Annotated in this window: 218 protein-coding genes and 3 tRNA genes (1 of these 221 cut by a window edge); 120 read left to right on the top strand and 101 right to left on the bottom strand. The window is 64.8% G+C overall.

The window, feature by feature from the left end; genetic code table 11:
- The 3 genes from soxC to B6V72_RS14245 all read left to right on the top strand — a co-directional run.
- Positions 1-557 carry the end of a sulfite dehydrogenase gene (soxC, locus tag B6V72_RS14255; protein WP_075775680.1) on the top strand. 754 nt of this gene lie to the left of the window's left edge, so 557 of the gene's 1311 nt are visible here — the last part of the coding sequence; its start codon lies beyond the left edge, outside the window; its stop codon occupies positions 555-557.
- Positions 538-1662, top strand: coding sequence for a c-type cytochrome (locus tag B6V72_RS14250; RefSeq protein ID WP_075775679.1), 1125 nt, complete (start codon positions 538-540; stop codon positions 1660-1662). Before soxC ends, B6V72_RS14250 begins: the two co-directional genes overlap by 20 nt.
- A 194-nt stretch (positions 1663-1856) precedes the next feature.
- Positions 1857-3092, top strand: coding sequence for a DUF4147 domain-containing protein (locus tag B6V72_RS14245; RefSeq protein ID WP_088735853.1), 1236 nt, complete (start codon positions 1857-1859; stop codon positions 3090-3092).
- Positions 3093-3324: 232 nt separating this feature from the next.
- Here B6V72_RS14245 and B6V72_RS14240 read toward each other — a convergent pair whose 3' ends face one another.
- The 3 genes from B6V72_RS14240 to B6V72_RS14230 all read right to left on the bottom strand — a co-directional run bounded on the left by B6V72_RS14240 (position 3325) and on the right by B6V72_RS14230 (position 5067).
- On the bottom strand, positions 3325-3918 hold the full coding sequence (locus B6V72_RS14240) for a TIGR02281 family clan AA aspartic protease (protein WP_088735852.1): 594 nt from the start codon (positions 3916-3918) through the stop codon (positions 3325-3327).
- A 71-nt stretch (positions 3919-3989) separates the two neighbouring features.
- Entirely contained in the window at positions 3990-4634 is a 645-nt protein-coding gene (locus B6V72_RS14235; protein ID WP_075775676.1) for a MarC family protein, read from the bottom strand.
- Between the two features lie 40 nt (positions 4635-4674).
- Positions 4675-5067: an HTH domain-containing protein gene (locus B6V72_RS14230; RefSeq protein ID WP_075775675.1), complete on the bottom strand. Its 393-nt coding sequence runs from the start codon at positions 5065-5067 to the stop codon at positions 4675-4677.
- 187 nt (positions 5068-5254) lie between these two features.
- Here B6V72_RS14230 and B6V72_RS14225 point away from each other — a divergent pair, with 187 nt between their 5' ends.
- The 4 genes from B6V72_RS14225 (at position 5255) to B6V72_RS14210 (ending at position 7873) form a co-directional block, all read left to right on the top strand.
- Positions 5255-5482: a twin-arginine translocase TatA/TatE family subunit gene (locus B6V72_RS14225; RefSeq protein ID WP_075775674.1), complete on the top strand. Its 228-nt coding sequence runs from the start codon at positions 5255-5257 to the stop codon at positions 5480-5482.
- A 77-nt stretch (positions 5483-5559) separates the two neighbouring features.
- Positions 5560-6174 carry a Sec-independent protein translocase protein TatB gene (gene tatB / locus B6V72_RS14220; protein WP_088727732.1) on the top strand — a complete coding sequence of 205 codons (615 nt, stop codon included), beginning with the start codon at positions 5560-5562 and terminating at the stop codon, positions 6172-6174.
- The gene (gene tatC, locus B6V72_RS14215) at positions 6171-7034 is read left to right on the top strand and encodes a twin-arginine translocase subunit TatC (protein ID WP_075775672.1); all 864 of its coding nucleotides are present in this window, start codon (positions 6171-6173) and stop codon (positions 7032-7034) included. Before tatB ends, tatC begins: the two co-directional genes overlap by 4 nt.
- The gene (locus B6V72_RS14210; RefSeq protein ID WP_075775671.1) at positions 7031-7873 is read left to right on the top strand and encodes an ATP-binding protein; all 843 of its coding nucleotides are present in this window, start codon (positions 7031-7033) and stop codon (positions 7871-7873) included. The genes tatC and B6V72_RS14210 overlap by 4 nt, the downstream gene beginning before the upstream one ends.
- A gap of 39 nt (positions 7874-7912) precedes the next feature.
- On the opposite strand, the gene B6V72_RS14205 is transcribed toward B6V72_RS14210, so the two are convergent.
- The 3 genes from B6V72_RS14205 to rocF all read right to left on the bottom strand — a co-directional run bounded on the left by B6V72_RS14205 (position 7913) and on the right by rocF (position 11273).
- Positions 7913-9223: an FAD-binding oxidoreductase gene (locus B6V72_RS14205; RefSeq protein WP_088735851.1), complete on the bottom strand. Its 1311-nt coding sequence runs from the start codon at positions 9221-9223 to the stop codon at positions 7913-7915.
- 68 nt (positions 9224-9291) lie between these two features.
- Complete coding sequence (locus B6V72_RS14200; protein WP_088722554.1) at positions 9292-10347, bottom strand: ornithine cyclodeaminase; 1056 nt, start codon at positions 10345-10347, stop codon at positions 9292-9294.
- Positions 10347-11273, bottom strand: coding sequence for an arginase (rocF, locus tag B6V72_RS14195; protein WP_088720172.1), 927 nt, complete (start codon positions 11271-11273; stop codon positions 10347-10349). The genes B6V72_RS14200 and rocF overlap by 1 nt, the downstream gene beginning before the upstream one ends.
- 121 nt (positions 11274-11394) lie before the next feature.
- On the opposite strand from rocF, the gene B6V72_RS14190 reads away from it, so the two are divergent.
- The gene (locus tag B6V72_RS14190) at positions 11395-11820 is read left to right on the top strand and encodes an Lrp/AsnC family transcriptional regulator (RefSeq protein ID WP_075775667.1); all 426 of its coding nucleotides are present in this window, start codon (positions 11395-11397) and stop codon (positions 11818-11820) included.
- A gap of 50 nt (positions 11821-11870) precedes the next feature.
- On the opposite strand, the gene B6V72_RS14185 is transcribed toward B6V72_RS14190, so the two are convergent.
- The 7 genes from B6V72_RS14185 to gltX all read right to left on the bottom strand — a co-directional run bounded on the left by B6V72_RS14185 (position 11871) and on the right by gltX (position 18912).
- Positions 11871-13064 carry a LysM peptidoglycan-binding domain-containing M23 family metallopeptidase gene (locus B6V72_RS14185; protein WP_075775666.1) on the bottom strand — a complete coding sequence of 398 codons (1194 nt, stop codon included), beginning with the start codon at positions 13062-13064 and terminating at the stop codon, positions 11871-11873.
- Between the two features lie 54 nt (positions 13065-13118).
- Positions 13119-13775, bottom strand: a complete 657-nt coding sequence (locus B6V72_RS14180) for a protein-L-isoaspartate(D-aspartate) O-methyltransferase (RefSeq protein WP_075775665.1) — start codon at positions 13773-13775, stop codon at positions 13119-13121.
- A complete protein-coding gene (gene surE, locus B6V72_RS14175) occupies positions 13772-14557 on the bottom strand; it encodes a 5'/3'-nucleotidase SurE (protein WP_088720174.1) in 786 nt (261 codons plus the stop codon). The genes B6V72_RS14180 and surE overlap by 4 nt, the downstream gene beginning before the upstream one ends.
- 135 nt (positions 14558-14692) lie before the next feature.
- The gene (locus B6V72_RS14170) at positions 14693-15367 is read right to left on the bottom strand and encodes an SDR family oxidoreductase (RefSeq protein WP_088720175.1); all 675 of its coding nucleotides are present in this window, start codon (positions 15365-15367) and stop codon (positions 14693-14695) included.
- A gap of 224 nt (positions 15368-15591) precedes the next feature.
- Entirely contained in the window at positions 15592-15954 is a 363-nt protein-coding gene (locus B6V72_RS14165) for a DUF1284 domain-containing protein (RefSeq protein ID WP_276206174.1), read from the bottom strand.
- 188 nt (positions 15955-16142) lie between these two features.
- Entirely contained in the window at positions 16143-17438 is a 1296-nt protein-coding gene (gltA, locus tag B6V72_RS14160) for a citrate synthase (RefSeq protein WP_075775661.1), read from the bottom strand.
- A 79-nt stretch (positions 17439-17517) separates the two neighbouring features.
- Positions 17518-18912, bottom strand: coding sequence for a glutamate--tRNA ligase (gene gltX / locus B6V72_RS14155; RefSeq protein ID WP_088735849.1), 1395 nt, complete (start codon positions 18910-18912; stop codon positions 17518-17520).
- Positions 18913-19025: 113 nt separating this feature from the next.
- On the opposite strand from gltX, the gene B6V72_RS14150 reads away from it, so the two are divergent.
- Positions 19026-21149 (top strand): ComEC/Rec2 family competence protein, encoded by a 2124-nt coding sequence (locus B6V72_RS14150; RefSeq protein ID WP_088735848.1) that lies wholly within the window; start codon positions 19026-19028, stop codon positions 21147-21149.
- A gap of 109 nt (positions 21150-21258) precedes the next feature.
- Here the strand turns inward: B6V72_RS14150 and lexA are convergent, their stop codons facing one another.
- From lexA to B6V72_RS14120, 6 genes are all read right to left on the bottom strand, one after another.
- Positions 21259-21975, bottom strand: coding sequence for a transcriptional repressor LexA (gene lexA / locus B6V72_RS14145; protein WP_088735847.1), 717 nt, complete (start codon positions 21973-21975; stop codon positions 21259-21261).
- 91 nt (positions 21976-22066) lie between these two features.
- Complete coding sequence (glp, locus tag B6V72_RS14140) at positions 22067-23251, bottom strand: gephyrin-like molybdotransferase Glp (protein WP_088735901.1); 1185 nt, start codon at positions 23249-23251, stop codon at positions 22067-22069.
- A gap of 2 nt (positions 23252-23253) precedes the next feature.
- A complete protein-coding gene (moaC, locus tag B6V72_RS14135; RefSeq protein WP_075775658.1) occupies positions 23254-23739 on the bottom strand; it encodes a cyclic pyranopterin monophosphate synthase MoaC in 486 nt (161 codons plus the stop codon).
- The gene (gene trpC, locus B6V72_RS14130) at positions 23736-24533 is read right to left on the bottom strand and encodes an indole-3-glycerol phosphate synthase TrpC (RefSeq protein WP_078547770.1); all 798 of its coding nucleotides are present in this window, start codon (positions 24531-24533) and stop codon (positions 23736-23738) included. Before trpC ends, moaC begins: the two co-directional genes overlap by 4 nt.
- Positions 24530-25552, bottom strand: a complete 1023-nt coding sequence (trpD, locus tag B6V72_RS14125) for an anthranilate phosphoribosyltransferase (protein WP_075775656.1) — start codon at positions 25550-25552, stop codon at positions 24530-24532. The genes trpC and trpD overlap by 4 nt, the downstream gene beginning before the upstream one ends.
- A gap of 8 nt (positions 25553-25560) precedes the next feature.
- Entirely contained in the window at positions 25561-26154 is a 594-nt protein-coding gene (locus B6V72_RS14120) for an aminodeoxychorismate/anthranilate synthase component II (RefSeq protein WP_075775655.1), read from the bottom strand.
- A 181-nt stretch (positions 26155-26335) separates the two neighbouring features.
- On the opposite strand from B6V72_RS14120, the gene B6V72_RS14115 reads away from it, so the two are divergent.
- Positions 26336-28219 carry a divergent polysaccharide deacetylase family protein gene (locus B6V72_RS14115; RefSeq protein ID WP_088735846.1) on the top strand — a complete coding sequence of 628 codons (1884 nt, stop codon included), beginning with the start codon at positions 26336-26338 and terminating at the stop codon, positions 28217-28219.
- Between the two features lie 37 nt (positions 28220-28256).
- Here B6V72_RS14115 and trpE read toward each other — a convergent pair whose 3' ends face one another.
- From trpE to fabI, 7 genes are all read right to left on the bottom strand, one after another.
- The gene (gene trpE, locus B6V72_RS14110) at positions 28257-29768 is read right to left on the bottom strand and encodes an anthranilate synthase component I (RefSeq protein WP_075775653.1); all 1512 of its coding nucleotides are present in this window, start codon (positions 29766-29768) and stop codon (positions 28257-28259) included.
- Positions 29769-29779: 11 nt separating this feature from the next.
- A complete protein-coding gene (locus B6V72_RS14105) occupies positions 29780-31621 on the bottom strand; it encodes a SurA N-terminal domain-containing protein (protein WP_088720181.1) in 1842 nt (613 codons plus the stop codon).
- A gap of 64 nt (positions 31622-31685) precedes the next feature.
- Positions 31686-32867 (bottom strand): aminotransferase, encoded by a 1182-nt coding sequence (locus B6V72_RS14100; protein WP_075775652.1) that lies wholly within the window; start codon positions 32865-32867, stop codon positions 31686-31688.
- Between the two features lie 172 nt (positions 32868-33039).
- On the bottom strand, positions 33040-33558 hold the full coding sequence (locus B6V72_RS14095) for a DUF2127 domain-containing protein (RefSeq protein ID WP_075775651.1): 519 nt from the start codon (positions 33556-33558) through the stop codon (positions 33040-33042).
- A 3-nt stretch (positions 33559-33561) separates the two neighbouring features.
- A complete protein-coding gene (gene gpt / locus B6V72_RS14090; RefSeq protein WP_075775650.1) occupies positions 33562-34068 on the bottom strand; it encodes a xanthine phosphoribosyltransferase in 507 nt (168 codons plus the stop codon).
- Positions 34069-34079: 11 nt separating this feature from the next.
- Entirely contained in the window at positions 34080-34697 is a 618-nt protein-coding gene (locus tag B6V72_RS14085; RefSeq protein ID WP_075775649.1) for a LysE family translocator, read from the bottom strand.
- A 1-nt stretch (position 34698) separates the two neighbouring features.
- A complete protein-coding gene (gene fabI, locus B6V72_RS14080) occupies positions 34699-35520 on the bottom strand; it encodes an enoyl-ACP reductase FabI (protein ID WP_075775648.1) in 822 nt (273 codons plus the stop codon).
- Positions 35521-35685: 165 nt separating this feature from the next.
- On the opposite strand from fabI, the gene pdxH reads away from it, so the two are divergent.
- The 9 genes from pdxH to B6V72_RS14035 all read left to right on the top strand — a co-directional run bounded on the left by pdxH (position 35686) and on the right by B6V72_RS14035 (position 43884).
- Positions 35686-36309, top strand: a complete 624-nt coding sequence (pdxH, locus tag B6V72_RS14075; RefSeq protein ID WP_088720183.1) for a pyridoxamine 5'-phosphate oxidase — start codon at positions 35686-35688, stop codon at positions 36307-36309.
- Between the two features lie 121 nt (positions 36310-36430).
- Positions 36431-36985: a cold shock domain-containing protein gene (locus B6V72_RS14070; RefSeq protein WP_240496975.1), complete on the top strand. Its 555-nt coding sequence runs from the start codon at positions 36431-36433 to the stop codon at positions 36983-36985.
- A complete protein-coding gene (locus tag B6V72_RS14065; RefSeq protein ID WP_088735845.1) occupies positions 36955-37446 on the top strand; it encodes a DUF192 domain-containing protein in 492 nt (163 codons plus the stop codon). The genes B6V72_RS14070 and B6V72_RS14065 overlap by 31 nt, the downstream gene beginning before the upstream one ends.
- Before the next feature lie 40 nt (positions 37447-37486).
- Positions 37487-37563, top strand: a tRNA-Pro gene (locus tag B6V72_RS14060).
- Between the two features lie 523 nt (positions 37564-38086).
- Positions 38087-41746 (top strand): vitamin B12-dependent ribonucleotide reductase, encoded by a 3660-nt coding sequence (locus B6V72_RS14055; RefSeq protein ID WP_088735844.1) that lies wholly within the window; start codon positions 38087-38089, stop codon positions 41744-41746.
- A 129-nt stretch (positions 41747-41875) separates the two neighbouring features.
- On the top strand, positions 41876-42121 hold the full coding sequence (locus B6V72_RS14050) for a hypothetical protein (RefSeq protein WP_075775644.1): 246 nt from the start codon (positions 41876-41878) through the stop codon (positions 42119-42121).
- Positions 42122-42333: 212 nt separating this feature from the next.
- Positions 42334-42564, top strand: a complete 231-nt coding sequence (locus B6V72_RS14045; protein ID WP_088735843.1) for a DUF2188 domain-containing protein — start codon at positions 42334-42336, stop codon at positions 42562-42564.
- Between the two features lie 269 nt (positions 42565-42833).
- A complete protein-coding gene (locus B6V72_RS14040) occupies positions 42834-43448 on the top strand; it encodes an HD domain-containing protein (RefSeq protein ID WP_240496976.1) in 615 nt (204 codons plus the stop codon).
- A gap of 94 nt (positions 43449-43542) precedes the next feature.
- Entirely contained in the window at positions 43543-43884 is a 342-nt protein-coding gene (locus B6V72_RS14035; RefSeq protein WP_075775641.1) for a zinc ribbon domain-containing protein YjdM, read from the top strand.
- Positions 43885-44340: 456 nt separating this feature from the next.
- Here B6V72_RS14035 and B6V72_RS14025 read toward each other — a convergent pair whose 3' ends face one another.
- Both B6V72_RS14025 and B6V72_RS14020 read right to left on the bottom strand, forming a co-directional pair.
- Positions 44341-45366, bottom strand: coding sequence for an SH3 domain-containing protein (locus B6V72_RS14025; RefSeq protein ID WP_168173053.1), 1026 nt, complete (start codon positions 45364-45366; stop codon positions 44341-44343).
- Positions 45367-45440: 74 nt separating this feature from the next.
- Positions 45441-46832 (bottom strand): oligosaccharide flippase family protein, encoded by a 1392-nt coding sequence (locus B6V72_RS14020; protein ID WP_168173052.1) that lies wholly within the window; start codon positions 46830-46832, stop codon positions 45441-45443.
- 198 nt (positions 46833-47030) lie between these two features.
- On the opposite strand from B6V72_RS14020, the gene B6V72_RS14015 reads away from it, so the two are divergent.
- The 5 genes from B6V72_RS14015 to B6V72_RS13995 all read left to right on the top strand — a co-directional run bounded on the left by B6V72_RS14015 (position 47031) and on the right by B6V72_RS13995 (position 53964).
- The gene (locus tag B6V72_RS14015) at positions 47031-48269 is read left to right on the top strand and encodes a Coenzyme F420 hydrogenase/dehydrogenase, beta subunit C-terminal domain (protein ID WP_088735839.1); all 1239 of its coding nucleotides are present in this window, start codon (positions 47031-47033) and stop codon (positions 48267-48269) included.
- On the top strand, positions 48266-49429 hold the full coding sequence (locus B6V72_RS14010) for a polysaccharide pyruvyl transferase family protein (RefSeq protein ID WP_088735838.1): 1164 nt from the start codon (positions 48266-48268) through the stop codon (positions 49427-49429). Before B6V72_RS14015 ends, B6V72_RS14010 begins: the two co-directional genes overlap by 4 nt.
- On the top strand, positions 49429-50289 hold the full coding sequence (locus B6V72_RS14005; RefSeq protein WP_088735837.1) for a glycosyltransferase family 2 protein: 861 nt from the start codon (positions 49429-49431) through the stop codon (positions 50287-50289). The genes B6V72_RS14010 and B6V72_RS14005 overlap by 1 nt, the downstream gene beginning before the upstream one ends.
- A gap of 133 nt (positions 50290-50422) precedes the next feature.
- Positions 50423-52564 carry a right-handed parallel beta-helix repeat-containing protein gene (locus B6V72_RS14000; protein ID WP_088735836.1) on the top strand — a complete coding sequence of 714 codons (2142 nt, stop codon included), beginning with the start codon at positions 50423-50425 and terminating at the stop codon, positions 52562-52564.
- Positions 52564-53964 carry an O-antigen ligase family protein gene (locus tag B6V72_RS13995; protein WP_088735835.1) on the top strand — a complete coding sequence of 467 codons (1401 nt, stop codon included), beginning with the start codon at positions 52564-52566 and terminating at the stop codon, positions 53962-53964. Before B6V72_RS14000 ends, B6V72_RS13995 begins: the two co-directional genes overlap by 1 nt.
- Here B6V72_RS13995 and B6V72_RS13990 read toward each other — a convergent pair.
- From B6V72_RS13990 to B6V72_RS13980, 3 genes are all read right to left on the bottom strand, one after another.
- Complete coding sequence (locus B6V72_RS13990; protein ID WP_088735834.1) at positions 53961-54944, bottom strand: glycosyltransferase family 2 protein; 984 nt, start codon at positions 54942-54944, stop codon at positions 53961-53963. The genes B6V72_RS13995 and B6V72_RS13990 overlap by 4 nt on opposite strands.
- Before the next feature lie 11 nt (positions 54945-54955).
- Positions 54956-55516, bottom strand: a complete 561-nt coding sequence (gene ilvN, locus B6V72_RS13985; protein WP_075775634.1) for an acetolactate synthase small subunit — start codon at positions 55514-55516, stop codon at positions 54956-54958.
- Between the two features lie 86 nt (positions 55517-55602).
- Positions 55603-57348, bottom strand: a complete 1746-nt coding sequence (locus tag B6V72_RS13980; protein WP_088735833.1) for an acetolactate synthase 3 large subunit — start codon at positions 57346-57348, stop codon at positions 55603-55605.
- A gap of 549 nt (positions 57349-57897) precedes the next feature.
- Between B6V72_RS13980 and B6V72_RS13975 the strand changes: the two genes are divergently transcribed.
- From B6V72_RS13975 to B6V72_RS19210, 4 genes are all read left to right on the top strand, one after another.
- The gene (locus B6V72_RS13975) at positions 57898-58470 is read left to right on the top strand and encodes a TRAP transporter small permease subunit (protein ID WP_075775632.1); all 573 of its coding nucleotides are present in this window, start codon (positions 57898-57900) and stop codon (positions 58468-58470) included.
- The gene (locus B6V72_RS13970; RefSeq protein WP_075775631.1) at positions 58470-60221 is read left to right on the top strand and encodes a TRAP transporter large permease subunit; all 1752 of its coding nucleotides are present in this window, start codon (positions 58470-58472) and stop codon (positions 60219-60221) included. The genes B6V72_RS13975 and B6V72_RS13970 overlap by 1 nt, the downstream gene beginning before the upstream one ends.
- A 76-nt stretch (positions 60222-60297) precedes the next feature.
- A complete protein-coding gene (locus B6V72_RS19215; RefSeq protein WP_166504604.1) occupies positions 60298-60468 on the top strand; it encodes a hypothetical protein in 171 nt (56 codons plus the stop codon).
- A gap of 99 nt (positions 60469-60567) precedes the next feature.
- Positions 60568-60735 carry a hypothetical protein gene (locus B6V72_RS19210; protein ID WP_157771598.1) on the top strand — a complete coding sequence of 56 codons (168 nt, stop codon included), beginning with the start codon at positions 60568-60570 and terminating at the stop codon, positions 60733-60735.
- A gap of 76 nt (positions 60736-60811) precedes the next feature.
- On the opposite strand, the gene B6V72_RS13960 is transcribed toward B6V72_RS19210, so the two are convergent.
- The 5 genes from B6V72_RS13960 to B6V72_RS13940 all read right to left on the bottom strand — a co-directional run bounded on the left by B6V72_RS13960 (position 60812) and on the right by B6V72_RS13940 (position 65569).
- Complete coding sequence (locus tag B6V72_RS13960; protein WP_075775630.1) at positions 60812-61924, bottom strand: TRAP transporter substrate-binding protein; 1113 nt, start codon at positions 61922-61924, stop codon at positions 60812-60814.
- Positions 61925-62216: 292 nt separating this feature from the next.
- Positions 62217-63314, bottom strand: coding sequence for a TRAP transporter substrate-binding protein (locus B6V72_RS13955; RefSeq protein ID WP_088735832.1), 1098 nt, complete (start codon positions 63312-63314; stop codon positions 62217-62219).
- A 234-nt stretch (positions 63315-63548) separates the two neighbouring features.
- Positions 63549-64379 carry an arginyltransferase gene (locus B6V72_RS13950; RefSeq protein ID WP_075775628.1) on the bottom strand — a complete coding sequence of 277 codons (831 nt, stop codon included), beginning with the start codon at positions 64377-64379 and terminating at the stop codon, positions 63549-63551.
- A gap of 139 nt (positions 64380-64518) precedes the next feature.
- On the bottom strand, positions 64519-64974 hold the full coding sequence (locus tag B6V72_RS13945) for a DUF2852 domain-containing protein (RefSeq protein ID WP_075775627.1): 456 nt from the start codon (positions 64972-64974) through the stop codon (positions 64519-64521).
- 127 nt (positions 64975-65101) lie between these two features.
- Entirely contained in the window at positions 65102-65569 is a 468-nt protein-coding gene (locus tag B6V72_RS13940; protein ID WP_075775626.1) for a YbaK/EbsC family protein, read from the bottom strand.
- Positions 65570-65695: 126 nt separating this feature from the next.
- Between B6V72_RS13940 and B6V72_RS13935 the strand changes: the two genes are divergently transcribed.
- Both B6V72_RS13935 and B6V72_RS13930 read left to right on the top strand, forming a co-directional pair.
- The gene (locus B6V72_RS13935; protein WP_088735831.1) at positions 65696-68470 is read left to right on the top strand and encodes a glutamine-synthetase adenylyltransferase; all 2775 of its coding nucleotides are present in this window, start codon (positions 65696-65698) and stop codon (positions 68468-68470) included.
- Positions 68471-68485: 15 nt separating this feature from the next.
- The gene (locus tag B6V72_RS13930; RefSeq protein WP_075775741.1) at positions 68486-68752 is read left to right on the top strand and encodes a hypothetical protein; all 267 of its coding nucleotides are present in this window, start codon (positions 68486-68488) and stop codon (positions 68750-68752) included.
- A gap of 8 nt (positions 68753-68760) precedes the next feature.
- Here the strand turns inward: B6V72_RS13930 and eda are convergent, their stop codons facing one another.
- Together eda and edd are read right to left on the bottom strand one after the other, a co-directional pair.
- Positions 68761-69402, bottom strand: coding sequence for a bifunctional 4-hydroxy-2-oxoglutarate aldolase/2-dehydro-3-deoxy-phosphogluconate aldolase (eda, locus tag B6V72_RS13925; RefSeq protein ID WP_075775624.1), 642 nt, complete (start codon positions 69400-69402; stop codon positions 68761-68763).
- A 133-nt stretch (positions 69403-69535) separates the two neighbouring features.
- Complete coding sequence (gene edd, locus B6V72_RS13920; RefSeq protein WP_088735830.1) at positions 69536-71341, bottom strand: phosphogluconate dehydratase; 1806 nt, start codon at positions 71339-71341, stop codon at positions 69536-69538.
- Between the two features lie 240 nt (positions 71342-71581).
- On the opposite strand from edd, the gene B6V72_RS13915 reads away from it, so the two are divergent.
- The 7 genes from B6V72_RS13915 to B6V72_RS13885 all read left to right on the top strand — a co-directional run bounded on the left by B6V72_RS13915 (position 71582) and on the right by B6V72_RS13885 (position 78184).
- Positions 71582-72790 (top strand): class I SAM-dependent rRNA methyltransferase, encoded by a 1209-nt coding sequence (locus tag B6V72_RS13915; RefSeq protein WP_075775622.1) that lies wholly within the window; start codon positions 71582-71584, stop codon positions 72788-72790.
- Positions 72790-73332: a PIN domain-containing protein gene (locus B6V72_RS13910; protein WP_088735829.1), complete on the top strand. Its 543-nt coding sequence runs from the start codon at positions 72790-72792 to the stop codon at positions 73330-73332. The genes B6V72_RS13915 and B6V72_RS13910 overlap by 1 nt, the downstream gene beginning before the upstream one ends.
- Before the next feature lie 64 nt (positions 73333-73396).
- The gene (locus tag B6V72_RS13905; RefSeq protein WP_088722580.1) at positions 73397-73897 is read left to right on the top strand and encodes a DUF2478 domain-containing protein; all 501 of its coding nucleotides are present in this window, start codon (positions 73397-73399) and stop codon (positions 73895-73897) included.
- 106 nt (positions 73898-74003) lie between these two features.
- Positions 74004-75458: a glucose-6-phosphate dehydrogenase gene (gene zwf, locus B6V72_RS13900; RefSeq protein WP_088727761.1), complete on the top strand. Its 1455-nt coding sequence runs from the start codon at positions 74004-74006 to the stop codon at positions 75456-75458.
- Complete coding sequence (gene pgl / locus B6V72_RS13895) at positions 75455-76126, top strand: 6-phosphogluconolactonase (RefSeq protein ID WP_088724880.1); 672 nt, start codon at positions 75455-75457, stop codon at positions 76124-76126. The genes zwf and pgl overlap by 4 nt, the downstream gene beginning before the upstream one ends.
- Before the next feature lie 16 nt (positions 76127-76142).
- Positions 76143-77750 (top strand): glucose-6-phosphate isomerase, encoded by a 1608-nt coding sequence (gene pgi, locus B6V72_RS13890; protein WP_088735828.1) that lies wholly within the window; start codon positions 76143-76145, stop codon positions 77748-77750.
- A gap of 113 nt (positions 77751-77863) precedes the next feature.
- Positions 77864-78184 carry a hypothetical protein gene (locus tag B6V72_RS13885; RefSeq protein WP_088735827.1) on the top strand — a complete coding sequence of 107 codons (321 nt, stop codon included), beginning with the start codon at positions 77864-77866 and terminating at the stop codon, positions 78182-78184.
- Here the strand turns inward: B6V72_RS13885 and B6V72_RS13880 are convergent.
- Complete coding sequence (locus B6V72_RS13880) at positions 78181-78606, bottom strand: DUF1489 domain-containing protein (RefSeq protein ID WP_075775615.1); 426 nt, start codon at positions 78604-78606, stop codon at positions 78181-78183. The two genes, B6V72_RS13885 and B6V72_RS13880, sit on opposite strands and share 4 nt — an antisense overlap.
- A 159-nt stretch (positions 78607-78765) precedes the next feature.
- Between B6V72_RS13880 and B6V72_RS13875 the strand changes: the two genes are divergently transcribed.
- Positions 78766-81030 (top strand): adenosylcobalamin-dependent ribonucleoside-diphosphate reductase, encoded by a 2265-nt coding sequence (locus B6V72_RS13875; RefSeq protein ID WP_075775614.1) that lies wholly within the window; start codon positions 78766-78768, stop codon positions 81028-81030.
- Between the two features lie 109 nt (positions 81031-81139).
- Here B6V72_RS13875 and B6V72_RS13870 read toward each other — a convergent pair whose 3' ends face one another.
- The 4 genes from B6V72_RS13870 to B6V72_RS13855 are packed head-to-tail and all read right to left on the bottom strand — an operon-like array spanning position 81140 to position 84843.
- On the bottom strand, positions 81140-82273 hold the full coding sequence (locus B6V72_RS13870; RefSeq protein WP_088735826.1) for an ABC transporter permease: 1134 nt from the start codon (positions 82271-82273) through the stop codon (positions 81140-81142).
- Positions 82270-83244, bottom strand: a complete 975-nt coding sequence (locus tag B6V72_RS13865; protein WP_088735825.1) for an ABC transporter ATP-binding protein — start codon at positions 83242-83244, stop codon at positions 82270-82272. The genes B6V72_RS13870 and B6V72_RS13865 overlap by 4 nt, the downstream gene beginning before the upstream one ends.
- A complete protein-coding gene (locus B6V72_RS13860; RefSeq protein ID WP_075775611.1) occupies positions 83241-84194 on the bottom strand; it encodes an HlyD family efflux transporter periplasmic adaptor subunit in 954 nt (317 codons plus the stop codon). The genes B6V72_RS13865 and B6V72_RS13860 overlap by 4 nt, the downstream gene beginning before the upstream one ends.
- Complete coding sequence (locus B6V72_RS13855; protein ID WP_075775610.1) at positions 84187-84843, bottom strand: TetR/AcrR family transcriptional regulator; 657 nt, start codon at positions 84841-84843, stop codon at positions 84187-84189. The genes B6V72_RS13860 and B6V72_RS13855 overlap by 8 nt, the downstream gene beginning before the upstream one ends.
- A 315-nt stretch (positions 84844-85158) precedes the next feature.
- On the opposite strand from B6V72_RS13855, the gene B6V72_RS13845 reads away from it, so the two are divergent.
- From B6V72_RS13845 to recN, 13 genes are all read left to right on the top strand, one after another.
- A complete protein-coding gene (locus tag B6V72_RS13845; RefSeq protein WP_075775608.1) occupies positions 85159-86325 on the top strand; it encodes a putative peptidoglycan glycosyltransferase FtsW in 1167 nt (388 codons plus the stop codon).
- An 18-nt stretch (positions 86326-86343) separates the two neighbouring features.
- Positions 86344-87447 carry a UDP-N-acetylglucosamine--N-acetylmuramyl-(pentapeptide) pyrophosphoryl-undecaprenol N-acetylglucosamine transferase gene (locus B6V72_RS13840; RefSeq protein WP_088735823.1) on the top strand — a complete coding sequence of 368 codons (1104 nt, stop codon included), beginning with the start codon at positions 86344-86346 and terminating at the stop codon, positions 87445-87447.
- Entirely contained in the window at positions 87444-88853 is a 1410-nt protein-coding gene (gene murC, locus B6V72_RS13835) for a UDP-N-acetylmuramate--L-alanine ligase (protein ID WP_075775606.1), read from the top strand. The genes B6V72_RS13840 and murC overlap by 4 nt, the downstream gene beginning before the upstream one ends.
- Before the next feature lie 84 nt (positions 88854-88937).
- Entirely contained in the window at positions 88938-90128 is a 1191-nt protein-coding gene (locus B6V72_RS13830) for an APC family permease (protein WP_088735822.1), read from the top strand.
- The gene (locus B6V72_RS13825) at positions 90125-90376 is read left to right on the top strand and encodes a DUF2484 family protein (RefSeq protein WP_075775604.1); all 252 of its coding nucleotides are present in this window, start codon (positions 90125-90127) and stop codon (positions 90374-90376) included. The genes B6V72_RS13830 and B6V72_RS13825 overlap by 4 nt, the downstream gene beginning before the upstream one ends.
- Before the next feature lie 48 nt (positions 90377-90424).
- Entirely contained in the window at positions 90425-91357 is a 933-nt protein-coding gene (gene murB, locus B6V72_RS13820) for a UDP-N-acetylmuramate dehydrogenase (protein ID WP_075775603.1), read from the top strand.
- A gap of 66 nt (positions 91358-91423) precedes the next feature.
- Positions 91424-92338 carry a D-alanine--D-alanine ligase gene (locus B6V72_RS13815; protein ID WP_088735821.1) on the top strand — a complete coding sequence of 305 codons (915 nt, stop codon included), beginning with the start codon at positions 91424-91426 and terminating at the stop codon, positions 92336-92338.
- Complete coding sequence (locus B6V72_RS13810) at positions 92326-93291, top strand: cell division protein FtsQ/DivIB (protein ID WP_088735820.1); 966 nt, start codon at positions 92326-92328, stop codon at positions 93289-93291. The genes B6V72_RS13815 and B6V72_RS13810 overlap by 13 nt, the downstream gene beginning before the upstream one ends.
- Complete coding sequence (gene ftsA, locus B6V72_RS13805; protein WP_075775601.1) at positions 93288-94613, top strand: cell division protein FtsA; 1326 nt, start codon at positions 93288-93290, stop codon at positions 94611-94613. Before B6V72_RS13810 ends, ftsA begins: the two co-directional genes overlap by 4 nt.
- A gap of 269 nt (positions 94614-94882) precedes the next feature.
- A complete protein-coding gene (gene ftsZ / locus B6V72_RS13800; protein WP_088735819.1) occupies positions 94883-96598 on the top strand; it encodes a cell division protein FtsZ in 1716 nt (571 codons plus the stop codon).
- Positions 96599-96832: 234 nt separating this feature from the next.
- Positions 96833-97753, top strand: a complete 921-nt coding sequence (lpxC, locus tag B6V72_RS13795) for a UDP-3-O-acyl-N-acetylglucosamine deacetylase (RefSeq protein ID WP_088735818.1) — start codon at positions 96833-96835, stop codon at positions 97751-97753.
- A gap of 179 nt (positions 97754-97932) precedes the next feature.
- Positions 97933-98781: an outer membrane protein assembly factor BamD gene (locus B6V72_RS13790; RefSeq protein WP_075775738.1), complete on the top strand. Its 849-nt coding sequence runs from the start codon at positions 97933-97935 to the stop codon at positions 98779-98781.
- Positions 98782-98802: 21 nt separating this feature from the next.
- Positions 98803-100452 carry a DNA repair protein RecN gene (gene recN, locus B6V72_RS13785; RefSeq protein ID WP_088722593.1) on the top strand — a complete coding sequence of 550 codons (1650 nt, stop codon included), beginning with the start codon at positions 98803-98805 and terminating at the stop codon, positions 100450-100452.
- A gap of 11 nt (positions 100453-100463) precedes the next feature.
- On the opposite strand, the gene B6V72_RS13780 is transcribed toward recN, so the two are convergent.
- Positions 100464-100856 (bottom strand): SgcJ/EcaC family oxidoreductase, encoded by a 393-nt coding sequence (locus B6V72_RS13780; protein ID WP_075775597.1) that lies wholly within the window; start codon positions 100854-100856, stop codon positions 100464-100466.
- Positions 100853-102229, bottom strand: a complete 1377-nt coding sequence (locus B6V72_RS13775; protein WP_088735817.1) for an FAD-linked oxidase C-terminal domain-containing protein — start codon at positions 102227-102229, stop codon at positions 100853-100855. Before B6V72_RS13775 ends, B6V72_RS13780 begins: the two co-directional genes overlap by 4 nt.
- 178 nt (positions 102230-102407) lie before the next feature.
- On the opposite strand from B6V72_RS13775, the gene B6V72_RS13770 reads away from it, so the two are divergent.
- Together B6V72_RS13770 and B6V72_RS13765 are read left to right on the top strand one after the other, a co-directional pair.
- Entirely contained in the window at positions 102408-103796 is a 1389-nt protein-coding gene (locus tag B6V72_RS13770) for a bifunctional enoyl-CoA hydratase/phosphate acetyltransferase (protein ID WP_088722596.1), read from the top strand.
- Positions 103793-104965: an acetate/propionate family kinase gene (locus B6V72_RS13765; protein ID WP_088735816.1), complete on the top strand. Its 1173-nt coding sequence runs from the start codon at positions 103793-103795 to the stop codon at positions 104963-104965. The genes B6V72_RS13770 and B6V72_RS13765 overlap by 4 nt, the downstream gene beginning before the upstream one ends.
- Before the next feature lie 133 nt (positions 104966-105098).
- Here the strand turns inward: B6V72_RS13765 and B6V72_RS13760 are convergent, their stop codons facing one another.
- On the bottom strand, positions 105099-106898 hold the full coding sequence (locus B6V72_RS13760; protein ID WP_088735815.1) for an aminopeptidase P family protein: 1800 nt from the start codon (positions 106896-106898) through the stop codon (positions 105099-105101).
- The gene (gene cobT, locus B6V72_RS13755) at positions 106898-108775 is read right to left on the bottom strand and encodes a cobaltochelatase subunit CobT (protein WP_088735814.1); all 1878 of its coding nucleotides are present in this window, start codon (positions 108773-108775) and stop codon (positions 106898-106900) included. Before cobT ends, B6V72_RS13760 begins: the two co-directional genes overlap by 1 nt.
- A gap of 257 nt (positions 108776-109032) precedes the next feature.
- On the opposite strand from cobT, the gene B6V72_RS13750 reads away from it, so the two are divergent.
- Positions 109033-109632: an NAD(P)H-dependent oxidoreductase gene (locus B6V72_RS13750; protein WP_088735813.1), complete on the top strand. Its 600-nt coding sequence runs from the start codon at positions 109033-109035 to the stop codon at positions 109630-109632.
- Between the two features lie 107 nt (positions 109633-109739).
- Here B6V72_RS13750 and B6V72_RS13745 read toward each other — a convergent pair whose 3' ends face one another.
- Both B6V72_RS13745 and cobS read right to left on the bottom strand, forming a co-directional pair.
- Positions 109740-110324 (bottom strand): hypothetical protein, encoded by a 585-nt coding sequence (locus tag B6V72_RS13745; RefSeq protein ID WP_088720223.1) that lies wholly within the window; start codon positions 110322-110324, stop codon positions 109740-109742.
- A complete protein-coding gene (gene cobS / locus B6V72_RS13740) occupies positions 110324-111295 on the bottom strand; it encodes a cobaltochelatase subunit CobS (RefSeq protein WP_075775590.1) in 972 nt (323 codons plus the stop codon). Before cobS ends, B6V72_RS13745 begins: the two co-directional genes overlap by 1 nt.
- A 175-nt stretch (positions 111296-111470) precedes the next feature.
- On the opposite strand from cobS, the gene B6V72_RS13735 reads away from it, so the two are divergent.
- The 3 genes from B6V72_RS13735 to B6V72_RS13725 all read left to right on the top strand — a co-directional run bounded on the left by B6V72_RS13735 (position 111471) and on the right by B6V72_RS13725 (position 114085).
- Complete coding sequence (locus B6V72_RS13735; RefSeq protein ID WP_088720224.1) at positions 111471-111869, top strand: DUF4177 domain-containing protein; 399 nt, start codon at positions 111471-111473, stop codon at positions 111867-111869.
- A gap of 259 nt (positions 111870-112128) precedes the next feature.
- A complete protein-coding gene (locus B6V72_RS13730) occupies positions 112129-112749 on the top strand; it encodes a DnaJ domain-containing protein (protein ID WP_075775588.1) in 621 nt (206 codons plus the stop codon).
- Positions 112750-112960: 211 nt separating this feature from the next.
- A complete protein-coding gene (locus B6V72_RS13725) occupies positions 112961-114085 on the top strand; it encodes a PQQ-dependent sugar dehydrogenase (protein WP_088735812.1) in 1125 nt (374 codons plus the stop codon).
- A gap of 229 nt (positions 114086-114314) precedes the next feature.
- On the opposite strand, the gene B6V72_RS13720 is transcribed toward B6V72_RS13725, so the two are convergent.
- Positions 114315-115067, bottom strand: a complete 753-nt coding sequence (locus B6V72_RS13720) for an SDR family oxidoreductase (RefSeq protein ID WP_088722601.1) — start codon at positions 115065-115067, stop codon at positions 114315-114317.
- Positions 115068-115293: 226 nt separating this feature from the next.
- A complete protein-coding gene (locus B6V72_RS13715; protein WP_088735811.1) occupies positions 115294-116226 on the bottom strand; it encodes a hydrogen peroxide-inducible genes activator in 933 nt (310 codons plus the stop codon).
- Positions 116227-116415: 189 nt separating this feature from the next.
- Here B6V72_RS13715 and B6V72_RS13710 point away from each other — a divergent pair, with 189 nt between their 5' ends.
- Together B6V72_RS13710 and B6V72_RS13700 are read left to right on the top strand one after the other, a co-directional pair.
- Positions 116416-116640 (top strand): DUF465 domain-containing protein, encoded by a 225-nt coding sequence (locus B6V72_RS13710; RefSeq protein ID WP_075775584.1) that lies wholly within the window; start codon positions 116416-116418, stop codon positions 116638-116640.
- Between the two features lie 337 nt (positions 116641-116977).
- Complete coding sequence (locus tag B6V72_RS13700) at positions 116978-117805, top strand: DUF6544 family protein (RefSeq protein ID WP_088735810.1); 828 nt, start codon at positions 116978-116980, stop codon at positions 117803-117805.
- Between the two features lie 25 nt (positions 117806-117830).
- Here the strand turns inward: B6V72_RS13700 and B6V72_RS13695 are convergent, their stop codons facing one another.
- Both B6V72_RS13695 and B6V72_RS13690 read right to left on the bottom strand, forming a co-directional pair.
- On the bottom strand, positions 117831-118664 hold the full coding sequence (locus tag B6V72_RS13695; protein ID WP_206185801.1) for a CPBP family intramembrane glutamic endopeptidase: 834 nt from the start codon (positions 118662-118664) through the stop codon (positions 117831-117833).
- Between the two features lie 109 nt (positions 118665-118773).
- Positions 118774-119109: a DUF1992 domain-containing protein gene (locus B6V72_RS13690; protein ID WP_088720231.1), complete on the bottom strand. Its 336-nt coding sequence runs from the start codon at positions 119107-119109 to the stop codon at positions 118774-118776.
- A gap of 488 nt (positions 119110-119597) precedes the next feature.
- Here B6V72_RS13690 and B6V72_RS13685 point away from each other — a divergent pair, with 488 nt between their 5' ends.
- Entirely contained in the window at positions 119598-121214 is a 1617-nt protein-coding gene (locus tag B6V72_RS13685) for a Na/Pi symporter (protein ID WP_088720232.1), read from the top strand.
- Between the two features lie 83 nt (positions 121215-121297).
- Here the strand turns inward: B6V72_RS13685 and B6V72_RS13680 are convergent, their stop codons facing one another.
- Genes B6V72_RS13680 through B6V72_RS13670 form a run of 3 tightly spaced genes read right to left on the bottom strand, consistent with a single transcriptional unit; the run spans position 121298 to position 124222 of the window.
- Positions 121298-122095, bottom strand: a complete 798-nt coding sequence (locus tag B6V72_RS13680) for an SDR family oxidoreductase (RefSeq protein ID WP_088727785.1) — start codon at positions 122093-122095, stop codon at positions 121298-121300.
- A gap of 21 nt (positions 122096-122116) precedes the next feature.
- Entirely contained in the window at positions 122117-123088 is a 972-nt protein-coding gene (locus B6V72_RS13675; RefSeq protein ID WP_088735809.1) for a Gfo/Idh/MocA family oxidoreductase, read from the bottom strand.
- A 27-nt stretch (positions 123089-123115) separates the two neighbouring features.
- Positions 123116-124222, bottom strand: a complete 1107-nt coding sequence (locus B6V72_RS13670; protein ID WP_088735808.1) for a mechanosensitive ion channel domain-containing protein — start codon at positions 124220-124222, stop codon at positions 123116-123118.
- A 437-nt stretch (positions 124223-124659) separates the two neighbouring features.
- On the opposite strand from B6V72_RS13670, the gene B6V72_RS13665 reads away from it, so the two are divergent.
- Entirely contained in the window at positions 124660-124977 is a 318-nt protein-coding gene (locus B6V72_RS13665) for a hypothetical protein (RefSeq protein ID WP_146696204.1), read from the top strand.
- Positions 124978-125035: 58 nt separating this feature from the next.
- Here B6V72_RS13665 and B6V72_RS19310 read toward each other — a convergent pair whose 3' ends face one another.
- Together B6V72_RS19310 and B6V72_RS13655 are read right to left on the bottom strand one after the other, a co-directional pair.
- Positions 125036-125380: a hypothetical protein gene (locus tag B6V72_RS19310; protein WP_206185800.1), complete on the bottom strand. Its 345-nt coding sequence runs from the start codon at positions 125378-125380 to the stop codon at positions 125036-125038.
- Positions 125381-125504: 124 nt separating this feature from the next.
- A complete protein-coding gene (locus B6V72_RS13655) occupies positions 125505-125732 on the bottom strand; it encodes a hypothetical protein (protein WP_088720236.1) in 228 nt (75 codons plus the stop codon).
- Positions 125733-126104: 372 nt separating this feature from the next.
- Here B6V72_RS13655 and B6V72_RS13650 point away from each other — a divergent pair, with 372 nt between their 5' ends.
- A complete protein-coding gene (locus B6V72_RS13650) occupies positions 126105-126605 on the top strand; it encodes a sigma-70 family RNA polymerase sigma factor (protein WP_233243130.1) in 501 nt (166 codons plus the stop codon).
- Between the two features lie 33 nt (positions 126606-126638).
- On the opposite strand, the gene B6V72_RS19205 is transcribed toward B6V72_RS13650, so the two are convergent.
- The 3 genes from B6V72_RS19205 to B6V72_RS13640 all read right to left on the bottom strand — a co-directional run bounded on the left by B6V72_RS19205 (position 126639) and on the right by B6V72_RS13640 (position 128847).
- Positions 126639-126797 (bottom strand): hypothetical protein, encoded by a 159-nt coding sequence (locus B6V72_RS19205; protein WP_157771597.1) that lies wholly within the window; start codon positions 126795-126797, stop codon positions 126639-126641.
- 185 nt (positions 126798-126982) lie between these two features.
- The gene (locus B6V72_RS13645; protein ID WP_088727790.1) at positions 126983-127570 is read right to left on the bottom strand and encodes a BON domain-containing protein; all 588 of its coding nucleotides are present in this window, start codon (positions 127568-127570) and stop codon (positions 126983-126985) included.
- Positions 127571-127713: 143 nt separating this feature from the next.
- Entirely contained in the window at positions 127714-128847 is a 1134-nt protein-coding gene (locus B6V72_RS13640) for an MFS transporter (protein WP_276206176.1), read from the bottom strand.
- Positions 128848-129185: 338 nt separating this feature from the next.
- Between B6V72_RS13640 and B6V72_RS13635 the strand changes: the two genes are divergently transcribed.
- Genes B6V72_RS13635 through B6V72_RS13625 form a run of 3 tightly spaced genes read left to right on the top strand, consistent with a single transcriptional unit; the run spans position 129186 to position 130809 of the window.
- Entirely contained in the window at positions 129186-129851 is a 666-nt protein-coding gene (locus tag B6V72_RS13635; RefSeq protein ID WP_168173051.1) for a sensor histidine kinase, read from the top strand.
- Entirely contained in the window at positions 129832-130548 is a 717-nt protein-coding gene (locus B6V72_RS13630) for a Crp/Fnr family transcriptional regulator (RefSeq protein WP_088735805.1), read from the top strand. The genes B6V72_RS13635 and B6V72_RS13630 overlap by 20 nt, the downstream gene beginning before the upstream one ends.
- A gap of 24 nt (positions 130549-130572) precedes the next feature.
- Positions 130573-130809, top strand: coding sequence for a hypothetical protein (locus B6V72_RS13625; protein ID WP_075775570.1), 237 nt, complete (start codon positions 130573-130575; stop codon positions 130807-130809).
- A 78-nt stretch (positions 130810-130887) separates the two neighbouring features.
- Here B6V72_RS13625 and B6V72_RS13620 read toward each other — a convergent pair.
- From B6V72_RS13620 to B6V72_RS13610, 3 genes are all read right to left on the bottom strand, one after another.
- A tRNA-Gly gene (locus B6V72_RS13620) sits at positions 130888-130961 on the bottom strand.
- Between the two features lie 158 nt (positions 130962-131119).
- Positions 131120-131680, bottom strand: a complete 561-nt coding sequence (locus tag B6V72_RS13615) for a fasciclin domain-containing protein (protein ID WP_088720252.1) — start codon at positions 131678-131680, stop codon at positions 131120-131122.
- Between the two features lie 168 nt (positions 131681-131848).
- Positions 131849-133867, bottom strand: a complete 2019-nt coding sequence (locus B6V72_RS13610) for an ASKHA domain-containing protein (protein ID WP_088735804.1) — start codon at positions 133865-133867, stop codon at positions 131849-131851.
- A 159-nt stretch (positions 133868-134026) separates the two neighbouring features.
- On the opposite strand from B6V72_RS13610, the gene B6V72_RS13605 reads away from it, so the two are divergent.
- The 6 genes from B6V72_RS13605 to B6V72_RS13580 all read left to right on the top strand — a co-directional run bounded on the left by B6V72_RS13605 (position 134027) and on the right by B6V72_RS13580 (position 139659).
- Positions 134027-134842, top strand: coding sequence for a TIGR00282 family metallophosphoesterase (locus B6V72_RS13605; RefSeq protein ID WP_088735803.1), 816 nt, complete (start codon positions 134027-134029; stop codon positions 134840-134842).
- Between the two features lie 133 nt (positions 134843-134975).
- Positions 134976-136754, top strand: coding sequence for an SLC13 family permease (locus B6V72_RS13600; RefSeq protein WP_075775551.1), 1779 nt, complete (start codon positions 134976-134978; stop codon positions 136752-136754).
- Positions 136755-136766: 12 nt separating this feature from the next.
- A complete protein-coding gene (locus B6V72_RS13595) occupies positions 136767-137162 on the top strand; it encodes a hypothetical protein (protein ID WP_075775550.1) in 396 nt (131 codons plus the stop codon).
- A gap of 108 nt (positions 137163-137270) precedes the next feature.
- On the top strand, positions 137271-138011 hold the full coding sequence (locus tag B6V72_RS13590) for a YebC/PmpR family DNA-binding transcriptional regulator (protein ID WP_075775549.1): 741 nt from the start codon (positions 137271-137273) through the stop codon (positions 138009-138011).
- 193 nt (positions 138012-138204) lie between these two features.
- Complete coding sequence (locus tag B6V72_RS13585) at positions 138205-138636, top strand: peptidylprolyl isomerase (RefSeq protein ID WP_075775548.1); 432 nt, start codon at positions 138205-138207, stop codon at positions 138634-138636.
- 249 nt (positions 138637-138885) lie between these two features.
- Positions 138886-139659, top strand: a complete 774-nt coding sequence (locus B6V72_RS13580; RefSeq protein WP_075775547.1) for a transglutaminase family protein — start codon at positions 138886-138888, stop codon at positions 139657-139659.
- 10 nt (positions 139660-139669) lie between these two features.
- On the opposite strand, the gene B6V72_RS13575 is transcribed toward B6V72_RS13580, so the two are convergent.
- Together B6V72_RS13575 and B6V72_RS13570 are read right to left on the bottom strand one after the other, a co-directional pair.
- Complete coding sequence (locus tag B6V72_RS13575; protein WP_088735802.1) at positions 139670-140005, bottom strand: cupin domain-containing protein; 336 nt, start codon at positions 140003-140005, stop codon at positions 139670-139672.
- A gap of 135 nt (positions 140006-140140) precedes the next feature.
- A complete protein-coding gene (locus tag B6V72_RS13570) occupies positions 140141-140995 on the bottom strand; it encodes a LysR family transcriptional regulator ArgP (protein ID WP_088735801.1) in 855 nt (284 codons plus the stop codon).
- Positions 140996-141090: 95 nt separating this feature from the next.
- Between B6V72_RS13570 and B6V72_RS13565 the strand changes: the two genes are divergently transcribed.
- Both B6V72_RS13565 and B6V72_RS13560 read left to right on the top strand, forming a co-directional pair.
- Entirely contained in the window at positions 141091-141702 is a 612-nt protein-coding gene (locus B6V72_RS13565; protein WP_088735800.1) for a LysE/ArgO family amino acid transporter, read from the top strand.
- A 53-nt stretch (positions 141703-141755) separates the two neighbouring features.
- The gene (locus B6V72_RS13560; RefSeq protein WP_168173050.1) at positions 141756-142661 is read left to right on the top strand and encodes a DMT family transporter; all 906 of its coding nucleotides are present in this window, start codon (positions 141756-141758) and stop codon (positions 142659-142661) included.
- Positions 142662-142778: 117 nt separating this feature from the next.
- Here the strand turns inward: B6V72_RS13560 and choV are convergent, their stop codons facing one another.
- From choV to B6V72_RS13540, 4 genes are read right to left on the bottom strand one after another with little or no spacing between them, the layout of a single operon-like run.
- On the bottom strand, positions 142779-143831 hold the full coding sequence (gene choV / locus B6V72_RS13555) for a choline ABC transporter ATP-binding protein (RefSeq protein WP_088735799.1): 1053 nt from the start codon (positions 143829-143831) through the stop codon (positions 142779-142781).
- Positions 143828-144664: a choline ABC transporter permease subunit gene (choW, locus tag B6V72_RS13550; protein ID WP_075775542.1), complete on the bottom strand. Its 837-nt coding sequence runs from the start codon at positions 144662-144664 to the stop codon at positions 143828-143830. The genes choV and choW overlap by 4 nt, the downstream gene beginning before the upstream one ends.
- Before the next feature lie 18 nt (positions 144665-144682).
- Positions 144683-145324, bottom strand: coding sequence for a hypothetical protein (locus B6V72_RS13545; protein WP_088735798.1), 642 nt, complete (start codon positions 145322-145324; stop codon positions 144683-144685).
- Between the two features lie 35 nt (positions 145325-145359).
- The gene (locus B6V72_RS13540) at positions 145360-146304 is read right to left on the bottom strand and encodes a choline ABC transporter substrate-binding protein (protein ID WP_075775540.1); all 945 of its coding nucleotides are present in this window, start codon (positions 146302-146304) and stop codon (positions 145360-145362) included.
- A 118-nt stretch (positions 146305-146422) separates the two neighbouring features.
- Here B6V72_RS13540 and betI point away from each other — a divergent pair, with 118 nt between their 5' ends.
- From betI to betA, 3 genes are all read left to right on the top strand, one after another.
- A complete protein-coding gene (gene betI / locus B6V72_RS13535) occupies positions 146423-147004 on the top strand; it encodes a transcriptional regulator BetI (protein WP_075775539.1) in 582 nt (193 codons plus the stop codon).
- A complete protein-coding gene (betB, locus tag B6V72_RS13530; RefSeq protein WP_088735797.1) occupies positions 147001-148452 on the top strand; it encodes a betaine-aldehyde dehydrogenase in 1452 nt (483 codons plus the stop codon). The genes betI and betB overlap by 4 nt, the downstream gene beginning before the upstream one ends.
- Positions 148453-148555: 103 nt before the next feature.
- The gene (gene betA / locus B6V72_RS13525; protein ID WP_088735796.1) at positions 148556-150211 is read left to right on the top strand and encodes a choline dehydrogenase; all 1656 of its coding nucleotides are present in this window, start codon (positions 148556-148558) and stop codon (positions 150209-150211) included.
- Position 150212: 1 nt separating this feature from the next.
- Here the strand turns inward: betA and B6V72_RS13520 are convergent, their stop codons facing one another.
- Positions 150213-150596 (bottom strand): DoxX family protein, encoded by a 384-nt coding sequence (locus B6V72_RS13520; protein ID WP_088720260.1) that lies wholly within the window; start codon positions 150594-150596, stop codon positions 150213-150215.
- Between the two features lie 80 nt (positions 150597-150676).
- Between B6V72_RS13520 and B6V72_RS13515 the strand changes: the two genes are divergently transcribed.
- Entirely contained in the window at positions 150677-151315 is a 639-nt protein-coding gene (locus tag B6V72_RS13515; RefSeq protein ID WP_088735795.1) for a thermonuclease family protein, read from the top strand.
- 71 nt (positions 151316-151386) lie between these two features.
- A complete protein-coding gene (locus B6V72_RS13510) occupies positions 151387-151632 on the top strand; it encodes a YdcH family protein (RefSeq protein WP_075775534.1) in 246 nt (81 codons plus the stop codon).
- A 61-nt stretch (positions 151633-151693) separates the two neighbouring features.
- Here B6V72_RS13510 and B6V72_RS13505 read toward each other — a convergent pair whose 3' ends face one another.
- Complete coding sequence (locus tag B6V72_RS13505; protein WP_075775533.1) at positions 151694-153088, bottom strand: helix-turn-helix transcriptional regulator; 1395 nt, start codon at positions 153086-153088, stop codon at positions 151694-151696.
- Between the two features lie 235 nt (positions 153089-153323).
- Here B6V72_RS13505 and B6V72_RS13500 point away from each other — a divergent pair, with 235 nt between their 5' ends.
- The 6 genes from B6V72_RS13500 to B6V72_RS13475 all read left to right on the top strand — a co-directional run bounded on the left by B6V72_RS13500 (position 153324) and on the right by B6V72_RS13475 (position 159386).
- A complete protein-coding gene (locus tag B6V72_RS13500) occupies positions 153324-154856 on the top strand; it encodes an acyl-CoA carboxylase subunit beta (protein WP_075775532.1) in 1533 nt (510 codons plus the stop codon).
- A gap of 8 nt (positions 154857-154864) precedes the next feature.
- A complete protein-coding gene (locus tag B6V72_RS13495; RefSeq protein ID WP_233243134.1) occupies positions 154865-155386 on the top strand; it encodes a DUF6497 family protein in 522 nt (173 codons plus the stop codon).
- 484 nt (positions 155387-155870) lie between these two features.
- Positions 155871-156218: a hypothetical protein gene (locus tag B6V72_RS19010; protein ID WP_141104929.1), complete on the top strand. Its 348-nt coding sequence runs from the start codon at positions 155871-155873 to the stop codon at positions 156216-156218.
- 63 nt (positions 156219-156281) lie between these two features.
- Complete coding sequence (locus tag B6V72_RS13485; protein WP_075775531.1) at positions 156282-156674, top strand: hypothetical protein; 393 nt, start codon at positions 156282-156284, stop codon at positions 156672-156674.
- 349 nt (positions 156675-157023) lie between these two features.
- Positions 157024-157230, top strand: a complete 207-nt coding sequence (locus B6V72_RS13480) for a hypothetical protein (RefSeq protein ID WP_075775530.1) — start codon at positions 157024-157026, stop codon at positions 157228-157230.
- Between the two features lie 152 nt (positions 157231-157382).
- Positions 157383-159386, top strand: a complete 2004-nt coding sequence (locus B6V72_RS13475; RefSeq protein ID WP_088720265.1) for an acetyl/propionyl/methylcrotonyl-CoA carboxylase subunit alpha — start codon at positions 157383-157385, stop codon at positions 159384-159386.
- A gap of 98 nt (positions 159387-159484) precedes the next feature.
- Here the strand turns inward: B6V72_RS13475 and B6V72_RS13470 are convergent, their stop codons facing one another.
- On the bottom strand, positions 159485-159961 hold the full coding sequence (locus B6V72_RS13470; protein ID WP_075775528.1) for a DUF4174 domain-containing protein: 477 nt from the start codon (positions 159959-159961) through the stop codon (positions 159485-159487).
- A gap of 378 nt (positions 159962-160339) precedes the next feature.
- On the opposite strand from B6V72_RS13470, the gene scpA reads away from it, so the two are divergent.
- The 4 genes from scpA (at position 160340) to B6V72_RS13450 (ending at position 164845) form a co-directional block, all read left to right on the top strand.
- Positions 160340-162469 carry a methylmalonyl-CoA mutase gene (gene scpA / locus B6V72_RS13465; protein WP_075775527.1) on the top strand — a complete coding sequence of 710 codons (2130 nt, stop codon included), beginning with the start codon at positions 160340-160342 and terminating at the stop codon, positions 162467-162469.
- Between the two features lie 208 nt (positions 162470-162677).
- Positions 162678-163364, top strand: a complete 687-nt coding sequence (locus B6V72_RS13460; RefSeq protein WP_075775730.1) for a TerB family tellurite resistance protein — start codon at positions 162678-162680, stop codon at positions 163362-163364.
- Positions 163364-164371, top strand: a complete 1008-nt coding sequence (locus B6V72_RS13455; protein ID WP_075775526.1) for an endonuclease/exonuclease/phosphatase family protein — start codon at positions 163364-163366, stop codon at positions 164369-164371. Before B6V72_RS13460 ends, B6V72_RS13455 begins: the two co-directional genes overlap by 1 nt.
- A gap of 45 nt (positions 164372-164416) precedes the next feature.
- Positions 164417-164845, top strand: coding sequence for an AAA+ family ATPase (locus B6V72_RS13450; protein ID WP_088735794.1), 429 nt, complete (start codon positions 164417-164419; stop codon positions 164843-164845).
- Here the strand turns inward: B6V72_RS13450 and B6V72_RS13445 are convergent.
- From B6V72_RS13445 to B6V72_RS13430, 4 genes are read right to left on the bottom strand one after another with little or no spacing between them, the layout of a single operon-like run.
- Positions 164842-166392, bottom strand: a complete 1551-nt coding sequence (locus B6V72_RS13445; protein ID WP_075775524.1) for a Ppx/GppA family phosphatase — start codon at positions 166390-166392, stop codon at positions 164842-164844. The two genes, B6V72_RS13450 and B6V72_RS13445, sit on opposite strands and share 4 nt — an antisense overlap.
- A 39-nt stretch (positions 166393-166431) precedes the next feature.
- Positions 166432-168597: an RNA degradosome polyphosphate kinase gene (locus B6V72_RS13440; RefSeq protein WP_075775523.1), complete on the bottom strand. Its 2166-nt coding sequence runs from the start codon at positions 168595-168597 to the stop codon at positions 166432-166434.
- A 50-nt stretch (positions 168598-168647) separates the two neighbouring features.
- Entirely contained in the window at positions 168648-169322 is a 675-nt protein-coding gene (locus B6V72_RS13435; RefSeq protein WP_088735793.1) for a DnaA/Hda family protein, read from the bottom strand.
- Positions 169323-169324: 2 nt separating this feature from the next.
- Positions 169325-170467 (bottom strand): AI-2E family transporter, encoded by a 1143-nt coding sequence (locus tag B6V72_RS13430; RefSeq protein WP_088723596.1) that lies wholly within the window; start codon positions 170465-170467, stop codon positions 169325-169327.
- A gap of 235 nt (positions 170468-170702) precedes the next feature.
- Here B6V72_RS13430 and proS point away from each other — a divergent pair, with 235 nt between their 5' ends.
- The 5 genes from proS to B6V72_RS13405 all read left to right on the top strand — a co-directional run bounded on the left by proS (position 170703) and on the right by B6V72_RS13405 (position 174985).
- Positions 170703-172040 (top strand): proline--tRNA ligase, encoded by a 1338-nt coding sequence (proS, locus tag B6V72_RS13425; protein WP_088735792.1) that lies wholly within the window; start codon positions 170703-170705, stop codon positions 172038-172040.
- Entirely contained in the window at positions 172027-172551 is a 525-nt protein-coding gene (locus B6V72_RS13420) for a hypothetical protein (protein WP_088735791.1), read from the top strand. Before proS ends, B6V72_RS13420 begins: the two co-directional genes overlap by 14 nt.
- A gap of 145 nt (positions 172552-172696) precedes the next feature.
- Positions 172697-173989, top strand: coding sequence for a lipoprotein-releasing ABC transporter permease subunit (locus B6V72_RS13415; protein WP_088720312.1), 1293 nt, complete (start codon positions 172697-172699; stop codon positions 173987-173989).
- Positions 173982-174665, top strand: a complete 684-nt coding sequence (locus B6V72_RS13410; protein ID WP_075775518.1) for an ABC transporter ATP-binding protein — start codon at positions 173982-173984, stop codon at positions 174663-174665. Before B6V72_RS13415 ends, B6V72_RS13410 begins: the two co-directional genes overlap by 8 nt.
- Positions 174662-174985: an ArsC/Spx/MgsR family protein gene (locus B6V72_RS13405; protein ID WP_088735790.1), complete on the top strand. Its 324-nt coding sequence runs from the start codon at positions 174662-174664 to the stop codon at positions 174983-174985. The genes B6V72_RS13410 and B6V72_RS13405 overlap by 4 nt, the downstream gene beginning before the upstream one ends.
- Positions 174986-175077: 92 nt before the next feature.
- On the opposite strand, the gene B6V72_RS13400 is transcribed toward B6V72_RS13405, so the two are convergent.
- From B6V72_RS13400 to phaC, 5 genes are all read right to left on the bottom strand, one after another.
- Entirely contained in the window at positions 175078-175284 is a 207-nt protein-coding gene (locus B6V72_RS13400; protein ID WP_075775516.1) for a cold-shock protein, read from the bottom strand.
- Between the two features lie 228 nt (positions 175285-175512).
- On the bottom strand, positions 175513-177462 hold the full coding sequence (thrS, locus tag B6V72_RS13395) for a threonine--tRNA ligase (RefSeq protein ID WP_075775515.1): 1950 nt from the start codon (positions 177460-177462) through the stop codon (positions 175513-175515).
- A 293-nt stretch (positions 177463-177755) separates the two neighbouring features.
- Positions 177756-178304 carry a polyhydroxyalkanoate synthesis repressor PhaR gene (gene phaR / locus B6V72_RS13385; RefSeq protein WP_088720270.1) on the bottom strand — a complete coding sequence of 183 codons (549 nt, stop codon included), beginning with the start codon at positions 178302-178304 and terminating at the stop codon, positions 177756-177758.
- 150 nt (positions 178305-178454) lie between these two features.
- Positions 178455-178904: a phasin, PhaP gene (locus B6V72_RS13380; protein WP_075775513.1), complete on the bottom strand. Its 450-nt coding sequence runs from the start codon at positions 178902-178904 to the stop codon at positions 178455-178457.
- A 143-nt stretch (positions 178905-179047) separates the two neighbouring features.
- The gene (gene phaC, locus B6V72_RS13375; RefSeq protein WP_075775512.1) at positions 179048-180841 is read right to left on the bottom strand and encodes a class I poly(R)-hydroxyalkanoic acid synthase; all 1794 of its coding nucleotides are present in this window, start codon (positions 180839-180841) and stop codon (positions 179048-179050) included.
- 110 nt (positions 180842-180951) lie between these two features.
- On the opposite strand from phaC, the gene phaZ reads away from it, so the two are divergent.
- The gene (gene phaZ, locus B6V72_RS13370) at positions 180952-182262 is read left to right on the top strand and encodes a polyhydroxyalkanoate depolymerase (RefSeq protein WP_075775511.1); all 1311 of its coding nucleotides are present in this window, start codon (positions 180952-180954) and stop codon (positions 182260-182262) included.
- Positions 182263-182352: 90 nt separating this feature from the next.
- Positions 182353-182979, top strand: coding sequence for a hypothetical protein (locus B6V72_RS19005; RefSeq protein ID WP_146696203.1), 627 nt, complete (start codon positions 182353-182355; stop codon positions 182977-182979).
- 97 nt (positions 182980-183076) lie between these two features.
- Here the strand turns inward: B6V72_RS19005 and B6V72_RS13365 are convergent, their stop codons facing one another.
- From B6V72_RS13365 to pepN, 6 genes are all read right to left on the bottom strand, one after another.
- On the bottom strand, positions 183077-183787 hold the full coding sequence (locus B6V72_RS13365; protein WP_075775509.1) for an alpha/beta hydrolase: 711 nt from the start codon (positions 183785-183787) through the stop codon (positions 183077-183079).
- A 97-nt stretch (positions 183788-183884) separates the two neighbouring features.
- Positions 183885-184628 carry an alpha/beta hydrolase gene (locus B6V72_RS13360; protein WP_088735788.1) on the bottom strand — a complete coding sequence of 248 codons (744 nt, stop codon included), beginning with the start codon at positions 184626-184628 and terminating at the stop codon, positions 183885-183887.
- A gap of 72 nt (positions 184629-184700) precedes the next feature.
- Positions 184701-185672, bottom strand: a complete 972-nt coding sequence (locus B6V72_RS13355; RefSeq protein WP_078522830.1) for a DUF808 domain-containing protein — start codon at positions 185670-185672, stop codon at positions 184701-184703.
- A gap of 143 nt (positions 185673-185815) precedes the next feature.
- Positions 185816-187333: an Asp-tRNA(Asn)/Glu-tRNA(Gln) amidotransferase subunit GatB gene (gene gatB, locus B6V72_RS13350; RefSeq protein WP_075775506.1), complete on the bottom strand. Its 1518-nt coding sequence runs from the start codon at positions 187331-187333 to the stop codon at positions 185816-185818.
- A gap of 86 nt (positions 187334-187419) precedes the next feature.
- Positions 187420-187833 (bottom strand): hypothetical protein, encoded by a 414-nt coding sequence (locus tag B6V72_RS13345; protein WP_075775505.1) that lies wholly within the window; start codon positions 187831-187833, stop codon positions 187420-187422.
- 141 nt (positions 187834-187974) lie between these two features.
- Entirely contained in the window at positions 187975-190545 is a 2571-nt protein-coding gene (gene pepN, locus B6V72_RS13340) for an aminopeptidase N (RefSeq protein WP_088735787.1), read from the bottom strand.
- Positions 190546-190863: 318 nt separating this feature from the next.
- Between pepN and B6V72_RS13335 the strand changes: the two genes are divergently transcribed.
- The 9 genes from B6V72_RS13335 to B6V72_RS13295 all read left to right on the top strand — a co-directional run bounded on the left by B6V72_RS13335 (position 190864) and on the right by B6V72_RS13295 (position 199693).
- Positions 190864-191202, top strand: coding sequence for a hypothetical protein (locus tag B6V72_RS13335; protein WP_088724934.1), 339 nt, complete (start codon positions 190864-190866; stop codon positions 191200-191202).
- A 208-nt stretch (positions 191203-191410) separates the two neighbouring features.
- Entirely contained in the window at positions 191411-193576 is a 2166-nt protein-coding gene (locus B6V72_RS13330; protein WP_075775502.1) for a malate synthase G, read from the top strand.
- Positions 193573-193995 (top strand): heme-binding protein, encoded by a 423-nt coding sequence (locus B6V72_RS13325; protein WP_088735786.1) that lies wholly within the window; start codon positions 193573-193575, stop codon positions 193993-193995. The genes B6V72_RS13330 and B6V72_RS13325 overlap by 4 nt, the downstream gene beginning before the upstream one ends.
- Before the next feature lie 145 nt (positions 193996-194140).
- Positions 194141-195886, top strand: coding sequence for an arginine--tRNA ligase (gene argS / locus B6V72_RS13320; RefSeq protein ID WP_075775500.1), 1746 nt, complete (start codon positions 194141-194143; stop codon positions 195884-195886).
- 74 nt (positions 195887-195960) lie between these two features.
- Positions 195961-197025 (top strand): SPOR domain-containing protein, encoded by a 1065-nt coding sequence (locus B6V72_RS13315; RefSeq protein WP_088735785.1) that lies wholly within the window; start codon positions 195961-195963, stop codon positions 197023-197025.
- Complete coding sequence (locus B6V72_RS13310; RefSeq protein WP_088735784.1) at positions 197025-198026, top strand: glycoside hydrolase family 3 N-terminal domain-containing protein; 1002 nt, start codon at positions 197025-197027, stop codon at positions 198024-198026. The genes B6V72_RS13315 and B6V72_RS13310 overlap by 1 nt, the downstream gene beginning before the upstream one ends.
- The gene (locus B6V72_RS13305; RefSeq protein ID WP_075775497.1) at positions 198019-198801 is read left to right on the top strand and encodes a ScpA family protein; all 783 of its coding nucleotides are present in this window, start codon (positions 198019-198021) and stop codon (positions 198799-198801) included. Before B6V72_RS13310 ends, B6V72_RS13305 begins: the two co-directional genes overlap by 8 nt.
- Positions 198798-199463 carry an SMC-Scp complex subunit ScpB gene (gene scpB, locus B6V72_RS13300; protein WP_088720278.1) on the top strand — a complete coding sequence of 222 codons (666 nt, stop codon included), beginning with the start codon at positions 198798-198800 and terminating at the stop codon, positions 199461-199463. Before B6V72_RS13305 ends, scpB begins: the two co-directional genes overlap by 4 nt.
- A 14-nt stretch (positions 199464-199477) precedes the next feature.
- Positions 199478-199693, top strand: coding sequence for a hypothetical protein (locus tag B6V72_RS13295; protein ID WP_088735783.1), 216 nt, complete (start codon positions 199478-199480; stop codon positions 199691-199693).
- A gap of 68 nt (positions 199694-199761) precedes the next feature.
- Here the strand turns inward: B6V72_RS13295 and B6V72_RS13290 are convergent, their stop codons facing one another.
- Both B6V72_RS13290 and B6V72_RS13285 read right to left on the bottom strand, forming a co-directional pair.
- Entirely contained in the window at positions 199762-200763 is a 1002-nt protein-coding gene (locus B6V72_RS13290) for an aldo/keto reductase (RefSeq protein WP_088735782.1), read from the bottom strand.
- A gap of 61 nt (positions 200764-200824) precedes the next feature.
- Positions 200825-201667, bottom strand: a complete 843-nt coding sequence (locus B6V72_RS13285; RefSeq protein ID WP_088720281.1) for a MoxR family ATPase — start codon at positions 201665-201667, stop codon at positions 200825-200827.
- 238 nt (positions 201668-201905) lie between these two features.
- Between B6V72_RS13285 and dksA the strand changes: the two genes are divergently transcribed.
- Together dksA and B6V72_RS13275 are read left to right on the top strand one after the other, a co-directional pair.
- The gene (gene dksA, locus B6V72_RS13280) at positions 201906-202328 is read left to right on the top strand and encodes an RNA polymerase-binding protein DksA (protein ID WP_075775492.1); all 423 of its coding nucleotides are present in this window, start codon (positions 201906-201908) and stop codon (positions 202326-202328) included.
- 123 nt (positions 202329-202451) lie between these two features.
- Complete coding sequence (locus B6V72_RS13275; protein WP_088735781.1) at positions 202452-203624, top strand: FAD-dependent monooxygenase; 1173 nt, start codon at positions 202452-202454, stop codon at positions 203622-203624.
- Positions 203625-203770: 146 nt separating this feature from the next.
- On the opposite strand, the gene B6V72_RS13270 is transcribed toward B6V72_RS13275, so the two are convergent.
- The 8 genes from B6V72_RS13270 to B6V72_RS13235 all read right to left on the bottom strand — a co-directional run bounded on the left by B6V72_RS13270 (position 203771) and on the right by B6V72_RS13235 (position 209714).
- Complete coding sequence (locus B6V72_RS13270; RefSeq protein ID WP_088735780.1) at positions 203771-204853, bottom strand: 2'-deoxycytidine 5'-triphosphate deaminase; 1083 nt, start codon at positions 204851-204853, stop codon at positions 203771-203773.
- Positions 204854-204914: 61 nt separating this feature from the next.
- Positions 204915-204992, bottom strand: a tRNA-Pro gene (locus tag B6V72_RS13265).
- 87 nt (positions 204993-205079) lie between these two features.
- Positions 205080-206057 (bottom strand): MerR family transcriptional regulator, encoded by a 978-nt coding sequence (locus B6V72_RS13260; RefSeq protein ID WP_088735779.1) that lies wholly within the window; start codon positions 206055-206057, stop codon positions 205080-205082.
- Positions 206058-206084: 27 nt separating this feature from the next.
- A complete protein-coding gene (gene ihfA / locus B6V72_RS13255) occupies positions 206085-206384 on the bottom strand; it encodes an integration host factor subunit alpha (RefSeq protein WP_075775489.1) in 300 nt (99 codons plus the stop codon).
- Between the two features lie 145 nt (positions 206385-206529).
- Positions 206530-207504: a beta-ketoacyl-ACP synthase III gene (locus B6V72_RS13250; RefSeq protein ID WP_075775488.1), complete on the bottom strand. Its 975-nt coding sequence runs from the start codon at positions 207502-207504 to the stop codon at positions 206530-206532.
- Complete coding sequence (gene plsX, locus B6V72_RS13245) at positions 207501-208622, bottom strand: phosphate acyltransferase PlsX (protein ID WP_088723618.1); 1122 nt, start codon at positions 208620-208622, stop codon at positions 207501-207503. Before plsX ends, B6V72_RS13250 begins: the two co-directional genes overlap by 4 nt.
- A gap of 78 nt (positions 208623-208700) precedes the next feature.
- A complete protein-coding gene (gene rpmF / locus B6V72_RS13240) occupies positions 208701-208907 on the bottom strand; it encodes a 50S ribosomal protein L32 (RefSeq protein ID WP_075775487.1) in 207 nt (68 codons plus the stop codon).
- Between the two features lie 216 nt (positions 208908-209123).
- A complete protein-coding gene (locus B6V72_RS13235; protein ID WP_075775486.1) occupies positions 209124-209714 on the bottom strand; it encodes a DUF177 domain-containing protein in 591 nt (196 codons plus the stop codon).
- A 170-nt stretch (positions 209715-209884) separates the two neighbouring features.
- Here B6V72_RS13235 and bamE point away from each other — a divergent pair, with 170 nt between their 5' ends.
- The 9 genes from bamE (at position 209885) to proB (ending at position 218560) form a co-directional block, all read left to right on the top strand.
- Positions 209885-210337 (top strand): outer membrane protein assembly factor BamE, encoded by a 453-nt coding sequence (bamE, locus tag B6V72_RS13230; RefSeq protein WP_075775485.1) that lies wholly within the window; start codon positions 209885-209887, stop codon positions 210335-210337.
- A 50-nt stretch (positions 210338-210387) separates the two neighbouring features.
- The gene (locus tag B6V72_RS13225; RefSeq protein ID WP_088735778.1) at positions 210388-211104 is read left to right on the top strand and encodes a GNAT family N-acyltransferase; all 717 of its coding nucleotides are present in this window, start codon (positions 210388-210390) and stop codon (positions 211102-211104) included.
- A gap of 141 nt (positions 211105-211245) precedes the next feature.
- Complete coding sequence (locus tag B6V72_RS13220; RefSeq protein WP_088735777.1) at positions 211246-213075, top strand: ATP-binding cassette domain-containing protein; 1830 nt, start codon at positions 211246-211248, stop codon at positions 213073-213075.
- Positions 213076-213229: 154 nt separating this feature from the next.
- Positions 213230-214348, top strand: coding sequence for a CaiB/BaiF CoA-transferase family protein (locus B6V72_RS13215; RefSeq protein ID WP_088735776.1), 1119 nt, complete (start codon positions 213230-213232; stop codon positions 214346-214348).
- Between the two features lie 192 nt (positions 214349-214540).
- On the top strand, positions 214541-215173 hold the full coding sequence (locus B6V72_RS13210) for a 50S ribosomal protein L21 (protein WP_075775481.1): 633 nt from the start codon (positions 214541-214543) through the stop codon (positions 215171-215173).
- Between the two features lie 12 nt (positions 215174-215185).
- The gene (gene rpmA / locus B6V72_RS13205) at positions 215186-215455 is read left to right on the top strand and encodes a 50S ribosomal protein L27 (RefSeq protein ID WP_075775480.1); all 270 of its coding nucleotides are present in this window, start codon (positions 215186-215188) and stop codon (positions 215453-215455) included.
- A 209-nt stretch (positions 215456-215664) separates the two neighbouring features.
- Entirely contained in the window at positions 215665-216201 is a 537-nt protein-coding gene (locus tag B6V72_RS13200) for a GNAT family N-acetyltransferase (protein WP_075775479.1), read from the top strand.
- Between the two features lie 224 nt (positions 216202-216425).
- A complete protein-coding gene (obgE, locus tag B6V72_RS13195) occupies positions 216426-217454 on the top strand; it encodes a GTPase ObgE (RefSeq protein WP_088720287.1) in 1029 nt (342 codons plus the stop codon).
- Entirely contained in the window at positions 217442-218560 is a 1119-nt protein-coding gene (gene proB / locus B6V72_RS13190) for a glutamate 5-kinase (RefSeq protein ID WP_075775477.1), read from the top strand. The genes obgE and proB overlap by 13 nt, the downstream gene beginning before the upstream one ends.
- A 6-nt stretch (positions 218561-218566) precedes the next feature.
- On the opposite strand, the gene B6V72_RS13185 is transcribed toward proB, so the two are convergent.
- Positions 218567-219355: an enoyl-CoA hydratase gene (locus B6V72_RS13185; protein WP_088735775.1), complete on the bottom strand. Its 789-nt coding sequence runs from the start codon at positions 219353-219355 to the stop codon at positions 218567-218569.
- Positions 219356-219418: 63 nt separating this feature from the next.
- On the opposite strand from B6V72_RS13185, the gene B6V72_RS13180 reads away from it, so the two are divergent.
- The 3 genes from B6V72_RS13180 (at position 219419) to rpsI (ending at position 221052) form a co-directional block, all read left to right on the top strand.
- Positions 219419-219847 (top strand): PaaI family thioesterase, encoded by a 429-nt coding sequence (locus B6V72_RS13180; protein WP_075775475.1) that lies wholly within the window; start codon positions 219419-219421, stop codon positions 219845-219847.
- 240 nt (positions 219848-220087) lie between these two features.
- Complete coding sequence (rplM, locus tag B6V72_RS13175; protein ID WP_075775474.1) at positions 220088-220549, top strand: 50S ribosomal protein L13; 462 nt, start codon at positions 220088-220090, stop codon at positions 220547-220549.
- A gap of 2 nt (positions 220550-220551) precedes the next feature.
- On the top strand, positions 220552-221052 hold the full coding sequence (rpsI, locus tag B6V72_RS13170; RefSeq protein WP_075775473.1) for a 30S ribosomal protein S9: 501 nt from the start codon (positions 220552-220554) through the stop codon (positions 221050-221052).
- A 155-nt stretch (positions 221053-221207) separates the two neighbouring features.
- Here the strand turns inward: rpsI and bfr are convergent, their stop codons facing one another.
- Both bfr and B6V72_RS13160 read right to left on the bottom strand, forming a co-directional pair.
- Positions 221208-221693 (bottom strand): bacterioferritin, encoded by a 486-nt coding sequence (gene bfr, locus B6V72_RS13165; protein ID WP_075775472.1) that lies wholly within the window; start codon positions 221691-221693, stop codon positions 221208-221210.
- On the bottom strand, positions 221677-221934 hold the full coding sequence (locus tag B6V72_RS13160) for a (2Fe-2S)-binding protein (protein ID WP_088724945.1): 258 nt from the start codon (positions 221932-221934) through the stop codon (positions 221677-221679). The genes bfr and B6V72_RS13160 overlap by 17 nt, the downstream gene beginning before the upstream one ends.
- 178 nt (positions 221935-222112) lie before the next feature.
- Between B6V72_RS13160 and B6V72_RS13155 the strand changes: the two genes are divergently transcribed.
- Together B6V72_RS13155 and pssA are read left to right on the top strand one after the other, a co-directional pair.
- Positions 222113-222811, top strand: a complete 699-nt coding sequence (locus tag B6V72_RS13155; RefSeq protein WP_088723616.1) for a phosphatidylserine decarboxylase — start codon at positions 222113-222115, stop codon at positions 222809-222811.
- A 21-nt stretch (positions 222812-222832) separates the two neighbouring features.
- Positions 222833-223579, top strand: coding sequence for a CDP-diacylglycerol--serine O-phosphatidyltransferase (pssA, locus tag B6V72_RS13150; RefSeq protein ID WP_075775469.1), 747 nt, complete (start codon positions 222833-222835; stop codon positions 223577-223579).
- Positions 223580-224131 lie beyond the last annotated feature (552 nt).

Genomic DNA, 224131 nt, shown 5'->3' with positions numbered 1-224131 from the left:
ACGGTTATCCGGTGCGCCTCGTGGTACCGGGTTTCGAAGGCAACATGTGGGTGAAGTGGCTGCGTCGTCTCGAAGTCACCGACGAGGCCGTGCAGTCGCGCGAAGAAACCTCGAAATACACCGACACGCTCGCCGACGGAACGTCGCGCAAGTGGACCTGGGTCATGGACGCCAAATCGGTCGTCACCTCGCCCAGCCCGCAGATGCCGATCAAGCACGGCAAGGGTCCGCTGGTCATCACCGGCATGGCCTGGTCGGGTCGCGGTCACATCACCAAGGTCGACGTTTCGCTCGACGGCGGCGCGAACTGGCAAGAGGCCCGTCTGGCCGAGCCGGGCGCCGACAAGGCGGTCTCGCGCTTCTATCTCGAGATCGACTGGGACGGTTCGGAAATGCTCCTGCAGTCCCGCGCTACCGATTCCACCGGCTACGTTCAGCCGACCAAGGACGCGCTGCGCGCGATCCGCGGGGAGAATTCGGTCTATCACAACAACGGTATCCAGACCTGGTGGGTCAAGGAAAACGGGGAGTCCGAGAATGTCGAAGTGTCGTCGTAATCTGCTGCTGGCCACGCTTCTGGCCGCTCCGCTCGTCGCGACGCCCGCCCTGGCCGAGAAATTCGGTCTGGGACGCGAAGCGCTGCCCGAGGAAATCAACGCCTGGACCGTCGAGGTCTTCCCCGATGGCAAGAACCTTCCCGAAGGCTCGGGTTCGGTCGCCGACGGTGAAAAGATCTTCGCCGACAACTGCGCGGTCTGCCATGGCGACTTCGCCGAGGGCGTCGACAACTGGCCGAAACTGGCCGGGGGCGAAGGGACGCTGGCCAACAAGGATCCGGTGAAAACCGTCGGTTCCTACTGGCCCTACCTGTCCACCGTCTGGGACTATGCGCACCGCTCGATGCCGTTCGGCAACGCGCAGACGCTGACCGTCGACGAGACCTATGCCATCGTCGCCTACATTCTCTACTCGAACTACCTCGTGGAAGACGATTTCGTCCTCACGAAGGATAACTTCCTCGACGTGGAGATGCCGAACGCGGACGGGTTCATCGTGGACAACCGCGACGAGGTCGAAGTGCCGAAGTTTTCGGAAGCCGCTTGCATGAGCGACTGTAAGACCGACGTGCACATCACCAAGAAAGCCACCGTGCTCGACGTGACGCCCAACCAGGGCGGCGGCGAAGATACGGCGGCTGCGGACGATAGCGCTCCGGCCGACGTCGTCGTCGCAGGCGACGCTACCCAGAGCGACGCGGCCGAGGCGATGGCGCAGGACGCTCCGGCGGCGGCGCAGGTGGAGAAAACCACCTCCGAGCCGAAGGAGACGCTCTCTGCCGATCCGGCGCTGGTCGAGGCTGGCGAGAAGGTCTTCAAGAAGTGCAAGGCCTGCCACCAAGTCGGCGAAGATGCGAAGAACCGCGTCGGCCCGGTGCTCAACAACCTGATCGGTCGTCAGGCCGGGACGGCTGATGGGTTCAAATACTCGAGCGCGATGAAGCAGCACGGTGAAGACGGTCTGATCTGGACCGAACAGACGGTCGAGGAATATCTCGCCGACCCGAAGGGCTACATTCCGAAGAACCGGATGTCCTTCGCCGGCCTGAAGGACCCCGAAGACGTCAAGGCGGTGCTCGCCTATATCGAAAGCCAAGGTGGCTAAGACCCTCCCCGGGCGGGGGCCTCGGCTCCCGCTCACTTAAACCGACAGGGCCCTTCCGCCTGATCGTGTTTCGACGCCCGCGCTCCCCGCGGGCGTCTTTTCGTTTCTGCGCCACCGCGAGGACTGCCTTCGCCTGGCGCACTTGCACCCCGGCGCCCCCCGGGCATAGTTGGGCAAAAGCGAAGGGAGAGGGCATGGATCTGGATGCACGCGCACGCGAGCTGTTCGATATCGGAGTGAAGGCGGCCGATCCGGCGGGGGGTGTGTCCCGCGCGATGGGATGGGCGATGGACAACCCGCCGGGGCCGGGCGGGCGCTGGCAGGTGGTCGCGCTCGGCAAGGCGGCGCTGGCGATGAGTGCTGCGGCGCTGGAGGCTTTGCCCGAAGATGCGCAAGCGCTCGTCGTGACCAATCCCGAGAATGCCGAAGCGGCCGCGCCTCGTGCGGGTGTCACGCTGATCGCGGGCGATCACCCTGTGCCGGGGGAGGGCAGTGAACGGGCCGGGCGCGCGATCCTGGAGTGCCTGCAAGCCTGTGGCCCGGAGGATCGCGTTCTGGCGCTGATTTCCGGTGGCGGCTCCGCGCTCGCGGTCGCACCAGCAGAGGGGCTGAGCCTGTCGGACAAAGCCGAGGTCAGCCGACTTCTCCTCGGTTGCGGGGCCGATATCACGCAGATGAACCTGATCCGCCAGCAACTGTCCCAGCTCAAGGGCGGCGGCTGGCTGTTGGCTTGCGCGGCCCCCGTGACGGGGCTGATCCTTTCAGATGTGCCGGGCGATGATCTGCGCGTCATCGCCTCGGGGCCCACTGTCGAGCCGATCGGCACGCGGGCCGAGGCAGCGCAGCTGTGCCGTGATCTCGGGATCTGGGACGCTTTGCCCGCGCCTGTGCGGGCGCATCTGGAAGCCTCCGGCCCGGAGCCCGCTCTGCCCGCTGCCCGTAACCGTCTGATCGGGGCGAACGGGCTGTCGGTCGCGGCGATGGTCGCGGCAGGGGCCGAGGCCGCGCCCTTCGCGCTCGACGGGGACGTGGCCGATCTCGCGCCGCAGATCGTGGCTCTGCTGCGCGATATGCCCTCAGGCGCTTTGGTCATGGGCGGGGAGACCACCGTGACGATCAAGGGTGACGGGCTGGGCGGTCGCAATCAGGAACTCGCGCTGCGGGTGGCTTGTGCCGCGGAGGCGGCGGGTCTCGAGGGTGATTGGCGCTTCCTGTCGGGCGGTACCGATGGCCGCGATGGGCCGACGGATGCGGCGGGCGGTCTGGTGGGGCCGGGGACCTGCGCGGCGGCGCGGGCGGCTGGCGTCGATTGCGATGCGGCGCTCGCCCGCAATGACAGCTATCACGTCCTGCAGGCGGCGGATGCGCTGCTGATGACGGGGGCGACCGGCACGAATGTGGCCGATCTCGCGGTTCTGGTGAAAGGCTAGCTTAGCCGCGCTCTGCTTCGGCAGAGCGCATCATCGGGCGCAGACGGAGATAGGCTTCGCGGATGACGGCGACGGTGATGATCGCAAGCGCGAAGGTGTCGAAGGCAACCATGGGCGTTTTCCTCGTAACGAAGCCTGGATAGCCGAGCCTGAACGGCGGCCACCTTGGGACCCTCGACAAAGATTGAGGCGCAAAAAAGGCACGATCACGGCGATTGAGGGCCGGGTCCGCTTAGCGTTCGAGGATCAGCGTGCCCCGCGCGAATTCCACTTTCGCGAAGCGGGTGAGGTAGGTCATCCCCAGCAATGACGTGTCCATCGATCCGCGATTGACCACGGCGCGCAGGTTGCTGTCGTGGATCGGGCCCAAATCGAAGCGCTCCAGCCGCACCGGCGCGGTCGCGACGATGCCGTTGGCTGTGCGCGCCTGCCCGATATAGGCGAGATCGGCGGTCTTGATGCCCGCGCGTTCGGCGGCGCGCTGGGTCAGGACGATCTGGCTCGCGCCGGTATCGACGACGAAGCGGACCGGCGTGCCGTTGACCTCGGCGGTGAGGTAGTAATGCCCGTCGGGTGCTTGCGGCACTTCGATCCGGCCATCGCGCATCACGGCCTGATCGGGGATCGAGACCTGCCGCTGGATGTCGGTCCAAAGCCCGACCGCGGCGAGCGTACCCAGAAAGATCAGCCCCCAGATCGCGGCCTGTTGCAGCGTACGACCCGGACGGCGACGGATTTCCAGCAGGAAATACCCGCCCACGGCGACGAGCAGGAGGCCCAGATAGACGAGCCGTCCCCAATTCTCGCTGATGATCGTCTCGACCATGATCCTCGTTACCCCTACCAACCTAATTCAGATAGGATCGCCTGCGCGGCTTTCCCAGAGGGCGGATTGCCTCAGCTTACCGGACTCCCGCCCATCAGCCCCGCGCCATGCAGCCCGTCGAGGATGAACTGGATCGCCAGCGCCGCCAACAGCATCCCCAGAAGCCGGGTGACGACCATCGTGCCGGTGCGCCCTAGCGCGCGCTCGATCGGCGTGGCGAGCAGGAACATCACGAAGACGCAGCAAAGCACCAGCAGCATCATCGCGATGATGACCACGACATGCAGCCAGTCGCCGCCCTCGCGGCCGGCCAGCAGGATCATCGTCGCCATCGCGCCGGGCCCGGCGAGAAGCGGCGTCGCCAGAGGGAATACGGAAGGGTCTGTTTCGGGGTCGGCCTCGTGCTCCTCGCCCTGCGCCTCGCGGCGTTTGGTGCGGCGTTCGAACAGCATGTCGAGCGCGGTGAGGAACAGCAGCACCCCGCCCGCGATGCGGAATGCGGGCATGGAGATGCCGATCCCGGCGAGGATCTTGTCGCCGAAGATGCCGAACAAGGTCAGCAGCACGGCGGCTATGATGAGGGCACGCAGGGCGATGCGCAGTCGCGCGCGATGGCTTTCGCCCAAGGTCAGTGCGATGAAGACCGGGGCCAGCCCGATCGGATCGATGATGACGAAAAGTGTCACGAAAGCAGTGATGTATTCGGCACCGATCACGCAGGGGCATCCCTTCCAAGTTTCGCAGTCGAGCCTAGCCTCATCCCCGACCGCCCGCCAGCCCTTCCCCGGCGTCTTCGGCAGACGGCTCGGGCGGCGCGGAGGGCAGGGCGGCGCGGATTTTCGCGGCCAGGCTCGCGGCGCCTCCGGCAAGGCGCGGATCCTCCATCGCTTCGGCGAGATCGAGCAGATGATCGAGCGCGGCCAACTCCTCGCGGGTCAGCACGAGAGGCGGCAAACCAACCGCCCGGCGCAGGATATAACCGACGCCGCGTTCGCCCTCGACCGGCACGCCATAGGCCGAGATTTCCGCCATGTCGCGCCAGATCGTGCGGACCGAGACTCCCAGCCGCTCAGCCAGATCGCTGGCACGGTGCATCTTGCCGTCGCGCAGGATGGCGATGATCTGTTGCAGCCGCTCGTCGCGGGTCATGGGTCTCTCCCGTCAGGTCAAGCGAAGGGTAGCGCGGGGCGGGGCAACTGACAATGAACTGTCAGTAATCTGCGCCTCACAGCGCCGTTTGGGCGGAATCGGTCTAGGATTGAGGCCCGCATGATCCTAAAACTCGGGACCGACATAAGGCGCGGGCGGCGGGCCCGTGACCAGAGGAGAGACAACAATGCTCAACAATATCGGCCTTCCCGGTCTGCTTCTGATCGCCGTCGTGGTTCTGGTTCTTTTCGGCCGCGGCAAGATTTCCTCGCTCATGGGTGAAGTCGGCAAAGGCATCACCGCCTTCAAGAAAGGCGTGAGCGACGGCACGAAGGAAATCGAAGACGGCTCCGTCGACGAGGCACGCGACGTGACCCCGGCTGACGAAGTTCAGAAAGAAAAAGACAAGGCCTGAGCCTGATCGCTTTTAGGGGTTGCGGGCTGATGCCCGTTTGCCTTTGCGTCCTCATTTGGCCGGAGGCCTGAGCACTCATGTTAGACATCGGTTGGAGCGAGCTACTGCTGATCGGCGTCGTGGCGCTGATCGTCGTGGGGCCGAAGGATCTGCCCAAGATGTTCCACCAGCTTGGCCGCATCACCGCGAAGGCCAAGTCGATGGCGCGCGAATTCTCGCGGGCGATGGAAGATGCGGCGAAGGATACCGGGCTCGACGAGGCCGCGGGCTCCGTGCGCGACCTGAAATCGCTGGCCTCGAAGAAGTCGCTCGGGCTCGACGCGCTGGAAAAGGCGACCGACGCTTTCGAGAAATGGGAGCCGGGCCGGTCCGAGCGGACCTCGCTCAAGCCCGATCCCGAGGCGGAGCCGCCCAAGCCCGAGGCTGCCCAACCCGAGGCGACCCCGGCCGAGACGGCCAAACCCGAGACTTCCAAGACGGCAAGCAAGCCGGCGGCCAAGCCCGCTGCGAAGAAAGCCGCGTCGAAGACCGCAGCCAAGACTGGCGCGAAGACGGGCGCTTCGACCGCAGCGAAATCCAGCGCCAAGCCGGCGACCAAGTCGAGCAGTAAACCTGCCGCGAAAACCGGTGCCAAACCGGCGGCCAAGAAGACGGCGGCGAAGAAACCCGCCGCGAAGAAGGGTGACGCATGAGCGACCATGACGAAATCGAGGACAGCGCCGCCCCGCTGATCGAACACCTCGCGGAACTGCGCACGCGCATCCTCTATTCGCTGGGGGCATTCATCGCGGCGATGGTGGTCTGCTACACGGTCTGGAACCCGATCTTCAACTTCCTGACCCGGCCGGTCTGTTCGGCGCTGGAATCGCGCGGCGAGCAATGCGGCCTCTATCTGATCAAGCTGCAGGAAGGTTTCTTCGTCGCGATCAATATTTCCTTCCTCGGCGGTTTCGCCCTGGCATTCCCGATTATCGCCTACCAGATGTGGCGTTTCGTGGCGCCGGGCCTTTACCGCAACGAGAAGAACGCGTTCCTGCCGTTCCTGATCGCCTCGCCGGTGATGTTCTTTCTTGGCGCGGCGTTCGCTTATTACATCATCCTGCCGCTGGCCTTTAACTTCTTCCTCGGCTTCCAGCAGGGCGAGATCGGCGCGACGTCCGGCGCGAACGAGATGGCCGCCATCGGCTTCCAGGGCTCGGTGCAGGAATATCTCAACCTGACGATCAAGTTCGTCATGGCCTTCGGGATCTGCTTCCAGCTGCCCGTCCTTCTGTCGCTGATGGGCAAGGCGGGTCTGGTCTCCTCGCAAGGCCTCGCGAATATGCGCAAATACGCAGTAGTCGCGATCCTTGTCGTGGCCGCGATCGCGACGCCTCCGGACGTGATTTCCCAGGTCATCCTGTTCTCGGTGGTCTACGGTCTCTACGAGATATCCATCCAGCTCGTGAAGCGGATCGAGAAGACCCGTGAAGCTCGAATGCGCGCCGAAGGCACCTGGATCGATCCCGACGAATGGGATGAAGACGAAGACGACGAGGATACCAAGGGATGAATGACGCGACGCTGACCCGGATCGCCACGGCACTGGAGCGGCTCTCGCCCGCGCCACAGCCCGCGCCGGATTTCGCCTCGGCCAGCGCCTTCATCTGGCACACCGCGCCGGATCGGCTGGAGCCCGTGCCTCAGGTGAACCGCGTCGACCTGAGCCTGCTGCACGGCATCGACCGCTCGCGCGATACGCTGCTGGCCAACACGCTGCAGTTTGCGCGCGGTGCGGCGGCGAATAATGCGCTTCTCTGGGGCGCGCGCGGGATGGGGAAATCCTCGCTCGTGAAGGCGGCCCATGCGGCGGCAGTGGCCGAGGGGCTGCCGCTCAAACTGGTGGAGCTTGCGCGCGAGGATCTGCCGTCCGTCGGGCGTCTGCTCGCGCATCTGCGCGACGCGCCGGAAATGCGCTTCATCCTGTTCTGCGACGACCTGTCGTTCAGTCATGACGACCAGCATTACAAATCGCTCAAGGCGGTGCTGGATGGCGGGATCGAGGGGCGGCCCGCGAACGTGATCCTCTATGCCACGTCGAACCGGCGTCACCTGATGCCGCGCGACATGATCGAGAACGAGCGTTCGACTGCGATCAGCCCCTCCGAAGCGGTGGAAGAGAAAGTCTCGCTGTCCGATCGGTTCGGGCTGTGGCTGGGCTTCCATCCCTGCAGCCAAGACGAGTATCTCACGATGATCCGCGGCTATTGCGACAGCTATGGCGTAGAGATCTCCGACGAGGAGTTGCGCGCCGAGGCCATCGAATGGCAGGCCACGCGCGGGGCGCGTTCGGGCCGCGTGGCATGGCAGTATTTCACCGATCTGGCCGGACGGCGCGGGATCGCGCTGTAAGCGCGTCCCTCCGCATCGTCCAAGGCGCGGGTAGGGGGCTTACACCCCCAGCCGATCGCGCAGCGCATACCACCACGACCCCGCGACGGAGTAGGGCACGCGGAAAGTGCGCCCGCCGGGAAACGGAATCCACGGCAGTTTCGCGAACGTATCGAACCGGGTCAGATCGCCGTTGATCGCCTCCGACAGGATGCGCCCGAAAGTATGCGAGCCGGTCACGCCGTGGCCGGAATAGCCATGCGCGAAATAGGTGTTCTGCCCGATCCGGCCCATCTGCGGCACGCGGCTGAACGAGAGCGCGAAATTGCCCGACCACGCGTAGTCGATCTTGGTGCCTTTGAGCTGCGGGAAGACTTTCTCGAGGTTCTTCCAGAGCTTCGCCTTGATGTCTTTCGGGTCTGCCCCGCCATAGACCGTGCCGCCGCCAAACAGCAGGCGGTTGTCGGCGGACATGCGGTAATAGTCGAGGATGTAGCGAACGTCCTCGATGCAGACATCTGACGGCATCAATTCGCGTGCCTTGGCCTCGCCCAGCGGCTCGGTCGCCATCACCTGCGTCGAGACGGGCATCACACGGCGCTCCAGCGTGGGCACGACATGGCCGAGATAGGCGTTGCCGCACAGAACCAGCGTCTTCGCGGTGATCTGCCCCTTCGCGGTCCTGATCACCGGGCGCGTGGCTTCGGTGTCGACGAAATTGACGGGGGACATCTCGTAGATCGTGCCGCCCATTTTCTCGACCGCTGCCGCCTCGCCAAGCGCGAGGTTCAGCGGATGCAGATGGCCGCCCTTGTGGTCGATCATGCCGCCCGCATAGAGGTCGGAAGCCGCGTGCTCGCGCATCTGCTCGCGGCTCAGCATCTCCTGGCTTTCGATGCCGTAGCTGCGCCAGAGTTTCCAGCGCGCTTCCAGCTCCTGCATATGCTTGCCGGTGAGCCCCGCGAAGACGTTGCCGGGCTTCAGGTCGCATTGGATGTCGTAGGTCGCGACGCGCTCGCGGATGATGTCGCCGCCTTCCATCACCAGACCGGCGACGAAATTCGCGGTGTCCTGTCCGTAGCGGCTCTCGATCACGTCGAGGCTCGCGTTCAGCCCGTTGACGACCTGACCGCCATTGCGGCCCGAAGCGCCCCAGCCGATGCGTGCGCCTTCCACGACGGTGACGCTATAGCCCTTTTCGGCCAGATGCAGCGCGGTCGCGAGGCCCGAAAAGCCCGCGCCCACGACGCAGATATCGGCCTCCACCGCGCCTTCCAGTTCCGGACGGAGCGGGGCCGGGTTGGCCGAAGCCGCGTAGTAGCTGTCGGTGTGTCTGCCGTCGCCCGCATAGGGATGGGTCTTGTCGGTCATGTCGCGCTCTCGTCTGAAAGGGGCGTTTCGCTTTCGGTGCCACGCGCGCGCGTCAAGCGCAAGCGGGCTCAGCCCGCCCGCGTCAGCATCCCGAACAAATCGCGCGGATCGTCGGGGTCTGCCATAAGATCGAGCATCTGCGCATAATCGCCACCCTTTACGCGGTCATGGATGTAGCGCAGCGCGCTGAAATCCTCGATCGCGAAGCCCACGCTATCGAACAGCGTGATCTGTTTCGCGTCGCGGCGGCCCTCGGCCTCACCGCGCATGACCTTCCACAACTCGGTCACCGGGTGATCCTCGTCGAGCGCCTGAATCTCGCCCTCGATGCGGGTCTGCGGCGGGTATTCGACAAAGATCTCCGAGCGGGTGAGGATGTCGCGATGCAGTTCGGTCTTGCCGGGGCAGTCGCCGCCGATCGCGTTGATGTGGATGCCCGAGCCGACCATGTTGTCGGTCAAGATCGTCGCATATTGCTTGTCGGCGGTGCAGGTCGTGATGACCTGCGCGCCTTCGACCGCTTCCTCGCCGGAGCGGCATTTGGTGACGTTGAACCCCTGCGCGATCAGGTTCTTCGCGGCTTTCTCGGTCGCGCTCGGGTCGATGTCGTAAAGCCGCAATGTGTCGATACCGCAGATCGCGCGGAAGGCCAGCGCCTGAAACTCGCATTGCGCGCCATTGCCGATCATGCCCATCACCGTCGCGCCTTTCGGGGCGAGGTATTTGCCCACCAGCGCCGAGGTGGCGGCGGTGCGCAGTGCGGTCAGTATCGTCATCTCGGTCATCAGCAGCGGATAGCCCGTAGCGACCGAGGACAGCACGCCAAACGCCGTCACGGTCTGGTGCCCGGTGCGGCCGTTCTTGGGGTGCCCGTTGACGTATTTGAAACCGTAATTTTCGCTATCCGCGGTCGGCATCAACTCGATCACGCCCTCCGCAGAATGGCTCGCGACGCGCGGCGTCTTGTCGAAATCCGGCCAGCGGCGGAAATCCTCTTCGATATAGGCGGCGAGGTCGCGCATCACCTGTTCGGGGCCGATCTCGTTCACCAGCTTCATCATGTTGGCGACGGAAACGAAGGGCACGAAGGCCAGTTCGGAGGGGGCGAGCGGGGACTTGTCCATCAAAAACTCCGTGTCATGCGGTCAAGAACGCGGCGGCCGAAGAGGCTGGCCGCGAGGTCGCAAAGCAGTTTCGCCGTGCGGCCGCGTTCGTCGAGGAAGGGGTTAAGCTCGACAATGTCGAGCGAAGTGACGAGGTCGCTGTCGCCGACCTCTTCCATGATCAGATGCGCCTCGCGGAACGTGGCGCCGCCCGGCACGGTCGTGCCCACGGCGGGCGCGATCCCGGGGTCCAGGAAATCGACGTCGAAGCTGACATGCAGAAGGCCGTTGGCTTCGCGCACGCGGTCAAGGAAGGCGCGCAGCGGAGCCAGCACGCCGGTCTCGTCGATGGCGCGCATGTCATGGACTTCCAAGCCGATCTGCTTGATGCGCTCGCGCTCTGCCGGATCGACAGAGCGGATGCCCATCATGCAGAAGTTCTTGGGATCGATGCTGGCTTCCAGCGGCGGGAAGGCCTCGAAATCCGGCTGTCCCGTGACGTAGGCCACGGGCGTGCCATGCAGGTTGCCGCTGGTCGTGGTTTCCAGCGTGTGCAGGTCCGGGTGGGCGTCGAGCCACAGAACGAAAAGCGGGCGATCCTGGGTTTTCGCATGACGCGCCAGCCCGCTCAGCGTGCCGGCAGCCAGCGCGTGGTCGCCACCGATGAAGATCGGGCGGTCGTGCTTCTGCGCGGCGTCGAAGGCTGCGTCCGACAACGCCTCGATCCAGGCGCGGGTCTCGGCCAGATCGTGGATCGCGGGGTTCTTGTGCGGCACAGGGTCTTGCGCCGGGATCGACAGGTCGCCCAGATCGTTCACCTCCCAGCCCAGCTCGGTCAGGATGTCGCCCAGCCCGGCGATGCGCAGGCTGGCCGGTCCCATGATGCAGCCGGGTTGCGAAGCGCCAGTTTGAATAGGCGCGCCCAGAATCGATACTGTGCGTGTCATCGTGATCTCCCTTGTTGGACTCAGTCTGACGAAATGGCGCAGAGGTTTCGCTTGTCAATTTGCGCAAATCGGAACTAAATTTGATCAGTTTGGCTAATTGATTGATCAAAACGGAGGGGCGATGCAGCTCGACGATACGGACCGCGCGATCCTGACCGCATTGCGGGCGGACGCGCGGCTCTCGGTGACTGATCTTGCGCTGCAGGTGGGGGTGTCGCGCACCACAGCACGCGCCCGGCTGGAGGCGCTGGTGGCTTCGGGGCAGATCCGGCGCTTTACCATCGAGACCGAGACCGATGTCGAGGGGCAGGTGCGTGCGATCACGCTGGTCGAGTTACAGGGCAAGATGTCGCGCGCTGTGATCCGGGCGCTGCACCGGATCCCGGAGGTCACGACGGTTTTCGCGACCAATGGAAACTGGGATCTGGTGGCGGAAATCCGGGCCGAGACTCTGGGCGAGTTCGACCGGGCCTTGCGCGATATTCGGGAAATTCCGGGGGTGCTCAACAGCGAGAGCTGTCTGCTGCTCGCGCCTGTTGCGGGCTAGGAGGGAAGGGGCGCGGGCAGACCGGAATATCTCCGGCCCGCCGCGCAAGATCAGTTGAGGTACGGCATCGGATCGACGGAATCGATGCCCTTGCGGACCTCGAAATGCAGATAGCCCTGATCGCCGGACGCGACCTTCGCGATGGTCTGGCCGCGCTTGACGCTCGCGCCTTTCTTCACCGTGATGCCGGTCACGTTGTAATAGACCGTCACCAGATTGTCGGGATGCTTGATCGCGAGGAAGGCGACATCGTCGGTGTCCTGGCTGATCAGCAGTACGGTGCCGCTCTCGGCGGCTTTGACCGCAGTTCCGGCCGACGCGGAGATATCGACACCGTCGTTCTTGCCCTTCTTGTAGGGGCGGATGATCGAGCCGGGAACCGGCATCATCATCTTCGACGTGTCCGACGCCTTGGTGCGATCGGTGCTCATGTCCGGGGTCTGCGTCTTGACCGGCTCGGAGGCTTTCGGCGGCGTCTTGTCGGGCAGGGGCTCTGCCGCGGAGGGCGGCACCGGGGTCGGCGAGCCGGTGCCGGGCGCCGTCGTAGCCGTAGCGGTCTCGACCTTCGGAGGTTGGCGGCCGGAGGCGACCGGGATGATCAGCATCTGACCTTCACGCACGCGCAGATCGTTGGGTAGCCCGTTCCATTCGGCCAGTGCCTTCACCGGCACCGAATAGTAGCGCGCGATGGAGTAGGCGGTCTCGCCACGCGCGACCTTGTGGCGGATCGGCTCGGGGCTGGTTGTGGAGACCGGGGCCGAAGCCGGGGTCGCCTTCGCGGGCTGGTTCGCCTGCGCCTTGTCGATCGCGTTCGACGCGAGCGAGGTGATGTCGATCGTCTCCGAGGTCAGTGCACTGGAATTGCCCGGCGCCGCGGTGCCGGCTGTCGTCGCGACCTTGTTGGGCAGGGCCAGCACTTCGCCCGCGTTCAGCACCGCGTCGGGCGCGACCGCGTTATAGCGGGCTAGCGCGCCGGGATCGGTGCCGATGCGTTGTGCGACGGAGTTGACCGTATCGCCGCGGCGCGCCACGACGACCTGATAATTCGGGTAGGTGATGATGCCCTGCGCATTCGGGCGCGGGCGATCCTGTACGGCCTGCCGGGCAGCCGCGCTCGTGTCGAGCCCGCCATTGCCGTAGCCGCGCATGTCCAGATCGAACCCGTTCGGGTTACAGGCGGCCAGCGCCGTCAGCGCGACTCCACCTGCCAGGATCAGCCGCAGCCGGGAATTCTTCGTTGCCATCCGCTCGTCCTCACTGTCTCTCAGACCTCTACGGGGTCCGTTCTTGCCTGCCACTCAGTCGTTTGCCACGCCCTCTACAAGGGGGACGAAGCGCACCGGACGCAATTCTTCGTAATCGAAGCCCGTCTCGAGCCGGCGCACCCGTATCAGGCTTTGCACCGTGTCCGACTGGCCCACGGGCAGAACCATGATACCCCCGATCTTCAGCTGGGCCAAGAGCGGCCCGGGAGGGTCTTCCGCGGCGGCAGTCACGATGATTCGATCAAAGGGCGCCTGATCGGGCAGCCCATGCGAGCCGTCGCCGGAAATCGCAACGATATTGGTGAGCCGCAGCGCCGTGAAGACGCCCTCGGCCTCGCGCACGAGGCGCTTGTGGCGATCCACCGTGTAGACCCGTCGGGCGAGCTGACTCAGGATGGCTGCCTGATAACCCGATCCGGTGCCGATCTCGAGCACGGTATCGCGCGAGCCGACATCCGCAGCCTGGGTCATCAGCCCCACGATCGAAGGTTGCGAGATGGTCTGTCCGCAGGCGATCGGCAGGGGCATGTCCTCATAGGCACGATCGGCGAAGATACCGCGCACAAACTGGCCGCGGTCGATCCCCTCCATCGCGTGCAGCGTGCGCGCGTCGGTCACGCCCTTGGAGCGCAGTGCGAAGAGGAACCGCATCTTGCGCTCGGCCAGATCCTCTTCCGCATCCTCGCTCATCCCAGACGGGCCTCCAGATCGGCGATCACGTCATGCGCCGTCAGATCGGCGCGCATCGGCGTGACCGAGATATAGCCGTCGAGGTTGACGGCGGCATCGGTGCCCGGCTGCGTCGGCGTATGCTGCGGGCCACCCTTGATCCACAGGAAGCGCCGCCCCGAGGGCGCGTGGTGCGCCTCGGTCGAGAAGAAGCAATCCTTGCGGAAGCCTTGGGCGGCGACCTTGTGGCCCTTGACGTCGGCTGCCAGCACCGGCGGGAAATTGACATTGTAGAACACCCGGTAATCGCCATCGTCCCAGATGCCCTGATCGAGGAGCTTGCGCACGAGCCCCGCGCCATGCACCCGCGCCGCCTCGAACATGTCGGGGGCATTGAAGACCTCGGGGCCGATGAATTGAGACAGGGCAATCGCGGGCACCCCTTGCAGCGCCGCCTCCATCGCGCCGCCCAACGTGCCGGAATAGAGCGCGTTGTCGGCGGAGTTGTTGCCCCGGTTCACGCCCGAGAGTACCAGATCGGGCCGCTGCCCTTCCAGCACGTCGTAAAGCCCGGCCATCACGCAGTCGGCGGGGCTGCCTTCGGCTGCGAAACGGCGCTCGGCCAGCTTCGAGATCATCATCGGCCGGGTGTAGGAGATGCAATGGCCCACGCCCGATTGCTCGAAGGCGGGCGCGACCGTCCAGACCTCGCCATCGGGACCTGCGAGTTCTTCGGCGATCTCGAGAAGAACGGCCAGACCCGGCGCGTCGATGCCGTCGTCATTGGTGATGAGAATACGCATGTTGCCCCCAGTTCCCCGTCGCGTCACCCGATGCTTACCTTGCAGTGGATGAAGGGTAAAGCGGGGGCAGGCAACAGCCTGGATGTGTCGCCAAAGCGCCGCAGGCCAAGCGGTCCGCGGCGTTTGGCCGGGGCGTCAGAGCGTGTCGAGGATACGCCGTGCTTCGGCATGGCGATCGGCGAGAGCGTCGCGATCCTCGCCGGGGAAGAACCGCCCGCGCAAGGCGGTCGCCATCGGCGCAGGCTCGGCGATGACCACGCGCGGCCCGATCTTGACGGTCTCCGCCTGCCACGAGCGCAGCATCGCCATCTGTGCCGCTTTCGTCGCCCCGTAGATGCCGAAGAATTTCTGGCCCGCACGCGGATCGTCGAAGGCCAGCGCGGTGCCTTGGCGGGCGAGCAGCAGCGGCTCGATCAGCCCGATCAGCTGCGCGGTCGCGGTCACGTTCACCTTGACCGAATTGGCCAGTTCCTTGGCGTCGATATGCCCCGTCGGCGAGAGCGGCGCGGCATGGATCGCGGTATGCACCCAGAGATCGAGCCCGCCCCAGCGCGCGCCGATCGACTGCGCGAGATGCGCCATCTGATCGGGGTCGGTCACGTCCAGCGGGCCGAGCGAAGCGGTCCCGCCCTTCGCCTGAATCCGGTCGTCGAGTTCTTCCAGCGCGCCGGTGGTCCGCGCGACGGCCATGATATGCCAGCCGTCTTCGGCCAAGGCCTCTGCAATCGCCCCGCCGAGGCCACGCGAAGCGCCGGTGACTAGCGCCAGTTTCTTGCCCTGCGAAGGGTCTTGGGTCTGATCCGTGCTCATGGCGCGTTTCTTGCCACCACGCCCGCCTTCGCGCAAGCGTCAGATGCACGATCCGAGCCTCTCCCGATGATTTGCGAATTTGCGCGCGGGCGAGTCGGCCCGCTTAGCAATGCTGCGCAATGGCGGCTGCGCCACTCGCCGTCGCGGGTAGCTGGTCGGCGCCGCGCAGACGCGGCGGGACCCTGCCTCGAAATCGAAGCGCTGCCCCCCGGCTGGGAATGGCGTTACGCTTTGCCCTGAAGCCGAGCGAGAGCGGCTTCGCACATGCCCTCGCTCAGCCATTGGCAGTCGGCGCAGATCGTCTGGTGGACATCGGCGGGCAGGGCGGCCATCCGCTCCAGCGCCTCGCCCCAGCTGAGCACATCGCCCGGCGCAATTCCCAATGCCTCCGCATGGGCTGCATCCAACCGGTCGATCTTCGCCTGCCCGGTGCAACCGGACCCGCGCCGCGACGGGCAGGGACCGCAGATGTCATCGGCCGCGCCCACCACTTCGATCTCCACCGCCGCGCCTTCCGCACGCCGCAGTCGCCCCTCGACGATATCGGTCATGTTCGCAGTGAAGGCATCCGAATATCCCTTCCCCACGAACCCGAGCGAGCAGAGGAAATGATGCGGGCGGTATGTCAGACGGTCAGCTATGTCTTCGCTCTTTCGTAATTATCCCGGGGGAGGCCGGCGCAGCCAAGCGGGGCGCCGTCCCCTGTCACCGGGGTAGCAGAATGGAAAACGGGCCGGAAGGTTTCCCCTCCGGCCCGCAATGATCTGGTCTATGCTCAGCGCTTCTCGAGATCGACGTAATCGCGGTAGGTCGCGCCGGTATAGAGCTGACGCGGGCGACCGATCTTGCCGGTCGGATCCTCGATCATCTCTTTCCACTGCGAGATCCAGCCGACGGTGCGCGACAGCGCGAAGATCGGGGTGAACATCGAGGTCGGGAAGCCCATCGCCTCGAGGATGATGCCCGAGTAGAAGTCGACGTTCGGATAGAGCTTCTTGGAGACGAAATATTCGTCCTCCAGAGCGATCTTCTCCAGTTCCTTGGCGACCTGAAGCGTCTCGTTGTCGTGGATGCCGAGCAGGTCTAGCACCTCGTCCGCCGATTCCTTCATGACCTTCGCGCGCGGGTCGAAGTTCTTGTAGACGCGGTGACCGAAGCCCATCAGGCGGAAGGGATCGTCCTTGTCCTTGGCGCGCTTGATGTATTCCGGGATCTGGTCGACGGTGCCGATTTCGCGCAGCATCTCGAGGCAGGCTTGGTTGGCGCCGCCGTGGGCGGGGCCCCAGAGGCAGGCGATGCCGGCCGCGATACAGGCGAACGGGTTCGCGCCCGAGGAGCCCGCCAGACGCACGGTCGAGGTCGAGGCGTTCTGCTCGTGATCGGCATGGAGCGTGAAAATCCGGTCCATCGCACGGGCCAGCGCAGGCTCGATCTTGTAGTCTTCGGCCGGGACCGAGAAGCACATGTGCAGGAAGTTCTCGGCGTAGCTCAGCTCGTTCTTCGGATAGACGAAGGGCTGACCGATCGAATACTTGTAGGCCATCGCGGCGATCGTCGGCAGTTTCGCGATCAGGCGGATCGAGGCGACTTCGCGTTGCCACGGGTCCGAGATGTCGAGGCTGTCGTGATAGAAGGCAGACAGCGCGCCCACGACGCCGACCATGGTCGCCATCGGGTGGCTGTCACGGCGGAAGCCCTGGAAGAACTGCTTCATCTGCTCGTGGATCATCGTGTGACGCGTCACGCGGAACTCGAAATCTTCCATCTGCGCCTTGGTCGGCAGTTCCCCGTAGAGCAGCAGGTAGCACACTTCGAGGTAATGCGACTTCGACGCGAGTTGGTCGATCGGATAGCCACGATACAGCAGCTCACCCTTGGCACCGTCGATGAAGGTGATCTTGGATTCGCAGGCTGCGGTCGAGGTGAAGCCCGGATCGTAGGTGAAGACGTCGGCTTGGCCATAGAGCTTGCGGATATCGAGCACGTCGGGACCAGCCGAGGGCGAGAGCACGGGAAGCTCATAGGTTTGTCCGTCAAGCGAGAGCGTGGCGGTCTTCGAGTTGTCTGCCATGTAAATTCCCTTTCATCCTCCGGCTGGGCCGCGCCGGTCTATCGCGTCCGGACAGTCGTCCGGAGAGGGCGGCCAGGCCTCAGGCCGCCTGATCGTCGAGTCGAGCCAGAGTCTCCTCCCGGCCCAAAACGAGCATCATATCGAATACGCTGGGGGTTGCCGCACGTCCCGCCAAGGCCGCCCGCATCGGAGCTGCGACCTTCCCAAGGCCAAGCCCATGCGCTTCGGCAACCTGTCCGACAGCGGCTTCCAGGTCTTCCCGCGACCAATTAGCGCGTTGCAGCGCAAAGGTCAATTCACTCAGTATACCACGGGATACATCATCCAGTGCCTTGGCCGCTTTCTCTTCGATCTCGATCGGGCGCTGCGTCAGAGAGAAATGCGCCTTTTCAAGGAGTTGCGACAGAAGTTTCGCTGATCCCTTTACCACGGGAAGCGTGCGCATAAGCGCAGATTTCTGTGCGTCATCCAGCGACGGTTTTTCTGCAGCTGCGAGATAACCTTCGATTTCGCGCAGCAATTCGGCCTCGTCGGTGACCGCGATATGCTGGCCGCAGATATTCTCGAGCTTCTTGAAATCGAGCCGCGCCGGCGCCTTGTTGATGCCGGTGATGTCGAACCATTCCTTCGCCTGTTCGTCGGTGAAGAATTCGTCGTCGCCATGGCTCCAGCCGAGCCGCGCGAGGTAGTTGCGCATGCCCGTCGCCGGGTAGCCCATCGCCTGATACTGCTCGAGGCCCACCGCGCCGTGGCGCTTCGACAGCTTCTTGCCGTCGGGGCCGTGAATCAGCGGGATATGCGCGAAGGTCGGCACGTCCCAATCCATCGCGCGATAGACCAGCATCTGCCGCGCGGCATTGACGAGATGGTCGTCCCCGCGGATCACATGGGTCACGCCCATATCATGGTCATCGACGACAACGGCCAGCATGTAGGTCGGTGTGCCATCCGAACGTAAACAAATCATGTCATCGAGCTGATCGTTGCGGATCGTCACTTCGCCCTGCACCGCGTCCTGGATCACGGTCGTGCCCTCGCGAGGGGCTTTCAACCGGATCACGTAGGGCGCGTCCGGATGGGTCGCGGGATCGGCGTCGCGCCACGGCGAGGGGAACATCTGGCCCTTGTTCGCCGGGTCCTCGCGGAAGGCCGCGATCTCTTCCTGCGTGGAGAAACATTTGTAGGCGTGGCCTTTCTCCAGCATCTTATGGGCGACCTCGGCGTGGCGGGCCGCGCCCGCGGCTTGGCTCACCACCTCGCCGTCATAGTCGAGCCCCAGCCATTCGAGCCCCTGCAGGATCGCCGCCGTCGCCTCCGGGGTCGAGCGTTCACGGTCGGTATCCTCGATACGCAGCAGGAATTTACCGCCGCGCCCGCGTGCATAGAGCCAGTTGAACAGCGCCGTGCGCGCACCGCCGATATGCAGATAGCCGGTGGGCGAGGGGGCGAAACGGGTGACAATCTGGTCGGACATGTCGGAGCCTTTCTTCGCGGGCTCTCACCGGCCCGCCTTTACCTTTCGGAAACCATCAAGCGCATAGGCTTTCTCGGCTCGATGCATAAGCAGGGACGGGGCCGAGGACAAGCATGGCGATCAATGCGGAACCGGGCGACTGGGCGCTGCCGGAGGGCGCAAAGGGCGCGGGCCGCAGCTCTCGTCTGATCGCGGCGCTTTTCGCTGGTCTCTCCGATCCGCTTGGTGCCTTGGCGCGGGCGCGGGCGCAGCTTTTCCTGTGGATGCCGGTGGCGCTCGGGGGCGGGGTCGGTGCGTATTTCACGCTCAAGGTGGAGCCGGGCTGGCTTATCTACCTGACCGCGCTCGCGATCTGCGCGATCTCTCTGACGCTTTGGCTGCGCGGCGCGGTATGGTTTCGGCTGCCGGCGGCACTCATTGCCCTCGCGGCTCTGGGCCTGCTGCTGGCGGGGCTACGCGCCCATCTCGTCGCAGCGCCGGTGCTGCAATTCCGCTATTACGGCCCCGTCGCCGGGCGGATCGTTAAGATCGACCGCGCGCGCTCGGACCTGATCCGGCTGACGCTGGATCAGGTGCGGATCGACCGGGTCGCCCCCGGAAATACGCCCGCGCGGGTCCGGGTCACGCTGCATGGCGATCAGAGCGAGTTCACCCCGGAACCCGGCGCGCAGGTCATGCTCACGGCGAATCTCTCGCCCCCGCCGCCGCCAGCCGCGCCCCGGGACTACGATTTCCGCCGCACCGCCTGGTTCGATCGCCTCGGCGCGATCGGCTATACCCGCGCGCCGGTGATGCGGGTCGCGCCGCCCGATCCCGGTGATTGGGCGATGGCGGCGCATCGCGCGCGGATGCGGCTCTCTACGGCGATCCAGTCGCGGATCGCGGGCCAGCCCGGCGCGGTCGCGGCGGCGCTGATGACCGGCGACCGCTCGGGTCTGAGCGAGGCCACGCGCGAGGCTATGCGCCGCTCCGGCCTCGCGCATCTGATCGCGATCTCGGGGCTGCATATGGGAATCCTCGCGGGTTTCGTCTTTGGACTCGTGCGCTACGGGCTGGCGCTGGCAGGCCGACCCGCGCTGATCTGGCCCACGAAGAAATTGGCCGCCATTGCTGCGCTGATCGCGGCCAGCGCCTATCTGTGGCTCGCGGGGCCTGCGGTCTCGACCCAGCGCGCCTGGATCATGGTGTCGATCATGCTCCTCGCCGTGCTCGCCGACCGTCGTGCGCTGAGCCTGCGCACCGTTGCACTCGCCGCCACGCTCTTGCTGATCTGGCAACCAGAGAGCCTGACCGCGCCCGGCTTCCAGATGTCCTTCGCGGCGACGACCGCGCTGATCGTGATGCTCGGGCCGTGGACCCGCGCCGCGCGCTACCTGCCGCGGCTTCTGCGGCCCGCGCTGATGCTGGTCGCGACCTCGCTCATCGCTGGCGCTGCTACGGCGCCGATCGTGGCCGCGCAGTTCCACCGGCTGTCGGAATACGGGGTTCTGGCGAACCTGTTCGCGGTGCCGGCAATGGGGCTGGTGATCATGCCGATGGGGGTCCTCGCGGCGCTGCTGGCCCCCTTCGGTCTGAGCGGCCCCGCGCTTTGGGCGGTGGGGCAGGGTACGGCGTGGATATTGCGCGTCGCGCGATGGGTCAGCGACCTCGATGGCTCCGTTCTCGCCATCGTTCAACCGGGGCCTTGCGTGCTGCCGCTGATCGCGCTTGGAGCCTTGGGGCTGATCCTGACCCGCGGCGCGGGACGGACAGCGAGCATCGGCCTGATTGCCACGGCTTGCGTGTTTTGGCTGCGCGCCGACGACGAGCGACCTGCACTTCTGATCGCACCCGAGGGCCGGCAGGTCGGGGTGATGACGCCGCTAGGCCGGGCTCTGTCGAAACCCGGCGCGGGGTTCATCTCGGACCGCTGGCTTGCGGCGGATGGCGACGCGGCGACGCTGGAGGTGGCGGCCGCGCGGCCTGCATTCTCCGGGCCGCGCGGCGCGCGGATTGCGCGGTTTCGCGGGGCGCAGCTTGCCCATTTCACGGGAAAAGCCGTGCAAGACGCGCTGCCTGCGGTCTGCGCCAAAGGCGGAATTGTCGTAACTTCCGCCAAATTCGACAGCGCCATAGGCCCTTGCGATCTGTGGGACGCGCAGCGCCAGCGCGGAACCGGCGCGGTCGCGATCAGTGCAGCCGGGGAAATCACGACGACCGCGCAAGTCAAGGGTCGCCGTCTCTGGACGCGCCCCTGACCTTCGCTCTTCGCAAAAATGCCCGCCGGAGGCTCCGCCCTCTGCCACCGGCGCAGCAAATGAAAAAGAGCGCCCCGCAGGACGCCCTTTTCCAGAAACTCAATGGATGTCAGTAGCTGCGGATCAGCCCGACGAGCCGACCCTGCACCTTCACCTGATCGTCGCGCAGCAGCCGCGTCTCATAGGCCGGGTTAGCGGCCTCCAGCGCGATCATTCCGCTGCGACGGTAGAAACGCTTCAGCGTGGCCTCATGGCCTTCGACCAAGGCGACCACGATATCGCCGTTATCCGCCGTGCCCTGTTCTCGGATCACCACGACGTCGCCATCGTTGATCCCGGCCTCGATCATCGAGTCGCCTTTGACCTCGAGCGCGTAATGCTCTCCGCGTCCGCTCAGCATCGAGCCCGGAACGGCAACGTGATGCGAAACCTCCGAAATCGCCTCTATCGGGACACCGGCGGCGATCCGGCCCATCACCGGCAGTTCCAGCGCGTGGATCACGTCAACCGGCATCGCGCCGCGCGGCGGATCGGCCTTGTCCCCCTCGATCACTTTGGGCGCGAAGCTTCTTGTATCCTCGGTCGCGGGCGCGCCGAATTTCTTCTCGAGCGCCTCGGGCAGTTTCACGATCTCGATCGCGCGGGCCCGGTGAGCGAGACGGCGGATGAAGCCGCGTTCTTCCAATGCGGTGATCAGCCGGTGGATACCGGACTTGGAGCGCAGGTCCAGCGCGTCCTTCATCTCGTCGAAAGAGGGCGGAACACCGTCCTTCATCATCCGTTTCTGAATGAATTCCAGCAATTCCAGTTGCTTGCGCGTCAGCATCCGCGACCCTCCGTTCCCCGGTCAAGGCACATGTTCAAGGATTGTTCTACCCTTGTTCACGGGGGCTGTCAACGGCCGAGGCGGGCGCGGCTCAGTCGAGCGGCAGGATCTCGACCGTCTCGCCCGCCTTGCGCGGCCCGTCGCCGATGGGGCGGATCAGCAGGCAATCGGCCTGCGACAGGAGGCTCAGCATCGCGGAGTCCTGGTTGTCGAAGGGCGTGACGCGGGGCAGGGGATCGCCGGGCACGAGCGTGGCGCGCATGTAATGCGTGCGCGGACCGGTGGGGCCGGTATCGGTCGCGAGGATTGCCTGTTTCACGCGAGTTTCGGGCGACAGGCCCGAAAGCTTGCGCAGCATCGGGCGCAGGAACAGTTCGGCACAGACCGTTGCCGAGACCGGGTTGCCCGGAAGGCCCAGCATCGCGGCCTCGCCCATCCGGCCCGCCATCAAGGGCTTGCCCGGGCGCATCGCGATCTTCCAGAAGCTGCGTTCGAGCCCCAGTTCCTCGGCCACGTCGCCCACAAGATCATGCGCGCCGACCGAGGCGCCACCGGAGGTCACCACCATATCGGCGCCCTTCGCGAGGTCGAACACGGTGCGCAGACTGTCGCGGTCGTCGCGAGCGATCGGCAGCATGCGCGCTTCTGCGCCCATGCGCTCGGCCAATGCCGCGACGATGAAGCTGTTGGAGCAGATGATCTGGTCCGGCCCCGGCTCTTCGCCCGGCATCACCAACTCGTCGCCAGTCGCGATGATCGCGACGATGGGGCGGCGGCGCACGGTGACGGCGGGCACGTTCATCGCCGCCAGCAGCCCGAGGTCGCGCGCGGTCAGCGGGCGGTCGGGGCAGAAGCTCTCGCCTTGCGCGAAATCCTGACCCTTCGGCCGGATATTGGTATTGCTATCAAGCTCTTGCGGCAGCGTGATCGTGTCGCCTTCGCGCGTCACGTTCTCCTGCAGCACGACCACGCCATTCGGCCCCGGCACTGGCGCGCCGGTGAAAATGCGTACCGCCTGGCCGGGCTTTGGCTGACCCTCATAGCCGCGACCCGCGGCGGCCTCGCCCTCGACGGTGAGCGTCGCGCCGGGCAGGTGGTCGGCCACGTCGAGCCAGTAGCCATCCATCGCCGAGCCCGAGAAGGGCGGCTGGGTCAATTGCGCGGTCGCGGGCTCCGCCATCACACGACCAAGCGCATGACGCAGGCTCACGCGTTCGGTACCCAGCGGTTCGACCAGCGTCAGAACCTTTTCAAGCGCTTCTTCGACGGGCAACAGGCTCATGTTGCGCTCCCTTCAGCCTCGTATTTGCCGGACTTCCCGCCGTCTTTCAGCACGACGCGGATACCCTCGATCTGCATGGATTTCTCGACCGCCTTGAGCATGTCATAGACCGTCAGCGCCGCCGCCGACACGGCGGTCAGCGCCTCCATCTCGACGCCGGTCTGCCCCGAGGTTTTCACGGTGGCGCGGATGCGCACACCAGGCAGCGCCTCGTCGGGTTCCAGATCGAGCGTGACCTTGGTGATCGGCAGCGGGTGACAGAGCGGGATCAGATCGGAGGTCTTCTTCGCGGCCATGATGCCCGCGATCCGCGCGATGCCCAGAACGTCGCCCTTCTTCGCGGTGCCCTTCAGGACATAATCCAGCGTCTCGGGCAGCATTACCACGCGCCCCTCGGCCACGGCGATGCGGTCGGTCACGTCCTTGTCGGAGACGTCGACCATATGGGCCTGACCGTCCTTGTCGAAATGCGACAGGCTCATGCGACCTCCAGAAGCGTCCGGGTGGCGCCCGCGACATCGTCCTGCCGCATCAGGCTTTCACCGATCAGGAAGCGGCGCGCGCCGACCTCGGCCATCGCGGCCATGTCGTCGCGGGTGAAGATGCCGCTTTCGCAGACCAGATCGCGGCCCTCGGCGAGGATGCTCGGTGCAAGTTCGCGGGTCACGTCGAGCGTGACCTCGAAGGTCTTCAGGTTGCGGTTGTTCACGCCCAGAAGCGGCGACTTCAAGTGTTTGAGCGCGCGCTCGGTCTCTTCCATGTCATGCACTTCGACCAGCACATCCATGCCCCAACCAAAGGCTGCGTCTTCCAGCTCAGCCGCCAGATCATCCTCGACCGAAGCCATGATGATCAGGATGCAATCGGCGCCCCAGGCGCGGGCCTCCGCGACCTGATAGGTGTCATAGAGGAAATCCTTGCGCAGCGCGGGCAGCGAGCAGGCCGCGCGCGCCGCCGACAGGAATTCCGGCGCGCCCTGAAAAGACGGCGTATCGGTCAGCACCGATAGGCAGGCAGCACCGCCTTGCTCATAGGCTTTGGCCAGCGCGGGCGGGTCGAAATCGGGGCGGATCAGCCCTTTCGAGGGCGAGGCCTTCTTGATCTCGGCGATCAGCCCGTAGCCCGTTTCCGCCTTCGCGGTCAGGGCGTTGGCAAAACCGCGCGTGGGCGCCTGCGCCTTGGCCTGAGCTTCAACCTCGCTCAGCGGGCGGGCGGCTTTGGCCGCTTTGATCTCTTCAAGCTTGTAGGCCTTGATCTTGTCGAGGATCGTGCTCATCCGGCGACCTCCTGCGTGATGCGGGCCAGCGTTTCCAGAGCGGTCTTGGCCTTTCCGCTGTCGATGCTCTCGGCCGCCATTTCCGCCCCGGATTTCAGGTCCGAGACCTTGTCGGCCACGACGAGCGCGGCGGCGGCGTTGAAGATCACCGCGTCGCGATAGGCCGAGGGCTCACCCTCGAGCAGTGCGCGCAGGGCGGCGGCGTTCTCGGCTGCGGTGCCGCCGATCAGATCGCGGAAGCGATGGACGGGCAACCCGGCATCCTCGGGGTGGATCTGGATCGACTCGATCCGGCCGTTTTCCAGCGCGGCGACTTCGGTCGTGCCGCAGATGGTGATCTCGTCGGTGCCGTCCGAGCCATGGACAAGCCATGCCTTCTCGGAGCCGAGCATCTGCAACGTCTCGGCCATCGGGAAGATCAGGTCGGGCGCGAAGGCCCCGGTCAGCTGTCGCTTCACGCCTGCGGGGTTGGTCAGCGGGCCGAGGATGTTGAAGATCGTCTTGCAGCCCAACTCCTGACGCACCGACCCGACATGACGCATCGCGGGGTGGTGGATCTGCGCCATCATGAAGCCGATATTCGCCTCGGCCAGACCGCGCTCTGTCGCCTCCGGCCCCGCCATCACGTCAATGCCGAGCTCGGACTGCACATCCGCCGTGCCCGATTTCGACGAGGCCGCGCGGTTGCCATGCTTTGCGACCGGAACGCCCGCGCCCGCCACGACGAAGGCCGCAGCCGTCGAGATGTTGAGCGTGTGCATCCCGTCGCCGCCGGTCCCGACGATGTCGATTGCGCCTTCGGGGGCTTTGACCGGCACGCATTTCGCGCGCATCGCTGCGGCGGCAGCGGCATATTCCGACACGGATTCCCCGCGCGCCCTCAGCGCCATCAACAAGCCGCCGACCTGCGCGGGAGAAGCTTCGCCGTTGAACAGGATTTCGAAGGCCATCTCCGCCTGCGCGCGGCTCAGCGGCCCTTCGGAGGCCGAGTAGATCAGCGGCTTCATCGCTTCGCTCATGGGCTGGCTCATGCGGGCACCTTCAGGCTGACGCCTGCCTCTGTCAGGAAATTCTTCAGCATCGCGTGGCCATGCTCGGAGGCGATAGATTCCGGGTGGAACTGCACGCCCTCGATCGGCAACTCGCGATGGCGCAGCCCCATGATCGTGCCGTCATCCAGCTCGGCGGTGATCTCGAGGCAGTCGGGCAGGCTCTCGCGCTCCACGATCAGCGAGTGGTAGCGCGTGGCTTTCAGCGGAGAGGGCAGGCCCTTGAAGCAGCCTTTGCCCTCGTGGCGAATCTCGCCCATCTTGCCATGCACGATCTCGGAGGCGCGCACGACTTTCCCGCCGAAGGCCTGACCGATGGTCTGATGCCCCAGACAGACGCCGAACAGCGGTAGCTTGGCCTCGGCCGCGGCCATCACCAGCGGCAGGCAGATGCCGGCTTGATCGGGATCGCAAGGCCCGGGCGAGAGTACGATCGCCTCGGCACCCATGCCCATCGCGTCCTGAACGTTCAGCGCGTCGTTACGCCAGACCTTCACATCGGCGCCCAGCTCGCCAAAATAGTGCACCAAATTGTAGGTGAAGCTGTCATAATTATCGATGAGCAGCAGCATGGCCGGGCCCTTTCGTTTGTTGGCCCCCGGCGTCCCCGATGCGGTCAGGCGCGGATGCGCCTATCAAGGGGGGTGAACCGGGGATCGGGTCGGGCTATAGATGCTATCAGCGAAGGGCCGGGGTCAAGGGCAGTCCCCGGGAAAAGCCGCGTATCAAGAGCGGTGAAGATGGAGGCAGGCAATGATGCGATCTGTGATGAAGGGCGGGCTGGCCGGTCTGCTGGTCGCGGTTTTCGGCACGGCGGTGATGTCGTTGATCTTCCCGGCCCCGAAAGAGCCCGGCGCGGAGATCAAGCTCGCCGGAAGCCCGACGCCTGAAGAACCCGCGAATGTGGACTTGCCCGCGGGCTCCGATTTCTCGCGCCCGGCGACCGATCGAACGCCCGCGATGCCGACCCCGGACGGGGCGCCGCTCTCGGCACCGACCCGGGCGCCCCGCGTGTCCGAGCCGCAGCCAAGCCTCACGCCGCCCAGTGCCGACGAAATCCAAAGCGCCGCGCGCCCCGAGATGTCGACCGACATGGCCGAGCCGCGTCCCGAAGCGCAAGGCGAGACGGTCGCGCTCGCCGCGCCGGTCGCGCCGGAGGCGGGCGCGCAACCGGACAGCGCCCCGCCTTCCGCTCTGCAAGGTGCGCCTGCGCCCGACACCGCACCCGAGGTTGCGCCGGTGATCGAGCCCGCGCCTGCGCGCGAGACATCGCCGGAAGCCCCGAATGTCGCGTCGGCGATGAGCGCGCCGACAGTGGACACACCTGCGACGACGCCCGCCGCCCGCGAGGCGCAGCCGGATATGACTGCAGAAAATGCGCCCGCAGCCGAGATGCCCGCCTTGCCGGAGGTGAGCTTGCAGCCGCCGAAAGCGCCCGAGAAAGCAACGGCGCCCACCGATCAGGGGAATACGGCTGTCGTCGCGACCGATATGCCCGCACTGCCCGCGGCCAAACTGACGCCCCCCAAAGCGGAGCCCCAAACGGCTCCGTCCTTGGCGGACATCCCCGCACCTGATCGGTTGCCGTCCGAAGGGGAGGGGATCGACACCGCGCAGGCGGATAAACCCGAGATTTCGACCGACCCATCGGCAAGCCCGGACCTGCCCGCCGGGCGCGCCCTCCCGCAAGGCGGGGATGCGGTGCCGACCAAGCCGCGCATCTTCTCGTTGCAGGATGCGCCCTCGATGCCGGGCAAGCCCGCGAGCGGGTTCAAATCAGCGCCCGGCGTCGTGGTGGATCGCTTGCCGCAGGTGACGCCTTCGGCGCCGCCCTCCCTCGGGGACGGACCTGACGGCGGCGGCGCGCAGGATGCGCCGGGGACCGCGCAGGTCGATGCGGCTGACCTGAGCCCGATCGAGAAATTCGCAGCCCCCGCGCCAGCCGGCGACAAGCCGGAGATTTCGCTGGTTCTGATCGATCCGGGCGTGGCGAAGGGCGGGCTCGATCCGGCGACGATCACGGCGAGCGATCTGCCGATGACCATCGCGATCGATCCAACCCGGGACGGCGCTGCCGAAGATGCCAAAGTCTTCCGCGCGGCGGGGTTCGAGGTCGCGATCCTTGCGTCGGGTCTGCCCGCCAATGCCGCCCCCGAGGATGTCGAGGTGGCGCTCGAGGCGTGGCGTCACGTGATCCCCGAGGCCGTCGCCGTCGTGGAGCCGCCGGAGCCGCAGTTCCAGAACAACCGTCCGCTCGCGCGTCAGATGGTCTCGGCGCTCGGGCGCAGCGGGCTGGGCGTGGTCACGCAGAAGAAGGGGTTCGACAGCGCCAACCAGATCGCGATCTCCGCCGATCTGCCACGTGCGCAGGTCTGGCGCGTGATCGATGACGGGCGCGAGAAGGCTGCCGTGATCTCGCGGATGCTGGCGCGCGCCGATTTCGAAGCAGAGCGCAATGGCTCGGTGGTGGTAATGCTGTCCGCTTGGCCGGAGTCGTTCCAGGGGATCGAGGATTGGTATGTAGACGCGCAGGACAAGGTGACGCTCACCCCGGTCTCGGCGCTCGCACTTGATACCGTGACGCAAGCTGCGCTCGCCCCGGAGACCGAGCCGAAAATGGAAAACGCGGGCCAGTAAGCCCGCGTTTCTCTCTTTTCGCCTGTGGTGACGGTGCTCAGCCGTTGCCGCGTGTCGCCACGAACAGCCCCGCATCCTCGGCGGCCTTGCGCAGCGCTTTGGACTTATTGACCGTCTCCTGCCATTCCGCCTCGGGGTCGCTGTCATAGACCACGCCGCCGCCCGCCTGAATGTATAGCGTCTTGTCCTTCACCACCGCCGTGCGCAGCGCGATGCACATGTCCATCTCGCCATTGGCCGCGAAATAGCCCACGCCACCGCCATAAATGCCGCGCTTCTCGGGCTCCAGCTCGTCGATGATTTCCATTGCGCGAACCTTGGGCGCGCCCGAGACAGTGCCCGCGGGCAGACCGGCCAGCAGCGCCGAGAGCGCGTCCTGATCGTCGCTGAGCTCGCCCACCACGTTCGAGACGATATGCATGACGTGGCTGTATCGCTCGATGATGAACTTCTCGGTCGGGTGCACAGAGCCGATCTTCGAGACACGGCCGACATCGTTGCGACCGAGATCGAGCAGCATCAGGTGCTCGGCCAACTCCTTCTTGTCGGCCAGCAGATCCTCTTCCAGCGCCTTGTCCTCGGCAGGGGTGGCCCCGCGCGGGCGGGTGCCCGCGATCGGGCGGATCGTCACCTCGCCCTCGCGGACCCGCACGAGGATTTCAGGCGACGCGCCCACGATCTGGAAGCCTCCGAAGTTCAGGAAGAACATGAAGGGGGAGGGGTTCGTGCGTCGCAAGCTGCGGTAAAGCGCGAAGGGCGGCAGCGGAAAATGCGCCGACCAGCGCTGCGCCGGAACCACCTGGAAGATGTCTCCCGCGCGGATGTAATCCTTCGCGGTCTCCACGGCGGACATGTAGCCCTCCTTGGTGAAGTTCGAGCGCATCTCGCCGACCTGCAGGCTCTCGCCCAGATCCCGGCTCTCGACCGGCGTGCGGTCGAGATCGCGCAGCGCATCCGAGACGCGCTCGGCGGCCTGCGCATACGCGGCGCGCGCCGACAGACCGGCCGACTGGAAGGCCGGTGCGCAGATGATCACGTCGCCCTTCACCCCGTCGAGCACCGCGACGACCGACGGGCGCAGCAGCATCGCGTCGGGTACGCCCAACGGATCGGGGTTCACGTTCGGCAGCTTCTCCACCAGCCGGATCGTGTCATAGCCGAGATAGCCGAACAGTCCCGCCGCCGCAGCAGGCAGATCGTCGGGCATGTCGATGCGACTCTCCGCGATCAGCGCCCGCAGGCTATCGAACGGGTGGCCCGGAAGATCTTCCCATGCCTCGTCGAAGCGCGCCGAGCGGTTGATCCGCGCCTGCTCGCCCCGGCACTCCCAGATCACGTCAGGCTTCATGCCGACGATCGAGTAGCGTCCGCGCACCTCGCCACCGGTCACCGATTCCAGCATGAAGGAATTCGGCTGCGCCTCGGCGAGCTTGAGCATCAGCGAGACGGGCGTGTCCAGATCGGCCGCGAGCCGGGCGTAGACCAACTGATTTTCACCCTTGGCCCAGCGTTCCTCGAACGCCTCGAAAGAGGGGGAGAGAGCGACCACGACGGGCCTCCTTACTGCATCTGCGACTGCACCGCGGTCACGGTCTGGCTGTCGAGATCGAGCCCGGCCTCCGACTCCACGGCGGTCGCGTAGAAATTGAGCAGGTCATTGGCCAGCGAGTTCGACAGCTGTTTGCCGATCTGACCCGAGATCAGCTTGGTGTCAGCATCTTCCATATCCGCCGGGATGACCTTGTCGGTGACGAAGACATAGACCTTGCCGCTGGCGGTGATCTGCGCCGGCTTGCCCGGTTCGGTCTTGAAGACCTTCGAGACCACGGGCGGCGGCAGTTCGTCGGAATAGCCGCCGCGCCCGATGCTCGCCACCTTGGTGGTCAGCACGCCGGTCTCGCCCAGCGACTTGCCGCCCTCGACCGCAGAGACGATCTCCTTGGCGCGGGCCTCTTCCGCCTGCACGACCTGATCGGCGCGCCACGCATCGGCCACGTCGCTCTTCACCTCGTCGAAGGGCTTGGGCTGGGGCGGCACGATCTTGTTCAGGCGCAACGCGAAGACGCCGCCATCCGACAGGGTTTGCAGCTCGGGATAGGCGTCGGTCGTCGCCTCGTTCGCCGCCTTGCGGAATTCGTCATAGCCCGCGATGCCGTCGGTGCTGTCGGCGGTGAAACCGATCTGGCCAAGCTCCATGTCGGTTTCCTTGGCCATCTCCTCCAGAGTCGCGCCTCCGGCCAGACGGTCCTGCAGGTTTTCACTCATCTTGCCGATCTCGTTGCGCGCCTTCTCGGCCTCGGCATCGCCCGCCAGTTCGTCGCGCGCGTCGGCGAACGAGGTCTCCTGTGCATCGATGATGCCGTTCACCTTGAACAGCGCCGGGCCCAGATCGGTCTCGACGGGGCCGACCACGGTGTTGTTTTCGGCCGAGAAGACCGCGTCGGCGGCCTTGCCCAGATCGTCGCGAGTCACGTCGCCCAGATCGGCATCGTCCAGCGTCAGGCCGCGATCCTTCGCAAGATCGGCAAAGGTCGCGCCGCCGTCCAGCTTGGCTTTAGCGGCTTTCGCGGCATCCATGTCGGAATAGACGAGACGCTCCACGAGGCGCTTTTCGGGCTGCTTGAACTCGTCGATCCGACGCTCGTATTCGGCCTTCAGCGTGGCGTCGTCGATCTTCACCTTGTCGGCCAGCATCTCAGGCGTCAGCCAGGCATAGGTGATGTCACGCGTCTCGGGCGCGGTGAACTGGTCGATATGGTCGTTGTAATAGGTTTTGAGCTGCTCGTCCGTCGGATCCGGGATCGCCTTGGTCAGATCGCTCTCCGTCACTTCCGCCCAAGTGAAGCCGCGCTTCTCGCCGACATATTGCGTATAGGCATCCACGACGGGCTTGGGGGCATCCACGCCGCCCGCGACTGCGCCCTGAATGATCGAGCGGGCGAGATCGTCGCGCAGCTGCGCTTCGAATTGCTGCTCGGAATAGCCTTGCTGGCGCAGCGCGAACTTGTAGGTCTCGCGGTCGAACTTGCCCGAGGCGTTCTGGAAGGCCGGGATGTCGTAGATCTTCTGTTGCAGCTGCTTGTCACCGACCGAGACGCCAAGACGCCGCGCGCCCTCACCGATCGCGGCCTGACCGATCAGCTTGCCCAGCACCCGCTGGTCCGCGCCCGACGCCTTCATCTGCGCCATCGTCACCGCCTGGCCAAGCTGCTGCGAGCGCTGCTGCATTTCCTGACGCAGCGCGCGAGCGTAATCGTCCACGGTGATCTTGGTCTCGCCGACCGCGCCGACCGACTTGGCCGAACCGGAGAAGCTGCGTAGCCCGAAACCGCCGAGACCAAGGATCAGCATGGCCAGCAAGATCCAGACGACGACACTCTTGCCGTGGCTGCGCATCTTCATCGGGGGTCCTCCTCGGGAATTGTCTTTTGGCGCTGTTTAGGGCTTTGATTACTGGCCTGCAAGGCTAGCTGCGCGCGAGGCTCGCCAGCCGGTCGCGCAGCGCCGCGATCCCGTCACTGTCGACATTGGCGAAGGCGATCCGCATCTGCTGCGCGGCTCCGTTTGCGCCCTGCGGCATGAACATCGTGCCGGGCAGCATCAACACGCCCGCCTCGCGCACCAGAGCCTGCGCGAAATCAGGAGAGGGGCGCGGATCGGGATGGGTGACATAGGCGAAATAGGCGCCGCAGCCCAGCATCTTCCAGCCTTCCAGATCGGCGAAGGCCGCCTCCATCGCGGTGCGGCGGCGCAGGATTTCCTCGCGCTCGCCCGCGACCCATTGCGACAGGTGGACCATCCCCCACAGCGCTGCCATCTGACCAAGCTGCGAGGGGCAGATGGCCACCGTGTCGAGGAATTTCTCGACCTCTGCAAGGCGCGCCTCGCCTGCGACGATGGCGCCGACGCGATGCCCAGTCAGGCGATAGGCTTTCGAGAAGGAATAGAGATGGATGAAATAGTCCGGCCAGTCGGGATCGGAGAACAGGTCATGCGGAGCTCCATTGCGCGAGTCGAAGTCGCGATAGGTCTCGTCCACGATCAGCGCGAGCTTGTGACGCTTGGCCAGATCGGCGAAGGCGCGCAGCAGCTCGGCCGGATATTCCGCCCCGCCCGGGTTGTTGGGCGAGACGAGCACGATCGCCCGGGTCTTGCCGGTGATCTTCGCGGCGGCCTCCTCGGGATCGGGCAGTAGCCCCGCGCCGGGGGCGAGCGGCACCGTGTGCACGCCCGCCATGTCGAGCCACATCTTGTGATTGAAATACCAAGGCGTCGGCAGGATCACCTCGTCGCCCGGGCCTGCGAGCGTGGCCAGCGTCGCGCAGAACGCCTGATTGCAGCCTTGGGTGATCGCGACCTGACGCGCCGCGACCTCGCCGCCATAGGCCAGCGACCATTGATGCGCGAGTTCCGCGCGCAGATCGGGAAGGCCCAGAACGGGGCCGTAGAGATGCGCCTGCGGATCGTTCAGCGCGGCCTCGGCGATGGCTTGGCGCAGCGCCTCGGGCGGCGGATCGACGGGGGCTGCCTGCGAGACATTGATCAGCGGGCGATCGGCGGTGAACTCGACCCCGTCGAGCCAGCGCCGCGCCTCCATGACCGGGGGCGGGAAGGTGGCGGCGAGGGCGGGGTTGAGCGGATGGGGCATGAAGGTCCTCTTGGCTGATCGGCGCGAGATCAGCAGAGCGCCGCGCGCTTGGCAAGAGGCGGGAGCCTCCGGTGGGGATATTTGGATCGAGAAGAAGGGGGCTGCGCTTCCTCTTGTCGGGAATATCTCGGGGGTGAGGCGCAAACGGAGGCAGAGAAGGGGGCAGCGCGCCCTAGCTGCGTCCCTCATGGTGGTTGCGCCATGCGAAGCTGTGCCGCACATACCACTCGCGTAGGGTCAGCGCGATGACCACGAGATCCAGCACCGTCAGCGCCAGCATGCCCGCGCCATGGTTCAGACTGTAGAGATACATCTGGTAGGCCACGAAGCCGGTCATCATCACGATCGCCATCGGGTAGGCCCAGATCAGTCCGCGGATCAGCAGGATCACCACGACCAGCTTCAGCAAGCCGTGGCTGGTGAAATAGAAACCGTAGAAATCCTGAGTCTGGATCGAGAAGTGGTGGGCCGCGTTGAGGAACGCATTGGCGATGCGGTCATTGGGATCCTCGCGCAGCTCTCGCGCGGTCAGCCAATGCGCGGCGTCGAAGACCGCATTCTTCGGCAGCCCGAGAAGCGCGAGGCCGGACAGCGTTTCCGCAATCTCGAAGATCGCCTTGATGATCAGGCTGACCTCGAAAAGCCAGTGCAGGAACCGCCCGAGAGGGGTTCCGGGTGCGCCGAACCGCACTGATCAGTCCGTGCCGCGATAGGGTTGCACATATTGCAGCGCCATGTCCCAGGGGAAGAAGATCCAAGTGTCCTGGCTGACTTCGGTGATGAAGGTGTCGACCAGCGGTGCGCCCATCGGCTTGGCGTAGACGGTCGCGAATTGCGCCTTCGGGAAGAGGTCGCGCACCAGCTTCAGCGTGTTGCCGGTATCGACGAGGTCGTCGACGATCAGCACGCCTTCGCCGCCGTTTTCCATCAGGCTCTCCTGCGTGGGCTTGATGACCTGCGCTTCGCGTTGTTCCTGATGGTTGTAGCTTTTGACCGAGATCGTATCGACCGTGCGGATGTCCAGTTCGCGCGCGACGATCGCCGCCGGAACGAGGCCGCCACGGGTGATGCCTACCACGGCGCGCCAGCTGCCGTCGCCCGGCCCCTTGCCGTCGAGACGCCATGCCAGCGCACGGGCATCCCGGTGGATTTGGTCCCAGCTGACGTGGAAGCCTTTTTCATGCGGCAGACGATCGGACATCGGGGGTCTCCTCAGCTCAGAGCGAGTTTCAGACCGAGCAGCGCCAGCAGGCCGCCGAAGCAGCGCTCGATCACGGTTTTCAGGTTCAGATAGGCCGCGCGCGTCTTCTCGAGCGAGAAGATCCGCGCGACGATGACGTTCCATCCCGCATCGTTGAACATCACGATGCCGAGGATCGCGGCATAGGCCCATGCGGGCGCCGAGGGCGGGATGAAGGTCAGGAAGACGGTGCCGAAGAACACGGCGGGTTTCGGGTTGGCGAGCTGGGTCGAGATGCCGAGCCAGATCAGACGCGGAGCCGAGCGGGTGCGGGGCAGGTCGGGAATCTCATCGTCCATCGGATCGTCCGCATGGCGCCACATCTTGTATGCGAGCCACAGCAGATAGGCCGCGCCGGCGATTTTCAGCGTGGTAAGCAGGGCAGGGGCGATCTTGAAGACGAGGGCGAGACCGAACAGCGCCGCTGCCGCCCAGATAACCGCGCCCAAGCCGATCCCGAGTGCGAGCCAGATGCCGCGCTGGAACCCGTCGCGCAGACCCGTGCGCGCGGCCAGCAGCACAGCTGGCCCCGGCGACATCGCCGCGGCCAGATGCACGAAATAGATCGCGGTGAGGGCCGCGAGGGTCATCTCATTCCTTCCGCTTGGTGACCACGTCGATATCGGGCGCGTCGACCGCTTTCATGCCCACGACGTGATAGCCCGCGTCGACATGCAGCGTCTCGCCGGTGGTGCCGGAGCCGAGATCGGAGAGCAGGTAGAGCGCGGCCTTGCCGACCTCTTCCTGCGTCACGTTGCGGCGCAGCGGCGAGTTCAGCTCGTTCCACTTCATGATGTAGCGGAAATCGCCGATGCCCGAAGCCGCGAGCGTCTTGATCGGACCGGCGGAGATCGCGTTGCAGCGGATTCCGTCCTTGCCGAGGTCCTCTGCGATATACATCACACTGGCTTCCAGCGCCGCTTTCGCCACGCCCATCACGTTGTAATGCGGCATGACCTGCTCGGCACCGTAATAGGTCAGCGTGAGCAGCGAGCCGCCCTCGTTCATCATCGCAGCAGCTTCCTTGCACACTGCGGTGAAGGAATAGACCGAGATGTCCATCGTGGTTTTGAAGTTGTCGCGCGAGGTGTCGACATAGCGCCCGCGCAGCTCCGACTTGTCGGAGAAACCGATCGCGTGGACGACGAAATCGATGCTGTCCCAATGCGTGCGCAGCGTCTCGAAAAGGCTCTTGATCGAGTCACCGTTGGCGACGTCGCATTCGACGAGGATCTCGGAGCCGAGCTGTTCGGCCAGCGGACCCACGCGCTTCTTGAGCGCCTCGCCCTGGAACGAGAAGGCGAGTTCCGCTCCCGCATCCGCGAGGGCCTTGGCGATGCCCCAGGCGATGGATTTGTCATTCGCAAGGCCCATGATCAGCCCGCGTTTGCCCGCCATCAGGTTGTTCGACATGTCAGGTTGTCCCCCGCTTCGCTCTGGTAAGTCCGAATGCTTTAGGCGAAAGGTGAAGACGCATCAAGGCTACTGACCTCCGGTCAAGCATGATCGTGTGGATCGTGTTGCCGATCGGAGCGTTGGGCACGGTGTGCCATGCGACGGGCCAGACTGGAGGCGAGTATGAGTGACAGAACCGGAATTTTCGCGGGCGACGATCCATTCGCGATCGCGCAGGCTTGGCTGAGCGAAGCCGAAGAGACCGAGATCAACGATCCCAATGCGATAGCGCTGGCGACGGTCGATCCGGACGGGATGCCCAATGCGCGCATGGTTCTCCTCAAGGAAATAGAGGGGCGCGACATGCCCTCGGGCGGGGCGTTCGTCTTCTACACCAACTACGGATCGGTGAAGGCGCAGGAGATCGAGAGCGCCGGAAAAGCTGCTTTCGTGATGCATTGGAAGTCATTGCGCCGCCAGATTCGGGTTCGCGGTATGGTTGAACGCGAGGAAGGGCCGCAGGCCGATGTCTATTACAAGTCACGCTCCTTGAAATCGCGTCTCGGGGCGTGGGCCTCGCGACAAAGTGAGCCGCTGAGCTCGCGCAGCGCGCTGATGGCGGAGGTCGCGAAGGTGACCGCGGGTCATGGCACAAATCCGGAACGACCGCCTTTCTGGGGAGGGTTCAGAATCAAGCCCTTGGAGTTGGAATTTTGGGCGGACGGCGCATTTCGCCTTCACGATCGTTTCCGTTGGAGCCGGCAAACCCTTGCCGATGCGTGGGAAGTGACCCGCCTAAACCCCTGAAACTCGCGCTTCGTGAATTGCATAGGGTCTTGAAACTTTGAGAATTCTCTTGAAGTGTCGCGTGAATACCGCATCTCCTGAGTGAGGTGCGGGCGGAAATGCGAACAGGAAAGCCCGAAGTATGCAAACGGGATGGAAGATGCTGGGGGAGTCGGAGGCCGAGCCTCGCGAAGTCACCGGCACCGTTAAATGGTTTGACCCAGTCAAAGGGTTCGGCTTCATCGTCGATGGCGAAGGGGGGCCGGATATCCTTCTACACGCGAATGTGCTTCGCAATTTCGGCCAGGGCTCGATTGCTGACCGCGCACGGATTCGTGTCCAGATGCAGCTGACCCCGCGCGGCGCACAGGCGGTCGAGGTCTTGGAGATTTTACCCCCGGAAGGCGAGCCCGTCGCGCCGATCGAAGATTTGGGTGACAACAGTTTCGACGATATCGCGGCCCTGCCGCTGGAACCGGCGCGGGTGAAGTGGTTTGAAAAGGCCAAGGGATTCGGCTTTGCCAACATCTTCGAAAACGAAGAGGATATTTTCATTCACATGGAAGTTCTGCGTCGGTCGGGCTTCGCCGATCTCAGCCCCGGCGAAGCGGTGTGCCTGCGGGTGATCGAAGGCAAGAGGGGGCGGATGGCGGCACAGGTGCTCGCATGGGATGCTGGTTTGAAATCCGGGCGCTGAGCGCCGCCCTTCTTCTGAGTTTGGCGCCGGGCATCGCCGCGGCGTACGGAGCGCAATGCCGGGACGATCTCGCGATTCTGCGCACAGATGGCCAGTTGGTGAATTTCACCATCGAGATTGCCGATGACAGTGCAGAGCGTGCGCAGGGCCTGATGGGTCGGCGCGAGATGGACGCGGGGGCAGGGATGCTCTTCATCTACGACCGCCCGCGCGAGGTCGCCTTCTGGATGCACGACACGCCGCTGCCGCTCGATATGGTTTTCATCGATCCGGCAGGGCGCGTGGTGAAGGTCGCGGCGAACACCACTCCCAATGACGACACGCCGATTCCCTCCGGCGCGCCGGTACGCTACGTGCTCGAGATCAATGCCGGGATGGCCGCGCGCTACGGGATCGCGCCGGGTGCGGAGCTTGCGCATCCCAGCGTCGATCCGGCACAAGCCGCATTTCCCTGCGAATGACCCTTTCCTTGTGCCAAACCTCTTTGTAAGGAGAGGGCGTCGGGGCGTAGCGCAGCCTGGTAGCGCGTCTGTTTTGGGTACAGAAGGTCGTGAGTTCGAATCTCGCCGCCCCGACCATCCCTCCAAATTGCCGATTTCGGCCCTGACTACATCTAGTGGCAGGTCTTGATTGTGGCACTAGCGACACGATCCGCGAATTTGCCCATTTTTTGCGCAAAGCCGGCGCGGCTATCCACAAGATATTGCGTGCTGTGGATTGAAATTCCCAGATGAGCCGCAAACGCGCGGGAATCCTCAATGAAATTTGGCCCTTATTGGTGCCGCAGCGCGGCGTCCTAGCGTTAACCAAATGTGGAGGAATCGTGCAGTCCGCTTCCCTTGGGGCCGGTCAACTGAAAAATGGACTGACTCAAGGTGAAAGTTTCGTTGACGGCTCGGTGCGCCTACGGCAGGTTGTGTGGTGTCGGAGGCCAACCCACCAGATGTAGTGGAGCCTAGGGCCAAGGGACAGATTTCGGACATTGCACCCCCGAATCCGGGGCGCGCAGCCCTCGCGGTGTCGACTGCGAGGCCCGGGCTTTCTGTTCTCTGCGGCTCCCGCCGACACCGGATTTGACTGACTGCAAACGGGGACAGGGCAATGAAGATCGAACGCAAGTTCACCACCGACGAAACCGGCGCCTACGGCGCGCTGGAGTTCACGACGACCGCATCCGAGATTCGCAATCCCGACGGCAAGGTGGTGTTCCGCAACGAGTCGGTCGAAGTGCCCAGCGGTTGGAGCCAGGTCGCCTCGGACGTTCTGGCGCAGAAATACTTCCGCAAGGCCGGCGTCCCGGCGGCGCTGAAGAAGGTCAAGGAAAAGGGCGTGCCGGAATTCCTGTGGCGCTCGGTTCCCGATGAAGAGGCGCTGGCCCAACTCCCCGAAGAGGCGCGCTTCACGGGCGAAAGCTCGGCCAAGCAAGTGTTCGACCGTCTCGCCGGTGCCTGGTGCTATTGGGGCTGGAAGGGCGGCTACTTCACCACGGAAGCTGATGCGCAGGCTTACTATGACGAGATGCGCTTCATGCTGGCCGAACAGATGGCCGCGCCGAACTCGCCGCAATGGTTCAACACCGGCCTGCACTGGGCCTACGGCATCGACGGTCCCGGTCAGGGCCACTTCTATGTCGATCACAAGACCGGCAAGCTGACCTCCTCGACCTCGGCCTACGAGCATCCCCAGCCCCATGCCTGCTTCATCCAGTCGGTCTCGGACGATCTGGTGAAAGAGGGCGGGATCATGGACCTCTGGGTCCGCGAGGCGCGCCTGTTCAAATACGGCTCGGGCACGGGCACCAACTTCTCGAGCCTGCGCGCCGAAGGCGAGAGCCTCTCGGGCGGTGGTAAATCCTCCGGCCTGATGGGCTTCCTCAAGATCGGCGACCGCGCGGCGGGCGCGATCAAGTCGGGCGGCACCACGCGCCGCGCAGCGAAGATGGTGATCTGCGACATGGATCACCCGGATATCGAGGAATTCGTCAACTGGAAGGTCATCGAAGAGCAGAAAGTGGCCTCGCTGGTCGCGGGCTCCAAACTGCATGAGCGCGAGCTGAACGGCATCTTCGCCGCGATCCGCGAATTCGACGGCTCCGACGAGACCTCGGTCGATCCGACTCAGAACGAGGCGCTGAAAGCCGCGATCAAATCCGCCAAGCGCGTGATGATCCCGGAGACCTACATCAACCGCGTGCTGCAATATGCACGGCAGGGCTACAGCTCGATCGAATTCCCGACCTACGACACCGATTGGGACTCGGAAGCCTATGTTTCGGTTTCGGGCCAGAACTCGAACAACTCGGTGCGCGTCACCAACGCCTTCCTGAAAGCGGTGAAGGACGATGCCGATTGGGAACTGATCCGCCGCACCGACGGCAAGGTCGCGAAGACCGTGAAGGCGCGCGAGCTGTGGGAGCAGGTTGGCCACGCCGCATGGGCCTGCGCCGATCCGGGCATCCAGTTCCACGACACCGTCAACGAATGGCACACCTGCCCCGAGGACGGCCCGATCCGCGGCTCGAACCCGTGCTCGGAATACATGTTCCTCGACGACACGGCCTGTAACCTTGCCTCGATGAACCTGCTGACCTTCTACAAGGACGGCAAGTTCGACGCCGAAAGCTACATGCACGCCACCCGCCTGTGGACCGTGACGCTGGAAATCTCGGTGCTGATGGCGCAGTTCCCCTCGAAGGAAATCGCGCAGCGCAGCTACGACTTCCGCACGCTGGGCCTCGGCTATGCCAATATCGGCGGCCTGCTGATGAACATGGGTCTGGGCTACGACTCGAAAGAGGGCCGGGCGCTGTGTGGCGCGCTGACCGCCGTGATGACCGGTGTCTCCTACGCCACTTCGGCCGAGATGGCGGGCGAGTTGGGCGCGTTCCCGGGCTACGAGAAGAACTCGAAGCATATGCTCCGCGTCATCCGCAACCACCGCAACGCCGCTTACGGCAAGACCGATGGCTACGAGAGCCTCGAGATCAAGCCGGTCGCGCTCGATCACAAGGGCTGCCCCGATCCGGAACTGATCGCGCTGGCCAAACAATCCTGGGACGAGGCGCTGGCCCTGGGCGAGCAGCACGGCTACCGCAACGCGCAGGTGTCGGTGATCGCGCCAACCGGGACGATCGGTCTGGTAATGGATTGCGACACCACCGGGATCGAGCCGGACTTCGCGCTGGTGAAATTCAAGAAGCTTGCAGGCGGCGGCTACTTCAAGATCATCAACCGCTCGGTGCCGGGCGCGCTCGAAACGCTGGGCTATAGCTCGGCGCAGATCGAAGAGATCATCGCCTATGCCGTGGGCCACGCCAGCCTTGGCAACTGCCCCGACATCAACACCACCGCGCTGATCGGCCACGGCTTCGGCCCGCGCGAGATCGAGAAGGTCGAGGCCGCGCTGCCGACCGCCTTCGATATCCGCTTCGTCTTCAATCAGTGGACGCTGGGCGAGGAGTTCTGCACCCAGACGCTGGGCATCCCGGCCGAGAAGCTGAACGATCCGACCTTCGACATGCTGCGTCACCTCGGCTTCACCAAGAAGCAGATCGACGCCGCGAACGACCATGTCTGCGGGACGATGACGCTGGAAGGCGCACCGCACCTGAAGGACGAGCACCTGAGCGTGTTCGACTGCGCCAACCCCTGCGGCAAGAAGGGCAAGCGCTACCTCAGCGTCGAGAGCCACATCCACATGATGGCTGCCGCGCAGAGCTTCATCTCGGGCGCGATCTCGAAGACGATCAACATGGCGAACCATGCCTCGATCGAAGACGTGAAAGCGGCTTACGAGCTCAGCTGGTCGCTCGGGATCAAGGCCAACGCGCTCTACCGTGACGGATCGAAACTGTCGCAGCCGCTGGCCGCCGCGCTGGTCGAGGATGACGAGGAGGCCGAGGAAATCCTCGCCACCGGCTCGACCCAGGAAAAGGCCGCCGTGCTCGCCGAGAAGATCGTCGAGAAGGTGCTGGTCAAGGAGATCGTCCGCAGCCACCGCGAGAAGCTCCCCGAACGTCGCAAGGGCTACACCCAGAAGGCGGTCGTGGGCGGTCACAAGGTCTATCTGCGCACCGGCGAATACCACGACGGCACGCTGGGCGAGATCTTCATCGACATGCACAAGGAAGGCGCTGGCTTCCGGGCGATGATGAACAACTTCGCGATCGCCGTGTCGGTGGGCCTGCAATACGGCGTGCCGCTGGAGGAGTTCGTGGACGCCTTCACCTTCACCAAGTTCGAACCGGCCGGGATGGTGCAGGGCAACGACTCGATCAAGAACGCGACCTCGATCCTCGACTACGTGTTCCGCGAACTGGCCGTGTCCTATCTCGACCGCACCGACCTTGCGCATATCAAGCCGCAGGGCACCAGCTTCGACGATCTGGGCGGTGGCGAGAACGAGGGCAAGCGCGCCGACGGCAATGTCGAGCCGATGTCCGAGAACGCTTCGAAGTCGCTCGAAGTGCTGCGCCAGATTTCCTCGACCGGCTATCTGCGCAAGCGCCTGCCGCAAGAGCTGATGGCTCTGCAGGGCGGCGTGGAAGTGGTGACTTCGCAGATGCCCGCGCAAAGCGCGCAGGCCCGTGCCTCCAGCTCCACCGCGGTCTCCTCGGGCTCGGTCCAGATGGATGCCCGCGCCAAGGCGAAGATGCAGGGCTACGAGGGCGAAGCTTGCGGAGATTGCGGCAACTACACGCTGGTGCGCAACGGCACCTGCATGAAGTGCAACACCTGCGGGGCGACCAGCGGTTGCTCTTGAGGGACAGGGGTCTCGGTCTGGCGGCCGGGGCCCCGACGACGACGGCGCGGTCCGGTCTGTCCGGGCCGAGGGAAGACGGGCGCGGCCCGAGGGACAGAAACGACCGCCAAAGGCGGCAAGGAGCGGAAATTGGACCTGATCGTCGGCAATAAGCGGGTGACCCCCAAAACGACGCGCCGCATCCCTGGTGGCATCGAGGCCGAGCTGGTGGGCGAGGGGCTGACCTCGCTGATCGACGCGACTTTCACGGGCACCGAGATCGCCTGCCTCGGCGGCGACCTCGATCACCACGCGCTCGACGTGACCGATATCCGGATGGGCGGCGGTGCGACCACCGTCACCCTGATGACCGCGCGCGAGATGGCGCTGCACTGAGATTGAGGGTGTGGCGGGGGAGCTCTGACCTTCCCCCGCCATGGCCATTCCGCAAGAGCCTAGCACGCTGCGGAACAACCCAAACTCGGCCCGCTTGGGTCGATAGACAAGGAAAGACCACGACCGAGTAAGGCGATCAATAGCGTGCTGAGAAACCCACAGGTTTGCCAACAACTTCTGCTCGCAGCCTGTGGAAAAGTAAGGAAGCTGCCATGTCAGATGGTAAGAACTATTGGACCCAGAGACGCCCAGATGGGAATTGGGAATCGCGTCGTGAGGGGGGCGAGCGCGCAAGCCATATCGCTCCCACCCAGGAACAGGCGTGGGAACGAACCCGCGACCTCGCTCGCACATCAGGCGGAGAAGCGTACCTCCGCGGTCGCAACGGCCAGATTCGTGAGCGCAACACTTACGGTAAGGATCCTTATCCCCCCAAGGGATAAGCGGTTTCTTGAAGACAGAGATCCGGGGCGGGTGCGCTCGTCCCAGACGCCGAGAAGGCCCAGGCGAGACTAAAAACAGCTCGGGCGGTAAACTAATGAGCCTGATCGGCGAAACTGGCCCTCTCCGCCCCCCGGAGAGGGCCTCTTTCCGTTCGGGGTGAAACTGGAAGGTGCGGCCGCGCTCTGGCCATTTTCGCCATCCCGCGTCACGATGTCCGGTGTGGCCCGAGGCGGCCGAGGAATGAAACCCGCAACCGGAAGGACCGCAGATGACCGCATCCGGACCGACAGTCTCCTTCACCCAGATGAAAGACGGCACCCGCGAAGATTACGAACTGCTCGAAGAGCTGGAGAAGCCTTTCCTTGCGGGAACGGCGGATCGGTTGTTGCGCGAACTCGCCGCGCAGGCGGAGGAGACGCTGTCGGGCTACCAGATCACGCGGCTCGAACACGGGCTGCAGGCGGCGACCCGGGCGCGGCGGGACGGGGCGGATCTTGACTGGATCGTGGCGGCACTGCTGCACGACATCGGCGACCGGCTCGCGCCCCAGAACCACGACCGGATGGCGGCGGAAATTCTGCGGCCCTATGTCCGCGAGGAGGTCTCGTGGGTGGTCGAACATCACGGCATTTTCCAGATCGCCTATTACGGCCATCACTACGGTTGGGACCCGGAGGAGCGCCAGAAATTCAAGGACCACCCCTGTTATCGCAGCTGCGAGCAATTCTGCGAGCGCTGGGATCAGTCGAGCTTCGACCCGGCCTATCCGATGGACCCGCTGGAGAGCTTCGTCGAGGACGTCCGCGAGGTGTTTTCCCGCAAGGCCTATGCGCCAGAGGTCCTGCGCGCTGGCGAAGTTCACGGCTTGCCCGATCCAGCCTGAGCGGGCCGGAGCCGCACAGATCGCTTCCCGCTTTTTGTCGCAGGAGAAAGATTTTTCTGGCGATAACAGGCGCGCGAGACTAAGGGCATGACCCATGAGCGATACCTTGCCCCCGTGCCCCGAATGCAACTCGTCCTTCACCTACGAGATGGACGCCCTGCTGATCTGTCCCGAATGCGGCCATGAATGGTCGGCCTCGGGTGACGCGGATGCGCCCGCGGAGGTGCGCGACGCGGTGGGCAACGTGCTGAACGACGGCGACACGGTGACCGTGATCAAGGACCTCAAGGTGAAGGGCTCCTCCTCGGTGGTGAAGGTCGGCACCAAGGTGCGCGGCATCCGCCTCGTCGACGGCGATCACGATATCGACTGCAAGGTGCCCGGCATCGGCCAGATGGGGCTGAAGTCCCAATTCGTGAAAAAAGTTTCCGAGTAAGCCTCCTCATTGTCGCGTCGCGACCCAGGTGCCGCTGCACCCGTCGACGTTTTGATAATCCCCCACGAGGCGCCCTTTGACGAGGTGCCCCTTGAGTGAGCCGACAGAGCGCGTTCGGAAGTAGAAATTCCCGACGATCCGGTTGGCTCCGACGACTTGCCCGGTTACCCTGTAGGAAGCTCCGTAGGTGTTGGTGGCCTGGCCCGAAACCCGGCCGTCCCGGATGAATATCCCGCCGTAGCCCGGCGTGCAGGGCCGATCCATCACACGCATGCTCTGAGGGGTGTACCTACCGACCCAGTGCCCGTCGAGCGGGCTTGGCCGTCCGTCGGGTGGCTCTGGAACGCAGGCTGCGAACGCGCTCAGGGTCACGCCCGCCAGGGCCGCGGTGGCGGCCCTGCGTGAGAGTGTCGTCCTCTTGGTCATTGGATTGTCCTCCCGGCTTTGCGCCCGCGCTCACTCGATCCCGACGATCATCGTGAAGGGGGCAGGGGCGTCGCCGATATTGTACACCGTGATCCGGTTTTCGCCGTTGAGCCAGAGCTGTCCGCGATAGTCGCGCCTACCGCCGCGGCTCTCGTAGAGAAGCTGGCCGTCCGGGGTGAAGATGTTGAAATGCACCGCAGGCGAGACTGTCTGGAGCTGTGCCGTCAGGAACTGCTTGGCCCGCGCGCCGAGCCGGTAGTTGACCGCAGCGCCGGGGGCGAGGGTTGATCTCAGCACCGCGCCGCTCGTGCCGGGGGCGAACTGGACCTGCTGATCGCGGGTCTCGGGTTCGGCCACGCGCGGTGGCGGGGCAGAGCCTTCTCGCAGATAGCGTCCTGCGACCCAGCCGGTCAGATAGCCCTCGGTGGCCGCGACCTGGCACCAGCGCTGACCCTCGGCCATTCGGCAGCCCATGTTGCGCAGGATCGCCCCCTCGGGGAACCGGCCGAGGATCGTAGCCCCGGTCGAGGGCCTCGCGCGCAGGTTCAGCGGATCGTTGATATCGCCGGTCTGGACCTGCCAGAAATCCGGCCCGCCCTGCAGCCCGTCGGCATAATCGCCCTGCACGATCGCGCCGGTCTCGCCGGTGATCCCGATCCGGATGTCGAAATTCGCGATCTCGTCGCGCCGCGCCGCCGAGCGCATCATGTAGACCGAGATCTTGTATGTCCCCGAACTCGGCAGCGTGCCGGTGTAGTGGTTTAGCTCGGGCGTCAACTGGCTGTTCATGATCGCCTGATCGCCGGGCCCGCTCCCGGGACCGTAGAGGTTGAAATACGTGGCGGTGTGTTTCGTGGACAGCTTGATATCGATCGTCTGACCGGCCTCGGCGCCGATCGTGTAGATCACGCTGTCATAGCCCTTGATGCGATCGCTCAGAACCGCGTTATCCGCTCCGGCTGAGAAATACACCGGAACCTCGAGCATCTCCTCCGCGAGGGCAGGCGTTGCGAGTGAGAGCGCCGCGACGAAGACATAACCCAGAAACCGGTTCATACCGATCCTCCCTCTTTGGTTTATGGCGCGCGTCATCGGAGAGTGTAGCACGAAAATCGTAAAGAGGCGCGGCGTCAGGCAGTGCCGATCTGCGGGTGTCCGAAATAGGCCCGCAGATGGGACAGGGCGGCAAGTTGCACCGTCATCAGGATCAGCGCGATCGGCCAGATCAGCAGCGTGCCGGGCGCGGCAAGTGTAATCAGCGGGATCGCGACCAGCACGAGTGCGGTCGTCAGCGCAGCGCGGCCAACCTGTGGCAGCGCCATGACCCGCGACAGCCGCCAGAGCGCCACGCCGAGACCGATCGCCTCGCCCGTGACCCCGAGCCAGATCACCGGCACGACCGAGCCGGTCTGGGCAAGCGCCCAATAGCTCAGCGGGAGAACCGCGATCCGGGGCAGGTTCCCCCAAAAGCCGTTATCGGTCTGCCCCGCCGAGAGCGCGACCGTGCTCGGCCCGTTCTTGATCGCGCGGAGCGCGTTCATAAGCGCGAAGGGGATCAGGAGCGGCAGGAGGCTTGCATATTTCGTCCCCAGAAGGGCGGTGACGACGAACGGTCCGATCAGGACCGTGCCCAGCAGGAGGGTCGATCCGGTGAGGAACATCCCCTCGAATGTCGCCCCGGCAAGCTGGCGATGTGCGGAGGCGTCCGCACGGCCATGTGCGGCCGAGAGTTTCGGTAAAAAGAGGTTCTGCACCGACTTCGCGCCGATCAGCGTGGGTGTCAGCGTCAGTGTCATGCCCATCGCGAAGACCGCCAGCGCCTGCATTCCTGCCAGTCGCCCGACGATGATCTTGTCGCCCTGAAAGACGAGATACATCAGGGCCGCATTGGCCAGAAGCGGCGCGCCGAAACGCAGGTTCGCGCGCATCTCGGCGCGGTCGAGGCGCAGGCGGTAGCGGCGCTCGGCCATCAGGTGCGAGACCAGAACCCCGAGGGCTGCGTGCAGCAGGATCGCCCAAAGCGCCACCTGCCAGTCGTCGAAGAGACGCAAGAGCGGCCAGATTGCGATCAGCGCGGCCAGTGCGGGCAGGGCGCCTGTCAGCAGCATCGGGCGATAGTGGCCCCTGCGCTGGGCGCGGTGGATGTCGAAATGCTGCGCCGCCGTCAGGAGCGGCACCAGCGCGAGCCAGCGATAGGCAGAGGCGGCCTCTGGGATCGCGAGGAAGTCGGCGATCGGCCCCGCCAGCACGAACAGCGCCGCCGCCGCGATCACGCCGCGCAGCAGTTGAAAACCTTGCAGTGCGGCCTGAAACGCCGGGTCGTCGCCGCGCTTCGACTGCACGATCTGCTGCTGCAGCCCCAGCGTCGAGCTCATCTCGATCACCGCCATCACCATCGCGAAGGTCGCGGCCACGCCGTAATCGGCGACCGGGATCAGCCGCGCGATTACGAGGTTGCGCGCGAGCATCAGTGCCGAGGTGGCGGCGTTCCCGCTGAGGATGAGGATCGCGGTGCGAAGCATGTACTGTCCGATATGGGGCGGGGTTTGGCCGCCCGCGCATGTTTTGCGGCCATAATCCCGCCCCGGGTACCGCTTGGTCAAGCGCGGCATTACGGCTGTGGCCTGACGGCCACGTCAACCGAGGTCTCCGGCGGTGTGCCGCCTTGCCAGATTCCCGGCTTTGCTGTTCAACTTCGTGAAAAAGCAGGGCGGCCGAGCATGACCCATCACAACCCCATTTCGACGCCTTCGAGCGATGCGCTCGCGCATGTCGCGGCGGGTGATCTCTGTGCAGGCTGCGGGCTTTGCGCCGGGGTCGCACCGGATGAGATCGCGATGGCGTCTGATGCGCGGGGCTTCCTGCGCCCGGTGCAGAGCGCCGAGATTTCTGCCCGCGCCGAGGCCGCCATCGCCGCCTGTTGCCCCGGCTTGGGCCAGAGCGCGCAGCGCGTCGCGCCCGGAGAGGAGCCGCTCTGGGGGCGGTTCATGGAGATGAAGAGCGGCCACGCAACCGACCCAAACCTGCGCCATGCAGGGGCCTCGGGCGGGGCGCTCTCGGCGCTGGCGCTGCATCTACTGCAATCGGGTCGTGTCGATGCCATCGCCCAGATCGAACCCGACCCCGAGAAGCCGATCGGCAACCGGATGCGGCTGAGCACCACGCGCGACGAGGTTCTGGGGGCTGCGGGCTCGCGTTATGCGCCCTCGGCCCCACTGGCGGAATTGTCGAAGCTCATTGACGATGGACGGCGCTTCGCGGTGATCGGGAAGCCTTGCGATGCGGTCGCACTGCGGGCGCTTGTGGCGCGCGATCCGAAACTCGCGCGGACTTTCCCGGTGATCCTGTCCTTTTTCTGCGCGGGCGTTTCCAGCGCGGAGGGCGCGCGGGAGTTGCTGGCGGAAATGGGCGCGCCCGAGGATCAACTGACAGGCCTGCGCTATCGCGGCAATGGCTGGCCGGGCAAGACGGTGGCCACGCTACATGATGGCTCCACCCGCGAGACGAGCTATCACGCGGCCTGGGGCGGGGTGCTCTCGCGCCATGTCCAGCATCGCTGCAAGATTTGCGCCGATGGCACCGGGGTTGCCGCCGATCTGGTCTGCGCCGATGCGTGGGAAGCCGATGACGAAGGCTATCCGCTGTTCGAGGAGGCGCCGGGGCGCAGCCTGATCGTGGCGCGCACGCGGCTCGGCGCGGACATTCTGAGGGAGGCCGAGGCGGCAGAGGCGGTCGAGACCGCGCCGTTCGATGTGGCGGAACTCGCCGCGATCCAACCCGGTCAGCGCGAACGCCGCCGGGCCCTTTTCGCGCGTCTCGCGGCGCTCAAGCTGATGGCCCGCCCGATACCGCGCTATGAGGGGATGAACCTGCGCGCCTGTGCATTGCAGAACCCGGTCACGCGGAACCTGCGCAACTTCGCAGGCACGATGCGCCGCGTCTGGCGAGGACGGATATGAGCCGCACGCTGCGCGTCTGCCTGATCTTCCACTCGACGCGCTCGGACAATCTGGGTGTCGGCGCGCTGACCGTGTCGGAGATCGCCCTGCTGCGCGATCTGGCCACGAAAGCGGGGCGCGAGATCGCGATTACCGTGCTCGACTGGAAGGACCGGCGCGCGCCCTATGTCGCGGGCGATGACCTGCGGCTGATCGAGGTGGATGGCGCGTTTCTGAAATCTCCCAAAGGGTTGTGGGCCGAAGTTAAGGCAGCCGATCTGGTGATCGACATTGGCGGCGGCGACAGTTTCGCGGACATCTACGGCACCTCGCGGCTGGTGAAGATGTTCTGGATGAAGTTCGCCGCCCATCTCGCGGGCACGCCTTTGGTGGTCGCGCCGCAGACCGTGGGGCCGTTCACCAAGGGCTGGTCGAAGCGGCTGGCGCGCATGAGCCTCAACCGTTCGGCTTTGGTGGCGGTGCGCGACGAACGCTCGCGCGCGGCGCTGGACGATCTGGGCTATCGCGGCGCGCCGGTTCTGGCCTCCGATCTGGCGCTGCGGCTGCCTTTTGATCCGCCCGCGCCGGGTGATGGTGGGCCGGTGCGCGTCGGTCTCAATGTCTCGGGGCTGTTGATGGCGGGGGGCTATCACGGGAGCAATGATTTCGGGATGGCGCTGGATTATCCCGCGCTGATCGCGCGCGCGATCGACTGGTTCAAGGGGCAGGGAGCGGAGGTCCATCTGGTCCCGCATGTGATCGTGCCCGAAGGCCCGATGGTGATCGAGGATGACCTGCGCGCCTGTGAGACGCTGGCGGCCGAGCATGACGCGATCTGCGCGCCTGCCTTCGCAAGCCCCTCCGAGGCCAAGAGCTATATCGCCGGGCTCGATTTCTTCACCGGGGCGCGGATGCATGCCTGTATCGCGGCATTTTCGGCGGGTGTCGCGGTGGTGCCGCTTGCCTATAGCCGAAAGTTCGCGGGGCTTTTCGGCGCGCTTGGCTACGATCACACGGTCGACGCGACCACGGCGGATGCGGATACGGTGATGGCGGCGCTGGAGCGAGGGTTCGCCAATCGCGAGACGCTGGCCGCAGAGGCGCAATCGGCGCTGGCGCGGGGGATCGACCGGCTCGCCGCCTATGACGCGGCGCTGTTAAACCTGATGAAGGCGCTGTGATGGCCGAGGCCGCGATCATCATCCCGCATTACAATGACGTCTCGCGGCTGATGCGCTGCCTGGAAACGCTTTCGCCGCAGCTGGATGCGCGTTGCGAGCTGCTGGTGGTCGACAATGGCTCGACCGATGATCTTGGCCCCGTCCGCGCGGCCTATCCCGACCTTCGGATCGTCACCGAGACCAAGAAGGGCGCGGCAGAGGCCCGCAATCGCGGCGTGGCGGAGACGACGGCGGAGCGGCTGTTCTTCATCGACAGCGATTGCGTGGCCGACCCGGACTGGATCGCGACCGCTTTCGCCGTGGCCGGGCAGGGCGATCTGGTCGGCGGGCATGTCTTCGTCTTCGAAGAGACTCCGCCGCCGCGTTCCGGCGCGGAGGCGTTCGAGACCGTCTTCGCATTCGATTTCCGCCGCTATATCGAGGAAAAGGGGTTCTCCGGCACCGGCAACCTGCTGACCCGGCGCGATGTTTATGAGGCCACCGGCCCCTTCATCGCCGGGCTGTCGGAAGATCTGGACTGGTGCCGTCGGGCGACCGCGAAGGGGTATTCTCTGGTTTATGCAGAAAGGCTGCGCGTGGGCCATCCGTCGCGGCAGGATTGGGCGGCGCTGTCGCGCAAATGGCGGCGCCTGACCGAGGAAGGCTTCGGTGTGAATGGCGCGAGCCTGCCCGCGCGGCTGCGTTGGGGCGCGAAGGCGCTGTTGATGCCGGTGTCGATACTCGCCCATCTGCCGAAGGTCCTGCGCCATCCCGAGCTGAACGGTGCGACCGAGCGTCGCCGCGCGGTGTGCACGCTCGCAAGGCTGCGGCTTGCGCGGATGGGCTGGATGCTGCGGCAGGCGATTTTCGGGCGGCTTTAGCGGCGCGAAGGCCACAAAGGTGACGTGAAAAGTTAAATCTGGGTTAAAGCGCTTGCTGCGTTGATCGCCCTCACGCTAGCGTGACGTCAAGACATCAGAGCCGCAAGAAGCGGCCCGGGACAGGCAGGCAGCGATGGAGCAGATCGCATTCACCACGAGGCATGCGGCCCGCGTCGGATGGCGTGGGCTTTTGGCCGTCGGATTTGTCATGCTCGGCGCATGGCCCGCAATGGCGCGCGATTGGCAGGTCTCGGATACGGAAGCACTCGCGCGGATCGGGGCGAAGCTGGAGCCGGGCGATACGGTCCTGATCGCGCCGGGCGACTATGACGCTCTCGAGCTGCGGGGTATGGCGGGGCGCGAGGATGCGCCGATCACCTTTCGCTCTGCCGATCCGGGCAACCCGGCGGTGATCGCGCGAATGGAACTGCAGGAGGTCAGTCATGTCGTGATCGAGGCGGTGATTTTCGACTATCGTTACGCAGAGGGCGACCGGTCCAACACGCGCCCGTTTCAGGTCTTTACCACGCGCAATCTGACAATCCGCAATGTGGTGTTCGACGGTGACCTCGCGCCGCCCGATCCCGAGTTGATCGAGCAGGGCCCGCTGCCGACTGCTTTCGGCCTCGCCGTGCGCGCCTCGACCGGGATCACGGTCGAGAGCTCCGAGTTCCGCCGCTTCTATCGCGGCGCGATCTTCACCGATTGCACCGATCTGAATGTGGTCGGCAACGACATCCACGACATGCGGATGGACGGGCTGAACTTCGCCCAGATCGAGCGCGCAGAGATCGCGGGCAACCACATTCACGATTTCCGTCGCGCGGTCGCGTCCGGCGATCATGCCGACATGATCCAGTTCTGGACCGCAGGCACCGAACGCCCCAGCCGCGACATCGCGATCCGGGGCAATCTGCTCAATTCCGGGGAGGGCGGCTTCACCCAGTCGATCCTGATGCGCAACGAGCTGGTCGATCGCGGCAAGGCCGGGGTGGAGATGTTCTACCGCAACGTCGAGATCAGCGGGAACGTCATCATCAACGCGCACCTGCACGGGATCACTTTGGGGGAGGCGGATGGCGTGAAGATCGCCAACAACACGCTCATCCATGATGTCTATTCCGAGGGCGAGAAACGCGACCCGGTTCTCTGGATCCCGCAGATCCGTGTGGCGCGCGACGCCCGCGCCGTCGAGATCGCCCGCAATGTGGTGAGCGAGATCGCAGGGCCTGCGGGGCAGCCCGACTGGAGGGTACGGGACAACCTGCTGATCCAGGACGTCACGCCGCAGCGGGCGGGCTATTACGACGATATTTTCGTCGCCGCGCGCACCGGTGCGCCGCGTGAGATCGCGAATTACGCCTATCTGCCGAGTGGTCCATTGGCCGGGAGCGGGATCGGTGCGCCGATGCTGGATATCCTCGGCGGTCCGGATGCGTTCCAGCCGGTCATGCGGTTTGCCCGCGGCGAGGGAGGCGGCACGACGCTGCAATTCGATGCGCGCGCGAGTGTGCTTCCCGAAGGCGTGGACCCCGCCGAGGTCGCCTATGAATGGCAGATCGACGGGCAGGCCAGTCTCGAAGGTTCGCAGGTGCCGGTGGGCTTCCGAATGCCGGGTCGGCACAAAGTGACCCTCTCGCTCACGCTGCCCGATGGGCGGAGCGCGCAGAGCACCGGCTACGTTATGGTCCGCGACGACCGTATCCTCAGCTACGATCCGCAACTGGGCCGGGTGATCTCGCATGCCGGGTCGCAGCCGAAAGTGCTCGACTCGATCCCGCTCAGCCCCGGCGCGTTGGAATTCGGGCTCGGCGGGGGCGCAGTGGTGATCCCGCGCGAGATGGTCGCCCCTCTCTTCGGAGCAGATCGCTTCTCGCTGCATATGAGCCTGCGAGCGATGGGCGATTACAAATCCGCGGGAGAACTGTTGCGCCTGCATCAATCGCTGATCGTGCGGGTTACCGGGCGCGGTACCTTCGAGGTCGAGTTCTGGCCCGAGAGTGGGCAGCGGCTGTTCCTTCGCACCAAACGCGTGCCGATCTATGACGGAAAATGGCACGACATCACCTTCCGCTACGCCTCGGAGGATAGTCTTTTCGAGGTGCTGGCGGGCGAGGAGGTGATCGGCAAAGGCACCGTCTCGGGGCGGCTCAAGCCGATGGAATATTGGGGCCTTGCGCTGGGCAATCCCTTCGGCAAGGGCAGCTTCCACGGCGAGCTTGAAGCCCTTGATCTGACCGCGAGCCGCCCGGCGGTGAGCGGGGCGATGCGCTGATGCGCGCCGGGGCGATCGGTGGCACCATGCCGGAGCATGCGCGCCCGACACGCCGTGCTGGTGGGCGAAACCGCATTGCCGAGACCGCCGCGCTCGCGACCGCGAAACTGCCGTGGCCGGTGCTGTTGTTCGTGCTGTCGATCCTGCTGCCCTTCAAGTTCAACCTCGGCCCGCTTGCGATCACCGGAAGCCGTCTCGTGCTGATGTTCTTCATCCTGCCCGCCTTCGCGCGGGTCTTCAGCGGGCGCGCGGGGCGGATATTGCCGGTGGACTGGCTGTTCCTGTTCCATGCGCTGTGGCTGTCGGTCGCGCTCGCGGTCAACAACCCGGATCGCGTCATTCAGCAAGCGGGCTCGGTGGGGCTCGAGGTGCTGGGAGGCTACCTGATCGGGCGCGCCTATATCCGCTCGCGCGAGGATTTCGCGGCGCTGGGCAAGGTGCTGATCTGGTCGGTGCTGATCCTGACGCCATTTTCGCTTTACGAGACCAAGACCGGCACGACCCTGATCCCGACGCTGATCGACAAGCTGCCGGGAATGAGCACGATCACCTACAACTTTCAGGAGCCGCGCTTGGGGCTGGAGCGTGTGCAGGGCCCCTTCGCCCATCCGATCCATTTCGGGCTCTATTGCTCGGTCGTCTTCGCCTTCGCCTTCGTGGCCTTCGACGGGATCAAATCGCTCGGGTGGCGGGTGGTGGCGAGCGGGATGATCCTGCTCAACGGCTTTCTTGCGCTGTCTTCGGGCGCGCTTCTGTCGCTGCTGCTGCAACTGGGGCTGATCGGCTGGTATATCACCTTCGTGCGGATCGAATGGCGCTGGTGGCTGCTGACGGGGCTCTTCGCTTTCGCCTATGTCACGGTTGACCTGCTGTCGAACCGCTCGCCGATCATGGTGTTTCTCAGCTACGCGACCTTCTCGGCCCATACCGCCTATTGGCGCACGATCATCTTCGAGTGGGGGCTGAAGAATGTCTGGGCCAACCCGGTCTTCGGGATCGGCCTGAACGACTGGGTGCGACCGTGGTACATGTATTCCGGCTCGATGGATAATTTCTGGCTGGTGATCGCGGTGCGCTATGGCATCCCCGGCTTCCTGCTGGTCACGAGCGGCTATGTCTGGGGGCTGTTCAAGGTGATGTTCCGGGATTTCAGCGGCGATACGCGGATGCAGAATTTCCGTCGCTCCTGGGTGTTCACCTTCGCGGGGATGACCTTCACGCTCTGCACCGTCTATGTCTGGGAGTCGATCTACGCCTTCACCTTCTTCCTGTTCGGCGCCGGCATGTGGATGCTGACCGAAGCGGTGAAAGAGCGGGCCGACGCCCCCGAGGACGCGGCGCGGCCTGAGGCGCGCGCCACCAGCTACACGCGGTTTGCACAGAGTCATCGGCGGGATTAACGGCCGATCTTTGCCCGTGCCTCCGGGCTGAGCGCGGCCAGAACCGGATCGGGCGGTGCCATCCCGAAGAAACCCCGCAACAGGGCCGCGGCTTCCGCTCCATGCCCCTGCGCCCGCAATTGCGCGGCTTTCGCAAGCGACCACGCCGCGCCGCCGATCAGCCCGGCGGGGAAATGGCGGCGCAGGAACATCGCCCGCGCCCGATGCTTGAAATATTGCGAGAACGGCGAGGCGACCGAGCCCATCCGCTGCGAGCCGATCGCCGTGCCCGCAACGTGATGAACGATTGCGCCTTCGCAATAGGAGATCGGCAGATTGCCCCGGCGCAGCGCCCAGTCGACCTCTTCGTAGTAAAGGAAATAGTCCTCCGCCATCGGCCCTGCACGCTCGAGATGGGCGCGGGTGGCGACTAGGCTCGCGCCGGTGACGAAGTCGATGTGCTCCGGGTCCGGGGCAGGGCTGGCCGCGGGGGCAAACTGGTTCAGGTTATGGGTGATCCCGGTGCGCCGGTCGATCACTCCGCCGTCGATCTGGATCGTATCGGGCGCGTCACCATAGACCACCCGATGCGCGATCATCGCGGCGCCTCGCGGTCCGGGATCATGCGAGGCGAGGGCGGCAGGCGTCTCGGGCGGCACCACGCAATCGGGGTTGAGCAGCCAGAACCGGTCGAGCGCGGGATTGGCCGCGAGCCGCGCCAGCCCCAGATTGACGCCCGCAGCAAACCCGCTGTTGGCCCCCGCCTCGATCAGCGCGATGCCGTCCTGACCCGCCTCCGCGGCCCCCATCAGATCGGGGACGGCTGCACGGATCACCTCGACCGTGTCATCGGGCGAGGCATTGTCGACTACCACCACATGCAGCGCCACGCCGGTCGCCGCCCGCAGCGAGGCGATGCAGGCCGCGATCACGTCCGAGGACCGATAGGTGACGATGACGACACCCAGAGCAGGATCGGTGGCGGGACGCGGCTCGGCCATGTCGCTCGGGCTCAGGCCCCGCGCGACAGCGCTGCGACCCCGGTGCGGGCCACTTCGGCCAGACCCAGCGGGCGCATCAGATCGGCGAAAGCGTCGATCTTCTCGGGCGTGCCGGTGATCTCGAAGACAAAGCTCTCCAGCGTCGAGTCGACCACATTGGCGCGAAAGATCTCGGCCAGACGCAGCGCTTCGATACGCTTGTCGCCGGTCCCCGCAACCTTGATCAGCGCCAGTTCGCGCTCGACCGGATATCCCTCGACGGTCAGGTCCTTCACTTCGTGAACCGGCACGATGCGGCCCAGCTGCGCCTTGATCTGGTCGATCACGTTCTCGGTTCCGCGGGTGACGACGGTGATCCGGCTGCGATGGCCCTTATGGTCCACCTCGGCCACGGTCAGGCTGTCGATGTTGTAGCCGCGGCCCGAGAACAGCCCGATCACACGGGCCAGAACCCCGGCCTCGTTATCCACGATCACGGCGAGCGTATGGCTGCGCTCAATCTGATCGTGGCTGTCGCGCAGGTCGTAAGCGGAATGGCTCGAGGAGCCTTTCTTGATTTTCAGAGCGGCCATTGCCTCTCTCCTTTTCCTAGTTCGGACCCGATCTTCGGCTTGGTCCAAATATCCCGGGGGTCCGGGGGCAGAGCCCCCGGCGTCGCTCACACCAGCGCCGCGCCTTCCTTGAAGACATCGGCATCGGCCGCCAGCAGCATCTCGTTATGCGGCTTGCCGGACGGGATCATCGGGAAGCAGTTCTCGTGCTTCTCCACGAGGCAGTCGAACAGCACCGGGCCGTCATGCTTGATCATCTCCATGATCGCATCGTCGAGATCGGCGGGGTCGGAGACCTGCATCCCCTTCCAGCCGAAGCTCTCGGCGAGCTTCACGAAATCGGGCAGGCTTTCGGACCAGCTATGCGAGTAGCGCTCGCCATGCAGCAGTTCCTGCCACTGGCGGACCATGCCCAGACGCTCGTTATTGAGGATGAACTGCTTCACCGGTACGCGGAACTGGGTCGCGGTGCCCATCTCCTGCATGTTCATCAGCCAGCTCGCCTCGCCTGCCACGTTGATCACGAGGCTCTCGGGATGGGCGATCTGCACGCCGATCGAGGCCGGGAAGCCGTAGCCCATCGTGCCCAAGCCCCCGGAGGTCATCCAGCGGTTCGGATTCTCGAAGCCGAGGAACTGCGCGGCCCACATCTGGTGCTGACCCACTTCGGTGGTGATGTAGCGATCCATGCCCTTGGTCAGCTCTTCGAGCCGCTGCAGCGCATATTGCGGTTTGATCGTCTTTTCCGAGTTGGTGTAGGCGAGGCAGTTCACCTTCTTCCACTCGTCGATCTTCTTCCACCATTTCTCGATCGCGGGCTTGTTCACCTTGCGCCCGCGCGACTTCCAGACCTTGAGCACGTCTTCGAGCACATGGCCGATGTCGCCGAGGATCGGCAGGTCGACGGCGATGATCTTGTTGATCGAGGAGGCGTCGATATCGACATGCACCTTGGTCGATTTCGGCGAGAAGTCCGCCACGCGGCCGGTGATCCGGTCGTCGAAGCGCGCGCCGAGGTTGATCATCAGGTCGCAGCCATGCATCGCAAGGTTGGCTTCATAGAGGCCGTGCATCCCGAGCATGCCGAGCCAGTTCTTGCCCGAGGCAGGGTAGGCGCCCAGACCCATCAGCGTCGAGGTGATCGGGAAGCCGGTCGCGTCGACAAGTTCGCGCATCAGCTGGCTCGCGGCAGGGCCCGAATTGATCACGCCACCACCGGTATAGAAGACCGGCTTCTCGGCGGTTTCGATCAGCTCGACCAGCTTGGTGATCGCGTCCAGATCGCCTTTCACCTGCGGCTGGTAATGGTCGACCTTCGCGGCTTTCGGCTCGCAGTAAGTGGCCACCGCGAATTGCACGTCCTTGGGCATGTCGATCAGCACCGGGCCGGGGCGGCCCGAGGTCGCCACGTGGAAAGCCTGATGGATCGTCTCGGAGAGTTTCGCGGGGTCTTTCACCAGCCAGTTATGTTTGGTGCAGGGGCGGGTGATGCCCACCGTGTCGGCCTCCTGGAAACCATCGGTGCCCACGAGGAAGGTCGGCACCTGACCCGACAGCACGATCAGCGGGATCGAGTCCATCAGCGCGTCGGTCAGACCCGTCACCGCATTGGTCGCGCCCGGGCCCGAGGTCACCAGCGCCACGCCCGGCTTGCCGGTCGAACGCGCATAGCCTTCGGCCATGTGGATCGCGGCCTGCTCGTGGCGGACGAGAATGTGACGGATGTCGTTTTGCTGGAAAATCTCGTCATAGATCGGAAGGACCGCGCCGCCGGGATAGCCGAAAATTACCTCGACCCCGTGATCCTTCAGCGCCTGAACCACCATCTTCGCGCCGGTCATCTGCCGTGCCATATGCTCACTCCATCCTTGCGCGAGGGCCACGCCGCCCGCCGCTACCTCTCAAGCGTCCAATCGTCCAATAAAAAGCCCCCGGCTTTGAGGCGGGGGCGCATGGGAACCTTCATGGTCTAACCGTTACCGGCCCATGCGCTTGGCTCCTACGACGACAAGAAGAATCGCATCCATTGCGGATCCCTTTCGGACTGCTTTGCGCGGACATTATGAGCGGGTGCAGGAGGCGTCAATGCCCAAACGCTGAATAAAATGTCGCGAAGGGAGGAAATTTCTTCCCGATTGTTGCGCATCGCGACCTGCGAGTCGCAACTTTGAGAAATCATAAGCGGCGTGCGACGCGGGTGCCGCTAGGTCAGTCGCATCAAAGTGATCCCGTTGACGCTTCGTCAGTCGCCAGGTCGGCGCTGGCGAGCGATGTTTTTAGGTCGATCTGGTCAAGTGAACAGACCAGATAGGGCCTTAATTGCTTGACCTTTCGCCTCCACTCGGCCAATCACGGGCAAAGCCTCGGGCAGGCTTTCGGGACAAAATTAGGGAGGAAGTGAGATGGGCGCTTTGCTGGCCCTTTCACGCGCGATCGACCGGATAAACGAGACCATCGGCAAGGCGGTGTCGTGGCTTATTCTGGTGTCGGTCCTCGTGAGTGCGACCAACGCCATTGTACGCAAAGCCTTCGACATGTCGTCGAACGCTTGGCTGGAATTGCAATGGTATCTTTTCGGCGCGGCGTTTCTGGGCGCTGCCGCTTACACGCTCAAGCAAAACGAGCATATCCGCATCGACATCATCTATGGTGCGTTCTCGCGGAAAGTGCAGCACTGGATTGATCTGCTCGGGCATATCTTCTTCCTGATGCCGTTCGTCGTGCTGATGCTGTTCAAGCTGACTCCCTTCGTGATGATCTCGATCCGCTCGGGCGAGATGTCGACGAATTCGGGCGGTCTGATCCTGTGGCCGGCCAAGCTCCTGCTGCTGATCGGCTTCTGGCAGCTGTTCTTCCAGGGCGTGTCCGAGATCATCAAGAAGATTGGCGTGATGCGTGGGTTGATCGCGGATCCCCATGCCGACAGCGCGGGCCATCACGGCCATGATCCCATCGCCGAAGAGGAGGGTCTGTAATGCTCGAGCTTATTGCTCAGAACATGGCCCCGATCATGTTCATCTCGCTGATCGTCTTCCTGCTGATCGGCTATCCTGCGGCCTTCGCGCTCGCGGCCAACGGTCTTTTGTTCTTCGTCATCGGCGTTGAACTGTCGGGCTATTCCGGCGGGACGATCAATCTTGACTGGCCGTTGTTGAATGCGATGCCGCAACGGTTCTACGGGGTCTTGTCGAACGAGACCCTACTTGCCATTCCGTTCTTCACATTCATGGGCATCGTGCTCGAGAAATCGGGCATGGCCGAGGATCTCCTCGACACGATCGGTCAGTTGTTCGGTCCGGTGCGCGGCGGTCTCGCCTATGCGGTGATCATCGTGGGCGCGCTTCTGGCGGCGACCACGGGCGTGGTCGCGGCGTCGGTGATCGCTATGGGCCTGATCTCGCTGCCGATCATGTTGCGCTACGGCTATGATCGGAAGGTGGCCACAGGTGTCATTGCGGCGTCTGGGACACTGGCGCAGATCATTCCGCCTTCGCTGGTGCTGATCGTTCTGGCTGACCAGCTGGGCGTTTCGGTGGGCGACATGTACAAGGGCGCGCTGATCCCCGGTATGGTGCTGACCGGCATCTACCTCGGCTACGTGCTCGTGATGTCGATCATCAAGCCGAAGTCGATGCCGGCCCTGCCGAAAGAGGCGCGTACGCTCGGCTCGGGTGTGATGTCGCTCCTTGTCGCGCTGGCAGGTGCGGTCGCGGTCTTCATCTTCGCCGAGAAGTATTTCGAGGCGAGCGGGTCGAGCGTCAACAACTCCGAGATCCTGGCTGCCGGTGCCGCCGTGATCGTGGTCTATATCGTGGCCTTGCTCGACAAGGCGCTGAAGATCAACCTGATGAGCCGTCTGGCTCAGCAGGTGGTCATCGTGCTGATCCCGCCGCTGGCGCTGATCTTCCTGGTGCTGGGCACGATCTTCCTGGGTGTTGCGACCCCCACCGAAGGCGGCGCCATGGGCGCGGTCGGCGCGCTGGTGCTGTCGGCGGTCAAGAAGCGTCTGACCTTCCCCGTCGTGCGTGACGCGCTGGCGGCGACGACGCGCCTGTCGGCCTTCGTGCTGTTCATCCTGCTGGGCGCGCGGGTCTTCTCGCTCACCTTCTACGGGGTGAACGGGCAGGTCTGGGTCGAGCATCTGCTGACCTCGCTTCCGGGTGGCCAGTTGGGCTTCCTGATCGTGGTGTCGTTCCTTGTGTTCTTCCTCGCCTTCTTCCTCGATTTCTTCGAGCTGGCCTTCATCATCGTGCCGCTTCTGGCGCCTGCCGCGCAGGCGCTGGGGATCGATCTGATCTGGTTCGGCGTGATCCTGGGCGTGAACATGCAGACCTCGTTCATGCACCCGCCCTTCGGCTTCGCGCTGTTCTACCTGCGCTCGGTCGCGGCCAAGGTACCCTATATCGACAAGGTTACCGGCAAGAAGATGGAGCCGGTGAAGACCTCGCAGATCTACTGGGGCGCAATTCCCTTCGTGTTCATCCAGGTTGCGATGATCGCCATCGTGATCGCTTTCCCGGCCATGGTGATGCACTACAAGGGGCCGCAGGTTGATCTGAAGGACGTCGAGATCAAGCTGCCCCAGATGCCGGGCATGGGCGATGGGGGCGGCCTCGGTGGACTGCCGTCTCTGGCGCCGCTCGGTGGGTCGACCTCTGGCGGGTCAAGCTCGGGAAGCGCGGCTCCGGGCGGGCTGCCCCCGCTTCCCACACCGGGCAGCAACTGATCGACCGTAAAATGAAAGATCGGGGCGGCCTTCAGGGGCCGCCCCTTTTTTATAGAGAGAGAGTGGAGGGCGAGGGATGCGGTATCCTCTTCTGGTGATTTTCGGGGTTTCGTTGCTTGCGCTGGCGGGCTGTGGTGAGACCAAGGAGCAGCGGGCGGCGACGGGCGGCGTGGCCGGTCTCGTCGTGGCGGGGCCTGTCGGAGCGGTCGTCGGGGCCGGGCTAGGTGTGGTGACGCGCAGGAACTGACGAGCAGCCTTTCACGGAGCTTGGGAACCGCGAAAGGCGTCTCGGCGTCTTGTCCTTGAGAAGGTCGCGCGTTGCGGCTGCTATCGAAAGGACGAGAAGATGCGAATTGCGACGATTGTGATGGCGGGCGGCCTGCTGGTTTCGCTCGCGGCCTGTGGAGATACCACCACCGAACGCGCAGCCACTGGCGGCGTCGGCGGGCTTGTCGTGGCCGGACCCGTGGGCGCCGTGGCAGGCGCGACGGCAGGGGCCGCGACCACGAAGTGAGGTCGGGCCGCACCCGGATCGAAAAAGGCCCCGGGGCGCGAACCCCGGGGCCTTCTCGTTTCACGCTGGGCGTGGTTCAGATCTTCAGATTGCCCGCAGCCTGCTGGCGCATCATGAAGTAGTCGAAGTTGAACTCCGACAGCTGCCACCAGCCATAGGCGTCGTTGCGGAAGCTGAACTGGCTGTCGTAGATCTTCTTGAACGCCTCGTTCGAGCTGTTGATCTCGTCGTAGACCTCGTTCGCGGCGTTGAAGCAGGCTTCGAGGATATCCTGGCTGAACGGACGCAGCTGTGCCCCTTGGCCGAGGAGCTTCTTCAGCGCGGTCGGGTTCTTGTAGTCATAGGACGCCATCATATCTGAGTTCGCCGCCTGCGTCGCTGCCTGCAGTGCGACCTTGTAGGCCTCGGGCAGTTGCTCGTAAGCGTTCTTGTTGAACATGGCGTGCAGACAGGCGCCGCCTTCCCACCAGCCGGGATAGTAGTAATAGGGTGCGACCTTGTAGAAGCCGAGCTTCTCGTCGTCATAGGGGCCGACCCATTCGGTGGCGTCGATCGTGCCTTTCTCGAGCGACGGGTAGATGTCGCCGCCGGCGATCTGCTGCGGCACGACGCCGAGCTTCTCCACGACCTTGCCGCCGAAGCCGCCGATCCGCATCTTGATGCCCTTGAGGTCTTCGGGCGTGTTGATCTCCTTGCGGAACCAGCCGCCCATCTGGGCGCCGGTGTTGCCACAGGGGAATGCGGTGATGCCGTAGTTCGCGTAGAACTCGTTCATCAGGTCGTTGCCGCCGCCATAGTAGAACCAGGCGTTCTGCATGCGCATGTTCAGGCCGAACGGCACTGCGGTTGCGAAGGCGAAGGTCGGATCCTTACCCCAGTAGTAGTAGGACGCGGTGTGGCAAGCCTCGACGGTGCCGTTCGACACCGAATCCATGGCCTGCAGGCCGGGCACGATTTCGCCCGCCGCGAAGACCTGAATGTTGAATTTCCCGTCCGTCATTCCCTTGACGTAATTCGCCATCGTCTCGGCGGCGCCGTAGATCGTGTCGAGCGATTTGGGGAAAGACGAGGTCATGCGCCACGTCACGGTAGGGGTTTCTTGCGCGATAGCAGGTGCGGCGAGTGCGCTACTGGCAGCTGCGGCTGCCCCGCCAAGCGCACCTTTGCGCAGGAAAGAACGACGATCCATATGGTTTCCTCCCAAGTCGTGGATGTCTGTCAATTTTTCTGACCACACCGCTCCATTGATGGCGTTCCCTCCGGTGTGGACATTGCGGTCACTTTACTTGACCGGTTCCGGGTGTAAACCGGGCATCACGCAATTTTATGTCGTGTGTGGTCACAGTTCCGAAACCATGCTGCAATGTAGCATTGCGCGCGCAGAATGTCCGCCCGGCGCCTGGTCTCGTGCAGGCATAGAAAAAGCCCCAGCGCGCAGCGCGCCGGGGCTTCGGTTCTCTGGCTTGACCAGTTTGGGCGGCTTACAGCTCGCCCTTGTTGGCTTCGCTCATCATGAAGTAATCGTAGTTGAACTCGGCCAGCTGCTCCCAGGTGAACCAGTCCTTGCGGAAGTCCTTGATCGAACCCCAGATCTTCGCGAATTCGGGGTTGTTCGCTTCCATCTCCGAATAGACCTCGTTGGCCGCCTTGAAGCAGGCCTGCATGATCTCCGGCGAGAAGGCGCGCAGCTGGGTGCCGTTGGCGACCAGGGTCTTGAGCGCCTTCGGGTTCTTCATGTCGTATTTCTGCAGCATGTCCGCATCGGCGGCCTGAGCGGCGGTGTGGAGAAGTTGCTGATACTGCTTCGGCAGGCCTTCCATCTTTTCTTTCGAGAACATGAAGTGGACCGTCGGGCCACCTTCCCACCAGCCGGGGTAGTAGTAGTAGGGCGCGACTTTATAGAAGCCGAGCTTCTCGTCATCGTAGGGGCCGACCCATTCGGTCGCGTCGATCGTGCCTTTTTCGAGCGCCGGGTAGATGTCACCGCCGGCGATCTGCTGCGGCACGAGGCCGAGCTTTTCCATCACCTTGCCCGCGAAGCCACCAACGCGCATCTTGAGGCCCTTGAGGTCCTCGACCGTCGAGATCTCCTTGCGGAACCAGCCGCCCATCTGTGCGCCGGTGTTGCCGCCCGGCAGACCGTAGAGGCCCTGCTTGCCGAGGAACTCGTTATAGAGCTCGATACCGCCGCCGTGGTAGTGCCAGGCGTTCATGCCGCGCGCGTTGAGCGAGAACGGCACTGCCGCGCCGAGCGCCCAGGTCGGATCCTTGCCCCAGAAGTAGTAACCCACGGTATGGCAGGCTTCGACCGTGCCATTCATCACAGCATCGGCGACCTGAAGGCCGGGGACGATCTCGCCTGCGGCGAAGACCTGGATCTTGAAGTTGCCGTCCGAGGCTTCCTCGACCATCTTCGACAGGACTTCCGAGCCGCCATAGATCGTGTCGAGCGACTTTGGGAAGGACGAGGCGAGACGCCAGGTGATCTGCGGGTTGCTTTGTGCGATCGCGGGGGCTGCCAGCGTGCTCGCAGCCGCACTACCCAGCGCGGCTTTCGTCAGAAAGGAACGACGGTCCATTTAGGATCCTCCCATTATTGCTCCGTTGCGCGAGGACGCGCCTCGCCACCCACCTCGTATCCTCCGTGGCGGGTCTGCCGGGACCGTTTCACCACAGGCCGGGAGTGTCCAGAGTTCACGCGCGCGTAATCAACGGAAGTCATGGAAAAGTTTTAAAAAAATCATTTGACATACGGCGAGTGCCGAACGGTTGAGCAGTCGTCTGCGAGAGCGTCGGCGGCGCGTGGTGGTGACTCAACTGTTGCGTGTGTCGGGGAGCTGGATTCGCGCGACCTGTTCCGCGATCGGCGGCACCGAGAGCGGATGCGTCTCGGTCTCGTGCTTGGCGGGATCACCGATATCGGTCCACTTGCCGCCCTTGTAGATCTCGAGCGCGGAGAAGTTCGCCTTGTAGTTCATCTTCGGCGAGCCGGGTACCCAATAGCCCAGATATACGTAAGGAAGGCCCACGCGCTTCGCGATCTCGACATGGTCGAGAATGAGGTATGTCCCGAGGGAGTCGCGGATGCGTTCAGGCTCGTAGAAGGAATAGACCATCGACAGCCCGTCATCGAGCACATCGGTCAGGCAGGTCGCGATCAGCGCGCGCATGCTGTCGGGAGTGGCCGCGGTCTCGCGATATTCGATGACCCGCGATTTCACGGGCGTCTCCTCGATCATCGCGGCGAATTCGAAGATATCCATGTCGGCCATGCCGCCATCGGCGTGGCGCGCATCGAGATAGCGGCGGAACAGGGCGAATTGCTCTTCTGTCGCCCAGGGAGACGTCGCGGTGCGCCGCAGGTCGCCGTTCTTCTTCATCACCCGGCGCTGCGATTTCGACAGTTTGAAATCGGCGACCCGTATGCGGGCCGACAGGCACGCGGTGCAATCGGCGCAGGACGGCCGATAGAGCACGTTCTGTGACCGGCGAAAGCCTTGGCGCGACAGCGCGTTGTTGAGCTTCTCGGCGGACTCGCCCTGCAAGGCGGTGAACAGTTTTCGTTCCGACCTGCCGTCCAGATAGGGGCAGGGCTGCGGCGCGGTTACATAGAACTGCGGTGCAAGCGGAAGCGAATGGCGCATCAAAAGCCTCGTTGGGGAGGGGTGGCGGCAGGCTAGCAAAGGAGCGCTCACCCGCCAAGTGTTTCATGGTGACGACATAGAAAGCGCCCCGGTCAGGTCAACCGGGGCGCTGAATTCGCGTCGCGAACTGTCTATATGGTCAGGCTTTCGCCTCTTCGGAGGTGTTCTCCGACTGGGCCGCTTCCTTGGCGCGCTCTTCCATGTACTGGTCGAACTCTGCCTTGTCGCGGGCTTCGCGCAGACGGCCGAGGAACTCTTCGAATTCCTGCTGTTCGCGCTGCAGTCGCTCGAGCGTGTCGGCCTTGTAGGCGTCGAACGCGGCGTTGCCGGTCGAGCGCGAAACATGGACGCCACCGGCGCCGTAGCAGCCGAAGCCGCGTTTCTGCACCGCCTGACCCGTGCGCCAGCGACGCCCGAAGCGGCCGGTGAACAGGATGAAGGCGAGAATGACGAGGCCGAGGGGGCCTGCGAAGATGAAGCCGGCCACCATCAGCGCGATCCAGGCGCCGGGGCCGTTCCCATCCATCCAGTTAACGGCGCGGGTAAACCAGTTACCAACCGCGACGGGCATGGAGTTGGTGGAATAGGCGGACATTGGAACCTCCGGGTTGAGTATGTGAATTCCTTTCACATCTCCAAGATCGGAAGTCGGACCGTGTCTTGCAAGGGGGGATGTAAACGATTTTTACATTTTTGCCGCAAGGCACCGAAATTGCTTTGTTTTATTCGGTGAAATCGGCCCGTTTCGCGCCGCTGATCCGTTCCAGGTCGGCCGGGGCGATGGCAAAAACGTGCCGAGGCGTGCCCGCTGCGGCCCAGACGGTATCGAAATCGAACAGCCGGGGGTCGAGGAAAGCCGTTACCGGCCCGACATGACCCAGCGGCGCGACGCCGCCGATCGCGAAGCCGGTCTCCGCGCGGATCAGCCCCGCGTCTGCCTTGCCCAAGGGCTGGCCCGCGACAGCGCTCGCCTTCTCGGCGCTCACCCGGTTGCCGCCTGCGGTGATGAAGAGCACGACATGGCCGCTGTCTTCTCCGCGAAAGATGATGGATTTCGCGATCTGATCGACCTCGCAGCCCACCGCCTGCGCCGCCATCTCGGCAGTTCGGGCCTCGCCCGGTTCGGTGATCTCGAAAGGCGCGCCTGCGGCTTCGAGGGCGGCACGAACGCGTTTCAGGGATTTGCTCATGGCGAGGCTCCGGACGGTCTGCGGTCAGGGCGCGGATGCGCCCCGGGGCGGGGTGTAGTTATGGCCAGATGGCGCGTGACAGCAATCCCCATTGACCGGCCCGCTTGGCGGCGTAAGCATGGCGCCATGCCGTTTGCCTCGCGTCTCACCCGTTCGCCCCTGCCTTTCGAGCCCGACCGCGCCGCCGAGGCCGAAGAGCTGTTTTCCGATCTCGCGCCGGAGTTGCGCGAATTGTTAGGGGGCACGGCGGGTTGCAGCCCATATCTCAAAGGCCTGATGGAGAAAGAGGCCGAGTGGCTGCGATCTGCGATTTCAGTCAATCCGGAAGCTGCGCTGGCCGATGAATTCGCGCGGATCACGCCCGTCAGCCTCGCCGATCTACCGAGCGAACTGCGCCGGGCGAAGCGGCGGGTCGCGCTGCTCGCGGGACTGGCCGATCTCGGTGGCGTCTGGTGTCTCGAGGAAGTGACCGGCGCCTTGACGCGGCTTGCCGATATCGCGGTCGATCTGGCGATGAAGCGGCTGGTGGCCGAGGAAATCCGCCGCGGCAAGATACCCGGTGCGAGCGACGATGATGTCGAGAGCGCCGCCGGGATGGTCGCGCTCGCGATGGGCAAGATGGGGGCAGGGGAGCTGAACTACTCCTCCGATATCGACCTGATCTGCCTTTTCGATGAAAGCCGGTACGACCCCGATGACGCGATGGAGGCGCGCAGCGCACTGATCCGGGCGACGCGCAAGATGGCGGCGATGCTAAACGATCGCACGTCCGAGGGTTACGTCTTTCGCACCGACCTGCGCCTGCGCCCCGATGCCGCCGTCACGCCGGTCTGCATCTCGATGGGATCGGCGGAGCTCTATTACGAGGCCGAAGGCCGGACATGGGAGCGCGCGGCCTATATCAAGGCACGTCCCTGCGCGGGGGATCTCGCGGCGGGGGAGCAGTTCCTTGAACGCCTCCGGCCTTTCGTCTGGCGCAAGCATCTCGATTTCGCGGCGATTCAGGACGCCCACGACATGCGCCTGCGTATCCGCGAACATAAGGGGCTGCACGGTCCGATCGAGGTGGCAGGCCACAATATCAAGCTCGGTCAGGGCGGCATCCGCGAGATCGAGTTCTTCACCCAGACCCGGCAACTGATCGCAGGCGGGCGCGACGAGACGCTGCGCGACCGGACCACGGTGGGCGGGCTGCGTGCGCTCGCCGCGAAGACTTGGGTGGCCGAGGATGTCGCGGAGGAACTGATCGGTCATTACCGCGAGCATCGCGAGATCGAGCACCGTCTGCAGATGGTGGGCGACGCCCAGACCCAGATTCTGCCCGGCAATGAAGAAGGGCTCGCCCGGATCGCCGCTATGATGGGCGAGGGCGATGTGGCCCGCTGGCGCGATCGGCTGCGCGACCGGTTGGAGCGGGTCGAAAGCCTGACGAATGATTTCTTCGCCCCCGATGCCGCCGCCGAGCGCCCCGAACTGAGCGACGCCGCGCGTGAGATCGTCGAGGGCTGGACGGGCTATCCGGCGCTCCGATCCGAGCGGGGGCGCGCGATCTTCAAGCGGCTGGAGCCGGAACTGCTCGACCGGATGCGGCGCGCAGCAAACATGGAGGAAGCACTCACCCAGTTCGACGGCTTCCTCAAGGGGCTGCCCGCGGGCGTGCAGCTGTTCTCTCTGTTCGAAGCCAATCCGCAACTGGTCGATCTCATCGTCGACATCTGCGCCACTGCGCCGGGGCTCGCGAGCTACCTGTCGCGCAATGCCGGGGTGCTGGACGCGGTTCTCGGCGGCTCGTTCTTCGCGCCCTGGCCGGGAAAATCTGCGCTGGAAGCCGATCTCGCCCGGCTGATGGAGCGCGCCGACGATTACGAGGCCGCGTTGATTGCGGCGCGGCGCTGGGCGAAGGAATGGAAATTCCGCGTGGGCGTGCATCATCTGCGCGGTCTCGTCGATGCGTCAGAAGCCGCGGGCCAATATGCCGATGTGGCCGGCGCGGTGCTGGGCGCGCTCTGGCCGGTTGTTCAGGGCGAATTCGCGCGCCGCTACGGGTCATGCCCGGGCAAGGGGGCGGTGGTTCTGGGCATGGGTAGCCTCGGGGCCGAGCGGCTGAATGCGCAATCCGATCTCGATCTGATTGTGATCTATGACGCCGATGGGGAGGAGTTCTCGGATGGCAAGAAGCCACTTGCCTCAAGGGCTTACTATGCGAAGCTCACGCAGGCGCTGATCACCGCGCTCAGCGCGCCGATGCCGGAAGGGACGCTCTACGAGGTGGATATGCGGCTGCGCCCCTCGGGCAAGCAGGGGCCTGTCGCGACCTCGGTACAAAGCTTCGATAGCTACCAAATGGAGGAGGCCTGGACCTGGGAGCATCTGGCGCTCACCCGGGCGCGCCCGGTCGCCGGCAGCGCCAATCTGGCCGACCGGGTCGAGGCGATCCGGCTGAAGGTTCTACAGGCGAAAGGCGGCGGCGCCGAGGTGCTGCGCGATCTGGCGCAGATGCGGTCGCGGATCTTCGCGGCCAAGGCTCCCGATGGCGATTGGGAGGCGAAGGTCGGCCCCGGACGGCTGCAGGATATCGAACTGCTCGCCCAGAGTTTTGCGCTCCGCGCGGGCGTCCCGGCGCGCAAGGTCGAGGCGCAACTGCGCGCAGGCCCCCGCGGCGGGTTCGTGACCCGCGAAGAGGGTGAGGCGCTTGCCACCGCCTATCGCTTCCTCTGGCGGTTGCAGGCAGGCGGGCGCTTGCTGAGCGAGAAGCCCTTGGATATGGCGGCGATCGGAGAAGGCGGCCGCGCTTTCCTGTTGCGCGAGACGGGGCTGGATGATCTCGATGCTCTGACGGCGCGTCTGAACGAGGTCACGACCGAGACAGCCGCCATCGTGGACAGGGCTCTGGAGGGCTGAATGGCGCGCAAACTTATGGAATTGAGCGAGGCGGACCCGAAAGGGCTGATCCGCGAGAGCTTCAAGATCGACGGGATCACTATGGAAGAGTGCCGCTCGATCTTCATGGATTGGGCGTTGAGCCTCGGGCCGGGGATGGATGCGAGCGAAGCGATGCGCACCGTGCTCGCGGCGTATCAGGCGCCGCCCGAGCACCCGATGACCCGGGTGCTCGAAGAAGGTCTGACCCGCGAAAGCGCCCCACCGATGCGGCGCGGCGGCTGGCGGGCGCGTCGTCCCTAGCAGGGTGATTAGCGCGGCAGCGCCGCCGCCTCGCGCGCAAGCGCTTCGATCCCGGCCCAGTCGCCCGATTGCACCATCGCATCGGGCGCAACCCAGGAGCCGCCTGCGCAAAGAACGTTGGGCAGGCTCAGGTAATCATTGGCGTTCTTCATGCTGACGCCGCCCGTCGGGCAGAAGCTGACCTGCGGGATCGGGGCCCCGATCGCCTTCAGCGCAGGCGCGCCGCCCGAAGCTTCCGCCGGGAAAAACTTCAGCACGTCGTAACCCATCTCGAGAAGCTTCATCACTTCGGATGCAGTGGCGGCACCGGGCAGAAGCGGCAGACCTTCGTCCTCGCAGGCCTTCACCAGCGTTTCGGTCGCGCCGGGCGAAACGCCGAATTTCGCGCCCGCGGCTTTCGCGGCTTTCACATCGGCGGGGGTCAAGAGCGTCCCCGCGCCGACCACGCCGCCTTCGACATCGGCCATGGCGCGGATCGCGTCGAGCGCGCAGGGCGTGCGCAGCGTCACTTCCAGCGCAGGCAGGCCGCCCGCGACGAGCGCCTTGGCAAGAGGGGCGGCATGGGCCACATCCTTCACCACGATCACCGGCACGATCGGGGCCAGTTCGCAGATCTTGCGGGCGGATGCGGATTGTTCACTCGGGGTCATCGGATCACTCCAGTCTGGTTCGCCCATGCGGGCGGAGAGGGCAGGACGCTCCGCGGGGGATATTTCTTGCCAAGCCGAAAGCAGAACCCTGTTTTCGCCTTGGTGGAAATATCCCCGCCGGAGGCAAGAAAACTCACAGCACCACGGAGGCGCCTTTGGTGGACGGGCCGACATGGGTGCGGAAGGCGCCGAACAGCTCGCGGCCGAGGCCGAACTGGTTGCCGCTGAGGTCGGGCTCGACCGGCGCGCGGCTCTCGAAGCCTTCGCTCAGGCAGGTCAACTCGCCCGTCGTCGCGTCGAGCCGCACCATATCGCCGTCCTGCAGCTTCGCAAGCGGCCCGCCATCGGCGGCCTCGGGGGAGACATGGATTGCTGCGGGAACCTTGCCCGAGGCGCCCGACATCCGGCCATCGGTGACCAGTGCCACTTTCAGCCCGCGATCCTGCAGCACTGCGAGGGTCGGGGTGAGAGAGTGCAACTCCGGCATCCCGTTCGCCTTAGGTCCCTGGAAGCGCACCACGACGATCGTGTCCGAGGTGAATTCGCCCGCCTTGAAGGCGTCCTTCACCTCGTGCTGTTCCTTGAACACGCGGACCGGCGCCTCGATGACATGGCGCTCCGGCGCGACGGCGGAAACCTTGATCACGCCGCGGCCGAGATTGCCTTCGAGCTGCTTCAGGCCACCGGTCTTCTGGAACGGATCGGCGGGTTTGCGCAGAATCTTTTCGTTCTGGCTCTCGGGATCGGCCTCTTCCCAGACCAGGCCGTCCTCGGTGATCTTCGGCTCCTGCGTGTAGCGGGTCAGCCCGTCGCCCGCGACGGTCTTGGCGTCCTCGTGCAGCAGGCCCGCGTCGAGCAGATGACGGATCATGAATTGCAGACCGCCCGCGGCGTGGAAGTGGTTCACGTCGGCGAGGCCGTTGGGATAGACTTTCGCCATCAGCGGCACGACCGAGGAAATCTCGTCGAAATCTTCCAGATCGAGCACGATCCCGGCGGCGCGCGCCATCGCCGGCAGGTGCAGCACATGGTTGGTCGAGCCACCGGTGGCCATCAGCCCCACCATGCCGTTCACGAAGGCCTTCTCGTCGAGCACTTCCGAGGCCGGGCGGTAGTCATTGCCGAGCGCGGTGATCTCGGCGGCGCGCTTCGCGCCTGCCACCGTCAGCGCCTCGCGCAGCGGTGTGTTCGGGTTCACGAAGGAGGCGCCGGGCAGGTGAAGACCCATGAACTCCATCAGCATCTGGTTGGTATTCGCGGTGCCGTAGAAAGTGCAGGTGCCTGGACCATGATAGGAAGCCATCTCTGCGGCCATCAGCGCGTCGCGGCCGACTTCGCCGGAGGCGAATTGCTGGCGCACCTTGGCCTTCTCGTCATTGGGCAGGCCGGTCGTCATCGGCCCCGCGGGGATGAAGATCGCCGGGATATGCCCGAAGGTCGCGGCGGCCATGATGAGCCCGGGCACGATCTTGTCGCAGACGCCGAGGTAGAGCGCCGCGTCGAAGGTGTTGTGGCTGAGCGCCACTGCCGCGGCCATCGCGATCACGTCGCGCGAGAAGAGCGACAGGTCCATACCCGGCTGGCCCTGTGTGACGCCGTCGCACATCGCGGGCACCCCGCCTGCGACCTGTGCCGTCGCCCCCACCTCGCGCAGCGCAGCCTTGATCGTCTGCGGGAAGGTTTCGAAGGGCTGGTGGGCCGAGAGCATGTCGTTATAGGCGGTCACGATGCCCACGTTGGGGGCGCGTTCGCCGGCGAGCTTGTCCTTGTCCTCTCCCATCGCGGCATAGGCATGGGCCTGGTTGCCGCAGCTGAGATGCGCCCGGGCGGGCCCTGCATCGGCGGCGGCCTGCATCCGGGCGAGATAGTCGCCGCGCGGGCCTTCGGAGCGGGCGCGGATTCGGTCGGTCACACGGGCGATTGTGGCATCGAGGGTCATCGGCGGGGCCTTTCCTTGCTATGCATCTGATGCGGAACATGCAGCCCGTAAGGGCCGCTCGCGCAGCGGGCGCGGATCGCGGTTGCGTCCTCGCTACCATGTTAGCGCTAACGCCGCAACCCGTTCCCTTTGTCGATTATCTGGGGCAGAGCGGGGATGCGGCAAGCGCGAGGGCTTTCGCGCCGGGTCGCTTGGCGCTAGGAAGGCCGCGCCTGAGACAGCGCGCGCAAGGAGCCCCCGATGAGCCAGTCCGAAGACCCCGCCACCCGTCCGACCGTCCGGCTGCGCCCGAAAGCCGAGGCCCGCGCGATCCGCCACGGCTTTCCCTGGGTTTATGCGGACGAGCTGGTGACCGACCGCCGCACCAAGGCGATCGCGCCCGGCACGATCGCGACGCTGGAGGATGGCGAGCGGCGACCGCTCGCGACGGTTACGGTCAATCCGAACTCCAAAATCATCGCGCGGGTGATGAGCCGCGACGCCGAGGCGGTGATCGATCGCAACTGGCTCACTGTGAAGCTGGCCCGGGCGCTCGAGATGCGCGTGCGTCTGTTCGATGCGCCTTTCTATCGCTTGGTCCATGCCGAGGCGGACGGGCTGCCCGGTGTCATCATCGACCGGTTCGGTGACGCGGCGGTGATCCAGCCGAACGCGGCATGGTCGGAGGTGATGATCGCGGATCTCGAGGCCGCGCTGGCCGAGGTCACGGGCGTCACCACGATCATCAAGAACGGCGCAGGCCGGGCCCGCAATCTCGAAGGTCTCGACGAGGAGATGGTCACGCTCCGTGGCGGGATCGACGCCCCGGTCGAGGTGCCGATGAACGGAGCAATTTACCTCGCCGATCTGATGGGCGGGCAGAAGACTGGGCTTTTCTACGATCAGCGCCCGAACCATGCATTTGCGGCGCGGCTGGCCGAGGGCGCGCGGGTGCTGGATGTCTTCTCTCACGTGGGCGGCTTCGCCTTGGCCGCGCTGGCCGGTGGCGCGCAATCCGCTTTGTCGGTCGATGCGTCTGCGTCGGCGCTCGAGCTGGCAAGCAAGGGCGCCGAGGCGATGGGTGCCAGCGCCCGCTTCGCGACGCGTCAGGGGGACGCCTTCGATACGCTCGACGCTTTGGGTCAAGAAGATGAGCGGTTCGATCTGGTGATCTGTGATCCGCCCGCCTTCGCCCCCGCCAAGCCCGCGCTGCAAGCGGGGCTGCGTGCCTATGAGCGGATCGCCCGGATGGCCGCGCCGCTGGTCGAACCGGGCGGCTATCTGGTGCTGTGCTCCTGCTCGCATGCCGCCGATCTGTCGCAATTCCGCGCAGCTTGCACGCGTGGCATCGGCAAGGCGGGGCGGTCCGCGCAGCTGATCCACACCGGCTATGCCGGGCCGGACCACCCGATGCTGCCGCAGCTGGCGGAATCAGGTTACCTGAAATCACTGTTCTTCCGGCTCGACTGATGCGGGTCGTGCTCGATGCCTGCGTGCTCTACCCGACGGTGCTACGCGAGATATTGATCGGGGCGGCGAAGGCGGGGCTCTATCGTCCGCTCTGGTCGGCGCGGATTCTCGAGGAATGGGCGCGGGCCGCCGCGCGCCGCGCGCCCGCCGACGAAGCGATCGCGCGGGGCGAGATCGCGCTACTGCGCGCCACCTTCCCGAAGGCCGAGGTGGCGGCGCAGCCGGGGATCGAGGACCGGCTGGTCTTGCCCGACGAAAACGATCTGCACGTTCTGGCCGTGGCGATCGCGGGCAGCGCCGATGCGATCCTGACCTTCAACGCGCAGGACTTCCCGCGCGGGACACTGGCGGGCGAGGGGCTGGAGCGGCGCGATCCGGACGGGTTCCTCTGGCAGCTTCTGTCCGAGCACCCCGAGAAGATGCGCGCCATCAGCGAATCCGTACGCGCCGAGGCAGAGCGTTTGTCGGGCGAGCCGCAGCCGATCCGGGCGCTGATGAAACGGGCGCGTCTGCCGCGCTTCGGCAAGGCGTTGGCGGCGTGATCTTGCGCTCCGTCTCAGGGCGTGGCCCCTTGACCGCCCGCGAAAGCCTCGCCAAACAGGCGCAATGATCGGGTTCATCACATGCCAAGAGCGCGGCGCGGCCGACAAGCTCCTTGCCCAGCTAGCCGACAGGCTGCTGTCGCAAGGGCGCGACGTGATTGGCATGGTGCGCGCCGAGGTGCCGCAGCGGTTCGAGTGCGAGATGCATCTGCGCATCCTCCCCGATGGCGAAACCCGCACGATTTCGCAGGATCTGGGGCAGGGCGCGGGGGCGTGTTCGCTCGACGCGGGTGCGCTCGAAGAGGTCGTCGCACAGGTCGGCCATGCGCTCGAGATGGCGCAACCGGGCACCATCGTGATCCTCAACAAGTTCGGCAAACAGGAAGCCGCGGGGCGCGGCTGTCGCGACCTGATCGCGCAGGCGATGGCCTCCGATTTTCCGGTGCTTCTGTCCGTTCCGCCAGAAACGCGCGCGGATTTCGCGGCTTTCACGGATGGTTTGGCCGAAGAAATCCTGCCGGATATTCAGGCGCTTGAGGCATTTCTCTCGCGTGAGAGCGCTTAATCCGCGCCCTTACGTTGTCTCGCGCCGCTGCCATGCTAGACTTGTTCCGCTAAGGTGAGTACAAGGGGGTCGTTAGCGCTAACGGACCCCAAACACGGAGCAGCCCATGGTTTCGCGCGTCATTCCCGTCGAACGTTTCGACCTGGTGATTTTCGGCGCCACTGGCGACCTCGCCAATCGCAAAATTCTCCCCGGCCTGTTTCGGCGCTATTGCGCGGGACAGATTCCCGAAGGCTCCACCATCATCGGTGCCGCGCGCTCGGAGATGACCCCGGATGAATTCCGCGATCAGGTCCGCGCGGCGATCGCCGAATTCGGTGGCAGCAAATGCGACGACGAAGGAGCGCTGGACGGGTTCTTGCCGATGCTCGACTATGTCGCGATCGACGCGAAAGGCGATGGCGGCTGGGATGATCTGAAATCGAAAGTCCGCGGCGACACGGTCAACGCGTTCTACTTCTCGGTGGCGCCCTCGCTGTTCGGCGACCTCGCGGAGCGGCTGCACAAGCGCGGGATCGCGGGGCCGGATGCCCGGATCGTCGTGGAAAAGCCCTTCGGGCGCGACCTCGCCTCTGCCAAGGCGCTCAACGCCGTGCTCGCGGAGTATTTCGACGAGACACAGATCTACCGGATCGACCATTATCTCGGTAAAGAAACCGTGCAAAACCTGATGGCGGTACGCTTCGCCAACATCCTGTTCGAGCCGCTCTGGAACAGCCAATTTGTCGATCATGTGCAAATAACGGTCGCCGAAACGGTCGGCGTAGGCGGTCGCGGATCGTATTATGACAAGTCGGGCGCGATGCGCGACATGGTGCAGAACCACTTGATGCAGCTACTGTGCCTGATCGCGATGGAGCCGCCTTACCACTTCGACCCCGATGCGGTGCGCGACGAAAAACTCAAGGTGATCCGGGCTCTGCAGCCTGTAGCACCTGCCGATATCGTGCGCGGCCAATACGTGGCGAGCAAGGACGCGCCCGGCTATCTGGAAGATGCCGAGGACCCGGAGTCGACGACCGAGAGTTATATCGCGATGAAATGCCATGTCGCGAACTGGCGCTGGGTCAACACGCCCTTCTACCTGCGCACCGGTAAGCGGCTGCGGGCCCGCACGTCCGAGATCGCGATCACCTTCAAGCAGCCGCCGCACCAGATCTTCGACGAGGCCGAGGGCGAGTGGCGCGAGAACGTGCTCGTGATCCGGCTCCAGCCCAACGAGGGTATGAACCTGAAGATGATGATCAAAGAGCCGGGGCCGGGCGGCATGCGCCTCGTGCAGGTGCCGCTCGATATGTCCTTCGCGGAAGCTCTGGGCGAAGAGGCCGACATCACCGACGCCTACGAGCGGCTGATCATGGACGTCATCCGCGGCAACCAGACGCTGTTCATGCGCGGCGACGAGGTTGAAGCGGCTTGGGCCTGGACCGATCCGATCATCGAAGGCTGGGAGTCGCGCGGCGACAAACCTCAAAGCTATGACAGCGGTTCGTCGGGCCCCGATGACGCGTTGATGCTGATGCATCGGGACGGCCGCCGCTGGCGGGAGATTCGCGAATGAATTTCGAAAGTTACCCCGATCGCGAGATGCTTATGATGGGGCTTGCGGACCGCATCGCGAGCCAGCTTCGCGCGGCAATCAACAACGAGGGCCGCGCGACCTTGTCGGTGCCGGGCGGCTCCACGCCCGGACCGATATTCGACATTCTCTCGGATATCGATCTGGACTGGTCAAAGGTCGCGGTGCTGCTCAATGACGAGCGTTGGGTGCCCGAAACCTCGGAGCGGTCGAATACACGCCTGATCCGCGCGCGGCTCCTGACGGGCCGGGCGGCGGCGGCGACGCTGGTGCCACTCTATGCCGAAGCGGAGCGGCCCGAGGACAAAATGACGGAACTGGCCGCCGGGATCGAACCGCATCTGCCGATCTCCGTCCTGCTTCTGGGTATGGGCGCGGATATGCATACGGCGAGCCTGTTCCCCGGTGCCGACCGCCTGAAAGAGGCGTTGTCGAACGACGCGCCGATCCTGTTGCCGATGCGCGCCGAAGCTGCGGGCGAGCCGCGTATCACGCTCTCGGCACCGGTGCTGCGCGATGCGATGCACACGCATATCCTGATCACAGGGCCGGAGAAGCGCGCGGCGATCGAAGCGGCGGAAAAGCTCCCCGTGGAACAGGCGCCGGTGCGCGCCGTTCTCAAGGACGCGACCGTGCACTGGGCTGAATAAGGGAGCACTTTCACCGATGACCATCTGGCAAGACCTCCTCGACAAGGCGCAATCCGTGCAGTCCCGCGAAATCGCGGAATTGTTCGAAAAGGACAATCGCGCGTCCGGTTTCAGCCGCGAAACCGGGCCATTCCTGTTCGATTTCTCCAAGACCAACATCGACTCGGAAACGCTCGACCTGCTGGTGAAGCTGGCCGAGGAGAAGGGCGTCGCGGCCCGCGCGGAAGCGATGTTCACCGGTGAGAAAATCAACGACACGGAAGGCCGCGCGGTGCTGCATACCGCGCTGCGCAATCTCGACACGGAAGTGTTCGTCGATGGCGAGAACGTCATGCCCGAGGTCCGCGCAACCTATGCCCGTATGGAAGCGTTCGCCCGCGACGTTCGCGAGGGCAAGTTCAAGGGGGAGGGCGGAAAGATCACCGATGTGGTCAATATCGGCATCGGCGGCTCGGACCTTGGCCCGGCGATGGCGACGCTGGCGCTTGCGCCTTATCACGACGGTCCCCGCTGCCATTTCGTGTCCAATGTGGACGGGGCGCATATCCATGACACGCTGGCCGGCCTGAGCCCGGAAACGACGCTGGTGATCGTCGCCTCCAAGACCTTCACCACGATCGAGACGATGACCAACGCCGAGACGGCAAAGCGCTGGATGGCCGAGAAGGTCGCGGACCCGGCGCAGCAATTCGCAGCGCTCTCGACCGCTGCCGACAAAACCGCCGCCTTCGGCATCGACGAGGCACGCGTCTTCGGGTTCGCCGATTGGGTTGGCGGGCGCTATTCGATGTGGGGGCCGATCGGGCTGTCGCTGATGATTGCGATCGGGCCGGAGGATTTCGCAGATTTCCTCAAAGGCGCCGCTAAGATGGATGCCCATTTCCGCGCCGCCGATTACAAGGACAACCTGCCGGTTCTGCTGGCGCTGGTGGGTATCTGGCACAACCAGTTCTGCGACTACGCCACCCGCGCGGTTCTGCCCTATGATCAAAGGCTTGTGCGGCTGCCGGCCTATCTTCAGCAACTGGAGATGGAGAGCAACGGCAAGCGCGTGAGCATGGATGGCAAGAACCTGCCTTACAATTCGGGCCCCGTCGTCTGGGGCGAGCCGGGCACCAACGGCCAGCACGCATTCTACCAGCTGATTCACCAGGGTACGCGGGTCATTCCCTGCGAATTCATGGTCGCGGCCGAGGGGCATGAGCCCGATCTGGCGCATCAGCACATGTTGCTCGTGGCCAACTGCCTTGCCCAATCCGAGGCGCTGATGCGGGGCCGCTCGCTGGCCGAGGCGACCGAAATCATGCGCAAGAAAGGCTTCGAGGGCGATGAGCTGGACCGTCAGGCGCGGCACCGCGTCTTCCCGGGCTCGCGGCCATCGACGACGCTGCTCTATCCGAAACTGACCCCCGAGGTCTTCGGCGGGATCGTCGCGCTTTACGAGCATCGCGTCTTCGTCGAGGGCGTGATCCTCGGCATCAACAGCTTCGACCAATGGGGCGTGGAGTTGGGCAAGGAACTGGCGCTTGCGCTTGCGCCGGTGCTCAAAGGCGAGGATGCGGGAGAGGGCAAGGACGGCTCGACCCGGCAGCTTGTCGCCCGGGTCCAGTCGCTGCGCGGCTGATCCAAACGTGTTCGGCGGTCCCGCCTGCGGGCGGAACCGCGTCGGTTATCCTTCCGTTCATCTTGCAGGCCGGGACGCTCCACCCGCCAAGGTTCGAGTGAAGGATTTTCGCGATGATCGAGAAGATGGAAGATGGACCCGAAGGCGTCGCGGCACTCCGCGCGTCGGGCACCGTTCTCAAGCATGACGTGACCGAGGCGATGCGCCTCGTAGGCACGGCGGACCGGGTGATGGTCGTCGTCGCGCCGCGCTTCGATGGCTACATGGCCGAACTGATCGGCGGGCTGCGCCAAAGCTGCGAAGACGGTCAGGCCGGGCGCTGCGCGCTGGTCGTGCCGGAGGATATGCGCTCCGAGGCGGATTTGCAGGGCGAGGGCGGCGCGTTCCGCATCTTTACCGTGCAGGCGGAGGCGGAACGCTGGCTCGGCTCTTAGCGCAGGCCGATTTCCGAGAGCGCCACGGCGAGCTCGCGGGGCAGAGCCTCTTCGCGGGCACGGCCTTTGGGCAGATCGCGGGGTGCATCCTCGGGGCTGAGATAACGCCAGCCCTGGAAGGGGCGACGCGACAGGGCCTCTGTCCGGATCACCTCGCGGTCGAGCACGATGGCGCAGCGCGCGATCCCGTCCGCGCCCATCACCTCGGACAGTTCCAGAATGCGCTGGCGCGCCAGCACCGCGCCCTTGAAGACCCAGTACAGCGACCCGCCGTTGAGGATTTCGTCCGCGCGTTTCGGCCACATGCGCGTGACATGCATCGCCGGCCCTTTGCCATAACGGCTGGCCTGCCACGCGATCAGGTCTTCGACCTTCTCGGCACCGACGCACAGTTTTATCAGATTCACCACTTTGTCACCCATGCCCCTTAACTAGGATTTCGTTCCCGCGACGGCAATGTCCGATTTGCGTCTGGTCATGCGAAGAGGCCTTAGGTATAGTGTCAGCCCGCCCCCGACGCACGATATGCGGCGGGGGCTTTCGATTTCTGACCTCACTCGAACTGCTGCCACGAGGACCTCATGAGCCGTTTTGCCGCCCCGATTGCCGAACAGATCTGGGACATGAAATACCGCCTGAAAGAGCAGGACGGGACCCCGATCGACGCCACCGTGGAAGACAGTTGGCGGCGTATCGCGCGCGCCTTGGCCGAGGTCGAGGATAAGCCCGCGAAATGGGAAGAGAAATTCTACGGCGCGCTGGAAGATTTCAAATATCTCCCCGCCGGCCGGATCGCCGCAGGTGCCGGCACGGGCCGCGCCGTGACACTGTTCAACTGTTTCGTCATGGGCACGATCCCCGACAACATGGGCGGCATCTTCGACATGCTCAAGGAAGCCGCGCTGACGATGCAGCAGGGCGGGGGAATCGGCTACGACTTCTCGACCATCCGTCCGCGCGGGGCCGAGGTGAAGGGTGTCGCCGCCGATGCCTCCGGCCCGCTGAGCTTCATGGATGTCTGGGATGCGATGTGCCGCACCATCATGTCGGCGGGCTCGCGCCGTGGCGCGATGATGGCGACGATGCGCTGCGATCACCCCGATATCGAGAGCTTCATCACCGCCAAGCAGGATTCGGCCCGTCTGCGAATGTTCAACCTGTCCGTGCTGGTGACCGACGCGTTCATGGAGGCCGTGAAGGCGGATGGTCCGTGGGATCTGAAATACGGCGACAAGGTCTATCACACTCTGAACGCCCGCGATCTGTGGAACAAGATCATGCGCGCAACCTATGACTACGCCGAGCCGGGCGTGATCTTCATCGACCGCATCAACAAGATGAACAACCTCAACTATGTCGAGCAGATCGCCGCGACCAACCCCTGCGGCGAGCAGCCCCTGCCACCCTATGGCGCCTGCCTGCTGGGCTCGATCAACCTCGCGCGGCTGGTGACGAACCCGTTCGAGGCGGATGCCGGGCTGGATCCCGAGCAGCTCGACGAGATGGTGCGCCTTGCGATCCGCATGATGGACAACGTGGTCGACGCCTCGCGCTTCCCGCTGGAGCAGCAGCGCGAAGAGGCGCAGAACAAGCGCCGCATCGGGCTGGGTGTGACCGGTCTGGCCGACGCGCTCCTGATGCTGGGCCTGCGCTATGGCTCGGAAGAGGCCGCGGCACAAACCGAAGCCTGGATGAAGCAGATCGCGCGGGCGAGCTATCTCGCCTCGGTCGATCTCGCGAAGGAGAAGGGGCCGTTCCCGCTGTTCGACGCCGAGAAATACCTCGCCTCGGGCAACATGATGCAGATGGATGACGACGTGCGCGAAGCGATCCGCGAGCACGGCATCCGCAATGCGCTGCTGACCTCCATCGCGCCCACGGGCACGATCTCGCTCTACGCGGGCAACGTCTCCAGCGGCATCGAGCCGGTCTTCGCCTATGCCTACAAGCGCAAGGTGCTTCAGCCCGACGGTTCGCGCACCGAGGAAGAAGTGGTCGATTACGCGGTGCAGATGTGGCGCGACAAGTTCGGAGACAAACCGCTGCCCGACTATTTCGTCAATGCCCAGACGCTCGCGCCGATGGACCACGTCCGGATGCAGGCGGCGGCGCAGAAATGGATCGACAGCTCGATCTCCAAGACCATCAACTGCCCCGAGGATATCCCCTTCGAGGCGTTCAAATCGGTCTATATGGAAGCTTGGGACACCGGCTGCAAAGGCTGCACCACCTACCGTCCGAACGACGTCACCGGCTCGGTTCTCAGCGTTTCCGAGAAGTCCGAAGACGCGCCGGAAGTCGATGAGGGCGCCGATGTGGTCTACCTGACCGAGCCGCTGGACCGTCCCGCGGCGCTCGAAGGCTCGACCTACAAGATCAAGTGGCCGGGCTCGGAGCACGCGATCTACATCACGATTAACGACATCGTCCAAGGCGGCCATCGCCGTCCCTTCGAGGTCTTCATCAACTCCAAGAACATGGAGCATTTCGCCTGGACCGTGGCGCTGACCCGGATGATCTCGGCGGTGTTCCGGCGCGGTGGCGATGTCTCCTTCGTGGTCGAGGAGCTGAAAGCCGTGTTCGATCCGCGCGGTGGCGCTTGGATGCAGGGCAAATACATCCCCTCCATGCTCGCGGCGATCGGCGGCGTCATCGAGCGTCACATGATCTCCATCGGCTTCCTCGAAGGCGAGGGCATGGGCCTGAAATCCGACCCCGAGGCCGACCGTATGGCCATCGGCGAAGCCCCCCGCGGCAAGGCCTGCCCGTCCTGCGGCTCCTACGCCCTCCGGATGGTCGAAGGCTGCATGACCTGCGCCGATTGCGGCCATTCGAAATGTGGCTGAGCTGATCCGGCCATTGATATGAAAAGATCTGCCCCTGACCGTCTGGTCAGGGGCTTTTCTGTTCCAGCGGTTTACGATCTTCGATCTGATTTCATTCGCTGGATCGGCATCAATCCAGCGTCTGCCGGTAGCGCAGCAGCGAGATGACGATGATCGCCACGCCGATGATCAGGATCGCGCGCAGGTCGCCGGTGATGTCGGCCAGGTGGGCGCCTTTGAGCATCACCTTGCGCACGATCCGCAGGAAATGCGTGGCCGGGATCGCCGCGCCGATTACCTGTGCCCAGCCGGGCATGCCTGCATAGGGGAACATGAAACCCGAGAGCAGGATCGTGGGCAGGATCGTCATGAAGCTCGCCTGCATCGCCTGCATCTGGGTGCGCACGAGGGTCGAGATCAGGAAGCCGAGGGCGAGGTTCACCACGATGTAGAGGTTGAAGCCGATGAAGAAGGCCAGACCCGATCCGAGGAACGGCACCCCGAACAGAAGCTTCCCGGCGATCAGGAACACTATGGTCTGGATGTAGCCGATCACAACATAGGGCAGGATCTTGCCCAGCATCACCTCGAGCGGTCGGACTGGTGTAGCGATCAGGGTCTCCATCGTGCCGCGCTCCGTCTCTCGTACGATCGCGATGGCCGTGATCAGCACCATGGTCATCGCGAGGATCACGGCGATCAGCCCCGGCACGATGTTCAGGGAGGTTTCGCCTGCCGGGTTGAATTGCTTGTGCACGACGACCGAGAACGGCGGCGACTGCCCTGCGACCGGGGCGAGGGGGCCCTCGAACGTTTGCTTCACCGCGGTGTCGACGATCCCCGACAGGGCGCCTACGGCCGTCCCCACCGCCGTCGGGTCGGAGGCATCGGCGCTGACCAGCAGCTTCGGCGAGAGGCCCCGCACGATGTCGCGTTCGAAATTGGGCGGAATGACCACGACGAAATTCGCGGTGCCGTCGCGAAGCGCGCGATCACCCTCTTCGGCGCTGGTCACGATGCCCTCGAATTTGAAGTAATCCGAGGTTTCCATGCCTGACAGCACCGCGCGCGCCACCGGACTCTCGTCGGCCATCTCGATCAGGGTCGGCAGGTGATGCGGGTCGGAATTGATGATGTAGCCGAACATGATCAGCTGCAGGATCGGGATGCCGATCATCATCGCGAAGGTCATCCGGTCGCGCCGCATCTGGATGAATTCCTTGTAGAGCACCGCTCCGAAACGCGACAGAGAGAACCAGCTCATGCGGAGGGGCCTCCGTTGACACCGAAATTGTCGGCCGCTGTCGCCATCAGGTAGATGAAGACCTCTTCAAGCTCGGCCTCTTTCTTCTCCCATTTGCGTGCGTCGTTTTCGTTCCGCTTTTCAGCGACGACCGCGTCAAGCCCGGCGCTGTCGGTCGAGGAGACATGAAGCTGGGCGCCGAACCGCGCCACCTGTTCGACCCTGGGATCGGCGCGCAGATCGTCTTCTAGCTGGATCAGATCGCGGCCGGAGACCCGCCAGGTGGTCAGGCCGACCTGATGGGGGATCTCGGCCGCCGGCCCGTCGATCAGCTTCTTCCCGTAGGCGATATAGGCGATGTAGTCGCATTGCACCGCCTCATCCATGTAATGCGTCGAGACCAGCACCGTGACGCCCTGCTTGCTGAGCTGGCGGATCTCGTCCCAGAAGTCGCGTCGCGCCTTCGGGTCGACCCCGGCGGTGGGTTCGTCGAGCAAGAGGAGCGCGGGTTTGTGCTGCATGCACGCAGCCAGCGCGAGGCGCTGTTTCCAGCCCCCCGACAGCGTGCCTGCCAACTGCTTGCCGCGCCCCTCGAGGCCGAGCGTGCGCAACGTCTCGTCCACCACCTTCTTGCGGTTTTTCACCCGATACATCCGCGCCATGAAATCGAGGTTCTCGCGGATCGTCAGATCGCCATAGAGCGAGAACTTCTGCGTCATGTAGCCGACGTTTTCCTTGATCAGGCGCGCGTCCTTGCGGATGTCGTAGCCAAGGGTGTGACCTTCGCCACCATCGGGGGTGAGCAGGGCGCACATCATCCGGATCGTGGTGGTCTTGCCCGAACCGTTGGGTCCGATAAAGCCGTAGATCGCGCCTTTCGGCACCGACATGTCCACCGCGTCCACGACCTTCTTGCCACCATAGATTTTCGTCAGCCCGCGCACCTCGATCGCGGGCTCGGTCTCGGAGATCGCAGCCGGCGTCGTGGTCATTTCACTCGCCTCAGGCTGACCGGCTGGCCGGGCAGGAGCGTCGCGCCCGCAGGAATGCGCGCCTCGGCGCGGAACACGAGCCGCGACCGTTCTTCGCGGGAATAGATGATTGGCGGCGTGTATTGCGGCTCGGAAGCCATCTTGCTGATCGTCACCTTGATGCCGGTGTCACAGCCGTCGCATTCCATCTCCAGCTGATCGCCGAGCGCAAAGTCGGCGCGCTCGGCCTCGGGCAGGAAGAACAGGACCTTGAGCGCGTTTGGCGGCAGGATCGACAGCACGGGCGCCCCCGCTGCGGCCACTTCCCCGGCCTTGTAATAGACCGTCTCGATCCGCCCCTCCACCGGCGCGGCGACCGTCATGTCATCGAGTTGCGACCGCGCGAGATCGGCATCGGCCTGTGCTGCCTCGAGGGTTTTCTGGGCAGCCAGAAGCTGTGCGCTGCGCGCGGGCAGGGCGGCCACTTCGAGCTGTGCCTTGAGTTGGGCGACCTGCGCCTCGGCCTCTTCGAGCGCAGCGCGGTCGACATCCACCTTGGCCTGCGCGACGATCTCGCGGGCGAACAGATCTTCGGTGCGCTTCAAAGCGGATTCCGCGAGATTGCGATGCGCGATGGCCTGTTCCAGCGAGGCCTTGATTACCTCGATCTCCGGGTCGCGAGAGCCGGTTTCGAGGTTGTTCAGATTGGCGCTTGCGGTCCCGATCTTGGCTTCGGCGGCGCGGACCGCAGCCTGCTGCTTGGTCGAATCCATGTCGAACAGGAACTGGTCGGCCTTCACGGTGTCGCCTTCCACCACCGCCAGCGTCTTGATGCGTCCGGTGACTGACGGGGCGACGTAGACGTATTCGCCTTCGACATAGCCCGAGTAATGCGGCACCGGGGCGTCCCCGTAGCCGGGAATGATCGCGGCGAGCAGTGCGCTGATCCAGGCGAGGATGGTATCAAGCATCGGTCGAACCTTCTGTGGACAGGAAAACGCCGTGGAACAGGATATCGAGGTGGTTCTCGATCAACTGGTCGATCGCGAGCCCCCCCTCCGGCACGACGTTGAAGATTTCCGCAAGCAAGAGATGCACGACGATCGGACCGATGACCGAGCGCAGGGTCAGTTCGGGATCGACCGGGCGTAGTTGGCCTGACGCGATGCCCTGCCGCACCATTTCAGTCGCTGCGGGCAGGACGTGGTCGAACACCTCGCGCCGATACATCGCGGCGATCTCGGGGGCGACGACGGCTTCGCGGATCACGACCTTGGGGATCGCCAACACCTTCGGGTCCGAAAGCGAGGTCGCGATCAGCGAGAACAGCGCGCGCAACGTGCCGCGCGCGTCGTCGGAGCTCAGCTCGACAAGGGCTTGCGCCCGCGCGGCGATCGGAGAGACAGCCCGCCGCACCAAGCCTTCGAGAATGGCCTGTTTCGAGGGGAAATAGAGGTAGACCGCCCCCTTGGAGAGCCCTGCGGTCTTGGCGATCTGGGCCACGGACGTATGAGCGTATCCCTTCTCTTCGAAGAGCGTGAGGGCCGCGTCGAGCACCTCGTCGGGCCGCGCCTCGGCGCGACGGCGGAATTTGGGCTCGGGCGAGTCGGAGGTCGTCATGAAAGGAAAGTAACTGACCGGTCAGTCAGTAGCAATAACCTTGAATACTTCCTCGCCGGTTCAATGCAGTCCGCGAAAGAGTAGGGCTCGCTGCCGGCCACGGCCGGTTTCTTCAAGATCAAGAAGAAGCTCCCGCGCATCCTCGAGGAGCTTGACCTGACCTGAGAGCGGTGGCCATCGCGCCTGCCCTTGCCGATCATCGCCGAGTGATCGCTTCGCAGTTGAATTTTCCTAGTCATCTCAAAGCTTTTGGGCTACGATTCCATTCAGACCCGGAAAACGGGCGTATTCGAGGCAGTAACGGCAGTATAGCCCATGACAGAAATGGCATTCGGCACCGTCCCCGTGCGGGTCGGTGAACCCGTCTTACCGAAATGGTGGCGCACGATCGACAAATGGGCGCTCGGCGCCGTTTTGGCGTTGTTCGGCCTTGGCATGCTTCTGGGGCTCGCAGCCTCGGTGCCGCTGGCAGAGCGCAACGGACTCGAGCCCTTCTATTACGTGAAACGACAGGCGGCCTTCGGCGTGTTGGCGCTGTGCGTGATGCTGGGCATCTCGATGCTCGATCCGAAACAGGTGCGCAGGCTCGGCGTGATCGGCTTCGTGGGCGCGTTCATCGCGGTGATGTTGCTGCCGGTGCTGGGTACCGATTTCGGCAAGGGCGCGGTGCGCTGGTATTCCTTCGGCTTCGCCTCGATCCAGCCCTCCGAATTCCTCAAGCCCGGTTTCGTCATCATCACCGGCTGGTTCATGGCTGCAGCGCATGAGGTCGGCGGGCCGAAGGGGCGGCTCTATTCCTTCCTGCTGATGGTGATCATCGTCGTGGCGCTCGCGCTGCAGCCCGACTTCGGTCAGGCCTCGCTGGTGCTCTTCGCCTGGTCGGTGATGTATTTCATCTCGGGCGCGCCGATCGCGCTGCTGACGGGGATCGGGGCGATGACCGTCGCAGGCGGCTTCTTCGCCTATAACTTCTCGGAACACTTCGCGCGCCGGATCAACGGGTTCCTGTCGACGGATGTCGACCCGCGCACCCAGATCGGCTACGCGACGAACGCCATCCAGGAGGGCGGATTCTTCGGCGTGGGCGTCGGGCAGGGGTCGGTGAAATGGTCGCTGCCCGATGCGCATACCGACTTCATCATCGCGGTCGCCGCCGAGGAATACGGCCTCATCCTTGTCCTCGTCATCATCGCGCTCTACGCGACGGTCGTGATCCGGTCGCTGCTGCGCCTGATGCGCGAGCGCGACCCGTTCACCCGGCTCGCAGGCGCGGGTCTGGCATGCGCCTTCGGCGTTCAGGCGATCATCAACATGGGCGTCGCGGTGCGCCTTCTGCCCGCGAAAGGCATGACTTTGCCGTTCGTCAGTTACGGGGGCTCTTCGGTCATTGCTTCGGGGATTGCGGTGGGTATGTTGCTCGCGCTGACTCGGACCCGGCCGCAGGGGCAGATTTCGGATATTCTCGCCCGGCGCGGTCGCTAAAACCCTCAGGAGGGGGACATGGCCAAGGACACGACCCCGCTACTGCTGATCGCCGCTGGCGGCACCGGCGGGCACATGTTCCCCGCACAGGCGCTGGCCGAGGCGATGGTGCGCCGGGGCTGGCGCGTCAAGCTATCCACGGATGCGCGCGGCGCGCGCTACGCGGGCGGCTTTCCCCATACGGTGACGGTGGAGCAGATCGCCTCGGCGACCTTCGCGCGCGGCGGGGCGCTCGGCAAGCTGGGCGTGCCCTTCAAGATCGCGGGCGGTGTGGCCTCGGCCATCCGCAAGAACCTGTCGGACAAGCCGTCGGTGGTCGTGGGTTTCGGCGGCTATCCGACGATCCCGGCGCTGTCCTCGGCGGTCGCGCTCGGCATTCCGCGTGCGATCCACGAACAGAACGGCATCATGGGCAAGGTGAACCGCGTCTTCGCCAAGAGGGTGAACCGCTTCGCCTGCGGCACCTGGCCGACCGATCTGCCCGAGGGCGTGCAGGGCGAGCACACGGGCAATCCGGTGCGGGCTTCCGTACTGGAGCGTGCGGGGGCTGCCTATATTCCACCGGGCGATTACCCGATGTCGGTCCTCGTGATCGGCGGCTCGCAGGGCGCGCGCATCCTGTCTGACACGGTTCCGGCCGCGATGGCGAGCCTGCCCGAAGCCGCTCGCGCCAATCTGCGCGTCTCCCATCAGGCGCGCCCCGAAGATCTCGACCGGGTCGTGGCCGCCTATGAGGCTGCAGGCATCACCGCCGAGGTCGAACCTTTCTTCAACGACGTGCCGCGCCGCCTCAGCGAATGTCAGCTGGTGATCTCGCGCGCGGGCGCATCATCGGTCGCGGATATCTCCGTCATCGGGCGGCCCGCGATCCTGATCCCATATGCCGCCGCCGCTGGCGATCACCAAGCGGCCAATGCGCGCGGTCTCGCGAAGACCGGCGGCGCGATCACCATCCCCGAAAGCCAGCTCTCGGCAGAGAGCCTCGCGGATCAAATTTCACTGGTGCTGGACAACCCCGAGGGCGCGCTGCAGATGTCGCGCGCGGCCCTCTCCTACGGGGTGCCGGACGCCACCGAGCGGCTTGTCGCCCTCGTCGAAGACCTAGCAGGAAAGACTCAATGAACGCGACCAAACTGCCCGGAGAACTCGGCCCCATCCATTTCGTCGGTATCGGCGGGATTGGCATGTCCGGCATCGCCGAAGTACTGATGACGCAGGGCTTCACGGTTCAGGGCTCGGATGCGAAATCCTCGAAAATCACCGACCGCCTGGCCACGCTGGGCGCGACCATCTTCGAAGGCCAGCGCGCCGAGAATATCGGGGAGGCTGGAGTCGTGGTGATCTCCACCGCGATCAAGCCGGGCAATCCCGAGCTGGAAGAAGCGCGCCGCCGCGGTCTTCCGGTCGTGCGCCGCGCCGAGATGCTGGCCGAGCTGATGCGCCTGAAATCGAACATCGCGATCGGCGGTACCCACGGCAAGACGACGACCACGACACTGGTCGCGACGCTTCTGGACAAGGGCAATTTCGACCCGACCGTGATCAATGGCGGGATCATCCACGCCTATGGCTCGAATGCGCGCGCAGGCGCGGGCGAGTGGATGGTGGTGGAGGCCGACGAAAGCGACGGCTCGTTCAACCGTCTGCCCGCGACCATCGCCATCGTGACCAATATCGACCCCGAGCATATGGAGCACTGGGGGTCCTTCGACGCGCTGCGCAAGGGCTTCTACGATTTCGTTTCGAACATCCCGTTCTACGGGTTGGCTGTCTGCTGCACCGATCATCCAGAGGTGCAGACGCTGGTCGGCAAGCTCAATGACCGCCGCGTCGTGACTTTCGGCTTCAACGCGCAGGCCGATATCCGCGCGATCAACCTGCATTACGAGGCGGGCGTCGCGCATTTCGACATTGCGCTGCAGGGCGAAGAGGGCAAGCCGGTGATCGAGGGCTGTACGCTGCCGATGCCGGGCGATCATAACGTCTCGAACGCGCTGGCCGCCGTCGCGGTGGCGCGCCACCTCGGGATGAAGATGGGCGAGATCAAGGAGGCGCTTGCGGGCTTCGGCGGTGTGAACCGGCGCTTCACCAAGGTGGGCGACGTGCTAGGCGGGGTGACGATCATCGACGATTACGGTCACCACCCGGTCGAGATCGCCGCGGTGCTGAAAGCGGCGCGTCAGGCGGTGAAGCCCGGTGCGCGTGTGATCGCGGTCCACCAGCCGCACCGATATTCGCGTCTGCATTCGCTGTTCGACGATTTCTGCACCTGTTTCAACGAGGCCGATGTGGTCGCCATCGCCGAGGTCTTCTCGGCGGGCGAGGAGCCGATCGAGGGGGCGACGCGCGACGATCTGGTCGCCGGTCTGATCGCGCATGGTCACCGTCATGCTCGTGCCATCTTGTCGGAAGATGATCTGGCCCGGCTGGTGCGTGAACAGGCGCGTCCCGGCGATATCGTCGTCTGCCTCGGGGCGGGGACGATCTCGACCTGGGCGAACAACCTGCCTGCGAAGCTGGGGGGCTGAGCAGGCGCCGGGGTGACCCGGCACGACATCCAAAAGGCTTGCGGCGCTGCCACGTCGTCTCATGTGGGCAAGGAAAGCCGCGCTATGCGTGACGAGGCGCATCTGAAACGTCGATTGGGTCCGTGGCTGATGACCGGCTACGGGGTCGGCGTCATGGTGGGCGCGGGTATCTACGTGCTGGTCGGCGCGGTCGCCGCGCAGGCAGGGATCTGGGCGCCGCTGGCCTTCGTGCTTGCGGGGCTGATCGCGGCCCCCTCGGCGCTTTCCTATGCCGAACTCTCTTCGCGCATCCCCGAAGCCGCCGGGGAGGCGGCCTATGTCGAGGAAGGGCTGCGCAGCCATGCGCTGGCTCTGATCGTGGGTCTGGGCATTGTCGTGGCAGGCACGGTCTCCGCGGCGGCGGTGCTGCGCGGTGGGGCGGGGTACATGACGCTGCTGGTGCCGTTGCCGGTCGAGGGCGTGATGATCGCCTTCGGGCTGGCGCTGATCGGCGTCGCATGCCTCGGCGTGCTCGAATCCGTCGGTCTCGCCGCGGCGCTGACGCTGGTCGAGGTGGTCGGGCTCGCGCTGGTCATCTGGGCGGGGCTCTCCGCCGATCCGAGCCCCGATCTCATGCCGCTGCCCGCGCCGCACTGGGCCGGGATCGCGGCGGCCGCCTCGCTCGCTTTCTTCGCCTTCATTGGTTTCGAGGACATGGTGAACATGTCCGAGGAGATGCGCGACCCCATCCGTGACATGCCGCGCGCGATCCTCGCCGCGCTCGCGATCACCGCCGTTCTGTATCTGACCGTGAGCTATGCCGCCGTGCGTGCGGTGCCGCTGGCCGATCTCGCCCGCTCCGAACAGCCGCTGGCGCTGGTTTGGCAATCGGCGGGGCACGCGCCCGGAATCCTCGCCGCGATCGCGGTGGCGGCGGCGCTGAACGGGGTGCTCGCGCAGGTGGTGATGGCGGCGCGCGTGCTGTTCGGTCTCGGTCGCCGCAGCCCCGCGCTTTCGGTTTTTCATCAGGCGCATCCGCGCTTTGGCACGCCGGTTCTCGCGACACTTCTTTGCGGCGTGGCGATGATTGCGCTTGCGCTCGCCGCCCCGGTCGAGCAATTGGCCGGTATTACCTCGAAGGTGCTTCTGGGCGTCTTCCTTCTTGTTAACTTGTCGCTCGTCGCGCTGAAAAGCCGGTCCGACTATGCGCCGTTCAAGGTGCCGATGGCGGTTCCGGTGGTGGGCGCATTGGTCGCCGGAGCGGCCCTGATTGCAGCCTTGGGAGGTTTCTCATGACCGTCTCGCTCTTTCTCGCTTGTGTCTGGGCGCTCATAGCCACGCTGATCGCGATGGGGCCGCGGCGGTTTCATTGGCCGGGCGCGTGGGGGCTGATCGCGGTGGGGGTGCCGCTGGTCGGCTGGGTGACCTATCAGAACGGTCCGATCTGGGGGCTGCTGGTCATGGCGGGCGGGATGTCCGTGCTGCGCTGGCCGGTCATTTTCCTCGTCCGGGCGCTGCGCGGCACGCGCGACACCGCTGAGTGAGCTCACGATCGCTTGCTTCGCCCCGCGCGCGAGGCTACGAAACGCGCCATGACCGATTGCCCCTCGACCTATACTCCGCGCGGCGCTCTGACGCCGAACCGTCCGCTTGACTCGCTGACCTGGCTTCGCGTGGGCGGCCCGGCCGACTGGCTGTTCCAGCCTGCCGACGAGGATGACCTTGCCGCCTTCCTGAAAGGCCTGCCCGAAGAGATCGCGGTCTTCCCGATGGGCGTCGGCTCGAACCTGATCGTGCGTGATGGCGGTCTGCGCGCGGTGGTGATCCGCATGGGGCGCGGTTTCAACGGCATCGCCTGCGAGGGCGAGACCGTCACCGCAGGTGCGGCGGCGCTGGACGCCCATGTCGCGCGCAAAGCTGCGCAGGCGGGGCTCGATCTGACCTTCCTGCGCACGATCCCCGGGGCGATTGGTGGCGCAGTGCGGATGAACGCGGGCTGCTACGGCAGTTACGTGGCCGACCACCTGATCGAAGCGCGTGCGATCACGCGGGCAGGGCAGCGGGTCACGCTCACGCCCGCCGATCTGAACTTCGCCTATCGTCAGAGCGATCTGCCCGAGGGCTGGGTGCTGACGGGCGCGACTTTCCGCGCCGAACCCGGCGATCCGGCGGCGCTCGAGGCGCATATGGCTGAACAGCTGGCCAAGCGCGACGCGACCCAACCCACCAAGGAGCGCACCGCCGGATCGACCTTCCGCAACCCGGCGGGCTTTTCCTCGACGGGACGCGCCGATGACACGCATGAGTTGAAGGCGTGGAAGGTCATCGACGACGCCGGCATGCGCGGCGCGCGCATCGGCGGCGCGCAAATGTCGGAAAAACACAGTAACTTTCTGATCAACACTGGCGGGGCGACCGCGGCCGATCTCGAAAATCTCGGGGAAGAGGTGCGCAAAAAGGTTGTGCAATCGAGCGGAATTTCGCTAGAGTGGGAAATCATGCGTGTAGGAGAATTCGAGGCATAAGACCTCCACCCTGCAACGCAATTACCGGACGGGGGCCAACCCCCGCATGAGGCGAAAGTAGCGGGTATGTCGAGCAGGGCATCCCACCGTGTGGCGGTTCTTCTGGGCGGCCCTTCTGCTGAGCGGGAGGTGTCTCTGTCCTCGGGGCGCGAATGCGCCAAGGCATTGCGCACGGCGGGTTTCGAAGTGATCGAGATCGACGCGGGAGAGGATCTTCCGCAACGGCTGAACGATGCCGCGCCTGACTGTGTTTTCAATGCTTTGCACGGTCGCTGGGGCGAAGATGGCTGCGTTCAGGGCATGCTCGAATGGCTCCGTATCCCCTATACTCATTCCGGCGTTCTGGCCTCTGCGCTGGCCATGGACAAGGCCCGCGCCAAGCAGGCCTATGCCGCCGCGAACCTGCCCATCGTGCAATCGGTGATCGCCTCCAGGGCGGATGTAATGGCGCGGCACGTGCTGCCCGCGCCCTACGTCGTGAAGCCGAATAACGAAGGATCGTCCGTCGGCGTCTACCTGGTGATGGACGGCGCGAATTCTCCGCCGCAGCTGTCGGCCGAGATGCCCGAAGAGGTGATGGTCGAGACCTACGCCCCGGGCCGCGAATTGACCGTTTCCGTGATGGGCGAGCGCGCGCTCTGCGTGACCGAAATCATCACCGAGGGCTGGTACGACTATGACGCGAAATACCGCCCCGGCGGATCGCGTCACGTCCTTCCCGCCGAAATCCCCGTCGAGATCACCGAAGCCTGTCTCGATTACGCAATTCGCGCACATCAGGTGCTGGGCTGCCGGGGCCTCTCGCGTACCGATTTCCGCTGGGACGAGGGCAGGGGGCTCGCCGGTCTCGTGCTGCTGGAAACCAACACCCAGCCCGGCATGACGCCCACCTCGCTTTCGCCCGAACAGGCGGCCCATTGCGGCATCGACTTCCCGGAGCTTTGCGCCTGGTTGGTGGAGGACGCCTCATGCGGCCGCTGAACGGGACCCCGCCGCGCGAAGCCCCCGGGCATCGCAAAGGCCCCTCGGGCGGCATGGCTCCTCGCGTTTACCAACGCTCCAAACGTCCCGCGCGCCGCGATCCCGCGCCGTCGCGGCTCGCTTTCAAGCTCGAACGGCTGTGGCTGACGCCCGCCGTGCGCGCCTTCACCCGGATCGGCCTTCCGCTCGTGTTGATCGTTGCGGGCCTTGGGGTATGGCTCGGCGATCCCGGCCGCCGCGCCGAGCTGGTCGCGCAGGTGCAGGATGTGAAGGACGCGATCGAGCATCGCCCCGAATTCATGGTCAAGCTGCTCAAGATCGAGGGTGCGAGCCCCGAGGTCGCGCATGCCGTGCGCGCGATGCTGCCGGTGGGGCTGCCCGCGTCCAGCTTCGACATCGACCTTGATGCCTATCGCGATACGATCCGCCGGCTCGATGCGGTGGCCGATGCGCGCCTCGTGATCCGCCCCGGTGGCGTGCTCGAGGCCGACGTGACCGAGCGCGTGCCCGCGATCCTCTGGCGGCAGCCAGCGGGTCTGGAAATGCTCGACGCCTCCGGCCACCGGGTCGCCACGCTGATTTCGCGCGACGCGCGCCCCGATCTGCCGGTGATTTCCGGCATGGGCGCGGACAAGGCGGTGCCCGAGGCGCTGGAGATCATCGCCGATGCCGGTCCGATCCTGCCGCGCCTGCGCGGGCTGGAGCGGTTGGGCGAGCGGCGCTGGGACATGGTGCTCGATCACGATCAGCGCATCATGCTCCCCGAGACCGATCCCGTCGCCGCTCTCGACCGCATCCTCGCGCTCAATACCGCCGAGGATCTGCTCGCCCGCGATTTCACCGTGATTGATTTTCGAAACAAGGACCGTCCGACGATCCGGCTCAGCGATAACGCGCTCGCCGAATTCCGCCGGGTGCAGTCAGACATTCTCAAAGCGAGGGCCACGCAATGACCGATCTCTACGAGTTCCAGCGCGCAATGCGCAACATGCGTAAGGCAGCGATGCAACGGGGCGTGATCGCGCTCCTCGATGTCGGCAGTTCCAAGATCGCCTGCCTCGTTCTGAAGTTCGACAATCCCAACGGGACCGAGGATGAAGGCTCGCTGGCGGGTCACGCCTCCGTGCGTGTGATCGGGGCCGCGACGACGCGCTCGCGCGGGGTGCGCTTCGGCGAGATCGACGCGATGGCAGAGACCGAACGCGCGATCCGGACCGCCGTGCAGGCGGCGCAGAAGATGGCCAATACCCGTGTCGATCACGTCATCGCCTGTTTCGCGGGCGCCGAACCGCGCTCCTATGGTCTCGCCGGTGAGATCGAAGTGCAGGGCGATCAGGTCACCGAGGTGGATGTGAGCCGCGTGTTGGCGTCGTGCGATATCCCACCGCTCGGGGCAGGGCGCGAAGTGCTCCATGCGCAGCCAGTGAACTTCGCGCTCGACCATCGCTCGGGTCTGGCTGATCCGCGGGGCCATGCGGGGCAACGGCTCGCGGTCGACATGCATTTGCTGACCGTCTCCGACACTGCGATCCAGAACCTGATTTACTGCATCCGGCGCTGTGATCTCGAACTCGCGGGTATTGCGAGTTCGGCCTATGTTTCCGGCGTCTCCAGCCTTGTCGAAGACGAGCAGGAACTGGGCGCTGCCTGCATCGACATGGGCGGCGGTGCGACCGGCGTGTCGATCTTCATGAAGAAGCACATGATCTATGCCGACGCGGTGCGTCTGGGTGGCGAGCATGTCACCCGCGACATCGCGGCGGGGTTGCGGGTGCCGATGTCGGTGGCCGAGCGGATCAAGACCTTCCACGGCGGCGTCGTGGCTACCGGCATGGACGATCGCGAGATGATCGAGCTGGGCGGCGACTCCGGCGACTGGGAGAAGGATCGCCGCCAGGTAAGCCGGGCCGAGCTGATCGGCATCATGCGTCCGCGCGTCGAGGAAATCCTCGAAGACGTGCGTGCGATCCTCGATGCCGCAGGGTTCGAGCATCTGCCCTCGAAGCAGATCGTGCTGACCGGCGGGGCGAGCCAGATCCCCGGCCTCGACGGGCTGGCTGCGCGAATCCTCGGCCAGAATGTAAGGCTCGGGCGACCGATGCGGGTGCAGGGGCTGCCGCAGGCCGCGACCGGGGCGGGTTTCTCTTCCGTGGTGGGGCTCTCGCTTTTCGCGGCGCATCCGCAAGACGAATGGTGGGATTTCGAAATGCCGCCCGAAACGCTGGGCGGGCGCTCGCTGCGCCGGGCCATCCGCTGGTTCCGCGATAATTGGTGAAATGTTGCAAAAGTGAAAATCGACTGATCTCAGACGCCTGTCGCGCGAACTTCAAGTTCGCGTAGCGGCGGCGGTCTGACCGCACGATCCACACAATATCCTGACGTTTGCGCGAAATACCGCTGGTCACGGAATCTGGAGCTCCAGATTTTGTGGTTCGGGACGGTTTTTTGCGTGACGCTGCGGCGATTCATCGCTAAAATCGGTCTAATTTCCATCGAAATCGGCCTGGGACAGGGTCGGGCAGCAACAACAGGCGGACATACCACATGGCGTTGAATTTGATGATGTCAGAGCACGAGGACCTCAAGCCCCGGATCACCGTATTCGGCGTCGGGGGCGCGGGCGGGAACGCGGTCAACAACATGATCGAGCAGCAGCTCGAGGGCGTGGAGTTCGTGGTCGCGAATACCGACGCTCAGGCGCTGCAGCAGTCCAAGTCGCAGGCCCGGGTCCAGATGGGCACCAAGGTCACCGAGGGGCTGGGCGCAGGCGCGCGTCCCACGGTGGGCGCGGCCGCGGCCGAAGAGAGCATCGAGGCGATCGTCGATCACCTTGCCGGTGCGCATATGTGCTTCATCACCGCCGGCATGGGCGGTGGCACCGGCACCGGCGCGGCGCCGATCATCGCGCAGGCCGCGCGCGAGCTTGGCGTGCTGACCGTTGGCGTCGTGACCAAGCCCTTCCAGTTCGAAGGCTCCAAGCGGATGCGTCAGGCCGAGCAGGGCCTCGAGGAGCTCCAGAAGGTCGTCGACACGCTGATCATCATTCCGAACCAGAACCTGTTCCGTCTGGCCAACGAGAAAACCACCTTCACCGAAGCCTTCTCGATGGCCGACGACGTTCTGTATCAGGGCGTGAAAGGCGTGACCGACCTGATGGTCCGCCCGGGCCTCATCAACCTCGACTTCGCCGACGTGCGCGCGGTGATGGACGAGATGGGCAAGGCAATGATGGGCACCGGCGAAGCCACCGGCGAGGATCGCGCGGTTCAGGCGGCCGAGAAGGCGATCGCGAACCCGCTGCTCGACGAGATCTCGCTCAAGGGCGCGAAAGGCGTGCTGATCAACATCACCGGCGGCTACGACCTGACGCTGTTCGAACTCGACGAGGCGGCGAACCGGATCCGCGAAGAGGTCGACCCGGACGCAAACATCATCGTGGGTTCGACGCTGGATCCCGAGATGGAAGGCGCGATGCGCGTCTCCGTCGTCGCGACCGGCATCGACGCGCTGGCGAGCCCGGCGGAAATCCCGGTGCCGCGCCGCTCGCTGGCCGAGCCGCTGAAGCCCGCGGAAACCGCAGCCGAGGCCACCATCGAGCATGCACCCGCCGCAGCCGCCACTCCGGCGCCGCAACCGGCACCGCAACCGGCACCGCAGCCTGCGCCGCAGCACGCGCCGGCCGCTCAGGCAGCCCCGCAGCCTGCGCCACAACCGCAGCAGACCGCGCAAGAGCGGACCCTGTTCGATGCGCCCGCGGCGCGCGCCACGATGGATCAGCCGCGCGCCCACGAGGCCGCCGACGATCTGCCGCCGCCGGCCTACCGTCCGCAGTCTGCGCCGACGCAGGACCTGCATGTCGAAGACGGCGCGCATGACTATGTCGCACCGCGTCCGCGTCAGCCCGGCACCCCTTCGCCGGAGGCGCTGCGTCGCCTCGAGGCGGCGGTGAACAAGACCCCGTCGAACGCGCCCGCGCAGCGTCCGATGGCTGCGACTCGCCCCGCAGCGCAGCAGCAGCCGCAGCCGCAGGCAGAGCGTCCGCGTTTCGGAATCAACTCGCTGATCAACCGCATGACCGGTCACGGCCATGGCGAGCAGGGCCACGCGCCGCAGCAGCACGCTCCGCAGCAGCCTGCGCCGCAGCCCCAGCAGCAGCGTCCGCAGACCGCTCAGCCGCGCGCGGAAGCCTACGATGACGAGCAATCCGACGATCAGGATCGCATCGAGATCCCGGCATTCCTGCGTCGTCAGGCGAATTAATCGGTCACAAAGACTTCACGAAACATCGAAAAGGGCCTGCGCGAGCGGGCCCTTTTCTATTGGAGAACAAAGGTTTACGTCCTCATACGCGGTGTTCCGCCAGATCACGGTCGCAATGTTTCAGGCCGTTACAAAGAGTGAATTGTTAACCGCGCCCTCTCTGACTAACTGATGCTGCGGCTCCCGAACCCGTGTGTTCGTTGATCGCCAGAGAAAAAAGTTGTGAGGTCTATCGTGCAGACGACGCTTGCCAAATCCGTGGCCTTTTCCGGCGTTGGGCTCCATTCGGGCGCCCCGGTCGAGATGCATGTGCATCCGGCGCCGTCGGGCCATGGCATCGTGTTCCGTCGCACCGATGTGTCCGGCGTGAACCCCCGCGTATCCGCCTTGTGGAGCAACGTGCCGAGCGCGACGCTCTGCACGCTGATCGAAAACGAGGATGGCGTCCAGGTCTCGACGATCGAGCATCTGATGGCGGCACTCGTCGGTTCGGGCATTCACAATGCGCTGATCTCGCTCGACGGGCCTGAAGTGCCGATCCTCGATGGCTCTTCGGCCCCGTTCGTCGCCGAGTTCTGCGAAGCCGGTCTGCGGCACCTCGCCGCGGAACTGCGCGCGATCCGCATCCTCAAGCCAGTCGAAGTGCGCAACGGCAAGGCCGTCGCGCGGCTCGAACCGGCCGCCAGCCTCGAGATCGATTTCGCGATCGACTTCACCGACGCCGCCATTGGCCGTCAGAGCAAGCGTCTCAAGATGGCCAACGGCGCCTTCGTGCGCGAGCTGATGGACAGCCGCACCTTCTGCCGCCTCGCCGATGTCGATGCGATGCGCGAGAAGGGGCTGAGCCTCGGCGGCACCTTCGAGAATGCCGTGGTCGTCGATGGCGACAAGGTTCTGAGCCCCGGCGGTTTGCGTCACGCTGACGAACCCGTGCGCCACAAGATGCTCGACGCGCTTGGCGATCTCGCGCTCGCGGGCGCGCCGATCCTCGGGCGGTATCGCGGCAACCGCGCGGGTCACGCGATGACGAACCAGCTTCTGCGGGCGCTGTTTGCGCGCCCCGATGCGTGGTGCTGGGAAACCTGCTCGCCCGCACAGGCTTACAGCCTGCCCGGAGCTGGTGTATGCTCGGCAGCGGCACTGGCATCGGCCTGAACGCATCGCGGCCCGGTCACGGGTTCGCGGGCATCGGGAAAAGGGGCATCAAAACCCGCAAAGGCATTTTGCGCCCCGGATTTTTCTGTGCTAGGACATGCCGAACGGCCTCCGAACCGGGGCAGTGATTGACGGGTCCGGGGCCTTTCTCCGGCAACGAAAGAGGGATGGGGCAGGGCATGGCGCGCGGCAAATTAGCGGCAGCGAAACTCGGGGCTCTTGGTCTTGTTATGGCGCTTTCCGCCTGCGGTCCTGATCCGAACAAAGCACCGAACCTCGAAAACTTCACGGCCAAGCAAATCTACGAGCGCGGCGAATACGAGCTCGAGGTCGGCAATCCGCGGCGTCCCAACACCGCGCTGAAATATTTCTCCGAGGTCGAGCGGCTTTACCCCTATTCGCAATGGGCCAAGCGCGCGTTGATCATGGAAGCCTATGCTCAGCACAAGGCGAAGAATTACGAAGAAGCCCGCGCCTCGGCGCAGCGATTCCTCGACACCTATCCGGGGGACGAAGACGCGGCCTATGCGCAGTATCTTCTGGCGCTCAGCTATTACGATCAGATCGACGAGGTCGGCCGGGATCAGGGCCTGACCTTCCAGGCGCTGCAGGCGCTGCGCGACGTGATCGAGAAATACCCCGATTCCGAATATGCCCAGTCGGCTATGCTGAAATTCGACCTGGCCTTCGATCACCTCGCCGGCAAGGAGATGGAGATCGGGCGCTACTACCTCAAGCGCGGTAACTACACGGCGGCGATCAACCGCTTCCGCGTTGTGGTGGAGCAGTTCCAGACGACGACCCACACGCCCGAGGCGCTGGAACGTCTGGTGGAGGCCTATCTCGCGCTCGGCATCACCGATCAGGCGCAGACCGCCGCGGCGATCCTCGGCCACAACTTCCAGTCCTCGCCCTTCTATCAGGACGCGTACAACCTGCTGCAAAGGCGTGGGTTGAAGCCCGAGGCGAAGGGCGACGGGTGGCTGTCCAGCGTGTATCGACAGGTGATTCAGGGCAAGTGGCTCTGATCTGGGCCCTCATGGTCTGACATGCTTCATTCGCTGGATATCCGCGACATTCTGATTATCGAGAGGCTCGAGCTGGACTTCGGTCCCGGCCTCAACGTGCTGACCGGCGAGACCGGGGCGGGCAAGTCGATCCTGCTCGATTGCCTGGGCTTCGTCCTTGGTTGGCGCGGGCGCGCGGAACTCGTGCGTCAGGGCGCCGATCAGGGCGAGGTGACAGCGGTGTTCGAACTGCCCTCCGATCACCCCGCGCGCGACGTGCTGGCCGAGGCCGGCATTCCCGTAACTGACGAGTTGATCCTGCGTCGGGTGAATGCGCGCGACGGGCGCAAGACTGCGTGGATCAACGACCGCCGGGCGAGCGGCGACGTGCTGCGGCAAGTCTCTGCCTCGCTGGTGGAACTGCACGGTCAATCCGACGATGGCGGCTTGTTGAACGAACGCGGCCACCGCGCGCTGCTCGATGCCTTCGCGGGCCATTCCGAGCTGCTGGAGGCCACCCGCTCCGCCTGGAAAGCGCGCGCTGCTGCGGCGCGCAAGCTTGAGGCGGCGCGTAGCTCACTTGCGGCCGTGAAAGAGGAAGAGGAATTCCTGCGCCACGCCGTGAAGGAATTCGACTCGCTCGATCCCAAGCCCGGAGAGGAAGCCGAACTCGACGGTCAGCGCCGCCTGATGCAGGGTGCCGCAAAAATCCGCGAAGATGTGTCCCGCGCCTTTGCCGCTCTGGGCCCGGAAGGGGCGGAGGGGATGATGCGCGACGCCGATCGCTGGCTGCAGGGCGCTGCGGACCGGGCCGAAGGGCGACTCGACGCGCCGCTGGAGGCGTTGGAGCGCGCGTTCCTCGAATTGGGCGAGGCAGCCCAAGGCGTGGAGACCGCGCTTGATGCGCTCGATTTCGACCCGCATGCCTTGGAGGCCTGCGAGGAACGTCTGTTCGCGATCCGCGGTTTGGCCCGCAAGCATGGCGTGCTGGCCGATGAACTGGCCGATTTCGCCGAAGGCCTGCGCGAGAAGCTTGCTGCGCTGGACGCGGGCGAGGAGGGGATCGGTGCGCTAGAAGCCGACCTCGCGAAAGCCGGTGCAACCTATGACAAGGCCGCCGTGGCCCTGTCGCAGGCGCGCGCCGAGGCCGCGGGGCAGCTCGATGCCGCGATGGCGGGCGAGTTGGCTCCGCTGAAGATGGACCGCGCCGTGTTCGAGACGCGCCTGTCCGAGGGCGAGCCCGGGCCGGAAGGCACCGATACCGTGCGCTTCACCGTCGCCACCAACCCCGGCGCGCCGGCGGGCCCGCTCAACAAGATTGCCTCCGGAGGCGAACTGTCGCGCTTCCTGCTGGCGCTGAAAGTCGTGCTCGCGCGCGGCACCGATACGCTGACCCTGATCTTTGACGAGATCGACCGCGGCGTGGGCGGAGCCACCGCCGATGCCGTGGGGCGCCGCCTCGCAAAGCTGGCCGAAGGGGCGCAAGTCCTCGTCGTCACCCACTCTCCGCAGGTCGCCGCCCGTGGCGCCACCCATTTCCGCGTCGCGAAATCGGTGACTGACGGCATGACCACGTCCGAGGTCCGCGCGCTGGCCACAGCAGAGCGCACCGACGAGATCGCCCGGATGATCGCCGGCGCAGAAGTCACCGACGCCGCTAAGGCTGCGGCGCTGGACCTGCTGAAGGGGTAGGGGAGCGCCGCTTACCCCGCCTCCACGACGAACTGCGCGGCGACGATTTGCCAGCCATTCGGCGTCAGTTCCAGCGTTGCGGCCAGCGTGCAGCCGATGCGGCCGGCATCGGCGCCGTTCTCGGTGATGATCCCGGTCAGGACGAAGCGCTGCAGTACGACCGCTGCCTCGGCGCCGACAGGGCGCGATTTGGCCTTGCCGGTCACCAGCCGCGCGCGCGAGAAGGCGCCGGCGAGTTCGCCTGCGAACAACTCCGCGATCTGGGTGCGACCGGAGGCGACTCCACCCGTCAGCGAGATGAAATCGGCATCTTCCGCGAAAAATCCCGCAAGCGCCTGCGCATCGCGCGCGCCCCAGGCTTTTGCGAAGGCGCGGGGCAGCGCGTCCGGAGTCTCGAAGCTCATTCGTCCTGCTCCACCAGTTTACCGGGATTGAGAATGTTCTGCGGGTCGAGCGCGCGTTTGATCTGGCCCATCACGTCCCAACCCGCGCCATGCTCGTCGCGCATGTAGCCCGTCTTGCCCATGCCGATGCCGTGCTCGCCAGTGACGGTGCCCTGCATCTCGAGCGCGCGTTCGGCCATCTTCGCGGCCACTTTCTTTGCGCGTTTGAACTCGTCCTTATCCTCGGGATCGAGCAGCAGGACAGAGTGGAAATTCCCGTCGCCGACATGGCCCACAACGGGACCGATCAGCCCGGCCTGGATGATGTCGCGCTTGGTCGCGGCCACGGCCTCTGCCAGCCGCGAGATCGGCACGCAGATATCGGTCACCAGTCCCATGCAGCCGGGGCGATGCGCGATCGTGGCGGGGTAGGCGCCGTGACGCATCTTCCACAGCTTATTGCGGTCCTCGGTCGTCGTCGCCCATTGGAAATCTGCGCCGCCCATCTCGGCCACGACTTCGCCGAACCGCTCGGAGGCCTCGGCCACACCGCTTTCCGAGCCGTGAAACTCGATCATCAGATGCGGTTTCGCGGGGAAATCGGTGCCGTTGGCCTCGTTGAAGATCTGCGCGGTGAGGTCGTCGACGAATTCGATCCGCGCCATCGGGATGCCCATCTGGATCGTCATCTGCACCGTCTCGACCGCCGCTTCCAGCGTATCGAAGGCGCAGACCGCAGAGGAGATAGCCTCGGGCTGGCCATGCAGGCGCAACGTCAATTCGGTGATGATCCCGAGCGTGCCTTCCGAACCCAGCATCAGCGCGGTCAGGTCATATCCGGCGGAGGATTTCTTCGCGCGGCTGCCGGTGCGGATGATGCGGCCATCGGCCAGCACCACTTCCAGCGCCGCCACATTGTCGCGCATCGAGCCATAGCCCACCGTCGTCGTCCCGCTCGCCCGGGTCGCCGCCATGCCGCCAAGCGAGGCATTCGCGCCCGGATCGACCGGAAAGAACAGCCCCGTCGCGCGCAGATCCTCGTTCAGCGCCACGCGAGTCACGCCGGGCTGGACGCGGACCTGCATATCCTCGGCCAGAACCTCCACCACTCGGTCCATCTTCATCAGGTCAAGGCTGACCCCGCCGCGCACCGGCACGGCGTGTCCCTCCAGCGAGGTGCCCGTGCCGTAGGGCGTGATCGGCACGTCATGCGCGGCGCAGATCTTGACGATCTGGCTGACCTCTTCGGTGCTGGTCGGATAAGCCACGGCATCGGGGGGTGAGAAGGGAAACCACGTCTCGTTGCGGCCATGTTGGTCGCGCGCGCCTTTCGAGGTATCGAGCCGGTCGCCCAGCAAAGTTTCGAGTTCCGCCAGCGCCTCTGCCAGTGCCATGCAACGCCTCCCATGTCTTGCTGCCAAAGGTTTAGGCTCAGCCGCGCGGGAGTGAAAGGGTTTCAGCGGATTGTCGGCGGTTTTTGTCTCGGATCAAGGATTTGTCGCGAATCTTTGCCTAGGCAGCAGCGTGCAGGTCTCGCAGACTTGCAGTGCAGGAAAAAGAAGGAGCGCGCCAATGATGTTCGAGAGCCGGAAATGGGACGAGATCGAGGTCGGCCAGTCAGCCGAATTGAAGCGGCTATGCACTGCCGACGATTTCTACGTTTTCGCCGCCGCCTCCGGCAACCACAACCCGGTTCATCTGGAGGCCGAGGATGGCGATGGCGACGGCCAGAAGGAGGCCTACGCGCCGGGCATGTTCGTGGCGTCGCTGATCACCGCGGTCCTGGGCAACCTGCTGCCGGGGCCGGGGACACTCTACCGCGCGCAAAGCCTGCGCTTCCATGATCACGCGATGGCGGGTCAAGAGCTCTGCGCCCGCGTCGAGGTTCTCGAGAAGCTGCCCGGCGAGCTGCTGCGGATGAAGACGGAAGTGCGCCGTGTGGGCGATGACGCGCTGATCGTCGAGGGCGAGGCCGAGGTCCATGCCCCGCAGAAACACCTGAAATTCGATGCGCTCGAAGTGCCCGGCCTGATCTCGCAGCGCCATCGCCATTTCGAGAAACTGCTGGAGAAGGCCGAGCCGCTGCCCGATCTGGTCACCGCCGTCGTCTGCCCCGAAGAGCCGGTGTCGCTCGACGGTGCGCTCCTCGCCGCCGAACATCACCTGATCGAGCCGCTGCTGATCGGCCATCCCGAAAAGATCATGTCCGTCGCGAAAGAGCTCGGCCGCGACGTGACCAAGTTCGAGATCCTGCCCGCCGAGACCGCCCGCGATGCCGCGCGCATGGCGGTGCAGCTGGTCAACGAGGGGCGCGCCGGCGCGGTGATGAAGGGCCATCTGCATACCGATGCGCTCTTGAAGCCGATGCTCGACAAGAATACCGGGCTGCGGATCGGCAAACGCTTCACCCATGTCTTCGTCATGGATGTGCCGGGCGTTGTGCATCCGCTGATCGTTACCGATGCCGCGATCAATATCGCGCCGGATCTCGAGACCAAGGTGCATATCGTGCAAAACGCGATCGACGTGGCGATCTCGATCGGGATCGAGGTGCCGAAAGTGGGCGTGCTGTCTGCAGTCGAGACCGTGACGCCCGCGATCCCGTCGTCCCTCGATGCGGCGCTGCTGTCGAAAATGGCAGAGCGCGGGCAGATCACCGGGGGCGAAGTCGATGGGCCGCTCGCGATGGACAATGCGGTCGATCTGGCCGCCGCACGCACCAAGGGCATCCGTTCCGCCGTGGCGGGCCGGGCCGAGGTGTTGGTCGCACCCGGGATCGATTCCGCGAATATGCTGGCCAAGCAGCTCGCTTACATCTCTCACGCGGAAGGGGCGGGGCTGATGCTGGGCGCGAAGGTGCCGGTGATCCTGAACTCGCGCTCTGATAGCGGGATGGCGCGGCTGGCCTCCGCTGCCGTGGCCTCGATCCACTACCACCGCACCTGCGGGGGCCGCGCATGAGCACCCGTGCGATCCTGACACTGAACTCCGGCTCGTCCTCGCTGAAGCTGGGGTTGTTCTCGGAAGACCTCGAGACGCTCGCGCTTGGTCATGTCGACCGGATCGGACGGCGCGAGGCGGCGATGAAACTCAGCGGACCCGATGGATCGCCACTGCCGCTGCCCGCCGCCGCGCCAGATGACTTCGTCACCAATGCGGCGGCGCTACACACTGCGCTTGCGGCCTTCCAGTCGGCCTTTCCCGGGCTGGAAGTGATCGCGGTCGGCCACCGGATCGTGCATGGCGGGATCGACCACGCCGCGCCGGAACCCCTGTCCGAGCCGCTCATGGCGGAATTGGCCAAGCTCGCCCCCTTCGCGCCGCTGCACCAGCCACATAACCTCGCCGGTGTCCGTGCCGCGGTCGATACCTTCCCCGGCACGCCGCAGGTCGCCTGCTACGACACCGCCTTTCATCGCGGCCATCCCTTCGTCAGCGACACATTCGCGCTGCCGCGCCGCTATTACGAGCAGGGGGTGCGCCGCTACGGCTTCCACGGGCTGAGCTATGATTTCATCAATGGCGAACTGACGCGGACCGAGCCCGAGTTGCACAAGGGGCGGATGATCGTGGCGCATTTAGGCTCGGGTGCGTCGATGTGCGCGATCGAGAACGGCCAGTCCGTCGCCTCGACAATGGGGTTCTCCGCGCTGGAAGGCCTGCCGATGGGCACACGCCCGGGCGAACTGGACCCCGGCATCCTGCTCTACATGATGGATCAGGAGGGGATGAGCCCGTCCGAGATTTCGACGCTGCTCTACAAGGAATCGGGGCTACTGGGCATGTCCGGCATTTCCAACGACATGCGCACGCTCGAGGCCTCGGACGATCCCAAGGCAAAAGAGGCGATCGATTATTTCTGCTTCCGCATCAAGCGTCAGATCGGCGCGATGGCGGCGGCGATGGGCGGCCTGGACGGGATCGTCTTTACCGGCGGGATCGGGGAGAACTCGGCGCGCGTGCGCGCGCAGGCCTGCGACGGTCTGGGCTTCCTCGGGGTCGCGGTCAATCCCGACGCCAATGCCGAGAATGCGCGCGAGATCGGGGCGGGCGCGGTTCGGGTTCTCGTAATCCCAACCAACGAGGAAATCGTCATCGCGCGGGCGGCGAAGGCGGTACTCGACCTTTAGACGACGGCGTATGCTGACCCTGCGGGACGCTCCGCGGGGGATATTTGGACCAATACGAAAGAGGGGACCCAGCTTTTCGGCTTGGTAAAAATATCCCCGCCGGAGGCATCCCCGGCATACTGTGCGCGCAGCCTCAGATCGGCGCGCAGGCGGTTTGCAGCCACGCCTTGGCGCCCTCGCTGACCTTGGGCCCGATACGCTCCAGAACCTCGGCGTGATAGGCGTTGAGCCAGTCGCGCTCCTCGGGGCCGAGCAGATCGATGTCGATCAGGCGGCGGTCGATCGGCACCCAGGTCAGCGTCGAGAAAGAGAGCTGGTCGCGGTTGTCGCCCTTGGCCTCGGCCTCTTCGGTGAGGATCAGGTTCTCGATCCGGATGCCGAATGCGCCTTCGCGGTAATAGCCCGGTTCGTTCGACAGGATCATTCCGGGTTCGAGCGGCAGGGTCGAGACGCGCGAGATCCGCGCGGGGCCTTCGTGCACGCAAAGCGCAGCGCCGACGCCGTGGCCTGTGCCGTGATCGTAATCCCAGCCCTCGGCCCACAGGGGCGCACGGGCGAGCGCATCGAGATGGGCCCCCGCCACGCTGCGCGGGAAGCGCGTACGCGACAGTGCGATCATGCCCTGCAACACCCGGGTGAAGGGACGTTTGGCGTCTTCCGGTACATCGCCCACGGCGACGGTGCGGGTGATGTCGGTGGTGCCGTCGACATATTGCCCGCCCGAATCCACCAGCAGCAACTCACCCGGTTTCACGGGGCGGTTGGTGTCCTCGTTCACGCGGTAATGGACGATCGCGCCATTGCCGCCCGCGCCGCAGATCGTCTCGAAGGAGATGTCGAGCAGCGCATTGGTATCGCGGCGGAAGCCCTCGAGGGCTGTGACCACGTCGATCTCGGTCAGCTGGCCTTTCGGAGCCTCCGCGTCGAGCCAGCTGAGGAATTCGACCATCGCGGTGGCGTCGCGCAGATGGGCGGCTTCCATGCCCGCGATTTCGGCTGCGTTCTTGCGCGCTTTCGGCAGAATGCAGGAATCGCGCGCCTCAACGATCTTGGTGTCGTGATCGGCCAGCAGCAGAGAGACAGCGAGCGGCGCGCTGTCGGGGTCGACCAGCACCGGTCCTTCGATCGCTTCCAGCGCGGCGGTCAGGCTGTCGGGCGGCAGGATCGAGACCCCGTTGCCCAGATGGGCGCGCAGATCGGCGTCGAATTTCGCGTCATCGGCGAAGAGCTTCACCGTGCCGTCGTCGAAGAGTACCGCGAAGGACTGAACCACCGGGTTGCGGGGGATATCCGCGCCGCGAATGTTCAGCAGCCAGCAGATCGAATCCGGCAGGGTGAGCACGGCGGCCGCGATATCCTCTTCGCGCAGGTCTTCGGCCAGACGCGTGCGTTTCTCCGCCGCAGTCTCGCCTGCGAATTCCGCCGGATGGATGCGGGCGGGCTCGGCGGGCGGAGCAGGGCGGTCGTCCCAGACGCGGTCCACGAGGTTCTCGCTCTCGATCAGCGCGATGCCGGTGCCTTCAAGCCCCTCGCGGATCTTCGCGATCTCGGATTTGGTGTGCAGCCACGGGTCGAAGCCGATCTTGGCGCCTGCATGGGCGTTTTCCGTCAACCAGTCGGCTGGTTTCACCTCGGGCCAGCTCACCGGCGTGAAGTGGTCGAGCGAGACCTCGGCGCGTACCTGCACCCGGTAGCGGCCATCGACGAAGACGCCTGCGATCTCGGGCAGCGCGATGCAGAAGCCCGCCGAGCCGGTGAAGCCGGTCAGCCAAGCCAGACGCGCATCGCAAGGCGCGACATATTCGCCCTGATGTGCATCGGCGCGAGGAATTATGAAGCCGTCGAGCCCGGCTGCGGACATGGCTTCGCGCAGCGCCGCCAGCCGGGGCGGGCCCAGTTCGGGGCGCGATTGCACCGAGAAATCCTGAAACATCAGATAGCCTTCTTGATCCCGAGGAAGCGGGCGCGGGCCCGCGGATCGCTGTCGAAGAGGGAGGCGAGCTGTTCGGTCATGGCGCCCGCCAGTTGCTCCACATCGGTGATCGTCACCGCGTGCTGGTAATAGCGCGTCACGTCATGGCCGATGCCGATGGCGATCAGCTCCACCGCGCGGCGGCGCTCCACCATGGCGATCACGTCGCGCAGGTGTTTCTCCAGATAGATCGCAGGGTTCACCGACAGCGTCGAGTCGTCCACCGGTGCACCGTCCGAGATCACCATCAGGATCTTGCGCTGCTCGGTCCGGGCGAGCATCCGGCGATGCGCCCATTCCAGCGCCTCGCCGTCGATGTTCTCCTTCAGCAGACCTTCCTTCATCATCAGGCCCAGATTGGCCCGCGTCCGGCGCATCGGCGCGTCGGCCCGCTTGTAGATGATGTGGCGCAGGTCGTTGAGGCGTCCGGGGCTTTGCGGGCGGCCATCTGCAAGCCATTTCTCGCGCGATTGCCCGCCTTTCCAGGCGCGGGTGGTGAAGCCGAGGATCTCGACCTTCACGTCGCAGCGCTCCAGCGTGCGAGCGAGCACGTCGGCGCAGATCGCCGCGATCGAGATCGGGCGACCCCGCATCGAGCCGGAATTATCCAGCAGTAGCGTCACCACGGTGTCGCGGAACTCGGTGTCCTTCTCGACCTTGAAGCTGAGCGGCGTTGTCGGGTTCGCGACGACACGGGCCAGGCGGCCCGCATCGAGCATCCCTTCCTCGCGGTCGAATTCCCACGCACGGTTCTGCTGCGCCTGCAGGCGGCGCTGCAGCTTGTTGGCGAGCCGCGAGACAGCCCCTTTCAGCGGGTCCAGCTGCTGATCGAGATAAAGGCGCAGACGCTCCAGCTCGGCCGGTTCGGCCAAGTCCTCGGCGGCGATCTCCTCGTCGAATTCGGTCGTGTAGACCACGTAATTCGGGTCGGCCTGCGAATGCGGCGGGGGCGGCGGCGGCTCCAGCGGCGCATCGGTCTGCGGCATATCCATCTCGTCGCTCATTTCCTGATCGGCGAGATCGTCGGAGCTGACGGAGGTCTGGGTCTGGTCGTCCTGCGCTTCCTGGCTGGATTCGGGCGAGGCCTCGGCGTCGTCGTCTTCCTGCTCGTCGCGGGCCTGCTCTTCGCCCTGTTCCTCGTCGGCGTTCTCTTCCTGCTCGTCCTCGGCGTCGTCGCCCATCTCCTCGTCGGGATCGTCGCCCAACTGATCGGCATAACCGAGATCGGCGATCACCTTGCGGGTGAGGCGCGCAAAGGCGGCCTGATCGGCAAGGACGTGTTTGACGTTTTCCAGATCGTCGCCCGCCGATTGCTCGATGAAGGGGCGCCACAGATCGAGTACGTTATCCGCGCCGGGCGGCAATTTCCGGCCGGTCGCCAGTTCGCGCACGAAATAACCCGCAGCGACCGAGAGCGGCGCTTCCTCGGGAGCGCGAATCTGGGCGTAGCCCTTGCGCTCTGCCTCATGGGCGATCTTGGCGTCGATATTCGACAGGGTGCCCGGCATGTCGCGCGCGCCCAACGCTTCACAGCGCGCGGTCTCCATCGCCTCGTAGATCGCGCTCGCCAACTCGCCCGACGGGGCGTAACGGCTGTCGATCTTGGCGTCGTGGTGACGGCGGCGCATCGCCATCGCATCGGCCGTGCCGCGCGCCAGCAGAACCTCGTCGCGGCTCATCCGGCGCGAAACCTGCGGCAGGCGCATCGTATCGGCGGTCATTCCCGAAGGATCGACCGTGTAGCTCACCGTCATGTCGGGCGCGTCGGCCATCGTCTTGGTGGCTTCGGCCAGCGCCTTTTTGAAGGGATCCGCGGGGTTGTCGGAAGGCTTGCTCATGGCCTCAGATAAAGCACCGCGCGCGCCGACCCGCAAGAGCCGATCGCGTAAGAGGGCGATGCGGCGCGGACTGGCAGCGCCGCCTGCGCGGTTCCCGCATTTGACGCGCGACACTCGTTCGCATCCGCACATAACTCCCGGTTGGAAGCGGACGATTACGTCTTAGGTTAACCCGCAACACGGACAGCACGTCTCCCCCCCGTGGCCCTTCCTCCCCCGAGGGCCTTCCCGTGCGACATACCGGAAAGGAGTTCGACATGAGCGAGACCCTGAATATCGGCCTGATCGTCGGCACGACCCGCGAAGGTCGCTTCGCCGACCGCGCGCTCGAATGGTTCGAGACCAAGATCGCTGCGCGCGACGACATGCGCTACGAGGTTCTGGATCTGCGCGAAGCCGCGCTGCCCTTCTTCGACGAGGCAGGCCCGCCCGCCGCGAAACCCGTGACCAGCGAGAACGCGCGCGCTTGGGGCGAAAAGCTCAAGGAATTCGACGGGTTCATCGTGGTGACGGCGGAGTACAACCACTCAATTCCCGCGACGATCAAGAACGCTTTCGACTACGCGTTCGAGGGCTGGCGCCGCAAGCCGCTGGGCACCGTCGGCTATGGCGGCGTGGGCGCGGCCCGCGCGGTCGAGCATCTGCGCCTCGTCGCGATCAATTTCGGCATGGTGCCCGTCGCGGGTGCGGTCAGCATTGGCGGTGCTGATTTCGTGAAGGCCTCGCAGGGCACGCCGATCGCGGAACTGGGCGACCATCTCGACGGTCCGGCGAAAACGCTGCTCGACGACATGGCCTTCTGGGGTCAGGCGGCGAAACTTGCCAAGATCGAGGCAGAAAACCGTCAGGCCGCGTGATCCGACCCCGCCTGTTTTTCGTAGTTAGTTGAGTAACGAGTACCAGCCCGGCCTTTGCGCCGGGCTTTTTTGCGCCGCTCCTCGCGAAGAGGTCGCAGCGCGAGCGGTTACTGGAAAAGCCCCGAGCAGATCATCGGCATCCAGTCCGCGCGCAGCGTACTCAGCGGGAAGGCGCGACGATCCTGCGAGCCTTTCGCCTCCTGCCCGCGCCGCGTCATGACGTAATCCCCATTGAGCAGGTTGACGTCGCAGGTGCCGGTATTCTCGTTATCGATCCGGTCGTAGAAGCTGTAGCTGTAGCCCGAGACGACAAAACCACCATTGCGCCACGCGATGGAATAGGTGCTCTCCCATGGGTTGCGCCCGATGCCGATCTGCTCGGAATGCAGCTTGAACGCGCCGTTCGGAAGCGGCTCGAGAGATGGCGTCTGGCCGCCTGCCTGACCGGAGAAGACAACCCGCTCGACCGTCATCTCGCGCTTCAGTCCGAAGGTCGGATCGCCGAGATAGACAACCAGATCGGCTGCATCCGCACCGTTCTGCACCAGCATCGCCGCATCCTGCGTGCCGTCGCCGTTCCAATCGCCGGTGAGCGCCGCGAAAATCTCGCCATCCTTGGGCGCCTCCTGGGCTGCCGCTGCGAAGGGCAGCAGCGCCGCGAGAAGCACGCCCCGGATCGCGAGGCGCGGCATCACGAGGCGATGGCCGCCGCCGATTCCGGCAGCTCCTCGTCGAAGAGGCGCTGGTAGAACTCGGCCACGGTCTGACGCTCCAGCTCGTCGCACTTGTTGAGGAAGCTCAGGCGGAACGCGTAGCCGATATTGTCGAAGATGCGCGCGTTCTGGGCCCAGGCGATCACCGTGCGCGGCGACATCACCGTCGAGAGATCGCCATTCATGAAGGCGGTCCGCGTCAGGTCGGCCACGGTCACCATCTGGCTGATCACCTTGCGGCCCTCGGCCGTGTTGTATTGCGGGTTCTTCGACAGAACGATCGCGACTTCGGCGTCGTGGCTGAGATAGTTCAGCGTCGAGACCAGCGACCAGCGGTCCATCTGGCCCTGGTTGATCTGCTGGGTGCCGTGGTAGAGGCCCGTCGTGTCGCCCAGACCCACCGTGTTCGAGGTCGCGAACAAACGGAAATAGGGGTTCGGCGTGATCACTTCGTTCTGGTCGAGCAGCGTCAGCTTGCCGTCGGCTTCCAGCACCCGCTGGATCACGAACATCACGTCGGCGCGGCCCGCATCATATTCGTCGAAGACGATCGCGGTCGGGTTGCGCAGCGCCCATGGCAGGATGCCCTCGTGGAACACCGTCACCTGCTTGCCATCGACCAGCTTGATCGCATCCTTGCCGATCAGGTCGATCCGGCTGACGTGGCTGTCGAGGTTGACGCGCACACAGGGCCAGTTCAGGCGGGCGGCGACCTGTTCGATATGGGTCGATTTCCCGGTGCCGTGATAACCCTGGATCATCACGCGGCGATTATAGGCAAAGCCGGCGAGGATCGCCATCGTGGTGTCGGGGTCAAATTTGTAGGTGGAGTCGATCTCCGGCACGCGGTCGGTGCGCTCTGCAAACCCTTTGACCTTCATGTCGGAATCGAGGCCGAACACCTCGCGCAGGTCGATTTCTTCGGTGGGCTTGGCGGTCTGGTCGAGCATCGCGGACGTCCTTTCGTGGTTGGGTCGATTTGTGAACCATCGCGCGCAGGCGTGCAAGGGGGCGATGGTGCGCGATGCGCGGGGCTTTTATCGGCCCGTTCCCGCCAGTGTGGCTTGGAGTGAGTTGACCCGGACCCGGCATCCGCTAGAAAGACGCGAAAGCTTGAGGTGCATCATGCAGCATTACGAATACAAGGTCATCCCGGCGCCCGCGCGCGGCGACAAGGAGCGCGGCCTGAAATCCGGCGCCGACCGTTTCGCCCATGCGCTTTCCGGCGTGATGAACGAGATGGCGGCGCGCGGCTGGGAATACCTTCGCGCAGAGACCCTGCCTGCGGAAGAGCGCACCGGCCTGACGGGTAAGTCCACGGTCTATCACAACCTGCTGGTCTTCCGCCGCCCGACCAGCGCCGATCCGGCGCAGGCGATCGGTGCACATCCCGATCCCGAGGCTGCGGCGAATGACGAGGACGCGCCCGAGGCCAAGCGCCGCGCGCTTCTCGCCGATGCGCCCGAGGGCCGTGCGCCGAAACTGCGCGCCAGCCGCGACGGGTCGTCAGGCGACGGGGACTGACCGTTACGGACAGGGCGAAGGTAGGGCGGCTTGGAACCGGACCAATCCACCCGAAACGTGCCGCGCGCCCGCACCGGCGCGCCAGTCGCGTTGCCGTCGCGACGCTCCTTACTCGCCCTTGATCCGCGCAATTAGCGGCCCCATTTCCGCCCGACCCCCTTTCAACATCCGTCATTTCCAGTAGACTGCGTGACCCGACTCGGAGGCAGGCCCAAATGCCGCCCCGAAGTGGCATTCGGGCAGCAGGCAAGAGGCAAGCATGAGCAACAGCGATCCTTTCGGCTTCAACATTTCGGCCGCGGCGGACAAGAAGCGCCGCTCGCGTGGCAGACGCGGCATGTCGGGGGCTTTCGAGACCTCGACCCGGATCTGCGACAAGGAAGGCTGCAACGAGCCGGGCAAGTACCGTGCGCCGAAAAGCCCGAAAATCCTCGACGACTACTACTGGTTCTGCAAGGACCACGTCCGCGAGTACAATCTGAACTGGAATTATTTCCAGGGTCAGTCCGAGGAGGAATTCCAGGCTTTCCTGGACAATGCGACCGTCTGGGAGCGACCCACGAAGCCCTTCAGCAAGGCCAAGGAAGAGGCGGGCTGGGCGCGTCACGGCATCTCGGACCCGCATGAGATCCTCGGCGACAACGCCACGAAGAACCCGGGCCGGACGATGGGGCGCAAGCTGCCGCCGACCGAACGCCGCGCGCTCGACATTCTCGAGGCGAAGGACTCGATGTCCAAGGCCGAGATCCGCAAGTGCTACAAGGCGCTGATCAAGGTGCTGCACCCGGATATGAACGGCGGCGACCGCTCGCAGGAAGAGATGCTTCAGGAAGTCGTCTGGGCCTGGGACCAGCTGAAGGACAGCCGCAACTTCAAGTGACGGCAGGGGGGGCTCTGCCCCCCGCGCTGCGCGCGTCCCCCGGGATATTTTCGCAAACCCGAAGCAGAGAGGCGCGCTCAAATCCTCGGGCTTGCCGAAATATCCCGGGGTGAATGCCGCAGGCAGAGGGGCTGCGCCCCTCGCACCCGTTGCCATCGCGCGCCCTTCCCATTCCGTGCCCCCGCCCCATCTCTAGGGGAGGAGGTGCTTCATGAATCCGTTTCCGAGTCTGTCCGCCGCTCTGGCGCTCGCCCTGAAGATCCCCGTCCTCTCGAGCCTCGGCCTTGCGCCCCTCGCCGCGCCTGCCGCCGCGCAGAACGTGGGCGAGAAGCCGATAAGCCGCGATCTTCCTTTCGCCCTCAAGCCGGTGGCGCTGCTGGAAAACCCATGGGCGATCGCGCCCTTGCCCGACGGATCGGTGCTGGTGACCGGCAAGGCGGGCAAGATGTGGCATGTCACGGGCGGCGGGGCGCAGGCGGTGGCCGGCATGCCGGAGGTGCAATATAGCGGCCAGAACGGGCTGCTCGATGTTGCGGTGCCACCCAATTTCGCTGAGACGCGCGAGGTCTATATCACCTATGTCGCGCCGGATAACGCGCTGCATCTGGCGCGTGGGGTGCTGGATGGCACCCAGCTCACGCAGCTGAAGACGATCTGGCAGCAGACGCCGGGCGGGCGTGGCCAGCCGGGCGGGATCGTCGCCTTCGGGCCCGACGGAATGGTTTATCTCACGGTCGGCGACCGGATGCAGCCCGACACCGCGCAGGACCCGGGCAACCCGCGCGGCAAGATCCTGCGCCTGACCCGCGAAGGTCAGCCCGCGCCCGGCAATCCCCATGAAGGGGCGGGCGGTGTGCGCGCCGAGACGTGGACTGAAGGGCACCGCAACCAATACGGCCTCGCTTTTACGCCGGACGGCAAGCTCTGGGAGCACGAGATGGGCCCGCGTGGCGGCGACGAGCTGAACCTGATCGAGAAGGGCAGGAATTACGGTTGGAACGCGGTCTCGAACGGCCGACACTATTCCGGCCAGCCGATCCCGGATCACGACACGCGGCCCGAATTCGCTGCGCCGAAGCTCTGGTGGACGCCGGTGATAGCGCCGGCAGGGCTTGCGGTCTATCAGGGCCGCGACTTTCCCGACTGGCAAGGCGATATGCTGATCGGCGGGCTCGCCGGGCAGGGGTTGGCGCTGGTGGCGGGCGACGGCTCGGACCAGATCGCGCGCTGGAACCTGCAGATGCGTGTGCGCGACGTGGCCGTGGGGCCCAATGGCGAGGTCTGGATCATCGAGGACGCGGGCGAGGGCGCACTCTATCGGCTGATGCCGAAATGAGCTTGCCCGGCGCTTGACCGGAAACGGCGGTGCGCGCATCCGAGCGCGGCGCGGTCGGAATTGGCGAAGGTCAGGCAGGGGGCCCCGCCTTTCCGTTTGCGGGCTTATATTCGGCCCAGCCAAGGCGCGCCTTATTCTCGCCCCGGCGCATCGCCAGATCAAATCACCAGACGATGCCGCCGCACAGGGAGATACCCACGAGCACGGGTTCCGATTGGCTTGCCTCGGACTATTCGCGGTGGATCTGGAACGGCGCCCAGCTCTGGCTCACCGGCATGATCTCGATCGAGTTGATGTTCACATGCGCGGGCAGGGCGGCGACCCAGTAGATGCTCTCGGCGATATCCTCGGGCTGCAGCGGATCGGCCCCGGCATAGAGCTTGTCATAGGCTGCCTTGTCGCCGCCGGTGCGCACGAGGGTGAATTCGCTCTCCGACAGACCCGGCTCGATCGAGGTCACGCGCACGCCAGTGCCCGACAGGTCCGAGCGCAGCCCAAGCGAGAACTGCTGCACGAAGGCTTTCGTGCCGCCATAGACATTGCCGCCCGGATAGGGCCAGTTCGCCGCGATCGAGGCGAGGTTCACGATCAGCCCGCGGCGCGCGATCAGCCGATCCAGCGTGAGCCGCGTCATCACCGCGAGCCCGGTGATATTGGTGTCGATCATCGCGCGCCAGTCATCCAGATCGCAGTCCTGCGCAGGCGCGGTGCCGCGCGCGAGGCCCGCATTGTTGATAAGCGCGTCGATCTGCGCGAAACCTTCGGGCAGGCTGTCGAGCGCTGCACGCGTCGCCGCCTCGTCGCGGATGTCGAAGCACAGGGGATGCGCGACCTCCGGTCCGCCGAGTGCCTCGACCAGCGCGTCGAGCCGTTCCTGACGGCGCCCGGTCACGATGACCTTCCAGCCCTCATGGGCGAAACGGCGGGCGATTGCGTCGCCGAACCCTGCGGTGGCTCCGGTGATGAGGGCGGTCTTGGTCATGAAGGGGCCTTCCTGTCTTTCTGCCTGTCGGGCCACGCGTCTCGGCGCGGCGGTCGCGGCCCGCTTGTGTTCGTGGTCTGCCGGTGCGACAGGGCCAGTCGGGAATTTCCCACGGGGCCATTCCTGCGCGCCTGATCGGCGGTTTCCGCGGCACGATAGGGGCAGGGGGCCGGAACTGCAATTTCACGGGCGCGTGACGGCGTCCCTGTCGCCCGCGTCCCGGCAATCAGCTCTCGGGATGAAGCACCTTCGCGAAACCGGTGCGCACGACCTCGCGGATCACCTCGGCGAAGACCGGCGGAATGCGCGCGCTGCGCCGGGTCACGAGCCCGATCGAGCGCATCACCCGCCCGCGCCGGAACGGCACGAGGGCGATATCCCGTCCGGCTTGCTCGACCTCCGAATGGGCATAAAGCGCGGGCAGGAGCGTGATGCCCATATTCATCGCCACCATCTGGCGCAGCGCATCGAGGCTGCTGCCCTCGTAATCCTGCCGCAGGGTGGTTTTCATCTCGCGCGCCAGCTCGACAAGCTGGGCATGCAGCGAAAACCCGTTCGACAGAACGAGCAGCGTTTCGCCCGCAAGGTCGGCATCCTCGACGTTTATCTTCTCCGCAAGGCGATGATCCCCGGCGACGGCAAGCTGGAGGGGTTCGCGGAACAGTCGGGTGACGGTGAAATCCGACGAGAGCACCGGCAGCTGCGTCAGGACCAGATCGAGGCGGCCCGCGCGCAGATCGTCGAGCAGGGCGCTCGGCTGCCCGTCGCGGATGAACAGGCGCAGCTCGGGGTGCTCGGCGTGGAGCCGTCGCACCACGCTCGGCAGCAGATAGGGCCCGAATGTCGCCGATGCCCCGAGCCGATAGGTCCCGGCAAGGCCCGCGCGTGTATGTTCGGCGAGGCCCGCAAGGGCTGCGACCTCGTCGAGAATGGCGTCGATCCGCGCACGCACCTCGCGCCCGGCAGCCGTCAGCACCGCGCCGCTGCGTCCGCGTTCGACGAGGGCTGCACCGAGCGTGTCCTCGAGATTGACGATCTGCTGGCTCAGCGAGGGCTGACTCACGCCGACACGCTCGGCCGCTTTGCGGAAGTTCCCGGCATCCGCGAGGGCGCGGAAATATTCGAGTTGGCGCAGGGTCGGCAGGCGCGGCTTATCCATAGGAATTTCCGATCATAACTTCAGGATACTTAGGATTGAGCTTACCAGCCCGCAACCCCAACTCTGATCTGTCGAGGGGGCCTTGAGGGAGCGCGAATGACGGAGGCGGCGGATAGTGTCCCCCCGCAGTCTCCCCGCGAGGATCCCCCCTCGGCACGAGTAAACCCCAATCTTTACAGGAGTTTAGAGATGAGCCTTTCGGATCGGACCCATGCCGCCATCGCGGCCCGTATCGCAGCTTTGCGGGCGCGGCATCGCGACCTCGATGCACGTGTGGAGCAGGAGCAGAAACGGGCCTGGCGCGACATGAGTGTTCTGCAACGGCTCAAGCGGCGTCGCCTGCGTCTGAAGGACGAGCTGGGCCGCTACGAGGGGCTGCTGCGTACGCTCGCGCGTCGGCGTCTGCCCGGCTGATATCGTTTTTCTCCGGTCCCGGCGCGCGCGTGACGGGGCCCTTTTCGCGAAAGGAACTCACATGGCATCCCGAACCGACCCGTTCCTCCCCTACCGTTTTCTCAAGAGCGCGGAAATTTCCGAGCTGGAAGAGGCGCTGTGTCACAGGCATATCAGGCGCGCCCCGGTCGCGCGCGCAACATGTTCCGAGGCGTGGTTCGATCTCTTCGATGACCCGTGCGAACGGGACGCAGAGGTCAGAGGGCGTGCCCTGCGCTGATCGCTTCATGCTATCATCCGGCTCGGGATGCGGCGGTTGCCGCGTGGTCGCTTGAGCGTGGAAAGGTAGGGAAGCTGCATGGCTCTTTGGATATTCGCCATCCTCGCCATCGGGCTTTTCGGCCTTTTCGCGAGGCGGCGTCTCGATCGGCGCGCCGACCGCGCAGAGATGGCGCGACTGAGCGCATCGCAGCCTGTCGATCCGCCGCGCTTTTCTGCCGATATGGTCGCCGATCTTCCCGAGCCCGCGCGGCGATTTTTCACCTTCGCCATCGCGGAGAGGACGCCGCTCTACACCGTCGCACGGCTGGAGATGCAGGGACAGTTCGGCATGGGTGACAAATCCGCCCCAAGCTACATGCCGATGCGCGCCACGCAGGTGCTCGCCGCGCCACATGGCTTTGTCTGGGCGATGTCGGGCGGGTCAGGCGGGATGCGTCTCAGCGGCTCCGACAGCGACAAATGGACCCGGTTCTGGGTCGCCGGGCTCGCCCCCGTGGCCCGGTTCGGCGGCAACCCGGATCACAAACGCTCCGCCTTCGGTCGCTACGTGGCCGAGGCAGTGTTCTGGACGCCCGCGGCAGTGCTGCCGGGCCCGAATGTGACCTGGGAGCCGGTCTCGAGGAACATCGCCCGGATGACGATGCGGCATGACGGGTTGGAGCAGGCGGTCGACCTCACCGTCGCCGAGAGTGGCCGGCCGGAGCAGGTCTGCTTCCAGCGCTGGAGCAATGCGAACCCGCAAAAGCGTTACCGCCTTCAGCCCTTCGGCGGCTATCTCTCGGAGTTCCGTAATGTCGACGGGTTCCGATTGCCGACCCATGTGGAAGCGGGGAACAACTTCGAAACCGAGGACTATTTCCCCTTCTTCCTCGTCGATGTGACCGAAATCCGCTTTCCCAAGTGATTGTGTCGGCCTGTGCCACATCGCCTCATGGCCGTGCCTCACCGGGGACCACTTCAGTCACGGCGCCCGCGCGCGTGAACATCTTCTCGCGCTTCCACCAGACGACCAACGCGGCGACGCCCACCAGTATCCAGGTGTCCCAAGGCTGCGCATCCGGCCAGAACGGATTGATGAGCTGCCAGTGAAACAGCATCGGAAGCAGCAGGCTGCCACGCGCCGCGTTGAAAATCGGCGTGACCAGAACCGCGAGGGTGATATTGCCGATGAAGAAGGGCAGGTAGCTCCACTGCGCGAAGACCACGCCGGCGAGGTAGAAGGCGGGCAGGTGCCAGATGCCCCAGATCGCGCCGATCAGCACGCCGGCCCAGAACGGGGCGACATGGCGCTGCAAGAGCGGTTGTGCGACGCCGCGCCAGCCGAACTCCTCGATAGGTCCGAGAAGCAGCATCATGAACATCACGCTGACCGTCGCGCGCACGCCCTCGGGCGGCATCGGCGCAAGCAGGGGCCCGCCCTTGATCAGTGAGCCCGCCATGAAGACGAGCGGGATCACGAGCAGGATGAAGCCCCACCACGAGACCGGGCAGTGCCAGATCAGAAGGCGCGACAGGAACCGGCGCAAGTCGCCAAGCCCGGCAGAGAACAAGACCACCGTGAACCCTGCGATTGCCGGAGCCCAGGTTGCGAGGAAGAAAAGTGGGTGGGAGCCGCTGATCTGGCCGAACCGCGCGGTCATTTCTGCGGACAAGAAGATGTAGCTGCCGATCACGCCCCAGGTGATCGCGAAGGTCAGCGCGAGAAAGGCGAGCAAGGCGCGCGCGGTGGCGTGCAGGGGCAGGTCTTCGGGTGCGATTGGCATTCGGCTGACCATGGATGTGCGTTCAGGGACCGCCCTACCATCGTCATTTTCCGCGCCGAAATCCTTGTTCTGGGTCAAGCGCATCGCGCCAACGATGACCCGGCGCGTCCTACGGCGCCATGAACCGCCGCCGCGCCTCGACCGCGATGTTGTAGCGCTGTTCCAGATCGGCGATCAGCGCCATAGCGACGCGCTTGGCCTCGTCTCCCTCCGCCTCCCGGTAGCTTTGCTTGGCCGCCTCCAGCAGCTTCTTGAGTTTGAACTCCTCGGGCAGCGCGCCGGCTTCGGCCATGATCCGGGCGGCCACGGCGGTCGCCATGTCGGTAAATGCCTCGCCCGAGCGATCCGGGAGCGGCTTGCCCTCGCCGGAAAGCCCGCTCAACTGGCCCTCCGCAAGGGCCTTCTGGATTTGCCGCTCGACGAGGCGGTTCAGGGATTGGCTCATGCCGCGTTCCTACCGTTTCCGAGCACCGCGGGAGGCGCGGTACCCTCGCGAGCATAGCCCACTTCTGGCGATGCCAACACTCAGACTTCCGTGCGAAACCTGTGACAGGGCGGCGCGCGGGCTCAGGCTAGTCGCGCGAATTGCGGCAGTTCCCAAAGCCCGTCCGCGACCGCCGCGCCGACCTGCAACTCGCATCCATAGCTGCGACTGAGGATCGGCGTTCATCGAGGGGTCACGCAACAGCGGCGTGCCCCCGCGAGACATGTAGATAGGAAACCTCAAGCGCCGAAGCCCGCAATGAAGTGCTCTTTCGAATTCATCGCCCGCGGTTAGCCCGCGACTGCGGGGCGCGCCGAAGGTGCACTGCCGTCTTCGACGCCAGACGGTCACGAATTCATCCGGCAAAACAGAACCTTGCGAGGCGTTCCTGCCGGCGCTTGAATTCCGTGTCGCGCGGCCGCATGCTCGATCGCGAGGGATGGAGAACCATGTCGGAGACACTGGCGGCACTTGGCGGAGTCGGGCTGTTCCTGCTCGGCATGAAGATAATGACCGAGGCGCTGCGCGAAGCCGCCGGGTCCAATCTGCGCCGCCTGCTGGCGCGGTTCACCACCACGCCGCTGAAGGGCGTCGCGAGCGGTCTGGTGACGACGGCGGTGATCCAGTCGTCTTCGGCGACGACGGTGATGACGGTCGGCTTCGTCGGCGCGGGACTGCTTAGTTTCCCGCAAGCGCTCGGCGTGATCTACGGCGCCAATATCGGCACGACGGTCACCGGCTGGATCGTGTCGCTGGTGGGCTTCAAGCTGAAACTGGGCGCGGTGGCGATGGGGCTTTTGTTCTTCGCGAGCCTGACGCTGTTTCTCTCGCATGGCCGGGCGGCGCGCATCGGGCGCGTGCTTGCAGGCTTCTGCCTGCTCTTCATCGGGCTCGACATGATGCAGCAGGGAATGTCCGGGGCGGAGGCCTGGATCACGGTGGAGCGCACGCCCGGAACCGGGGTGGGCGGCTTGCTCGCGATGGCGGCGCTGGGGCTCGCGGTCACGGTGGTGATGCAATCCTCCTCGGCGGCGATCGCGGTTGTGCTGGTTCTGGTCAGCAACGGTGCGCTGCCGCTGATCCAGGCGGCTGCGGCGGTGATCGGGATGAACCTCGGCACCACCTTCACCGCGCTGATCGCGGCCCTCGGGGGATCGCGCGCGATGCAGCAGACCGCGATCGCGAACCTGCTGTTCAATTGCGGAACGATGGTGATCGCCTTTCCCCTCCTGCAACTGGTCGCGGCTCCTTTGGAGGGGCTAGCGGCGCGAACCGGGGTCGATACGGCGCTCGTGCTGTTTCACACCGGGTTCAACCTGCTGGGAACGCTGGTCTTTCTTCCCGTTACTCGCCAATTCGCCACGCTCGTCGCGAAATTGCGGCCCGATCTCGGCGGGCGGGCGCCCCCGGAACTGGACCGGCGCCTGTTGAGCGACGAAGGGGCCGCGATGCAAGCGGCGCATTCCATGGTGATCTGGGCCGCGCAGGAGATTTTCGCAGCCTATTCGCTGGCGATCGGCCGCGCGCGCGATCTGCGGCGGATGTCGACGCTGGGGCCACGGATCGCGATCGCTCTGGATGACCTGAAGGATTACATGGCGCAGATTTCGGTCCCGCGAGACCGGCCCGCCGAAGCCGCCGCCTTCGCCGCGCTGATGCATCAGGCCGACCATCTCATGCGTCTGGTGGAGCAGGCCGAGCACCGCGGCTACATCCCGATCCTGTTGCGCGGCAAGATCACGCCCAGACCCGCGCAATGGTTCGCCGCCTGCCTGTCGCCCGAACGTCCGCTCGATCTGCCGCAGATCGGGGAGCGCATGGCGCGGATGGCCGACCCGGTCGCCCATCGCCTCGCGCGGCACCGGCGCGGCCTGTTGCTGGGCGAGCATGTCGGGCTCTACACGATGCAGGAGACGTTTCAGGCGACTGATGCGATGCGGTGGTTTGCGCGGATCATGCACAATGTCCAGCGCGTCGGCGAATACGAGCGCGAGGTGCAGGCGAAGCTGGGGCATGTGGCGGTCGCCTCTCCCGAGGCGGACTCGCCGCTTAGCGCCGGTTCCTGATCCTGAGGCGTTTTGCCATGGCGGCGTGGGCCCTCCGGCGACGGCTTGATCTACGCACCAAGCGCGTCTTCGACCCCCGACCGTCACACGGCGATGGAGGCGACCGAGCCGCCGTCCACGCGGTAATTGGCACCGACGACGAAACTGGCTTGCTCGGAACACAGGAAGGCGATGGTCGCGGCCACTTCCTCGGGTCTGCCGCGCCGCTCCAGCGCCAGCCACGGGCGATCCGATTTCAAGAAGCTCCGGACAGCCTCGTCATGGCTGATGCCTTCCGCATCCGCCTTCTGGGCCATCATCCCATCGGTCATGGGAGTCTCGATAAAGGCGGGCGAGACGCAATTGACCAGCACGCCCCGGCGCGCGGCCACCCCGCTCAGCCCCTTGGCGAAATTGAGAAGCGCGGCCTTGGCCACATTATAGACCGCCTCGCTCTCATAGGGCTGCGCCGCATTCTCGGAACAGAGGATGACGACGCGACCCCAGCCGCGGTTTTCCATCGTCGGCTCGAAGGCGCGCACGGTGCGGACGACCGACATGAAATCGCTCTCCCACGCGTCGTGCCAGTCGCTGTCCGTCATCTCGAGCGGGTGCCCCTTGGCGCCGGTGACACCGGCCGCGCAGACGAGGATGTCCGGCATGGTGAAGCGCTCTTGCGTGGTGGCGGCGAGACCCTTGATCTGGTTCGGATCGCGCAGGTCGGCCTGAAGCGCGCAGGTGCCGTGGGCGAGCTCCTTGGCGGCGCGGGACACCTCGTCACCCTTGAGGTCCACGAGGATAACCTGCGCGCCCTCGGCCAGCAGCGTTCTGGCGGCGGCTTTGCCGATGCCCGAGGCGCCGCCCGTGATCAGGGCCGTTTTGCCTTGAAGTCCATAATCCATCGTCGTGCTCCTTTCGCGTGTTCAGTTGAGCCGAAGCCCGAGATCGTCCAGCACCCGGTTGACGCGCGCCGCCTCGGCGGCCGAGACCAGCCCCGGTGCGGCACGGCCTTCGAGCGCGCTCAGGAAAGGCAGGATTCCGGTGCCCGCGTCGAGCGGATCGAGCACCATGCGCTCGGTCGGGCTCTCGGCCCCGCGCGGGGTCAGCGTCATCTCGCCTTCCTTGAGTGAAATCGCACCAGCATCGCCCACGAGGTCCAGTTCGAGCCGCATCCGGGTGTCGGTCCAGCCCGCTTCGACAACGCCGGTGGCGCCGCTCGCAAAGCGCAGGATTGCGGCGCCGTGATCGTTCAAGGGCCACCCCAGCGCGTTGCCGGTGCCCGCATGTCCCTCGCGGATCGGCCCGAGTATCCACTGCAAGGCGTCGATCGCGTGCACCGCCTCGTCGACGAACCCGTCGTAGCAGGCAAGCTCCGGGTCGGTCATCCAACTGTCGAGATTCAGCCAGTCCGCGTAGCCGCCGTCGTGATTGAAAAGCATTCTCGCCGATCGTACCTCGCCCAGCCGTCCCTCGGAGACCCAACCCTTCGCCTTGCGCAGGGCGGGCACGGTTCGGAAGAAATACGCAGTGTGCAGTATCGCTTCGGCCTTCGCGGAGTGCTGCGCCACGGCCTCAGCGTCGCGGGCGCTACCGGCGAGCGGCTTCTCCGAAAAGACCGGCAGACCCGCAGACAGCGCCGCTCCGATATCGGTGGCATGGTGGGCCGTCTCGCTGCAGACGACTGCGCCCGCCGTTTGCAGCCCGTGAAGGGCGTCGAGCGTTGCGAGGGGCTTGGCGTCAAGCTCGGCGCAAAGCCGGTCGCGGCGGTCCGGATCGCGATCATGCACGTAGCCGACACGAAAGCCGCGCGCCTTCATCTGCTGCAGGTGGTCCGGCAGATGAACATGCGCGCCGCCAAGCAGCGCAAGGGTCGAAATGTTCATGTCGTTATCCATGGCAGCTCTCCTGTGGTCGGTCGCGGATCAGGCCGGCGACGCGCCGGTGTCAGCGGGGGAAGAAAGGAGTTCCGCGCGCATCCTCGGGAGCGCCTCGGGGTAGGCTTCCTGCAGCCACGCGATCAGCTTCTCGCGCACTTCGCAGCGCAGGTCCCAAGCCTGCGGCGAGGTGCGTGCGCTCATCAAACCGCGCAGCGCAATCGCGTCCTTGTCGGCATCGGTGACCTGAAGGTTGATCACCTGGCCGTCCCAATGCGGCGACTCGCGGACGATCTCTTCGAGCTTTTCGCGCACTTCGGTCACGGGCACGGTGTAGTCGAGATACCAGTGCACGGCGCCGATGATCGACGCGCTTTCGCGGGTCCAGTTCTGGAACGGTTGTTCGATGAAATAGCTCAGCGGCACCACCATGCGTCTCCAGTCCCAGATCCGCACGATAACGTAAGTGGCGAAGATCTCTTCGATCCAGCCCCATTCGCCGTCGACGATCACCACGTCCTCCAGCCGGATCGGCTGAGTGATCGCGATCTGGATGCCCGCGATCAGGTTGGCCAGGACCGGGCGCGCCGCGAGCCCGAGGATCAGGCCCGCCGCGCCCGCCGAGGCGAACAGGCTGACGCCGTATTTCTGTACGGTCTCGAAGGTCAGCAGCACGCCCATGACGGTAAAGATGGTCAGCAGGATCGTCGCGGTGCGCCGCAGGACACGAAACTGCGTCACCAGTTTGCGCGCGGCAAGGTTGTCATCGAGGTCCATCCGCTGGCGACGGATCACCCGGTCGCTCAGGTTTCGGGTCAGCAGGATCGAGGTCCAGCCGATCAGCACGATCAGGAGGATCAGGAATATGTGCCCCAATACGTCCTGCAACCGCCACGGCAGGTCGGTGCGCGGCACCGCGATCGCCAATGCCGCGAGCAGAAATGCCAGCCGCATCGGTCTCTTTGCCTGTCGCAGCGCCGAGCCCGCCATGCCGCTGCCAGCGTCCACCCAGCGACTAAGGGCGCGGAAAAGCAGCCAATGCAGCAGCAAGGACAGCAGGAGCGCGCCCAGAAGCACGACTGCGGGCCCGAGCCAGTCTGGCCCTCCGGCCATCGTCTGCCGGATGAAGTCGGAAATGCGACCTGCAAGCACCATGGCGTCACCCGCCTCCGCTCACAGAGCGGAGCGCATCGGCCTCGCCTTTGCGCTCACGAGGGACGGGGAGCCCGGGCGTAAACCCGGCCGCGCGGGAAACGTGGCCGATCCGGCCCGGGTCGAACGTCGCATGTTCCACGCGTGTGCCTCCTGACTCATGGTGATCGATCGGAGCGTGTCCTTGCGTGCCGCGTTACGTCAGGGGATCTTCGAAATCCCCTGCCTATGCAGAGCCAACCCGCGTTCGCCGCTTCGGTTTCCCAAAAAAGCTTCAATAGAGCTCAGGGCGCATGTCGCAGCCGCATTTTCCCCCGCGGGAAATGGCGGTCTTCTTCGGTGAGCGATTGTCAGGGATACAATTTTACGCGTTGCCTAAAATTGCGGCAGGCGGCTTGCTGGGGTTTTGATGATGGAAGGCTTTGCAGATGGAGTCTCATTTGGAGGGGGAGCAGGCCGACCCGGTCGTGTCCCATAGAATGGTCGAGACGGCCCTGACGGGCTTGGACATGAACCGGGCCGAGGATGTGAAAATCGCAGTGGAGCGCGTGAAGGGGTTTCCGCTCGCAGATCTCTACCTCAGTTCGTCGCTCGGCGCGGAAGCACATCCCCACGAAGTCTGGATCGCGCGCATGGAAATTCATCGACAGGCAGATGAACGCCGCCGCGCGCATGAGAGGCGCCTCACTTTCGTTGCCGGGATATCGGCCGTGGTCGGTGGCGCGATCGGTAGCGCGCTGCATTTTCTCTGGTCTTGAGGGCCCGGGCCCTCGGCCGCGCCGACGGACTGCGCGGGATCCGCGCGGATCGGGCGAGTCAGCCGATCCACATCCACGTCACCACGAGGATGACAAGGACCGCGACGGCGATCGCGACGGCGGTCCACTTGCTGATCCCGCTGTTGCGTTCGGCCGGGGTCTGCTTTTCGACCTCCGCCTCGGACCGGCGGCCCTCCAGACGCTGTGCCATACGTACCTGATCGGGGCTCGGAGGTGTGCCGGCCGCCTCGTCATCGGTGCCGAGAGGCGCGGCGGCGGGGTCGCTGAACCCCACCTTGTCACCCGCGCCGCCTTTGTCGATGGTTTCGCGTAGCTGGCTGGCTTCCGCCGACCCTGAACGTGCGTTGCCATCCACGTATTCTATATCTTCCTTGTTCGTCATCGAACGTCTTCCTTGGTCCTCGGGTGGGCGACGGGCCTGTCGCATGGAGCAACTGGATTTGCCTTGCGTCAAAGCCGAAACCGGCGAACGCGCCAACGCCATCCGGCAGGGGCGCGAAGCCGGTTCAGGTGACGCCGCTGCGCGAGGGCGACCGGTTCCAGTCCGGGTCCTCCCGTCTGACCTTGAACGTGTTCCAAAGGCCCGCCGGAACGCCCGCCAGCAGACCGATCAGGCCTGCCACGACGAAGGCCTGCCAGTTCATCCAGTCGAATGCGAGAAAGGCGGTCACAACGGCTCCGGCAATGCAGAGCACCCAGAGCGGAATGAAAAGAAGTCTCCATCCGTATTTCATGGCGTGTCTCCTGTCTGGTTCGGGAAATCAACAAACGGCTGACCTGTTCGGTTCCTGCTTGCGCGGCCCTTGGGGTATGACAGCAAGCCGCGAAGCTGACCTTTCTGCAACCGCGTCACCGCACAGCGCTCGATTGCCGGTCGGACCGGACAACCGCTGTCCCCGACGTTCGCGTGGGACTTATTCTGGCTTTCTGTCGGAACTTCCTGCGTTTTCGCCGCTTAGGCCCGAGCACATTTTGAACCAGACTTTTCCAGCTAGAGGGAGCCGCATTGCCGCCAACGTCTCAGCGGGTCGCTGCTCACACTTCGCTCGGCAGGAACTTCGCCCCCTCGCGTTTCATTGAGTCCTCAACGAGAAGGACAGGTTGGCGTGAGCAAGGAACGCGACATTATCGAACTCATACCGGCGCTGCGCTCCTATGCTTGGGCGCTGACCAAGCGGCACGAGGACGTGGACGACCTGGTTCAGGACACGTTGGTCAAGGCGATCGACAAGGTCGACAGCTTTCAATCCGGGACCAACCTGCGCGCGTGGCTGATGACGATCATGCGCAATACCTTCCTCAACAACATCGCGAAATCGAAACGCTCGACGACAGGCAAGAAGGATTGCGTCTCGACCACCTTGTCGACGCCGGCCACGCAGGATTGGTCGGTGCGGGGCGGCGAGCTGATGCGTGCCGTCGAACGCCTGCCGCGTCATTACCGCGAGGTTCTGATCGTCGTCGTGATGCTGGGGGAAAGTTACCAGGACGCGGCAAATCTATTCGGTATCGAGATGGGAACGGTGAAGAGCCGCGCCAACCGCGCACGCGCGATGGTGGTCGAAGACCTCGAAGCCCGCGCGCCGAACGATCCCCTCGAAGATTAGAGTTGAACCCTAGGACGTTGCGGATCGCGCCGATTACTCGGGCTTGTCGCGTTCATCGAGGCGTTTGCCCAGGCGTCGTGCCAGCGACACGAGGCGTTCGGGAACGTCCTTGTTCCAGACCTCGCCTGCCTGCTGCCGGAGCGCTTCATCCAAATCCTCGCCTGGAGGCTTTTTGTCGTGCTCTTTTTCCATGCCTTGCCTCCTTATGCCTTTTACGGCGGTCGAGGCAAACCGGTTTATATTTGGCGGATGCCTCCGTCGGATAAGCGCAATCCATGGCGAGGCTTCACACCGATGGCGCACCCGGCCATTCCGGGGCGTGGCGCAGCGGCGCCCGACGGCGCCGCTGCGCTTTGCGTTTCGTTGCTGCGACAGCGTCACTCCGCCGTCCGGACACGCAGATTGTTCTGCACATGGGTGACGCCGGAGACGCTGTCGGCGCAATCTTCGGCCCGGCGTTTGGCGCGGCGGGAGTCCACGTAGCCGTCCAGCGTGATCTCCTGATCCGCGACGCTGACGGTTATCTCGCGCGCGTCCACCAGCCGATCGTCGGTGAGCCGGTCGTGAACATCTTCCTCGATCCGGGCATCCGAGCGCCGGTAACCCTTCGGGCCGCGCCCGCGATGATCCTCTTCCCGACGCGCTTCGGCGTCTTCGTCCCCCAGCCATGAAGCGACCTCGTCGCCGGCCCGGTCCATGAAGCTCCGTCCGCCGTGCGCTTCACGTCCTGCGCCGCGCCGCTGCGCTGGTCTCGCCCGCCAATAGGGGTCCGGATCGTAAGGTGCTCCGCCATAGACGGGCGGGAGGAATGGCCAAGCATAGCCTCCAGCCATCGGCGCCGCTGGATAGCCGTACTGTTCGAGCCGAGATCTGCGGTCTTCCGGGTCGCCTTCGTCTGGGTGGTGCCGCCGCGACAGGGCTCGGCGGGCCTCTTCTTCGGTCATATCGTCATAGTGCCGTGACATGAGCTTCTCCTCTCGTGTTTGGCAACCGCGCAAAGCAGCGTGGTCTGAGCCGGGAACAGGAGCTGGCGCGATATGTTCCTGCCTGCTGCGGAACGCAGCGCGCCGCGATTGCGCGGGGCAGGGGTGGCAGCGCGCCTTCCCTCTCAGGTCGCCACCATCCTCGCGGGCCGTTCCACGACGAACCTCGCGCGCAACGACAAGGCGGCGAGGAGCGGGATCGCCGCCGTTCCGCAGAACATCGCGGCGGGCCCGAAGCTTCCGGCGACCATGCCTGCGATCGCCGGGCCGATCACGCTGCCCGCAGCGGTCGCCAGAAGCGTCGCCGTAAAGCCGAGCGCAGGGAAGGACGGGAATAGACGTTCGGACCAGAAGGCGAGCACCGCGCTGGTCATCATCACGTTGATCCCCTGCAGGGCGGCGGAAGCGACGAGCGCGACCCAATTTCCGGGCTCGAACGCTGCGAAAACAAGCGATACAGCTGCGACCACAAGAAGGATACGCACCAGCAGGCTCAGACCGACCGCATCCCGCGCCCGCTTCGTGAACAGACCGCTCAGCCCGAAGAAGCCGAAAAAGAGGAAGAGGACGGACGGCGTCGCGTCTTCGGGAAGCCCGGGATACTCCGCCTGTGCGAAGCGGTCTGCCGCGAAGGAGACGTAGACGGCGGAGGTGATGCCGAACACGAAGGCGATGGAGAAAAGGGGCAGCGCGCACCGATTGAGAAGGTCGCCCCAACTCCGATCGGGGGCCTCCTCGGGGGCCTTGTCCACCTGGCGCAGAGCTGCCCAGTTGCCAATAAGTGCCAGAGCGCTCGCCCCGGCGAAGACCGACCAGCAGATCCGCCAGTCGAACTCCATCACGACCATTGCCAGGGCCAAAGCGCCTGCGCCCATGATCCCCACGCTGGTGCCCGTGCTGACCTGCGACAGCGCGGTCGGGCGGTCCACGTCGCTGACCTTGCGGTGCACCGCGTCGTTGAACGGGGTCCAGGCAAAGCCGGCGCTCGAAGTCGAGAGGAAGATGCCGAGCGCCAGAACGCCGACACTCGGAGCAAGTGCGACAATCGCCATCCCGGCGGTCGCCGCGCTCAATCCGGTCAGGACCGGGAATTCCGGTCCCCGGCGGTTCAGGAAGAACTGGGCGACGAGCAGGCCGAGGAAGAACCCCACGAAGCCGATGCTGGACACCGTGCCCACCGCGGAGGGTGACATCGAGAATGTGGACGAGAATTGGGGCACGAAGAGGCCGAACCCCATGCGGCCGGGGCCGTAGCTGATTGCGGTCGCCGCGAAACCGGCGGCTGAAAGACTCCGAAAGAAAGTGATTGCTAAACCCTCCGTCCGGGCCGAATGCGGCCCGCGTCATGCGTTGCTGTTGCGCGTCGTCAGGGGGTCGATCCCGGCGAACGGGCGTTGGAACAAAGTGGGCAGCAACTTGTTCCCGGGGCGTTCGGATTGAGCGCAACCCGCCGCGTTGCCCCATTCGCGTCGGCAAGCCTCCGCCCGCCCACAAAGGCGTGAGCGCGTAATGGGCTTAACCCAACAATTGTTCGAGACAGCCGCGCCCCATGAATTCAGCGTCGATGCATCAGGAAATGGCTCGGAAAGGCAGTGACGTGAAACAGATATCCCACGAGAGCGTCGAGGCCGATCGCGTCGCGGAAATCCGGCACCGGATGGCCAATAGCTTCCAGCTTCTGTCGGCACACACCCGCCGCCAACTCAGAGAGGCCGAGACCCCCGAAGCGCGCTCGCGCCTCGCGCTTGTCCTCGACCAGATATTGACGGTCTCGCAGCTTCAGACCGGTCTCTCGATCGCCGAAGACGGGGGGCTGCATCGATATCTGGACGGGGTCGAGCAGCTTTGGCGGCAGATCGCATTGCCGCACAGCATCGAAATCTCGGTGCGGCGGGACGATCTCTCCGGCCTGTCGCGCCAATGCACCGGGGCGATCGCGCTCATCCTGCAGGAAGCCGTCACCAACTGCATCAAGCATGCGTATCCGGCGGCGATGAATGTCAACGGCCATATCGACATCGAGGTTACCCTGTCGTCTGCGGGCACTGGGCGGCTGTGTGTCTCCGATGACGGCGATGGTATGCCCGACGATGCGAATTTGACGAAAAGCCAGGGGTGCGAACTCATTCGAGACCTTGCTTCGGAGATCGGCGGGAGCGCCCGCTGGACCGCAGGCGACAATGGCGGAACGGTGCTCACGGTCGAATTTCCCGCGGGTCCGCGAGATAGGACAAGGAGCCATGATGGCGGAAATCCTCACTAGGAAACTGAAGCACGGAGGCTTTCTGGCCGAAGACGATTGCGACCGGCTGACGGCCGTGACCAAGGAGGCCTACTACCTCGGGCCCAGAACGGATGTGATCCGGCAGGGCGAGAGTCCCGATGCCGTGCGCCTCGTGATCGAGGGTATCGCGTGTCGCTACAAGCTGATGCCGGACGGGCGCAGGGCGATCGTCGCGCTGCTTTTGCCGGGCGATTTCTGCGATCTTCATATCTCGATCCTGAAGCGGATGGATCACAGCATCGGCACACTCACCCAATGCAAAATCGTCGACATTCCCCGTAGCACGGTCGACGATCTCTTGGAGAATTACCCGAGAATCCAGCGCTCGCTCTGGTGGGCGACGCTCGTCGACGAGGCGATTCTGCGCGAATGGCTCGTGAACATGGGCAAACGAAGATCGGATCGGCAGATGGCGCATTTGCTGTGCGAGATGCATTTCCGACTGAAGGCGGTCGGCCTCTCGCTCGGGAGCATGTTGCCGCTGACGCAGGAAGAACTGGCCGACATTCTCGGCATCTCTCACGTGCACGCCCAACGGGTCATGGCGAGCCTTCGGGACGCGGGGCTGGTGTCGCTCCAGGGGCGAAGGATCGTGGTTACAGACTTCGAGAGGATGATCGAATTTTCCGAGTTCGATCCCGATTACCTTCATCTTGACGAGGGTTCGACGTCATAAGCGCATGAGTGAAGGAATTGTTTGATGGCATTGTTCTTTTTCGACACTGACGACGGACGGATGAGTGTCCGCGATAGCACCGGGCTGGAATTGGAGGACCGGGAGGCCGCACGGCGAGAGGCCATCGCCGCACTCACACTTATTGCCAAGGACGTCCTCCCCAATGACGACCCGTATGCGATCTCGGTCACCGTCCGAGACGACCAAAGGCAAGCGATCTTCCATGCCAGCCTGACGCTCGTCGCCGAGTGGCTCGTTTGAGGGAAAGACACCGGCAGCGGCCCTGACCTTCTGGCGAGATTATCGTCGGAATTCGGAATTCTACAGGTCAGGGAAGCTTGGAGCGGGTAGCGGGAATCGAACCCGCGCGTTCAGCTTGGGAAGCTGACAGGCTACCATTACATCATACCCGCATGGTGCGAACGCAGAGGTATTCCAGCCGAAAGCCACGGTCAAGAGGGATCGCGCGGGGCCTCGCGCCCTCCCATGAAAAAGCGCCCGGCGAGGATCAGCTCACCGGGCGCCAGGCGCCGCGCGAAAAAAGGGAGACGAGGCGCGCGGGGGGGGGTAGTTACATCTTCGGCTGAAGCACCGTGTCGATCACGTGGACCATACCGTTCTTCTGTTTCACATCGGCGGTCTGAACCGTCGCGACATCGCCTTTCGGGTCCTTAAGCATCACCATGCCGTCCTTGACCATCGCGGTCAGATCACAGCCGCCGAGCGTCTTGATCGTGGCCATGCCGTTGCCCTTCTGAACGGTCGCGATGATATTCTCGGCGGTGATCACGCCCTTGGCGACGTGGCAGGTCAGGATATGCGTCAGCATCTCCTTGTTCTCCGGCTTCACCAGCGTGTCGACGGTGCCCGCGGGCAGCTTGTCGAAGGCCGCGTTGGTCGGCGCGAAGACGGTGAACGGGCCGGGGCCCGCCAGCGTGTCGACGAGGCCCGCGGCTTTCACGGCTGCGACGAGCGTCGTGAGGTTCGGAGCGGCCGAAGCGTTCGCCGCGATCGGCTTGCTCTCATACATTTTCGCGCCACCGACCATCGGGTTCGCCAGCGCGGGCAGGGCGAGGCCCAAGGTTGCGGCTGCGGTGAGCGACGCGGCGAATGCGCGGAATTTCATGGACATAGGTTTTCCTTCCCTGTTGAGCGACGGTTGTCCCCGCCAAAGCAAGAGGGTTACGGCGCGCCGGGGGCGAGCCGATCACTTACGTCTCATCACGAAATCGTGTGCAGGCTGATCCGGCCCGAAATCGGGCCGCTCGCAGCGCTCTGAATCGAGGCCTGCAGGCACGCCTCAGCCGCGCCTGCGCCGTCTGCGCCCGCCATCCTCGCCGGAGCCGCCGGTGTTGAAGCTGACCTCCGGAAGCGGCGCAATCTTGCGCAGCTCGGGGAAGGGGGCGGTGGCGTGCGGCAGCGCGTTCGCGGCCACGAAATGCTCCTGAAAGCGCGGCTCGATCGCGGTCTCGACCTTGGTGATCTGATGCACCTGCGCCTCGATCTCGCGCCGCGCCTTCACCGAGCACAGCGCCATATGCGCGCCGGTGCCCGCTGCGTTGCCCGCCGAGGTGACACGATCGAGCGGCGCATCCGGGATCATCCCCAGCACCATCGCGTGTTTCGGAGAGATATGCGCGCCGAACGCACCCGCGAGCACCACGCGGTCGACCGTGTCCACGCCCATCTCGTCCATCAGCAGACGCGCGCCCGCGTAGAGCGCGGATTTCGCCAGCTGGATCGCACGGATGTCGCCTTGGGTGACGGTGATGCGCGGGCCTTCCTCACCACCGTCGTAGATCACGTATTCATGGGTGCGCCCGTTCGGCTCGCAGCGCGGGGTACCGACCTGCTCGGCCGAACCGATCAGCCCTGATGTGTCCACGATCCCGGCCATCCGCATCTCGGCCACGGCCTCGATGATGCCCGAGCCGCAGATGCCGGTGATGCGGGGCGCGCCGAATTCGGGATCGGTCGACCAGTGCTCGTTGCCGATGATCTTGAAGCGCGGCTCCTTGGTCTCCGGGTCGATCTCGATGCGCTCGATCGCGCCGGGTGCGGCGCGCTGACCGCTGGAGATTTGCGCGCCCTCGAAGGCCGGGCCGGTGGGTGAAGAACAGGCCAGAACCCGTTGTTTATTCCCGAGAATGATCTCGGCATTGGTGCCGACATCGACGATCAACGACAGGTCGTCGCGCTTCTGCGGAGCCTCGGACAGCGCCACCGCCGCCGCATCCGCGCCGACATGGCCCGCGATCAGCGGCAGGATATAGGCGCGCGCGCCAGCGCTGGCCTCGATGCCGATCTCGCGTGCGGCGAATTCAAGGCTCTCCGAGGTCGCGAGCGCAAAGGGCGCCTGACCCAACTCCACCGGATCGATGCCCAGCAACAGGTGGTGCATCACCGGGTTGCAGACGACGACCGCCTCGACGATCTCGCCCGTCTCGACCTTCGCCTCTCCCGCCAGTTGCCGCGCCAGATCGCCCATCGCATCGCGCACGGCGTTGGTCATTTCCTGATCGCCGCCGGGGTTCATCATCACGTAGGAGACCCGGCTCATCAAGTCTTCTCCGAAGCGGATCTGCGGGTTCATCACGCCCGCGCTCGCCAGCACCCGCCCGTCATCGAGCGCGACCAGATGCCCCGCAATCGTGGTCGAGCCGAGGTCGATCGCCAGCCCATACAGCGGCACTTCGCGCACGCCGGGGAAGATGCCCGTCACGCGCGGCCCGTCGCCCGCATCGTGGATCGCGACGGTGACCTTCCAATCGGCCTTGCGAAGCGCGGGCTGCAGGATTCGCAGAACATCAAGATCGGCGCGCACGCCTTTGATCTGCCACTGCTTTTCGAGGGCCTGCGAGAGCCGCTGAAGGTCGCCCTCGGGGCGGTGCATATCCGGTTCCGCGACTTCGACATAGACCGGGCGTGTCGCCGGATCCATCTCCATCACGCGTTCGGAAGCCGCCTTGCGCACGACCTGTTTGTGCACCTGACTTTCGGGCGGCACGTCGATCACCACGTCGTCGAGGATTTCGGTCTGGCAGCCCAGCCGCCGCCCCGGTTTCAACCCGCGAATCCGGTCATAGCGTTCCTCGACCGCGTTGATCGGGCTGACCGCGCCGGGCTCCACATGCAGGCCGAGTTTGGGGAAATCGCCGAAGGACGGCGTGCACTGGCATTTCGAGCACACGCCGCGCCCGCCGCAGACGGAATCGAGATCGACACCCAGCTTGCGCGCCGCCGCGAGCACCCTTGTGCCACGCGCCACGCGCCCCCGCTTGCCAGAGGGGGTGAAGATTACCTGCACGTCTTCGGTCATATCGCGCTCCCGTTTTCCTTGCCCCTCGTTCTAGGGCCCATGCGGGGCAGAGCAAAGCCCGCAACCGACGCGCCTGCATGAGAAATCGTCATCATCATCATGCAGCCGATGCGCGCCGCCCATTGCTCTCGCTGGCGCCGCGCTCTATCTAATCGGGCCATGAAGATACTCTTTCTAGGCGATGTGATGGGCCGCGCGGGCCGCGCCGCGATCACCGAAACCCTGCCGAAACTTCGCGAGGAGTGGCGCCTCGATTTCGTCGTGGTCAATGGCGAGAACGCCTCGGGCGGCATGGGGCTGACCGGCGATCACGCGAAGCTTCTGCTGGATGCGGGCGCGGACGTGGTGACGCTGGGCGATCACGCCTTCGATCAGAAGGACATGCTGCGCTTCATCGAGAGCGAGCCGCGCATCATCCGCCCCGTGAACTACGCCAAGGAAGCGCCGGGCAAGGGCGCGCGGGTGTTCCAGGACCGGCGCGGGCGCAAGGTGCTGGTGGCGCAGGTGCTGGGCAACGTGTTCATGAAACGCGCCTTCGACGATCCCTTCTCGGCCATCGAGGCGGAACTGAAACGCTACCCGCTGGGCGGGGCGGTGCAGGCCGCGCTGGTGGATGTGCATTGCGAGGCGACCTCGGAGAAGATGGCGATGGGCCATTGGTGCGACGGGCGTGCGAGCGTCGTCGTGGGCACCCATACCCATGTCCCCACGGGCGATGCGCAGATCCTAGAGAAGGGCACGGCTTATCTCAGCGATGCGGGAATGTGCGGCGATTACGACTCCGTCATCGGCATGGCCAAGGCCGAACCGATGCGGCGCTTCGTGACCGGCATGTCGAAGGAACGCTTCTCGCCGGCGCGCGGTCCGGTGACGCTCTGCGGCTTCTATGTCGAGACCGACGACAAGACCGGCCGCGCCACCCGCTGCGAAGCGGTGCGCACCGGCGGCAGGCTCGCGCAATCGGTGCCGTTCTGAGCGCCGTTCGCGTCCCGATTTGCCCGAACCTCATGCCGTTGCGTGCAAATTTCCTTTGCTGCGGGCAGAGCGCGCTTGCTCGTGCATCGCGTGTCGATAGTATCGGCCCGATGCGCCTTCGCGAGAGCCTGACATGATCCAACTGCCCTTCACCGGCACCGAGACGGCAGTCGCGGCCCTTCTCGTCGTGGGCTGGATGTTCGCGATGTTCGTCCGCGAGACTTGGCCGCCAGAGGTCACCGCGATCGCGGGCGCGGCGCTGATGCTGATCTTCGGCTTCGTCCCCTACGAGAACGCGGCAGCCATCCTGTCGAACCCGGCGCCGTGGACCATCGCCTTCATGTTCCTGATCGTGGGGGCCTTGGTGCGCACCGGCGCGCTCGACGCGATGACGCGCTATGCGGAATCGCGGATCGACCAGAACCCGAAGCTCACCGTGCTTCTGATGTTCGCGATCACCATGTTCGCCAGCGCGGTGATGAACAACACGCCGGTCGTCGCGGTGATGATCCCGGTCTTCATTCAGGTCGCGCGCAAGCTGAACCTCTCGCCGTCGCGCCTGCTGATGCCACTGAGCTACGTCACGGTGATGGGGGGCATGATCACCCTGATCGGTACCTCGACCAACATCCTCGTCGACGGCGTCGTGCGCGGCCGCGGCATGGAGCCCTTCACCATCTTCGAGATCGCGCCGTTGGGCTTCGCGATCTGCCTCGTCGGCGGGGCGTTCCTGATGATCTTCGCGCCGAAACTGATCCCCGAGCGGCAATCGCTGTCCTTCATGCTCGGCGATCGGCCGAAGATGAAATATTTCACCGAGGTCGCGATCCCGGAGGAGAGCGGCTTGATCGGCGAGAAAGTGCAGGAGGCCGACACTTTCAAGCGCGAGGGCGTACGGGTGATCGACGTGCTGCGCGGCGATGCCTCGCTGCGCCGAGATCTGGCCTCGGTCGAGCTGATGGCGGGCGACCGCGTCGTGCTGCGCTCCGAGATGGAAGAACTGCTCGGGATGCAGAAGAACCGCGACCTTCGTATGGTCGACAAGCTGTCCTCTGTGCAGACCGAGACGGTGGAAGTGCTGATCTCGCCCGGCTGCCGGATGATCGGGCAGCGTCTGGGCGACATGCGCCTGCGCCGCCGCTATGGCGTCTACACGCTGGCCGCGCACCGCCGGAACCAGAATATCGGCCGTCAGCTCGACGATCTGATCGTGGTGGTGGGCGATACGCTGCTGCTTGAAGGCGCGCCCGAGGATATCGCGCGTCTGGCCTCTGATATGGACCTTGTGGACGTGTCGAAACCGCAGGCGCGCGCCTATCGCCGCTCGCATCTGCCGCTCGCGATGGGTGCTTTGAGTGCGGTGGTAATCTTCGCGGCGCTTGGCGTGGCCCCAATCCTCGCGCTCGCGATGGTGGCGGTGGCGGGCATCCTCGTCAGCCGCTGCATCGATACCGACGAGGCCTTCACCTTCATCGAGGGCCGCCTGCTCGCACTGATCTTCGCGATGCTCGTGGTCGGCGCGGGGCTCGAGCATTCCGGCGCAGTCGAACTGATCGTCTCGGGCGTGGCGCCCTTGCTGAAGATGCTGCCGCCGCAGCTTGCGCTGTTCGTGGTCTATTTCCTCGGCCTGTTCATGACAGAGCTGCTGTCGAACAACGCCGTAGCGGTGATCTACACCCCGATCGCGATCTCGCTGGCCGCCGCTCTCGGGCTCGATCCGCGGCCCTTCGCCGTGGCTGTGATGTTCTCCGCCTCGGTGGCTTTCGCGACCCCGATAGGATATCAGACCCATATGATGATCTATGGCCCCGGTGGCTATAAGTTCACCGATTTCCTGCGCGTCGGCATCCCGATGGATATCGTGACCGGGGTGACCGCCTGCCTGCTGATCCCGCTGATCTGGCCCTTCTGAGGAGGTTCCCCCATGCGCTTTGCCGCTCGTCTCGCCGCCCTGTCGCTTCTCGCGCCGCTCGCGCTCGCCGCATGCGTGCCGGGGCCGGGGACCCGCGCACCTTCCTGGCCGGACAAGATCAGCTTCCGGGGCACGGTGATGCAGGTGTCGTTCAATGACGGCACCAACTGCCACGCCAATATCTCGGGCCAGTATACCGGCGACCTTGTGGATTGCCCCTATCCGATGCGCTACCAAGTGACCCGCTTCGAGCCGAGCTATCTCGCGGGCAGCGGGGTGGGGGACCTTTTCCAGCCCTATGCCGAGGTGACGCTGAAAGACGCGGCCGGTCGGCGCTGGCACTTCAAGACGCCTCGTGACGTGCCGCCGCATGCCCGCGGCGAGGGCCAGATCCAGCTGCCGCAGTAACCTCGCCCCGGCGGGCACGGAGCCGGCCCGCATCCATCGATCTTGAATCATCCCCCCGTTGCGCACTATACGGGGTCGATTTCGCGACTATTCCGAACGGAGATACCCATGGCAGGCCACTCAAAATGGGCCAACATCCAGCACCGCAAGGGCAAGCAGGATGCGGCGCGCTCGAAGATGTTTTCCAAGCTCTCGAAAGAGATCACGGTTGCCGCGAAGATGGGCGACCCCGATCCCGAGAAGAACCCGCGCCTGCGCCTCGCCGTGAAAGCGGCCAAATCCCAGTCGATGCCGAAAGACGTGATCGACCGCGCGATCAAGAAATCTCAGGCGGGCGACGGCGATGACTATACCGAAATCCGCTACGAGGGCTACGGCCCCGAGGGCATCGCGGTGATCGTCGAGGCGATGACCGACAACCTCAACCGCACCGCGTCGAACGTGCGCTCCACCTTCACCAAGAACGGCGGCAATCTGGGCACCACCGGTTCGGTGTCCTTCATGTTCGACCGTATGGGCGAGATCATCTATCCCGCGTCCGTGGGCGATGCCGAGACCGTGCTGATGGCCGCGATCGAGGCGGGCGCGGAAGACGTCGAGAGCGACGAGGAAGGCCACTGGATCTACTGCGCGATGGAAGACCTCTCGGATGTCTCCGACGCGCTGGAGAAGGAACTGGGCGAGGCCGAGGAGGCCAAGTTGATCTGGAAGCCCCAGAACCGCACCGAGGTCGATCTCGAGACCGCCCAGAAGCTGATGAAGCTGATCGACACGCTCGAAGACGATGACGACGTGCAATCCGTCACCGCCAATTTCGACGTGCCCGAAGATGTTGCAGCGCAGCTGTAACGCGTTTCGCCGAAAAAATAGGAAAAAGCGCCCTCCGGGGCGCTTTTTGCATGAAAAACGCGTGAAATTGCGCCTTTTCCCGTGCCCCGGTTTACATTCCGGGCCATAACCCCCACGTTGTCGCGTGACGCTCCGAGCACCCGCGAACCCCCGCGGCCTCGGCAAATTCATCTGCCCGCGAAAGGATATCACCATGACCCAGGCAAAGGCTGGCGACACCCTGCATCTGCATTACACCGGCAAGCTCGATGACGGCTCCGTCTTCGACAGCTCGCAAGGCCGCGAGCCGCTCTCCTTCACGCTCGGCTCGGGGCAGATCATTCCCGGCCTCGACAAGGGCGTGACCGGCATGGAAGAGGGCGAAAAGCGCACCGTGCGTGTCGAGCCCGAAGAAGCCTATGGCGAGCACCACCCCGAGCGCATGCAGGCCGTCGACCGCGCGAACATTCCCGACGACATCCCGACCGAGCCGGGCACTCAGCTTCAGGTTCAGACCCAGGACGGCCAGACCGTGAACGTGACCGTCGCCGAGGCGAACGAGAAGGAACTCGTCCTCGACGCGAACCACCCGCTCGCCGGCAAGGCGCTGACCTTCGACGTGGAACTCGTCAAGATCGACGCGTAAGTCGGCACGCACCTGGCGTGACTTCAACGGCGGCTGTGCCTTCCCGGCGCGGCCGCCGTTAATTTTATCCGGAGCAGGGCGGACGGTCACTCCGACCACGATACGTCCCTTGCGAAAGGCAATTCGCTGCGGGCGCATCCTGCGCCGGAACGAAACACTCTCCGCCCCCCTTTTCCCATCGACGTGTCTCTGTTACGCGGCGCGCTCCATCCCAGTGACACCACCTGAAACCCGAGAGAAGGAGCCGCCATGCGCATTTCCGTCGACGTGCAGATGCAATACCAGTTCCCGCAGCCCAATACGGTCGCGCTGGTGCTCGAAGCGGCGCATGCTCCGGGGCAGGAGATCGTCAGCGCGTCGATGAACCTCGGCGATGCGACCGTCGACCGGATCGCGGGCGATTGCGGCGTGGGCGAGCGGATCTGGGCCCGGGTCGGCACACAGATGACGCTGCATTATCAGGCGCTGATCGACATCACGCGCCCGGCGATCGACCTCAGCCAGATGCGAGCCGCGCAGTTGCACGAACTGCCCGCCGAGGCCGCCCCCTATATCCGCCCCTCGCGCTACGTGCAGTCCGACAAGTTCGTCTCCTTCGTGGGCAAGCGCTTCGGCGATCTGCAGGGCGGCGCGAAAGTGGCCGCGATCCGCGACTGGATCGAGAAGAACCTCTCCTACGTGCCCGGCGCGTCGGACAGCGACACCAATGTGCTCGAGACTTTCGCGGGCCGGGCAGGGGTTTGCCGCGACTACGCGCATCTGTTCTGCGCGATGGTGCGTGCGGCGCAGATCCCGGCGCGGATGGCTTCATCCTACGGGCCGGACGTGAGGCCGCAGGATTTCCATGCCGTGGCCGAGGTCTGGCTCGATGGCGCGTGGCATATGGTCGATGCGACCGGCATGTGCGGGGCCGAGAACATGGCGCTGGTCGCGGTGGGGCGCGACGCCTATGACGTGGCTTTCATGGAATCGCAGGCGCCCGCCACGCTGATCAACCAGAGCGTCTCGGTAATCCGGGTCTGAGCGCGTTCCTTCAGCGCTTCAATGGATAGCGATCGGCCTCTTCGAAGACGTCGATCACTTTCGTTCCGGCCTTGATCCGCGCGGAATGTTCCGCGCCCGAAGGGATGTTATAGGTCTCGCCGGGGCGATAGACCCGGGTCTCGCCTGCGATGGTCAGCTCCGCCTCGCCTTCGATCACGGTGCCCCACTGGCCCTTGTGGGAATGGGCCGGAAGGTCGAAATCGGTGAGGAAGTGCAGAAACACCACCAGCCCCGCCTCCGAGCGGACCGCGTGGCTGCGCACCTGATCTTCGGGAAACGGCAGATCGAGGGCTGGGAAGGCCCGAATGAAATCGGGTAGCTCCATGGGTGTCTCTCCTCCTGACGGGCCTGCGGGACATGCGTCACTATGCGCGCCGCGCAGCCTGCGGGCAATGCGCGCTCAGCCCGGGGAGCCGCTCAGACCGGAACAAGCCGTGCGCGACGCCCTGTTCCCGCCCCCTTACAGCAACACCACCTTCGCCGCCTTCCGCAACGCTTTGGTCAGCGGCGCGAGCGGGGCTTTCAGCCGCCTTGCGCTTTGCCAGTAGAGCGGCACGTCGATCGGCGCCGGGCCCAGCCGTTCCAGCGCGCCGCTTTCCAGATGCGCCTGCACCAGCACCTCGGGGTTCAGCCCCCAGCCCATGCCGCGCAGACATGCCTCTACGAAGCCTTCGGTCGAACCGATACGATGCGCCCGCAACCCCATCGGCATGCCCGCGATCATCGAGGCCCAGCGGTCCTGCAAGCGATCCTTCGCGTTGAACTGCAGGGCGGGGGCCGCGCGCAAGCTGTGCCGGTCGATCCGGTTCGGAAAATACCGCGCGACGAAGTCCGGGCTCGCCGTCGCGATATAGCGCAGCCGCCCGAGGCTCACGCCGTCGCAGCCCGCGATCGGCCCCGCGTCGGCGGTGATCGCCCCCGCGACCTCGCCGCGCCGCAACAGCCCCGCCGAATGGTCCTGATCGTCGATCACCAGATCGAAACGCACGCCCTCCACCTCGGCCAGCGCGGGCAGCACCCATGTCGCGAGACTGTCGGCATTGACGGCGATACGCAGAACCGGCGGGGTCTCGGAGGGCGCAAGCTCGGTCTCCAGAAGCGCCACCTCGCGCAGATGGGCGATCAGCCGCGCCCCATCCTCGGTCGCGCGGCAGGGCGTGGCGCGGATCACCAGAACGGCGCCCATGCGTTCCTCCAACTGGCGGACGCGTTGCGAGACGGCCGATTGCGACACCCCGAGCCGTGCGCTCGCGGCCTCGAAGCTTCCGGTCTCGATCACGGTGGCGAGCGCATCCAGCGCGGCATAGTCGAACATAAGTTTTACTTATACAGAGTTAGTTTAATTAAGTTGAACTTATACGCGCGCCCCGGCACTGAGAAGCGTCTCCGAGCAGACTGGGGGTGAGGCGGATGGAATTGGCGGCATTCTGGGCAGGGCTGAAACTGGGGCTCGGGCTGATCGTGGCGATCGGCGCGCAGAACGCTTTCGTGCTGCGTCAGGGGCTGCGGCGCGAGCATGTCTTGGCGGTGGCGCTGTTCTGCGCACTCTCCGATGCGGTGCTGATCGCCATTGGCGTGTCGGGCTTCGCCGCCGCGTCCACCGCACTGCCATGGCTGGCCGAGGCGCTGCGCTGGGGCGGTGTCGCCTTTCTCAGCTGGTATGCGATCCGTTCCGCTTTGGCGGCGATCCGGGGCGGCGAGCATCTTGATCCGAGCGCGGGCAGCGCGCCGTCCTTGCGCGCGGTCCTCGTGACGGTGGCCGCTTTCACATGGGCGAACCCCCATGTCTGGCTCGATACGGTGGTGCTTCTGGGCGCGGTCTCGGCGCAGTTCGCGGGCGCGCGGATCAGCTTCGCCACCGGCGCGATCGTGGCGTCCTTCGTGTTCTTCTTCGCGCTGGCCCATGGCGCGCGGCTGCTGGCGCCGCTTTTCGCCAAGGAGAGCGCCTGGCGCGTGCTCGATGCGCTGATTGGGCTGCTGATGGGGTCGATCGCCTGGAAGCTCGCCGCGGGCGGATTATAACCGACACAAAACCGCCCCTTGCGCGCGGTGCCGATCCAGCGTCCAAGAGAGCCATGACCGCGCAAGACAAACCTAACAAACCGCTGATCGGCATCCTGTGGATGCTCGCCACCACCGCCTGTTTCGTCATGGTGAATATCATCGTCCACTGGCTGGGCGATCAGGTGCCCGCCGCGCAATCGGCCTTCGTGCGCTTCACGTGGGGGCTGATATTCTTCGCCCCCGCACTGGCCCGCATCCTGCGCCAGAACTTCCCGCCGCAGGTCTGGGCGCTGTTCGGTGTGCGCGGGGCGTTGCACGCGGTGGCGGTGGGGCTGTGGTTCTTCGCGATGAGCAATATCCCGATCGCCGATGTCACCGCGATCAACTACCTCAACCCGATCGTGGTGACGGTGGGCGGTGCGCTCCTGTTGGGCGAGGGGCTGGCGTGGCGGCGCGTGACGGCGGTGATCGTCGCGCTGATCGGGGCGCTGATCATCCTGCGCCCGGGGATGCGCGCGATCGAGCCCGGCCATATCGCCCAGCTTGGCGCGGCGCTGTTCTTCGGCGGCGCCTATCTCGCGGCGAAGCGGCTGACCGATTACGTGCCCGCGGGCACGGTGGTCGCGATGATGACGCTGGTAGTGACCGTCGCGCTCGCGCCGGTGGCGATCTGGAAATGGGAGCCGATCACGCTGTCCGAGACGCTCTGGCTGGGCGCGGTGGCGGTCTTCGCCACCGGCGGGCATTACTGCATGACGCGGGCTTTCGCCGCGGCGCCCGTGACGGTGACGCAGCCGGTGATCTTCCTGCAACTGGTCTGGGCGGCGATTGCGGGTTGGGCGATCTTCGACGAGCGTCCCGACCCCTACGTGATCCTCGGCGGTGCGATCATCATCGGCGCGGTGAGCAACATGACCTTCCGCGAGGCGCAGCTCAAACGCCGGGTGACGCCGCCTCCGCCTGCCACCAAAATCTGACAGCGCAGCGCTTTTCTGCAAATGTCGGATGCCTCCGGCGGGGATATTTGAGCCAAGCCGAAGGGGCGCGCGCGCCTTGGTTTCGGCTTGGTCAAAATATCCTCCGCGAAGCGTCCCTCATCTCGCCTCGGCGCTGCGCTGGGGGTCGATGAGCCGCGTGATGACGCCTTCGCGGGTCACGACGCGGCCATCGGTGAGCGGAACGGCGGGCTCGTGGCGCAGCCGCTCCATCACGTCGCGCACGGGGGCGTCGGCGGGCATCGGTTCACCCGTGGCATCGCCGGTGGGCGTGCCGACCGGGTCGGCGATATCCTCGGCGGTCAGCACGCCGAGTGGGTTCATATGGGCCACGAAATCGGCCACATAGCCGTTCGCCGGTTTGGCGATGATGTCGCGTGCCGTGCCGCATTGCACGATCCGCCCGCCTTCCATCAGCGCGATCCGGTTGCCGATCTTGAACGCCTCGTCGAGGTCGTGGCTGACGAAGATGATCGTACGCTTGAGCTTGGTCTGCAGCTCCAGCAACTCGTCCTGCAGCTTGGTGCGGATCAGCGGGTCGAGCGCCGAGAAGGGCTCGTCCATCAGCAGGATCGGCGCGTCGGTGGCGAACGCCCGGGCGAGGCCCACGCGCTGCTGCATGCCGCCCGAAAGCTCTGCCACCTGACGGTCGGCCCAGTCCGACAGACCCACCAGTTCCAACTGGGTGTCGACCTTCTTGCGGCGTTCCGCCTTGCTCATGCCGGCGAGTTCGAGGCCGAGGCCGACATTCTCGCGCACGGTACGCCAGGGCAGCAGGCCAAATTGCTGGAAGACCATTGCGATCTTGTTGAGGCGCATTTTGCGTAAAGTCGCGGGGTCGGCGTGGGTGACATCGACGAGACGCTCGCCGTCATGCACCTCGACCTGCCCGCGCACGACCGGGTTGAGTCCGTTCACCGCGCGCAGCAGCGTCGATTTGCCCGAGCCCGAGAGGCCCATCAGGACGAGGATCTCGCCCTCGGGCACCTCGACCGAGCAGTCATGCACGCCAAGCACCTGATCGGTGCGCTCCTGGATCTCGGGGCGCGAGAGCCCTTCGTCCATCAAGGGCAGGGCCTCTTGCGGGCGATCGCCGAAGACGATGGAGACATTGTCGAATTTGACGGCGGTTTTGGCTTTGGTCTGGGTCATTTCGAACCTCCGCGGCGCAGCATGCGGTCAAGGATGATGGCGACGACGACGATCACGAAGCCGGATTCGAAGCCGAGTGCCGTGTTCACGGTGTTCAGTGCGCGCACGACCGGCACGCCAAGCCCGTCAGCGCCGACGAGCGCGGCCACCACGACCATCGACAGTGAGAGCATGATCGTCTGGTTCAGACCCGCCATGATCTGCGGCGTGGCGTAGGGCAGTTCGACCTTCCACAAAAGCTGGCTCTTGGTCGCGCCGAAGGATTGCGCGGCCTCGGTCAGCGTATCGGGTGTCGAGGAGACGCCCAGATGGGTCAGACGGATCGGCGCGGGCAGAACGAAGATCACGGTCGCGATCAGGCCGGGCACCATGCCGATGCCGAAAAAGACGATGGCCGGGATCAGGTAGACGAAGGCCGGCAGCGTCTGCATCAGGTCCAAGACCGGTTGCAGTACTGAATACAGCCGTGGGCGATGGGCGGCGGCGATGCCGATCGGCACCCCGATCCCCATGCAGACCACGCAGGCGGCGATCACGAGGGTGAGGCTCTCGGTCGTCTCTTCCCAGTAGTCCTGATTGAGGATGAACAGGAAGCCCACGATCACCAGCAGGGAAATCTTCCAGCTGCGCTGCAGCAGGTAGGCGATCACCGCGAAGGCGAGGATCACGAGAAGGGGCGGGGGGCCTTGCAGCACCCAGAGCGTTGCGTCGATCAGCGCTTTCAGCGCGACGGAGAGGGCGTCGAAGAGCGGCGCTGCATGGTCCTGCAGCCAGTCGATCACGATCTTGGCCGTCTTGCCCACGGGGATTTTGGTTTCGGTCAACCAGTTCATAACTGTCCTTGCGAGTTGTTATTTCTGGCGCGTTTCGATGCGGTCGAAGGCGACTTGCGATTGCGCCTTGCCGGTTTCGGGGTCGAGCTTGGTCACGCGCAGGACCAGCCCGGCCTTGGGGGAAAATTCCTTGAGGAAGGCGGTGCGCAGCTTGCCCATCGCGATCCGTTCGACGACCTGCCAGACATCGTAGCGGCACGCGCCGATCAGCACCGAGCCGGGGCCGCGATAGGCGTAGGAGATGGTGCCGCGATCCTTGGTCTCGCCGTCGACTTTCAGCGCCACCGGAGTGCGCCAGTTGCCCAGCTGCGGCAGTTGGTCGAGCCGCGCGGGGTCCTCGTCATAGGTGAGCGCGAAACTGCGCCCGTCCATTTCCTGCAGGCTCACCGCCAGCGGATGGTCGTAGCGCTCGCGCTTGGGCGGGCGGCCGAGCTCGGGATCGTCGACCCGGTAGGAGGTCAGCGTGCCGTTTTCGTAGCGATAGGCCTGCGCCATTTTCGGGGCGTTGCGGGTGAGCGTGACGCCCGCCGCGTGCAGGGCCTCGGCCTCCGGGCAATCGGCGGCGCGCGCCGGGGTCACGGGCGCGCTCAACATCCCTGCGAAGAGAAGGGCCGCGCCGGTGAGGGCGCGGACCGAGGGGAAGCGGGGGCGGAGGGCCATGCCCTGCCGCCCGCGCGAATATTGCGCCCGAAGGCTCACGAGTTCAGCGCTTTCTCGACCGCTGCCTGCGCGTCGCCGCCGTCCTTCGTGGTCACACCGTCGAGCCAGGGCTTCCAGCTGTCCGGGTTGGCCTTGAGCCATTCCTTCGCGGCCGCCTTGGGATCCTCGCCATCGTCGAGGATCTTGCCCATGATCTCGTTTTCCATCGCGAGGGTGAACTTGAGGTTGGAGACGAACTTGCCCGGGTTCGGGCACTCGTCGACATAGCCCGCGCGGACGTTGGTCATGACCGTCGCACCGCCGTAATCGGGGCCGAAGAAGTCATCGCCGCCCGACAGGTAGGTGATGTCGAAGTTGGAGTTCATCGGGTGGGGTTCCCACGCGAGGAAGATGATCGGCTTGTCGGCTTTGTCGGCACGCGCGACCTGCGCGAGCATGCCCTGCTCGGAGCTTTCCTTCAGGTCGAAGTTCTTCAGGCCGAACGCGTCCTTGTCGATCATGTCGAGGATCAGCGCGTTGCCGTCATTGCCCGGCTCGATGCCGTAGATCTGGTTGTCCAGCTCGTCGGCGTGCTTGGCGATGTCGGAGAAGTCCTTGATGCCGAGCTTGGCGCCAGCGGGGTTGGTCGCCAGCGTGTATTTCGCGCCGGTCAGGTTGGTGCCGAGCGTCTCGACGGTGCCGTCCTTGGTGTAGGGATCGACGTTGGCGGCCATCGAGGGCATCCAGTTGCCCAGGAACACGTCGACGTCGCCTTTCGACAGCGCCTCGTAGGTCACCGGAACCGAGAGAACCTTGGTGTCGGTCTCGTAGCCGAGCGCTTCGAGGATGGTGGTCGCGACCGCGGTGGTCGAGGTGATGTCGGTCCAGCCAACATCGGAGAAGGTCACTTTCGAGCAATCGGCGGCCTGAGCGGGCGCGGTGCCTGCCAGTCCGAACGAGAGCGCGGCCCCCAGTGCGAGGAGCGTGGAACGAAGTTTCATGCTTTTTTCTCCCTGTGCAGCGTTAAGAAAAACCGCGGGATGCGGTTGTTGATTGACGAGTCAATAAACATGTTCTAGCTCGACATGCAAGCAAGCCACCCGGAAGGAGGCCGATCACATGCCGAAGCTTGGAGCAGAGCCTATACGGCGCGCAGCCTTGGTCAAAGCGACTATTGAGACAGTGGGCGAGGCGGGGTCGCTCGACGTGACGGTCGCGCAGATCGCCCGGCGCGCCGGCATGTCCTCGGCGCTGGCGCACCATTATTTCGGGTCGAAAGACCGGATTTTCCTCGCCGCGATGCGCTCGATCCTTTCGATTTACGGGGCCGAAGTGCGCGGTGCGATGGCGATGGCGCATTCCCCGCACGAGCGTGTTCGCGCAGTTGTGATGGGCTCTTTCGCGGCGGGCTCGTTCCGTCACGAGGCGATCGCCGCGTGGCTGAACTTCTACGTTCTCGCGCAGTCGAGCGCCGAAGCGCGGCGCCTGCTGCATATCTATCAGCGCCGTCTGCGCTCCAACCTCATGCACGGGCTGCGGCCGCTGGTCGGCGACCGCGCGGGCTCCGTGGCCGAGGGTTTGGGCGCGATGATCGACGGCGTCTACATCCGCGCGGCGCTTGTCGCGGGCGAGCCCGACCGCGAGGCCGCCTGCGAACTGGTGCTGGCGCATCTGGAAAAGGAATTGGAGGTCCACCAATGAGGGCACAGCCGAAAGCAAGCCATTTCGTCAATGGCGACTGGATGGAAGATACGGACGGCGACGAGCTGATCGTCACCTATCCCGGCACCGGCGAGGTGATCGCCAAGCTGCATGCGGCGACCCCTGCGGTGATCGACGCCGCGATTTCGGGGGCGGTTGAGGCGCAGAAGAACTGGGCCGCGCTGCGCCCGGTCGAGCGGGGCCGTATCCTGACCCGTGCCGTCGCGATCATCCGCGAGCGCGGTGAGGAACTGGCGCTGCTGGAAACGCTCGACACCGGCAAGCCCATTCAGGAAACCCGCGAGGCCGACTGGCCTTCGGGCGCCGAGGCGCTGGAGTATTTTGCGGGTCTCGCGCCCACGCTGACCGGAGAGACGATGCCGCTGGGCGGCGATTTCGCCTATACGATCCGCGAGCCGCTGGGCGTCTGCGCAGGGATCGGCGCGTGGAACTATCCCAGCCAGATCGCCTGCTGGAAATCCGCGCCCGCGCTGTCGACCGGCAACGCGATGGTGTTCAAGCCTTCCGAGATGACGCCGCTGGGCGCGCTGAAGCTGGCCGAGATTTTCATCGAAGCCGGGATGCCCGCGGGTATCTTCAACGTGGTGCAGGGCTTCGGTCCGGTGGGGGCGGCGCTGTCCACTGATCCGCGTATCGCGAAAGTGTCGCTGACGGGTTCGGTGCCGACGGGCGCGAAGGTCTATCAGGCGGCTTCGGCAGGCATGAAACACGTCACGATGGAATTGGGCGGCAAATCCCCGATGATCGTGTTCGACGACGCCGATATCGAAAGCGCAATCGGCGCGGCGATGCTGGGGAATTTCTATTCCTCGGGTCAGATCTGCTCGAACGGGACGCGAGTCTTCGTGCAGAAGGGCATCAAGGAGAAATTCCTCGCCCGTCTGAAAGAGCGCGCGGAAACCATTGTCGCGGGCGATCCGCTGGACGAGGCGACGCAATTCGGTCCGCTGATCTCGAAGGCGCAGTTCGACAAGGTCATGTCCTATGTCGAGAGCGCGAAATCCGAAGGCGCGCGACTGGTCTGCGGCGGCTCGGCAGGCAATGAGGGGCCGCTTTTCGTGCAGCCCACCGTTTTCGCCGATGTTACCGACGATATGACCATCGCGCGGGAAGAAATCTTCGGCCCGGTCATGTCCGTGCTGGATTTCGAGACCGAGGAAGAGGCGATCGCGCGGGCCAATGACACGCAGTTCGGCCTCGCCGCGGGTGTGTTCACCGGCGATCTGGCGCGCGGCCACCGTGTCGTGAGCCAGCTGCAGGCGGGTACGACCTGGATCAACGCCTACAACCTGACGCCGGTGGAAATGCCCTTCGGCGCGGTGAAGCAATCGGGCTTCGGGCGCGAGAATTCGCGCGCGGCGGTGGAGCACTATACGCAGCTCAAATCCGTCTATGTCGGCATGGGGCCGGTCGAGAGCCCGTACTGAATTTGAATTTGGGGAGGTTGGGGGCGCTGCCCATCGCCGGTTGGTCCTCGGACCGATGGCGCACGAACCGGCGCCCCCCGGGATTTTCCGCCAAGGGGAAGATATGAGTGTTTCGGCAGAATATGTGATCGTAGGCGCAGGCTCGGGTGGCTCGGCGCTGGCTTACCGGCTCGTGGAAGCGGGACGCGACGTGGTCGTGATCGAGCACGGCGGCTCGGATGCCGGGCCGTTCATCCAGATGCCCGGCGCGTTGAGCTATCCGATGAATATGGGGATCTACGACTGGGGCTTTCAGTCGGAACCCGAAGAGCATCTGGGCGGACGCCGTCTGGCGACCCCGCGCGGCAAGGTGCTGGGCGGCTCGTCGAGCATTAACGGCATGGTCTATGTCCGGGGCCACGCGCGCGATTTCGACCATTGGGAAGAAAGCGGCGCGCGCGGCTGGGGCTACGCCGATGTGCTGCCCTATTACAAGCGGATGGAGCATTGGCACGGCGGCGAAGAAACCGAATGGCGTGGCCGCTCGGGGCCGCTGCATGTGACCCGCGGGCCGCGCTCCAACCCGCTGTTCGATGCCTTCGTCGCTGCGGGCGCGGCGGCGGGCTATCCGGTGACCGAGGATTACAATGGCCGGCAGCAGGAAGGCTTCGGGCCGATGGAGGCCACGATCTACAAGGGGCGTCGCTGGTCGGCGGCCAATGCCTATCTGCGCCCGGCGCTCAAGACCGGCAAGTTGCGGATCGTGCGCGGTCTGGCGCGGCGCGTCGTCTTCGAAGGCAAGAAGGCCGTCGGCGTCGAGATCAAGCGCAAGGGGCAGATCGAGGTGGTCCGCGCGACGTCCGATGTCGTGCTGGCGGCAAGTTCGATCAATACGCCGAAGCTTCTGATGCTCTCGGGTGTCGGCCCGGCAGAGCATCTGCGCGAGCATGGCATCGAGGTGCTGGCGGATCGTCCCGGGGTGGGCGGCAACCTGCAGGATCACCTTGAGATCTATATGCAATTCGCCGCGAAACAGCCGGTCACGCTGTTCAAGTACTGGAACCTCTACGGCAAGGCCCGTGTGGGCGCGCAATGGCTTTTCACCAAAAGCGGGCTCGGCGCGTCGAACCAGTTCGAAAGCTGCGCCTTCATCCGGTCGGAGGCCGGGATCGACTACCCGGACATCCAGTATCACTTCCTGCCGATCGCGGTGCGCTATGACGGCAAGGCCGCCGCCGAGGGGCATGGCTTCCAGGCGCATGTCGGGCCGATGCGTTCGAAATCGCGTGGCCATATCCGGCTGCGCTCGGGCGATCCCGAGGCCAAGCCCGAGATCAAGTTCAATTACATGAGCCATCCCGACGACTGGGCCGAATTCCGCAAATGCGTGCGGCTGACCCGGGAAATTTTTGCGCAAGCGCCGATGGCCGCCCATGTGAAGCACGAGATCCAGCCGGGGGCCGACGTGGAGACGGATGAGCAGATCGACGCCTTCATCCGCGAACATGCCGAGAGCGCCTATCACCCATGTGGCACTGCGAAGATGGGGGCGGCGGACGATCCGAGTGCCGTCGTCGATCCGGAAGGCCGCGTGATCGGGGTCGAGGGGCTGCGGGTCGCCGACAGCTCTGTCTTCCCGCGCATCACCAACGGCAACCTGAACGCGCCCTCGATCATGGTGGGCGAGAAGATGGCCGATCACCTGCTGGGCCGGGCACCGCTCGCACGCGAGAACCTCGAGCCGTGGGTGGCGCCGAACTGGCAGGTGGCGCAGCGCTGAGTTAGCGGCCTTCGCGGCGCGGGAGGCTGAGGGCATAGCGCCCCGGCCCCTGCGCCGCGAGGATCAAGAGCCCGCCCGCGATCGCCCAGTTCTTCACGAAGATCGTCACCTGCCACGGGTCGGCGCGCAGCTGCCAGTGAAACCAGCTGGTGAAGATGCAATAGGCGGCGAGGATGAGTGCCCAGGCCCGCACCTTCGGGCCGAAGATCAGGCCAAGCGCCGCGATCAGGTTGAACAGCGCCGCGGGCCAGACCAGCCAGCCGGGCAGGCCAAGCCAGCCGATCATTTCCTGCACCATCCGCGGGTCGCTGACTTTCTGCGCCGCGCCGCCGAGGAACAGCAGCGCGATCAGGATGCGGCCGATCAGGTTGAGCGCGTCGGACATGCGGGGCTCCCAAGTTTCGCGTTTACCTTTCAGCTACGAAATCTGTTGCGTGCGAGATCAGTCCCACCGATATCTAGGGAATGTTAAGGCTTTGTTCACTTCTGGTTCTCATCGCCTCGCCCGTTTTCGCGGCGACGGTCACGGGCATTCCACGCGTCGTCGATGGCGATACGCTGGTGGTTGCGAATACGCGGGTGCGGCTGTTCGGCATCGACGCGCCGGAGGCGAAGCAAAGCTGCAAGACGACGCAAGGCGTGCGCTGGGCTTGTGGACAGGCCGCGACGGCGGAACTGCAGCGGCTCGCGGGGCGGGGAGTGCGGTGCACGGGTCACGAGCAGGATCGCTACGGGCGGCTGATCGCTATTTGCCGCGCCGGCGGGCGGGATCTCAACGCCGAGATGGTGGCCCGCGGCGCAGCCTTCGCTTACCGAAGATACGCGCTCGATTATGTCGGGCAGGAGGAGCGCGCGCGCCGGGCGGGTCTCGGCATCTGGCAGGGCGAAGCAAGGCGCCCAGCAGCGGTCCGCGCCGCGACCAAGGTACAAACCCCGCCGGGTAATTGCGCGATCAAGGGCAATATTTCCAAGCGCGGGCGGCTCTATCATCTGCCGGGCACGGGCTCTTATGCCGCGACGCGGATCAATACCGCCAAGGGCGAGCGATGGTTTTGCACCGAGGCCGCGGCAAAAGCGGCCGGATGGCGTCGCGCAGGCGGCTGACTTGATGCGCATCAAGGTGGCGCGAGTCGCGGTGGCCTAATGTCGGTCCGACAGCAAGGAAAGGGAGCGACATGGCCAATACGCCGCACACGCTGCAAGACGAATTCCCGACGAAACTCGATCGGATCCACGAGTTGAAAATCTCCAACGCGCATTTTGCAAAGCTGTTGGACGATTACGACACGCTGAACGATCGCGTGCACCGGGCCGAGACGAATGTGGAGCCGATGGACAGCCTCGCCGAGACCGACCTGCGCAAGCAACGCGCCGCGGTGAAGGATGAGATCGCGCGGATGCTGGGTACCGCCGACGCCTGAGTTGTATGGTAACGAGTGATTTTGGTGGGACGCCTCGGGGCTTCGGCCCCGGGGCGTTTTTCTATGCGATGTCGTAGGGCAGAAGGCCGCGATGGTCGGGATCGACATGCAGGCGGCGTTCCAGCGGCGGAACCGAGCGCTGGTGGCAATCCTTACGCTCGCAGATTCGGCAGGAGATCCCGATCGGCTGGTAGGCCTTGGGATTGCCGAGCTCCATATCGTCGGCATAGACGAGCCCCTTCGCGTGGCTCACCTCGCAGCCCAGACAGATCGCGTAGCGGCGGACTGGCGCGGTGAAGCTGCCGCCCGATTTCGAGACGTCGCGCGCGAGGCAGAGATAGCGAACGCCATCGGGGGTCTCTGCGAGTTGGCGCAGGAATTTAGTAGGAGTTTCAAAGGCTTGGTGGACGTTCCAGAGCGGGCAGGCGCCACCGAATCGGGCGAATTGCAGTCGCGTGGCAGAGTGGCGCTTGGTGATGGTGCCGGCTTGATCGACGCGGACGAAGAAGAAGGGAATACCCTTCGCGCCGGGGCGCTGCAGGGTCGAGAGACGGTGGGCGACCTGCTCGATCGAGGCGGTGAAGATGTCGCAGAGTCGCTCCAGATCGTGGCGGGTGTCCTGCGCCGCTTCGAGGAAGGGGCGGTAGGGCAGCAGCGCCGCGCCCGCGAAGTAGTTGGCGAGCCCGATCTTGGCGATCGCCCGGGCCGTGTCGGATTGGAAGCGCGCGAGGTCGAGCGTCGCATCCAGCAAGTCGTTCTGGGTCAGCAACGCCACTTGGTGCAGCAATTGGAAGGCCTGCGTCGGGCGGCCCGCATGGGCGTTGATCAGAAGCCGGTTGCCGTCACGCTCGCGCAGTTGCGAAATGTCGGAGAACTGCACGTCGAGACCGCGTTTCGCGAGGGTATCGATGGCATGAGGAATGGGCTCCAACCGCTTGCCATCACGACAGGAAAATCGTTCGGCGGCACGATCGACGGCGTCGATGTAATTGTCGCAATAGTGAAAGAAGTCGCGGACCTCTTCCCAGGGGGAGACCACCGTCTGTGCGCCCTCGCGGCCCAGGGCTTCGTCGAGCGAGGCGAGGCGTTCATGGGTCTGGCGGTAGGCGCGGTGCAGTTCGAGGAAGGACCGGGCGAGTGCAGGGGCGTTGGAGGCCGCGAGCCGCAGATCGGCCAAGGGCGGCGCGCCGTCGGAGAAGATCGGGTCGGCCAATGCCTCGCGCATGTCCGAGACCAGCCGCTCCGCATCGCCCGCCGAGAGTTCGGTCACGTCAAGGCCGAATTCGCTCGCCAGCGCCAGCACGACCTGCGCAGAGACCGGGCGGTGGTTGTTCTCCATCTGGTTGAGATAGGGCAGCGACACGCCGAGCCGCTCGGCGAAGGCTTTCTGGGTCAGGCCGAGCCGCGTGCGGGTTTCGCGCAGTTTCACGCCGGCATAGAGTTTCTGAGTCGCCATCTGCCCCTCCTTTTGCAAAGAGATTTTTAGCTTTGCAAAAACCCTACGTCAAATTTTGCCGGTTCTGAGCCGGCGTCATTGGGTCAATCGCGGATGGTCTGCGATCGGTAGCGTGCTTCGCAGTTATGCGATTCGCTATCGCATGCTTGCCAATAATTTGCAAATTTTCTCGAATCCCCTTTGTAAGATTGTTGCCTTCGGAATAGGGTGCCGAGAAATTATGCGGAGGACCCTCATGAGAGACATCCTGAAGGAGCTGGAGCATCGGCGCGACGAAGCCCGCCTTGGTGGCGGCGAGAAACGCATCGAGGCGCAGCACAAGAAGGGCAAGCTGACCGCGCGCGAGCGGATCGAATTGCTGCTCGACGAGGGCTCTTTCGAAGAGTTCGACATGTTCAAGACCCATCGCTGCACCGATTTCGGGATGGAAGAGAGCAAGCCCTATGGCGACGGCGTCGTTACCGGCTGGGGTACCGTGAACGGGCGCATGGTCTATGTGTTCAGCCAGGATTTCACCGTCTTCGGTGGCTCGCTGTCGGAAACCCACGCCGAGAAGATCTGCAAGATCATGGATATGGCGGTCCAGAACGGCGCGCCGGTGATCGGCATCAACGATTCGGGCGGGGCGCGGATTCAGGAAGGCGTGGCGTCGCTTGCAGGCTATGCGGACGTGTTCCAGCGCAACATCATGGCCTCGGGCGTCGTGCCGCAGATCAGCCTCATCATGGGGCCCTGCGCCGGCGGTGCGGTCTATTCGCCCGCGATGACGGACTTCATCTTCATGGTGAAGGATACGTCTTACATGTTCGTCACCGGCCCCGACGTGGTGAAGACGGTTACGAACGAGCAGGTGACGGCCGAGGAGCTTGGCGGGGCCGCGACCCACACCAAGAAAAGCTCGGTCGCCGATGGCGCCTACGAGAACGACGTCGAGGCGCTGTTCGAGACCCGACGCCTGATCGACTTCCTGCCGCTCTCGAACCGCGAGAAGGCGCCCGTGCGGCCCTTCTTCGACGAGGTGGACCGGATCGAGGCGTCGCTCGACACGCTGGTGCCCTCGAACGCGAACACCCCCTACGATATGAAGGAATTGATCCTGAAGATCGCCGATGAGGGCGATTTCTTCGAGATCCAGAAGGACTTCGCGGGCAACATCATCACCGGCTTCATCCGTCTGGAAGGTCAGACGGTCGGCGTGGTCGCGAACCAGCCGATGGTGCTGGCGGGCTGTCTGGATATCGATTCCAGCCGCAAGGCCGCGCGCTTCGTGCGCTTCTGCGACGCATTCGAGATCCCGATCCTGACGCTGGTCGACGTGCCGGGCTTCCTGCCGGGCACGAGCCAGGAATATAACGGCGTCATCAAGCACGGTGCGAAGCTGCTGTTCGCCTATGGCGAGGCGACCGTGCCGAAGGTCACCGTCATCACCCGCAAAGCCTATGGTGGCGCCTATGACGTCATGTCCTCCAAGCACCTGCGCGGCGATTTCAACTACGCCTGGCCGACTGCGGAAATCGCGGTGATGGGCGCGAAGGGTGCGGTCGAAATCCTCTATCGCTCGGAACTGGGTGACCAGGAGAAGATCGCCAAGCGCACCGCCGATTACGAGGACCGTTTCGCGAACCCGTTCGTGGCGGCCGAAAAGGGTTTCATCGACGAGGTGATCCAGCCGCGTTCGACGCGTCGCCGGGTGGCCCGCGCCTTCGCGGCGCTGCGCTCGAAGAAGCTGTCCAACCCGTGGAAGAAGCACGATAACATCCCGCTCTGAGGAGGCGCATGACGGGCAGGTCGAGGATCGCGACGCTATTGCCCGGCGCTCTCGCCGGGCTGGCGCTGGCGTCTCCGGCGCCCGCCCAGGAGCTGCGGGAGGTGACGCCAGTGCCCGATTACGGTGCGGTCATGCATCCGGGCAACCTGGGGGAGGATCTGGGGCCCGGCGACGGGCCGGAGGGGACGAAGGGCGATGCGATCCCGGTACCGTCCGGGCAAAAGGTCTGGTGGGTCGACGTGATCCACAACGAGGCCGGACCGGACGGGCTGACCTATCGTTTCCGCTTCCTCGCGCCGCAGATCGGAGGGCCGAGCCCGATCTCCTCCGATATCGCGCTGAAGGATATCGAGGCGCTCTGCAACGGGTGGGTGGTGCCGCGCCTGCCGCAGCCCGGTCCGGAGCCCGCACAGGTGATGGTGAGCCTGTCGGACCAGATCGTGCCGTTCGGCGAAGCCGCCCCAGAGGTGGTGCAATATTTCGACAGCTTTTCCGTCGAGGATGGAAAATGCGTTTGGGAGTTTTTCTGATGGCCGTGGCCAGACCCGCAGATCACAGCTTGGAAGGCAGGATGCCGGAGCGCGCGTTTGTGCGGACGCTCACGGCAAGATCGCGCTTTCGTGAGTGGGATTTGCGGTCTAACCTGCCCTTGGGGAAAGCGATTTCGGTCCCCGCGTTGAAACGGGTCGTGCCGAACCTCGCCCAGATCGGGGCGCGCGCCCCCCTGGACAGGAGAACGACATGTCGAAAGCTCTCATCGCGCTTGGCCTCGTGGCCTTCGTCGCAGCCTGCGCGCCCAAGCCCGAGCCGATGCCGGTGGCCGTCACCACCGAGCCGACCTATACCGGCAAGTACAAGTGATCTGCGTGCGGGGCAGGGCGGCAGCCACCGCCTTGCCCCCACGATCCCTGCCGAGAGGGCGGCGTTTTGCAATACGCCATACGGTTACCTAGCGGAAATTTCCCTTCGGGAGTACGCTCTTAGCCATTCGATAACAGAATGGGGGAGAGTGAAATGGTCCGAATTTCTCTGGGCGCCGTCGCCTGTGCGGCTCTGCTTGTGGGCTGTGCGCCCAAGCCGGAGCCTGCGCCTGTCACCGTGGAACCGGTCTATACCGGCAAATATGGCGGTCCCGTCGCAAGCGGCAGCAGTTGCCGACCGACCGGACGGCTCGTCGACTCGCAATACCCGGCTTCCGTGCCCGACTGTCCGCTGCAATGCGGACCGTTCGAGACGGCGGTGGCAGCGACAACGCAGCGACCGGCGCAATGCGTCCCCGAGCAGCGCGGTGGCTCGAGCGAGCGCCAGCCGACGCCTAGCAGGGACCCGACCGGCGGGAACCAGACCCCAACGGGTCAATAATGAAGGCGTAACGCAGAAACTCAGCGCGCGCCGTCCCAGCAACTTCAAAGCGGAGGGCGCGTCATGCTGAAGCATCGCGGTTTCCCGTCGCGGCTACCCTCGACGGATTATCAATTCACCATTCGCCGGGCCAACAAGAAGGGCGCGACGAAGATCATTCGGCGTGAACGCTACGCCGATCGCGGCCATGCCGATCGCAAGGCCGATGCGGGCTTCATGGCCGCGCTCTGGGCGCATTTCGGCGAAGAGCCGTTCGAGCGCGGCAATCTCGATGCGGGCCGGTTGAGCTGGCTCTTCGGGCGCGAAGTCGTGCCTGCCGAGGACCCGTTCGACCCCGAAAGCTACGAGGCGCTTCTCAAGATCGACGTGAAACGCGCGGAAGCCTCCTTCCCGGAGGTCTTCGCCGATCCCGACGCCTTCACCTTCGACGATGACGAGGATGAGGATTGGGCATGATTTCGCTGATGTCCTGCGCGAAATGGCGGCATGCCGCCGAATCTCGGAATTGCAGGGATTTCGCCTTTGCAATCCGCGATATGCGCAGTCACATTGAGGGGGCAAGCCGTACTGTCCCCAACACCCGCGGCTTGTGTAATATCCCTACCCCTTCCCTATTCCTGCGGCCTGATCTTATGGTCGGGCCGCAGTTTTTTCCTTCGGAAGGTCAAGGGGCTGCCTGCAGAGATGTGAAGGGCAGTGGCGATAGCTCGCCGATGGGGTCGGACCTCGCGTTTTCGCCGTTGGCTTTTCACGGGGCCGCGATAAACTCGCGTCCAATCATAACCGCTATTGGAGGCAGTTTCCCATGCGCAAAACCCCGATCCTTCTTCTCCTTGCCGGTCTCGCCCTCGCAGGCTGCATGCAAACCGACGGTCAGCGCGCCCTCGCCGGTGCGGCCGGCGGCGCAATCATCGCAGACGCGACCGACAACAACGCGCTCACCGGTGCGGCTCTCGGCGCGCTCGCGGGCACCTATTGCGACGACGCCGGCGTCTGCCAGCGCTCCTACTAAGCACATCCGCGCGGCTCTGTCCGCGCCCGATCGCTATCCGACCGCCATCGGGGCTGCTCGCCCCGGTGGCGGTTTTTCTTTTGTCTCACATCATGAACACGACACGCGGGGCGGGGGGATGCCCCTCCCGCACCGGAAGGGAAGGGCCTGACATGTTCAAGAAAATCCTGATCGCCAACCGTGGCGAGATCGCCTGCCGCGTCATCAAGTCGGCGCAGAAGATGGGGATCAAGACGGTCGCCGTCTATTCCGATGCCGATGCGCAGGCGCTGCATGTCCAGATGGCCGACGAGGCGGTGCATATCGGTCCGCCGCCCGCGAACCAATCCTATATCGTGATCGACAAGATCATGGATGCGATCCGCCAGACCGGCGCCGAGGCGGTTCACCCGGGCTACGGCTTCCTGTCGGAGAACAAGAAATTCGCCGAGGCGCTGGAAAAAGAGGGCGTCGCCTTCATCGGCCCGCCCTCGGGCGCGATCGAGGCGATGGGCGACAAGATCACCTCGAAGAAGCTCGCGAAAGAGGCCGGCGTGTCGACCGTGCCCGGTTACATGGGGCTGATCGCGGATGCCGATGAGGCGGTGAAGATCTCCGACGAGATCGGCTACCCGGTGATGATCAAGGCCTCCGCTGGCGGCGGCGGTAAAGGCATGCGCATCGCGTGGAACGCCGAAGAAGCGCGCGAGGGCTTCCAGTCGTCGAAGAACGAGGCCGCGAACAGCTTCGGCGACGATCGCATCTTCATCGAGAAATTCGTCACCCAGCCGCGCCACATCGAGATTCAGGTGCTCGCCGACAAGCACGGCAACTGCGTTTATCTGAACGAGCGTGAATGCTCGATCCAGCGCCGCAACCAGAAAGTCATCGAAGAGGCGCCGTCGCCTTTCCTCGACCCCGAGACCCGCAAGGCGATGGGCGAGCAGGCCGTCGCCCTGTCGAAAGCGGTGGATTACTGCAGCGCGGGCACGGTGGAATTCATCGTCGATGGCGAGAAGAACTTCTACTTCCTCGAGATGAACACCCGTCTTCAGGTGGAACACCCGGTCACCGAACTGATCACCGGCATCGACCTCGTCGAGCAGATGATCCGCGTGGCCGACGGTGAGAAGCTTCCGATGAAGCAGGAAGATATCGGCATCAACGGCTGGGCGATCGAGAGCCGCCTCTATGCCGAAGATCCTTACCGCAACTTCCTGCCCTCGATCGGTCGTCTGACCCGCTACCGTCCGCCGGTGGAAGGCAAGACCGCGTCGGGCGGCATCGTGCGCAACGATACCGGGGTCTTCGAGGGCGGCGAGATTTCGATGTTCTACGACCCGATGATTGCCAAGCTCTGCACCTGGGGCGAGACCCGCGACGCGGCCATCGAAGAGATGCGCCTCGCGCTCGACAAGTTCGAGGTGGAAGGCATCGGTCACAACCTGCCGTTCTGCGCCGCGGTGATGGATCACGAGCGCTTCACCTCCGGCAACATCACCACCGCCTTCATCGAAGAGGAATATCCCGAGGGGTTCGCGGGCGTCACGCTCGACGAGGGGATGCTGCGCAAGGTCGCGGCGGCCACGGCGGCGATGGAGCGCGTGGCCGAGATTCGGCGCACGAAGATCTCAGGCACGCTCGGCAACCACGAGCGCAAGGTCGGCGTGGATTGGGCGGTCTCGCTGCAGGATGAGGATTTCAAGCTGAAGGTGAATGCGGATCGCAACGGCTCCACCATCGTCTTCGAGGATGGCGAAGAGATGCGCGTCGAGAGCGACTGGACCCCGGGCGACCCGCTGGCCGAGCTGACCGTGAACGGTGCGCCCCTGGTCCTCAAGGTCGGCAAGATCCCGATGGGCTTCCGCATCCGGGTGCGTGGTGCCGATCTGAAGGTCCATGTCCGCACGCCGCGCCAGTTCGAGCTTGCGCAGCTGATGCCGGTGAAACTGCCGCCGGATACGTCGAAATTCCTGCTCTGCCCGATGCCGGGTCTCGTTGTGAAGATCTCGGTCGAGGAAGGCGCGGAAGTGCAGGAGGGTCAGCCGCTGGCCACTGTCGAGGCGATGAAGATGGAGAACATTCTGCGCGCCGAGAAGAAGGGCATCGTGAAGAAGATCAACGCCGAGGCGGGCGCGAGCCTTGCCGTCGACGACATCATCATGGAGTTCGAATAAGTGACGCCCGCGCCGTGGCATAGGGAGGCCGGGCGACCGGCTCACCCCGCCACGGCGGGGCACGATCTATTGGCGCGCGGTGGTGTGCGGGGATGTGGTCAGAAACCGCGCTCTTCGCGGATCTCGTCGCGCCGGATCGGCATCTTGTCGATCGAGCGGATGATCTCGCGCGCATCCCACGGGGCGGGCTTGCGCAGGTTCACCGTGCCGTCCTTCGCGATGATGACGAGGGAGAACCCGCGCGGGCGCAGCTTGCGCCGCACGTCGCTCGCCGGATCGGGCGTGGTGTCGGTGATGACGACGACGTCGCGTTGGGCCAGTTCCGACCAATGCTCTTCGAGGTACCGGATCTGTTCCTTGAAGGCCGGGTCGAGGGGGCTGTCGGCGAAGACCACGATGGGCCGCTTCTGCCAGACGAGTGCATCCAGATCCGCGTCCGCCCCATCGACCGGCGCGAAGGGGGGCGTGACCTCGGGCTCTGCCACGGCAAGATTGACGGTGCTGTCCTGGGCTGCGACCGCGAAAGGCGTCAGCGCAAGAAATGCAGCGAGTCCAAGGGATAATAGACGGGTCATGGGCTCCTCTCTCGTTCCAGATATATGCGCGGCGGACCTCTCGCACCATGGCGCGCGCTACGAATTTTCGCGAAATGCGGCCTTTAAGCGCGCCGCTATGAACAGCGGTGCCGACTGGCGCCGGGGGGCGGGGCGTGCGGCGGGGTGCCGCTTGGGCCTGCTGTCGTGGGAAGCGGATATGCGAAACGCCGACGCACCGGAGGCGGGCGAGGCGCGCCGGATGCCTTTCGATAGGGTGCCGTGCGCGGATGGACACCCGCGATCTGGGACATATGACCGGGCTGCGCCACGCGCCGCCAGGACTGAATTTCGTGGAAATGACGGCCGAAGATGCGGGGAAGACACCCGCCGCGGCGACAGTGGAAGAAGGATTTGGCCATGACGGACAAGAAAGAGGACTGGCGCAAGCTCGCCGAGAAGGAACTGCGTGGCAGGCCGTTCGAGGACCTGACCTGGAACACGCTCGAAGGGATCGCGGTCAAGCCGCTTTACACCGAAGAGGACGTGGAGGGGCTCGACCATCTGGGCACCATGCCGGGCCTGTCGCCCTTCACGCGCGGACCGCGCGCCACGATGTATGCGGGCCGTCCGTGGACGATCCGGCAATATGCGGGCTTCTCGACCGCCGAGGAGTCGAACGCCTTCTATCGCAAGGCGCTCGCTGCCGGGCAGCAAGGCGTGTCGGTGGCCTTCGACCTGGCGACCCACCGTGGCTATGACAGCGATCACCCGCGCGTCGAGGGCGATGTCGGCAAGGCGGGTGTCGCGATCGATAGCGTCGAGGACATGAAGATCCTGTTCGACGGCATCCCGCTCGATCAGATTTCGGTCTCGATGACGATGAACGGCGCGGTGATCCCGATCCTCGCCAACTTCATCGTCACCGGCGAAGAGCAGGGCCATGACCGCAGCGTTCTGTCGGGCACGATCCAGAACGACATCCTCAAGGAGTTCATGGTCCGCAACACCTACATCTATCCGCCCGAGCCCTCGATGCGGATCATCGCGGATATCATCGAATACACCTCGAACGAGATGCCGCGGTTCAACTCGATCTCGATCTCGGGCTACCACATGCAGGAGGCCGGCGCGAACCTCGTGCAGGAGCTGGCCTACACGCTGGCCGACGGGCGCGAATATGTTCGCACGGCGATCAAGGCGGGGATGGATGTCGACAAGTTCGCAGGCCGTCTGAGCTTCTTCTTCGCGATCGGGATGAACTTCTTCATGGAGGCCGCCAAGCTGCGCGCAGCACGCCTGCTGTGGAGCCGGATCATGGAAGAGTTCGAGCCGAAGAAGCCGCAAAGCTCGATGCTGCGCACGCACTGCCAGACTTCGGGCGTCTCGCTGGCGGAGCAGGATCCCTATAACAACGTGATCCGCACGGCGTACGAGGCGATGTCGGCAGCGCTGGGCGGCACGCAGTCGCTGCACACCAATGCGCTCGACGAGGCAATTGCGCTGCCCACCGAGTTCTCGGCCCGGATCGCGCGCAACACGCAGCTGATCCTGCAGGAAGAAACGGGGATCACCAATGTGGTCGATCCGCTGGCGGGCTCCTACTACGTCGAGAGCCTCACGGCGGAACTGGCCGAGAAGGCCTGGGAGCTGATCGAGGAAGTCGAGGAGATGGGCGGCATGACGAAGGCCGTGGCCTCGGGCATGCCCAAGCTGCGCATCGAGGAAACGGCCGCCCGGCGTCAGGCGCTGATCGACCGGGGCGAGGATGTCGTGGTCGGTGTGAACAAGTATCGCCGCGAGACCGAGGATGAGCTGGATATCCTCGACATCGACAACGCGAAAGTGCGCGACAACCAGATCGCGCGGCTCGAGAAGATGCGCGCAAGCCGCGACGAGGCAGCCTGCGAGGCGGCGCTGGCCGAGCTGACGCGCCGCGCCTCTGAAGGTGGCAACCTGCTCGAAGCGGCGGTGGAAGCTGCACGCGCCCGGGCCTCTGTGGGAGAGATTTCAATGGCGATGGAAAAGGTGTTCGGACGTCACCGCGCCGAGGTGAAGACGCTCGCAGGTGTCTATGGTGCGGCCTATGACGGCGACGAGGGCTTCGCGCAGATCCAGAAGGACGTTGAGGCCTTCGCCGAGGAAGAGGGCCGCCGCCCGCGGATGCTGGTGGTGAAGATGGGTCAGGACGGCCACGACCGCGGCGCCAAGGTGATCGCGACGGCCTTTGCCGATATCGGCTTCGACGTCGATGTGGGCCCACTGTTCCAGACGCCGGAAGAAGCCGCGCAGGATGCGATCGACAACGATGTCCACGTGGTCGGGATTTCGTCGCAGGCGGCGGGTCACAAGACCCTCGCGCCGAAGCTGATCGCGGCGCTGAAAGAGAAGGGCGCCGAGGATATCATCGTGATCTGCGGCGGCGTGATCCCGCAGCAGGATTACGACTTTCTCAAGAAGGCGGGCGTGAAGGCGATCTTCGGGCCGGGGACCAATATCCCGCTGGCCGCGCGCGAAATTCTCGACATCGTGCGGCAGGCGCGGGCCTGAGAGCGAGGGGGCTCTGCCCCCGCGCTGACGCGCCCCCCGGGATATTTGGTCAAGCCCGAACTTCGACCTTGATCGGTCTTAAGCGGCGCGCGGGGGAACTCTGCGCGCCGCCGTTCATTCAAAATATTACAACGATTTAATCACAGGCCGGATTTGCGCGGGTGCATTTCCGCCGCAGCGCGGCTAAACTTGAACCATGGACAGGCCCATTTCTCTCTGGTCGCGCATCGCGCAAGCACTCTCCGCTCTCGGGCGGGGCGAGGCGTTGTCGACCGTTTTCGACAATCTGCGCCAGCCGCCGGAGCGTTCTGTCGCCTTCACCATCGCGGTGATCGCACTCGGTGCGAAGATGGCAAAGGCGGATGGGCAGGTGACGCGCGACGAGGTCGCGGCGTTCCGGCGCATCTTCCAGATCCCGCCGGAAGAGGAAGCCAATGCTGCGCGCGTCTTCAACATGGCGCGCACCGATGTGGCGGGTTTCGACGCCTATGCCCGCAAGATCGCCAACATGTTTGGTCCCGGCGCGGACGTGCTGAAAGACGTGCTCGAAGGGCTGTTCTTCATCGCGCTGGCCGATGGCGATTACCATGAGGGCGAGGATGCCTTCCTGCTGGAAGTCGCGCGGATCTTCGGGCTGGAGGAATGCTGTTTCCGTGCGATGCGCTCCGCCTTCGTGGAGGATGCCGATCCCGATCCGTGGTCGGTGCTCGAGGTCGAACCGGGCACGCCGCTTCCCGAAGTACGCAAGGTCTGGCGCAACAAGGTGCGCGAGGCCCATCCCGACCGGGCGATTGCGCGCGGCCTGCCGGAAGAGGCGGTGCAGCTGTCGCAGGCGCGGGTGATCGCGCTCAACAAGGCCTGGGAGGAAATCCGCGCCAGCCATGCGGACGCCTGATGCGGATCGCCACTTGGAATATCGAGTGGTTCAACAGTCTTTTCGACCGTAACGGGGCGCTACTCGACGATGATCAGTGGTCGGCGCGCTACAATGTGACGCGCAGCCAGCAGACCGGGGCGATCGCGATAGTGATGAGCGCGCTGGAGGCCGATGTGCTTCTGGTGGTCGAGGCGCCCGACGACAACCACCGCCACAAGACGGTCGATATGCTCGAAGCCTTTGCGGAGCGCTTCGGGTTGCGTCAGCGGCGCGCGCTTCTTGGCTTTTCCAACGACACGCAGCAGGAACTGGCGTTGCTCTACGACCCCGATGTCGTGACGGCGCGGCATGATCCGCAAAGCTCGGAGGCGTGGCCGCGTTTCGACGGCAGTCTCCGGATCGACCTCGATATCGATGCGCGGATGGATACGGTCACCTTTTCCAAGCCGCCCCTGGAAGTCGTTCTGGGGACGCGGTCCGGGGAGGTGATGCGGATGATCGGCGTGCATGTGAAGTCGAAAGCTCCGCATGGCGCGACGAGCCTGGAGACAGCGACCCGCATGGCGATCGAGAACCGGCGCAAGCAGCTGGCACAGTCGATCTGGATCCGGGGGCGCGTGGAGGAGCATCTGGCGGCGGGCGACAGCCTGATCGTGCTCGGCGATTTCAACGACGGTCCGGGGCTCGACGAGTACGAGAAGCTGTTCGGGCGCTCGGGCGTCGAGATCGTCGCGGGCGAGGGTGGGCCCGACGCGGTGCGCCTCCGCGACCCGCATGCGCGGCTGTCGAAAGCCCATCATACGGCCGCCGCGCCCAGTTCCGCGCGGTTCTATCTCGTGGATCAGAAGCAGTATTTCTCGGCCATGCTGGATTACGTGATGCTCTCACCCGATCTGGCGGCGCGGGCGACGGCGTGGAGAATCTGGCACCCGTTCGACGATCCGCATATCTACCGCGTGCCCGAGCTGCGCGAGGCGCTGTTGCAGGCCTCCGATCATTTTCCCGTCTCGGTCGATATCGACTGAGCGAGGGGCGTGATTTTCGTCCCGCTTCCGCGTAGGATCGGAGCCATGAAACAGCCGCTCGTCATCGCTCTCTCGTTCGCCCTTCTGGCCACGCCCGTCTCCGCGCAGGATGAGGGGGGCGACGCTGGCGGCGATGTCGATCGCGGATTCTCCTTATTGCAGGAAGGGGCGCAGACGCTGTTTCGCGGGCTGATGGGAGAGATGAAGCCGCAGCTCGACGAGATGCAGGAAGGCTTGGGGGAGGCCGCGACCCAGTTGGGGCCGAAGCTGCGCCAGTTCCTCGCGCTGGTCGACGATATGGCGAATTACGGCGCGCCCGAGCGGCTGCCCAATGGCGATATCATCATGCGGCGCGACCCGGATGCACCGCCGCCGCCGCCCCTGATGACCGAGCCACCGGAGGATGCGCCGCAAAAAGACGACCCGGAGAAAGGTGGGCCGATCGAGATCCCGGAGGGCGGGATCGAGCTTTAATCCGTGATGATCGGATCGGCCTTCAGCGCGCCCGCGAGCGAGCGGAAGCGCGACTCGGCGACCTCGCCCATGAGCGCCTTGCCGCGCTTGGTCAGCTTCAGCTCCAAAACGCCCTTCTTGGCGGAATATTTCAACTCGCCCGCATCGGCGGGGCTGTGGGTCGCGAACATCGCGCCGAAGCGCATCGCCTTGCCCAGAACTTCCGCCTCCTGGATCTGCTCTTCGGTCAGCAGCGGCAGGAACGGCTCCAGCCGCGAGCCGTTGCGCGAGTTCTTGTAGCGGTGCAGGAGCGCCACGCCGAGCCAGATCCGCTCGGGGTGGGACATGGCCGAATAGTTCGCGCGGGTGACGTTCTCGAAACAGGCCTCGGCGCGGTAATCGGGATGGGTGCGCCACGTCGTGTCATGCAGCAGGCAGGCCGCGCGCACGAGGCGGAATTTCTCGGGCGGGAGCGGCCCGAAGATCGGCTCGATGAAGGCGTGGAGCTTCTTGCCGAAGCCGGGCATCCGGCTCATCACGCGCTCGGTATGGCGCGCGGCCTCCACCAGCGGATCGCGGCGGCGCAGGCGTTCGGGCATCTGCTCGTAAAGCAGCCCTTCGCGGATCCCGTAGGCGGAGACGTCGATCTCCTTGGGCTGGAAGGTCGCGATCAACTCGCGCAGCACCTGGCTCGCGAGCGGGACCAGTTCCATCCGCGCGGCGGAGGTGCCGGTATTGGCGCGCAGCTTCTCGAGGTCGGACTTGCCGATCCAGTCGATCGTCTCGCCCAGCTCGTCGGGCTTCATCCGGTATTCGTGCATCACCAGCAGCGGATAGTCGCGCCGTTCCATGTCGAGACGCGCGATGGCGCGCCACGAGCCGCCGACGAGGTAGATGCGTTCATGCTCGGTCCCGACCTTCTCGGCCAACTCCTGCATCGTCGCCTGAATATGCGCGGTGATGGCCTTCTTGCCGCCCGCGATCTGCTGCAGGCGGAAGGGGCCGAGCTGCGAGGTGGCACGGCGCCAGACCTTGCCGCCGCGAATCTCGGCCAATTCCATCGAGTTGCCACCGATATCGCAGACGAGGCCTTCGGCCTCGGGCCAGCCAAGTAGCACCCCTTGCGCGGAAAGGCGCGCCTCTTCGAGCCCGTCGACGATATGGACCTTGAGGCCGGTCTCTTTCTCGATCTTGCGGTGAAACTCAGGGCCGTCCTCGGCGTCGCGCATCGCGGCGGTCGCGACGCAGGTGAGCGGGCCGATCTCCATCCCTTCGGCGAGCGCGGCAAAGCGTTTGAGCGCGATCAGGCCGCGCTCGCGCCCCTCGGGGTTCAGCTGGCCAGTCTCTGCGAGACCTTGACCGAGACCCGCCATGACCTTCTCGTTGAAGAAATAGGCCGGGCTGCGCGCCGCCCCGTCGAACACCACCATCCGGATCGAGTTCGAGCCGATATCGACGACGCCGACGCGCGAGAGCGCGCGCACGGACGGATCGTCGAAGAGAGGTTGGCCGAACGGGTCCCAATCGTCGCTGTCATCGAGTGCCGGCGCCGCTTTGTCTTTGCTCATGTGCCCGTCCGTTCGAGTCGTTCGACCCCAAAGCTAGGGCTAGTCGAAGCTATGGGCAAGTTCGGGAACATCGCTTGCCCCAGCGGAACCGCGGCCCGAGAGCGAGGGGTATTCCATGAAGAACCGGTGGCAGGAGAACAGGTCCTCGCGGTCGTCGGGCAGGTGGCGGATGAACTTGCCGTCGGGCTGCAAAATCCAGCTTTGCGCCTCGTCGGCCATGTTCGCCGCCATGATCTGGCTGACGATCTGCGCCTTCACCGTGGGGTTCTTGGCCTCGACCAGCGTCTCCACCCGGCGGTTGAGGTTGCGCCCCATCCAGTCGGCGGAGGAGAAGAACACGCGCGCGTCGTTCGACGGCAGGGCATGGCCATTACCGAAGCACACGATGCGCGAGTGTTCGAGGAACCGCCCGACGATGGATTTCACGCGGATATTCTCGGACAGGCCCTTGATGCCGGGACGGATGCCGCAGATGCCGCGGATCACGAGAGAGATTTTCACCCCCGCCTGCGAGGCCTTGTAGAGCGCGTCGATCACGTCGGATTCGATCAGCGAATTCATCTTCGCCCAGATCGCGGCGGGTTTTCCCGCCTTGGCGTGTTCGATCTCGCGGTCGATCAACTGCAGCAGGCGCGGCTTCAGCGTGATTGGCGAGATCGCGATGTTTTCGAGACCCTCGGGCTGCACATAGCCCGAGAGGTAGTTGAAGACCTTGGTCGCATCGCGCCCGAGCGCGGCATCGCAGGTAAAGAAGCTCAAATCGGTGTAAATCTTCGCCGTGATCGGGTGGTAGTTGCCGGTGCCGTAATGCGTATAGGTCACGAGATGGTCGCCCTCGCGGCGCACCACGGTCGAGATCTTGGCGTGGGTCTTGTAGTTGATGAACCCGTAGACGACATGGGCGCCTGCGCGCTCCAGCCGCCGCGACTGGCGGATATTGGCGGCCTCGTCGAACCGGGCCTTCAACTCCACGAGCGCGGTCACGGATTTGCCATTCTCCGCCGCCTCGCAGAGCGACGACACGACGGGGCTGTCTTTCGACGTCCGATAGAGCGTCTGCTTGATCGCCAGCACGTTCGGGTCGTTCGCCGCCTGATCGATGAAGCGCACCACCAGATCGAAGGTCTCGTAGGGATGGTGCAGAAGGATATCCTTCTGCTTGATCGCGGCGAACATGTCGCCCTCGTGGTCCTGCACGCGTTCGGGCACGCGCGGCATGAAGGGCGGCCAGAGCAGATCGGGGCGCTCGCCGAGGATCAGTTCCTTCACATCGGCGATGCCCACTAGGCCCTTTTCCTCGACCACCTCTTCGGGATCGACATGCAACTCGCGCATTACCAGCGCCTGCAGGTCTTCCGGCGCGCCCGGCGAGACCGACATGCGGATGACCTGACCGCGGCGGCGGCGCTTCAGCGCGGTCTCGAACTCGCGCACGAGGTCTTCGGCCTCGTCCTCGACTTCCAGATCGCTGTCGCGCAGCACCCGGAACGAGCACGAGCCCACATCCTTGTAGCCCGGGAAGAGCGAGCTCAGATGCAGCATCAGAAGCTGCTCGAGCGGCAGGAACCGCGCCTCGCCCGGCAGGCGCACGAAGCGGTCGATCTGGGCCGGGATCGGCAGCAGCGCCTGCAACCGGCGCTGGTCGCTTTCGCGCTCCAGTTCCAGCGCGAGGCAGAAGCCGGTATTCGGGATGAAAGGGAAAGGGTGGGCCGGGTCGATCGCCAGCGGCGAGAGCACCGGGAAGACGTTGTTGAGGAAGTGATCCGACAGGAAGTCGAGATCACGCTTGGTCAGACGCGAGCGGGTGACGACATGGATGCCCTCATGATCCATCTCGCGCTTGAGCGCTGACCACGTCGCCTGCTGCGTGTCCATCAACCGCCGCGCGTTGGCGTTGATCTTCTCCAGCTGCTCGGCGGGGGTGAGCCCGTCATCGGAGGGGTTCACGTTGCTCTCGCGCACAAGCTCCATCAGGCCCGCGACCCGCACGGTGTAGAATTCGTCGAGGTTGGTGGCCGAGATCGAAAGGAAACGCACGCGCTCCAGCAGCGGCACGCGCGGGTTGCGCGCCTCTTCCAGAACCCGCCAGTTGAACGCCAGCCAGCTCAGTTCCCGGTTGAAGAAACGACCGGGGCCGCTGATCTCCGCCTCGGGCAGCGTGATCGGCGTGGGGAAGGGGGTCTTGAGGAAATCTGCTTGGGTCATGGCGCGCTTATCGTTGGATTTTGTAATGGCTCCATGACAGTTTGCGCGGCTCAATCGAGACTGTCCAGAACCTCGGCGGCTAGTCTTTGCGTGATCGCGCGGCGCTGTGCGAGTGCCTGCCGATCGAGCGCCGCGACCAGTTTGCGCGCGGTCGCGAGAGAGCGGTCCATCCGCGTCACCAGCCAGCCGATCAGGTTCGGCGGCACGGTCAGTTGCCGGTCGGAGAACAGCTTCACCAGGACGGCCGCCAGCAGCGCGTCATCGGGCGGCGTGATGCGCACCGTCGCCGTCGCTTCCATCCGGCTGATCAGGTCGGGCAGGCTCAATCCCCAGTCGCGGGGCGGTGTGCGCGCGGTCAGAAGAAGCCGCCCGCCTTCGGCCTGCATCAGGTTGTGCAGGTGAAAGAGCGCGCGTTGCCCCGCCTCGTCGGCGCCGAGCGTTTCGGCCCGTTCGATCGCGGCGGCGCCCTTGGCGACGAGCGCGGGGGCCATATCTTCGGTGAGATTGCGGGCGGGCAGAATCTCCGCGCCCTGTTCGTCGGCCCAGATCGTCGCGAGATGCGTCTTGCCCGCGCCCTCCGGCCCGATCAGGATCATCCGGCCCAGCGGCCATGTTTCGGGCGCGTCGAGGGTCGTCACGGCCAGCGCATTGGCTGGGGAGATGAAGAAGTCTTCACGCCCCTGCGCGGAACGCAGGTGAAGCGGGAAGGTCAACTGCTCGGCCATTCTCAGTTCTCGTGTTCGGTCGTCTCGGTCGCGCCCGTCACTTCTCCGGTCTCCTCGTTGATCAGGGAGATCGGCGGATGGGCTGTTGGCTCGCGCTCCGTTTGCCCTCGGTAAAGCGCCCCTTGCAGATATTGGTCGATGAAGAAGCGCGCAACCACTCCGATCACCGCAGCGACGGGAACGGCGACCAACATGCCCACAAAACCGAACAAAGTGCCGAAAGCGGACAGCGCGAAGATCAGCCAGAGCGGATGCAGCCCGACCGAATCGCCCACGAGTTTGGGAGTGACGAAATTGCCTTCGAGAAACTGGCCGAGCACGAAGATGCCCGCCACGATGCCGATATTGAACCACTCGCCCCAGAACTGGAACAGCGCGAGGCCGATAGCGAGCGTTCCGCCGATGATCGCGCCGATATAGGGGATGAAGGTCAGCGCGCCGGCGACCGATCCCACCAGCAGCCCGAAATCGAGCCCCGCCGCCATCAGCGCGATCGCGTAGAAACCGCCGAGCACGAGGCAGACCGTGACCTGGCCGCGCACGAAGCCCGAAAGCACCCGGTCGATGTCGCGCGCGATGGTGCGGATCGTCTGGACGTGATCGCGCGGCAGCCAGCCATCGATCTTGGCCACCATCCGGTCCCAGTCGAGCAGCATGTAGAAGGCCACGACCGGCACCACGACGATGAAGACGACGACGTTGACCAGCGTCATCGCCGAACTCAGCAGAGTCGCCGCCAGCTCGCCGCCCCGCGCCTTGATTGCGCCGCCGAGGCTGTTGAGCGTGTCGTTCACGACCGAGTTCTGCAGGAGGTTGGGGAACCGCTCGTTCAGGAAGGCCTGCAACGACGACAGAAGATCGGGCGCCAGCGCAACCAGCTGCGCCAGCTGACGCGCCAGCATCGGCACCACGGCCAGTGCAAGGATCACGAAGATCAGCACCGTCACCAGCCCGATGATCGCGGTGGAGGCCGCGCGGCTCAGGCCAAGTTTCTCCAGCCGGTCGGCCAGCGGGTCGAGGAAATAAGCGATCGCGCCGCCCATGATGAACGGCAGGATGACATTTCCCAGCCACCACAGCGACAGGACCAGCACCAAGGCGGCGACGGACCAATAGGTGACTTGCTGGCGGGCAGGCAGGGCCATGCGTGGTCCTTCTCGGCGGTGCGTTCGCTCTAACGTGGCGAAATGCGGTGGGAAATCAAGACTTGGGCGCGCGTGCCCCTTCCTCTTGGCGGAAATATCCCGGGGGAGGCGCGGATGCGCCAGGGGCGGAGCCCCTCATATGCGACACCCGCGTCCGACGCCACCATCTTGCCCAACGCCCCCGTTTCCTCTAGGCCAAACGCAACGTCTGACACCAACCCTCGAAGGACCGCTCATGCGCCTGTCCCGCTATTTTCTTCCCGTTCTCAAGGAAACCCCCGCCGAGGCGCAGATCGCCTCGCATCGGCTGATGCTGCGTGCGGGTATGATCAAGCAGCAGCAGGCCGGGATCTATTCCTGGCTGCCGATGGGCTTCAAGGTGCTGCGCCGGATCGAGCAGATCGTGCACGAAGAGCAGGCGCGCGCCGGCCACCTCGCGATCCAGATGCCGACGCTGCAATCGGCCGATCTGTGGCGCGAGTCGGGCCGTTATGACGGCTATGGCGAAGAGATGCTGCGGATCACCGACCGGCAGGGCCGCGATATGCTTTACTCGCCCACGGCCGAGGAGATGGTGACCGACATCTTCCGCGCCCATGTCTCTAGCTACAAGCAGCTGCCGCTGACGCTCTATCAGATCCAGTGGAAATTCCGCGACGAGATCCGCCCGCGCTTCGGCGTGATGCGCGGCCGCGAATTCCTGATGAAGGACGGCTACAACTTCGATCTGTCGAAGGAAGACGCGCTGCACGCCTATAACCGCCACCTCGTCAGCTACCTGCGCACCTATGAGCGCATGGGCCTGCAGGCGATCCCGATGCGCGCCGATAGCGGCCCGATCGGCGGCGATTACACCCATGAATTCCTCGTGCTGGCCGAAACGGGCGAGTCGGAGGTGTTCTACGACAGCGAGATCACCGATCTGACCTTCGGCGACCGCGAAATCGATTATGACGACGTGGCGCAGTGCCAGGGCGTGCTGGAGGAATTCACCTCGCGCTATGCCCGCACCGACGAGACCCATGACGAGGCGGTCTTCAACGAGGTCCCCGAAGAGCGTCGCCGCGTCGCGCGCGGGATCGAGGTCGGCCAGATCTTCTATTTTGGCACGCAATATTCCGAGGCATTGGGCGCAACCGTTCAGACCCCGGATGGCGCGAAGGTGCCGGTCCATATGGGCTCGCACGGGATCGGCGTGAGCCGTCTCGTCGGCGCGCTGATCGAGGCGAACCACGACGACAAGGGCATCATCTGGCCCGAGGGTGTGACGCCGTTCCATGTTGGCATCGTCAACCTCAAGCAGGGCGATGTCAGCTGCGACAGCGCCTGCGAGGCGCTCTACCGCGCGTTCCTCGACCACGGGCTCGACCCGCTCTATGACGACCGCGAAGAGCGCGCGGGCGCGAAATTCGCCACCATGGACCTGATCGGCCTGCCGTGGCGCATTACCGTCGGTCCGCGCGGGATCGCGGCCAACAAGGTTGAACTGACTTGCCGCCGCACCGGCGAGAGCGAGGAGATGCCGGCTGAAGAGGCGGTCGAGAAGATCGCGGGCATCTATGAAGGGCTTTGATCTGATCCTTGCCGCCAGCGCGGTCGCGGCGGGCTTGCTCGCCGGACCCGCTTTGGCCGAAGGCACGGGGCAGGGCGCCGGCCAAGGTCTCGTGCCGTGGTCGAGCGATGCGCTCGGTATTTCGGCCAGGGTGCCGAAGGGCTGGACGTCGGACGAGATGCCGGGCGGCGGCATCCTGTTCTCCGCGCCCGATATCGACCCGCACAAGACCGCCCATGTCGCGCTGCGTGCCCATGCCGATGCGGGCGCGGACCTTACGGCCGCGCATGAACAACTCCTGCACACGATCCTGCTCGATGGCGATACGGTGCTGTCGGACGAGATGACCGAAGACGGGTTTGCGATCCGCTCCAAGGACGTGTTCGGCAAGGTGACGCTGCGCAAGACGCAGCGGCTCAAGTGCGCGGGCGAGGCGGTGCTTGCCTCGGTGCAGACCGATTACCCCGCCGATCTGGCCGAGGCGATGGCACCGCTTCTGGCGGATGTGCCCGGCACGCTGGGCTGCAAATAGGAGGCTCTGCCCCCGCCCGTCCCGGGTGCCCCCGGGATATTTCGACCAAGCCGAAGAGGCGCGCTCTCGCCGCTATGACCGGGCGCAGGCTTGACCTTTCGACCCCGCCGCGCCAGCTTGCGCCGAATTTTCGTGGATGGAGCCGATGGCCGCACGCACTGCCCCGTTTTCCCGTTTCGAGTTCATGATCGCATGGCGCTACCTGCGCGCGCGCCGCGCCGAAGGTGGCGTCTCGGTCATGACATGGATTTCCCTGATCGGCATCGCGCTTGGCGTGGCCGCCCTGATCGCGACCTTGGCCGTGCGCGCGGGCTTTCGCGCCGAGTTCGTCTCGACCATCGTCGGTTCGAATCCGCAGATCACCGTCTATTCCGCACCGATGGAAGTGGCGGAGGGCTCGGGCGTCTATTCCAAGCTGATCCGCGACTATGCCGAGCGCACCGATCGGATCAAGGCGATCCCGGGCGTGGTGAGCGCCGCGCCGGCGGTGCGCGGTCAGGCGATGGTCAGCTTCGGCGATCGTTCCAACGTGGCGGATGTCTACGGTCTGGCGCTGTCGGATCTGAAGAACATCCCCAATATCGCGCATTCCGAAGATGCGCAGGGCGATATCGACAATTACGGTGAAGGCATCGCGATCGGCATCGGCATGGCGCGCGATCTGGGCGTGACGGTGGGCGACACGGTCAAGGTGATTTCGCCCAATGGGGCGAAGACCCCGTCGGGCACAAGCCCGCGCGTGAACGCCTACAAGGTCTCCTATGTTTTCTCGGCCGGGCGTTACGACATCGACCAGACGCGGCTTTATATGCCCTTCAAGGAGGCGCAGAGCTTCTTCAACCGCGAGGGCGGGGTCGATGAGATCGACGTGGACGTGGCCGATCCCGAGCGCATCGCCGAATGGGAGCCCGCGATCATGGATGCGAGCGGCAAGGGCACGCTTTTGTGGACATGGAAGGACGCATCGTCGAGCTTCCTGCGCGCGCTGACGGTCGAAGACAACGTAATGTTCATCATCCTCTCGATCCTCGTGTTGATCGCGTCGATGAACATCACATCGGGACTGATCATGTTGGTGAAGAACAAGGGCCGCGACATCGGCATCCTGCGCACGATGGGGCTTAGCGAGGGGTCGATCCTGCGGGTCTTCTTCCTTTGCGGCGCGTTCACCGGGGTGATCGGGACGCTCGCGGGGCTGGCGATCGGGGTGCTGTTCTCGGTGAATATCGACCACGTCATGGGCTTCGTAAACTGGCTCAATGGCGGCGATGCATGGGATCCGTCGATCCGCGGCATCTACCATCTGCCCGCGAAATTGCAGCCCTGGGACGTGACCAAGGCGGTGACGCTGTCGCTGGCGCTGAGCTTCATCGTGACCATCTTCCCGGCGCGCCGTGCCGCGCGCATGAACCCGGTGGAGGCGCTGCGCTATGAATGACGTGCTGATCTGCGAACAGTTGGAAAAGTGCTACAACCGGGGCAAGCCGAACGAGATCACGGTGCTCAAAGGTCTGGATCTGACCATTCCGAAAGGGCAGGTCGTGGCGCTGGTCGCGCCTTCGGGGGCGGGCAAGTCGACGCTTCTGCATATCGCGGGGCTGCTGGACACGCCCGATTCCGGTCGGGTGCTGATCGATGGCGAGGATCTGACCGGCGCGCGCGACGGCAAACGCACGGCGGCGCGGCGCGAGAAGCTGGGCTTCGTCTACCAGTTTCACCACCTGCTTCCGGAGTTCTCGGCGGTGGAGAATATCGTGCTGCCGCAGCTGGCCAATGGCGTCAGCCGCAAGGCCGCGGAAGAGCGGGCGAAGGACCTCTTGAGCCGCGTCGGTATGGCGGGCCGGATGGATCACCGCCCCTCGGCGCTATCGGGTGGCGAGCAGCAACGTGTGGCGTTCTGCAGGGCGCTCGCGAACGGGCCGAGCCTGTTGCTGGCCGACGAGCCTACGGGCAACCTCGACCCGACCACCTCGGACACGGTGTTCGACGTCCTGATGGGGCTGGTGCGCGAGACGGGCCTGTCCGCGCTGATCGCGACGCATAACATGGAGCTCGCCGCCAAGATGGACCGCGTGTTGCACCTGGAGAACGGCGCGCTGGAGGAGGGGATATGATCGTTTATGGGATTTCGACCTGCGACACAGTGCGCAAGGCGCACAAGGCCTTGGAAGCGGCCGGGCGCGACGTGGAGTTCCGCGATGTGCGGGCAGAGCCTTTGACGGCGGCTGAGGTCGCAGAATTCGAAAGCGCGTTCGGCGACAAGATCGTCAACCGTGCATCGACGACGTGGCGCAATCTGCCCGAGAGTGAGCGCGAAAAGCCTGTCGCCGTTCTGCTGGGCGAACATCCCGCGCTGATGAAGCGCCCGGTGATCCGCGAGGGCGACAAGCTGACGCTGGGCTGGGCGAAGGCCACACAGGCCGAATGGCTCTGACTGCGCCCTTGCGCGCTTAACGCTGACATAAGAAAAACGGCGCGCACCCCGTGATGCGCGCCGTTCCAAATCCTTGCCGTCCGATCGCCCGATCAGAGCAGGACCAGATCCGATGCCGAGGAGCGGCCGTCGCGACCCGACTGCAGCTCATATTGGATCTTCTGATTGTCATCGAGCCCCTTGAGACCCGCACGTTCGACAGCAGAGATGTGCACGAACACGTCCTTGCCGCCTTCGTCAGGCGCGATGAAGCCATAACCCTTGGTGGAATTGAACCATTTCACGGTGCCAGTGGCCATTACCGTCTTCTCCTTCGTAGTCTCCCGGCGCGATATTGCGTCCGGGCCGTGCAGCCAGTCTCTTTCGGGTCTTCCGGCTGCCTTTTTCAGAAGCGAGGCGGTAGGAAAGTCTGTAACACACGCGTATTCAAGTCTCTCCGAGAATTGCGAAAATGCAATGACATTCCATGAGGGGCGTAAGCCCCTCACAGGTCTGTGAAAATTCGAGATAGGCCGTTGAATTGGCGATTATTCGCGCAAATCGGGCGGCGTCGATTCGGTGATCAGCTGTGCCACGATCTCGTCGATCGCCACCGTGGAGGTGCGGGTATCGCCGAGCTTGCGGACCGAAACCGTGCGCTCCTCGACCTCTTTCATCCCGATCGCGAAGATATAGGGAACCTTGCCGAGCGAGTGCTCGCGGACCTTGTAGTTGATCTTCTCGTTGCGGGTGTCGGCCTCGGCGCGGATACCGGCGGCGCGCAGCTTCGAGGTCACTTCCAGCACGTAATCGTCGGCGTCGGATACGATCGACGCGACGACCACCTGACGCGGCGCGAGCCAGAGCGGCATCTTGCCGGCGAAGTTCTCGATCAGCATGCCGATGAAACGCTCGAACGAGCCCAGCACCGCGCGGTGCAGCATCACGGGGCGGTGGCGCTCGCCATCCGAGCCCACGAATTCCGCATCCAGCCGCTCGGGCAGGTTGGTGTCGACCTGCAGCGTGCCGCATTGCCAGTCGCGCCCGATCGCGTCGGTCAGCACGAATTCCAGTTTCGGACCGTAGAAGGCGCCTTCGCCTTCGAAGATCTCGTAGTCGTAACCGGCGGCCTTACAGGCGTTGCCGAGCGCGGCTTCGGTGTAATCCCAGCTCTCATCGCTGCCGATGCGCTTCTCGGGGCGCGTCGACAGCTTGATGCGCCAGTCGGTGAAGCCGAGATCGTCGTAGATCCCCGAGAGGAACTTGATGAATTTCTCGGTTTCCGCCTCGATCTGATCTTCGGTGCAGAAAATATGTGCGTCATCCTGCGTGAAACCGCGCACGCGCATGATGCCGTGCAGCGCGCCGGACGGTTCGTAGCGCGCGCAGGAGCCGAACTCGGCCATGCGCAGCGGCAGGTCGCGATAGGATTTGACGCCCTGATTGAAAATCTGGACGTGGCACGGGCAGTTCATCGGCTTGAGCGCGTTGACCGTCTTTTCGCGTGCATGATCCTCGTCGACTTCGACGATGAACATGTTCTCCTGATAGTTCTCCCAGTGGCCCGAGGCTTCCCAGAGCCTGCGGTTCACCACCTGCGGCGTGTTCACCTCGACATAGCCGTCATCGCGCTGCTTGCGGCGCATATAGTCCTGCAGCGCGGTGTAGATCGTCCAGCCGTTCGGGTGCCAGAAGATCTGGCCCGGTGCCTCTTCCTGCATGTGGAACAGGTCCATCTCGCGGCCGAGCTTGCGGTGGTCGCGCTTGGCGGCCTCCTCCATCATCGTGACCCAGGCGTTTAGGTCCTTTTTGGTCTTGAAGGCCACACCGTAGATGCGCTGCAGCATCGGGCGGCTCGAGTCACCCAGCCAATAGGCGCCGGCCACATGGGTCAGCTTGAACGCATCCGCCGGAACCTGACCTGTATGCTGCAGGTGCGGACCACGGCAGAGATCCTGCCAGTTGCCGTGCCAATACATCCGGATGTCCTCGCCTTGCGGAATCCGGTTGATCAGTTCGACCTTGTAGGGTTCGTTCGTCGCCAGATAATGGTCGATCGCGTGTTTGCGGCTCCAGACCTCGGTCTTGATGGCGTCGCGCGCGTTGATGATCTCGCGCATCTTCTTTTCGATCGCGCCGAGGTCTTCGGGGGTGAAGGGCTCTTCGCGGTCGAAATCGTAGAACCAGCCATTGTCGCGGACCGGGCCGATCGTGACCTTCACACCGGGATAGAGCTCCTGCACGGCACGGGCCATGATATGGGCGAGGTCGTGGCGGATCAGCTCCAGCGCGGGGCCGTCATCCTGCATCGTGTTGATGGCGATCTGCGCGTCTTCCTGGATCGGCCATTGCAGGTCCCAATGCGCGCCATTGACCTGTGCGGAGATCGCTTTCTTCGCCAGCGAAGGTGCGATGGAGGCGGCCACTTCGGCCGGCGTCACGCCTGCGTCGTAGTCGCGCGAATTGCCATCGGGAAAGGTGAGGGAGATCTGGGACATGTCGTCCTCCTCGTCGGTTTGGCGCCCACGGAACGCCCGGTTGCGGGATATATGGTTCCAGAGCCTTTTGCGCGGGCAGGGCGCGGCTGTCAATGGGGAGGGGGTGGGGGAGACGTCGCAGGGGGGTCTGACCCCGCCCTGCGAGCCCCGGGGATATTGCGACCAAGGCGAGGACCAGAGGCGGCTGCCCCTTCGTGTTGGCGAAAATAACCCGGGGGGTGAGGCGCGACGCGCCTAGGGGGCAGCGCCCCCTTGCGCCGGATAGGAAAAAGGCGCCTCTCGGGCGCCTCTCCTTACATCTTGTTGAGCTTGCTCTGCAGATCGGCGAGCTGTTTCTTGATCGCGTCCAGCTCGCCGCGATCGTCGCCATCGTCCGGCGCGGGGCCGGACGAGCCGGCGGTTCCCCAGCCCGCCATCATGTTCTGCAAGAAGGCCTGTTGCTGCGCCTGCAGCGCCTCGAAACCCGGCATCGAGCTCATCGGATTCGGCATCTTGTTCATGTTCTCGAGCATCTGCGAGTGCCCCTCGCGCAGCATCTCGAAAGACGCGGCGAGGAATTGCGGCACCACCGATTGCGCGGCGCCGGTATAGGAGCGCACCAGATCGGTCAGAACATCGACGGGCAGAACGTTCTCGCCGCGGCTCTCGTGCTCGGCCACGATCTGCAGCAGATATTGCCGTGTCAGGTCGTCGCCCGATTTCAGATCGACGATCTGCACCTCGCGCCCCTCGCGGATGAATTTCGCGATGTCTTCGAGCGTCACGTAATCGCTGGTCTCGGTATTATAGAGACGGCGGCTGGCGTAACGCTTGATCAACAAGGGCTTTTCGTCTGCGGCCATGTGATGCGATCCTCCCCGGATTATGCGTGTGCAGCGATTGTGAGACGCCGCGCTGCCAAAATCAATAAAAGAAAAAGGGCGCGCCGCGAAGGCGCGCCCGAGATACGCAGGGCCGGCTGGGAGGAGGAGGCCGGTGCCCGCGTTGAGGTCTTATTTCGCAGCCGTTGCGGCTTTCTTCGACGCAGCGGTCATGTCGGCGGTCGCCTTCTTGACGGTGGCGGACGCTTCTTCCGACATGTCCTTGCCAGCGGCCATCATCAGCTCGACGGTGTCCATCTGAACCTTTTTCGCGATTTCAGCGAAGGCAGCCATGTTCTCGGCCGCCATCTCGGCGGAAGCCGACGCGAAGTCGCTCATCGCCTTGGCGTAATCGGCGGGCTCTTCCTTGGTCTTGGTCAGGTCGCCCATCTTGTCGAGGGTGCCCTTGGTCCATTTGGTCGAGATTTCGGTCGACTTGCCGGCAGCTTCAAGCGCCACTTTCGACATCTTCTCGCCGAGGGCAGCTTGCGATTTGAACGCATCCTGGAATTTCGAGGTGTCGACGGGGAAGGACGCCATCATGTCCTGCATGATCTTGGTGTAGTCTTGGGTCTTGGCCATGTGAGTGCTCCGTTGGGTTGGGGCCCGTGGTCTGGAACGTTGGCGGGGCCCTTTGGGTTACGCAACGTATATACATGCTGCGGCGCAGCATTTCAAGAGAAGATTTGCTGCGCCGCAGAAAATTCACAACCCAAGCGGGAAGGTTATATCTTTACCATCTCTTTGACGTAAGTGCCGGGCGCGTCTGCCAAAATCGGGTGATCGGCATCGCCGGGCTGGCGTGCGGGCACCATCGCACCGGATTTCTTGGCCAGCCATTCGCCCCAGCGCGGCCACCAGCTTCCCTCGTGAAACTCGGCTTGCGCTTTCCACTCGTTGGGATTCGCGACCGGCGCCTCGGAGGTGTAGTGGCCGTATTTCTTCTTGCTGGGCGGATTGACGATTCCGGCGATGTGGCCCGATTGCGACAGGATGAAGCTCTTGTCCTTCGAACCCATCTTCGCGACCCCGTTGAACGAGGCGACCCAGGGCGCGATATGATCGGTCTCGCAGGCGATCGCCATCAGCGGCACGTTGACGTCGGAGACCTTGACCGTCTCGCCCAGCACCTCGAAGCCTTCGCGCGCGAAGCGGTCCTTCTGGCAAAGGCCGCGTAGATATTCGACCGCCATCTTGCCCGGCAGGTTCGTCGAGTCGCCGTTCCAGAACAGCAGATCGAAAGCAGGCGGGGATTCCCCCATCATGTAGCTGCGGATCGCAGGCCGATAGATCAGGTCGTTCGAGCGCAGGTAGGAGAAGGTGCGCGACATGAAATAGCTGTCGAGCACGCCGTCGGCCTTGCACTGCCGCTCGATCCCGTCGACGAAATCGTCCTGCAGGAAGACCGCGAACTCGCCCTGATCCGAGAAATCGGTGAGCGTGGTGAAGAAGGTGGCCGAGTTGATCGACTTGTCCTTGCGCTTGTTCAGCAGGCCCAGCGTCAGCGACAGCGTGGTACCCGCGATGCAATAGCCGACCGCGTTGACCTTCTTCTCGCCGGTGATCTTCTTCACCTCGTCGATCGCGGTGAGGTAGCCCTCCTGCACGTAGTCATCCATGCCGACATCGGCATAGCTCTTGTCGGGGTTCTTCCAGCTGACCACGAAGAGGGTGAAGCCCTGATCGACGATCCAGCGGATCAGCGAGTTCTGCGGCTTCAGGTCCATGATGTAGAAGCGGTTGATCCAGGGCGGGAAGATCAGAAGCGGCGTCTTGTGTACCTTCTCGGTGGTCGGCGTATACTGGATCAGCTCGAACAGACGGTTGCGGTAGATCACCGAACCCTCGGCGGTGCCGATATTCTCGCCCACGGTGAAGGCGTCCTTGTCGGCCAGCGTCACGAGCAGGTCGCCGCGGTTCGCCTCGATGTCGCGCACGAGGTTCTCGAGCCCTTTCACGAGGCTCTCGCCCTCGGTCTCGATCGCCTTTTCCAGCGCATCAGGGTTGGTCGCGAGGAAGTTGGTCGGCGCCATCAGGTCGATGATCTGGCGCGAGAAATACTGGAGCCGCTGACGGTCCACCGGATCCAGGTCTTCGAGCTTGTCGACCGTCTCGCGCACGCCCTGCGCCGCGATCTGATATTGCTGTTTGATATAGTTGAAATAGGGATGGCTATCCCAGAGCGGATTGGCAAAACGCGGGTCGGAAGGACCCGTGTCCTCGGGCGGGCGGAACGCGCCCTTGGCGAGCGCCTCCTGCGCTTCGAGGTAATGCTTCATCGCCTGACCCCAGTAATTCACCTGGGCTTCGAGGATCTTTGACGGTTTCTCCAGCCATTCGTTCATCATGGCCGCGGAGGAGGAGAAATAGAGATCGGCGCCGGGGCCTTCGAGGGCGGGATTCACGGGGCGCTTCTGAGCGATCGCATCGACCATCCGCTCTGTCAGTTCCTCGATGCGGGCGAGGTTCTCCTGCATCTTCTGCGATGCAGCAATTTTGTCCGTCTCCTCGGTTGTCATGAACGATAATCCTCCCTATCCTCTGAACCAGCATAATATCGCCGCAGTCTTGGGGTAAAGCGGCGTTTCCGTTGCCGAGTGTGCGCGTGGCCGGCCCCGAGGAGTTGCATATGAAAACGATCATGTCCTACGACCTGATGGAAACCTTCAGGAACACGAACGAGTGGATGGGCGCCTCGGCGCGCGCCATGGCGTCCTACCCGGTCTGGGGCCTCGCCCCGCATCCGATGTTCAAGATCATGTCGGCCTGGGGCCGGGTGACGGAACGCTCTTTCGCGCGGATGGTGATCAAGCCCGATTGGGGCATCCATTCGATCGCCGCCGAGGACGGGCGCGATCACCTCGTCGAGGTCGAAACGGTGCTCAACAAGCCCTTCGGCAGCCTCGTGCATTTCAACGTCCACGGCCGCGAGCCGATGGAGCGGCGCATCCTTCTGGTGGCGCCGATGTCGGGCCATTACGCGACGCTGCTGCGCTCCACCGTGGCCTCGCTGCTGCCCGACGCCGATGTCTGGGTGACCGATTGGCATAATGCGCGCGATATCCCCGTCTCCGAAGGCAAGTTCGATATCGAGGACTATACACTCTACCTTGTCGATTTCATGAAAGAGATGGGTCCTGATACCAACGTGATCGCGGTGTGTCAGCCGGCGCCGCTCGCGCTGGCCGCGACCGCCTATCTCGCCGCCGAGGATCCCGCCGCGCAGCCGCGCACGCTGACCCTGATCGGCGGGCCGATCGATCCCGACGCCGCCGCCACCGAAGTGACCGATTTCGGCCGTCGCGTCACGATGGGCCAGCTCGAGCAGATGGTGATTCAGCGTGTGGGCTTCAAATACAAGGGCGCGGGCCGCCTGGTCTATCCGGGCCTGATGCAGCTCGCTTCCTTCATCTCGATGAACATGGACAAGCACGCGCAGGCCTTCCAGGACAAGATCTGGAAAGAGGCCTCTGGCGAAGGATCGGAGCACGACAAGCATTACCGCTTCTACGACGAATACCTTGCCGTGATGGACATGACTGCCGAGTTCTACCTCTCGACGGTTGAGCGTATCTTCAAGGGCCTCGAGATCGCCAAGAACCGCTTCGAGGTCGGCGGCAAGATGGTCGATATCTCGAAGATCACCAAGGTCGCGGTGAAGACCGTTGAGGGCGAGAAGGACGACATCTCTGCCCCCGGCCAATGCGTCGCCGCGCTCGGCCTTTGCTCCGGCGTGCCGGATTCGATGAAGCAACAGCACCTCGAGCCCGGCGCAGGCCATTACGGCATCTTCGCAGGCTCGCACTGGCGCAACAACATCCGCCCGCTCGTGCTCGATTTCATCGACGAGAACGCCGACAACCCGGCGCCCGGGAAGGGGAAGCCCGCGACGGTCACCCCGATCCGGAAAAAGAAGGTGAAGACGGCCGAGGCTGGGTGAGTTTGATCGCCGTTTGGAATTAAAAAACGCCGCTCCGAGGGGGCGGCGTTTTTTGTATAATGCCGATCGCTGACCGATTATGATTTGTGGATGAAGGTCTCCTTCTCGAGAGTTCGGATCGATGAAATGCGCAAAAATTTTCTTGTGCCAAAGCGCTTTGCTACGTTTCTGGTGGCGTTTTCTTTTTGGGGCAGTTCAGGCGATGCACAAGGCTTGTTGCACGACTTCGCAAGCCTTTTCGAACGCTGTCGCGTGTCTATCGAAATGAACTCGGAGTTTAACCGCGAGGGGCTGGAAGAGAAGAGCGTCGCAGAGCGCCATGCGCGGGATTGGGGAATGCATTCTAACCAGAGGGCGTGGATGCGCCCGGGTTCAGAGCTTTATGTAGTGCTTACCGGATGGAGTTCTCGAGAAGGCACCACCCGGCATTTGTGCGAAGTTAGATTGGCCGATGAAGGGCGTGCCTTGGATGCGGTGGAGCAAGCGCTGCTGCTGCGTCACTTTCTGATCGAACAAGTCGGGTTGATCGGTGCAGGAACTCACGAAATTGACAAGAAACTGTCTCCGATCCCGCCTCTGGTGAGTGAAGCGTTTTTGCTTTCTGAAAGAAATCCAAATGGCTGCCGAGTGAGCAGCAATCTCTCCTTCTCACCCGATGGAACATTCTTTTCAGCAGGGACCGGCGAACAGGCAATTAGTTCGTGCAGGGCCGAATAGATTCCAAGACTTTGGAAAAATCTGCGTGAAAAATCAGAAGCAGGCATTCGGCTTAGAACCTCGAATGGCAAGTTTGTTCGCAACGCGGCCCTTTCCGTCACGCCAACAATAACGGCGCCTCCAGCCAGTCGCGCAGGTTCTGGGTGATCTTCTCGGGTTGTTCCAGCGGGCTCAGGTGGCCCGCGCCGAGGATCAGGCGGAACTCGGCGTGGGGCATCAGCTCGGCGAGGAATTCGTGCCGGCGGGGCGGGCAGATCTTGTCGTATTCGCCGCACATCAGCAGCGCGCGGGTTTTCGTGGCGCGCAGCGTGCGTTGCAGGTCGGGGCGGCGCATCAGGGCGCGGGACTGCGCCTCGAACGTGTTGGCGCCCAAGCCTGCCGCCATCTCCAGCAGCATCGCCTGAATTTCAGCGCGGCCGGGATCGGGGGCGAGGCTGTCGGCGGGGATTTCCTCCAGCATCATCTCGTCGAGCCGCCCGGTGAGCGCCTTCACGATCCGGGTTTCGCGCGCGGCGGCGATCTGCGGCATCTCGGGCAGGGGGGAGACGTCGAGTAATGCGACCTGGGTCACCCGGTCGGGCGCGCGGCGCAGGATCTCGATTGCGACGACCGCGCCCAGCCAATGCCCGACCAGCGCGAACTGGGGCGGCGCCTCGTCCAAAACCGCCTGTGCCATCTCCTCGATCGTCGTGCCGCGCAGCCGCGCCACCATCACCGAACGCTCGGAAGACAGCTCTTGCAGCGGGTGCCAGAACAGCCGCGCGTCGCACATGAAACCGGGAAGAAAGACCAGCGGATCGCTTGGCATCGCTCGAAACCTCAATCGCGGCGCGTTTTCGCGCTTCTCGCGTCGAGTGTGCCGCAAGGGCTGAGGTCAAGCAAATCGAAATGCCGCAAGCAGCGGATCACAGCCGGGCCAGCACCTCCGCCAGCGCGGTCTCGATCAGCGCGAGGCAATCCGGATCCGAGAAGCGGTGATCGGCGCCTTTGACCAAGGTCAGGCGCATGTCCGCGCCCTCGGCATGCTCCAGCAGCCGGATCGCGGTCTCGGTGCTCACGGCCTCGTCGGCGGTGCCTTGCAGGAAGCGCGTGGGGAAGGGCAGCGCCAGCGGGCTGCGCAGCACCAATCGCTCGCGACCCTCGTTGATGAGGCGGCGGGTGATGACATAGGGCTCGCCGTAATCCGACGGGACCGCGATGGAGCCTTCGCTTTCCAGCTTGTGCCTGGTTTCTTTGTCGAAGCTCGCCCAATAGCCGTCCTCGGTGAAATCGGGGGCCGCGGCGATGGTAACGAGGCCCGCGACTTTCTCGGGGTGTTCGCGCGACATCAGGAGCGAGATCCAGCCGCCCATCGAGGAGCCCACGAGGATCTGCGGGCCTTCGGTCTTGGCCATGATCACGTCGCGCGCATCCTCAAACCAGTCGCCGATCGCGCCGTCCTCGAATGCGCCGTCCGAGACGCCGTGGCCGGAATAGTCGAAGCGCAGGAAGGCGCGGCCCTCGCGCTTTGCCCAGTCTTCCAGCGCCAGCGCCTTCGTGCCCTCCATGTCGGATTTGAACCCGCCGAGGAAAACTACGCCCGGACCTTTGCCCGGCGTCAGGTTGTAGGCGATGCGGCGGCCTTCTTGGGTCTCGAGATACTCGGTCATCTGCGGTTCCTGCGATCTGTTCGCGCCCAGCCTATCGGGCGGCGCGGGTGGCCTCAACCTGTCCGCTTGCGCTCAGTGCGCGGGTTTTTCCTTGCCGGTGACGGCGCGGTAGATGGGCTGGATGATCCGGGTGACGACGGGGATCAGGACCAAACCATAGATCAGCCCGAAGATGCCGTCGAAGAACGCGGTGACGGCCCAGCTGACGAAGCCTTCCGCGGTGCCTGCCGCATGGGCTGCGGCCTCGGCCTGATGGTGGATCCAGTCGTAGGGCGCGTGCCAGCCAAGCTCTGCCAGACCGTGCAGCACGATATTGCCGCCGACCCAGATCATCGCGGCGGTGCCGACGATCATCAGCAACTGCATCAATCTGGGCATCACATGCACGATGCCACGCCCGAGCGCGCGTGTCGGCCCGAGCTTGCCGTTCTCGGCCAGCCATAGCCCCGCGTCGTCGGCTTTCACGATCAATGCGACCGAGCCATAGACCACCACCGTCACGCCGATCCCGATGATGGCGAGCGCGATAGCCTCCATCCAGATCGGCTGGCCCGAGGGCAGGGCGGCGAGGCCGATGGTCATGATCTCGGCGGAGAGGATGAAATCGGTCTTCACCGCGGATTTCACCCGTTTTTCCTCGAGGTGGTCGGCGGTTTCTGCCGCGACATGGCCCTCGGCATCGGGCTCATGCGGTTTGAACAGGTGATAGACCTTCTCCGCGCCTTCGAAACACAGGTACGACCCGCCGAGCATCAGCAAGGGCGTGATCAGCCACGGCGCGAAGGCAGAGAGCAGCAGCGCGGCTGGCAGCAGGAATATGAGCTTGTTCTTGATCGAGCCGAGCGCGATCTTCCCCACGATCGGCAATTCGCGGGCGGGCTTGAAGCCGTGGACATATTTCGGGGTCACCGCCGCATCGTCGATCAGCGCGCCAGCCGCCTTCGAGCCCGCCTTGGCCGCCTGACCTGCCGCATCGTCGATCGAGGTCGCCGCCACCTTGGCGATCCCCGCCACGTCATCGAGAAGCGCCAGCAAGCCACTCATCGCAAACCCTTTCCTCTTCACGCCCACGTGAGCCTAGGGCGCGTCTCCCCAAGCCACAAGCGCGAAGACTTGTTCCCGAATTCTTTCCGGGCGGGCATGAAAAAGGCGCCCGAAGGCGCCTTGATCGCACTATTTCGCTTGGCTTACAGCCCCAGCTTCTGCGCGACGATCTGGTTGACCGCCTTGGGGTTGGCCTTGCCGCCCGAGGCCTTGATCACCTGACCGACGAACCAACCCGCCAGCTTCGGGTTGGCCTTCGCCTTCTCGACCTGCTCAGGGTTCGCGGCGATCACTTCATCCACGGCGGCCTCGATGGCGCCGGTATCGGTGACCTGGATCATGCCGCGCTCTTCCACGATCTTCTCGGGGTCGCCGCCTTCGGTGTAGACGATCTCGAAGAGGTCCTTCGCGATCTTACCCGAAATCTTGTCGGACTTGATCAGCCGGATGATAGCGCCAAGCTGCGCGGCATCGACCGGGCTCGAGGTGATGTCGTGGTCTTCCTTCTTCAGGCGACCGAACAGCTCGTTGATGACCCAGTTCGCGGCAAGCTTGCCGTCACCGGCCTCGGCCACCACGGCCTCGAAGTAATCCGCGTTCTCGACCTCTGCGGTCAGCACCGAGGCATCGTATTCCGACAGTCCCAGCTCCTTGACGAAACGCGCTTTCTTCGCGTCCGGCAGTTCGGGCATCGAGGCGCCGATATCGTCGACCCAGGCCTGCTCGATTTCCAGCGGCAGCAGGTCGGGGCAGGGGAAGTAGCGGTAATCATGCGCTTCTTCCTTCGACCGCATCGAGCGCGTCTCGCCCTTGTCGGGATCGTAAAGGCGGGTTTCCTGCACCACTTCGCCGCCGTCTTCGACGATGGCGATCTGGCGCCGGGCCTCGTATTCGATGGCCTGCTGAATGAAGCGCATCGAGTTCATGTTCTTGATCTCGCAGCGCGTGCCGAGATGGCTGAAATCCTGCGTTTCCTGATATTTCTCGTAAGCGCCCGGCTTGCAGATCGAGACGTTGACGTCCGCGCGCAGGTTGCCGTTCTGCATGTTGCCGTCGCAGGTGCCCAGGTAGCGCAGGATCTGACGCAGCTTGCCGACATAGGCCGCAGCCTCTTCCGGGCCGCGGATGTCGGGGCGCGAGACGATCTCCATCAGCGCGACGCCGGTACGGTTGAGGTCCACGAAGGACATATGCGGGTCCATGTCGTGGATCGACTTGCCCGCATCCTGCTCGAGGTGGATACGCTCGATCCGGACCTTGCGCGCGACGCCCGGACCCATATCGACGATGATTTCGCCCTCGCCCACGATGGGGTGGTAGAGCTGCGAAATCTGGTAGCCCTGCGGCAGGTCGGGGTAGAAATAGTTCTTCCGGTCGAAGGCAGAGCGCAGGTTGATATCTGCCTTGAGGCCGAGGCCCGTGCGCACGGCCTGCGCCACGCAGAACTCGTTGATCACCGGCAGCATGCCGGGCATCGCCGCGTCGACGAAGGCCACGTTCGAGTTCGGCTCTGCACCGAACTTGGTAGAGGCGCCCGAGAACAGCTTGGCTTTCGAGGCCACCTGCGCGTGGACTTCAAGCCCGATCACCAGCTCCCAATCCGATTTGGCACCGGCAATGACCTTGGGTTCGGGGGCTTGGAATTCGAGATGGTCGAGCATGTCCACATCCTGTCAGTAAAGGCTTGGGCAAGCTTCTAGGACAGGGCAGGGGCGGGGGCAAGAGGGCGACCGCCCCGCAGCGGACATCAGACCAGCGGCACCCCGTAGGATTCGAAAATCGCGCTGAGCCGGTCGAGCGGCGGCGTGGCCTCTCGTGGCAGGTAGGCGCGACGCCCGTCGCGCAGCGTGACCATGCATTCGTCGCCTGCGAGCTTGCGCCGTCGCAGCCGCGCCGAGTCGATCTGTGCGAGGGGGAACGTGCCCAATTGCCGCCCGTTGCGGTAGACTTCCATTCGCGCAGGCGTGATCCGCAGCAGGCCCGAGCGATTGCGCATCAGCTTGTACAAAGTGAGGGCGAGATAGATCCACGCGGCGACATGAATCCATGTCGTCGCGGTCAGTTTCATTGCGCCGTAGAGCAGCGCCATCCCGAAGGCGAGCGCAAGATACCCTCCCGCCCGGCGGGCCTGGTGTCGGTATTCAAATTCATTGTCGTCCATGGTCGAGCCTGTCCGCGAAACTGCCCAACGCCCGCAAGTCGCGAGCGTCTGCCTTTCGTAGCGCGAGAACCCGGCACGGATGGGCCGAGAATGCGGCCAATCCGTGGTCTTCCGGGATCGCGCGCAGGCGCCGAGCGGAAATCAGCCCAGTAGACGCTGCGTCATCTCGGACAGGTCGCGGCTGAGGCCCGGCTGGGCGGCGATCCGTTCCAACTCGCTGCGCATCTTCTCGCGCCGGCCTTCGTCATAGCGCGTCCATGTCTCGAAAGCGGTGGACATGCGGGCGGCGACCTGCGGGTTGACCGGATCGAGCTTGAGCAGCCAATCGGCATAGAAGCGATAGCTCGCCCCGTCCGCGCGGTGGAAGCCCGCGTGATTGCCCGACAGCCCCGCCATCAGCGCACGGAAGCGGTTCGGCGTCTTCCATGTGAAGAGCGGATCGCCGGTCAGCGTCTCGGCGCGCTCCAGCGCCATCTCTGGCGGGCAATTGGCGAGCTGGACGAGGAACCACTTGTCCATCACCAGCCGGTCGCCCTGCCAGCGGTCGCGGAATTCGGCCATCGCGCTCGCATCCTGTCCGGTCTGCACCAGTGACGCGAGCGCGCCGAAGCTTTCGGTCATGTTCTCGGCCGAGGCGAACAGGGCACCCGCGCGGGCTCCGCCGTCGATGCGGTTCAAAAGCCGCAGAACGGCAAGGCGCAGCGCCCGCGGGCCAGCCTGCTCCGGGTCGGAGCTGTAGGGCGCCGTCGCTTCGGTTTTGGTGAAAATCTCGGCCAGAAGCGTCTTATGCGCAGTCGCAAGATCGCGGGCGAGCGCTTCGCGCGCCTCATGGATCGCCGCAGGATCGGGCGTCTCGCCCTGATCGTAGAGCGCCTGCGCGATGCTGTCCTCGGAGGGCAGGTTCAGACACAGCGCGCGGAAGGCCGGATCGGCGGATTCGTCGCGCAACAGCGCACCCATCGCATCGGAGAAGGACCGGTCACCCTCTTGTCCCAGAACGCGCCCGATCAGCATCTTCTGGGCCAGCGCACGCCCCGCTTCCCATCGGTTGAACGGGTCGCGGTCATGGGTCAGCAGGAAGGCAAGCTCGGACGTGTCGGCGTCGCGCTCCAGCCGCACGGGGGCGGAGAAGTCGCGCAGGATCGAGGGCACCGGGCGCGTCGCGAGCCCGTCGAAGGTGAAGCTCTGCCTCGCCTCTGTCATCTCAAGAACGGTGGATGGCACGACCTCGTCGCCATTCTCGTTGAGCAGCCCGACTTCAATCGGGATGTGGCGCAACGGCTTTTCTTCCTGACCGGGCGTGGGGCGCGTTTCCTGTTCGAATTCAAGCGTGTATACGCCGTCCTTGAAGCTGTCGCGCACCCGTAGCGTCGGCGTGCCCGCATCGGTATACCAGCGCTTGAACTGGCTCAGGTCGCGGCCCGAGCTGTCCTCGAACACCTTCAGCCAGTCCTCGATCGTGCAGGCCTGCCCGTCATAGCGCTCGAAATAGAGGTCGAGCGCGGCGCGATAGCCGTCGGGCCCCAGCAGGCGGTGCAACATGCCCACGATCTCGGCGCCTTTCTCGTAGACGGTCGCGGTGTAGAAGTTGTTGATCTCGCGGTAATGATCGGGGCGCGGCGGGTGCGACAGCGGACCGCGATCCTCGCGGAACTGCCGCCCGCGCAGCGCCAGAACGTCGTCGATCCGCTTCGTCGCGTGTCCGCGCATGTCGCCGGTGAACTGCTGGTCGCGATAAACCGTCAGCCCCTCTTTCAGGCACAGCTGGAACCAGTCGCGGCAGGTGATGCGGTTGCCGGTCCAGTTGTGGAAATATTCGTGCGCGATGATGCCCTCGATACGCTCGTAATCGGCATCGGTCGCGGTCTCGGGCGAGGCGAGAACCCATTTGGAGTTGAAAATGTTCAACCCCTTGTTCTCCATCGCGCCCATATTGAAGTCATCGACGGCGACGATGTTGAAGATGTCCAGGTCGTATTCGCGGCCGTAAACCTCTTCGTCCCAGCGCATCGACCGATGCAGCGCCTGCAGCGCGAAGTCGCAACGGTCTTCGTCGCCCGGACGGACCCAGATATTCGTGGCGACCTCTCGGCCCGACATCGTGGTGAATGTGCCCGAATGCGCGCGAAGGTCACCCGCGACCAGTGCGAAGAGATAGGCGGGCTTGGGCCACGGATCGACCCATTCGGCATAGCCGTCGCGGTTCGCGACCAGATCGCCATTCGACAGCAGAACCGGCTGATCGCCCGTAATCGTGACGTGGAAGCGCGCCATCACGTCGGGGCGGTCCGGATAGAAGGTAATCTTGCGGAAGCCCTCGGCCTCGCATTGCGTGCAATACATGCCGTTCGACATGTAAAGCCCTTCCAGCGCGGTGTTTTTCGACGGTGCGATCCGCGTCACGGTCTCCAGCGTGAAGTCTCGTGCCGGCAGAATATCCGCCGGGAGCGTAAGGCCGGTCTTGCTGAGTTGGTATTCGCCGGAGGCCAGCTCGCGCCCGTCCAGCGCAATCGAGACAAGCTCCAGCTCCTCCCCATCGAGATGCAGCGCCGCCACCGCTTCCCGCGGAGAGAATGCTAGGCGCGCGCGTACTTCTGTCGCGTCCGGATCGAGCGTGAAATCGAGTCCCACGCTCTTGAGCGTGAAAGGATAGGGGCGGTAGTCGATCAGGCGCTTGGGAAGGGCTTGGGTAGCCGTCGTGTCGGCGGGCATTCTTGCGATATTCCTCGTTATTCTCGGCTTGTGTGACGTGGAGCGTTTCGGGGCGAAGGCAAGCGCGCCTTCTGGGTGTCGCTTCCCGTTTCGGGCGGGCGCGATCCGGTTTCGCCTCAGTCACGCAGTTCAGTGCCAAGAGTATCCGTCCCGCGCGCGGTTTTCAAAGCGGTTTCGCCGGCAGGGCCGGGCGGTTCGCTGCCGACGGGCTGAACCCGAACCGGGACGACCGCGTTACCCGAAGTGAAGGGGGCCGGATCGATGCGCTCTGCGCCACGGCCCCGACAGGACACTATCGAAGATGGAAGGAGCAATCCGATGTCCGCACCGAATACGAATACAAATGGCGAGAAGAAGAGGCATGCCCCCGCCCTGATCGGCATGGCCATGGTCGTGATACTGGGCGTGGCGGTGATCCTCGTATGGATCGCGATGGCCGCAAATTCCCCGCAACCGACCGGGGCGGGTGCAGACCAGACAGAGGCGCCCGCCGCGACGCAGAACGCCCCGAAAACCGAAGGCGTGGTGCGCTCCGAGCCGCCATCGGCGCCGCTTGACGGGCTTGGCACCTCAACGACCCAGGCGCCCGCGACGACCGGGGTCGGCGAAGGCGGGGTCAATGGTGAGGCAACGCCGGGCGACACGATACAGCAGTAACTCCTGGGCGACGACTGTCGCGCCACAACGGTGATATCAGCGCCGATGCCTTGGCGGGCGGGGTTCGAAAAGCCCCGCCTGCCGAGGCATGCGCGGTTCTCCTGACCGCTTTCCCGCCTTCGCGCCTTCCCGCGTGCTTTCCGTAATCCGCTGGACATTCGCGCCCAGCGGTTTCATCTAATACGCGTCTGAGAAAACGGGAGGCATCATGGCACAGCGGGTCGCGCGAAACGAACTGCAGGTGGCGGTCGAACTGGCCGCTTTCATCGAGGATCAAGCTTTGCCAGGGACCGGCGTCGCGCCGGAGCGCTTCTGGGAAGGGCTCTCGGAACTGTTGCATACGCTGGGGCCGAAGAACCGTGCGCTGCTCGAGACGCGCGAGTCGATCCAGTCCAAGCTCGACGATTGGCATTCGCATCGCCGCGCCGAAGGCTTTGATTTCGAAGACTATAAATCCTTCCTGCGCGAGATCGGTTATCTCCTGCCCGAAGGCGACGATTTCAAGATCGAGACCCCCGAGACCGATCCCGAATTCGCCACCGTCTGCGGTCCGCAGCTCGTCGTGCCGATCACCAATGCCCGCTACGCACTCAACGCCGCGAATGCCCGCTGGGGCAGTCTCTATGATGCGCTTTACGGCACCGATGCGCTTGGCGATCTGCCGCAGGGCAAGGGCTACGATCCCAAGCGCGGCGCCCGCGTGATCGAGCGTGCCAAGGCGTTTCTCGACGAAGCCGTGCCGCTTGCGGGCGGAAGCTGGACCGACGTGACCGCGCTGCGCGTGGAGAACGGCGTGTTCTTCGTGGAGAACGCGGTGGGCGAGACGGGGCTGGCCGATCCGGCGCAGTTCCTCGGGTTCAACATCTCCGACGAGGGCGCGCTGTCCGAAGTTCTTTTGGAAAACAACGGGCTGCATCTCGTGATCGAGATCGACCCGACCACCGAAGTCGGTCAGGCCGACCCTGCCGATATCGCCGATGTCATCCTTGAAGCCGCGGTCAGCACGATCATGGATTGTGAGGACTCGGTGGCTTGTGTCGATGCCGAGGACAAGGTTCTCGCCTATGGCAACTGGCTGGGCCTGATGAAGGGCGATCTGCGCGAGAACGTCGTGAAGAACGGCGAGAAGACTGTGCGGCGGCTCGAGGGTGATTATCAGTTCACCGGCGGCGGTGGCGAGAAGATCACTCTGAAGGGCCGCTCGCTGATGCTGGTGCGCAATGTCGGCCACCTGATGACCACCCCCGCGATTCTGACCCGCGACGGCGAAGAGGCCTATGAGGGGCTGATGGATGCGATGGTCACCACGCTCTGCGCGATGCATGACCTCAAGAAGACCGAAGGGCCGCGCAACTCTGTCACGGGCTCGGTCTATGTGGTGAAGCCGAAGATGCACGGCCCCGAAGAGGTCGCCTTCGCGACCGAGATTTTCGACAAGGTCGAAGAGGTTCTGGGCCTGCCGCGCTACACGGTGAAGCTTGGCATCATGGACGAGGAGCGCCGCACCTCGGTCAACCTCAAGGAATGCATCCGCGCCGCGAAGAACCGTGTGGCCTTCATCAACACCGGTTTCCTCGACCGCACCGGCGACGAGATCCACACCTCCATGCAGGCCGGTCCGATGCTGAGCAAGGGCGAGATGAAGTCTCAGCCCTGGATCGAAGCCTACGAGGATCGCAACGTCGATATCGGTCTGGCCTGCGGGCTCGCCGGCAAGGCGCAGATCGGCAAGGGCATGTGGGCGATGCCCGACAAGATGGCCGATATGCTCGAGGCCAAGGTGAACCATCCGCTCGCGGGCGCGAACTGCGCCTGGGTGCCGTCGCCGACGGCGGCCACGCTGCACGCCACCCATTACCACAAGATCGACGTGAAGCGCCGCCAGCAGGAAATCGCCGCGATGAACCGTCCGGCGCGGCTCGACGATCTGCTGACGATCCCGCTCGCGCGTGGGAAGAACTACTCGGAGGAGGAAATCCGCACCGAGATCGAGAACAACGCGCAAGGCATCCTCGGCTATGTCGTGCGCTGGGTCGATCAGGGCGTGGGCTGCTCCAAGGTGCCCGACATCCATGACGTCGGCCTGATGGAAGACCGTGCGACCTGCCGGATTTCCAGCCAGGCGATCGCGAACTGGCTCGAGCATGGGCTGGTGAGCGAAGGCCAGGTGATGGAGGCGCTGCGCAAGATGGCCAAGGTCGTCGACCGTCAGAACGAGGGCGATCCCAACTACCGCCCCATGGCGCCCGGCTATGACGGCTTCGCGTTCCAGGCAGCGTGCGACCTGTGCTTCCTCGGCACGGTCCAACCCTCGGGATATACGGAACCGGTGCTGCATCAGCGCCGCCTGCAAGAGAAGGAGGAACGCGCATGATCACGCTCGAACAGGCGCAGAAGATGATCGAGACCGCGCTGGCGCAAGGCGCGGAAGACGGGCTGAAACCGCTCTCGGCGATCGTGCTGGATGCGGGCGGCCACCCGCTTGCTTTCGCGCGCGCCGATGGCGCGGCGCCGGGCCGCTTCGATATTGCGCAAGCCAAGGCTTACGGCGCGGTGATGCTGGGGATGGGCGGCAAGGCGCAGATGGCGCGGGCCGAGGCGCAGGCCTATTTCATGGCCGCGTTGAACGGCATCTATGACGGCAAGACCTGCCCGGTGCCCGGCGGCGTGCTGATCCGCGACGAGAGCGGCGCGGTGATCGGTGCGATGGGCGTGACAGGCGATACCTCGGACAATGACGCCAAGGTGGCCGTGGCCGGGATCGAAGCCGCGGGCTTCACCGCCGAGGACTGATCACCCTGCCAAGGTTTGATTTCGGGCGGTCCGGCAGGCGATGCCGGGCCGCCCGCGCCGTCTCGGTCCGCGCTTGACCCCCGCTCGGGCCATTGACGCGCGCGGCGCGCTCTGGCAGGGGAGAGCGCAAATAAGGACAATGAGAATGCACCTGTTTTCCGACATCCGCGCCGCGGTGATTGCGGCACTCGATCAGATGGTTTCCGAAGGCGCGCTGCCCGAGGGGCTGGACTACGCAAACGTCGCGGTGGAGCCGCCGCGCGATCCGCTGCATGGAGACATGGCGACCAACGCCGCGATGGTGCTGGCCAAGCCCGCCAAGTCGAAACCGCGCGACATCGCCGAGGCGCTGGCGGCCAAGCTGGCCGCAGATGACCGGATCGTGAGCGCCGATGTCGCCGGTCCCGGTTTCATCAACCTGCGCCTCGATCCGAAGGTCTGGGCTGATGTGACCCACGCCGTTCTGAAAGAGGGTGCGGATTACGGGCGCTCCGATCTGGGCCGCGGCGTGAAGGTGAACGTGGAATATGTCTCCGCGAACCCGACCGGCCCGATGCATGTCGGCCATACCCGCGGCGCCGTCTTCGGCGATGCGCTGGCAAGCCTGCTGGATTTCGCGGGCTATGACGTCACGCGGGAATATTACATCAACGATGGCGGCGCGCAGGTCGATGTGCTCGCCCGCTCCGCCTATGAGCGCTATCGCGAAGCCTGTGGCCTCGAGCCGGAAATTCGCGAGGGGCTCTATCCCGGCGATTACCTGATCCCGGTCGGTGAGGCGATCAAGGCCAAGTATGGCGAGAGCCTGCTCGACAAACCCGAGGAAGACTGGCTCGAAGATATCCGCGAATTCGCGACCGAGCAGATGATGGAGATGATCCGCGAGGACCTCGCCTGTCTCGGCGTGAAAATGGATGTCTTCTCCTCCGAGAAATCGCTCTACGGCACCGGCCAGATCGAGGCGGCGCTGAAGCGGCTCGAGGATCTGGGCCTGATCTACGAGGGTGTGCTCGACCCTCCGAAGGGCAAACTGCCAGAGGATTGGGAGGAGCGCGAGCAGACCCTGTTCCGCTCGACCGAATATGGCGATGACGTGGACCGCCCGGTGAAGAAGTCGGACGGCTCATGGACCTATTTCGCCCCCGATATCGCCTATCACTGGACCAAGATCGATCGTGGCTACGATCTGCTGATCGACGTCTTCGGCGCCGACCATGGCGGCTATGTGAAGCGGATGAAGGCAGCCGTGGCTGCGCTTTCAGATCGCAAGGTGACGCTTGATATCAAGCTGATCCAGCTGGTGAAGCTGTTCAAGAACGGTGAGCCCTTCAAGATGTCGAAGCGCGCGGGCACTTTCGTGACGCTGCGCGACGTGGTGGAGCAGGCGGGCGCGGATGTGACCCGCTTCCACATGCTCACCCGCAAGAACGACGCACCGCTGGATTTCGATTTCGACAAGGTGCTCGAGCAGTCCAAGGACAACCCGGTCTTCTACGTGCAATATGCCCATGCCCGGGTCTGCTCGGTGCTGCGCAAGGCGGCGGAAGCGGGCTGGGACATGTCCGATGCGCGTCTCGCCGAGGTCGATCTGTCCGGCGAGTGGCATCCGTCCGAGCTGGAACTGGTCAAGAAGATCGCCGAATGGCCGCGTCTTCTGGAGATCGCGGCGCGCGCGAACGAGCCGCACCGGGTGGCTTTCTACCTCTACGATCTCGCCTCGGATCTGCACAGCCTGTGGAACCGTGGCAATGACGAGCCGTCCCTGCGCTTCCTGCAGGAGGGCGACGAGGCCGCATCGGCGGCGAAAATCGCCCTCGCACGAGCCTGTGCCGTTGTCATTTCCGCCGGTCTTGGTATTCTTGGCGTGACCCCGGCTGAAGAGATGCGCTGAACGCACGCCGCCGGGAACAGGCAAATTCCGGGTCAACCGGGCAAGGCCGGGCAACCGGCGGCGAGGCGACGAGCATGACGACCTACGACTACCGCGAGAGTGGGGGTTACGGGCATGAACACCCGCAGCCCCATTACGCGCATCCCGAAGATCCCGTTCCAGAGCGTGCGCCGCGTGTCGTGTCGCGCTGGGTCAACGTGGCCGGGGCACTGACTTCGGTCGCGATGATCGCGGGTCTGGTGGTCTGGGGGTACAAGCTGGCGATGCGCGATCTGAACGGCGTGCCGGTGATCCGCGCGATGGACGGGCCCGCCCGGATCGCGCCCGAAGACCCGGGCGGCGAACTTGCGCGCCATACCGGTCTGGCTGTCAACGACGTGGCCGGCACGGGGCAGGCGGCACCTGCACCTGAGAAAGTGACTCTCGCGCCAAGCCCGGAAGGTTTCACCGACGAAGATAAGCCGATGGGCGAGCTGGCGGCGGAAACGCAGGTCGCGAGCGATGCGTCTGGCGCGGGTGACGGATCCAACCGAGCGTCCAACCCTGCCGTGGAGGCGGCGATTGCGGCGCTCGAGCCTGCCGCGCTCAATGCCGATCCGTCGCAGGTGAAGGATGCGCCCGACATTCCCGTCGAGCCCGCATTGATGAGCCCGGCCATGCCCGAGACGCGCCCCGATGCGGTCGCGCATGACGCAGCCCCCGAGAGCGACGCAGTCAGCGGTGTGATCCCGGCCTCCGTGCCGGGCGTCTCGCGCTCGCCGCGCCCGCAGTCCAAACCGATGCGCGATCAGCTGCTGGCGGCGGCGCTGGAGCAGGCGGTGACGAAGCAGATGTCGGCCGGGCAGGCGGAGGCCGGCGTCGTCGATCTCGACCCGTCCGAACTGTCGGCGGGCACGCGCCTCGTGCAGGTCGGCGCCTTCGATACGGCAGCGGCGGCGAAGGGCGAATGGGACCGGATCGCCAAGCGCTTCGACGCGCTGATGACCGACAAGAAGCGCGTGATCCAGAAGGCGAGCTCCGGCGGGCGCGATTTCTATCGCCTCCGCGTCGCGGGCTTCGACGACGTGACCGAAGCGCGCCAGTTCTGCGCGGCCCTCGTGGCCGAGCGGCAGAACTGCATTCCGACGCAGGCACGCTGATGGGCGTCGCGGCGATCTTCGGCTGCGAGGGGGCCGAGCTCTCCGCGCGTGAGCGGGATTTCTTCCGCGAGGCCGATCCGTGGGGCTTCATCCTGTTCTCGCGCAATATCGATACGCCCGAGCAGGTCACGCGTCTGACCGACGCTCTGCGCGGGGCGGTGGGGCGCGATGCGCCGGTTCTGATCGATCAGGAAGGCGGGCGGGTGCAGCGGCTGCGCGGGCCCCAGTGGCGCGAATGGCTGCCGCCGCTGGAGCAGGCGAAGCAGGCAGGGGCGCAGGCACCGCGCTCCTTCTGGCTGCGCTCGCGGATCATGGCCGAGGAGCTGCGCGCGGTCGGCATTGATGTGAACTGCGCGCCCACCTGCGATATCGCGGGGCTTCTGACCCATCCCTTCCTGCAAAACCGTTGCCTGGGCAAGGATGCGGCGACGGTGATCGCCAATGCCCGCGCCACGGCCGAGGGGCTGCTGGCGGGCGGCGTGCTCCCGGTGATCAAGCATATTCCGGGCCACGGTCGGGCGATTTCGGACAGCCACAAGGATTTGCCGGTGGTTGAGGCCTCGAAGGCCGATCTGATCGCGACTGATTTCGCGCCGTTCAAGGCGCTTTCCGATCTGCCACTGGGCATGACGGCGCATATCCGCTTCACCGCGCTCGACGCGGCTCCCGCGACGCAGAGCGCGAAGATCATCAAGATGATCCGTGAGGAGATCGGCTTCGGCGGGCTCCTGATGAGTGACGATATCGGGATGGAGGCGCTGGCGGGCGGCTTCGGGACACGCACGGCTGCCGCGCTGGCGGCGGGCTGCGATCTGGTGCTCCATTGCAAGGGCGACATGCCCGCGATGGAAGAGGTGGCGATGGCCGCCCCGGCGATGAGCGAGGCCGCACAGGCCCGCGCCGATGCCGCGCTGGACCGGCGCTTGCCGCCCGAGACAGTTGACATGGCCGCGCTCGATGCTGAACTTGAGGCACTCTTGAGCGGCGGCATGGATGAGTGACACCGAAAATCTGTTCGACTCGCAAACGGTCGCGGATCGGCTTCAGGCCGAGGCGCTGATCGTCGATGTCGACGGGTTCGAAGGCCCGCTCGACCTGCTGCTGACGCTCTCGCGCAGCCAGAAAGTCGATCTGCGCAAGATCTCCGTGCTGCAACTGGCAGAGCAATATCTGGCCTTCGTCGAACGCGCCAAGGCGCTGCGCATCGAGCTGGCCGCCGATTACCTCGTGATGGCGGCCTGGCTCGCCTTCCTGAAATCGCGGCTTCTGCTGCCGCCTGACCCCGAGGCCGAAGGCCCCTCGGCGGAAGATCTGGCCGAGCACCTCGCCTTCCAGCTGGAACGCCTGCAGGCGATGCGCGAGGCGGCGGCGCAGCTGATGGCGCGCGACCGGCTGGGGCGCGACACCTTCGCGCGCGGCATCTCGGAAGAGGTCGAGCGCGTCCGCAAGGTCACCTATTCGGCCTCGCTGATGGACCTGATGCAGGCCTATGCGCGCATCCGCACGCGCGATGAATTCCGCCCCTATGCGTTCGATCGGACTAATGTCTTCACGATGGAGGAGGCGCTGGACCGGATGCGCAGTCTGATCGGTTTCGCCGGTGGCTGGTCGGAGCTGACCACCTTCCTGCCCGACGGGTGGACCGCCGACCCCAAACGCCGACGCTCGGCCACCGCCGCGACTTTCGCGGCCTCGCTGGAGATGGCCAAGCAAGGCCAGATCGAGCTGCGCCAGAGCGATACGTTCCAACCCATTTCGATCCGGAAGAAGACATGAACGACGAGCCGGAACAGACCGAAGAAAAAGAAGAAACCCTCTTTGCCGCGCCGCCCATTGCCGAGCAGGAGCGGATGGTCGAAGCGATCCTCTTCGCCTCTGCCGAACCCGTCCGCATCCGCGAGATGGAAGAACGGATGCCGCATGGTTGCGACCCCGCCGAGGCGCTGGTGCACCTGCGCAAGCGCTACGAGGGGCGCGGCGTGCGGGTGGTGAAGGTCGGCGACGCCTGGGCCGTGCGCACCGCGCCCGATCTCGCCTTCCTGATGCAGAAAGAGACGGTTGAGGAGCGCAAGCTGTCCCGCGCCGCCGTCGAGACGCTTGCGATCATCGCCTATCACCAGCCGGTCACCCGCGCCGAGATCGAGGAGATCCGCGGCGTCGCCGTTTCGCGCGGCACGATCGACCAGTTGCTGGAAATGGAATGGATCCGCTTCGGTCGGCGCCGCATGACGCCGGGCCGACCCGTCACCTTCGTCGTGACGCAGGAATTCCTCGACCATTTCAGCCTCGAGAGCGCCCGCGACCTGCCGGGCCTCAAGGAGCTGCGCGCCGCAGGTCTGCTGGACTCGCGCCCCCTTCCGGGTGCAGGCTCGGACGACGACGAGGAGGGCGAGGAGGACGAGGTCCAGACCGGCCAGTCCGAATTGTTCGAGGATTGACGGGGGGATATCCGATGAACTTCAACCAGATCATCAACATGGTCATCGGGATGTTCCTGCGCCGGGGGATCAACTGGGGGATCAACAAGGGCATCGGCATGGCTTCGAAGCGCGGCGGCAAGGGCAAGAGCGCGAGCTCGATGACGGCGCAGGAGCGCAAGCAGGCCCAAACCGCACGCGAGGCGGTCAAACGCGCGCGCAAAGCGGCGCGGATCACGCGGCGCATGTGATCTCATGGAAAAGGGCGCCGCCGGATCAACCCGCGACGCCCTTCTTCGTGCTTTCCCCTATTCACGCCTTAGCCGGGCACCGGCGCATCCTTGTGGATCAGCCCGGCCCCGCGCAGGTCCTGCCAGAACTCCGCCGGGATCGGCATGTTCATTGCCGCCACGTCGTCGATCGCCTCGTCGGGACGTCCAAGCCCCACCACCACCGTCTGCACCACATCCGGCGCTTTCGCGAATTGCAACGCGGCCGCGAGCAGATTCACCCCATGATCGAAGGCCACCTCTCTCAGGCGATCGCGCTTCTCCATCCGCTCTTTCGCGATGACACTGTTCTTGTCGCCATAATGGTAACGGTGCAGCCCCGCGAGGAAGCCCGCATTCAGCGCCGAGCCGATGACGAAGCTGTTGCCGTGCTTGCGCGCCGCCGGGAAGACCGTCTCGACCGCGTGGTCATGCTCTACCAGCGAATACTGGCTCGCCATCAGGTGCAGATCCGGATCGCTGTCTTCCATCGATTTCAGGATCGGCTCGGGTCGGTTCACGCCCATGCCCCATGCCTTGATGACCCCTTGGTCACGCAGCTCGCTCAGCGTCGCGAAACAGCCCTCGACCGCCTCGGGCCACAGCTCCAGCCAGTCCTTCGGCAGCGCGCCGTTATCGGGCGAGAGGTCGTGCACGAAGACCACGTCGAGACTGTCGAGCCCCGTGCGCTGCAACGTGTCCTCGATCGAGCGGAGCGTACCCTCGCGGCTGTAGTCGTAGACCTCGATATTGGGCGAGGGGGAGTAGGGCATGAGCTGCTGATTGCGATGCTCGGGCCCCGCTTTCAGGAGCCGCCCGACTTTCGAGCTGAGCACGAAGCTTTCGCGCGGCTTGTGATGCAGGAACTGCCCGTAGCGGCGTTCGGCCAAGCCGACGCCGTAATGCGGCGCCACGTCGAAATAGCGGATGCCCGCCTCCCACGCGGCCTCGAGCGTGTCCGCCGCCTGCCGGTCTGTCGTGACGCGGAACTCGTTGCCAAGCGCAACGCCCCCCATGCCGATCGGGTGCGGGAGTTCGTATCTGTCGGTCATGGGGTCTCCTTTCTGGTGAGCAGGTGGGGCAACGTGAGCGGGGTGATCGGGTTCCGGGGCGCTAGCGCCCCTGCCGCCGCGCCATGAAAGCCAGTCGCTCGAACAGGTGTACGTCCTGCTCGTTCTTCAGAAGCGCCCCGTGCAGCTTCGGCAGCAGGCTCGCGCCTTCGCGTTTGAGGTCTTCGGGGTTCAGGTCCTCGGCGAGCAGGAGTTTCAGCCAGTCGAGCACCTCGGAGGTCGAGGGCTTCTTCTTGAGGCCCGGTGTTTCGCGGATCTCGTAGAACTGGCTCAGTGCCTCGGTCAGCAGCCGGTCCTTGATGTCGGGGAAATGGACGGCGACGATTTCGCGCATGACCGCGGGTTCCGGGAACCGGATGTAGTGGAAGAAGCAGCGGCGCAGGAAGGCGTCGGGCAGTTCCTTCTCGTTGTTCGAGGTGATGATGACGACGGGGCGGTGCTTCGCGCGGATCGTCTCGCCGGTTTCGTAGACGTGGAACTCCATTTTATCGAGTTCCTGCAGCAGGTCGTTGGGGAACTCGATATCGGCCTTGTCGACCTCGTCGATCAGTAGCACGACCTTCCGGTCCGCCTCGAAGGCCTGCCAGAGCTTGCCCTTGCGGATGTAGTTCTTAACGTCGTTGACGCGTTCGTCGCCCAGCTGGCTGTCGCGCAGACGGCTGACGGCGTCGTATTCGTAAAGGCCCTGCTGCGCCTTGGTGGTGGATTTGATGTTCCACTCGACCATCTCCATCCCGAGGCTCTGTGCCACCTGCCGCGCGAGTTCCGTCTTGCCGGTGCCCGGCTCGCCCTTCACCAGAAGGGGGCGCTCCAGCGCCACTGCGGCATTGACCGCGACGGTGAGATCGGGCGGGGCGACATAACTGTCGGTCGATTGGAATTGCACGGGGGATACGCTCCGGTTTCGAGATCGCTACGCAATGATCTTGCGCAAATCGTTTGCAACCTATCTGCGCCAAAATGCTGCCGCAACCCAAGCGTAAGAATTGATGAGGAAACGCGCAGTGATGGTGAATGCGGACGTGACAACCCTGTGTTCTTGGGGTATTGGAGCGCCCGAGGAGAGTTGGCCGATGGCGAATGACGATCATGGTGGCGCCCCCGGCCCGGAAGAGAGGGCAGGTATGAGAGCAGAAGTTTTCCTTCCGGATGATTATCGTCCGGCCGAGAATGAACCCTTCATGAATGACCGGCAGCTGGAATATTTCCGCAGAAAGCTTCTGGCGTGGAAGGCCGAACTTCTCGAACAATCCGCTGAAACGCTGGAAGGTCTCGCGGAATCGGCGCGCAACGTGCCCGATATTGCCGACCGCGCCTCCGAGGAAACCGATCGTGCGCTGGAACTGCGCACCCGCGACCGTCAGCGCAAGCTGGTCAGCAAGATCGACTCGGCGCTGCGCCGTATCGAGAATGGCGAATACGGTTATTGCGAAAAGACCGGGGAGCCGATCTCGCTCAAGCGTCTCGATGCGCGTCCGATCGCGACGATGACGCTGGAAGCGCAGGAGAAGCACGAGCGCCGCGAGCGGGTGCATCGCGACGACTGATCCCACGCGCGGATTGCGCGTGTCGGAGAACGAAACGCGCGTTGCCTTCGGGCGGGAAGGCGCGCAAAACATTTCGACACCGGCACCGCCAAGGTGCCGGTGTTCGCTTTTCAAGGAGGTCCCATGCTGATCGGGCGCAAGGTTACGGTTCTGGGTGCGGGGATCGCGGGGCTGACAGTGGCGCGGGCCTTGGCGATGCGCGGCGCGGATGTCGAGGTGCTCGAACAGGCCGAGGCGATCCGCGAGGTCGGCGCCGGGCTGCAGGTTTCGCCCAACGGGGCGGCTGTGCTGCGCGCGCTGGGGCTGGGCGAGGCGCTGGAGGCGGCGGGGCCGCGCGCCGAGGCGGTGCGGCTCGTCGATGGCGAGACCGGGAGCCAGGTGGCCAAGCTCGACATGGCGCGGTTGCGGCCCGATGCCGATTACCATTTCGTTCACCGCGCCCGGCTGATCGAACTGCTGGCCGAAGGCGCGCGCGAGGCCGGTGTGAAGATCCGTCTTCTGCAACAGATCGAGCGGGTGGACCTGTCGGGGCCGCATCCGGTCTTGCACACCAAGCAGGGTGCACAGATCGAAACCGATCTGCTGATCGGCGCGGACGGGCTGAATTCCAAGGCGCGCGAGGCGCTCAACGGGCGGGTGGCGCCCTTCTTCACCCATCAGGTGGCGTGGCGCGCGCTGGTGCCGTGCGACGATGCCGAGCCGAAGATCGCGCAGGTCTTCATGGGCGCAGGCAAGCACCTTGTGAGCTATCCGCTGGGCCGGGGGCTGCGCAATATCGTGGCGGTCGAGGAGCGGCATCGCTGGGTCGAGGAGAGCTGGGCGCTCGAGGATGATCCGATCAATCTGCGCACCGCCTTCGAGGATTTCTGCCCGACCGTGCGCGGCTGGCTCGATCAGGCCGAGAAAGTTAACCTATGGGGCCTGTTCCGTCACCCTGTGGCCGAGCGCTGGTTCGCGCCCGGTATCGCGATTCTGGGCGACGCCGCGCATCCCACTCTGCCTTTCCTTGCGCAGGGTGCCGTAATGGCGATGGAGGATGCCTGGGTTCTGGCCGAGGCGCTTGCCAATCACGAGACCGACGAGCTGGCTTTCGCGGCCTATCAGAATGCGCGCTGGGATCGCTGTGACCGGATCGTGGCCGCGGCGAACAAGAACGCGCGGAATTATCACCTGTCAGGAGCTCCGCGCACCTTGGGTCATCTCGCTTTGCGCGCCGCCTCCCGGTTCACTCCGGAGCGGCTGGTCGCGCGTTTCGACTGGATTTATGGCCACGACGTGACGCAGCAGGCCGGGTAGGGCGGTGGTGCCTGTCTGAGGGCGCGGGGCGACCAGCCCCGGGCCGCGCCCGACCCTCAGTCGACACAGAGACGCTGCCCCGGCCCTTCGCTTGCGCTTCGGGCGTTCGCCGGGCGTCCTTCCACTGGAAGGCCGCGTTTCCCGGCTCACCCCATCCGGAAATGCTTGGCGAGCTTCAGGCCCTGACCCTGGTAGTTCGAGGCGATGTCCTTGCCGTAAAGCTGGCGCGGCTCCTCGGCCATGCGCTCATAGACGAGACGGCCCACGACTTGCCCGTGCTCGAGCGCGAAGGGGGCCTCGTGGCAGCGCACCTCCAGCACCCCGCGCGACCCGGTGCCGCCCGCAGCCCCATGCCCGAAGCCGGGATCGAAGAAGCCCGCGTAATGGACGCGGAACTCGCCGACCATCGCCAGATAGGGCGCCATTTCGGCGGCGTGGTCGGGCGGGATCGTCACCGCCTCACGGCTGACGAGGATGTAGAACGCGCCGGGGTCGAGGATGATGCGGCCATCGGAGGCGCGCACCTCTTCCCAGAAGTCGCGGGCCGGGTAATGGCCGATCTTGTCGATGTCGATCACCCCGGTGTGGGGCTTGGCGCGGTAGCCCACCAGATCGCCCTCAGAGGGCTTCAGATCGACCGAGAAGCCCAGACCCTCGTCGATCACGGCGGGGCCATCCACGAGCGGCTCCTGCTGGTGCAGGATCTTCAACTCGGCATCGCTGAGCACCGCCTGACCTGCACGGAATCGGATCTGGTTGAGCCGCATTCCGGGCCGTACCAGCACCGAGAAGCTGCGTGGGCAGATCTCGGCATAAAGCGGGCCGCTATAGCCTTGGGGGATTCGGTCGAACTCGGTGCCGTCATCGGTGATTAGCCGCGTCAGCAGATCGAGCCGTCCGGTGGAGCTTTTGGCATTGGCGACTGCCGTGACGCCCTCAGGCAGCGCGAGCCTCTCCATCAGCGGCACGAGATAGACGCAGCCCTTTTCCAGCACCACGCCGTCATCGGTCAGCGCCATGCGGTGCATCTCGAAGTCATGCAGGCGATGCGAGACCTTCTGGCCTTTGCCCGCAAGGAACGAGGCGCGCAGCCGGTAGGCCACGGTGCCAAGCCGCAGGTCGAGGCTCGCAGGTTGGATCTGTTCGGGAATGATGGCCGGATCCGCAGCGATCTCTCCGCGCGTGATCATCTCTTGCAGCATCGTGTCGGGCAGCACGCCGATGGTCATCCGATCCCTCCTCCGGATACACGAACGCCCACCCCGATGAAGAGGTGGGCGTTTGTCGAAATGGTCGGGCTGGCGAGATTCGAACTCACGACCTTCCGTCCCCCAGACGGACGCGCTAACCAGGCTGCGCCACAGCCCGACGAGGGGGATATAGTGCGAACCGGGCGGCGGGTGCAAGCAGTTAGTGAGAGAAATTTCACGCCAATTCGTCCGGGGTTGCGATCACTCATTCCGCGCGCGTGGAGCCATGCTGCGCGAGCCTCAGCTGAAGGGCCTGCGCACGCAGACGCAACATGCGCAGATCGCCTCGATCGGCAGGGCTGAGCCGCGCCGGATCGAGGGTGCGCAGCCCGTGCAACAGCTTGGCCAGATCGGCCCGCGGGGCGCTTTTCGCGGCGCGGTCCTGCCCCCCGCGATCGATCGTCATCGCCACGACAGGAGCCAACGGTTCCGGCTCGGGTTCGACATCGAGCGCCATCGGGGCCTCTGCGTCATCCTCCGACTCGTCCCGTTCGGGAGATTCGCGGGAAGCGGTTTTCGACTCGTCGAAGAACGAGGGCTGCGAGGCGCCGGGGAAGGGGGTGACCGAGCCGCTCTCACGCGCCTCGATCGGCGCCTCCACGGAGGCGTTGAGGTCGAGCAGTTCCTCGGGACGCTCGGGCAGCGCTTCGCTTGGCGCGCGGCTCTCGGTGGCGTCTTCAGCCGCCGCCTGCACGACGTCCTCGTGGGCCGCCGCCTCTCGCGGGGCGTCCTCCTGCGGAGAAGCGTCTGTCGCGGCCGCGTCGACCGTCTCGGGCGCAGGTTCCTGCGGCGCGGGTTCTTGCGTCTGGGTATCCTCTTCGGGCGCCGGGCTGGGCTGGGGCGCGGCAACCGGAGCGATTGGCTCCGGAGTGCTCTGCGTGGCCTCACCGGTCTCGCGCTCATCCTCGAGGCTGACTTCGGCCCGCGCGGCGACTTCGCGGATACCTTCCTCGCGCAGCAATTTCTGCACGCCGCGGATGGTCATACCCTCGTCATGCAGCAGACGCTTGATGCCGCCCAGAAGTGCGACGTCAGCGGGCCGGTAATACCGCCGCCCGCCCGCGCGCTTCACCGGCTTCACTTGGGTGAACTTGCTCTCCCAGAACCGTAGAACATGGGTCGGCGTGTCGAGAAGGTCTGAAACCTCAGAGATCGTCCGAAACGCGTCGGCGGATTTACCCATCGGTAGGACCTGTCACTTGTTGTCGGGTTACTTCGAATTGCCCGCCGCCACGCGGTCCTTCATCAGATGCGAGGGACGGAAGGACAGCACGCGACGCGGCGAGATCGGAACCTCTTCGCCGGTCTTGGGATTGCGGCCCATGCGCTTGGCTTTCTCGCGCACCGAGAAGGTACCGAAAGAGCTTATCTTGACCGTCTCTCCCTCCACGAGGGCGTCGGACATATGCTGCAGCACGCTTTCGACGAGCTGCGCCGATTCATTGCGCGACAATCCAACCTCGCGGAACACCGCTTCGCTGAGATCCATGCGCGTCAGGGTCTTCGACATCCTATCCCCCCGGATAAAGAATTTCGCTAACAGTGACCGACCGTAATTCCCGAGTCAATATCAAGCACTTGGCGGACGGGCTTGATGCGCGGGCTCACGCGCGTTTGCGCGGGCGACGCTTAAAACGAATGCAGAGAGGCCGCGCTTACCAGCGCAGAACCACCGAGCCCCATGCCAGACCGCCGCCGATCGCCTCGGTGACCAGAACCTGGCCTTCCTTGATCTGGCCGCGTTGCTTGCCGACCGAGAGGGCCAGCGGGATCGAGGCCGCGGAGGTGTTGCCGTGGTCCTGAACCGTGACGATCACGCGGTCCATCGGCAGCTGCATCCGCTCGGCCGTGGCTGCGATGATGCGCAGGTTCGCCTGATGCGGCACGATCCAGTCGACGTTCTCGCCGGTGAGCCCGGCCTTATCGAGGGCTTTGTGCGCAGTCTCGGCGAGCTTGGTGACCGCGTGTTTGAAAACCGCGTTGCCCTGCATGCGCAGATGGCCCGCCGTTCCGGTGGTCGACACCCCGCCGTCGACATAGAGCAGGTCCTTGTAGCGCCCATCGGAATGCAGGTCCGACGACAGGATTCCGCGATCGGTCGACGTGCCCGTGCCCTCGGCGGCTTCGAGGATCAGCGCGCCCGCGCCATCCCCGAACAGCACGCAGGTGCCCCGGTCGGTCCAGTCCATGATCCGCGAGAAGGTCTCGGCGCCGATCACCAGCACGCGCTCGGCCTGACCCGAGAGGATCAGCCCGTTCGCATTGGTCAGCGCGAAGATGAAGCCCGCGCAGACCGCCTGCACGTCATAGGCAAAGCCCGTGGTCGAGCCCAGCCCCGCCTGAACCATCGTGGCGACGGAAGGGAAAGTGCTGTCGGGCGTCGAGGTCGCGACGACGATCGCGTCGATCTGGTCGACGCTCATATTCGCGTCTTCGAGCGCGGCTTTCGCGGCCTTGATCGCGAGATCCGAAGTGTATTCCCCCTCGGCGGCGATGTGGCGGCGTTCGATCCCGGTGCGGCCGCGAATCCATTCATCCGTGGTATCGAGCGTTTTCTCGAACTCGGCGTTCTCGACAACGCGCTCGGGCAGGTAATGGCCCACGCCGCGCACCACGGATCTGATCGTCATTGGCTGCTCTCGCTTTTCTCGGCGGCAGATGGCGCGCCGGATTTGGCCTCATCCTGCCCCGAGGGAAGGGCAGTGGCAACCCGTGCGGCAAGCTTCGCGCCGAAGCCCGAGCGTGCCAGTCGGGCGGCCAGTTCGATCGCGGCGGCGAAGCTGGTGGCATCCGCCGAGCCGTGCGATTTCACGACTGTGCCGTTGAGGCCGAGGAAGACGCCGCCATTGGCGCGGCGCGGATCGGTCTTGTGCCGCAGGCGCTTGAGTGCGCCCATCGCCAGGAGTGCGCCCAGCTTCGACATGACGGAAGAGGTCAGCGCCTCGCGCAGCAGTTCGGCCACGAATTTTGCCGTGCCCTCGCCGGTTTTCAGCGCGACATTGCCGGTGAAGCCGTCGGTCACGATGACGTCAGCACGGGCGCCGGCAAGCTCGTTGCCCTCGACGAAACCCGCGAAGTCGAACTGTCCCGCCTCCTGGGCGTTGCCGATCAGCTCATGGGCTTCTCTCAGCTCGGGGCGGCCCTTGTGCTCTTCGGTGCCGATATTCAACAGACCCACGCGCGGACGCTCCAGCCCCAGCGCGTTGCGCGCATAGGACGTGCCCATCAGGGCGTAGGTCAGCAGATCCTCCGCATCGGCTTTCACGTCCGCGCCCATATCGAGCATGACATTCCAGCCAGCAGGCCCACGCGACGGCCAGAAGGAGGCGATGGCCGGACGGTTCACGCCCGGCACCTTGCGCAGCCGCATCATCGAGATCAGCATCAGCGCCCCGGTATTCCCGCAGGAGACCGCGACATCGGCCTCCTTGTCGCGCACCGATTCGATGGCCGACCACATGGAGGTATCCTGCCCGCTGCGCAGAACCTGCGCGGGCTTGTCCTCCATCGTGACGGTCCGCTCGGCGTGGCGCAGGTCGATGCATTCGCCAAGATCATGCTTGGCGATCAGCGGTTCGAGCTGGGCGCGCGGGCCGTGGATGATGAAATGCAGATCGGGTTGGGCGTGGTGCGCCTTCGCGACACCGGCGATCGTGGCCTCGGGGCCAAGATCGCCGCCCATAGCGTCGATGGACAGAACGACAGCGCCGGCATTCGCCGGCGCTTTGCCCTTCTGGGCGGCCTGCATCTCTGCGGCCTTCATCTGCGATCCCGTCTGCGGCTGGTCTTGCGAGTCTTGCATGACGTGCGGCGCGGGTCGACTGGCTTACGCCGCGTCGTCGTCCAGGTCGACCTCTTCGGTCAGAGCGACGACCTCACGGTCGGCGTAGTGACCGCAGGACGGGCAGACGTGGTGCGGGCGCTTGAGTTCGCCGCAGCTGGGGCATTCCGCCGGGTTTGCAGCGGTAAGCGAGTCGTGGGCGCGGCGCATGTTACGGCGCGAACGCGTGACTTTATTCTGAGGGACAGCCATGTCTCAACCTCGGGGTTTCGGGGGCCAGTAGCCCGTGTTTGCGGCGTTACAGCCCTGATTTTCCTTGTGGTTTCGTCACTTGGCCGAAAGCGTCTCTCGGGGTGCGAAGCCAAACGTCGAATGAGGCCGGGAACATACTCGGATTCTTTTTCCGTGCAAGCCTTTTTTCCGGCCTTTTTTCAAGCGGTTTCGGGCGGTGCGAAACCGCGTCTTCCACTAGGCGTCGCCCTTACCGCTTTCGCCCTTGGCAAGCAAGTCGCGCAGATTGGCAAAAGGCTTCATCTGCTCGTCGCTGAGCGGCTCCGCGCCGGGCTCGGTAACCTGCGCGCCTTCCAGCTCCGCGCCTTCCGCGCGCGGATAGAGCGGCAGGGCCAGCTCCATCGCCTCGAGCGCGACGACGCCGAGATTCACCGTCGCGGGCAGCGGCTCGGCGGTGTCATCCTCGGGCATCTCGACTTCTTCGGAGGTCGGCATCTCCATATCGGCGAGATAACGCCGTACCACTTCTTCGCGGATATCGGTCGTGACCGGGGCGAGGGTGATCACACAATCCTGAACCACGCGGGCCTCGAGGGTCGCGCGCAGCTCCCAGTCCGAGCGGCCCTTCGGCGCGAGCTCGCCTTTAAGCCGCAGCGCCTCGACGCCGCGAATATCCGCCCAGTCTGCAATCGCTTGCAGCCGCTCTCCCTTGGCCTCGATGTCGAAGCGCGTCGGCTTTCGGCTGGGCAGATCGGCCAGCCGCATCGGCTCGCTCCAGATCGTTTCGGGGGCGGCGGGCAGGTCGGGATCGACGGGGGTCTGTGTCATGTCCGGCTCCTTGTTTTGGGTCGCGCGGTGCTGTCTGGCGACCCTTTGCATGCGCCCGAGTGCCCTGTCGGCGCGCTCTAGCGCTTGAGGGCGGCGCAGTCATGATGTAAGCGTCACTAAAAGCCCGAAGTGTCAGAGGCAATAGGGGGTTGCAGGTGGGGATCGGTTCAATGATGCGCAAGGCCATGCTGTTAATCGCGTTCGGCGTGGTGCTTATCGCGGGGGCCTGCTCTCCGATCTACCGCAACCACGGGTATGTGCCGATTGACGAAGACCTCGCCCAGATCGAGGTCGGCAAGAGCACACGCGACGATGTCGCCGCCGCGATCGGGCGGCCGAGCTCCACCGGGCTGCTGGAAGGCTCGGGCTGGTATTACGTCGGTTCGCGCTGGAAAACCGTGACCTGGCACGCTCCGCAGGAAATCAGCCGCGAAGTCGTCGCCGTGTCCTTCAATGACAATGGCGTCGTCTCGAATGTCGAACGCTTCGGCCTCGAGAAGGGTCAGGTCGTGACGCTGTCGCGCCGCGTGACCGAGAGCAAGGTCAAGGGCATCGGCTTCTTGCGTCAGCTGATGGGTTCGATCGGTCGCGTCAATGCGGGTCAGGTTCTCGGAAACAACTGATCGCAGCAGGGCGGCCCCGAGGCGGGTGCCGTCATGATCTGCGAGGTCGCATGTCCCTGAGTTTCGCAAAAGGCACCTATCAGGTCCGCGAGGCAGAGCCCCCTGCGGATCGAGAGGCCGCGCTTGCACTGCGCGCGGCGGCCTTCCGGAATGGCGCCTCGGATGCCGATCGCTTCGACCCGCTTTGCCGCCACATCCTGATTTGCGACGATCACGGCCCCGCCGCCGCCGCGCGGCTTTTGCTGTTGGGGTGTGGGGCGGTGCTGCCTGAGGGCTATTGCGCGCAGTTCTACGATCTCGCGCCGCTCGCCGCATGGTCCGGGCCGATTCTCGAACTGGGACGGTTCTGCACGCGTCCGGGCCTGCGCGATCCCGATGTGCTGCGTCTGGGCTGGGCTGCGATTACACGGATTGCCGAAGAGACCGGGGCAGAGCTTCTGATTGGCTGCTCCTCCTTCACGGGAAGCGACTGGCGGACGCATCGCTCAGGGCTCGCGCATCTCGCGGCGCGTGCGCTTGGCCCAGAGGCGTTGCGTCCGCGCCCCAAAGCGTCCGAGCGTGTGGACTACCCTGCGGCCCTGGCGGGGGAGGTTGGTGACGTCAGTGCCTTGCCGCCGCTGCTGCGATCCTATCTCGGGATGGGCGGATGGGTATCGGATCACGCCGTGATCGATCGCGACCTCGACACCTGTCACGTCTTCACCGCACTGGAGATCGCCGCGATCCCCGAGGCGCGGCGGCGCAGCTTGCGGGCGCTGGCCGGGTAACACGGACGTTTCGGAGGGCTGAGAAGGCAGGAGCCTCCGGCGGGGATATTTGTCCCAAGGGGAACAGGACGCCTTCGCTCATAGGGGCGGCGTCGCGCATGGCCCATTGACCTTTCGCCAAGGCCCGCTTAGCTCGCGAGCATGGCACGCGCACCGCTTTTACAGCTTTCCGACATTTCGCTCACCTTCGGCGGCAATCCCGTTTTCGAAGGGCTCTCGCTCACCGTCCAGCAAGGCGACCGCGTCGCATTGGTGGGCCGCAACGGCTCGGGCAAATCCACGCTGATGAAGGTGATGGCCGGGCTGGTGGAGCCGGATTCGGGCACGCGGGTCGTGCCGCCGGGCATCTCGGTGGGTTACATGGAGCAGGAGCCGGATCTCTCGGGCTTCGCGACCTTGGGCGATTTCGCCGCCTCCGAGCTGGATCCGGCCGAGGCTTATCGCGTCGAGATGGTCGCCGAAGGGCTGAAGTTCGAACCCGAGACTCCGGTGGAGACCGCCTCGGGTGGCGAGCGGCGGCGGGCGGCGCTGGCGAAGCTTCTGGCCGAGGGGCCGGAGCTGATGCTGCTCGACGAGCCGACGAACCATCTCGATATCGAGGCGATCGCCTGGCTGGAAAACCAGCTGAAGGAGACCCGCAAGGCGTTCGTGCTGATCTCGCACGACCGCGCTTTCTTGCGCGCGCTGACGCGGGCCACGCTCTGGATCGACCGGGGCGAGGTGCGACGCAACGAGCAGGGTTTCGAGACGTTCGAGGATTGGCGCGAGAAAGCCTGGGCCGAGGAAGACGAGGCCCGCCACAAGCTCAATCGCAAGATCAAGGCCGAGGCGCGTTGGGCGGTCGAAGGTATTTCGGCGCGGCGCAAGCGTAATCAGGGTCGGGTGCGTGCGCTGCAGGCGCTGCGCGCCGAGCGCGCCAGCCAGATCAAACGGCAGGGCGTCGCGGCGATGGAACTCGACTCGGGCCAGCAATCGGGCAAGCGGGTGATCGAGGCCACGGGCCTGTCCAAACGTTTCGGCGACAAGCAGATCGTGAAGGATTTCGATCTGCGCGTGCTGCGCGGGGATCGCGTGGCCTTCGTCGGCCCCAATGGCGTCGGCAAGACGACGCTTCTGAAGATGCTGACCGGCGAGGTTGAGCCCGATGAGGGCGTGGTCAAGCTGGGCACGAATCTCGAGATCGCCGTCTTCGATCAGGCGCGCGCGACGCTCAATCCCGAGCAGACTCTGTGGGACGGGCTGGTGAACGACCCGGACATGGCGGTGAAGGGGCGCTCCGATCAGGTGATGGTGCGCGGCACCCCGAAACATGTCGTGGGCTATCTGAAGGACTTCCTCTTCGACGAGCAACAGGCGCGCGGCCCGATCCGGGCGCTCTCGGGTGGCGAACGCGCTCGGCTTCTGCTGGCGCGGATCATGGCGAAACCGTCGAACCTGTTGATTCTCGACGAACCGACCAACGATCTCGACGTGGAAACGCTCGACTTGCTGCAGGATTTGCTGGGCGAATATGACGGCACGGTGCTGCTGGTCAGCCACGACCGCGATTTCATCGACCGAGTCGCCAGCACGACCATCGCGATGGAAGGCGACGGGCGCGCTACTGTCTATGCGGGCGGCTGGTCGGATTATCAGGCGCAGAAGGCTGAGGCCGCGCCCGAGGCCAAGCCTGCGCCGAAGAAGGACGCACCCAAAGCCGAGTCGAAACCCGCGGCAGCCCAGAAAGCTGCGCCGAAGAAAACCGGCCTCAGCTTTACCGAGAAACACCGGTTGGAAGAGCTGCCCGGCGTGATCGAGAAGCTCGAACATGAGATCTCCAAGATCAACGAGTTACTCGCCGATCCCGATCTCTTTACCCGCGAGCCGGTGAAATTCGCGAAGGCCACCGAGATGCTGAGCGACCGCCAGACCGCGCTCGACGCGGCCGAGGTCGAATGGCTCGAACTCGAAGAGAAGGCGCAAGAGGCCTGACCTTGGCGCTCGCCGTGAAGTCGGATGCCCCCGGCGGAGATATTTGATCCAAGCCAAAGGGGAGGGCATTCTCTTTCGGATTGGTGAAAATATCCCGGGGGCTGGCGGAGCCAGCGGGGCAGAGCCCCTCTGACGGGGCGATCAGGAGGGGCGTATGATCAAGCGAACCGGGGCCAAGGGCGCGGGGCCGCTCAGCGGGCTGCGCATTGTCGAGATTTCCGGGTTGGGGCCGACGCCGTTCGCGGCAATGTGTCTGGCCGATTTCGGGGCCGAGGTGATCCGCATCGCGCGGCCCGGCTCGGGCGGGGCGGAGAATCACGTTCTGGGGCTTGAGGTCGATGTGCTCGATCGGGGCCGCGACGTGGTGGAGGTGGATCTGAAATCCGACGCCGGGCGTGAGGCGGTGCGCACGCTGATCGCTTGCGCCGATGGGGTGATCGAAGGCATGCGCCCGGGCGTGATGGAGCGGCTGGGGCTGGGGCCGGACGATTTCCCCGATCATCCGGCGTTGGTCTATGGCCGGATGACCGGCTGGGGGCAGGAGGGGCCGCTCTCGCAGACCGCCGGGCATGACATCAATTACCTGTCTCTGACCGGCGCACTGCATGCGATGGGCGGAGAGGCGCCCGCGATTCCGCTCAACCTTCTGGGCGATTTCGGCGGCGGCGGAATTTATCTGGCCTTCGGGATGCTGGCGGCACTGTGGCGCGCACGGGAGACCGGGCAGGGTCAGGTCGTCGATTGTGCGATCACTGACGGGGTGGCACATCTGATGGCGATGATCACCGGGATGGCCGGGCAGGGGGCGTGGACGGATCGGCGGCAGGCGAATCTGCTCGACGGGGCAGCGCCGTTCTACACGGTCTATGAATGTGCCTGCGGCGGCCATATGGCGGTCGGCGCGCTCGAGCCGCAATTCTACACGGTGCTGATCGCGGGGCTGGGATTCGCGCCCGAGGCCTTGCCTGCGCGCGAGGCCCGTGCGAATTGGCCGGCCTTGCGGGATGCCTTCGCGGACCGCTTCGCGACTCGCAGCCGCGATGACTGGACTGAGGTCTTCGCAGGCAGCGATGCCTGCGCAACGCCGGTGCTGTCGATCGCCGAGGCCATTGCGCATCCACAGAACGCCGAACGCGGCGCCTATGTCGATCTCGACGGCCTCGCCCAGCCAGCCCCCGCGCCGCGGCTCTCGGCCACGCCGGGGCAGGCATGCGCGAAGGGGCGGCGGATCTCTGCGGCGGAGGCGCTCGCCCGCTGGAGCGATTGCGTATAAAACCTCGATTTTCCTTGACAGACGGGGGCTGATCCCCGATATCGGCCCGACCCGGCGGAGAGTCCTCTTTCCGCCGGGCCTCGTTTTTGCAACTTCGCTCCCGTGAGGAGCGCGCAGTCCGACGGCGGGCCAACAGGTCCAACGAACTCCGATCAGGGGCCACAGGGCGCGGATGAAGAAAAGGAAAGACCCATGTTTGCGGTCCTCAAGACCGGCGGCAAGCAATACAAGGTTCAGGCGGGCGATCTGCTCCGCGTGGAACTGCTCGCAGCCGAAGCTGGCGACAAAGTCCAGTTCAACGAGATTCTGATGGTCGGCGGCGACAAGCCCCAGTTCGGCACCCCCTTCGTCGAAGGTGCGGCCGTGCAGGCGGAAGTCATCGACAACATCAAGGCCGACAAGGTCATCACCTACCACAAGCGTCGTCGTAAGCACTCGTCGCAGCGTACCCGTGGTCACCGTCAGCAGCTGACCCTGCTGCGCGTCACCGACGTCCTCGCCACCGGCGGCGACAAGTCGGGCGTGAAGGAAGCCGTGGGCACCGCAATCGCGCGTCGTGCAGCGCATGGTGGCAAAGGCGAAGCCGCTCCGGCCAAGCCCGCCAAGGCCGCTGCTGCTCCGAAAGCCGCGCCGAAGGCTGACGCCGCCGTCGCGGAAGCGGACGATCTGAAGGTCATCACCGGTCTCGGCCCGGCGGCCGAGAAGAAGCTGAACGAAGCTGGTATCACCACCTACGCCCAGCTCGCTTCGGTCGATCCCGAAACCTTTGAAGCTACCAAGGTCAAGCCCGACTGGGTCGAGCAGGCCAAAGAGCTCGCGAAATAAGGAGAGACACCCATGGCACACAAGAAAGCAGGCGGTTCATCCCGTAACGGCCGCGACTCTGCGGGTCGTCGTCTTGGCGTGAAACTGTTCGGCGGTCAGGCAGCGATCCCGGGCAACATCATCGTGCGTCAGCGCGGCACCAAGTGGTGGCCGGGTGAGGGCGTCGGCCTCGGCAAGGATCACACCATCTTTGCAACGGCTGAAGGCCGCGTCACCTTCCATAAAGGCCTCAAGGGCCGCACCTTCGTATCGGTCCTCCCGGCTGCGGAGGCCGCCGAGTAACCCGACCGACGAAAGTGTCACAAAATCGGGGGATCGGCTGAAAGGCCGGTCCCCTTTCTCGTTGCAGTGCGGCGCAAAGGTGTTTGCATTTGCAGCGAGGAAATTTACCGGGTCAGGGGATGTATCGTCATCTTGCTGTCCTATTTATTTACTAGGACCATGCGGCAGGAGGAGCCGCCGGTTCGTCCGCGTTTCGAGGAGGAGCGCCCATGTACCAGGAGACGATTTCGACCCAACCCGTGATCGAAACGGAGCGTTTCGTGCTGCGCCCGCTGCGCCGTTCGGATGCCGGTCTGATCGAGATGTATTCCGGCGACAAACGCGTCGCCGAAGGCACCCGTGCGATCCCGCATCCACTACCGCCCGGCACAGCCGAGAATTTCATCACGCGCGCACAGGCCGACGACCGCGTCGAAGACGTCTGGGCGATCGATGGATCGCGCCATGGCATGGGCGAACTTCTGGGTGTCGTCTCGCTGACACGTCTCGACGACGATCAGTCCGAGATCGGCTATTGGGTGGGCCCGGGCTTCTGGAATACGGGTCTCGCCTCCGAGGCGGTCGCCGCCATCATCGAGGCCAATCCCCACAAATCCCGCACCCTCTTCGCCGAGGTCTTTCAGGACAATCCGGGCTCGGCCCGTGTCCTGACCAATAGCGGTTTCGAATATCTGGGCGATGCGGAAAGCTGGTCGCTCGCGCGCGGGCGCCACGTTCCGACCTGGACCTATCTGCGCAAGATGTAAGCGCGCGGCCCGAGCCGCGGACGGGAGGGCGCAGCCCTCCCGGACCCTCGCGGGATATTTGGATCAGGAAGAAGAGGCAGCCGGGACAAATTCCGCCTTCCTCGACCTATTCACCGTACTCTCTATGGAAATAACTCAGGTGTGTGCGGGGCGGCGCCCCACGCGGCGCTTGATCCTGCGCGCGCAGGCGTCTATTGCGGCGCCTTGATGAAAGGGGCCAAGCCATGAAATTTCTCGATCTCGCCAAGGTCTATATCCGCTCCGGCGGCGGCGGCGCGGGCTGCGTCTCGTTCCGGCGCGAGAAATATATCGAATTCGGCGGCCCCGATGGCGGCGACGGCGGCAAGGGCGGCTCGGTCTGGATCGAGGCGGTCGAAGGGCTCAATACGCTCATCGATTTCCGCTACCAGCAGCATTTCTTCGCCAAATCCGGCCAGCACGGCATGGGCAGCCAATGCACGGGCAAGGACGGCGACGACGTCGTGCTGAAAGTGCCGGTCGGCACCGAGATTCTCGACGAGGATCAGGAGACGCTGATCGCCGACATGACCGAGGTGGGGCAGCGCGTGCTGCTCGCCAAGGGCGGCAATGGCGGCTGGGGCAACCTGCATTTCAAATCCTCCACCAACCGCGCGCCGCAACGGGCGAATCCCGGTCAGGAAGGCGTCGAGCGCACGATTTGGCTGCGCCTCAAGCTTATCGCGGATGCGGGGCTTCTGGGCCTGCCCAATGCGGGCAAGTCGACTTTCCTGGCTGCGACCTCGAACGCGCGGCCCAAGATCGCGGATTATCCGTTCACGACGCTGGTTCCGAATCTCGGCGTGGTCGGCATCGACGGGCGCGAATTCGTCGTGGCCGACATTCCGGGGCTGATCGAGGGCGCCTCTGAAGGGCGGGGTCTGGGCGATCAGTTCCTGGGCCATGTCGAGCGCTGCTCGGTGCTGCTGCATCTGGTGGATGGCACGGCGGAGGACCCGGTCGAGGATTGGCGCACGATCATCGGCGAGTTGGAGGCCTATTCGGAAATCCTCGCGCAGAAGCCGCGCGTCACCGTACTCAACAAGATCGACGCGATTGATGAAGAGACGTTGGCTGAGCGTAAGGCGGAGCTGGAAGAGGCGTCGGGTGGGCCTGTCATGCTGATGTCGGGCGTGTCGAAAAAAGGCGTGCCGGATGTGCTGCGCGCGCTCTGGGCGGAAATCGCCAAGGACAAGCCTAAGCCGGAGGATGAGGGCGGAGCATGGCATCCGTGAGCGCGCCCGCTCTGGCGCAGGCGAAGCGCCTGGTGATCAAGATCGGATCGGCGCTTCTCGTCGATCAGGGCGGCTTGCGCGCGGATTGGCTGCGCTCGCTGGCTGCGGACGTGGCGGCTTTGCGCGCACGCGGCACCGGCGTCGTGATCGTGTCCTCCGGGTCCATCGCCTTGGGGCGGCGGGTGCTCGGTCTTGCGGGCGGTACGCTGCCGCTGGAGCAGAGCCAGGCCGCGGCGGCGGTGGGGCAGATCCGCCTGGCGCGGGCCTATGAGGAAGTTCTGGGCCCGCATGACGTCAGCACCGCGCAGGTTCTGGTCACGCTGGAAGATACCGCGGATCGGCGGCGCTATCTCAATTCGCGTGCCACGCTGGAGACGCTGCTGGGCCTCGGCGTCGTGCCCATCGTGAACGAAAACGACACGGTCGCGACCGACGAGATTCGTTTCGGCGACAATGACCGGCTGGCTGCCCAGATCGCAGTGACGATCGGGGCGGATCAGTTGCTGCTGCTGTCCGATGTCGACGGGCTCTATACGGCGAATCCGAAGACCGACCCGAGCGCCGAGCATCTGCCGGTAATCGAACACATCACCCCCGAGATCGAGGCGATGGCGGGCGATCCCGTGTCTGGCCTCTCGAAGGGCGGAATGAAAACGAAGCTGCTGGCGGCGAAAGTGGCGGTGGCGGGCGGCTGTGCGATGGCGATCGCGGAAGGCTTTGCCGATCACCCGGTCGGCGCACTGGAGCAAGGCGGGCGCTGCAGCTGGTTCCTGCCCGAGGGCGACCCGCAGGCCGCGCGCAAACGCTGGATCGCGGCGATGAAGCCGCGTGGCGAGCTGTTCGTCGACGAGGGCGCGGCGAACGCGCTGCGCTCGGGCAAGTCGCTGCTGCCGGCGGGCGTCACCAAGATCGTCGGCCGTTTCGGGCGCGGCGATCCCGTTACCATAGCGGGGCCGGACCGCGCTGTTCTCGGCAAGGGACTCGTGCGCTATACCGGCGACGAGGCGCGGCTGATCGCGGGGCACCGCTCGGGCGAGATCGAGGAGATCCTGGGCTATCCCGGCCGCGCGGCGCTGATCCATCGCGACGATATGGTGGTTGGCTGAGCCCGGTTACTCCGCCCAGTCCGGCCTGCGCTTCTCGATGAAGGCCTGCACGCCTTCCTCGGTGTCGCGCCAGAGCATATTCTCGACCATCACCGCCGCAGTGTGATCATAGGCTTTCGCGAGGTCCATGTTGGCCTGTTCGTAGAAGGCGCGCTTGCCGATCTTCACCGCGGCGCCGAGCTTGCCCGCGATCGTCTGTGCCAGCTTTTCGGTCTCGGCGCCGAGTTCGTCATGCGGGGCGACGCGATTCACCAGCCCGACCTCACGGGCGCGGGTGGCATCGATGAACTCGCCCGTGGTCAGCATCTCGAAGGCGACCTTGCGCGGCACGTTGCGCGACAGCGCCACCATCGGGGTCGAGCAGAACAGACCGATATTCACCCCGTTCACCCCGAAGCGCGTGCCCTCGGCGGCGACCGCCAGATCGCAGGAGGCGACGAGCTGACATCCGGCGGCCGTGGCGATGCCATGCACCTCGGCGATCACCGGCTGCGGCAGGGCCGGGATCATCTGCATCATCTCGGCGCAGCGGAAGAAGAGATCGGCGAAATAGGCGCGGCCCTTGTCCTCGGCCTCGCGCCCGCGCTGCATTTCCTTGAGGTCATGGCCCGCGCAGAACGCCTTGCCCGCGCCGCGCAGCACGACGACCTTGATGCTCGTATCCTCGGTCAGCTCCGAAAACCGGGCCTTGAGCGCCGCGAGCATCGCATCCGACAGCGCGTTGAGGCTGCCGGGGCTGTTCATCGTCAGATGCGCCACCGCGCCTTTATCCTCGCGGATCACCAGATCTGTCATTGAAACTCCTCCTCTTTGTCGAAACTCTAGGGGCGAGAGAGGGACAAGGGAAGGGGAGGGCGCATGGCGCTGGTAATGGATCGCGACGAACTCGCGGAATTTCTCGACGAGGCGTTTCCGCAGGTGAAAGGCGACTTCGCGATCGACGCGCTCGACGAGGACGAGTTGGTGGTGCGGCTGAAAGTGGAAGAGCGTCATTTACGACCCGGCGGCACTGTCTCGGGGCCGAATATGTTCGCGTTGGCCGATGTCGGGATCTACATCGCGATCCTCGCCCGGATCGGGCGCGTGGCCTTGGCGGTGACCACCAATGCGAGCATGGATTTCATGCGCAAGCCAGCGGCCGGAGCCGACCTGATCGCGAAGATCCGGGTGCTGAAACTGGGCCGCGTCCTCGCCGTTGGGGATGCGCTGATCTACTCCGAGGGCGACGACCGGCCTGTCGCGCGTGCGAGCATGACCTATTCGATCCCGCCGAGGGCGATGGGGTAGGGCGGGGCTCTCGATGCGCCTTCGCCTTGGGCCAAATATCCCGGGGGAGGCGCGGATGCGCCGGGGGCAGAGCCCCCTCCGGCTCGGAAAACCGCATGCAGTGATGGGGTATTTTGATACCTAATTTTTATCGCACTGTTTTTGCTGGTAAAATTAAGAAGCGCGCTACTTGAAAACGCTTCCGGAATCGCGCAAAAGCCCGCATCAGAATTCGAAATACCCCACAAGGGCAGATCACAGATGAAAACGTATACCGCAAAACCCGCGGAGATCGAGAAGAAATGGGTCATCATCGACGCTGAAGGCGTCGTGCTGGGCCGTCTCGCTTCGATCGTCGCAATGCGTCTGCGTGGCAAGCACAAGGCCACCTTCACGCCGCACATGGACATGGGCGACAACGTCATCGTCATCAACGCCGACAAGGTGCAGATGACCGGCAAGAAGCGTGACGACAAGACATACTTCTGGCACACCAACCACCCCGGCGGGATCAAGTCGCGCACCGCGCGCCAGATCCTCGAGGGCGCGCATCCCGAGCGCGTGGTCATCAAGGCGGTCGAGCGCATGATCTCGCGCAACCGTCTGGGTCGTGCGCAAATGGCGAACCTGCGTGTCTACGCCGGTGCCGAGCATCCGCACGAAGCGCAACAGCCTGAAGTTCTCGACGTCAAGTCGATGAACAAGAAGAACACCCGGAGCTGATCATGGCCGACGATATCAAGACCCTCGACGATCTGAAATCGGTCGTGACCGGCTCGGACAACGCTGGCGCCACCGAAACCGAAACCTCCACGCCCCGTGAGCCCGTGCGCGACGCGCAAGGCCGCTCCTATGCCACCGGCAAGCGTAAAGACGCGGTCGCCCGCGTCTGGGTCAAGCCGGGCACCGGCAAGATCGAAGTGAACGGCAAGGCGATGGACAAGTACTTCGCGCGTCCCGTGCTTCAGCTGATCGTGAACCAGCCCTTCGGCGTGGCGAACGTGGACGGCCAGTTCGACGTCTACGCGACCGTCGCAGGCGGCGGCCTCTCGGGCCAGGCCGGTGCAGTCAAGCACGGCATCTCGAAAGCGCTGCAGCTCTACGATCCCTCGCTGCGTCCGGCTCTGAAAGCCGCTGGCTTCCTGACCCGCGACTCGCGCGTTGTGGAACGTAAGAAATACGGCCGCGCGAAAGCCCGTCGTAGCTTCCAGTTCTCGAAGCGCTAAACTTCGCGAGATACGATTTGGAAAGCGGCTCCCATACGGGGGCCGCTTTTCGTTTGGGACTTCGCCCCTTGGCCCCCGAATTCCGACCGGTGCAAACGATGAAGGCGCCCCGTTCGGAGCGCCTTCGAGCCTGTCTGCCCTGAGAAAGGCGGGGATTATTCCGCCTCGTTCATCTTTGCGGCGTTGAGCAGGGCGTAATTCTGTGCGCCTACGCGGTCGTAGAGGTCGAGCTGGGTCTCGAGGAAATCGACGTGACCTTCCTCGTCGGCGATCAACTCTTCGAACAGATCCTTCGAGACGTAATCGCGCACGCTTTCGCAATGGTCGCGGGCCTCGCGGTAGAGGGTCAGCGCGTCATGCTCTCCCGCGAGGTCGCATTCGAGCGTCTCGCGCGGGCCCTCGCCGATACGCAGCGGGTCGAGCTTCTGCAGGTTCGGATGGCCTTCGAGGAACAGGATGCGTGCGATCAATTTGTCGGCGTGATGCATCTCTTCTATCGACTCCTCACGCGATTTCTTTGCCATCGCGGCAAGGCCCCAATCTTCCTGCATCCGGAAGTGCAGCCAGTATTGCGAAACGGCCGTCAATTCGCTGCGCAGAGCCGCGTTTAGATATTCGATGACCTTAGCGTCGCCCTTCATGTCGTCTTCCTTCCGTTGGTGCCTGTCTCAGCCCGGTCAGTTCGACCGGCACTTTCAAATTGGTATTCTTGCGCATCGTGGAAAGAAAGAGCGGCATGCATCCGCCGCAATCGGCGCGTTTGCCGAGCGCGTGATAAATCTTGCCCGGCGTGATGATCGTGCTCGGGTCCGATTTTCGCATCCAGTCGATCGCCGCATGGATGTCGCGATCGGTAATGGTTTGGCAATGGCAGATGATCATGGTTGCGCGCCCTGATTCCGGGGGAGGTGGGTATCTGCCCCTATAGGTGAGTAGTTTTGTCAGAAAAGTCAATCCGACGGAAAGAGTCGGATATCGGGTCGCGCGGTGCCATCTCCCGCCCCCGTTTCCATCGCCGTGCAACTGGGGTAAGCACGGGCAAACAGTTCAAGAGGCCCGTATGTCCGTCTCCATGCTCTCCACCTTCGTGAAACCGATGCATCCCGAAGGGCGCAAATTCGTCGCCATCTTCGCGGGGATCGCCTTCATCCTGTTCCTGATCTGGGAGCCGCTCGGCTGGATCGGGGTCGGGCTGACGGTCTGGTGCTATTACTTCTTCCGCGACCCGCCGCGGGTGACGCCTACCCGCGAGGGGTTGATGGTATCGCCCGCCGACGGGGTCGTCTCGTTGCTGGAACCGGCGGTGCCTCCGGCGGAGCTGGGGCTCGGCGACAAGCCGATGATGCGGATCTCGGTTTTCATGTCGGTCTTCAATTGCCATGTGAACCGGCTTCCCTGTGCAGGGCGTATCTCGAAGGTCGCCTACCGGCCTGGCAAATTCCTCAACGCTTCGCTCGACAAGGCCAGTTCTGACAATGAGCGCAACGGCCTTGCCGTGACCCTGCCCGATGGCCGCCAATACGGGGTGGTGCAGATCGCAGGGCTCGTCGCGCGTCGCATCATGTGCTGGTCGAAAGAGGGCCAGTCCTTGCTGACCGGCGAGCGCTTCGGTCTGATCCGGTTCGGCTCGCGCCTCGACATCTACCTGCCCGAGGGAGTGAACCCGCTGGTCTGCATCGGCCAGAACATGGTCGCGGGCGAAACCGTGATCGCCGATCTCGAGAGCACGGAACAAGCGCGCTCCGGCGGCATTCGGTAAGAGAGGCTCTGGGAGGGCGCGATGAAAGACCACGAAATCGATCCGCACGAGAAGGACCGGCTGCCGTTTCTGCAGCTGGTGCCGAACCTCGTCACGATCGCCGGGATGGGGCTGGGGCTGACCTCGATCCGTTTCGCGATGGATGACCGGTTCGAATCCGCGGTGGTGCTGATCCTGCTCGCGGCGCTGATCGACGGGATGGACGGGTTGCTCGCGCGGCGGCTCAACGCGTCCTCGGATTTCGGGGCAGAGCTCGACAGCCTGTCCGACTTCCTCTGTTTCGGGGTGGCACCCGGGCTTTTGCTGTATCGCTTCGCGCTGGGAGAGACTCATGCGTTCGGCTGGGTCTTCGTGCTGGTCTACACCGGCGCGGCCTGCCTGCGTCTCGCGCGGTTCAACGTGATGCGCGCCGAGCCCGACTCGATGCGCCATTTCACCGGGGTTCCCGCCCCGGCCGGGGCAGGGCTCGCGCTCCTGCCGATGTTCATCAGCTTCGCCGAACTGGGCGACGCGCGCGCGGTGCCGGTGGTCGTGGCCTTCTGGCTGGGCTTCGTCGGTCTGTTGATGATTTCGCGGATCAAGACCTTCTCGCCGAAAGCGATGCGCATTCCGCGTCGCGCCGTCGGTGTTCTCCTGATCGGGACGGTGATCGCAGTCGGCATGGTGTTCACGCGGATCTGGCTGCTGATGGTGATCCTTGCCGCGATCTACGCGGTGATGCTGATCCCGGCGATCTGGAAGGCACGGGGCCGGATCCTGCGCGCGTGACCCCGCAGCTTGATTGAGACGACCGAACGCCGCCCCTCCCCGGGGCGGCGTTTGCGTTTCAGAAGCGCTATTCAGCGGGGACGCGAGGGCAGGGGAGCGATTCATCAGGCAGAGATGCGATTCACCCGGGCGATCGGCGTGAATTCGGGTGATTTACGCGAAACGGAATCGGGTGCCCCAAGGGCAGGCGAAGGCGATTCCACCTGCCTCTCTCGGGGGCCATCCCCTCGACTTCGCTTTTTGCCGGTTTTTTGACCAACAAAATAAGGGTATCGAGAAAAAAGTGACGATCAGATGAAAAAAGCTGTTGCGGACCCCGGCGCCTATGCGTAGAACCCCCCTCACCGAAGCGGAACAAACGGAACGCAACGGGGCGCCGGAAGGGCCAGCGACGCTGACACGGAAGGCAACGAAAACTACTGAGGTTTGAGGGCGGGCTGCGCTTAAGATAAGCGCTTCCGGTTCTTTTTGGCCTCGCGCTCTTTGACATTGATAGATATCTGAAGAGATATGCGGGCGGTTTGGTCGATGATCGATGCGGACCGGAGCATA

The organism is Thioclava sp. F34-6 (assembly GCF_002213235.1).
Taxonomy (GTDB): Bacteria; Pseudomonadota; Alphaproteobacteria; order Rhodobacterales; family Rhodobacteraceae; genus Thioclava; species Thioclava nitratireducens.
The sequence above is the reverse complement of the archived record's forward strand: the minus strand, read 5'-3'. Positions and strand labels throughout refer to the sequence as shown.

Bases quoted from the DNA above. Each gene is read 5' to 3' on its own strand.
- B6V72_RS14250 (WP_075775679.1), top strand. From the start codon at position 538: ATGTCGAAGTGTCGTCGTAATCTGCTGCTGGCCACGCTTCTGGCCGCT.
- B6V72_RS14245 (WP_088735853.1), top strand. From the start codon at position 1,857: ATGGATCTGGATGCACGCGCACGCGAGCTGTTCGATATCGGAGTGAAG.
- B6V72_RS14240 (WP_088735852.1), bottom strand. From the start codon at position 3,918: ATGGTCGAGACGATCATCAGCGAGAATTGGGGACGGCTCGTCTATCTG.
- B6V72_RS14230 (WP_075775675.1), bottom strand. From the start codon at position 5,067: ATGACCCGCGACGAGCGGCTGCAACAGATCATCGCCATCCTGCGCGAC.
- B6V72_RS14225 (WP_075775674.1), top strand. From the start codon at position 5,255: ATGCTCAACAATATCGGCCTTCCCGGTCTGCTTCTGATCGCCGTCGTG.
- tatB (WP_088727732.1), top strand. From the start codon at position 5,560: ATGTTAGACATCGGTTGGAGCGAGCTACTGCTGATCGGCGTCGTGGCG.
- tatC (WP_075775672.1), top strand. From the start codon at position 6,171: ATGAGCGACCATGACGAAATCGAGGACAGCGCCGCCCCGCTGATCGAA.
- B6V72_RS14210 (WP_075775671.1), top strand. From the start codon at position 7,031: ATGAATGACGCGACGCTGACCCGGATCGCCACGGCACTGGAGCGGCTC.
- B6V72_RS14205 (WP_088735851.1), bottom strand. From the start codon at position 9,223: ATGACCGACAAGACCCATCCCTATGCGGGCGACGGCAGACACACCGAC.
- B6V72_RS14200 (WP_088722554.1), bottom strand. From the start codon at position 10,347: ATGGACAAGTCCCCGCTCGCCCCCTCCGAACTGGCCTTCGTGCCCTTC.
- rocF (WP_088720172.1), bottom strand. From the start codon at position 11,273: ATGACACGCACAGTATCGATTCTGGGCGCGCCTATTCAAACTGGCGCT.
- B6V72_RS14190 (WP_075775667.1), top strand. From the start codon at position 11,395: ATGCAGCTCGACGATACGGACCGCGCGATCCTGACCGCATTGCGGGCG.
- B6V72_RS14185 (WP_075775666.1), bottom strand. From the start codon at position 13,064: ATGGCAACGAAGAATTCCCGGCTGCGGCTGATCCTGGCAGGTGGAGTC.
- B6V72_RS14180 (WP_075775665.1), bottom strand. From the start codon at position 13,775: ATGAGCGAGGATGCGGAAGAGGATCTGGCCGAGCGCAAGATGCGGTTC.
- surE (WP_088720174.1), bottom strand. From the start codon at position 14,557: ATGCGTATTCTCATCACCAATGACGACGGCATCGACGCGCCGGGTCTG.
- B6V72_RS14170 (WP_088720175.1), bottom strand. From the start codon at position 15,367: ATGAGCACGGATCAGACCCAAGACCCTTCGCAGGGCAAGAAACTGGCG.
- gltA (WP_075775661.1), bottom strand. From the start codon at position 17,438: ATGGCAGACAACTCGAAGACCGCCACGCTCTCGCTTGACGGACAAACC.
- gltX (WP_088735849.1), bottom strand. From the start codon at position 18,912: ATGTCCGACCAGATTGTCACCCGTTTCGCCCCCTCGCCCACCGGCTAT.
- B6V72_RS14150 (WP_088735848.1), top strand. From the start codon at position 19,026: ATGGCGATCAATGCGGAACCGGGCGACTGGGCGCTGCCGGAGGGCGCA.
- lexA (WP_088735847.1), bottom strand. From the start codon at position 21,975: ATGCTGACGCGCAAGCAACTGGAATTGCTGGAATTCATTCAGAAACGG.
- moaC (WP_075775658.1), bottom strand. From the start codon at position 23,739: ATGAGCCTGTCGCATTTCGACAAGGACGGTCAGGCCCATATGGTCGAC.
- trpC (WP_078547770.1), bottom strand. From the start codon at position 24,533: ATGAGCACGATCCTCGACAAGATCAAGGCCTACAAGCTTGAAGAGATC.
- trpD (WP_075775656.1), bottom strand. From the start codon at position 25,552: ATGAGCGAAGCGATGAAGCCGCTGATCTACTCGGCCTCCGAAGGGCCG.
- B6V72_RS14120 (WP_075775655.1), bottom strand. From the start codon at position 26,154: ATGCTGCTGCTCATCGATAATTATGACAGCTTCACCTACAATTTGGTG.
- B6V72_RS14115 (WP_088735846.1), top strand. From the start codon at position 26,336: ATGATGCGATCTGTGATGAAGGGCGGGCTGGCCGGTCTGCTGGTCGCG.
- B6V72_RS14105 (WP_088720181.1), bottom strand. From the start codon at position 31,621: ATGAAGATGCGCAGCCACGGCAAGAGTGTCGTCGTCTGGATCTTGCTG.
- B6V72_RS14100 (WP_075775652.1), bottom strand. From the start codon at position 32,867: ATGCCCCATCCGCTCAACCCCGCCCTCGCCGCCACCTTCCCGCCCCCG.
- gpt (WP_075775650.1), bottom strand. From the start codon at position 34,068: ATGTCCGATCGTCTGCCGCATGAAAAAGGCTTCCACGTCAGCTGGGAC.
- B6V72_RS14085 (WP_075775649.1), bottom strand. From the start codon at position 34,697: ATGACCCTCGCGGCCCTCACCGCGATCTATTTCGTGCATCTGGCCGCG.
- fabI (WP_075775648.1), bottom strand. From the start codon at position 35,520: ATGTCGAACAACCTGATGGCGGGCAAACGCGGGCTGATCATGGGCCTT.
- pdxH (WP_088720183.1), top strand. From the start codon at position 35,686: ATGAGTGACAGAACCGGAATTTTCGCGGGCGACGATCCATTCGCGATC.
- B6V72_RS14070 (WP_240496975.1), top strand. From the start codon at position 36,431: ATGCAAACGGGATGGAAGATGCTGGGGGAGTCGGAGGCCGAGCCTCGC.
- B6V72_RS14065 (WP_088735845.1), top strand. From the start codon at position 36,955: ATGGGATGCTGGTTTGAAATCCGGGCGCTGAGCGCCGCCCTTCTTCTG.
- B6V72_RS14055 (WP_088735844.1), top strand. From the start codon at position 38,087: ATGAAGATCGAACGCAAGTTCACCACCGACGAAACCGGCGCCTACGGC.
- B6V72_RS14045 (WP_088735843.1), top strand. From the start codon at position 42,334: ATGTCAGATGGTAAGAACTATTGGACCCAGAGACGCCCAGATGGGAAT.
- B6V72_RS14040 (WP_240496976.1), top strand. From the start codon at position 42,834: ATGACCGCATCCGGACCGACAGTCTCCTTCACCCAGATGAAAGACGGC.
- B6V72_RS14035 (WP_075775641.1), top strand. From the start codon at position 43,543: ATGAGCGATACCTTGCCCCCGTGCCCCGAATGCAACTCGTCCTTCACC.
- B6V72_RS14025 (WP_168173053.1), bottom strand. From the start codon at position 45,366: ATGAACCGGTTTCTGGGTTATGTCTTCGTCGCGGCGCTCTCACTCGCA.
- B6V72_RS14020 (WP_168173052.1), bottom strand. From the start codon at position 46,832: ATGCTTCGCACCGCGATCCTCATCCTCAGCGGGAACGCCGCCACCTCG.
- B6V72_RS14015 (WP_088735839.1), top strand. From the start codon at position 47,031: ATGACCCATCACAACCCCATTTCGACGCCTTCGAGCGATGCGCTCGCG.
- B6V72_RS14010 (WP_088735838.1), top strand. From the start codon at position 48,266: ATGAGCCGCACGCTGCGCGTCTGCCTGATCTTCCACTCGACGCGCTCG.
- B6V72_RS14005 (WP_088735837.1), top strand. From the start codon at position 49,429: ATGGCCGAGGCCGCGATCATCATCCCGCATTACAATGACGTCTCGCGG.
- B6V72_RS14000 (WP_088735836.1), top strand. From the start codon at position 50,423: ATGGAGCAGATCGCATTCACCACGAGGCATGCGGCCCGCGTCGGATGG.
- B6V72_RS13995 (WP_088735835.1), top strand. From the start codon at position 52,564: ATGCGCGCCGGGGCGATCGGTGGCACCATGCCGGAGCATGCGCGCCCG.
- B6V72_RS13990 (WP_088735834.1), bottom strand. From the start codon at position 54,944: ATGGCCGAGCCGCGTCCCGCCACCGATCCTGCTCTGGGTGTCGTCATC.
- ilvN (WP_075775634.1), bottom strand. From the start codon at position 55,516: ATGGCCGCTCTGAAAATCAAGAAAGGCTCCTCGAGCCATTCCGCTTAC.
- B6V72_RS13980 (WP_088735833.1), bottom strand. From the start codon at position 57,348: ATGGCACGGCAGATGACCGGCGCGAAGATGGTGGTTCAGGCGCTGAAG.
- B6V72_RS13975 (WP_075775632.1), top strand. From the start codon at position 57,898: ATGGGCGCTTTGCTGGCCCTTTCACGCGCGATCGACCGGATAAACGAG.
- B6V72_RS13970 (WP_075775631.1), top strand. From the start codon at position 58,470: ATGCTCGAGCTTATTGCTCAGAACATGGCCCCGATCATGTTCATCTCG.
- B6V72_RS19215 (WP_166504604.1), top strand. From the start codon at position 60,298: ATGCGGTATCCTCTTCTGGTGATTTTCGGGGTTTCGTTGCTTGCGCTG.
- B6V72_RS19210 (WP_157771598.1), top strand. From the start codon at position 60,568: ATGCGAATTGCGACGATTGTGATGGCGGGCGGCCTGCTGGTTTCGCTC.
- B6V72_RS13960 (WP_075775630.1), bottom strand. From the start codon at position 61,924: ATGGATCGTCGTTCTTTCCTGCGCAAAGGTGCGCTTGGCGGGGCAGCC.
- B6V72_RS13955 (WP_088735832.1), bottom strand. From the start codon at position 63,314: ATGGACCGTCGTTCCTTTCTGACGAAAGCCGCGCTGGGTAGTGCGGCT.
- B6V72_RS13950 (WP_075775628.1), bottom strand. From the start codon at position 64,379: ATGCGCCATTCGCTTCCGCTTGCACCGCAGTTCTATGTAACCGCGCCG.
- B6V72_RS13945 (WP_075775627.1), bottom strand. From the start codon at position 64,974: ATGTCCGCCTATTCCACCAACTCCATGCCCGTCGCGGTTGGTAACTGG.
- B6V72_RS13940 (WP_075775626.1), bottom strand. From the start codon at position 65,569: ATGAGCAAATCCCTGAAACGCGTTCGTGCCGCCCTCGAAGCCGCAGGC.
- B6V72_RS13935 (WP_088735831.1), top strand. From the start codon at position 65,696: ATGCCGTTTGCCTCGCGTCTCACCCGTTCGCCCCTGCCTTTCGAGCCC.
- B6V72_RS13930 (WP_075775741.1), top strand. From the start codon at position 68,486: ATGGAATTGAGCGAGGCGGACCCGAAAGGGCTGATCCGCGAGAGCTTC.
- eda (WP_075775624.1), bottom strand. From the start codon at position 69,402: ATGACCCCGAGTGAACAATCCGCATCCGCCCGCAAGATCTGCGAACTG.
- edd (WP_088735830.1), bottom strand. From the start codon at position 71,341: ATGACCCTCGATGCCACAATCGCCCGTGTGACCGACCGAATCCGCGCC.
- B6V72_RS13915 (WP_075775622.1), top strand. From the start codon at position 71,582: ATGAGCCAGTCCGAAGACCCCGCCACCCGTCCGACCGTCCGGCTGCGC.
- B6V72_RS13910 (WP_088735829.1), top strand. From the start codon at position 72,790: ATGCGGGTCGTGCTCGATGCCTGCGTGCTCTACCCGACGGTGCTACGC.
- B6V72_RS13905 (WP_088722580.1), top strand. From the start codon at position 73,397: ATGATCGGGTTCATCACATGCCAAGAGCGCGGCGCGGCCGACAAGCTC.
- zwf (WP_088727761.1), top strand. From the start codon at position 74,004: ATGGTTTCGCGCGTCATTCCCGTCGAACGTTTCGACCTGGTGATTTTC.
- pgl (WP_088724880.1), top strand. From the start codon at position 75,455: ATGAATTTCGAAAGTTACCCCGATCGCGAGATGCTTATGATGGGGCTT.
- pgi (WP_088735828.1), top strand. From the start codon at position 76,143: ATGACCATCTGGCAAGACCTCCTCGACAAGGCGCAATCCGTGCAGTCC.
- B6V72_RS13885 (WP_088735827.1), top strand. From the start codon at position 77,864: ATGATCGAGAAGATGGAAGATGGACCCGAAGGCGTCGCGGCACTCCGC.
- B6V72_RS13880 (WP_075775615.1), bottom strand. From the start codon at position 78,606: ATGGGTGACAAAGTGGTGAATCTGATAAAACTGTGCGTCGGTGCCGAG.
- B6V72_RS13875 (WP_075775614.1), top strand. From the start codon at position 78,766: ATGAGCCGTTTTGCCGCCCCGATTGCCGAACAGATCTGGGACATGAAA.
- B6V72_RS13870 (WP_088735826.1), bottom strand. From the start codon at position 82,273: ATGAGCTGGTTCTCTCTGTCGCGTTTCGGAGCGGTGCTCTACAAGGAA.
- B6V72_RS13865 (WP_088735825.1), bottom strand. From the start codon at position 83,244: ATGACCACGACGCCGGCTGCGATCTCCGAGACCGAGCCCGCGATCGAG.
- B6V72_RS13860 (WP_075775611.1), bottom strand. From the start codon at position 84,194: ATGCTTGATACCATCCTCGCCTGGATCAGCGCACTGCTCGCCGCGATC.
- B6V72_RS13855 (WP_075775610.1), bottom strand. From the start codon at position 84,843: ATGACGACCTCCGACTCGCCCGAGCCCAAATTCCGCCGTCGCGCCGAG.
- B6V72_RS13845 (WP_075775608.1), top strand. From the start codon at position 85,159: ATGACAGAAATGGCATTCGGCACCGTCCCCGTGCGGGTCGGTGAACCC.
- B6V72_RS13840 (WP_088735823.1), top strand. From the start codon at position 86,344: ATGGCCAAGGACACGACCCCGCTACTGCTGATCGCCGCTGGCGGCACC.
- murC (WP_075775606.1), top strand. From the start codon at position 87,444: ATGAACGCGACCAAACTGCCCGGAGAACTCGGCCCCATCCATTTCGTC.
- B6V72_RS13830 (WP_088735822.1), top strand. From the start codon at position 88,938: ATGCGTGACGAGGCGCATCTGAAACGTCGATTGGGTCCGTGGCTGATG.
- B6V72_RS13825 (WP_075775604.1), top strand. From the start codon at position 90,125: ATGACCGTCTCGCTCTTTCTCGCTTGTGTCTGGGCGCTCATAGCCACG.
- murB (WP_075775603.1), top strand. From the start codon at position 90,425: ATGACCGATTGCCCCTCGACCTATACTCCGCGCGGCGCTCTGACGCCG.
- B6V72_RS13815 (WP_088735821.1), top strand. From the start codon at position 91,424: ATGTCGAGCAGGGCATCCCACCGTGTGGCGGTTCTTCTGGGCGGCCCT.
- B6V72_RS13810 (WP_088735820.1), top strand. From the start codon at position 92,326: ATGCGGCCGCTGAACGGGACCCCGCCGCGCGAAGCCCCCGGGCATCGC.
- ftsA (WP_075775601.1), top strand. From the start codon at position 93,288: ATGACCGATCTCTACGAGTTCCAGCGCGCAATGCGCAACATGCGTAAG.
- ftsZ (WP_088735819.1), top strand. From the start codon at position 94,883: ATGGCGTTGAATTTGATGATGTCAGAGCACGAGGACCTCAAGCCCCGG.
- B6V72_RS13790 (WP_075775738.1), top strand. From the start codon at position 97,933: ATGGCGCGCGGCAAATTAGCGGCAGCGAAACTCGGGGCTCTTGGTCTT.
- recN (WP_088722593.1), top strand. From the start codon at position 98,803: ATGCTTCATTCGCTGGATATCCGCGACATTCTGATTATCGAGAGGCTC.
- B6V72_RS13780 (WP_075775597.1), bottom strand. From the start codon at position 100,856: ATGAGCTTCGAGACTCCGGACGCGCTGCCCCGCGCCTTCGCAAAAGCC.
- B6V72_RS13775 (WP_088735817.1), bottom strand. From the start codon at position 102,229: ATGGCACTGGCAGAGGCGCTGGCGGAACTCGAAACTTTGCTGGGCGAC.
- B6V72_RS13770 (WP_088722596.1), top strand. From the start codon at position 102,408: ATGATGTTCGAGAGCCGGAAATGGGACGAGATCGAGGTCGGCCAGTCA.
- B6V72_RS13765 (WP_088735816.1), top strand. From the start codon at position 103,793: ATGAGCACCCGTGCGATCCTGACACTGAACTCCGGCTCGTCCTCGCTG.
- B6V72_RS13760 (WP_088735815.1), bottom strand. From the start codon at position 106,898: ATGTTTCAGGATTTCTCGGTGCAATCGCGCCCCGAACTGGGCCCGCCC.
- cobT (WP_088735814.1), bottom strand. From the start codon at position 108,775: ATGAGCAAGCCTTCCGACAACCCCGCGGATCCCTTCAAAAAGGCGCTG.
- B6V72_RS13750 (WP_088735813.1), top strand. From the start codon at position 109,033: ATGAGCGAGACCCTGAATATCGGCCTGATCGTCGGCACGACCCGCGAA.
- B6V72_RS13745 (WP_088720223.1), bottom strand. From the start codon at position 110,324: ATGCCGCGCCTCGCGATCCGGGGCGTGCTTCTCGCGGCGCTGCTGCCC.
- cobS (WP_075775590.1), bottom strand. From the start codon at position 111,295: ATGCTCGACCAGACCGCCAAGCCCACCGAAGAAATCGACCTGCGCGAG.
- B6V72_RS13735 (WP_088720224.1), top strand. From the start codon at position 111,471: ATGCAGCATTACGAATACAAGGTCATCCCGGCGCCCGCGCGCGGCGAC.
- B6V72_RS13730 (WP_075775588.1), top strand. From the start codon at position 112,129: ATGAGCAACAGCGATCCTTTCGGCTTCAACATTTCGGCCGCGGCGGAC.
- B6V72_RS13725 (WP_088735812.1), top strand. From the start codon at position 112,961: ATGAATCCGTTTCCGAGTCTGTCCGCCGCTCTGGCGCTCGCCCTGAAG.
- B6V72_RS13720 (WP_088722601.1), bottom strand. From the start codon at position 115,067: ATGACCAAGACCGCCCTCATCACCGGAGCCACCGCAGGGTTCGGCGAC.
- B6V72_RS13715 (WP_088735811.1), bottom strand. From the start codon at position 116,226: ATGGATAAGCCGCGCCTGCCGACCCTGCGCCAACTCGAATATTTCCGC.
- B6V72_RS13710 (WP_075775584.1), top strand. From the start codon at position 116,416: ATGAGCCTTTCGGATCGGACCCATGCCGCCATCGCGGCCCGTATCGCA.
- B6V72_RS13700 (WP_088735810.1), top strand. From the start codon at position 116,978: ATGGCTCTTTGGATATTCGCCATCCTCGCCATCGGGCTTTTCGGCCTT.
- B6V72_RS13695 (WP_206185801.1), bottom strand. From the start codon at position 118,664: ATGCCAATCGCACCCGAAGACCTGCCCCTGCACGCCACCGCGCGCGCC.
- B6V72_RS13690 (WP_088720231.1), bottom strand. From the start codon at position 119,109: ATGAGCCAATCCCTGAACCGCCTCGTCGAGCGGCAAATCCAGAAGGCC.
- B6V72_RS13685 (WP_088720232.1), top strand. From the start codon at position 119,598: ATGTCGGAGACACTGGCGGCACTTGGCGGAGTCGGGCTGTTCCTGCTC.
- B6V72_RS13680 (WP_088727785.1), bottom strand. From the start codon at position 122,095: ATGGATTATGGACTTCAAGGCAAAACGGCCCTGATCACGGGCGGCGCC.
- B6V72_RS13675 (WP_088735809.1), bottom strand. From the start codon at position 123,088: ATGGATAACGACATGAACATTTCGACCCTTGCGCTGCTTGGCGGCGCG.
- B6V72_RS13670 (WP_088735808.1), bottom strand. From the start codon at position 124,222: ATGGTGCTTGCAGGTCGCATTTCCGACTTCATCCGGCAGACGATGGCC.
- B6V72_RS19310 (WP_206185800.1), bottom strand. From the start codon at position 125,380: ATGACGAACAAGGAAGATATAGAATACGTGGATGGCAACGCACGTTCA.
- B6V72_RS13655 (WP_088720236.1), bottom strand. From the start codon at position 125,732: ATGAAATACGGATGGAGACTTCTTTTCATTCCGCTCTGGGTGCTCTGC.
- B6V72_RS19205 (WP_157771597.1), bottom strand. From the start codon at position 126,797: ATGGAAAAAGAGCACGACAAAAAGCCTCCAGGCGAGGATTTGGATGAA.
- B6V72_RS13645 (WP_088727790.1), bottom strand. From the start codon at position 127,570: ATGTCACGGCACTATGACGATATGACCGAAGAAGAGGCCCGCCGAGCC.
- B6V72_RS13630 (WP_088735805.1), top strand. From the start codon at position 129,832: ATGGCGGAAATCCTCACTAGGAAACTGAAGCACGGAGGCTTTCTGGCC.
- B6V72_RS13625 (WP_075775570.1), top strand. From the start codon at position 130,573: ATGGCATTGTTCTTTTTCGACACTGACGACGGACGGATGAGTGTCCGC.
- B6V72_RS13615 (WP_088720252.1), bottom strand. From the start codon at position 131,680: ATGTCCATGAAATTCCGCGCATTCGCCGCGTCGCTCACCGCAGCCGCA.
- B6V72_RS13610 (WP_088735804.1), bottom strand. From the start codon at position 133,867: ATGACCGAAGACGTGCAGGTAATCTTCACCCCCTCTGGCAAGCGGGGG.
- B6V72_RS13605 (WP_088735803.1), top strand. From the start codon at position 134,027: ATGAAGATACTCTTTCTAGGCGATGTGATGGGCCGCGCGGGCCGCGCC.
- B6V72_RS13600 (WP_075775551.1), top strand. From the start codon at position 134,976: ATGATCCAACTGCCCTTCACCGGCACCGAGACGGCAGTCGCGGCCCTT.
- B6V72_RS13595 (WP_075775550.1), top strand. From the start codon at position 136,767: ATGCGCTTTGCCGCTCGTCTCGCCGCCCTGTCGCTTCTCGCGCCGCTC.
- B6V72_RS13590 (WP_075775549.1), top strand. From the start codon at position 137,271: ATGGCAGGCCACTCAAAATGGGCCAACATCCAGCACCGCAAGGGCAAG.
- B6V72_RS13585 (WP_075775548.1), top strand. From the start codon at position 138,205: ATGACCCAGGCAAAGGCTGGCGACACCCTGCATCTGCATTACACCGGC.
- B6V72_RS13580 (WP_075775547.1), top strand. From the start codon at position 138,886: ATGCGCATTTCCGTCGACGTGCAGATGCAATACCAGTTCCCGCAGCCC.
- B6V72_RS13575 (WP_088735802.1), bottom strand. From the start codon at position 140,005: ATGGAGCTACCCGATTTCATTCGGGCCTTCCCAGCCCTCGATCTGCCG.
- B6V72_RS13570 (WP_088735801.1), bottom strand. From the start codon at position 140,995: ATGTTCGACTATGCCGCGCTGGATGCGCTCGCCACCGTGATCGAGACC.
- B6V72_RS13565 (WP_088735800.1), top strand. From the start codon at position 141,091: ATGGAATTGGCGGCATTCTGGGCAGGGCTGAAACTGGGGCTCGGGCTG.
- B6V72_RS13560 (WP_168173050.1), top strand. From the start codon at position 141,756: ATGACCGCGCAAGACAAACCTAACAAACCGCTGATCGGCATCCTGTGG.
- choV (WP_088735799.1), bottom strand. From the start codon at position 143,831: ATGACCCAGACCAAAGCCAAAACCGCCGTCAAATTCGACAATGTCTCC.
- choW (WP_075775542.1), bottom strand. From the start codon at position 144,664: ATGAACTGGTTGACCGAAACCAAAATCCCCGTGGGCAAGACGGCCAAG.
- B6V72_RS13545 (WP_088735798.1), bottom strand. From the start codon at position 145,324: ATGGCCCTCCGCCCCCGCTTCCCCTCGGTCCGCGCCCTCACCGGCGCG.
- B6V72_RS13540 (WP_075775540.1), bottom strand. From the start codon at position 146,304: ATGAAACTTCGTTCCACGCTCCTCGCACTGGGGGCCGCGCTCTCGTTC.
- betI (WP_075775539.1), top strand. From the start codon at position 146,423: ATGCCGAAGCTTGGAGCAGAGCCTATACGGCGCGCAGCCTTGGTCAAA.
- betB (WP_088735797.1), top strand. From the start codon at position 147,001: ATGAGGGCACAGCCGAAAGCAAGCCATTTCGTCAATGGCGACTGGATG.
- betA (WP_088735796.1), top strand. From the start codon at position 148,556: ATGAGTGTTTCGGCAGAATATGTGATCGTAGGCGCAGGCTCGGGTGGC.
- B6V72_RS13520 (WP_088720260.1), bottom strand. From the start codon at position 150,596: ATGTCCGACGCGCTCAACCTGATCGGCCGCATCCTGATCGCGCTGCTG.
- B6V72_RS13515 (WP_088735795.1), top strand. From the start codon at position 150,677: ATGTTAAGGCTTTGTTCACTTCTGGTTCTCATCGCCTCGCCCGTTTTC.
- B6V72_RS13510 (WP_075775534.1), top strand. From the start codon at position 151,387: ATGGCCAATACGCCGCACACGCTGCAAGACGAATTCCCGACGAAACTC.
- B6V72_RS13505 (WP_075775533.1), bottom strand. From the start codon at position 153,088: ATGGCGACTCAGAAACTCTATGCCGGCGTGAAACTGCGCGAAACCCGC.
- B6V72_RS13500 (WP_075775532.1), top strand. From the start codon at position 153,324: ATGAGAGACATCCTGAAGGAGCTGGAGCATCGGCGCGACGAAGCCCGC.
- B6V72_RS13495 (WP_233243134.1), top strand. From the start codon at position 154,865: ATGACGGGCAGGTCGAGGATCGCGACGCTATTGCCCGGCGCTCTCGCC.
- B6V72_RS19010 (WP_141104929.1), top strand. From the start codon at position 155,871: ATGGTCCGAATTTCTCTGGGCGCCGTCGCCTGTGCGGCTCTGCTTGTG.
- B6V72_RS13485 (WP_075775531.1), top strand. From the start codon at position 156,282: ATGCTGAAGCATCGCGGTTTCCCGTCGCGGCTACCCTCGACGGATTAT.
- B6V72_RS13480 (WP_075775530.1), top strand. From the start codon at position 157,024: ATGCGCAAAACCCCGATCCTTCTTCTCCTTGCCGGTCTCGCCCTCGCA.
- B6V72_RS13475 (WP_088720265.1), top strand. From the start codon at position 157,383: ATGTTCAAGAAAATCCTGATCGCCAACCGTGGCGAGATCGCCTGCCGC.
- B6V72_RS13470 (WP_075775528.1), bottom strand. From the start codon at position 159,961: ATGACCCGTCTATTATCCCTTGGACTCGCTGCATTTCTTGCGCTGACG.
- scpA (WP_075775527.1), top strand. From the start codon at position 160,340: ATGACGGACAAGAAAGAGGACTGGCGCAAGCTCGCCGAGAAGGAACTG.
- B6V72_RS13455 (WP_075775526.1), top strand. From the start codon at position 163,364: ATGCGGATCGCCACTTGGAATATCGAGTGGTTCAACAGTCTTTTCGAC.
- B6V72_RS13450 (WP_088735794.1), top strand. From the start codon at position 164,417: ATGAAACAGCCGCTCGTCATCGCTCTCTCGTTCGCCCTTCTGGCCACG.
- B6V72_RS13445 (WP_075775524.1), bottom strand. From the start codon at position 166,392: ATGAGCAAAGACAAAGCGGCGCCGGCACTCGATGACAGCGACGATTGG.
- B6V72_RS13440 (WP_075775523.1), bottom strand. From the start codon at position 168,597: ATGACCCAAGCAGATTTCCTCAAGACCCCCTTCCCCACGCCGATCACG.
- B6V72_RS13435 (WP_088735793.1), bottom strand. From the start codon at position 169,322: ATGGCCGAGCAGTTGACCTTCCCGCTTCACCTGCGTTCCGCGCAGGGG.
- B6V72_RS13430 (WP_088723596.1), bottom strand. From the start codon at position 170,467: ATGGCCCTGCCTGCCCGCCAGCAAGTCACCTATTGGTCCGTCGCCGCC.
- proS (WP_088735792.1), top strand. From the start codon at position 170,703: ATGCGCCTGTCCCGCTATTTTCTTCCCGTTCTCAAGGAAACCCCCGCC.
- B6V72_RS13420 (WP_088735791.1), top strand. From the start codon at position 172,027: ATGAAGGGCTTTGATCTGATCCTTGCCGCCAGCGCGGTCGCGGCGGGC.
- B6V72_RS13415 (WP_088720312.1), top strand. From the start codon at position 172,697: ATGGCCGCACGCACTGCCCCGTTTTCCCGTTTCGAGTTCATGATCGCA.
- B6V72_RS13410 (WP_075775518.1), top strand. From the start codon at position 173,982: ATGAATGACGTGCTGATCTGCGAACAGTTGGAAAAGTGCTACAACCGG.
- B6V72_RS13405 (WP_088735790.1), top strand. From the start codon at position 174,662: ATGATCGTTTATGGGATTTCGACCTGCGACACAGTGCGCAAGGCGCAC.
- B6V72_RS13400 (WP_075775516.1), bottom strand. From the start codon at position 175,284: ATGGCCACTGGCACCGTGAAATGGTTCAATTCCACCAAGGGTTATGGC.
- thrS (WP_075775515.1), bottom strand. From the start codon at position 177,462: ATGTCCCAGATCTCCCTCACCTTTCCCGATGGCAATTCGCGCGACTAC.
- phaR (WP_088720270.1), bottom strand. From the start codon at position 178,304: ATGGCCGCAGACGAAAAGCCCTTGTTGATCAAGCGTTACGCCAGCCGC.
- B6V72_RS13380 (WP_075775513.1), bottom strand. From the start codon at position 178,904: ATGGCCAAGACCCAAGACTACACCAAGATCATGCAGGACATGATGGCG.
- phaC (WP_075775512.1), bottom strand. From the start codon at position 180,841: ATGACAACCGAGGAGACGGACAAAATTGCTGCATCGCAGAAGATGCAG.
- phaZ (WP_075775511.1), top strand. From the start codon at position 180,952: ATGAAAACGATCATGTCCTACGACCTGATGGAAACCTTCAGGAACACG.
- B6V72_RS19005 (WP_146696203.1), top strand. From the start codon at position 182,353: ATGAAGGTCTCCTTCTCGAGAGTTCGGATCGATGAAATGCGCAAAAAT.
- B6V72_RS13365 (WP_075775509.1), bottom strand. From the start codon at position 183,787: ATGCCAAGCGATCCGCTGGTCTTTCTTCCCGGTTTCATGTGCGACGCG.
- B6V72_RS13360 (WP_088735788.1), bottom strand. From the start codon at position 184,628: ATGACCGAGTATCTCGAGACCCAAGAAGGCCGCCGCATCGCCTACAAC.
- B6V72_RS13355 (WP_078522830.1), bottom strand. From the start codon at position 185,672: ATGAGTGGCTTGCTGGCGCTTCTCGATGACGTGGCGGGGATCGCCAAG.
- gatB (WP_075775506.1), bottom strand. From the start codon at position 187,333: ATGCTCGACCATCTCGAATTCCAAGCCCCCGAACCCAAGGTCATTGCC.
- B6V72_RS13345 (WP_075775505.1), bottom strand. From the start codon at position 187,833: ATGGACGACAATGAATTTGAATACCGACACCAGGCCCGCCGGGCGGGA.
- pepN (WP_088735787.1), bottom strand. From the start codon at position 190,545: ATGCCCGCCGACACGACGGCTACCCAAGCCCTTCCCAAGCGCCTGATC.
- B6V72_RS13335 (WP_088724934.1), top strand. From the start codon at position 190,864: ATGTCCGCACCGAATACGAATACAAATGGCGAGAAGAAGAGGCATGCC.
- B6V72_RS13330 (WP_075775502.1), top strand. From the start codon at position 191,411: ATGGCACAGCGGGTCGCGCGAAACGAACTGCAGGTGGCGGTCGAACTG.
- B6V72_RS13325 (WP_088735786.1), top strand. From the start codon at position 193,573: ATGATCACGCTCGAACAGGCGCAGAAGATGATCGAGACCGCGCTGGCG.
- argS (WP_075775500.1), top strand. From the start codon at position 194,141: ATGCACCTGTTTTCCGACATCCGCGCCGCGGTGATTGCGGCACTCGAT.
- B6V72_RS13315 (WP_088735785.1), top strand. From the start codon at position 195,961: ATGACGACCTACGACTACCGCGAGAGTGGGGGTTACGGGCATGAACAC.
- B6V72_RS13310 (WP_088735784.1), top strand. From the start codon at position 197,025: ATGGGCGTCGCGGCGATCTTCGGCTGCGAGGGGGCCGAGCTCTCCGCG.
- B6V72_RS13305 (WP_075775497.1), top strand. From the start codon at position 198,019: ATGAGTGACACCGAAAATCTGTTCGACTCGCAAACGGTCGCGGATCGG.
- scpB (WP_088720278.1), top strand. From the start codon at position 198,798: ATGAACGACGAGCCGGAACAGACCGAAGAAAAAGAAGAAACCCTCTTT.
- B6V72_RS13295 (WP_088735783.1), top strand. From the start codon at position 199,478: ATGAACTTCAACCAGATCATCAACATGGTCATCGGGATGTTCCTGCGC.
- B6V72_RS13290 (WP_088735782.1), bottom strand. From the start codon at position 200,763: ATGACCGACAGATACGAACTCCCGCACCCGATCGGCATGGGGGGCGTT.
- dksA (WP_075775492.1), top strand. From the start codon at position 201,906: ATGAGAGCAGAAGTTTTCCTTCCGGATGATTATCGTCCGGCCGAGAAT.
- B6V72_RS13275 (WP_088735781.1), top strand. From the start codon at position 202,452: ATGCTGATCGGGCGCAAGGTTACGGTTCTGGGTGCGGGGATCGCGGGG.
- B6V72_RS13270 (WP_088735780.1), bottom strand. From the start codon at position 204,853: ATGACCATCGGCGTGCTGCCCGACACGATGCTGCAAGAGATGATCACG.
- B6V72_RS13260 (WP_088735779.1), bottom strand. From the start codon at position 206,057: ATGGGTAAATCCGCCGACGCGTTTCGGACGATCTCTGAGGTTTCAGAC.
- ihfA (WP_075775489.1), bottom strand. From the start codon at position 206,384: ATGTCGAAGACCCTGACGCGCATGGATCTCAGCGAAGCGGTGTTCCGC.
- B6V72_RS13250 (WP_075775488.1), bottom strand. From the start codon at position 207,504: ATGACGATCAGATCCGTGGTGCGCGGCGTGGGCCATTACCTGCCCGAG.
- plsX (WP_088723618.1), bottom strand. From the start codon at position 208,622: ATGCAGGCCGCCCAGAAGGGCAAAGCGCCGGCGAATGCCGGCGCTGTC.
- rpmF (WP_075775487.1), bottom strand. From the start codon at position 208,907: ATGGCTGTCCCTCAGAATAAAGTCACGCGTTCGCGCCGTAACATGCGC.
- B6V72_RS13235 (WP_075775486.1), bottom strand. From the start codon at position 209,714: ATGACACAGACCCCCGTCGATCCCGACCTGCCCGCCGCCCCCGAAACG.
- bamE (WP_075775485.1), top strand. From the start codon at position 209,885: ATGATGCGCAAGGCCATGCTGTTAATCGCGTTCGGCGTGGTGCTTATC.
- B6V72_RS13225 (WP_088735778.1), top strand. From the start codon at position 210,388: ATGTCCCTGAGTTTCGCAAAAGGCACCTATCAGGTCCGCGAGGCAGAG.
- B6V72_RS13220 (WP_088735777.1), top strand. From the start codon at position 211,246: ATGGCACGCGCACCGCTTTTACAGCTTTCCGACATTTCGCTCACCTTC.
- B6V72_RS13215 (WP_088735776.1), top strand. From the start codon at position 213,230: ATGATCAAGCGAACCGGGGCCAAGGGCGCGGGGCCGCTCAGCGGGCTG.
- B6V72_RS13210 (WP_075775481.1), top strand. From the start codon at position 214,541: ATGTTTGCGGTCCTCAAGACCGGCGGCAAGCAATACAAGGTTCAGGCG.
- rpmA (WP_075775480.1), top strand. From the start codon at position 215,186: ATGGCACACAAGAAAGCAGGCGGTTCATCCCGTAACGGCCGCGACTCT.
- B6V72_RS13200 (WP_075775479.1), top strand. From the start codon at position 215,665: ATGTACCAGGAGACGATTTCGACCCAACCCGTGATCGAAACGGAGCGT.
- obgE (WP_088720287.1), top strand. From the start codon at position 216,426: ATGAAATTTCTCGATCTCGCCAAGGTCTATATCCGCTCCGGCGGCGGC.
- proB (WP_075775477.1), top strand. From the start codon at position 217,442: ATGGCATCCGTGAGCGCGCCCGCTCTGGCGCAGGCGAAGCGCCTGGTG.
- B6V72_RS13185 (WP_088735775.1), bottom strand. From the start codon at position 219,355: ATGACAGATCTGGTGATCCGCGAGGATAAAGGCGCGGTGGCGCATCTG.
- B6V72_RS13180 (WP_075775475.1), top strand. From the start codon at position 219,419: ATGGCGCTGGTAATGGATCGCGACGAACTCGCGGAATTTCTCGACGAG.
- rplM (WP_075775474.1), top strand. From the start codon at position 220,088: ATGAAAACGTATACCGCAAAACCCGCGGAGATCGAGAAGAAATGGGTC.
- rpsI (WP_075775473.1), top strand. From the start codon at position 220,552: ATGGCCGACGATATCAAGACCCTCGACGATCTGAAATCGGTCGTGACC.
- bfr (WP_075775472.1), bottom strand. From the start codon at position 221,693: ATGAAGGGCGACGCTAAGGTCATCGAATATCTAAACGCGGCTCTGCGC.
- B6V72_RS13160 (WP_088724945.1), bottom strand. From the start codon at position 221,934: ATGATCATCTGCCATTGCCAAACCATTACCGATCGCGACATCCATGCG.
- B6V72_RS13155 (WP_088723616.1), top strand. From the start codon at position 222,113: ATGTCCGTCTCCATGCTCTCCACCTTCGTGAAACCGATGCATCCCGAA.
- pssA (WP_075775469.1), top strand. From the start codon at position 222,833: ATGAAAGACCACGAAATCGATCCGCACGAGAAGGACCGGCTGCCGTTT.